Origin of the sequence: Mariniflexile soesokkakense (genome assembly GCF_039650365.1) — a bacterium.
GTDB lineage: Bacteria > Bacteroidota > Bacteroidia > Flavobacteriales > Flavobacteriaceae > Mariniflexile > Mariniflexile soesokkakense.
Window position 1 is genome coordinate 115,344 of record NZ_JAZHYP010000002.1, and the last position, 230,686, is coordinate 346,029.

Sequence of the window (230,686 nt, forward strand, 5' to 3'; positions counted from 1 at the left end):
AATGAATTTTACCGAACACTTAATTATTGCAGTTGATTTTGATGGTACTATTGTTGAAGACGCCTACCCTCAAATAGGAAAACCAATGATATTTGCAATTGAAACACTAAAAAAGCTTCAAGAAAAAGGACATCGTCTTATTCTATGGACTTACAGAAGTGGCTCAAGACTAGATGAAGCTGTCGCATTTTGCGAAGAAAACGGCGTTCATTTTTATGCAGTAAATAAAAGTTTTCCTGAAGAAACATTCAGTAACGATATGAGTAGAAAAATTCATGCCGATTTATTTATTGATGATAGAAATATAGGCGGTTTTTTAGGTTGGGGAGAAATCTATCAAATGCTTACCAACACCAATCCAGCCGAAATAGAAAAAAAGAAAAGTTTTTTTGATTTCTTCAAATAATTCATTCAAAACAACCAAAAATCTATTATTAGCATTTTAAGTATCTTTGCCATTATTTTTTAAGTATGATTGTAGTAAAAACAAAAGAAGAAATAGAATTAATGCGCGAAAGTGCTTTAATAGTATCTAAAGCTTTAGGTGAAGTAGCCAAAGCCCTTAAACCTGGTGTTACCACTTTACAACTCGATAAAATTGCCGAAACCTGTATTAGAGACCACGGAGCTATTCCTGGTTTTTTAGGATTATACGATTTCCCAAACACTTTATGCATGAGTCCGAACACCCAAGTGGTACACGGCATTCCCAATAACACACCATTAGTAGAAGGCGATATTATTTCAATAGATTGTGGAGCCTTAAAGAATGGTTTTTATGGCGATCATGCTTATACTTTTGCAGTTGGAACGATTGATGCCGAAAGAGAAAAACTCCTTCAAGTTACTAAAGAATCTTTATACGTAGGTATTCGTGAATTTAAAGCAAACAACCGTGTGGGCGATGTTGGTTATGCCATACAAAAGTATTGCGAAGACCATGGTTATGGTGTTGTTAGAGAATTGGTAGGTCATGGCTTAGGTAAAAAAATGCACGAAGACCCAGAAATGCCCAATTACGGCAAACGTGGCAGAGGCAAAAAATTTGTAGAAGGCATGGTGGTTGCTATTGAGCCCATGATAAACATGGGAACACACCGCATTAAACAGCATAATGATGGTTGGACTATTACTACTCTAGACAACAAACCATCGGCACATTTTGAACACGATGTAGCGATTGTAAATGGCAAACCTGAGTTGCTCTCAACCTTTGCTTATATTTATGACGCATTGGGAATTCAAAGTAATGAAGAAGAAGAATTTAGACAAGAAGCCCTAGTTCTATAACAACAATGAATAACATTAAACATATTGAAGCAGAGCTCGAACCATTAAGAGCTAAACTTAATAATCATAAACTATACAGTACTTTAAAAACAATTAATGATGTAAAAATCTTCATGGAGCAACATGTTTTTGCTGTTTGGGATTTTATGTCGCTACTAAAAGCACTTCAAAACCATTTAACAACTACAACGCTTCCTTGGACGCCGTCAACTAACCCTTCAACAGCAAGATTTATAAACGAAATTGTTCTTGGTGAAGAAAGCGATGTAAATGAATTAGGCATGCCAAAGAGCCACTATGAAATGTATTTAGATGCTATGCAGCAAATACATGCTAACACCTCTCAAATAGGCCAATTTGTCAATTTAATAAAAGAAGGATTCTCTGTAAATGAAGCAGCATTTAAAGTTAATTTACAACCGGAAACGTTAAAATTTATTCAATTCACTTTTGATGTTATAAACACAAATAAACCTCATGTCATAGCTTCTGCCTTTACTTTTGGTAGAGAAGATGTTATTCCAGACATGTTTTTTCAAATCATAAATCAATCGGAAACCAATGATAATTCATATAGCAAATTAACCTACTATTTAAAGAGACATATTGAATTAGATGGTGGCGAGCACGGACCAATATCATTAAAAATGATTGAAACATTATGCGGGAATGATATTAACAAATGGAACGAAACATTAGAGGTTGCTAAACAAGCTTTAAGTTATCGACTTTCACTTTGGGATAGCATAGCTAATTTAATAAACTCAACTATAGAAGTAGAAGCTTAGAACATTTGAAAAAACTCTTCAAAATAATCCTAAATTCCATACCAAGACCTTTACTAATTAGGTTAAGCTATATTATCCGCCCTGTTTTATCTTTTATTTTAAGAGGAAATACTTTTACAGATCCTATTGATGGAAAAAGTTTTAAAAGCTTTTTACCTTATGGCTATGGGAAACAACGTAACAATGTACTATCCCCTTCCACTTTAAGTTTAGAACGTCACCGCTTGCTTTGGCTGTATTTAAAAAACGAAACAAATTTTTTTTCATCTGAAAAAAAAGTGCTTCATTTTGCACCTGAACAATGTTTTTTTAAGCGTTTTAGAAAACTAAAGAATTTAGATTATACTACTACAGATTTACTGTCTCCTATTGCAGATGTCAAAGCTGATATTTGCAACCTTCCATTTAAAGATAATACCTATGATGTTATTCTTTGCAACCATGTTTTAGAACATATTCCTAATGATACCAAGGCGATGGAAGAATTATATAGAGTAATGAAAGTTGGTGGGATGGGTGTTTTTCAAATTCCACAAGACTTAAATAGAAAAATCACTTTTGAAGACAATACCATAACCGATAAAAAAGAGCGCGCTAAAATATTTGGACAATACGACCATGTTCGGGTTTATGGACGTGATTATTTTGATAAATTAAGACACATTGGCTTTAAAGTTGAAGAAATTGATTACACTTCAAAACTACTAGAAGCAGACATAACAAAATACTGTTTAGCGAAAGGGGAAATAATCCCCATTGTCTATAAATAATTCACATATCAGGAAACCCATTTAAAGCCATGGTTTCCAATTCTTTTTTATCATTTTCAAAAATAAAAAACACTTTAAGTTCTCGGTGCGATTCTAAAAAAGCTTTCACTTTTTCAATGCCCATGGCTTTAAAAGCGGTCGCATAAGCATCGGCAGTCATACAATCACTTGCAATAACCGAAATACTTAATAAATTGGTTTTACTTGGGTAGCCTGTTTTAGTATCTATAATATGTGCGTAACGGTTACCAAGACTATCTATTTTAAATTTTCTATAAGTACCCGATGTAGCCATGGCTTCATCGTGTATTTCAATAGCTTTTAAAATAGACTGCTCTTTATCAAAATGTGGCATTTCTATACCTACTTTCCAAGGCGATTGTTTTTCAGTGTTTTCACCTTTAGCGCGTATTTCGCCACCTATTTCAACCAAATAGTTCTTTATGCCTTTACTTTCTAAAAACTCACCAATAACATCTACACCATAACCTTTGGCGATGGCATTAAAATCTATAAATGCTGCTTTGGGTTTAATTATATTATTGTGAACTCGAAATACTTTATCAAAACCTACAGAAAGCATCAAACTATCTATTTTCAAACTATCTAAATTGATTATTTTCCCTTCTGGACCAAAATCCCAAGCATTTACAACAGCTCCAATTGTAGGATCGAAAGCACCTTCAGTTGCTTTAAAAACACCTTTGGATGCAGCATAAACTCTTCTAAAATGTTCATCAACCTCATTTTCCTCATTTCTATTTAATTTAGAAATATCAGAATTTGGCTGATAGGTAGACATCGATTTATTTATTACATAAAACAAACTATCAATTTGAGTTTGATAATTAATTTCAGAATTATAAATTATGGAATAACTGGTACCAAAAACAAAACCAGTAAGTTTGATATTATCTTGATTCTTTTTACAAGAAATAATAGCTAATAGAATTAAAAGCAAAGCAACTTTTTTCATTTTTAATTCAAATTAGTTTCTAAAACTTGTATGCCGTTATATTCTAACAAATAATCTTGATTTAAATAAATAGGCTCTTTTTCGCCAGCAACATTACCAATACCAACACCTGCATAAAGCACTTTTGCGTCTTTATCTCTGGCGTGTTTTTTAAAGGCTTCCATCCAAATAACATCATAATTATTGGGATTGTCAGGTAAAATAACAGCTCTTACAATAACAAAATAATACTGCTTGTTTTTATCTATGCAAACAAATTGTGGATGCTTTTTTAATTTGCTATTTACAGCTATAAACTCAAAACCACGTTGTTCTAAATCTTTACCAACGTGATTCATGGCTAAATTGTGTAATTCTTGCTCTGTAAGTGCTTTACTCATTCTACAAAAATAAAATAAATGTTCTGATTGATGATGACATTTTAAATATACTTCGATCTTCTAATGTTATTTGATATACACAAGGTGGTTTACCTATTTTTATTGCTATAATTTTTTGTTTAAAACGTTTAAAAAGTAACAAAATTTTAATCGCATCCTTCCTTATTTCTTTTAAATATGGATCGAATTTATATTTAAAATTTCAACATCAAAATTGATTAACTTTAAAAATTCTAAGTAACAGCTAATACTAATTATGAGTAACCAACCAAATTCAAAAAAAATAGGTCTTTTTTTAGGCCCAATTTTATTCACCATTGTACAATTATTACCTTTCGATATTATTTCTAACAATGCCGATACTGTTATAGCTACGGCTTTGTGGATGGTGTGTTGGTGGATTACAGAAACAGTTTCCATTTCAGTAACAGCGTTATTACCACTATTACTATTTCCTATATTTAAAGTGATGCCTATTGAAGCGGTTGGCGCTAATTATGGAAGTCCTATTGTATTCCTATTCTTTGGTGGCTTTGTGTTGGCTTTAGCTATTGAAAAAGTGAACCTACATAAACGAATTGCTTTAAATATTATAAAAAAAACAGGTACAACCCCAAACAAAGTTATATTAGGGTTTATGATTGCTACAGGGTTTATGAGCATGTGGATAAGCAATACCGCTTGTACTGTTTTTATGTTACCTATTGCCCTATCGGTAATACATCTGCTTGTTGATGATGCTGATGGGTTTACTAAAAACGACCAAAATTTTGCCATCAGCGTTATGCTGGGCATTGCGTTTGCTGCAAATGCTGGAGGTATTGCAACCGTTATAGGCACACCGCCAAATTCCATTTTAATAGGATTGCTTGAAAATGAATACCATATTGAAATTTCATTTTTTAAATGGATGGTAATTGGATTGCCTTTTTCAACACTTTTAATTGCCATTATTTACTTTGTAATGACCCGATGGTTTTTTCCAAATAAAGGTTTAAAATTCAATGCTTCAAAAGAAGTCATTAATACTGAATTAATGAAACTAGGAAAAATGTCTCCGAAAGAAAAACAAGTATTAGCCATATTTGGTACAGTTGTTTTTCTTTGGATTTTTAGAACCCTGATTAACTCGCTCATTCCTAACCTGGATCTATCGGATACCATGATTAGTATTTTTGGTGCTTTGGCATTGTTTACCATTCCATTTAATTTAAAAAAGGGCGATTTTATTTTACAATGGAGTGACACCCAGAAGTTAGCTTGGGGCATTTTAATTTTATTTGGTGGTGGTTTAGCATTGGCAAATGGCATGTCTACCAGTGGTATTGTAGATATTATTGCTGCAAAAATTTCAACCAGTGATATTAGTATTTTACTAACCGCATCACTTTTAATAGTCTTAATGTTATTTATGACTGAGTTAATGAGCAATGTTGCTCTAACAGCGGTTTTAGCACCTGTTGTGGCAGGCATTGCCATGGGGTTAAACATTCCTATACTTTACCTTTTAATACCCGTTACCATAGCCAGTAGTTGCGCTTTTATGCTACCAATGGCAACACCACCAAACGCCATTGTATTTGCTAGTGGCTATATAAAAGTGAGCCAAATGGCGCGAATTGGTATTGTTATAAACCTAATTTCTGCTTCGCTTTTAATCCTTATGTTTCAATTTGTTATTGGTTGGGTATTCTAATTTTTAGGATAAGTGTTAATTTTTCAATAACTTAGAAGTAAAATTCTTTAGCCATGAAAACTTCTAAAAGGTTAGATTTAGCCGTAAACAAACTCTATAACGCGTTTCATAACAACGCATTGCATCCTGAATGCTGTAAACAATGCGCGGTTGGAAATATTTTAGATAACAAAGACAGTTGGAAACATCTTTCAGACCATCATGGTGCTACAGAGTTAAATTATATTGGAAAGGTGCATCAAACTTTAGGTAGAAAATTTAATGGCTATACCCCTTTAGAATTGCTACAAATTGAAGCAACATTTTTAAAAGCTTGTGGTTATCAAATTCCACTTCACCATAAAAACAAAAAGCCTAAGAACCCAACAGATAAAGATATATTATTTAATGGATTAACCGAAGTGGTTACCTTATTGTGTGAATTGGATAATATTCCGAATATTATGAATTACACGGCTTTATTTAAAAAAAAAAACACGTATCAATTTGATTTAACGTTTTTTACATAAAATATTTTTTTTTATAGTTAAAAAAATATTTACTTTTATAAAGTCCCATTCTAATGCTTTTGTCACTTCAAACCAATCGAGCATATGAAAACAAACATTTTAATTTTGGGCACCTTATCTTGTGCACTTTTAATTGCCTGCAATTCTAAAGAGAAAGAAAAAAAATCTGAAGAATTCTATGAACCTGTAACAGCAATTGTTGAAGACCCTGTGGAACGAGGCAAATATCTCGTAAATACTCACGACTGTATTGATTGCCATTCACCAAAAAAATTCACAGACAAAGGTATGGAGGTGGATACTGACCGCTTACTCTCAGGACATCCTGCAGATGAAAAATTACCTCCTTATGACAACAAAACAGCTCAATCGTATGTTCTTTTTACAATGGGATTCACCTCTGCTAAAGGCCCTTGGGGAACATCGTTTGCTGCTAACTTAACACCTGACGCCACTGGTATTGGAACTTGGACAGAAGATCAGTTCTTAAATTGCATAAAAAAAGGTTTATATAAAGGTTTGGAAGGGAGCAGACCCCTATTACCTCCTATGCCTTGGGAAAATTATGCAAAATTAACCGACGACGATTTAAAGGCTATTTTTGCCTACCTTAAAACCTTAAAACCCGTTGAAAATATTGTACCTGCACCTATAGCTCCAAAAATGAATTAATGAATTATTTATAAAACAAAAAACCCAACTTTTCAGTTGGGTTTTTTGTTTTATAATCTTCTGTAAGATTAACCACCAAAGTCATCAAATCGAATGTGTTCATCTGGAATACCAAAATCTTCACCCATTTTTTGAACTGCTTTGTTCATTAATGGTGGTCCACAGAAATACAATTCTATATCTTCTGGTGATTCGTGTTTACTTAAGTAATTATCAATAACACAGTTATGAATGAATCCAACAAACCCATCACCTGGCGAATCGATATCTGCTTTTACTTTCCAGTTATCTTCTGGTAAAGGTTCAGATAATGCCAAATAGAATTTAAAGTTTGGAAAATCTTTCTCTAATTTATAAAAATGATCTAAATAGAATAATTCACGTTTAGAACGACCTCCATACCAATAAGTTACTTTTCTACCTGTTTTCAATGTTCTGAAAAGGTGATATAAGTGTGAACGCATTGGTGCCATACCTGCTCCACCACCAACATAAAGCATTTCACTGTCCGATTCGTTAATAAAAAACTCACCATAAGGTCCAGAAATAGTTACTTTATCTCCGGGTTTTTGGTTAAATATGTATGAGGATGCAATACCAGGATTCACATCCATCCAACCATTTTTATTTCTATCCCATGGCGGACAAGCCACACGAACGTTTAACATAATCTCACGTCCTTCAGCTGGATAAGAAGCCATTGAGTAAGCCCTTTCTATGGTTTCGGTATTTTTCATTACCAATGGCCATAATTGAAACTTATCCCATTCTGCTTTAAACTTATCTGGGGTTTCGTGTTCTTGCGGATGCGCAGTAATATCCATATCTGAATATTTTACTTCACATGGAGGAATTTCAATTTGAATATATCCACCTGCCTTGTAACCCATATCTTCAGGAATTTCAACTACGAATTCCTTAATAAAAGATGCTACGTTATAATTTCTAACAACAACAGCTTCCCATTTTTTGATACCAAAAACCTCTTCGGGAATGGTGATATTCATGTCTTGCTTAACTTTAACCTGACAAGCTAAACGTGCACCATGTTGTAACTCTTTACGTGTAAAGTGTGGTGTTTCTGTTGGCAATGCCTCACCTCCGCCAGATAATACATGGCATTCACATTGAATACATGTACCACCACCACCACAAGCCGATGGTAAGAATATTTTTTGATTTCCTAAAGTAGACAATAAACTACCTCCTGAAGCTACTTCTATTTCCTTTTCACCATTAATAGTGATTTTTACGGGGCCTGATGGTGACAATTTTTGTTTTACAACCAATAATAATGTTACCAATAAAATAGTAATAATTAAAAAAGCTGTTACTGTAGCTATTACTGTTCCTAATGTACCTGCGGCTAAAATTATATTACTCATTGTCATTTATATTATTAGCTAACACTTTATCTTCTTTTTCTACTTTCGAATCCACTTTTGCAGCTTTTTCTTCTTGTTTTGCACCTTCATCACCTCCTGTTAACATACCACCAAAACTCATAAATCCAATCGCCATTAAACCTGTAATGATGAATGTAATACCCAATCCTCTTAAAGCTGGTGGCACATTTGAATATCTAATTTTCTCACGAATAGCTGCAATAGCAAGAATAGCTAAAAACCATCCAATACCGGAACCAACACCGTACGTTGTGGCTAATCCTAACGATGGAATCTCACGCGATTGCATAAACAACGATCCTCCTAAAATAGCACAGTTCACTGCGATAAGTGGTAAGAAAATACCAAGCGAGTTATATAATGATGGTGAGAATTTCTCTACCACTATTTCTACTAACTGTACCATAGTTGCAATGGTAGCAATAAACATGATGAATGACAGGAAACTTAAATCGTATTCAGCATACTCAGCACCTAACCAAACTAAAGCACCTGGCTGTAACAAATAATGATCTAACAACCAGTTTACCGGTACAGTTACTGCAAGTACAAATATAACGGCTGCTCCTAAACCAACTGCTGTATTTACTTTTTTAGATACCGCAAGATAAGAACACATTCCTAGGAACGTAGCAAATACCATGTTATCTATAAATATTGATTTTAAAAATAATTCTAAATGTTCCATATTATTTTAAGTTTTCAGTCTCAGTCTCAGTTTACAGTGATTACTGTTTACTGAGACTGTAAACTGTGTACTGATTAGTCTTCTATTAATGCATTGTTTCTTGAACGTTGTACCCAAATAATGATTCCAACCACTATTAATGCCATTGGCGATAATAACATAAACCCGTTATTTTCGTAACCAATAGCGTATAACCCTGTTTTCTCGATTGGGTCTCCTAAAACTTTAAATCCTAATAAAGTACCAGAACCTAATAACTCTCTAAAGAAACCAACTATTATAAGAATTAAACCATATCCAGCCGCATTACCAATTCCATCTAAAAAAGAGCGCCAAGGTCCGTTCGCCAAAGCGAACGCTTCAAAACGCCCCATGATGATACAGTTTGTAATAATCAATCCTACGAATACCGATAAGGTTTTACTTAATTCGTAAGAGTAAGCTTTTAGTACTTGATCTACAATAATTACTAAAGCAGCAACCACCACTAATTGAACAATAATCCTAATTTTAGATGGGATGATATTTCTCATTAATGAAATAACCACATTTCCTATTCCCAATACCGCCATTACCGATACCGCCATTACAATTGATGCTTTTAATTGTGCTGTAATTGCCAAAGCGGAACAAATACCTAATACTTGTATAGTAATTGGGTTGTTATCTGCTAACGGATCAGTAATTAACTTCGTGTCTTTTTTTGATAAAAGTCCCATAAGATTAATTGTTTTTTAAATTATCAAAATAAGGTTTGTAAAGCTTTAAATCGCTTTTAATCATAGCAGTTACGCCATCACCTGTAATGGTTGCTCCTGCAATAGCATCTACCTCATTATCTGCTTTATTCTCGTTTTTTGGGTCGGCATTACCTTTTGCTACGGTAACACCCGCAAAATCGCCAGCTTCGGTTAACAGGTGTTCACCAATAAAGTCGTCCATAAAGAAACGTTCTTTAATGTTTGCCCCTAAACCTGGAGTTTCCCCTTTGTGGTCAAAATAAGCACCTTGAACTACCATATTCTCATCTAAAGACACATAACCCCAAATGGCATCCCAAAGTCCTTTACCATATATGGGTGTTACATAAAACGTTTTTCCGTCTTTTTCACCAACAAATAAAGGCAATCTTCTAACGCCTCCAGTTTTAGCCTTCGCTTGTTCTTTTTTAACATCAATTAAATAAGCCTCATCATCTTCGGTTACATTCTCCCCATCAATAACCAGTTGTTTTTTAATGTATTTATTGAACAATTCCGCAGCATCTTGGGTTGACACAAATACAGCACTTCCTTCTGTATTGTCATTCACTCCCATAGCATATAGAATATTTTGTTGTTTTTCTATACGTTGGTTTTCTGAAATTTGCGGTTTCAATGAAGAAGCTGTAAATGCTAATAAAGCCCCTACAATGAGTACCATTGCTATAGCAAATAGAATGGTATATGAATTTTTATCTGTTCTATTTTCCATTGTTAAGCCGTTTTTACTTTTAAACGTTTCATTCTTTTCTTCACGTTGCCTTGCACCACATAATGATCGATTGTTGGTGCAAAAACATTCATTAATAAGATAGCTAACATAACACCTTCTGGATATGCAGGGTTGAATACACGAATTAAAATAGATATGAAACCTATTAAAAACCCGTAAATCCATTTTCCTTTATTGGTTTGTGATGCTGTAACAGGATCGGTAGCCATAAATACGGTACCAAAAGCAAATCCACCAAGTATTAAATGTTCCCAAAATGGTGTACTCATCAATGCGTAAAACTTACTGCTTTCTGTAATAATACCTGTATCTACAATTTGGTTGAATATAATTCCCATTACGATAGCTCCTAATGCTGACGATAACATAATTCTCCAACTTCCTATTTTTGCAAATATTAAGAACAGACCCCCTAGGATGATTAAAAGTGTAGACGTTTCACCCACTGAACCTGGAATGAACCCCATAAACATATCCCAAGTAGAAAAAGCAGCCTCTTTCCCTTGAGCCAAACTACCTAAAACGGTTTCACCAGAAATAGCATCTAAGTTTGCACCTGCTGCAATTTCGTTGGTTCTTTCTACTGCACCTTCAACCCAAACTTTATCTCCAGACATCCAAGTTGGATATGCGAAGAATAAAAAAGCTCTAATGGTAAGTGCTGGGTTTAGAATGTTCATTCCTGTTCCTCCAAACACCTCTTTTCCTATTACTACGCCAAAGGCAACAGCTACAGCCAGCATCCAAAGTGGAATATCTACAGGCACAATAAGTGGCACTAGCATACCGGTTACAAGATACCCTTCTTCTACTTCATGCTTTTTAATGATGGCGAATAAGAATTCAATCCCTAAACCAACACCGTAAGAAACTATAACCAATGGAATTATTTTCCAGAAGCCAATTAAGAAGTTATCTAAAGTCCAAAACTCGGCACTAAAGAAACTTCCAGCTACTGTTTGAATGTCACCTACAGCTAAATTATGTTGGTAACCTGCATTAAACATTCCAAAAATCAAACATGGTACCATAGCCATGATTACGGTATTCATGGTACGTTTTAAATCGTCGGCTGCTTTTATATGAGTTCCATTATGTGTGGTCTCATTTGGTAAGTATAAAAAAGTATGAAGCGCATTGAACGCCGGAGCCATTTTAGACCCTCTATACTTTCTTTTTAAAATATGTAATCGTGTCTTTAAATTCATTACCCTATTTCTTTAAGCATTACATCTAATCCTTTTCTAATAATTTCTTGATGTGGTTGTTTAGATACACATACAAATTCAGTTAAAGCAAAATCTTCGGGTGCTACTTCGTACATCCCTAAAGATTCCATTTCATCTAAATCTTTATACATACAAGCTTTTAAAATTTGCATTGGATAAATATCTAAAGGAAATACTTCTTCGTAACCACCAGTAACAACAAAAGCACGGTGCTCACCATTTGTATTGGTATTTAAATCGTACTCTTTATTTGGTTTTAACCAAGAAAACGTAAACGCTCTAGTTGTAGAAACTTTATTAAATACAGGTTTATTCCAACCAAAAAGTTCATAATCATCACCCTCCGGAATCACTGTAATTACATTACTGTAATAATCTAAATAACCATCTGGCTTAATATGCTTGCCACTTAAAACATTTCCAGAAATAACACGTACACGTGCTTTTTGGGCAATGCCTTTATCATAAATCATAGTTGCTACTTCACTACCTATTTTAGTTGTAAAATATCTTGGTTTCTGTATTGAAGAACCTGCCAATGCCACGATACGCTCTGCATTAAACTTACCTGTTAATAGCAATTCGCCTATAATAACTAAATCTTGTGCAGCAATCGTCCACACAACTTCGCCTTTATTTACTGGGTCAATTTTATTTATTAAAGTCCCAACATTTCCTGATGGATGGGGACCAGATACTTTATGAAGATTAATACCAGACAAACCTGCTAATGGCGAGTTTGAATTTGCTCCAACCGACACATGTACTTTGCCTTCAGTAAGTTTACCAAGTGCTATTACCGCCGCTTGCAATTCAGCTTCTTTTCCTTTTAGTGTAAAATCCAAATCGGCTGCTAAAGGCGCACTTGCATAACCGGAAATAAAAATTGCTTTTGGCGATTTATCTGGGTTTGCAATCACATCGTACGGCCGTTGCTTTACAAAAGGCCAGCAACCAGAAGCCAATAAATGTGCTTTCACCTGGTTTGGTTTAGCTGCATCTACATTAAACACACCGTAATCTTGGTATGCTTGCTCTTTGTCTGCTTGTAACTTAATGGATAGGATTTTGCGCTTTTCACCACGTGCAATATCTAAAATCTCACCAGAAACTGGAGAAACAAACTTGATGTTTTCGTTAGATTTATCAAAAAAAACAGGTTCTCCTGCTTTTACTTTAGCTCCAACTTTAGAAATTAGTTTAGGGATAACGCCATGGAAATCTTCAGGCCTTAAAGTATAAAAGTTGCTTAAAACTGCCTTTTCCAAGGTTTTTTCAGCTTCACCTTTAAGTTTAATGTCTAGACCTTTTTTAATGCGAATGTCGTTTGACATATTTTTTTATATTGAAATTATTTGTCTAAAAATCGGGGCAAAAATACAAATTAAAAACACAGTTTACACAATAAATACTTAGATTTTTTTTGCAACAAATATAATATATTAGTTAGGCATAAAATTTGTTTATATTTACAAAAAAACAACTGCTAAAATGCCTTTATTAAAGTATAAACCTTTCCTTCTTTTATTTCTAATTTCCATAGCGTCCTTTTGTCAAATTAAGGAAATTAACCCTCCAAGTTATATAAAAACCATTAATTTTAAAGGTAATACACCCGAAACACAATTACCTATTTTAAAACTAGGTGAATATGTTATTTTAGAATTTGACGCGCTTAACGGAAATGAAGCTGATTACTACTATAAAATCGACCATTACAACTACGATTGGACACCTTCGGTTTTAATGAAATCTGAATTTATGGATGGTTTCGATAATCAACGCATCCGTAATTATGAAAACTCATTCAACACTTATCAAATATATTCGCATTACCAGCTTACCATTCCAAACGAGCAAACCCGTCGCTTAAAAGTTTCAGGAAATTACCTTTTGAGCGTTTTTAACAACGACGATGAAATTGTATTTTCAAGAAAATTTATGATTTATGAAGACCAAGCTGCTGTTGGGGTTGCCATAAAACGCTCACGCGATGTTCAATTTATAGAAGAAAAACAACGTATTGAAATTGTTGTTACTTCCAACAACACCCCATTAAACAACCCAACCCAAACCGTAAAAGCACTTATTGTACAAAACAACAATTTAAACACCGCTATTTCAAACCTAAAACCACAATACACCCTTGGCAATCAACTTATTTATAAATATGATACCGAAACCAGTTTTTTAGGCGGCAACGAATATTTATTTTTTGAAAACAAAGATGTGCGTGCTGCCAATACGGGAATTAGGGCCATCGATTTGCAAGACCTCTATCACAACTATTTATTCACAAATGTAGAACGCGCCAGTAAACCCTACACCTACAACCCCGATATTAACGGTAATTATGTAATAACCGTGTTAGATGCCGAAAACCCTAGTATTGAAGCTGATTATGTCTGGATGCATTTTTCGTTAGTACCAACCGAAACACTTAAAAACAAGAACATATATGTATACGGAAACTTCAACAATTATGTTATTGATGAGAGCACCAAATTAATATACGACGAACAAACCCAATTATTTAGAAACTCTATACTACTAAAACAAGGTTTTTACAATTACAAGTATGTGGTAGTAAATAAAAATGGGCGTTTAGATGAAGGCGCTATAAGTGGCAACTTTTATCAAACCGAGAACAACTATAAAGTGATTGTATATTATAGAGATTTAGGCGCACGTTACGATAAAATTATAGGTATAGGTGAAGGCAGCTCGGTTAATATCTCGAATTAAACATACCGTTTAACTAATATTTCAATCAAACACGTTAAAATTTGCCAATTACCCCTTAAAATTTAGTATTTTAGCGGCATAAACACAGCGAACATCCATACTTAACATGGTTCAACAAGTTACAAGAGGCATAAAAATTTCGGTGGAAACCACCTACGAAGGCTCATTTTATAAAAACTATAAAATACAGTACGCCTTTGGTTATACCGTAACTATTGAAAACCAAAGTAAAGATTCCGTACAACTTAATGCGCGCCACTGGGAAATTCTAGACGCCTTAAACAATGTTGAAACCGTTTCCGGGGAAGGTGTAATAGGCAAAAAACCCGTTTTAAAACCGGGTGAATCGCACACCTATACCTCTGGCTGTTTATTAACCTCGCCATTTGGCGCTATGCAAGGGCATTATAGCATGGTAAACTTCACCACCACAAAAAACTTTAAAGTAACTATTCCTACGTTTAAATTAAGTGCACCATTTGCTATCAATTAGCTCCAGCAATTTAAAACATTTAGATATTAAAAATTAATTATTAAGCATTTTCCAAAGTTTATCTTTTAACTCTGTGATGCCTTGTTGAGCTACCGATGAAATAAACAAATATGGAATTGGCAGCTCGTTATCTAGCAGCTCTTTTAATTCAGCTTTTAACTCATCGTCCAACATATCGCATTTTGAAATGGCAATAATACGGTCTTTATCCAGCATTTCCGGGTTGTAACGACGAAGCTCGTCTAACAAAATATCGTATTGCTTTCTAATATCGGGTGCGTCGGCAGGAATCAAAAATAACAGAATAGAATTACGCTCTATGTGACGCAAAAAGTAATGTCCGAGTCCACGTCCTTCGGCAGCGCCTTCAATAATTCCAGGAATATCAGCCATCACAAAGGTTTGAAAATCACGATATTTCACAATCCCTAAATTAGGTTTAAGTGTTGTAAACTCGTAATCGGCTATTTTTGGTTTTGCAGAAGTTACCACAGATAAGAGGGTCGATTTTCCTGCATTGGGAAACCCTACAAGTCCCACATCTGCAAGTACTTTTAACTCTAAAGTAATATTTTTTTCTTCTAGTGGAATACCTGGTTGTGAATAACGAGGTGTTTGATTGGTAGCTGTTCTAAAATGCCAGTTACCTAAACCTCCTTTACCACCTTCGGCTATAATTTTTTCTTCACCATCTTCAGTGATTTCAAAAATAATATCGTTTGTTTCGGTATCGCGAACTACTGTTCCTAAAGGCACATCTACATACTCATCGACACCATCGGCACCAAAACTTCTACTTTTACCCCCACTCTCACCATGACCAGCACGAATATGCTTTTTGAATTTTAAGTGAAGTAATGTCCAGAGATTTGAATTTCCTCGAAGAATAACATGGCCACCGCGACCACCATCGCCCCCATCGGGACCTCCTTTTTCAATAAATTTTTCACGATGCAAATGCGACGACCCTTTACCTCCGTTACCAGAGCTAACAAACATTTTTACGTAATCAACGAAGTTGCCTTCTGTCATTTTTTTGTTTATTTATTTTTTGTTAAGATGTTTAGTTGTATCGTTAACATCTAGAAATAGTTTCTAAACAGATAAACGAATAAACGCATCAACTAAAGACTATCTATCACGCTACTTAAACGCACTGTAATATCTTCAATACTACCTACGCCATCAACTCCGAAATATTTATTTTGAGCCGAATAGTAATCTTTTAAAATAGCTGTTTTATCATAATACTCTTTAATTCTATTGCGAATGATAGATTCATCTGCATCATCGGCTCGTCCACTGGTTTTTCCTCTTCCAATTAGACGCTCAACTAAAATCTCGTCATCAACTTCCAATGCAACCATCGCATTAATTGAAGAATCTTTACTTTCTAGCAGCTTATCTAAAGCTTCAGCTTGTGCATTAGTACGCGGAAATCCATCAAAAATAAAACCATTTGCTGAAGCATTTTTTTCAACTTCAGCATTTAACATATCAATAGTTACCTGATCAGGAACCAATGCGCCTTTATCCATGTACGATTTAGCCAACATTCCCAATGCAGTTTCGTTTTTAATATTAAATCGAAATACATCGCCTGTAGAGATGTGTACCAAATTATATTTTGTTTTTAAAAATTCGGCTTGCGTGCCTTTCCCTGCTCCTGGAGGTCCAAATAGTACTAAATTTGTCATGAATTGTGTTTCTTTTATTTGATAGACTTCTGGTATGTTCCGTCCTAAACCATTATAGTCTAAGCCATAGCCTACTATAAATTTGTTCGGAATTTCTATACCTATATAATGTAGTTTATAATCTTTTTTATAAGCTTCGGGTTTGTAAAACAGTGTCGCAATTTTTAATGATTTCACTTCTTCATTTTTAAAAATGCGGTGCACTTCCGCCAAGGTTTTTCCTGTGTCAATAATATCTTCTAAAATAACTACCGTACGTCCTGTTAAATCTTGGGTCAAACCAATTAAACGTTGAATGTCTTCGGAAGATTTTACACCTTCATAAGATGCCAATTTAATAAATGTTACCTCGCATGGTTTTGGATACTTTTTTACAAAATCGCTCACTACCATAAACGAGCCATTTAAAATCCCAACAAACACCGGAATTTCGTCTCCAATATCGTTTGCTATGTCGTTAGCCATACGCTGCATAGCCGCATCTATTTCTTTAGCCGAAATAAATGGTTTAAAATATCTGTCGTTTAGCTTTATCACAATTCGTTATTTTTGAAAGGGGCAAAGATAATCAATAGATTGCCGATTTACGATTTTTGATTTACGAATTCGAGACTAATTTAAGATTTAAGTGTATTTTTGCCTAACATTAATCGATTTTCTGAATAAAAACACATGAACCGAGCTACGATAACAAAATTATTTCAACATGGAATAATTTTGTGGCGAACACATGTGACCTTTTAAAAACAATAGAAACAAACGCATGAACTACTTTTCTTCAAATTTTAAACTCGGTATTCTTGGTGGTGGCCAATTAGGTAAAATGTTACTTAATGACACCCGAAAATTTGATATTTACACCTGTGTGTTAGATGCCAGTAAAGAAGCTCCTTGTAAAATTGCCAGTAATGAATTTCATTTAGGTGATTTGATGGATTACGATGCTGTTTATAATTTCGGAAAACAAGTTGACGTACTTACCTTTGAAATTGAAAATGTGAATGTAGATGCTTTAGAAGCACTTGAAAAAGAGGGAAAAAAGGTATATCCATCATCTAAAACATTACGAACCATTCAAAATAAAGCGACACAAAAGTTGTTTTATGTTGACCATAATTTACCAACAGCCCCATTTTCTCGGTTTGCATACCTTTCTGAAATTGAAGACGCCATAAATAATGGTGGTTTGGAATTCCCTTTTGTTTGGAAAGCAACACAGTTTGGTTACGATGGAAATGGCGTAAAAGTGGTTAGAAAACTTTCAGATTTGGAAGATTTACCAAAAGGAGAATGTATTGCAGAAAATTTAGTGCCATTTAAAAATGAATTAGCGGTTATTGTAGCTCGAAATGCATCGGGCGAAACTAAAACATTTCCTGTTGTAGAAATGGAATTTCACCCTGAAGCCAACCAAGTGGAATATGTTATTTGTCCAGCTAGAATTCCAGATGCTGTTGCTAAAAAAGCAACAGACGTTGCCTTAAAAACATCAGAAGCATATAACCATGTTGGTTTATTGGCTGTTGAAATGTTTCAAACTGAAAACGATGATATTTTAATAAATGAAGTAGCTCCAAGACCACATAATTCTGGACATCAAACAATTGAAGCGAGCTACACATCCCAATTTGAACAACATTTAAGAGCCATATTAAATTTACCTTTAGGAAGGACCGATAGTAAAGTGGGTGGCGTCATGGTAAATTTAGTAGGTGCTGAAGGTTTTTCTGGAAATGTTATTTATGAAAACATTAAAGACATCATGAAACTTGATGGTGTAACACCTCACATTTACGGTAAAAAGCAAACTAGACCATTTAGAAAAATGGGACACGTAACCATTGTAAATGAAGATTTAAATGAAGCACGACGCGTTGCTGAAGAAGTTAAAAAAACGATTAAAGTTATAAGTGAATAATTATGAATAAAGTAGGAGTTATTATGGGAAGCAAAAGCGATTTGCCAGTAATGCAAGACGCTATTGATATTTTAAGAGATTTTAATATTGAGGTTGAAGTTGATATTGTTTCGGCACACCGTACCCCAGAAAAACTATTCGATTATGGTAAACACGCACATACCAAAGGTTTTGCGGTTATTATTGCTGGTGCTGGTGGTGCAGCACATTTACCAGGTATGATCGCTTCATTATCACCACTTCCAGTAATTGGAGTACCTGTAAAAAGCAGCAATTCTATTGATGGTTGGGATTCGGTTTTATCCATTCTACAAATGCCTGGAGGTGTACCAGTAGCAACTGTAGCCTTAAACGGCGCAAAAAACGCTGGTATATTGGCAGCTCAAATTATTGGCTCTAACAATCCTTCTGTACTTGAAAAAATTATCGACTATAAAGAATCTTTAAAACAAAAAGTTCACGAATCAGCCAAAGATTTAAAATAAAAAAAAACCTCGAGGGGAATCTCGAGGTTTTCTAGCTATTAAGAATAATTTTATGAGTTAGTCACTCTTCAAATTCTGCGACAAAAATATAAAAATTTTTATTATGTATGCATAATAAAAATTTATTTTTAAAACATCTACTATAAAATGACATCAAATATCTTAATAAAACCATTCAAAACTCCTTATAACTCTGCTCCTTTTTCAAAAATTAAAAATGAACATTTTCTTCCTGCATTTAAACAATGTATTGAAGAAGCTAAAGCAGAAATTGACACTATTGTTAATAATACAGAGGAACCTACGTTTAAAAACACCATTGAAGCTTTAGAATTTTCAGGTGAGCAGTTAGATAGAGTTTCTAGTATCTTTTTTAATTTGAATTCTGCCGAAACCAATGATACCATTCAAAAAATAGCACAGGAAGTATCACCATTATTATCAGAATTCAGCAATGATATAACATTAAACGAATCCCTTTTCAAACGTATAAAAGCAGTTTACAATTCTAAAAGCAGTTTAAATTTAACAACAGAGCAAAAAACACTTCTTGACAAAAAATACAAAAGTTTTTCAAGAAACGGTGCCAATTTACCTGATGATAAAAAAGAAAAACTTCGCGAAATAGATAAAGAATTAAGCAAGCTAAAACTAAAATTTGGGGAAAACATATTAGCAGAAACCAACAAGTTCGAAATGCTAATTACGGATGAAGCTGAATTATCAGGTTTACCAGAAGGTGCTATGGAAGCCGCAAAACAATTAGCAGAATCTAAAGACCAAGAAGGTTGGTTATTCACTTTAGATTACCCGAGCTATATTCCGTTTGTTACTTATGCAGACAACAGAGAACTTCGAAAAAAAATAACACTTGCGGCAGGAAGTAAAGGGTTTAATAATGATGCTTTAGACAACCAAGATATTGTTCTAAAAATAGCAAAATTAAGGTTTGAACGCTCCAATTTATTAGGCTACAAAACCCATGCACATTTTGTTTTAGAAGAACGTATGGCTAAAACGCCAGATAAAGTGGAAAGCTTTTTAAATGAATTACTTGAAAAAGCAAAACCTGCTGCCGACGGCGAATTTAAAAACCTTCAAAATTTTGCAAAAGAATTAGATGGTATCGAACAACTTGAAAAATGGGATGGTTCTTATTATTCTGAAAAATTAAAGCAAAAATTATTCAATCTTGATGATGAGTTGTTGAAACCTTATTTCAAATTAGAAAACGTCATAGATGGTGCTTTTACCATTGCGAATAAATTATTCGATTTAAACTTTGAAGAAATAAATGATATTGACAAATACCACGAAGATGTTTTAACTTACAAAGTAACAAATAGCGATGGCGATTTCATCTCTAGTTTTTATGCCGATTTCTTCCCAAGATCAGGGAAACGCAATGGTGCGTGGATGACATCATACAAACCGCAATCTATGAAAAATGGCGTAAACGACAGACCGCATATATCTATAGTTTGCAACTTTACAAAACCAACAAAAAGCAAACCATCCCTTTTAACTTTTAATGAAGTAACAACTTTATTCCACGAGTTTGGGCATGCTTTACACGGCATGTTAGCCAACACCACCTACCCTAGTTTATCGGGAACTTCCGTGTTTTGGGATTTTGTGGAATTGCCAAGTCAGGTTATGGAAAACTGGTGTTACGAAAAAGAAGCTTTGGAGTTATTCGCCAAACATTACCAAACAGGTGAAGTAATCCCAATGGATTTGGTTGAAAAAATTAAAGAATCAGCTACATTTCATCAAGGGATGCAAACGTTGCGTCAAATCAGTTTTGGTTTGTTAGATATGAGTTGGCACGCTGGCGAGTCGCCAGAGACAATTAAAAATGTAAAAGCGCACGAAGTTGAAGCATTTAAAAACACCACATTATATCCTGAAGTTGCAGAAAATTGTATGAGCACCTCGTTTTCGCACATCTTTCAAGGCGGCTATTCTTCTGGTTATTACAGTTATAAATGGGCCGAAGTTTTAGATGCCGATGCTTTTGAATACTTTAAAGAAACAGGTATTTTCAATAAAGAAACCGCTACTAAATTTAAAAACAACGTGCTTTCACTGGGTGGAACGGAAGACCCTATGGTGCTTTATAAGCGCTTTAGAGGAAAAGAACCTCAACCTGAAGCTTTATTGAGACGTGCGGGGTTATTGAGGAAATAAACTCTCGTTGTTTATAGGTTTTTAATGTAATTATACATGATCTCTCTTGTTTTAGTATCAGGCATTTTTCCATAACCAGCCATCATATTATCAATCATATGGTGAGGTTTCGATGTGCCTGGAATGACACAAGTAACCAATTCATTGGACAATATGAACTTTAAAAAATAGTGTCCCCAACTGTTTATATCATAATCTTTTGCCCATTCGGGTAATGGTTTTCCTTTTACACTTCTAAATAAATTACCACTTTCAAAAGGCCTATTAATTAAAACTGCTGTTTCATTTTTTCTAATCACTTCAAACAATGACTTTTCTGCATTACGAGATAATATGGAGTAATTAAATTGTACAAAGTCTGGTTTTTCACTTTGAATTACTTTTTCAAGTTCAGCATGAGATGAATCAGTATAATGCGTAATACCCCAATATTTAATTTTACCTATTTCCTTCCAATCTCTAAGCGTTTTAACATGTGTTTTATAGTCAACTAAATTATGAATTTGCATTAAATCCATTTTCTCTCTTCGCATTAACTTAAATGAGGTTTCCATTTGGTTAATTCCAGCTTCTTTTCCACTTGTCCAAACCTTAGTTGCATAAAAAAAGTTGTCTTCAAAATCTTGATTATGGGTCAAATCACCAACAACACGTTCAGAACTCCCATACATTGGTGAAGTATCAATAACCTGCCCTCCTAATTTGTTCATTTCCAACAAAACCTTTGAGAGCATTTTCCCTTTTAGGTTCCGAATTACCTACATCAAAAGTTTGCCATGTACCTAAACCAATTACCTGCAATAACTGATTAGACGAAGGAATCTTTCTTAGTAACATTTTGTCTTTAAAATTAAATGATGATAATAATGGTGTTAAAACTAACCCTAATCCAGCAAGGCTAGATAGCTTTAAAACATCTCGTCTGTTATATTCTTTATCCATATTCTAAAGATAATTAAAATAGCGAATAAAATAAACTTTCAATAATTATTGAAAGTTTAAAAATTATTATATATTTGTACTATGAATTACGAAGAAGCAAAAATAAAGTTTATAAGTACTTGGGGAAGTTTAGGTACACTTTGGGGTATTAACAAAGCCATGGCTCAAATTCAAGCGCTTTTATTTATCTCAACTAAACCGTTGTCGATGGAAGAAATTATGGAGGAGCTTCAAATTTCCCGTGGAAATACTAGTATGAACTTACGACAGCTAATGGATTGGGGCATTGTAACCAAAGAACTTATTCCCGGTGAACGCAAAGAATATTTTACTACTGAAAAAGATGTACAAGAATTAGCCAGAATTGTTGCCAAGGAACGTAGCCGAAGAGAAATTAAACCCGTAATAAAAGTATTAAACGATGTGTCTTCTATTGAAGATGATGGCACCGAAAAAACAAAAGAATTAATAAAACAAACAAAAGCGCTACACGATTTAACTGAAACCGCAGATGCTATGATAAACAAACTTGTAAACCAACAACAAAACTGGATTACAAAATCATTGTTAAAATTATTCACTTAAAAAATTTAAATTATACTTTCAGTAATTTCTGAAACTTTTAAAATTAATAAAAATGAAATATCTGTATATAACTAACAAATGGATTGTAATAATAAATGCTTTTCTTTTCATCATACCATATTTGGTTTAATGTTCTTAATTGTTTTAGGCACAATACAATTAATGATGTACTTAATTATTGCGGCTAACTACAACAATTTAGACAAAAGTGGTAAAACTCAATTTATAATATATTCCTTTTTTACTTCATTAGTTATAATTCTTACACTAATCTCTTTTAATAACAAATTATATTTTAATGGTATTATTTACATAACGGTTTTAATCACCTCTATACTATTAGCCTTTCTTCATTTAAACATTACTTATTTATTATTTAAACAATATAATCATGAAACCAACTAATGTATTTATGACAGGTGATTGGAGGGATTTAATCATGACTACTTTTGAAATAGACAAACACATTTTAGAATCTTATTTACCACAGGATACCGAAATAGATTTATACAATAATAAAGTCTTATTAAGTATGGTTGCTTTTACATTTTCAAAAGTTAAGTTTTTCGGTTTTAGAGTGCCATTTCATCAAAATTTTGGACAAATAAATTTTAGGTTTTATGTGAAATCTAAAATTAACGGTACAAAAGGCGTTGTTTTTATAAAAGAATTTGCTCCAAAACCACTCATTACTTTAGTAGCGAACTTAGTATATAACGAACCGTACTTTAACAAAAACATTACTTACAATAAATTCACAAAAGACAATACTATTTCTTTGGAGTACAATTACAATGACGCAAAAACAACGGCTAAAGGCAGTTTAGCAACTAATGAGTTACGAAAAAACACTTTAGAACACTTTGTTGTTGATAGGTATATCGCATTCATAAAAAATAAAAAGAACGATACTTTACAGTATAAAATATTCCATAAGCCTTGGGAACTTTATAATTTAGAAACTTCAAATTTCGACAAAGAACTACTTAATCTGTTACCAAAAACTTTTAAAAACTTAAAACATGTTTCAACTTGCTTTGTTGATGGTTCTTCGGTTGAAGTTGAAAAAGGATTGTTGCAATAAGCAAATCTTATAGTTGCCAATTATATTTGAAGTTAGGGTTTTGCGTTAGCGATTGCAGTGAAAAGCCCACAGTAAGGTACGAACGAGGACTTGCAACGAAAAGTGCGACCCTTGTGGTAACGCCCAAAAAACAATATAAAACAGAATCGGATTTTTACTTATTAGGATGAATTGACTAAGAATCAAATTTATTCATTTTTTTCCCCTATTTTTGAAAAAAAGAAAAAATTGCTCTACCATGTCTAACCATGAAATTAATCCAAATAAATGGATCGATTTATATTCCGATTACCTATTTAACTACACCGTTACGCGTGTGAGCGATAGGGACATTGCGCAAGATTTGGTGCAGGACACTTTTTTGGCGGCATTAAAATCGATGAAAAACTTTAAAGGAGAAGCTAGTGAACGTACATGGCTAATCTCCATTTTGAAACGGAAAATTATTGACCATTACCGTAAAATAAATTCAAATAAAGGAAAAGCTGAAGTGCGTATTACTTATAATGATGATAGCGAATCTGAAGGTGATTGGTTGGAAGAACGTGTAGCAGACCCGTTTGATAAAACAGCGGAAGACACCATGCAAAACGAAGAACTTGGTGATGCCATTTTTAACTGTTTAAGAAAATTACCAGAAAAACAAGCTGAAGTTTTTAGGATGAAAACCATTGAAGGTTACGAAACCGAAGTTATTTGTAATGAACTGAATATTACAGCGTCTAATCTTTGGGTGATTATACATAGAGCCCGAACCGCTATGGCTGAATGTTTAAAAGAAAATTGGTTTTAATAATGAGTGATAAAATTAAACTGATGTTGAAATGTAATGAAGCAAATCATGTTTGCGATAAATCTCAGTATAAAAATGCTTCTTTATGGGAAAAAATAAAATTAAATCTTCATTTAATTTATTGTAGGGCTTGCAGAAAATACACAAAAAACAATGCGAAACTTACCAATACCATTAAAAAAGCAGATGTGAAGTGTCTAGACAAAAAATGTAAAGAAAAGATGAAAAAAGAATTGGACAAGGCCATTAAAGAAACTCCTATTAACTAAACCAAAGTTGTAATAACAACCATAAAATAGGTAAGCCTTCCACCCAAAACGAACTGTAATACTTCCCCTGTTCCTTTACAGAACACATCACAAATAAACTTGTTACAACACTTATTAATGCTGCAACCAACAAATTTCCTGTAGTAACTTCAAATTTAAAAAACTCCAAAAAGAAAAAAAACACTAACAATACCACTCCTATTATTTTAGTTTGCTTTACCCCTATTTTTTGTGGTATGGTAGCCAATTTCAAACTATCATACATTAAATCTCGAATTTCAAATGGCAACATTAAAACTACAATAAAAACAAACCGCTGAATTCCTGTAATTACAACACCCGCATTTACTGCGTACCCGTTATTTATTATTGGAATAAAAACCGTAACACCTGCCCAAACCAATGCAATAAGGTAAACCTTTACCCCTCCAACATTTCTTAAATTATTTTTACTGTCCAAAAACAAATGTTTCGGCAAAAACGGTATGGCATAAAAAAAAGTCACCAACCCCAAACCTACAATAAAAACCATGGTATTCATTGGTAAATGCAATGCATAATGACACATAAAAATGAAGCATAAAAATGAAAATATTTGAATGGTTTTTAGCCAATTTGCTAAGCTTCTGTGATGAAATTTTGCTATTCCAAAATACTTAACAAAATTATAGCCCGAAATAGAAGCAAAAAACACAAAAAACAACAGAGATTCGTCATACGGTATACCATATTCCAAAAGTGTTATACATGTTAACGAAAGCACCGATAAAGCCACATGAATACTACTGTTTATGTAAAAACTGAAAAGTTGTTTTAATACTTTCATACAGCAAAAATAAACAAACTGTTAACAACACTTTCAAATGGTTAAAAACTTTCCATTTAATGCAATAAAACACATGTATTATTACGTATTTTTGCGAATTATATAAACAATCATAATTAATGAACACAAACGCTTTTGCATTGCGTCATATCGGCCCTAGAGAAGACGACCAAAAACTTATGTTGAAAACCATTGGTGTAGATTCTTTAGACCAATTAATTTACGAAACCATTCCAGACGATATCCGTTTAAAAAACGGCTTAAATTTAGATGAACCAATGACAGAATATGAATATTTACTTCATATCCATGAATTATCTAAACTTAACAAAGCTTATAAAACATATATAGGTTTAGGGTATCACCCTACTGTAATGCCTGCGGTTATTCAAAGAAATATTCTTGAAAACCCAGGTTGGTACACCGCCTACACGCCTTATCAAGCAGAAATTGCTCAAGGACGTTTGGAAGCGCTTTTAAATTACCAAACCATGGTAATGGACCTTACAGGAATGGAAATTGCCAATGCTTCACTTCTTGATGAAAGTACTGCTGCAGCAGAAGCCATGAGTTTGTTATTTGCAGTTCGCGAACGCGATCAAAAGAAAAACAACGTTAACAAGTTTTTTGTTTCTGAAAACATACTGCCACAAACACTATCATTACTTCAAACTAGAGCAACACCTATTGGCATTGAATTAGTTGTTGGCAACGAAGAATCTTTTAATTTTTCTTCTGAATTTTTTGGTGCTATTTTACAATATCCAGGAAAGGATGGTCAAGTAACCAACATCAAAACATTCATAAGCAATGCCAACAATGCTCAAATTAAAGTAGCAGTAGCTGCCGATATTTTAAGTTTAGTTAAGCTAGAGTCTCCGGGGAAATTTGGAGCTGATGTAGTGGTTGGCACAACGCAACGTTTTGGAATCCCTATGGGGTATGGAGGTCCTCATGCTGCCTATTTTGCAACAAAAGAGGCTTATAAACGTGATATTCCAGGACGAATTATTGGTGTTACCAAAGATACTGATGGCAATAGAGCTTTACGTATGGCATTACAAACGCGCGAACAACATATTAAACGCGATAAAGCAACGTCAAACATCTGTACTGCTCAAGTTTTATTAGCAGTTATGGCAAGTATGTATGCGGTGTATCATGGCCCTAAAGGTCTGAAATTCATAGCCAACAAAGTACACAATACAGCATCAACACTGGCGGAGGTTTTAAAAACATTAGGATACAATCAAATAAATACTGTTTTTTTTGATACACTTCAAATAAAAACCGATTCTAAAAAATTAAAAAAAATTGCCAAGGAGAAAAAAGTAAACTTATACTATCCTGATAAGGAAACTGTTACTATTTCTATAAATGAAACCACTTGTGTTAGAGATGTTAATTATTTAATTTCAGTTTTTGCTGAAGCCGCCGAAAAAGAAACTATCGTTGTTTCTTCAATTTCTGAAGGAAATAATATTTCAAAAGAACTAAAACGACAATCTAATTTCTTAACTCTTGATGTATTTAACAAATATCATTCTGAAACAGAATTAATGCGTTATATAAAATCATTAGAGCGCAAGGATTTAGCATTAAATCACTCTATGATTTCTTTGGGTTCTTGTACCATGAAACTTAATGCTGCTTCAGAAATGTTACCATTAAGTATTTTTAAATGGGCAAATATTCACCCGTTTGTACCTAATAAACAAGCGCAAGGCTATTTAACCGTTTTAAAAGAATTAGAAAATCAATTAACCGAAATTACTGGTTTTGCAGCCACTTCATTACAACCAAATTCTGGTGCACAAGGTGAGTATGCAGGTTTAATGGTTATTAAAGCCTACCATGAATCACTTAACCAAGCACATAGAAACATTTGCTTAATCCCTTCATCTGCACACGGAACCAATCCTGCAACAGCAGTAATGGCAGGAATGAAAGTGATTGTAACCAAATCGACAGCAGAAGGCAATATCGATGTTGACGATTTACGTGAAAAAGCCATTTTTCACAAAGATAATTTATCGTGTTTAATGGTTACCTACCCTTCTACACATGGAGTGTACGAATCGGCTATTAAAGAAATCACCAAAATTATCCACGATAATGGCGGTCAGGTATATATGGATGGCGCTAATATGAATGCCCAAGTAGGATTAACAAATCCTGGAAATATTGGTGCCGATGTCTGTCATTTAAATTTACATAAAACTTTTGCTATCCCTCATGGTGGTGGTGGCCCTGGTGTTGGTCCTATTTGTGTTGCTAAACAATTAGTACCGTTCCTACCAGGAAACCCTGTTAAAAAAGTGGGTGGAGAAAAAGCCATTACAGCTATTTCAGCAGCGCCTTATGGTTCTGCGCTGGCTTGCTTAATTTCTTATGGCTATATTAAAATGCTAGGCGCTGAAGGTTTGACAGAATCTACCAAAATTGCCATTTTAAATGCTAATTATATCAAGCACCGTTTGCAAGGCAGTTTTGATACACTTTATTCTGGCGAGCGCGGACGTGCAGCACACGAGATGATTGTAGATTGTCGACCTTTTAAAGCCAATGGTATTGAAGTTACAGATATTGCAAAGCGTTTAATGGACTACGGATTTCATGCGCCAACGGTATCGTTTCCGGTTGCAGGAACGCTGATGATTGAACCAACTGAAAGCGAAAGTAAAGCGGAAATTGACCGTTTTTGTGATGCCATGATCTCCATCAAAAAAGAAATCGACCAAGCTTCTAAAGACGATGACAATAATGTTTTAAAAAACGCACCACATACTTTAGAAATGGTAACGTCTAATGAATGGTATTTTCCATATTCACGTGAAGAAGCTGCGTTTCCTCTAGACTATGTTAGAGACAACAAATTCTGGCCAAGTGTAAGACGTGTTGATGATGCCTATGGCGATAGAAATTTAATATGTTCTTGCGCTCCTATTGAAGCGTATGCCGATGCCTAAAATACATCGTTGAACATCGTAAATTACAATAAAAAAGAATTTGCCTTTTATTAAAACCTTGTACCTTGTACGGGTAAACTAAAAAAGGCAAATTTTCTTTTTATGAACATTAAAATTACAGGTACCGGTAGCTACATACCAGACACCATTGAAAAAAACGACGCTTTTCACAAACATACATTTTTAAACAACGATGGCTCAATAATTAACTACCCTAACGACGTTATTATTGAAAAATTTCAAGCCATTACTGGTATTGCAGAAAGGCGATATGCCAAAGAACATTTAAACTCTTCCGATTTAGGTTTTTTTGCAGCCGAAAGAGCTATTACTGATGCTGAAATAGACCCAGAAACCATCGATTATATTATTGTAGCGCATAATTTTGGCGATGTTAAACATAACACCATTCAAAGTGATATGCTACCCAGTTTAGCCGTAAGAATAAAGCATAGTTTGCGTATTAAAAACCCCAAATGTGTCGCTTATGACATTCTTTTTGGTTGTCCTGGCTGGATTGAGGGCGTTATTCAAGCAAAAGCATTTATTCAATCGGGTATGGCTAAACGCTGTTTGGTAATCGGCACGGAAACCCTTTCAAGAGTTGTAGATAAACATGATAGAGATGCTATGATTTTTTCTGATGGTGCCGGCGCCACCATCATTGAAGCAACCGAAGAAGAAGGTGGTATTTTAGCGCACGAAACAGCTAGTTTCACTTACGAGGAAGCTTATTATTTATACTTTGGAAACTCCAACAATCAAAACCTTTCTAAAGACACACGCTACATAAAAATGGACGGTCGTAAAATTTACGAATTCGCCCTAGTTCATGTTCCTCAAGCCATAAAAACATGTATAGATAATAGTGGTGTTCACATTAAAGACATAAAAAAGATTTTTATCCATCAAGCCAATGAGAAGATGGATGAGGCTATTTTAAAACGTTTATACCGACTTTACAGAACGGAAATTCCTGAAGATATCATGCCCATGAGTATCCAGACTCTAGGTAATAGTTCTGTTGCAACCGTACCAACGCTTCTAGATTTAGTTAGAAACAATAAACTAGAAAACCACAATCTTACAAAGGGAGATATTATTGTGTTTGCAAGTGTGGGTGCAGGTATGCATATTAATGCTTTTGCTTATAAATATTAGAGTTGCTTTTTTAAATCTCACTTATTCTTTTCAACATTTATTAAGATTTAAATCACTACATATTTGAGATTTATTTTCAATTGAAATTATGACAATAGTACAATACATTTATAAAATAATTTATCAACAGCATATAAACTATCTTCTACGAAACTTAAATTATATTCTAAAAAATATTTTATTCAACAAAATTAAAATCCCTCCTTCTGGAATAATTGATATAAAAACTGATTCAGGAAAAATAAAGCTCGCTACAAATCAAACCAGTTATCTTACACAATTACTTTACTGGAATGGTTACAAAAATTTTGAATACTCAGAAATTTTCGAAAACCTTTCTAAAAATAAAAGCATAGATACTTTTTTAGATATTGGCTCCAATATTGGCTACTACTCACTAATTGCCTGTAAATCAAACCAAAAAATAAAAGCTTATGCCTTTGAGCCAGCTATTGGACCTAAACATTATTTACAAAAGAATATCATTTTAAATAATCTAGAAGAAAACATAATACCTATTGATTTAGCATTAAGCGATACAACTGGACTTATTGATTTTTATGAAGTTGAAAGTTTAAAATATAAAAAGTTAAAATATAATTTAGCTGGAGAAGGTAATGCTGGCACTAAAACAACTTCTAGAAATTTTATAAAAAACACTGTAAAAGCAACAACATTAGCAAAGTTTGTAGAAACAGAGAAAATTAATAAAATTGATTTAATTAAAATTGATACTGAGGGTACTGAAATTGATATTTTAAACTCTGGAATAGAGGTTATCAAAGCGTTCGAGCCTATTGTAATATGCGAAACATTATTTAATACTATAGAAAATGAATTGGATGATTTTTTTAATGAATTAGATTTTGATTTTTTCAATCACACAGCTAACGGCTTAGAAAAAGTTTCGAGCATAAAAAGGGAAACGGATAATGGGGTGAGGAATTGTTTTTTTGTACCAAAATCAAAATTACACTTAATACAAAATTTCATCCATAAGTATTAAATTCACAGAATGAACTTCTACATCATCATTCCCGCACATAACGAAGCTAGTTCTATTGGTTTAACTTTAGATTCTTTAGTTAACCAAACGCTTCAACCAAAACGTGTTGTGGTTGTTAACGACAATTCTACCGATGACACACAAGATATTATTGAAAGTTACACCTCAAAATACACTTGGATTCAGTTAGTAAATTCAAAATCTTCAAATGAGCATTTACCTGGTTCAAAAATTATTAATGCTTTTTATAAAGGCTATGAAATTCTTGATGAAGATTATAATGTGCTATGTAAATTTGATGCCGATTTAATTTTCCCGAATACTTATTTAGAACAACTATCTATACATTTTAGTGCCAATGAAAAACTAGGGATGGCAGCTGGTTTTTGTTATATTGAAAAAAATGGCGATTGGATTTTGGAAAACCTAACACGTAAAGACCACGTTCGAGGTGCTTTAAAAGCTTACAAAAAGGAATGCTTTTTACAAATTGGTAAATTAAAACCATCAATGGGTTGGGATACTGTTGATGAACTTCTTGCTAAATTTTATGGATGGGAACTATTAACCGATGAATCACTGCATGTAAAACATTTAAAACCCACAGGCATTAGCTACAATAAAGCCTCTAAATATTTACAAGGAGAAGCCATGTACAAAATGCGCTATGGTTTTATAATCACTCTTATTTCTGCATTAAAATTAGCTTATAAAAAAGGAAGTTTTAGGTTGTTTAAAGATTATTTAGCGGGGTATTTTAGAGCTAAAAAGCATAAAATTGACTATTTAGTTTCTGAAGAAGAAGGTAAATTTATAAGGAATTTGCGTTGGAAAGGAATGTTTAATAAATTCAGATAATTTTCACACAACAAAAAAAAAAAAAAAAACAGAAGCGGTTTTTTAACATTTTTATTTTAGAAATCCTCCCCAAAACACGCACATGAATCAAATCTTTCTAAACAAAACTAATAAATGAAAGTCTTCGTATTGACACTTCTTTTTTGCATCGGCATATACATTTTAACAAAAGCAACCTTAACCCCTTCCTTTGGAGAAGTTAGCAATACCATGAACAAATTAAACTGCACACCTCCATACGCAGTAAAGACTAATTCTAGTCATCAAGAAAGCTGTTGTATTATTCTGGACAGAACTTCCATTATTCTTAAACAAAATGCAAGACAGGAAGCTCAAAACTAATTAAAACTCCAATCTTTGTAACTGCTTGAAGCTTCCAACTTGTTTTCTAAAGCATCTTCTAATTGCGGAAAAAAATCGATTCCCGTTAGTTTTTCAATAGAATCTACCGAAACTACAAATTCATAAAGTGGTTTATCAGAATTTTCATGTGGCATTAAGAATGCAATCATTTTTACTTTACCAGAATTTGTGTCAATCAAAACTTTATAAAATTGATTGGGAACAGCTACTCTTTCCTCACCAATAGTTTTCATATTACCTTTTAAAACTCCTCCTGTAACCACAAAAACACCATCATACTTACTTGCCCAATACCTCACTTTTTGTTCTAAAGTATTCCAAATTCCAGAATTAAAATTATGCTCTTGCGGACTAATATTGCTCGTTAAAAAAGTTTTATCATAAGCAAACTTACTGTAACTTCTATCAGCTGCAGGACATAAATGTCCACGATCGTAACCTGAGTTTTTATAATTTCTCCAATTAGCAGCACCAGTTTTAACTGCTTTATCTACCTCGAAATATGGACGCTTGAAATTAGTATTGGATAAATGAGATTTATTTAATTCATAAGCTACCCATTCCGCTTGTTCATGTGGTTCGCTATAAGAAAGGGAATACCCTTCGTGGTGCACTATTTGTCCTGTAGTGCTGGTTGGTAAAAAGTATTCGTTGGTGTTTTGTTTAACGTCCCTTCCATCTACTACAATTTCTACTTTATCTTCTTCTTTTAAAAAATGCTCGTATCCATAAACACCCAAAACAAGTATTACGGCAAGTAACGTGTATTTTGCTTTTTTATTCAAACTATTCAAAAACAAATTCTAAAGGTTGCCCAATAGCACCGTTTGGAAAACTGATACCTAAAAGTGCCGACATGGTTGGGGCAATATCGGTTATCTCGGTTTTTTGTAAAGTTTCGCCGTGTTTAATCCCTTTTCCTAAGAACAAAAGTGGCACGTGTGTATCGTAATCGAACCCCGAGCCATGTGTTGAGCCTGTTTTGCTGTATGAAACAAAAGCTGGATCGTAAACAAAAAGAACATCCCCAGAACGTTTTTGGTTATGACCTTTTTGCAACAACGCTTCAATACCACTGGTAAATGAAGTTGAATTCATAGTAGTGGCCGTATATACTTTATCGATATATTCGTAATTAATTATTTCATTCACAATAGCTTCTTGAACATCGTCTAAGTCTAAATCGAGTTTATTGATTTGATTTCGATTTAAAAAAATCTGATTATTACTTATGTTTTCAATCAAATCGGATACTCCAAATTTAGCAATCATAAATGCATTTAATTTATCATTAAACAATTTTGAATCTACATAACCAGCTGGAATTTTAACACTTCTTAAATATGCAGGAACATCTACAGCTGCATGATCTGCAGTTAAAAAAACCACATATTTACCTTTACCTGCTTTTACATCTAATGCTATAAATAAGCGTTCTAAATCTTTATCTAAACGAATATAAGTGTCTTCAATTTCTTTTGAATTAACTCCGAATTTATGTCCCACATAATCGGTACTTGAAAAACTTACTGCAAGCACATCGGTATCGGCATCTTGCCCTAATTGCTCACCTGACAATGCTGCTATTGCAAAATCTGCTACAATACTATTTCCGTATGCTGTAGTTTTTATAATATCGAAACCTCCATTTTCATCTTTTAAAATTTCCAAATCGTATGGAAATGTGGCTGTTTCTTTTCCATTAAATGTACTCTCAAAATTATTTAAATCGCTTCCACTTTCGGAGTATGTTGAAATATCGTAAAACGTATTCCAAGGTTTCAAATATGATTCTGCAACTTTTGAGTTATTGAATTCATTTACCCAATTTGGCAAAGCAGTCATGTAAAAAGTACTCGTTATAAAATCTCCTTTATCTTTTCCGTAAAACCAATATGCCGCATTAGCTGTATGACCCGCTGGTAAAATAGCACCTCTATCTTTTATAGAAATACCAATTGTTTTACCTCGCATTTGTGTAAACAAGCGGTTTTCATCTGAAAAAGTGGTAGCTTTCATTCTATGCGGAGACATTTGTCCATCTTCAGTTTCGGTCCCTACAGCAAGTACACTATCATCTCCGGCACAGTACACTTTTTTCTTAACCTCTTTATCATACCAATCATTTGCAATAATTCCATGATACTTTGGTGTAGTACCCGTGTAAACTGAAGCATGACCTGGTCCCGTATAAGTTGGCACATAATTATAATGATTGTTCTTGCAGTTAAATCCTTCATTCATCATGCGCTTGAAACCACCTTCTCCATATTTATTGTAAAAACGTGTTAAATAATCATAACGCATTTGGTCTACCACAATACCTACAACAAGCTTGGGCTTTTCACTATTAAAATCTTTATTTTTAGTAGAAATAATTTCGGTTTGGGCTTTACACGAAAAAATTACAGTAAGTGTAAAAAGAAAGTAGACTACATTTTTTAGCATAACTATAAACATTTGTTCCAAAAATACAGCTTTTAAAAATATCTTAATTTAAAATTAAAGTTAAATACCTATAAGTTTTTTTTACTTTAGCACTATTAAAATTGATTATGACTTATCTACATAATATTGGTGCTTATTTTATGATGATTGCTGAAATGTTTCGCAAACCTACCAAGTGGTCTGTGATGAAAAAGTTAATATTTAAAGATATTGACGATTTAGTTATAGGCTCTTTAGGCATCATAGCTTTTATATCGTTTTTTGTTGGCGGTGTTATTACAATCCAAACTGCTTTAAACATTAGCAACCCATTAATACCTCGGTATTTGGTTGGATTTGCCACCAGACAATCGGTAATTTTAGAATTCGCTCCTACTTTTACATCTATAATTATGGCAGGAAAAGTGGGCTCTTTTATTACTTCTAGTATTGGAACCATGAGAGTTACAGAACAAATCGACGCTTTAGAAGTTATGGGAATAAACTCATTAAACTATTTGGTTTTTCCAAAGGCGGTTGCTTTAATGCTATATCCTTTTGCTATTGCTATTGGTATGTTTTTAGGTATTCTTGGTGGTATGGCAGCTTGTGTTTATGGAGGTTTTAGCTCGTTAGAAGATTATATTTTTGGTATCCAAACAGATTTTATTCCTTTTCATATTACCTACGCTTTTATAAAAACGTTTGTTTTCGCTTTTGTTTTAGCAACCATTCCAGCATTTCATGGTTATTATATGAGAGGTGGCGCCCTTGAAGTAGGAAAAGCAAGTACCACATCGTTTGTGTGGACCAGCGTAGTTATTATCCTTTTAAATTATTTCCTAACTCAAATGCTTTTAAGCTAATGATAGAAGTTAAAGATTTACATAAGTCGTTTAGTGGTGTTGAAGTTTTAAAAGGTATTAGTACTACTTTTGATAAGGGAAAAACAAATTTAATTATTGGGCAAAGTGGCTCTGGGAAAACCGTATTTTTAAAATGTTTGTTAGGACTATTTAATTATGAAGAAGGTTCTATTACATACGATGGGAAAACCTTTTCAAAATTAACTGAAGACGAAAAACGCGATTTACGGGGTGATATTGGTATGGTGTTCCAAGGAAGTGCCTTATTTGATTCGATGACGATTGCCGAAAACGTAATGTTCCCACTGAGAATGTTTACAAAACAAAGCAAAAGTGAAATGGAAGACCGCGTAAATTTTGTTCTAAACCGTGTTAATTTATCTGACGCTCATAAAAAGAAACCAAGTGAAGCTTCCGGCGGTATGCAAAAACGTGTTGCTATTGCCAGAGCTATTGTAAACAACCCAAAATACTTGTTTTGTGACGAACCAAACTCTGGATTAGACCCAAAAACCGCTATAGTAATAGACAATCTTATAAAAGAAATTACCGAAGAATACAATATTACCACCGTAATAAACTCGCACGACATGAACTCGGTTATGGAAATTGGTGAGAAAATAGTGTTTTTGAAAAATGGCTTAAAAGCTTGGGAAGGTTCTAACAAAACCATTTTTAAAACGGACAACGAAGTGGTAACCGACTTTGTTTATTCGTCTGAATTAATGAAAAAAGTGCGACAGATGTATATTGAAGAAAGGCAATAACAACTATTCTTGCTTAACAACTAAGCTATCTAATTTAAAACGTTGCTTCAACCATCTTCCTAATTTATCTTGTTGCTTCAAAATATCAGCAGCTTTTACAGCCTTTTCATTCCACTTAACAGTAAAAACCGAAAGGGTATCAATTTTTGAAAAATTTGAAGTTATAACTGTTGAATAAGACAACCTAGAAACAGCTTCATAATTAATTTGAACTTCTTTTGTTAAGGCGTCAAACGGAATTTGTTGTGCTTCCAGTTTTGCCAAACTTTTTAATTTCCCTTCAAGAAATATAATTTTTTGTGCTTGCGATAGCATGTCTATAGAATCTCGATACCTAATTTGTTCCATGTACTTCAAATTATCCAAATTCTTGCTTCTATTTTGATTTAGCACTAAATTAGTACTTTTCAATGCATCATAATTTTTCAACCTGTCCTTAAGCAAAGCCACAGTACTTTCTGGTATTTCATCTAACCCAAAGGTATTCAACTCAATAGAAGACAACAACTTATCATTGTCTGAATATTTATAAGTGGAATTTTTAATTATATAATCTGCATGAGGCAAAGCACTTAGCTCTTTATTTATAAAATTTCTAGCATCCCTTTCAAATCTACTTTCACTTAACACTTTTACAAAAGTCCACAAAGCAGGTACCATTACTATAATAGCCAAAAAAGTGGCGATTCTACCTGTACGTCTTCTTTTAGCTGAATTAACATATTTAAGCATTGGAAATCTTAAAACCTTAACTACTATAAATGTAGCTAGGGCAATAAAAATAGTGTTAATAGTAAACAAATACATGGCACCTAAGGCAAAGCCCATACCCTTAGCAAAATCTTCTTCTAAAGCCACCGAAAGCCCGTACCCCACCGTACACAAAGGGGGCATTAAAGCTGTTGCAATAGCGACACCAAAAATTACAGAAGCAATCGTTCCCTTTTTAGTACGTGCAATAATTAGGGCTAACCCCCCAAAAAAGGCAATTAGTACATCGCGAATATCTGGCTGTGTTCTTGCTAATAATTCTGAAGACTCTTCACTTAATGGAAATAACCAAAAAAACAAAAAAGCCGTTAGCACACTTAAGAAAATCATGACTCCAAAATTGACTAATGATTTTTTTAGCGTATCAATATCATTAATAGATACCGATAGACCAATACCTAAAATAGGCCCCATTAATGGTGAAATTAACATGGCTCCAATAACAACCGCTGTAGAATTAGCATTCAGACCAATGGACGCCACAAAAATAGAACAGACCAAAATCCAAGCTGTAGCACCTTTAAACGGAATATCGTTTTTTATAGCTTGTATTGTGGCATCACGATCGGTATCATCGCGGAAATCTAATAAATCTTTAAAAAAACGTTTTACACTTGTTAATAAGCCTATGGCGTCTTTTTTCACCGCTTCTTTACTCTTATCTACTGCCTTATCATTATTAGATTTGTTTTCTTCTTCAGAAAAACTAAACTTGTTTTCTTCCATTATTTTAAAAATTAGCCACTAATACACGAATATAGATAAATTTACTATTAATTACAGAACATTACCATTGTAAACAGAGCACTAAATTATCCGTAATGCTTTCCGAATTTATCCTTCACTTTTTGAAGCACTTTTTTAATATCCTGCTCTTTGGTTTTTGGATAAATAAGCAACACATCTTCCTTATCAACTATAATATAATCTTGCAAGCCATCAACCACTACAATTTTATCTTTTTTGGTTCTAATCATATTACCTGAAGCATCTTCAGCTAAAGTTCTGGCATGCACCACCGCATTACCTGTAGTATCTTTATCTAGTTTATCATATAAGCTTCCCCAGGTTCCTAAATCGTTCCAATCAAATTCTGCAGCAATAACATACACATTTTTAGAGGTTTCCATAATAGCATAATCTACCGAAACATTCTCTGCTTTCGGATAATTTTCCTTTATAAAATCGGCTTCTAAATTCGTATTATAAGCACTCATACCCGTTTCAAAAAGAGCATATAAATTAGGCTGATTATTTTTAAAAGCTTCAACCACACTTTTAACACTCCACATAAAAATACCAGCGTTCCATAAAAAGTTTCCTTGTGCAATAAATTGCTTAGCAGTTTCGTAATCTGGTTTTTCTCTAAATTGATTCACTGGTTTTATATCATCTGTAGAAACTTTATCAAATTCAATATAACCGTATCCCGTATTTGGGAATGTAGGTTGGATACCAAGTGTCATTAACGAACTACTTTTAGAACAAAATTCAAAAGCCTGTTGTACGTTTTTGGCAAAGGTTGTTTCATCCTCAATCCAATGGTCGCTCGGTGCTACTATCATGACAGCATCAGGATTTTCTTTTTGGATTTTTAAAGAAGCATATAAAATGCAAGGTGCTGTATTTCGCATGGCGGGCTCTAACACCACTTGGCGTTGGGTAACTTCTGGAAGTTGTTCAAAAACCAAATCATTATAACGTTCGTTGGTTAATATAAAAATATTCTCCTTCGGGATTAAATGTGATAATCTTTGAAAGGTTTTTTGTATTAAGGTATCGCCCGTTCCTAACATATCGTGAAACTGCTTTGGAAATGCTTCTGTGCTTACTGGCCAAAAACGTGAGCCTACCCCACCTGCCATTAATATGGCGTAATAATTTTTGTTATTCATGCTTTTTATTATAAGATTCCTACTTTCGAAGGAATTAGTTCTACTTCTGCATTGGGATTAAAAAGATACAAACGTCCTGTTTTAACCTCAACACATTCAAATCGTTTGGTTCGCTTTACGCCCATTTTAAATACTTTACCGTTGTATAATTTAAAAGTTTGCCCCAGCGGTACTTCAAAAATAAAGGTTTTATTATTAGGTTCATCAAATTGTTTTAATGCTAAGGCTAATACAACATCACTATCACTAGATGCCTTGGGGCTTTTAAAATGTTTCGCTAAAAGCGGCAATAATTCTATTGGGAAAATTTCAGGATTTAAAAACGGCAACATTAAATGCTGAAAGGTTTTTTTCCATTCTATGCCATGCGGTTTTATAAAACGCCCATAGGCTTTATAAGCTTCAAAATGAGCAATTTCGTGAATTAAGGTTATTAAAAAACGGTACTCGTTTAAATTGGAATTGATGGTAATTTGATGCTTCCCATTTGGTAAACGCATATAATCACCATGACGGGTTTTACGTTCATTTTTAACTTTTACATCCAAATGATCGTGCTCTAAAAGTTTTAAAACTTGCGGCAATACTTTTGGTGAAATATAATCTTGAAGTTTGTTTTGCATTACCACAAAAATACAGGAATTCTTTAAATTAAAAAGAATTGATTTTGTATGAAAAAACAATAGATTTACAGAAAATTATTCAACATAAATACTAAAAGATCTATATTCTAACTATTGATCTTAAAAGTAGTTTTAAGATTTGCAGAATGTTATGTTAAAATTAGTTTCAAAATTTATAGCCAATATTAAATTGATTATAAAAACTAAACCAATACTGGCTTACAGCATAGGCTCACTAATTGGATGCCTACTATTAAATTTAGGCATTTTTAAAGAATATGCTTTTCTTGATGCTAATGAGTACATTTGGACTGCGTATAAAAACCCTAAATTTCAAAATGAATTTATACAAGGAGGCAGGTTTTTATTTGGTATTATTAGTGAATTTGTTTACGGTTCTTTGTGCAATACAATAGCCGATTTAAAATGGGTAAGACTATTTGCTTTATTAAGCTGTGTTTTTTTTTCAATTCAAGTATTCACTTATTTATTAAAATTAACTAAAAAAGTAAATGAATCGGCTTTATTTTCTTTTCTTATCTTAACCCTACCCTCTTTTTCTACTTATTACAGTTGGAGCTGCACATTGGAAATTCCTGTTTTACTATGCCTCAATTTTTTTGCGGGAACACTCCTTATAAAGGCATTTTATTCAAAAAAACATAGAATACTTTACTATTTTGTTTCTTTACTTATTGTTGTAATATCTTTGTGTATCTACCAATCTGCAATAACCGCATTCCTTATACCAATCGTTTTTTCATCTTTAATTAATCGCGATTTCAGTATTAAAAAATTGATTTCTATATTAATTTTTATAGCAATTTCTTTTAGTATTTATTTTATTGTTTTTAAAACTTCATTGTTTTTATATGGATTAGAACCTACTAATAGAACTAAATTAGATTTATTAAAATTACCTTTAAAAGTAATTCTCTTTTACTTAAGAGAATTAAGATTGGTATTTAAAGGCAGTGGTTTTTTGGTAGCACCTATTTTCTTTTTAATTATTGGCGCTTCAAGCTTTTTAGGGTTTTTATATTTACTGTATCAAAAGAGATCTAAAATTCCTCAATTTTATTTCAAGGTTTCATGCTTAATTTTAGTTTTACCACTTAGTTATTTACCTAATTTATTATCGTCACAAACTTTTGTTTGCAGTAGAACTATAGCTCCTACTGCTGTAATTGTATTGTTTTACCAATTTTGTTTTTTTTATAGTTTAAGTTTATGTAAAAGCATTTTTAAAAAATTATCGTTAACCTTAGTGCTTATACTTATAATATGTAGCTCTATAAATCTAAATTATTACATAACAAGAGTTCAAAACAAAGAGCATCTTGCCATAAAAAAAGCTTATACCAATATTCCTTTAAATAACACAAAGAAAATCATCATTATTAAACCAAAACCTAATTTTCTTCAAGATTATGGTTTTTACAAACAAGAATCTGCAGATGAGTTCGGTCATTTATCATCCGTTAAACCCTGGGCACCTGAGCCTTTGTTTAGACAAATACTCAAAGAACGGTTAGATTCTTTAGGTTTAGAAAAAGAACAGTTTGAAATAAATAAAATTGAAGTATACGAATTGGGAGAAAAATACAATACAGACAACTCTATAGTTATCAATCTAATTGACGTTTTAAAAAAAGAATTTACTAAACGCTAACTAATTAATTATTTTTATAATTAGATTCTAAGTTTGTTGACAGTCTCATACTATTAATGCTTTTTGAAAAAATGATATCTTATTGGTAAACATAAAACATCCCAAAGCATATTTGTTGAAGCATGAAACAAATTAATTGTTGAAATATTGTTTCCTTCAAATTTAACAGGAATTCTTTTTATTTCAAAATCATATTTATAAGATAAATATAGTGCTTCAACATCAAATGCAAATCCTTTTACTTGAATATCTGAAAACAATCTTTCTGCAATTTCAGCTCTAAATCCTTTCAAACCACATTGTGTATCACTCACTCCTGTTACAACATATCTGAATATTAATATTGTAAATATTTTACTGGATAATTTTCGAAGAAATGTCATTTTTAAAACACTATGAGAGTCAACAGACTTTCTATTCCCAATACATACATCAAATTCTTTAAAATCAAGATAATAAAGAATTCTATCAAAAACAGTTAAGCCGTATGGAATATCTGCATCAGTAAAAATTCTAAATTCTCCATTTGCTTCCAACATTCCTGTTTTAACCGCAAAACCTTTTCCTTGGTTTTTAGAATAGGATATTAGTTTTAAAGAGTTATCTTTTTCTATGAAACTTTCTAATATGTTTTTGGTATTATCTTTACTACCATCGTTTACAAAAATAATTTCAACTTCATATTCAATATTTTTCTTCCATTCAATTAATTGAGTAATCGATTTATATATAAATGACTCGGCATTGTAAATTGGAATAATAACGCTTAATTTCACAGACATTTTCTTATTTTTTGAAATAAAAATTTAATAGAGACTAACTTATACATTTTTGTAGCCATCTAAAAATATTAGTACATTATTTTCAAAAGTTCATCCATACTATTAAACGTTTTGGTAGCTTCTGCTTCTAACTCATTATTATAATCATGCGCTGTAAAACCAAACACATCAAAACCACCACTTTTTGCTGCCTTTACTCCAGACAGACTGTCTTCTATAACCAAAGATTCACTTGGTTTAAAACCCATAGTATCTGCTGCCCATAAAAATACCGCTGGATCTGGTTTCCATTTTTGAATGGTATAGCAACTAAAAATTTTGTTCTCAAAATAAGGTAATAAACCTGCCAACCCTAAATTAAGTTTAATTTTATCTTCTGGTCCACTTGAAGCAACACAAAAAGGCAAATCTAAACTATTTAAAACCTCATTTATGCCTTTAACAGGTTTTATCCCTTTTCTAAAAGCTTCAAAACTTTGTTGTCTATAATCTTCTTGAAATGTATCAGGTAATTTTTTATTAGTTAATTGCTCTATGTTAGCTTTACAAGCATCGAAGAAACTGCCTTTAAAATGTTTCATACCATAGGTCAAATCTATATTTGCGCCATAGCCGTTTGCCATATCTACTAATATTTGTATGCTTATGGGTTCGCTATCTACCAAAACGCCATCACAATCAAAAATTATGCATTTGTATTTGCTCATCACTATAGCCTTAGTGAAAAATGTCCTTTAAACTCCGTTTCATTATTCAATTTAGCTGTAAACCAATAATCGTTTGACACCATGTTTTCCCCAGCATAAGTTCCATCCCAACCACTTCTATTAGCTGTAAGTTGTTTTAAAAGTTTCCCATACCTATCGTAAATAAAGATTACAGCATTTGGGTAATTTGCGATTCCTTTAATTTGCCAAGTATCATTAAAACCATCATTATTTGGGGTGAAATATTTGGGGTAATCTATAACTGTTACATTTTCTGAATCCTCACCACAACCAAATTTATCTCTAACAAAAACCGTATAAATTCCTCCTAAAATATTATTGAATAAATTACTAGTTTGGTAATTAACACCATCGATAGAGTACTCAAAATCGCCATCTCCAGATGCTATTATTTTTATATAGTTTTCATCGGATAACTCTTTATACTCAACATTGGTGATGTTTGGAAGCACAGAACGTATGAGTTCAAAATCAAAGTCGTTTTCACAATAAATCCCATTCTTTTCTTCTCCTACTGTGAGCGTATAATTTCCTGCGTTTACTAAATTAGCTTCATATGTATTTGAAATACCGGTTCCATCTTGGTATTCCCATTGATAACTATCAAATTTACTTTCAACATTTACATATAGCAAAGGTTCTAGGTTACATAAAAAATAAGTTTCATCAATCGTTACTATTGGCAATTGATTTACTACCAAATCAAAACTGGTTTCAGAAAAACACAAGCTATTCAATTTGTTTTCCACCTTAACATAAATTGTTTGCGACCACGCTTTTGTGTTTTTAAATGACGTAGGTAATGGACTTGACAGCTGATTTCCATTAGCATCAAAATACATTATTTTTAAACCGTTTTGGTTGCCAATAAGTTCAGTTTCTATATTGGAAGTGTTAAAACTTGAAAAACCATTACCCAAATCGCATGCATATAATGTTTGTGGTTTGTTAATTCGTGGTTGTGTCGCTGTTTTTAAAACCAATGGCGTTTCAGTATAACAACCCGTTAAACTATTTGTAATTCTTACCGTTATTGCTTCTTGGTTAGCAATGGTGTTTGTATAAGGATTAGGTAATGGACTTGGCAGTTGATTTCCATTAGTTTCAAAATAAGTAACTTCCATACCTGTTTGGTTTCCCAAAACTTGCGATTCTACGTTTAAAGTATTAAAATATTCTGAAATACCGTCATTATTATCACCACAACCAATTAGCTCTTGCAAAGTATTTGCTATTGGAAGCGGGTTAACTATTAATTTAAAAGCTGTTTCAGTATAACATTTTGTATCCGTGTTTGTTGCTCTAACTGTTATTAGTTCTTCATTTACAACCAAGTTTTTAATAGTACCTAATGGCTCTTGAATTTGTTGGCCGTTTTCATGGTAAAATTCAACTTGTATGTTGGTTTCAGTTCCAATAATGCTGGTTTTTACTGGTTGAAGATTGAATAGTGTAAAACCGTCATTATCATCGTCACAAACTATTAAATCTGAAATTACGCTTGTATTTGGCAAAGGATTTACAATTAAATCGAAAGTGGTTTCAGAATAGCAACATGGATTATTGCTATGAGATACCCGTACAGTAATAGTTTCCCTATCTTTAACGGAATTAGTGAATGGGTTTGGCAATTGATTATATGTTTTACCAGAACCATCTATGTATGTTACCTGCTTACCTGTTTGTCCTCCCAAAATTTGCTGTTCTACCATTGAAACATCAAATAATGATGAAATTCCAGTTCCAAAACTATCCTCGCAAGCATAAATATTATTGATGCCATACACATTGGGTGGTTCTGTAACATCAATCGTTTCGGTTAAAATCTCAACACTTCCATCTTTACCTATAACGGTTGCAGTAATTGTATATGTTCCATCTTGTGAAAAATCATGGAAAGGTGATACATCTGTTGAAATATTGGTAGCACCCGAAGTGGGGTCGCCAAAATCCCAAACAACAGAAGCCACATTATCCTTATTTTCTACACTAAACTCTTTTAAAAACTCTGAACAGATATTTGAAATGTTTATTTCAAAATTATTTGTTACGTGGTTTACGTTTCCGGTTACATTAATGTAATAATTTAAGTTTACAGATTGATACGGTGCAAAAAGCCCATTACTTAACCATGAAACGTCATTACCAAACTCTGTACCTGCTATAAATGATGCTGAGTAACCTGTACTAGGTAAATGAAAAACTTCAACAAGTATCCTATCTACATCTTTTGGAATAATTACTGGATTTTCAAAATCTATATTAAAAATTACAGGATCATATCTATCACTAGAATAAGGAAGCGTTAAGACTTGGCTACTACCTATTAAATCAGTAGTAGAAAACGAAGTAGGAAAATTGGAATCAATTTTATAAATATTAAATTGAATTCTAACATCCCAAGCTCCTACTGCCGAAAAAGCTGCTTGCCCATTACTAATTATAAATTCTTCATTATTAGAAACACCAAAATCTTCTAACATAAAAGCTCTAGAATATTTTATACTTCCACCTGTACGACCAAATTGATTTATCCAAACAGGCTGGTCACAAACATTATGAGTTAATGAAGTGGTTCCCCCTAAACTCTTGTTATTAAACTTTTCCCCGGTTACATTTATATAAAAGTTTGCATTAGGTACTGGTTTACTAAGTTTATCAGTGGTAGTATAATTATAATATTCCCGACAACCTGAAAACCAAGAAACATCATTATCTTCTTCAGTTCCAGCAATAACTATATCAGTGTAATTAGGATTATAATGGTCATCCGACTGACTTGCCACTACCAATATCCTTTCAACATCAGCAGGCACAACTATTGGTTTCATAAATTCTATTTGAATGATTTGTGGGACACCATCTACATAAGGGGTTTCTACAAATGCGCCATTACCTAAGGGTTTAGGTTTTGAATTTGGAAAATTGGAATCTATACTAAAAACACCAATACCTAATCTAGCGCCTTCATAAGATTTACTAATAGCCACCTGACCCGATCTAATTATAAATTGTTCAGCTGTCGATATTCCGAATTCGGAAAGCGTGAATACTCTTGCCCAATATTCGTCATATTCACAATTAGGCATGCCAGTATCAATAGGCATATTCCCAACATTATGCGATAAAGTTATTTGTGTAAAACCAGTAATTGTAAAACACAATAAAAAAACAAGCGAAAGAATATTCTTCATTTAACAAATATATAAAACAGATTTACTTATAATTATGTTTTCCGTTTTAATACGAAAAATAACGACTAAAAAGTTTAAGGCGTAGAATTAGAAACCTGTAACAGCTTTCCATTGTAATATTTGTTACCATTAAGCGAAAAATCAAAAATATATTGTGCCATCTCCAAAGCAGATGTTGATGCTATGTACCCAGGAAAGGCTTCTTCTAACATTTCGGTTTGTACCGCTCCTAAAGCCAACACGTTAAAACTTGGCCCTGTTTCTTTATATTCTTCAGCTAACAGTTCGGTTAAAGTAATTACTGCCGCTTTACTGGAGCTATATGCTGCCAATCCTGGAAACTTCATACTACCTTGCACACCTCCCATGGAGCTAATGGTTACTACATGACTGTCTTTATTTGTAAAAGGCAAAACGATTCGGGTTAATTCTGCTACACCAAACACATTGGTTTTATAAACGGTTTCAAAATCATCCATAGAAATTTCAGAAAAAGGTTTATTTATAAGTACACCTGCATTATTGATTAAAACATCAACCTGCTCCCAATCGCTATCAATAAAATCTTCAACTTTCTTATAAGCTTTGGCGTCATTTAAGTCCAACGAAAATGCCGTAACATTTCTCAATTTTAAATCCTGTATAGGTTTTTCGTTCCGCGAAAGCGCCAAAACTTGATATCCTGCTTTGGCAAAAATCTGCACCAACTCATAGCCAATACCTCTACTTGTTCCCGTAATAATAATATTTTTACTCATTAGTCATTTTTATTTCTTTGGTTGGTGTATTGCACATGGTTTCTATGGCTGGAATTATCTTATTAATTAAACTCGCCATATGGCTATAATCTAATTTATCGGCTTCATCATCAACATGGTGATAATAATCGTAATTGGACAAATCACAGCTTGAAAAAGTTTGACAAGGCAACTTAAATTCTTGATAAAAGGCATAATTATCGGAATGTTTAAACAAATCATATTTTTTTGATACTTCCGAAAACCCTGTGAGGTTGGAATTGGTGTATTCATTTATTTTGGCAGACATGTTAGATAAATCGTACCCCGTAAGAAATGCATCATAGGAACGAACTTTAAAAGGGACACCAATCATTTCAAAATTCAACATGATGTACAAATCTATATTTTCAGCTTTCAACTTTTTAGCTAAATGCTCAGAACCTTTAAGTCCTTTTTCTTCAGCAGAAAACAAAGCAATCATGATGCTTCGTTTATTATTTTTTGTGGTTGCAAAATATTCGGCAATTTCCAAAACACCACTGGTTCCAGCAGCATTATCGTTGGCGCCATTGGCAATAGTATCATCTCCAACCTGTTTAGCGGAACCAATATGATCGTAATGTGCGCCTATTATAATCACTTCGTTTTTAAGATTTTCATCATTACCCTCAATAAAACCGACAATATTATAAGCATCAACACCTTTTAAGTTAAAGCTATCTCTATAAGTTTTGAAATAGGTCTCTATGTTATTTTGTTTGAAGATATTTTCAATATATACAGCTGCTTTTTCAATACCTTCAGATCCTATATCTCTTCCTTTCAATTCATCAGATGCTAAATAAGCTACTATTTCCCTTAGCTCTTCACTTGTGGCCAAATTATTATTGATGGTTTTTGAAAAAGGCGCTATAATAACATCTTTTTTTAATGGATTTGGGATGACGTTTTTACCTGAATCTTCATTATTAATTATAACTGCTGAATTTTTACAAGCAATTACAAAAATTATCACTAAAAAGAAAACCAGATTTTTCATAAATTTATATTAGAGTTTAAAGATAGAAAACCTTATGACAAAAAAAATTGAATATTATTTTTTGTTTCATTGTAAAATGCACAAAATTAGCTTATAACCCTAAATATCACTAACTTGTACTAACATTAAAACACGTACTATGCCCATATATATGGATCGTCATGACATCCCTGAAGAAATTACAGCCGAACATGTAGCGCAGATGCATCAAGAAGATTTAAAAGTGCAACATTTGTATGGATGTAAAGGCATGACCTATTGGTGCGATGAACAAAGAAAAACTGCTTTTTGCTTAATTGAAGCACCAAATGAGAAGGCCATCCAAGACATGCATAATAATGCCCATGGCGAAGTACCCCACAGAATTATAGAAGTAAGTAAAAACATAGTAGAATCTTTTTTAGGGCGTATTGAAGATCCTAAAAAATCGCAAAATACAGCATTAAATATTATTAACGACCCCGCTTTCAGAGTTATTATGCTTATTAAAATCAGCGATTATTTGCCTAGGCTTGAAGAAAATCAGTTTAATTTATTTGCCCAAAAATTTCATAATAGTGCTACAAAATCCTTTAAAAGATTTGAAGGAAATATTGTAAAACAAGACAACAATAGCTATTTGGCATCCTTCATATCTGTTACAAAAGCGATTTTATGCGCATTAAAAATTCAGCACGATTTCAAATATATTACCACAGAACACAACACTTCCATAAAAAGGTTAAATATTGGAATTAGCTCTGGTGTTCCCGTTACCAATAAAGATTCCCTTTTTGAAGAAACCATAACATTAGCAAAACTATTATGTGAAATTGTAGACAATCAAATAGTCATTACCTCCGAAGTGAAATCGCTCTATGAAAGTGAGAATAGAAACGAACTCATCAATAAAGAATACATAAGATCTGTAAACAAAAAGGAAGAAAAATTCTTAACAAGTTTAATGGAATTTGTGTCTACTATTTGGAATAAACCAGATTTTAATGTCAACGATTTTAGCACAACATTGGGTTTTAGCAAATCACAACTTAACAGAAAACTTAAAAGTCTCACAGGAAAATCGCCAAACAACTTTATTGCAGATTATAAATTGCAAAAAGCACTCAAAGCGCTCCACGACCAAAAGGGGAACATCTCTGAAATAGCTTTTGAAACTGGTTTTAATAGCCCCGCCTATTTTTCTACTTGTTTCAAAAATAAATTTGGGGTGTTACCTTCAAAATATATTCAGCAACACCCATCTTAAGTCTTCATTCTTAAAAATAATACTAATGATTCAAAATTGCTGTTTTTTGGATTAAAACTGTAAGTGTTCTTTGTTATCTATCCATAATTTTGATAGACAACCAATACTTAACATTATGACAAAGACACTTTTTGAACGATTAGGAAGTAGAGATGGCATTTCTAACATTGTAGACGATACGGTTGAAAACCATATGAATAATCCCCATGTAAGCGCGAGATTCCTTCCTTACAAAGACAAACCGCAACATTTAGCCATTATAAAGCAACACACCATTGATTTTTTTAGTGCTGGTAGCGGTGGCCCAGTAACATATAAGGGAAAAGACATGGTAACTGCACATACCGGTATGAATATAAGTCCAGAAGAATATATGCACGTTATAGACGACATTTTTATGGCTTTAGACAAAAACAGTATTGATGAAGAAACTAAAAAAGATGTTCTAGCAATTTTATGGTCTTTGAAGAGTATGATAATTTCTAAATAACAATAAAGTAAATCAACCTAAAATGAAAAATCAAGTTAAAAATTTAGATCCTTCACTTATTGAAACCTTCACATCAAAACTGAAAGGAAAAGTTGTAATGCCTAAAGATGATAGTTACGATAAAACACGAAAGGTATACAATGGTATGATAAATAAGCACCCTGGCATGATTGCTTTGTGCTTAGATGTAGCCGACGTTATGGCATCTGTAGCCTTTGGGCGAGAGAACAATTTATTAATTGCAGTGCGAGGTGGCGGGCATAATGGTGGCGGACTGGGTTTATGTGACGATGGATTGGTTATAGATTTATCAGGAATAAAATATGTTCGTGTAGACACATCCAATAATACCGTAAGAGTTGGTGGCGGAAACCTTTGGGGAGAAGTAGACCATGCCACACATCCTTTTGGTTTAGCTATTCCTGCTGGCATTATTTCCACTACAGGTGTTGGTGGATTAACTCTTGGTGGTGGCATAGGGCATTTATCACGAAAATATGGACTAACCATAGATAACCTTTTAGAAGCCGATATGGTTCTAGCGGATGGTTCTTTTATAACCGTCAATAAAAATCAAAACCCCGATTTATTTTGGGCTATTCGTGGTGGAGGCGGAAATTTTGGCATTGTTACTTCCTTTAAATTTCAAGCCCATAAAGTCAAAACAGTTATTGGCGGACCAACTTTGTGGCCTATAGAACGAACGGAAGAAATCATGTCATGGTATCATAAATTTATTAATAACGCGCCAGACGAACTAAATGGATTTATAGCCACAATGATTATTCCCGGACCACCATTTCCCGATTTTTTACACGGAAATCAATATTGTGGTATTGTATGGTGTTATACTGGTAGCCTGCAAGAATTCAACAAACTAATAAAACCTGCTATGGATTTAAACCCTATTTTTGAACATGTAGGTGAAATGCCCTATCCGTCTATACAAACATTGTTTGATGGGTTAATGCCTCCAGGTTTACAATGGTACTGGAGAGCAGATTTCTTTAATGAACTTGGTTCTGAAGTGAGTGCACAACATTTAAAATTCGGATCGCGTATTCCAACACCACTATCTCAAATGCATTTATATCCAATAAGTGGTGCAGCAAGTCGTGTTGGAGCAGAAGAAACACCTTGGGCATATCGAGATGCGAAATACGCAGGCGTTATTGTTGGTGTTTCTCCCGAACCAAAAGATGCTGAAAAAATCACAAACTGGTGTAAAAATTATTGGGAGGCACTCCACCCCTATTCATCTGGAGGTGCTTATTCAAATTTTATGATGGATGAAGGACAAGAACGTGTTCAAGCAAGTTATAGACATAATTATTTGCGATTATCGAAAATAAAGAAGAGGTATGATCCGAATAATTTATTCAGCGTAAATCAGAATATAAAACCTGCCTAATAAAACATAATAATCTATTTAAATAATAAAAATATCTTATCATGAAAACATCAAAATTTAAACTCACCTGTTTCTGTCTGACTTTTTTTATACTCACTAGTATTAGCCTTTGTGCCCAAACTTCAACAAATGTTAAATCAGAAATATCAATTGTAAATACTATAAACGACACCGACCTTATTTGGCATCAAGCACCCGATTTTTTCCCGAATTGTTCTTTTACTATTTTAAATGGAGATATATCTAAGCCTAATTTAGATTTTTTCTTTAAAATAGAGCCCAATACAAGTGTTATTAGCCATACACATAATTCACCAGAACGCATGGTACTCATTACAGGAGAGCTAGAGGTAACTTATGAAGGTGAGGCAACACGACTATTAAAAGCGGGGAGTTATGCTTACGGTCCCGCAGGTAAGCCTCACAAAGCAAAATGTTTAGATAGTGGCCCTTGTGTTCTATTTATTGCTCTTGTAGCTCCTTTTGACGCAAACCCAACAGAATAAAACTAAAAACAGCATCAAAAACGTTTTTGATGCTGTTTAAATAATTCTATTTTTGTCTAATAATTGTATCGGTTTTTTTAGGGCTAATCATCCTTGATTTTTTAAACCAACATAGTTACAGGGTTTTCAATATATCCTTTCAACGTTTGAAGGAATTGAGCTCCCGTAGCACCATCAACCGTTCTGTGGTCACAAGCTAAAGATAGTTTCATTGTATTTCCAACTACAATTTGTCCGTTTTTAACTACTGGTTTTTCAACAATATTTCCAACAGAAAGTATCGCAGAATTTGGTTGATTGATAATTGACGTAAACGTATCGATACCAAACATACCTAAGTTAGAAACTGTAAACGTACTACCTTCCATTTCTTGAGGTGTTAGCTTTTTATTTTTTGCTTTACCTGCAAGATCTCTAACAGCTGCACCAATCTGTGGCAATGATTGCTCATTTGCAAATTTCACTACTGGCACAACCAATCCATCTGGAACTGCAACTGCAACACCAATATGTACATGGTTATTCAAGCGCATTTTATCTGCAAACCATTGTGAGTTTACCTGAGGATGTTGCTTTAATGCTAAAGCACAAGCCTTAACTACAATATCGTTATAAGAAATTTTAGTATCGGGAATGCTATTGAATTGTGTACGAAATGAAATGGCATTTTCCATATCAAACTCGACACTTAAGTAATAATGTGGTGCAGTAAACTTAGAATTTGTAAGTGCTTTTGCAATCGCTTTACGCATTTGCGAGTTAGCAACATCTTCAAAATCTTCTTGACCGGCAGGTACAAATTTACCAACTGAAGCACCTGCAGCCGCAGGAACAAAGTTTTCTATATCGGTTTTTACAATGCGTCCGTTTTCACCAGAACCTTGTACTTGCGACAAGTTAATACCTTTCTCTTCTGCTATTTTTTTAGCTAACGGTGATATAAATAAACGACCATTTGAAGTTGATGATGCAACAGGTTTTGATACTTTAGTTTCCGCTTTAGGAGCCTCAGCTTTTGCTTCTGCCTTAGGCGCTTCCTTTTTAGGGGCGTCTTCTTTTTTAGCAGGCGCTGATGTTGAGAAATTAGCAGCAACACCAGAAACATCTGTTCCTGCAGGTCCTATAATGGCTAATAATGAATCTACTTTTGCCGATTCTCCTTCTTGTAATCCTATGTGCAATAAAGTACCCGATTGGAATGATTCAAATTCCATAGTCGCTTTATCGGTTTCAATTTCAGCTAGAATATCACCTTCCGAAACTTTATCGCCTATTTTTTTAAGCCATGTAGCAACAGTTCCCTCTTCCATGGTATCACTTAAACGTGGCATGGTAACCACAATAACACCCTCTGGTAATTCCGCTTTAGCTGGAGCTTCTTCTTTTGCAAAAGTCTCTTCGGCTTTTTCTGTTTTAGTTGATTCTTCTGCTTTAGCTTCAGGAGCAGCAGCTTCTTTAGAAGCACTTTCTCCACCGTTTAATAAACCTGAAATATCTTCACCTTCATCACCAATAATAGCTAAAAGTTCGTCAACCTTAGTTGTTTCACCTTCTTGAATACCTATATAAAGCAATGTTCCTTCATGAAACGATTCAAACTCCATAGTAGCTTTATCGGTTTCAATTTCGGCTAAAATATCACCTTCACTAATTTTGTCACCCACTTTTTTCAACCAAGTAGCAACAGTTCCTTCTTCCATCGTATCGCTTAAACGCGGCATATTTATAATTTCTGCCATAACTTATATTTTGTGTTTAATAAATGGATAATCTTCTTGTTCGTAAACCATATCGTAAAGTTGTTGTGTTTCTGGATATGGAGATTCCTCTGCAAATTTTTCACATTCAGCCACTAAATCTTTTACACGCTTATCAATTACTTTAATATCTGCTTCAGTAGCGTATTTCTTTTCAAGAATTATATCTTTCACCTGAGTAATAGGGTCGATTTTCTTATATTCCTCAACCTCGTCTTTCGTTCTATAGTGCTGTGCATCACTCATAGAGTGCCCACGGTAACGGTACGTTTTCAATTCTAAGAATGTTGGTCCATCACCACGACGTGCACGTTGGATAGCCTCATCAAAAGCTTCGGCCACTTTAATAGGGTTCATCCCGTCAACAGGGCCACATGGCATATTATAACCTAAACCTAATTTCCAAATTTCAGTATGATTTGCAGTTCGTTCTACAGATGTACCCATAGCATATCCATTGTTTTCACAAACAAATACGACTGGAAGATTCCAAAGCATTGCCAAGTTAAATGTTTCATGAAGTGACCCTTGCCTAGCGGCACCATCACCAAAACAACATAAAGTAACCCCATCAACATCATGATATTTATCACCAAATGCAATACCAGCACCTAAAGGAATCTGACCTCCAACAATACCATGACCTCCATAAAAACGGTGTTCTTTTGAAAAGATATGCATTGAACCACCCATACCCTTAGATGTTCCTGTAGCTTTTCCATATAATTCTGCCATAACACGTCTTGGATCTACACCCATGCCTATTGGCTGAACGTGGTTTCTATAAGCAGTAATCATTTTATCTTTAGTCAAGTCCATAGCATGCAAAGCACCTGCTAAAACAGCTTCTTGACCGTTATATAAATGAAGAAATCCTCTTACTTTTTGTTGAATGTAAACAGCAGCTAGTTTGTCTTCAAACTTTCTCCAGAATAACATGTCTTCGTACCATTTGAGGTAAACCTCTTTTGTGATTTTTTGCATCGACTTCTATTAAATTTTATTTACGCGGATTACAAAAGTAATACATTGTAGCTTATTGGGAAAATGCAATGTGCTTAAAGTCTAAAAATTATAAAAAAAAACAGCACTTTATACACTAAATTGCTTATTTATCAATTTTTGACAATAAATATTGTTGTATTAAAAATTTCAAACGATTGAATTATTTGAAAATCTATCAAAATCATAATACAGACTTATCAAAAACAAGCGGTAATAGATTTACTAATGATTTTGATTTTGCAACTTTTCCTGCCTCACCCATAAAATAAATTTCAATTGGCGACTTTTGTTTCACCTCATATTCGGCAATTGCTTGCCTGCAAGCACCACATGGTGGAATTGGACTTAGCATTGGCTTACTCTTTCCTGTTGCTGAAATTGCCATTCTTACAACTTTAGCATTGGGGTATTGAGACCCTGCATAATAAATAGCCGTACGTTCGGCACACAAGCCTGATGGATAGGATGCATTTTCTTGATTATTGCCTGTAATAATTTCGCCATTATCTAAAAGTATTGCGGCACCAACGTTAAAATTTGAATAAGGTGCATAGGCTCTATCTCTAGCGTCAAAGGCTTTCCTCATTAAAAAAACAGCTTCATTTGGAAGTTCTTCAATAGTTTCAAAGACGTATAATGTAGATTCAATTTTTACTTCCTTCATGTATTTTCTTTTTAATAAAGTTAAGAAACTATTTAAAACAAAAAAACTATTGCAGTAGCAATAGTTTTTTTGACGCCTTCAACAGGCTGAGACTGACTTTTTATTTCTAAATTGAAAATTCTTTGTTAATACTCGCGGTATTCTCCAGCTCCAATATTAAAGGTTAACGAGAAACGCAAGGTGTTTTCTAAAGGACTTTGTACTTTTGAAGCCGAAAATAAATATGATAAATCGATATTCACCACATTCGCTTTAAAACCAGCTCCTAATGCTAAAAATTTTCTTGCTCCTTTTTCTTCAGCTTCATTGAAATAACCTGCTCTGAATGCAAACGAATCTTGGTATACATATTCTGCACCTAATGAATATGTGAACTCTTTTAACTCTTCACTAAAACCATCTGGTGCATCACCAAAAGACTGGAACATACCTGATAAAAAGTTTACATTAGGGTCCTTCCCAGACACAATAATAGTAGGTTCGTCCCCATCTTGTGTTTCATCGCCATCGGTATCCACATAACCATAAACTGGAGGCGTTGGCACTAATAATTTTGTAACCTCGGCGGTTACTGCTACTTTATTATATTGATCGAATATAAAATCGAATCCAGCTCCTAAACGTAAGTTGGTAGGTTGAAAGTTTTCTTCACCACCTTGATCATACTTAAACTTAGGTCCAATATTTTGAAGCGCAAAACCCATTCTCCAACGTCCATTAAAATCGGCATAAGCTTCTTCTTCACTTTGATAGTACCCTGAAATATCTACACCAAAGGTATTTGCAGGTGTTGCATCACCATCCACACCATCTAATCTTAAATCTGAACGCAAATAACGCATGGCTACAGACATGGCGAATTGGTCACTTAATCGAAGCGCATAAGAAGCATCAATAGTAAGTTCATTCGGTCTTTGAATTAATGCTTCTGAAAATTCATCGGCAACAAACTCAATATCGCCTAAAGAAAAATATTTTAAACTTGCCGCAAAAGCACTACGTTCATCTAAACGATTAAAATAAGTAACGTTTCCTAAAAAAATATCATTAACTAATTTGCTTAAATAAGGCGTATAACTTACACCTACTCCCGACTTAGTTTCTGAAAACACATATTTTGATGGATTCCATTGTTGCGAAAACGCATCTACAGAGGTTGCAACCCCCATATCTCCCATTGCTGCAGCTCTGGCGTCTGGTGCAATTAATATAAACGGCACCCCCGTTGTAATAACTCTTCTGTCTTGATTTGGAAAAATAATAGTTTCTTGGGCGCCTGCTTTTAAAACGAAAACAAATGCCAATAATAGCAATAGTTGATTCTTCATGAATTAATTTTTATTTGACAAATATAAATCTTTATTAGAGTATAACAAGTTTCTCTATTTTTTCTACTTTTTTATTCAAGAGGTCTGACTGAACCGTAAGTTTATAAATATACACACCTTTACCAATTCTATCTCCAAAATCATCCCTACCATCCCAAACAATATCTCTTGATAATGAACTGTTGGTTATGGCACCTCCAGATGTTTGCCCGTTTAATGTTCTTACCAACTTACCAGAGACGCTGAATATCTGTATAGAAACGTTTAAAGGTGCCGAACTATTGTGATTGAACCAAAATTCGGTATAATTTACAAACGGATTTGGGTAATTAAGTACGTTGTTTATTTGCAAAACCTCGTCTTTATCGTACACAATAAACTGAATTTCAGCTATTGACGAATTATTATAAACGTCCCACGCTTTAAGTGTTAAAGTATGAAGCCCCGGCGTTAAATCTCTAAACGGAAAACTCACAACGCCTTTTTTATAATCATCAACTTCCGTTAGGTAATAATCGTTTAAAACAATGGGGTTTGTTTCATCTCCATCAATAATAGCTACAATATCGTGCCCAATACCACTTGCGGTGTTAATACCGTTAGCGTCTTCTAACTTTGCCAATAATGTGGGTGATTCGTTTGTAATGCCACCAGATACAAAGTTTTCATCATTCATATAAAGGGTAATAACGGGTCCTATATTATCTTCTTCTGCATTATTATTTAACCCACCAATTTTAACAGTATTGACGCTTGCTCCTGCCTGATCTTCTAACAGTGCGTCATTTTTTGAATAAAAACTCACTTTCCCAAAACCAACAGGAATACTAATGTCTTTTGGCACCACAAAATCAAACTCAAACTGTCCACTTTTAACCGATGCTTGCCCTCTAAAAATAATTTCACCAAGGGTTTTAAAATCTAATTTTACTAGTTGCCCATTTAAAGTAGTGCCGTCGTTAGCCAAAGTCTGCCTGTCTATATCTTTATCGTAAATAGTTACAGCGAGCGTACCGCTATAATTAGTAAGTAAATTTCCTGACAAATCGGTTACTTCTCCAGCAAGTTTCACATAACTTAAGGCTTTCAACGTATCTGTTGATTGCCCAATGGGTACATCGTTAACTTTTGTAAGCCGAATATTGGGTTTAGGAAATGCCAACTTCATAGCAGGATCGCCTATAAAAAAGATCAATCGGTTTTGACTTTGACCTGCTATCGACGGATTATTTTTTGTTAACCTTAATGCTTCTGCCATTGAAGGATACTCATAATCGCCATAAGTATCATTATCACTATATGAAAAAAGGTATTGCCCTAGTAAATTATTGAACGAAATGGCGAAATTTACAAAAATCTGCCTTGTAGTAGTAATTAATCCAATGGCGCCTGCTTGCTTGTTCCAATAAGTAAACTCTCCAGCAGTTTCTCTATACGGATTGTCAAACTTTGTAAATTCACAGGTTACGGTTACAAAACAGTTAAATTTGTTAAAATTACGAAGCCCTTCAATATCAGGTTTTAACAAAATACGTTCTTGAGCCAACCCATCTTCGCCCCCATGCCCAAAATAATTAACCACAAGCGCTCCATTATCAATAGCATTTACCAATTCGTTAGTTACTTGTGGGTACCTATTACCTCCAGCAGAGGTATCTTGTTTGTAAGCATCAGTATGAATTTTTACCACATTCATAAATGGCTTATTATCTGTAACCAAATTACCAACATTATCGGTGGTTTCTTGTAAAATACCTTCCCAATCTTTATCAACATCATCAGAGACTACCACAAAATTGTTTCGCCAACTACCAAAAGACTCTTTTGCATAGTACAACTCTATTTTATCAACCAACTCTTTAGCACGTTGTGGTGTATCGGCCAAAATCCTACCTACAGCAACATCTAACTTGTCGTTTGTAGCCATAGTACCTTCGTTCGCATCCATCATACCGTAAAAATCATCAGAAACAAACGAACTCGTTAAATTAAAGCTACTATAAGAATGCCATGAAGGTACTATATTGGTGTTATTAGGCACTCTGTTTTTATAATCGAAAGACCCATCGCCAAATAAACATAGGTATTTTATTTTCTTCTCAGGAGCACTGGCATTATCATAAACATACTTTACCAAATTCCGAATAGCCCCTATATCTTGATTCCCTGTACTAAACTCATTATAAATTTCGTTTAAGCCAAAAACCTTCACATTTAAGCTGTATTGATTTCTATTTATTTGAGCCAATCGTTCTGCTTGATTAAGCATATTGTCTGGAGCCACAATAATATAATCAACATCTTGAAACTCACCTAAATTATTTAAAAACACTGTGCCTTTAATGTTTTGATTAGCTATTGTTGTTTTAGAATCGAATTTTGGCTCAAAATAATCTTGTGATGTTACAGCTACGTAGGTTTTTAAAACACCCATTATGGCTGTAAAACTTAGATTTGAAGCCGAATCTGTATTTAATAAATTTGATACATTGTAAATGTCGGTTACATCCCAAACTTCTGAAACTTGTGATGCATTAGCAATAGTATATTCACCAATACCTGATGCCGATGACACGATGCTATTTTTAAATTGGAATTGTTTATTATTAAAATTTAACGCACGAGTGGCTTCAATAGAAATATAATCTAAATACCCCAAAGCACTCGGATTCCCTTGCTTATCGTAATTTAAACCTACAGCAATTTTAGACGTATTTACATTAATATTACTGTTATAAGCAGACTCATTAGCTAAACTTGGGTTTGACGCACCTGCAATAGACAAGGTAGCTGTAGCCGCACCATTTACAGACAATCGCATAGATGTTTGTGTTGCTGATGCTGCAGCTACATAAACCTTTAACCTAACAGGTATAGATGTCACCAAATCCGGGAAATCGAAATTAAATGTTTTGTTGGTTTCAACATCAAATCGGTTACCAAACCAGCGCCTTCCTAAAAAGGCGATGTTATATTGATCAATTTCATGAAATTTATAATCTTCAAACGTATTAATTACTAAATCTACCGGACCGCTTGGTTGTACAAATGGTTGGATCCGTTTTCCTAAGCCGGAACTCACATTAATATAGTAATATGTTTTATCGGTAAAACAATTAATATTGGTATTACTTTCTGAATTATATCCTCTAGGCCCTTGGGCATAAAACAATATATAATCTTCATTATTAAAAACACCATCTGTTTCGCCTACAAACTTTACAGCATTTTCCTCAACATCAAACGGGTGCAAAACCGCATTTGAATTTGGAATCATACGCCCACCATTGCCATACAACTTGATGGTTCTAGGGTCAACATCATTCACTTTAACCCCTAAACGCTGTAAAAAACTTTTCGACAATTTAAAAACACCCGTTGTATCTACATAAAACCGAAACCATTCACCGGTACTTAACACCGAATTTGTAACAGCATTGGTTTTACTTATTTTATTTAATGAAGAAACTCTATTCGTATTACCAACTACAGTATAATTAATTTGAAAAGATATTACTTTTTTATAACTGCCGTTCGCTTCCTTTATAATAGGTGATAATTGAAAAACAGCGTACCGCTTATCTCTTGCCATTGCATTTTTTAAACTAAAAGTTAATTGTGCTGGAATGGTATTTATATCTAAATCCTTTAAATCGTTTTTAGAAATAGATGCGTAAGAAACATTACTAACTGCAATTGAAGATTCGCTCACGGTATTTGAAATAGACCATTGCGCAACAAACTGCAACCCTTCATCAAAATCAAAACTAAAGTTTTCTTTGTTAAACGAAGGGATTTCTAACATATACGTTCCGCCAGAAATCTTTTGAGAAGACTCCCAATTAATATTGAACTTTTGTTGTTGAGCGAACACAACAGAACAACTAATACATAGTAAAAGTAAAATTTTCTCTTTCATTGGTAAAATAACGTTATTAAAGTCGTGTTATTATTAAAAAAATAACAAAATTAAAAACTCAAACAAAAATACAATAATAAATGAGTAAATAACACGTTAATATAACTCAAATGAACGGTAAAAAAGGGCAAAAACATCGTTGTAATGACTAAAAAGTAGGGTGAAATACACTTTTTTTTAGATAAAATGCAAAAAATAGCTTGCGGTATTCGGTTTAATTCTTATATTGCACCACCAAAAATATTATTAGCTTACTTAAACGTATGGATATGAAAAAAGTAGTAGCATTCAAGGTTTTATTAGTTTTAGCGTTAACTATAGCTACAACTGGTTGTAAAAAATCTTCGAGTTCAAAGAATAGTTCTAGAGCTACCGGATGGCAAATTAACTCCAGAGAAGGCGGTTTTCAATACAATACCGACTTTAAAGAACAAGAAACTTCTCCAGGATTGGTATTTGTTGAAGGTGGAACTTTCACAAAAGGTCGCGTTCAAGACGATGTGATGCACGATTGGAACAACACACCTAACCAACAACACGTTCAATCTTTTTACATGGACGAAACAGAGGTTACCAACGCTATGTACATGGAGTATTTAGATTGGATTAAACGTGTTTACCCACCATCAGACGAGAATTTCAGAGCCATTTATCATGGTGCTTTACCAGATACACTTGTTTGGAGAAACCGATTAGGTTACAATGAAGTAATGACAGAAAATTATTTACGTCACCCAGGTTATGGAGAATATCCTGTTGTAGGTGTAAGTTGGATTCAAGCTGTTGAATTTGCTAATTGGAGATCAGATCGTGTTAATGAATATAATTTAGAAAAAGCAGGCTTTTTAAAACGTGATGCCAAAATAGTTGATGTAAACCCTGAATCTACTTTCAGCACAGACACCTATGTTGCTGCCCCATCATTAACATATGGCGGAAACGAAGAAGTTATTAACCCAGAACGAGGCAACAAAAGATTTGCCAGAACTGATGCAGATGGTAATGAAACAAACATCTATGCAACTAGAGAAACTGGCTTAATTACACCTAAGTACAGACTCCCAACCGAAACCGAATGGGAATATGCTGCCTTAGGATTGAGCGAGATTAGAAGCTACAACTTATACCGTGGTCGTAAAAAATACCCATGGGATGGACAATATACACGTAATGGCTCTCGTAAGTTTAGAGGTGACCAATTAGCTAACTTTAAGCAAGGTAAAGGAGATTATGGCGGAATTGCAGGATGGTCTGACGATGGTGCAGATATTACCAATGCCGTTAAATCTTACGAACCAAACGATTTTGGTCTATATGATATGGCTGGAAACGTTGCCGAATGGGTAGCCGATGTTTACAGACCTATTGTTGATGATGAATTCAACGATTTTAACTACTACCGTGGTAACGTTTATACTAAAAACGCTATTAGTGAAGATGGATCTGTAAAAGTTGTAACTGTAGATGATATTGTTTATGACACCCTATCTAACGGTAAAATTGTTGCTAGAAATTTACCTGGAGAAATTTTACAAGTTCCTGTAGACGAAAATGAAACGTATTTACGTACCAATTTTGATAAGAGTAACCAAATAAACTTTAGAGATGGTGACAGACGTTCTTCTCGTAATTTTGAAAGCTTTAACGAAGATGATGAAGCTAATGGCAAAAAAGACGAAACCAGAAAAATGTACAACTCACCTAAAAATGTTATAAGCAGAGACTCTGCAGGAAACATCGTTAGAGAATATGACAAATCTAACAATAGATCCTCTTTAATTAACGATGAAGTTAGAGTTTACAAAGGAGGTTCTTGGAAAGATAGAGAGTACTGGTTAGACCCAGCACAAAGACGCTACTTCCCACAAGACATGGCTACCGATTATATTGGATTTAGATGTGCTATGTCCCGTGTAGGTTCAAAATCTAAAGAAAAACAAAAAAAGAAGAACTAATAACTTCTTAGAAATAATTAAAAAAGTCCTAGCAAATGTTAGGACTTTTTTAATACATTTAATTTTGGAACTTAATCATTTTCCAACGTTTGAAATAAGCCATATCCAATTAAAAATATTTAATGGCGAATTCCATCTGACAAATAAAAACAAACAAGTTCAAACAGATGAAAATAGAACAACTTCATAATCTTTTTTTAGGATGCCATAGTGCATGTACCGATACCAGAAAAATTAAACCAAATGATATGTTTTTCGCCCTGAAAGGCGACAATTTTAATGGGAACACTTATGCTGAACAAGCTATAGAAAGTGGCGCAAAATATTGTATTATTGATGAAGCTGAGTTTAACACATCATCTCAAACCATTTTAGTAAACAATGTACTTGAAACGCTTCAAGAATTAGCGACATTTCATCGAACATTTTTAAATATTCCTATTATAGCACTCACTGGCAGTAATGGAAAAACAACCACCAAAGAACTCATTAACGCTACCCTGTCGCAAAAATATAGAACAACCGCTACTGTTGGTAATTTAAACAACCACATAGGTGTGCCCCTAACGCTACTTTCAATGCCAAAAGATACCGAAATTGGCATTGTAGAAATGGGTGCAAACCATCAAAAAGAAATTGAATTTTTATGCACAATTGCTCAACCCGATTATGGCTATATCACCAACTTTGGAAAAGCACATTTAGAAGGTTTTGGCGGTGTTAAAGGTGTGATAAAGGGAAAAAGCGAAATGTATACGTACTTAATTAAAAACAATAAGACCATATTCGTTAATGCCAACGACCCTATTCAGGTTAAAAAAACTAAAAAAGCTAATATTTTCACTTTTGGAAATACGGTTTTAGGCACTGACATTTCCATTAGTTTTGTTGAAGCTCAACCATTTGTTTCTTGCCTATACAACAGTTTAATCATCCAAAGTCAACTTATTGGAGAATATAATTTTAACAATATTGCGGCAGCAATTACAATTGCCAATTATTTTAAAGTTGAAGATTCAAAAATTAAACAGGGAATTGAAAACTATGTGCCAGCCAATAATCGTTCGCAAGTAATAGCCAAAGGCTCCAATAAAATCATTCTAGATGCCTATAATGCCAACCCAAGTAGTATGCGTGTTGCTTTATTAAACTTTGAAAAACAAAAGGGATTTAAAACAGCAATACTTGGTGATATGTTTGAACTAGGAAAGGAAGCTAAAGCAGAGCATCAAATTATTGTAGACTTGGCGCTTTCACTAGATATTGATGCTATAATATTTGTTGGAGAAAATTTTTATCAATCTAAACTAAAATCAAAAAAAGCAATTAAATACAAATTATTTGAGGACTTAAAAAATCAAGCAGATTTGTCTTTAATCCAAAACTCATTACTATTAATAAAAGGCTCACGAGGCATGGCTTTAGAGCGTATTTTAGAACTTTTATAAATTATAAAAACGCAGCTAAACCCAATGCCTCTATAAAAATATAGAGGCATTGGGTTTATAAAAAATTTATTTATACTTTCTATAAATAGGTATTTTAAGCCCTACATACACATCGGTTGTTTTTGAGGAATCTGATAATAAATTAGTTAATACTGCTCCAGAGCCTACTGTTAATGGTCCAAAACGTAATCCAGCACCCCATGCAAAATCACCATATTGCCTAAAACTTATAGGACTATAAATACTAAACCATTTGGTTTCCAAGCGTGGCGCAACAGATACCGTATTTATAATGCTATTGGCGGTTTCTGTATTGTTAGAAACCAACGACATAGACGTTGCAAAACTTACGTACAGTTTACTTTTAATTTTATAATCTACCAAAACGTTTAAAGCAGTTGGCAGTCGTATTTTAGTACTTGCTATGGTTGTTACACCATTATAGTTGTCTTCAAGCGCCTGGTCAGAACCATCTTCATCAAAGCTCCCAGCATCAACCGTAGCATTCAAATCGTATGCTGTTAATTCGCTTTCTTTATAATTTATAGACCCTATATCTGTAATAGACACACCAATTTTAAGCTTATACTTAGTAAATCTTGGAATAATGGAGTCGGCTACAATAAGGTTGTTTTTTTCATTCCATTGGTATGCAAAACCAATATCGGCTCCAAAACCTGCAGTAAGATTTTTGAATTCTAAATCGTCATCGTCAAAATCTTCCTGACTTAACCCATAATTTAAATTTCCTGTAGTAGTAAGCGTATTTGCAGAAGCATCATATTGACCAGTAACTGTGGGTGCACTAAAAAACGTACTACCAACACCTTGTAACGATTTTAATGTTATTCCACCTTTTAACAGATTATACTCGTTTTTTATTAATATTCTCCCATAAGTTAAACCAACTTCTCCCCAAGCATGAACAGTGCCATTAAAATCTTTTATGTCAAAATTGAAGTCAGTGGTTTCATCAAATCCATTGGAAAGACTTTCATACAATTCACCATTTATATTGTTTACATTCAAAAATACTCTAACCCTCGTGGTTAACCCAATGCTACTTTTTTTATTGATATTAAACATAAAAGAAGGACCCAAAACATCGAAATTAAAAAAGAAATTGTTATCATCTTTAGGGAATTTCTCCATGTCTGAATCAAAGTCAAATCCACTATCTGATTTTAAAGCATCTTGAACATTAATACCGAAATAATCGCTCCCCAAAAATCCGCTGCCAGAAATCAGGTTTATATCTGCTTTAAAAGGAGAATCTACAATATTGGCTGGGTTTAAAGTAATACCATGAATTCCAGAGTAATTATCAAACGTGTATCCAAAATAGCTTTGTGCGTTAATGGATATATGGAATGTAAACAATATAAATATTAGAAGATGTAGCTTTTTCATAATTGGTTGGTTTTTTGGTTGGTTATATTTAAATCTATAGCTCTTTCATGAATTTAACAGTCCTTCCATCTGTAAATTTCAAAAAGTATAATCCGTTAGCTAAGTTTTTAATATCCTTTTTTTGATTATTAGCAATAATCCCATTGCTTACCTTAGCGCCCAAGGCATTATAAACCTCATACGGCTCTGTTTCAGTTAAACCTGAAATTTGAATGAAATTGTTGGCTGGATTTGGAAATATTTTAAGATTATTTTTAGTTATTTCAAAATTTTTCACACTTAAAGTAATAGAGCTTGTATAATTATAAACCGTTCTGTGATTATTTAAATAACTACTGCTTGAATTATCATAAATAAAATCAGTTTCATTCAATATTTTATTTACATAAGGCATTTCATCTAAAAAATAATCTAAACCCGTTTTATCCTTAAACGGGTGTTCGAAGTTTGTCATTAGAGCTGCTAAGTCAAAACTATACTCGCTTTTGTATTGAACACCCCCATAACTATCAGTATAATTTATCGTATTACCATTGGCATCATAATTATAATTTTGTGTATAAGCATTTTCCCAACTACTACCATTCCAATCTTCTCCTATGGAAGTCATAATTTTATTATTCCCATTATAAGCCAAAAAAACCCTATAAGAATTCACCCATGAATCACTAACCCATTCTTCATCATTTGAACTTATAATTTTATTGTTTGCGTTATAAGTTAATGTACTCCGATAGTCATTTACCCATTGTGAACCACTCCAATTATATGAAATCCCCATATCTATTAAATCACTACCATTATATGTGACAACAGTTTTATATTCATTAACCCATTGTGAACCATCCCACTCTTGATCTAATATTTCTATAACATTCCCATTAGAGTTATAGGAATATAAAATTCTGTAATTATTTTCAAACACATTAGTTATTCCATTCCAAGATAAATCAAGTTCTTCAGTAGCCTTGTTACTGGAATTATATGTAAAACTAGTTTTTCCTGAATTTTCCCAAATACTAGATGCAATATCCCAAGAAAAGTACGTTTCTGTAATTAAATTGCTATTGCCATCGTAATCATAATTTGAACCCCAGTTATTTTCCCATGAGGATCCGTTATAGTATTGATTAATAGATGACAATAATTTGGTTTGCGCGTGTAATACCGTTGTAAAAACCAATAGCATGCCTAGTGTAATTTTTTTCATAAACAAAATTGTTAAAAATTATCACCTACTCTTTTAAAGATTTTCGGCAGCCTCTTTTCGTTGTTTTTTTTTTGGATAATTAATAAATCCTGTTTTTTCGGTATGAGTTTTATCAAAAAAGAGAGAAATACCACTACTAAAGTTTTGTAATCAAATTATAGTAAGCAGCATTTGTTTTTAAATTCTCCCTCATATTTAATTAACAGTATTGTAAACATAAACTATAATTCCAATATAAGAAATACCTATTAATAGGTATTTTTAGAAAGAATAAACCTACTAAATATAAAGCAGTAGAAAAATCTGTATCATAAAACTTAAATACAATTATTCCCAACACGATACAAACAAACTATCGTTCTTTTTTAAATTAGTTTATAAATAGAAGTACAAATGCTCAGCGGCATCTTTTAATGCAAAACAAAAGTCTTTAGGGCACAATTCAGAGGTGTCAAAAATGTAGAATTCTTTCTTTTTAGGTTAACAACAATTTTTGCTTAAACACAATAATTGGGATTGATCCATGAAAACCATACAAAACAAAAAATCCTAAAGTATATACTTTAGGATTTTTTTGGTGGGCAATGAGGGATTCGAACCCCCGACCCTCTCGGTGTAAACGAGATGCTCTGAACCAACTGAGCTAATTGCCCTTGTTATCGGTGTGCAAATATAAGTTAGATTTTCAATCTGCAAAAACTTTTTTAATAAAAATTTAAATTATTTCTGCTACTACAAATGTACTGCCTCCAATAAGGATAAAATCGTTTACCGATGCTTTATCCAAAGCACTATTATATGCTTCATTAACAGAATTATAGGCTTCACCTTTTAATCCGAAACCGTTTAAAGTATTTTTAAGTTCTTTTGCCTCTAGACCACGAGGAATATCTGGTTTACAGAAATAATAAGTGGCTTTTTTAGGCAATAAATCAATTATAGAAGTTAAATCTTTGTCATTTACAACTCCAAACACCATATGTAAAGCATCAAATACTTCATTTGACAGTTGTTTCATAACATAATTTAACCCGTCTCTATTATGTCCGGTATCGCAAACTACTTTAGGATGGATTTGTAATGTTTGCCAACGCCCCATTAATCCGGTGTTTTTAACAACTTGCAATAAACCTTGTTTTATATTTTCATGCGAAATATAAAAACCCTTCTTTTGAATTTCTTTTACTGTTTGTACTACAGTAATAATGTTTTTAGATTGATAAATACCTGTTAAATCCGAAGTGAATGTTTCCGTTTCTTCTTTATCAGCAAAAACAATGTTTGCATTATTTTTTTCAGCTAACTCTTTAAAAACTGGTGTGGTTTCTTTCTGGGTTTCACCTATAATTACAGGAATATTCGGTTTTATAACACCACCTTTTTCAAAAGCAATTGCTTCTAAGGTATCACCAAGAAACTGTGTATGGTCTAATCCTATATTTGTAATTACTGAAACTTCTGGTGTAATAACATTTGTAGAATCTAACCGACCACCAAGACCTACTTCCACAACAGCTATATCAATTTCTTGTTTTGAAAAATATTCAAATGCCATACCTACAGTCATTTCAAAAAAAGACAGTGAGTTTGCTTCAAAAAACAACCTATTGCGTTTTACAAACCCATTAACAAACTGTTTACTTACAACTTTTCCATTAATTTTTATACGTTCTCTAAAGTCTTTTAAATGTGGTGATGTATATAAACCTACTTTATAACCGGCTTCTTGCAAAATAGATGCTAGCATGTGGCTTGTTGAGCCTTTTCCGTTAGTACCAGCAACATGAATGCTTTTAAAATCTCTTTCTGGGTGATTTAAATGTGCGGTTAGCTTTAAAGTATTTGATAAATCTTTTCTAAATGCCGATTGCCCCTGTCTTTGATACATTGGTAGTTGAGAAAACATCCAATTTAATGTATCTTGATATGCCATTTTATTGCCCTAGTTTAAAGTTTACTTTTACAAAACCTATTTGTTTTGTAGGTGCATTTGGGTCTGGACGCCACTTATGTGATAAAGCTATTTTTTTTGCAGGTTCTAACAAACAAGCCGCTGTATTAGTAGTCCCTCTTACTCCTGGCTCTGCTTCAATAACATTCCCATTTTTATTGACAACAATTCTAACAATCACCATTCCAGACTCGTTACAATCTTGCTTCAGTGTTTGGTATGATGCACTTCCTCTACCATTCAGTCCGTAACCTACACCTCCACTTCCTGCTCCGCCAGATCCAAAATAACTAGGCGCATAAGGATCGCCATCCAACTGCCCTTTGTCGCCTGCTTTATTATCATTGCCTTCACCACCAGTTGCGGTGCCTTCTGATTTACTAACACCTCCAATTAAAGCATCCAATTTTTTCTTTTTTTCTTCAAGCTCACGCTTTTCTTTGGCAACTCGTTCTGCTTCTGCCTTAGCTTTCGAATCTGCAATAGCTTTGGCTTTATTTTCGGCTTCTTTTTGCTTTTTTATGGCTATTTCTTCAGCATTATCGGCCGTTAAAACTTCTTCTTTAGTTTCAGCAGCTTTTATTGGCACCGATTTAACAGGCTCTACTTCTGCTGGTTTATTGATATTAACAGGCTCCGATTTTATGGGCTTTAAAGGTTGAACCGTTCCCGAACCGAAATCGGTAGTTCCAAAATTTACCGCAACGCCATATTCCTCAGGCGGATCCATATAAGGAGCACCCACAACAAACAACAACAGCAACAATATAACAGTTATTAAAGTTGTTAATTTTGCCGAATTTCTTTCATGTGTTGTTTCGAAATACTTCATTTGGATTAATGATTTCTTTTATTAGCACAAACTAAAATCGTGCCGTTTATTGTGTAAAGAAATTATTCAGGCTTTACAGCTAATATCACTTTAAATTTGTTTCTATTAGCTATATCCATAACCTTTACTACATTTTCTACAGGTACCGATTTTTCAGCTCTTAAAACAATAGTTGGTTTTTCTTCTGTAGAAAGAACTGCTAGCAATTCATTTTCCAGAATACTTTCTCCTACACGCTTTTGATCTATATAATAGGTTAAGTCTGCTTTTATACTTACCGCAATCGATTTTTTATTTTCGGTTTTACCACTGGCTTTTGGCAATATAATATCAATAGCATTTGTAGAAACCAAGGTAGAAGCAATCATAAAAAATATAAGTAATAAGAAAACAATATCTGTCATAGAAGACATATTGAATTCTGGCGAAACTTTATTTCTTCCTCTAATATTCATGCTACGATGGTTCGTTTAAATGGTCTAGAAACTCCAATGAATTGGCTTCCATTTGATAAACTACTTTATCGGTTTTTACTACCAAATGGTTGAATGCCATAAAGGCAACAATTCCCACAATTAATCCTGCCACCGTAGTTGTCATGGCCGTATAAAGACCGCTGGCCAAAACGTCCATTTGGATAGTACCTCCTGCATTTGCAAGTTCAAATATGGCTAATATCATTCCAATTACTGTACCAAGGAATCCTATCATTGGACCTGCCCCAGAAATAGTGGCTAACATGCTAACATTCTTTTCCAGTCCATAAATTTCCAATCTTCCTGCATTTTCTAGAGCCGTATTAATGTCTGCAAGCGGTTTTCCTATTCTTGTTATTCCTTTACCTATCAACCTGGATACGGGCGAGTTTACTTGAGCACAAAGTATTTGGGCAGAATCAATTTTTCCATGGCTCACATGGTCTTTAATTTGATTCATAAAATTAATATCGATCTTCGATGCCGCTTTAATGGCAAATAATCTTTCAAAATAAATATAAATGGCTAGGATGAGCATTAAAAACAAGATACCAATTATAAATTGTCCTGCTAGCCCACCACTACTTATTAATTCTATTATTGAAAGTGTTTTTTCTACTGGCTCAGTATCGGTTAGCAACTCTGCACCTTCCTGTGTACTCTGTAATAATGTATTCAACATAAAAAATATATTTATTGAACTGTATAACGATTCTTTTTACATTAAAGTATATTAAAATAAAGTTCTTGTCACCATAAATGCTGCAGAGCCTACTAAAAAGCCAATTGCTGCAAGCCATGAAATCTTTTTTAAATACCAGAAAAAGTCAATTTTTTCCATTCCCATAGCAACAACACCCGCTGCAGAACCAATAATTAACATACTACCTCCTGTACCCGCAGAAAATGCTACGAAATGCCAAAGCTCATTATCAATCGGTTCTGAAAACATACCTAAACTAGCTGCTACTAATGGTACATTGTCTATAACTGCTGAACCAACGCCTAATAATAGCATCACTAAATCTGACACTCCTGAATGATGTAACTCGGTACCAAGCATTGGCATCCCTTCTTTTAATGAATCAGCAAATTCAAACAAAATACCTAAAGACTCCAAAGCTGCAACTGCCATTAAAATACCTAAGAAAAATAAAATACTTGGTAATTCTATTTTAGATAATGAACTGTGAACTGGACTGTGGTGTGCATGTGCTTCACTTTCTTCAGCATCATTATAATCAGTCAAACTAAATTTTGAAGAACTGTACATTTCTGCAAAAACAGCCACAACACCTAACGACAACATCATACCTACATACGGAGGTAAATGGGTTACCATTTTGAATATTGGAACAAAAACAATAGCGCCAAGTCCTAAATAAAGCATAACAGAACTGTATTTAGATTTGGTTTTTTCTTCAACTTCTTCTTCAATTTCCAAATCGCCTTTGAAAACCGGTAAAAAAGATGCTATAAAAAATGGTACTGCCATACATAAAAACGATGGTACTAACAAATAACCAACCAAATGCCCTGTTGATACTTTTTTACCAATCCAAAGCATGGTAGTTGTAACATCTCCAATAGGCGACCAAGCACCACCTGCGTTTGCTGCTATTATTATTAAACCAGCATACCAAATACGAATATCTCTATCTTTTACAATTTTTTGAAGAATAGAAATAAGTACTATGGTTGCCGTAAGGTTATCGATAATTGCAGATAATATGAAAGCCAAAAAGCCAAAAAGCCACAATATTTTTGTTTTCTTTTTAGTTTTCACAAAGTCTTTTATAGTTGAAAACCCATCGAAATAATCAATGATTTCTACAATGGTCATCGCACCTAAAAGGAACACCAATATTTCAGCTGTTTTCCCAAGATGATGCAATAAGGTTTCTTCCATTAAATGCATTTTTTCTTCTGGTGCAAACCCTGCAAAACCCTCTACTAAGCTATGTTTTGCTGAATCGAACCAAGTTGGAAAACTCTCCAAGCCCAATGAAATTAATGCCCAACAAATGGCCATCATAACCAGTGCTGGGATAAGTTTATCTACTTTTAGGTTATGTTCTAGCGTGATTGCTAAATAGCCTATTACAAATACTAAAATAATTGCTGCTTCCATAAAAATTTTAAATTATATAAGTTGACTCAGTGCAATTTCAAAAGCGGTTGCACTAATGCCTGTTTTAGATTGGTTTTTATTATGTACGTTTTCTATTGCTTCTCTAATTTTGTTCGATGTATCATTAAATATGGCTTCGTCTGTCATTTGAACACGTCGTTCCATAAAATAAGCAAACACCCGTGCCATTCCACAGTTTGAAATAAAATCCGGAATTAAACTTACCCTATAGTCAGTATGTTCCATAATGGTTCCGAAGAAAATCTCCTTGTCTGCAAAAGGCACATTGGCACCACAGGATATAACCTCCAAACCACTGTCAATCATTTCATCTATTTGATTAATAGTAACAAGACGTGATGCAGCACAAGGTGCAAATATTTCTGTTTTAATGGACCAGATTTTTTGATTAATTTCATCAAAAGGAATTAAATCATTACTTACCAAAGTGTTTCCTGATTTAGCCAAAAACAGGTTTGTAATTTCTTCAAAAGTAAAGCCTTCTTCTTTAATTAAACCGCCTGCAATATCGATAATTCCAACCACTTTTGCACCCATTTGGGACAAATAAAATGCCGCTGCGGCTCCAACATTCCCAAAACCCTGAATTACAGTACGTTTACCTTTTATAGAACCTCCGTAAATATGATAGTATTGCTTAACGGCTTCAGCAACACCAAAGCCCGTAATCATATCGGCAACCGTATATTTTCTTGAAACATTTGGAGAATAAACAGGGTTTTCAATTACTTTAACAACCCCTTGTCTTAACTGCCCAATGCGGTTTATTTTATCGGCTTCCGTTGGTTTAAAATGCCCATTGAACACCCCTTCTTGAGGATGCCACACGCCACTCTCTTCGGTAATTGGAATCACTTCATGTATTTCATCTACATTTAAATCGCCACCTGTGCCGTAATAACTTTTAAGTAAAGGCGACACCACTTTATACCAACGCTCTAAAACACCTTTTTTTCTCGGGTCTTTTGGATCGAAATTAATTCCAGACTTAGCTCCTCCAATAGCTGGCCCAGATACAGTAAATTTTATTTCCATGGTTTTTGCTAACGACAATACTTCGTTCATATCAAGACCTTTACGCATGCGTGTTCCTCCTCCTGCAGCACCACCTCGTAACGAATTTATCACCACCCAACCTTCGGCTTCGGTTTCAGAATCCTTCCAGTTAAAAATAATTTCAGGTGCTTTATCTTCATACTTTTTTAATAATTCTTTCATTTCTGATATTATAGATTGATTCAATTTTTAGCTTTAATTTTATTTATTTATTTACTGCACGCGTTTATACAAAGCTAAAGTTGAGTCATTTTAGGAAAGTGATTTAATTATTAATTCAACAAATATAAAAAACTAAAATCCGTAGCGGTTAATTTTATATTACTTTTTTAAGGAAGATATATTTTACCAGAACTATGGTTTTGGCCTGCTCCCGTAACACTTTTTAAACAATTCACCTCATTCCGCAACTTCAAAACACCCAAGAAACCAAAAATTAAAGCTTCTTTAAATTCCACTATAGACTTTGATGGTATAATGATTTCGTTTTTTGAATATGTTTTTAACCTGTTAATCAAATACGTATTATAAACACCGCCCCCAGTTGCCAAAACCGAAGCATTGTTTTTTTTGTTTACCTCTAAAGCAAGCTGAATAGCAATATGCTCTACAAATGTTTTTAAAACATCTTTAATTTCTAATTGAAAGGAGTTTATCAATGGAAAAATATATTTATCAACCCATTCCAAACCTAAGGACTTAGGATATGTGGCTTTATAAAAATCTAAATTATTAAGCTTATAAAGTAAATCTTTATTGACAGTTCCAGTTGAAGCAATTTGTCCTTTATCATCATAATCAAATCTCAATTGTTTCACATAGTGGTTCAAAACAATGTTTACAGGACATATGTCGTAAGCAATTCGTTCACCATTAAATTCGGCTGAAATATTTGCAAAGCCACCTAAATTCAAACAAAAATCGTATTCAGAAAACAATAACTTATCGCCTATTGGCACTAGTGGCGCACCTTGGCCACCTAATGCTACATCTTGAACCCTAAAATCACAAACCACTTTATTTTCCAACAATACCGCCAAATGTGGCATATTACCTATCTGGTAAGTCAAGCCTTTCTCTGGTTGGTGTAATGCAGTATGGCCATGTGAACAAATGGCATCAATATCTTTTATTTCATATTTATCTATAAAGGCTTTAATTCGCAAAGACAAGTAATTGGTATAATTATTATCCATTTCCTTTAAGCCTTCTAAACTAGAAAAAACCAACCCTTTTAGGTTTTCTACCCATTGCGAACTGTACGCTATGGTTTCAGAATAAAGTATTTTAAAATGCCAAATTTTATCAAATTGAAACGTTGCATAAACAAAATCTATTCCATCTAAAGAGGTGCCTGACATGACACCAATAATTTTATACTCGCTTTTTACCATACTGAACAAAAATAATAATCCTCATTAAATAATTAACACTAAAAAGCTATATTTGTAAATATTTTTTAACAAATCATCATCTTAATTGAGAATTATGAATTTTAATCTTTCCGAAGAACATATCATGATACGCGATGCCGCTCGTGATTTTGCTCAATCAGAATTACTGCCAGGTGTTATTGAACGCGATGAAACCCAACACTTTCCTAAAGAATTAGTAAAAAAAATGGGCAATTTAGGCTTTTTAGGCATTATGGTAGACCCAAAATATGGAGGTAGCGGCATGGATGCTATATCGTACGTGTTAATTATGGAAGAATTATCAAAAATTGATGCCTCGGCTTCGGTTATAGTTTCTGTTAACAATTCGTTAGTATGTTATGGTCTTGAGGCTTTTGGATCTGAAGAACAAAAGCAAAAATATTTAACAAAATTGGCAACTGGCGAGTTTGTTGGCGCTTTCTGTTTAAGCGAACCCGAAGCTGGGAGTGATGCAACATCTCAAAAAACGGCGGCTATTGATAAGGGTGACCATTATTTAATAAATGGCACAAAAAACTGGATTACAAATGGCGGACGCGCCGATGTATATTTAGTAATTGCCCAAACCGACAGAGATAAAGGTTCGCATGGTATTAATGCTTTTATTGTTGAAAAAGGGACAGAAGGTTTTCATGTTGGACCCAAAGAAAACAAATTAGGCATTCGAGGAAGCGATACACATACGCTACAATTTAACGATGTAAAAGTTCCCAAAGAAAACCGCATTGGCGAGGATGGTTCTGGGTTTAGATTTGCAATGAAAACACTTTCTGGAGGGCGAATTGGCATAGCTTCACAAGCTTTAGGCATCGCTTCTGGGGCATACGAATTAGCATTAAAATACTCGACAGAACGAAAAGCTTTTGGCACCGAAATATGCAACCACCAAGCCATCGCTTTTAAATTGGCCGATATGTATACCGAAATTGAAGCGGCACGCTATTTAGTAATGAAGGCTGCTTGGGATAAAAACCAAGGGAACAATTACGATGTATCGAGTGCCGTGGCTAAATTATACGCATCAAAAGTAGCGATGGAACATTCTGTGGAAGCGGTACAAATTCATGGCGGTAATGGCTTTGTAAAAGATTATCATGTTGAACGATTGATGCGCGATGCCAAAATAACACAGATTTACGAAGGCACTTCCGAAATTCAAAAAATAGTTATTTCAAGAAGCTTGATAAAACAATAAGGTTTTTTAAGTTTTTACAACTTCATACAATACTCAAGTTCACCATTTAGTTTTTCTAAAAATGAACTTTTTTTTTGTTAAGTATACCAAAACCTTTCGACTTAAAACCAATAGGATTTTTATCTTTAGAAAAAAACTTTATGCAAAAGACATATTACGACCCCGCCGATTTAAAAAAATTTGGAAAAATATCTGAGTGGAATGAAGTATTAGGTGCTAAATTTTTCGATTACTACGGAAAAGTTTTTGAAGAAGGGGTACTTACCGAAAGAGAAAAATCGTTAATAGCCCTAGCTGTGTCACACACCATCCAATGCCCTTATTGTATTGATGCTTATACAGGCGATGGTTTGCAACGGGGCATTACCAAAGAAGAAATGATGGAAGCACTGCATGTAGCCGCAGCCATTCGTGGTGGAGCTACTTTAGTACACGGTGTTCAAATGATGAATAAAGTGAATAAGTTAGACATGTAAAAATGATTGACGTTTTTAGATTGACGTTTTTAGAATGTTACTCATTCGTAAATCTGAAATCGTAAATCCAAAAGATATGATCAAATCCCTACATAAACGCGAAAGCGAACTAGCAAATAGCAAACGACAATTAGAAATTCTATCGAACGGTATTTTCCAAAAAGGAGCATTACCCACTTTTAAGGATAAAATTTTTGAAACCGGTCAATTTCCATTAAAAGCTAAAAAACTCGAAATTTTACAAATTAACGTGGGCTATATGTGCAATCAAGTATGCTCGCATTGCCATGTAGATGCAGGTCCGGACCGCAAAGAAATTATGACACAGGAAACGATGAACCAGTGTCTGGAAGTAATAAAAAACACAGGTGCTCATACTTTAGACTTAACAGGTGGCGCACCCGAAATGAACCCCAATTTTCGCTGGTTTGTTGAAGAAGCCTCCAATGCCGGCATCAAAGATTTTATTGTTCGTTCCAACTTAACAATTATTACCGCCAATAAAAAACACAACGATTTACCCGAGTTTTTCAAAAAACACAATATTCACGTAGTCAGTTCAATGCCACACTGGACTAAAGGAAAAACAGACAAACAAAGAGGTTACGGTGTTTTTAACGCTTCCATTGAAGCTTTAAAAATGCTTAACGCCGTTGGTTATGGCATACCAGAAAGCAATTTACGCTTAGATTTGGTTTACAATCCATCAGGTGCTTTTTTACCAAGTAATCAAAAATCCTTAGAAAAAGATTTTAAGAAAGCACTTTTAGAAGATTTCAATATCCAATTTCATAATTTATTTGCTATTACAAACCTGCCTATCAGTCGGTTTTTAGACTATTTAATTGCTTCAGAAAATTATGAAGATTACATGTATGCTTTGGTTGAGGCCTATAACCCTTCCGCGGTAAAAAAAGTGATGTGCACAAACACCCTATCAGTAAGTTGGGATGGTTATTTATATGACTGCGATTTTAACCAAATGCTCGAGCTACCTGTAAACAGTAAAGTAAAACACATTTCAAACTATAACGAAAACTTATTAGAGGGCAGAAATATTGTAATTTCACAACATTGTTACGGTTGCACTGCAGGATCAGGAAGTAGTTGTCAAGGTAGTGTGGCTTAAGTGGCATTTTTAAAAGAATATTCATGAGTATTTTAAGCAACAACAATGAAAGCCAAGAAGCGAATACAAATTCCTATTTTCCTACTTCTAAAAAAGCCATCATTATTTTTACTAGAAATCCTGAATTAGGGCAATGCAAAACCCGATTAGCCAAAACTATTGGAGATGCTGCGGCATTAGGAATTTACAAGCATCTTTTAATTCACACAGCAACTATTGCCAAAAGTACGAATGCTGATAAGTATGTGTTTTATTCTAAAACCATTCAAAAAAACGACATTTGGGATGCTTCCATTTTCAGAAAGAAATTACAAGAAGGCTTCGATTTAGGTGCAAAAATGCAAAACGCTTTTACAGATATCTTTGCGTTAGGCTACAAAAAAGTCATTATAATTGGTAGTGATTTACTCGATTTAAAACCAAAACATATCGATTTAGCTTTTGAGGCTTTACATGAAACCGACGTTGTTATCGGGCCCGCAAAAGATGGGGGCTATTACCTTTTAGGAATGAATGTTATGCAAAATGATGTTTTTAAAAATAAAGCTTGGGGAACTTCAACCGTCTTAAAAGAAACCTTGGAAAACTTAAAAGATAGCGCCTATCATTTATTAGAAGAATTAAATGATATTGATACCTTTGAAGATATGAGACACTATCAAGAACTAGAAAAATATTATATAAAAAATGATTAAATACATAGAAGAAACCGTTACGTATTTACAAGACAAAGGATTCGAAAATCCCGAAATCGGTATTATATTAGGTACTGGCTTAGGGCAACTTGTAAATGAAATCGACATTATAAAAGAAGTTAGCTACAACCATATCCCTAACTTCCCAACAGCCACCGTAGAGTTTCATAAAGGAAAATTAATTTACGGCATTTTTGAAGGCAAAAAAGTAGTGGTCATGCAAGGGCGCTTTCATATATACGAAGGCTACTCGCTACAAGATGTCACCTACCCAGTTCGCATTATGGAAAAATTAGGAATCAAAACCCTACTAATTTCCAATGCTGCAGGAGCCATCAATTTAAATTTCAAAAAAGGCGATTTGATGCTTATTGAAGACCATATTAACCTTCAAGGAAGTTCTCCCTTAGCTTTTAAAGGTGTTGAACAACTGGGTGTACGCTTTACCGACATGAGTGCACCTTACGATACAGAAATCAATTTAAAATTCCAAAACATAGCAAAAGTCAGCAACATCACATTGCACAAAGGTGTTTATGCTAGTGTGGTAGGACCTCAATTAGAAACCCGTGCAGAATACCGCATGTTAAAAATTTTAGGCGCCGATGCCGTGGGCATGAGTACTGTTCCCGAAATTATTGTCGCCAATCATTTAAACTTAAATGTAGCTGCGGTGTCAGTTTTGACCGATGAGTGCGACCCAAACAACTTAAAGCCTGTAGATATTTCTGAAATTATCGCCATTGCAGAAAAAGCAGAACCAAATTTGATTAAATTATTTAAAGAATTAATTAAAACATTATAGAAATTGGGCGTTACCACAAGGGTCGGGCTTTACGTTGCAATCTTTTTATTCGTGCCTCACAAAAAGGATTTCCACTTCAATCCCTAACGCAAACACAAAACAAGACCTCAAAGGTTTTTAAAACCTGTGAGGTCTAAAAACTGTAACAATGAGTTATCTAGAAACCACACACAACGTTTATAAAGAAGCAGCCCTATCACCCGATGTTGGCTTGTGCTGTACCACCAACCCCATTTGGGAATTACCAGGATTAAAAATCCCGAGAATAATGCAAGAAATGAACTACGGTTGTGGCAGCACCGTACATGCCCGCGATTTAACCAACAACCCAAAAATGTTGTATGTTGGTGTTGGAGGCGGTATGGAGTTATTGCAATTCGCCTATTTCAATCGTCAAAAAAATGGCGTAATTGGTGTTGATGTGGTAGATGAAATGCTAGAAGCCTCACGTAAAAATTTTATAGAGGCCGAAGCACAAAACCCCTGGTTTAAAAGCGATTTTGTAGACCTTAAAAAAGGTGATGCCTTGAATCTTCCTGTTGAAGATAATAGCATTGATGTAGCAGCTCAAAATTGTCTTTTCAATATTTTTAAAGCAGACGATTTAAAACAAGCCATAGCAGAAATGTACCGAGTACTAAAGCCCCATGGAAAGTTAGTAATGAGCGATCCTACTTGCGAGCAAGAAATGAACGATACCCTACGAAATGATGAACGCCTACGTGCTTTATGTTTAAGTGGTAGTTTACCAATTTCAGAATATGTAAAAGCACTCACCGATGCAGGTTTTGGAACCATTGAAATTAGAGCTCGAAAGCCATACAGAATTCTGGATTCAAAACACTACCCAACAGATAAATTAATATTTATTGAGTCTATTGAAGTGGCAGCAATTAAAGACCCAATGCCAAGTGATGGCCCATGTATTTTTACAGGAAAAGCAGCCATCTACTATGGTGAACGAGATTACTTTGATGATAAAAAAGGACATGTTTTATTAAAAAACCAGCCTCTAGCTATTTGTGATAAAACGGCAGGCGCTTTAGCTTCATTAAACAGAGATGATATTTTTATTAGCGAATCTACATACCATTATGATGGTGGCGGATGTTGTTAAATTCCTGCGAAAGCAGGAATCTCAAAAATAAGATTAAAAAAAAATAAACTAAAAAAGATTCCTCCCTTTGCAGGAATTCAATATGGAAAAATACATAAACATCATAAAAAAATCCTATTCAGGTTATTGGAACTACCTAAAACATGAGCTGATTTCCATTAATCATTGGGATAACTTTTTTTATGGTTTAATTGGTATTTCTTTAGTGGTTTGGCTGTTAGAAATCATATTCCCATGGCGAAAAAACCAATCTATTTTCAGGAAAGATTTTTGGCTGGACACTTTTTATATGTTCTTCAATTTCTTTCTTTTAAATTTAATTGTACTTATTGCCCTATCAAACACCGCTGCCGAATTATTTAATGATGGCTTGAAAACAATAGGGCTCTCTGTTTCAAAACTGCAATTGTTTGATGTAAACGATTTACCCAAATGGTTAGGTTTATTTATTTTCTTCCTAGTTTCAGATTTTGTACAATGGAACACCCACCGCTTATTGCACCGCATCCCTTTTCTGTGGAATTTCCATAAAGTGCATCATTCAGTAAAAGAAATGGGGTTTGCTGCACACTTGCGCTACCACTGGATGGAACCCGTAGTTTACAAATCGCTATTATACATTCCCATAGCTATTATTGGTGGTTTCGATGCGCAAGATGTAGCAATTGTTTACTTTTTCAGCATACTTATTGGACATTTAAACCATGCCAATCTGGGTTGGGATTATGGTGTTTTAAAATACATTTTCAACAACCCAAAAATGCACATTTGGCATCATGCCAAACAACTTCCAAAACATGCCAGATACGGCGTTAACTACGGACTCACTTTAAGCATTTGGGATTATATTTTTAAAACGAATTATATTCCGTACAACGGAAAAGACATTGAGCTTGGCTTTGAAGGCGACGAAACCTTTCCGAAAGATTTTATAAGTCAGGAGTTTTATCCTTTAAAAAAATAAAATATGAAATACGCTTCAATTTTAATATTAACCATTTTAGTTTCATCTTGTTGCGGAACAAAAAAATCAATTGAAAATCAAACATCTCAAACAAATAAAATTACAGTTATAACTAAAACTCCAGATGTAGTTGAACCCTCTAAAGAAATAGAGACCCCAAGAGAGGTTATTCCTAAAATGCCTTTACCTCATAAACCGCCAAAATTAGATAAAACAGAAGTTACAAATGATTCTTATTCTGAAGCTTTTAATCACGCCAGATGGAATAAATTACTACAAAAAAACGTTACTGACACAGGAAAGGTCGACTACAAAGCCTTTAAAAATGATTCTAGTGAGTTGATTGTTTATATAGATGATTTAACACATAATACACCAAATTCTGATTGGTCTAAAAATGAAAAATTGGCTTATTGGATTAACGCATATAATGCATTAACCATAGATTTAATAATAAGAAACTATCCAACGAAAAGTATCAAAGACATTAAAAACCCTTGGGATCAACGCTTATGGCAATTTGGTAAAAAATGGTATAATTTAAACGACATTGAACATAAAATTCTGCGTAAAATGGACGAACCCCGCATTCATTTTGCTATTGTTTGCGCATCGGTTTCTTGTCCGAAATTATCAAATGAAGCCTACACTTCTGAAAATTTAGAGCACCGACTCACTAAAGCAACCAAAGATTTTTTAAGTGACTCAACTAGAAATAATATTTCAACAAATAGTATTGAAGTCTCAAAAATATTTCAATGGTTTGCTAAAGATTTTAAAAAAAATGGTAATTTAATCGATTTCTTAAATCGATATTCAAACATTCAAATTTCCGCGAAAGCGAAAATAAATTACAAAGGTTATAATTGGGATTTGAATGAATAAAATCTCTATCATAATTCCCATACTCAATGAAGCAGAAAACATTAAAAATCTGTTGAATTATTTATTAGAAAATTCATCAAAAAAGAACATTTCAGAAATTATAATTGTTGATGGTGGTAGTACTGATGGTTCCATAGAAATCATCAAATCGTTCATGTCAGGTCGAGCGCAGTCGAGACCTACTAACGACCTCACAACTCCGCTCGAGGAGACAAAAATCACCATACTAAATTCCAAAAAAGGACGTGCTAAACAAATGAATTTAGGTGCAAAACATGCCACCGGAAACATTCTTTATTTTTTGCATGCCGATTCTTTTCCTCCTAAAAATTTCAATCAACTCATTATTGATGAAGTAAAAAAAGGCAATTATGCTGGATGTTTCAGAATGCAATTCAACTGCAATCATTGGTGGCTAAAACTAGCTAGTTGGTTCACACAATTTAATTGGCGTGCATGTCGTGGTGGCGACCAAAGCCAATTTATAACCAAATTTTTATTTCAGGAAATAGGGGGTTTTGATGAAAACTACACTATTTATGAAGACAACATCCTTATTGATGCCTTATACAAGAGAAAGCAGTTTGTAGTAATTAACAAAAAACTTAAAACCTCAGCACGTTTGTACTATAAACATGGCGTTTTTAAAGTTCAATATCATTTCTATATTATATATTTAAAAAAGTGGTTTGGAGCTTCAGCCCAAGAACTGCATATTTATTACTTAAAACATCTCTCTTAAGATTTTTTTTGTATTTTCAAACAATTCTTTAAAGTATCCCTTTCATTAAAAACAAATTTCAAACTACTTCATTCATATGAACATCAAAAAAGTACTTGTAGCAAACAGAAGTGAAATTGCCATTAGAATTTTTAGAGCCTGTACCGAAATCAGCATTAAAACCGTTGGGGTTTACACCTTTGAAGACAGGTACTCACTACATAGATACAAAGCTGATGAATCTTACCAAATAGGGGAAGACAATGAGCCTTTAAAGCCCTATTTAAACATGGATGCTATTATAAAAGTGGCCTTAGATAGTGGTGCAGATGCGATACATCCTGGATATGGATTTCTTTCTGAAAATGCCGCGTTTGCTCAAAAATGTGAAGATAACGGGATTATTTTTATCGGACCTAAAGTGTCCGTTTTAAAATCTTTAGGGGACAAAATCACCGCTAAAGAAGTTGCTCTAGTTAATAACATTCCCATCATCAAAAGTAACGAAAAACCTTTAAAAGATATTGAAACAGTTTTAAGCGAAGCTAAAAAAATTGGTTACCCAATCATGTTAAAAGCGGCATCTGGTGGAGGAGGAAGAGGCATGCGTGCTATTAGAAAAGAAGACGAACTTAAAGGTGCTTACAATGAAAGTAAACGAGAGGCTTTAAATGCGTTTGGTGATGATACCGTATTTTTAGAAAAGTTTGTAGAAAACCCAAAACATATTGAAATACAAATTGTTGCCGATAATTACGGGAACACCGTTCATTTATTTGAACGCGATTGTTCCGTTCAACGTCGTTACCAAAAAGTAATTGAGTTTGCACCTTCTTATGGTTTAAAAGATGAAACCAAAAACGCCTTATACGATTATGCTATAAAAATATGTAAGGCTGTAAATTATAACAATATTGGTACCGTTGAGTTTTTAGTAGATGATGATGATTCTATCTATTTTATTGAAGTAAACCCCAGAATACAAGTTGAACATACCGTTACTGAGGTTATAACAAATATCGATTTAGTAAAAACACAATTATTTATTGCTGGTGGATACAAACTATCTGACGAGCAAATTAAAATAGACAATCAAGAATCTATACACGTAAATGGCTATGCTTTACAATGTAGAATCACGACTGAAGACCCACAAAATGATTTTAAACCAGATTACGGAACCGTATCGGCTTATCGAAGCGCTTCTGGGTTTGGTATTCGTTTAGATGCTGGAAGTATTTATCAAGGCGCTAAAATTTCTCCGTTTTTCGACTCCATGTTGGTAAAAGTAACTGCTAACAGTAAAACTCTTGATGGTGCTAGTAGAAAAATACGTCGTGCCTTAGCAGAGTTTAGAATTAGAGGTGTAAAAACAAACATGCCATTTCTCGATAACATTTTAGTACACGAAACCTTCAGACAAGGAAAGGTTACAGTGAATTTCATAAAATCAAACCCTGATTTATTCAAGTTTAAAGCACCAAGGAATCGGGCTACAAAATTATAAAACTATTTAGGCGAGGTTACTGTAAACGGCAACCCCGATATTAAAAAAATAGATGCCAGCAAAACATTTATAAAACCCAAAGTACCGAAGTTTGATACCAATGCCAGTTTTCCTGAAGGCACTAAAGATTTGCTAACAAAACTTGGTCCAGAAAAATTTTCTCAATGGTTATTAAATGAAAAGAAAGTTCATTTTACCGATACGACCATGCGTGATGCACACCAAAGTTTACTAGCAACTAGAATGCGTACGTTTGATATGCTGGCGGTTGCAGAGGGTTACGCCAAAAATCATCCCGATATTTTTAGTATGGAAGTTTGGGGAGGTGCTACGTTTGATGTTTGTTTGCGATTTCTTCAAGAAAACCCATGGGAACGACTTCGATTACTGCGTAAAGCAATGCCAAATTTACTTTTGCAAATGCTTATTCGTGGTTCTAATGGCGTGGGATACAAAGCCTATTCCGATAATTTAATAGGTGAATTTGTAGAACATTCTTGGGAAAACGGTGTTGATGTTTTTAGAATTTTCGATTCGCTTAACTGGATGAAATCGTTGGCGCCTTGCATAGAACATGTTCGCACCCGAACCAATGGTTTAGCTGAAGGGTCTATCTGTTATACCAATGATATTCTAAATCCTGCAAACAAAAAATACGATTTAAAATACTACATCAATCTTGCCAAAGAAATTGAAGATGCAGGTGCCCATATTTTAGGCGTGAAAGACATGGCAGGTTTATTAAAACCGTACGCCGCTTTCGAGCTTATTTCAGCTTTAAAATCTGAGTTAAAAATCCCAATTCATTTACATACGCACGATACTTCATCCATTCAATCTGCTACCTATTTAAAAGCCATTGAAGCTGGTGTGGATGTTGTAGATGTCGCTTTGGGAGGTTTATCAGGGTTAACATCGCAACCTAATTTTAATTCGGTTGTGGAGATGATGAAATTTCAAGACAGAGCCAGCACCATAAATATTGATTCTTTAAATGAATATTCCAATTATTGGGAAACAGTTCGGGAGTATTATTACCCTTTTGAATCTGGTTTAAAAGCGGGTTCAGGTGAAGTTTTCAAACATGAAATTCCGGGTGGACAATACTCCAACTTAAAACCCCAAGCTAGAGGTTTGGGGCTGGAAGAACGTTTTCATGAAATTACCCAAATGTATGGCGACGTGAATATGCTTTTTGGAGATATTATAAAAGTAACCCCAAGTTCTAAAGTTGTTGGCGATATGGCGCAATACCTGGTTAGCAATAATTTAACCATTCAAGATGTTCTGGAAAAAGGAGACACGTTATCTTTTCCTCAGTCGGTAGTCGACTTTTTTAAAGGCGATTTAGGACAACCTGTTGGCGGATTCCCAAAAGACCTTCAGAAAATAATTTTAAAAGATCAGAAACCGTATACAGATAGACCGAACGCGCACATGCCGCCACTAGATCTTGAAAAAGAATATGAAGAATTCAAGAAAATATTTGAACACGATTTAAGTAGAACTATAGAATACACCGACTTCCTTTCCTATCAATTATATCCTAAAGTATTTTCAGATGCTTATTACAACCATTTAAGGTACGATAACCTGATGAAACTGCCTACCAAAAATTTCTTTTACGGTATCGAAATAGAAGAAGAGATTATTGTTGAACTGGACAAAGGAAAAAACATACTTATTACTTTAGATTCCATAAGCAAACCGAACAGTGACGGGATAGTAACACTTTATTTTAAACTAAATGGGCAAGGACGCTCTGTAGAAGTTAAAAATAAAAGCATTAAGGTTGATAAAGTAGAAAATGTTAAGGCAGATAAAGCAGATCCGCTTCAAATTGGGGCCCCATTACAAGGTATGCTCTCTAATATTTTAGTAAAAAAAGGTGATAAAGTAGTAAGAAACCAACCGCTGTTTATTATTGAAGCCATGAAAATGGAAACCACCATAGCTGCAACCGAAGATGCTACAATAAAACAATTGGTATTAAAACCAGGTATTATGGTGAATTCGGAAGATTTGGTACTTAAGTTAAGTTAAACTTTATTTCTTCCCTTTTCATTTGGATATAAACCGGGCAAATTATCACTTTGATGAAATGCCTTGGTTTCAATATTCATAGCCGTTATTTTCCCTCTAAAAGCAGCTCCTGTATCAATATTCCAAACATTAAAAGCCTGTATAGGCACATCGCAATTAAAATTGGTGGTTGGCGTGTGACCAATAAAAATTTCTTTGTAATGCTTTAAACGGTTTGGAAACAACGGTGAGTCTGCCTCTATACTTTTATCCATGGTTAAAGCCATTTCCCAAAGGGTTCTATCAAAATAAAAAGTTTCCTTAAATACTTCTTTTTCTACACCATGCATGGAGGTGAAACCTGCATGAATAAATAATCGGTTTTCGTTATCAATATGATACAAAGGCATTTTTTGGAAAAATTCTAAATGTGCTTTCTTTTCTTCATCTGAAAACTCATTATAACTTTCCATAGTTTCTTTACCTCCATGAATGTACCAAGTCATATCTACATGTCCAGTTTCTAACCAGTTTTCGCACCAAACATCATGGTTTCCTTTAATAAAAATGCAATTTATTTTTTCTGAAAGTTCTAATAGAAACGCAATTACTTGTGCCGATTCACTCCATCCATCCACATAATCGCCAACAAAAATAAGAGTATCTTCTTCTTTAACTTCTACTTTATTTAGTACTTGTATGAGGGCCTTTAACCCACCATGAATATCGCCAATAGCATATATGCTCATAAATCAAATAATTTATTGCAAAACTAAAAGATTATAATGAGAATACTAAAAATGAAGATTAAGTTTAGATTAAAAATCAAAAAAAATAAACTTATTATTTAAAATACTGTGCTTTTATCATGGCTTCAACCGGTTTATTTTGGGGTGTAAATCGGTCATCACGCAACCCACCAGATTTATCGTGATTATGAAACCATTTCCACACAAATCCACCGGCAAACCAAGGTTCATCCCAAAATTCTTCAAAAAGTACTTGCATGGTATTTGTTTGTGCTTTCAAATTAACCACATTCATATCTCGGTCGCTTCTCCAAGGTTCTTTACCAGCAAAATCAACACTTCTATAACCAAATTCGGTAAACAAAATGAGTTTATTATACTTTTCTGAAAAGGCTTTTATAGTAGGTTTGTGTTTTAGCCAACCCAATCTGCAAGCTTCAACGGTTGGTGTTTGTTCATCACTCACCGGAAAATAAGCATCAATGCCTATAAAATCTAACTGGCTCCAAAACGGTGTTCTATCGTATTCATTCCAATTGGCAGCGTAGGTTAATTTCCCTTTATAAACGTTTCTAATTTCAATAATAAGTTCTTTCCAATAATTAGGGCGGTTATCAATAAACGTTTCCAATTCGGTGCCAACACAAAAAATTCCAGCCTTTACTTCTTGGGCTACTTTGGCATATTCTAATATAAACTTAGAATAGGAATCTTCCAAAACCTTCCAATCGGCTTCCGAAGTCATTTTAATACCCCCGGTAAATTCACCTCTACGCACCCAAATTTGAGGTTTTATCATGATACTTATATGGTGTTTTTTCAAACTTTCAACATATTGTTTTACACCAACTTTCCTTTCACCAAACCACTGTCTTTCTGTATTAAACATAATTTCTGGATGTGATAATTCCCTAATAAACCCAAAAGGCATAATGGCAGCGTAATTCGCATGAATATTAAGAAGTGGTTTTATGTGCGTATCGTTTATGGAGTCTCTGGATGCCACAAAACTTACACCATTTATCTTTTCTGTTTTATAAGATGTCATAGAGCAAGAACAAACCAGAAAAAGTAAACCCAATCTAAAAATAATCTTCATAGCTCATATTTAATCTTTAAATTTAAACAAATTAAACAAACCTTATAAGGTTTAAGTTTAACCTTCGACCTAATAAAAAAGGACATCAATATTTATGGAACACATAGTTATTATTGGCAATGGTATTTCTGGTGTAACCGCTGCAAGACATATTAGAAAGCTTTCAGATACTGAAACTAGTTCAGCACAGGCTAAAAAAATTACCATCATTTCTGCTGAAACTAATTATTTTTTCTCAAGAACCGCCTTGATGTACGTATATATGGGGCACATGAAATTTGAACACACCCAACCTTACGAAAATTGGTTTTGGGAGAAAAACAACATCGACCTTAAAAAAGGCTATGTAAAGACAATTGACACAAATTCCAAAACACTTTATTTTACTGAAGGAAATACTATAAATTACGACAAGCTTATTATTGCCACAGGTAGCAAACCCAATAAATTTGGATGGCCCGGTCAAGATTTAAAAGGTGTTATGGGTTTGTACCATAAACAAGATTTAGAAAATTTAGAATTGCATGCACCCAACAACAAAGTTTGTAAACGTGCCGTAATTGTTGGTGGTGGTTTAATTGGCATTGAATTAGCAGAAATGCTGAACTCTAGAAACATTCCTGTTACGTTTTTAGTACGAGAATCCAGTTTTTGGAACGGGGTGTTGCCCGATGGAGAAAGTGAGATGATTAACAGGCATATAAAAAGCCACCATATTGATTTACGTTTATCTACCAATTTAAAAGAAATTATTTCAGATGAAAACGGCAAAGTAAAATCTGTAATTATTGAAGGAACAGGTGAGGAAATTCTATGTGACGTGGTTGGACTGACTGCTGGTGTAACTCCAAATATAGACTTCATAAAAGATTCAAATATCAAAACTAGTAAAGGCATTAAAGTGAACCGGTTTTTAGAAACCAATATAAAAGATATTTATGCTATAGGCGATTGTGCAGAGCAACATGAAGCGATTGGAAACCGAAGACCCATTGAAGCCGTTTGGTACACGGGAAGAATGATGGGTGAAACGATAGCGCAAACTATTTGTGGAAATCGCATGCCGTATAATCCCGGACATTGGTTTAATTCTGCCAAATTTTTTGATATTGAATACCAAACTTACGGGTGGGTTCATAACGCTAAAAACAAGCCCAATTATGAAGACCATTTTCATTGGAAACACAAAGATGACACCAAATGCATTACCATAGCTTTTGATAAAAACACAAACGGGTTTTTAGGAATAAACACCTTTGGAATACGCATGAAACATGAAACTTTTGATACTTGGTTAACTGAAAAACGACCTGTCGGCTACGTGATAAATCATTTAGCTGAAGCCAATTTTGATCCCGAATTTTACAAGCGTTATGAAAAAAACATCATAAGGAGCTACAATGATAAATTAAAATTAGCTTAATCCAGACCTCACAGGTTTTAAAAACCTGTGAGGTCTGCTAAAAATATAAAATGAGCAATAAAGTAAACGAAAGCATGTCCTTAGCAAAACCAGAAGCTAACGATTTATCAATAAAACAAAAATTAGCGGTTGCCATTGGCGCTATTGGGCTTCTTATTTTTGGGTTGGCTATTTTCTATACCAATTTCCCAAATAAAATCCTGTTCTTAACCCTATCGCTTAGTGCTATTGCTTTAGGAACCATTTTGTTTGCAAACGATGTGTATTTAACAAAATCTGAAGGTATAAAAAACGATGGTGTTTGGTTTAAATCGATGTCATCACGAGGTGTTTTAGGTTGGGGAACCGGTGTTCTTCTTACTGGTTTTTACATCATTCTTTATTTTTACCCAAAGTATTTAGGGCTCACTCCAAACGGAGAACCCAATACCGGATTGATTTCTTTATTCGACCCATTAAGTAAATTGTTAAGTGGAAACCCTGCAAGCCAATGGTTTGTTTATGGCACACTTTACACGGTTGCCATTTTAGTGTTTGGTTATAAATTCATGTTGAAATATAGACATAACCGCTACGAGCAATTACGAACCGCTTCAGTTATGTTTTTTCAATTGGGTTTTGCTTTTCTTATTCCAGAATTTATGTCACGCCTAAATGCGAGTCCCAATTATAATTTACCGTATTACGATTTAAAAAGCATGTGGCCACTTAACTATTATTTATTTGATAGTTGGTCTGTCAATGGGCTTTTATCTTCTGGTTTTTTAGGTTTAATAATGCTACTTTTTGGAGTCCTTTCCATTTTTGTTATTTCTCCAATTTTAACTTATAAATATGGAAAACGCTGGTATTGCTCATGGGTTTGTGGTTGTGGAGGTCTAGCCGAAACTGCTGGCGATTCTTTCCGCCACCTTAGTAGTAAAAAACTCTCCGCTTGGAAATTGGAACGTTGGTTAGTACATACCGTTTTGGTGTTTTCGGTTGTTATGACGACTGCCGTTGTATACACCTACTTAGGAAGCGACCCCAACAAATTCTGGATTACACGAAGCACCTTTCTTTTAGGTGTGGGCATCTTATTAACCCTTGTTTTTTCTTTAACCATGATTTTCAAAAGGCATGAATTAGGTAAAGACGCCCGCTATGGTGCCATTGGTTATTTCATAGTCATTGCTGCATTATTCATCATGCATTACACTGGAACAACCCATGACGTCTTTCTTATAAAATCAAGCAGTTTACGTTCCGCTTACGGTTTATACATAGGCTCTATTTTTTCAGGAGTTATTGGTACGGGCTTCTACCCTATTTTTGGCAACCGTGTTTGGTGTCGGTTTGGTTGCCCAATGGCAGCCGTTTTAGGTTTCCAACAACGTATGTTCTCTAAATTTAGAATTACTACCAATGGTGGCCAATGTATTTCTTGCGGCAATTGTTCCGTTTACTGCGAAATGGGTATTGATGTACGCGCCTATGCTCAAAAAGGCGAAAACATTGTACGTTCCAGTTGTGTAGGTTGCGGCATTTGCTCTGCCGTTTGCCCTCGTGGTGTGCTAAAATTAGAAAACGATTCCATGAAAGGGCGCATCAATGCTAATGAAATTCTTCTAGGAAACAATGTTGATTTAATGGACTTAATCAACAAAAAATAATTTAACAAAATAGCAACCTTTTTTTAACCAACTAAACAAAAGTATTGTACTTTTGCTCACTGAAAGTTAGTTCTTTATGCACAAAATAAAAGTAATTATTCCTGCTTATAACGAAGCAGATTCTATTACCCATGTGATAAACGATATTCCTAAAGTTGTTGATGAAATTATTGTAGTTAACAATAATTCCACCGACAAAACCGAAGAAAATGCAAGAAAGGCAGGCGCAACTGTTTTAAACGAAAAAAATAAAGGCTACGGAAATGCCTGTCTTAAAGGATTAGAATACATTGCAAACACACCTGAAAAACCAAATATTATTGTATTTTTGGATGGCGACTATAGCGATTATCCAGAAGAATTAACCAAAATTGTAGCACCAATTATCGAAAAGGATATCGATTTTGTTATTGGTGCTCGTATAAAAAGTTTAAGAGAAGTTGGTTCTATGACAATGCCTCAAATTTTTGGCAATTGGTTAGCAACTTCTTTAATGAAGCTTTTTTTTCGTGCAACATTTACCGATTTAGGCCCTTTTAGAGCCATAAAATACGATAAATTGCTGATGTTAAATATGATTGACAAAACCTATGGTTGGACTGTAGAGATGCAACTAAAAGTTTTAAAACAAAAGTTTACCTATTTAGAAGTACCTGTAAATTATAGAAACAGAATTGGTGTCTCAAAAGTATCAGGAACCATAAAAGGTGCTATATTTGCCGGCGTTAAAATATTAAGTTGGATTTTTAAATACAGTATTAAAAAATGATTATAGAAACAACAATCATCATTATCTACACCATTTCGCTCTTGCTTATTTTCATGTATGCTTTAGCACAATTGAATTTATTGCTAAATTATTTAGCTTCTAAAAGAAAGGTAGATAATTCTCCAAAATTCGACTTTTCAAACCCAGAAGAAATCCCATTTGTTACCATACAACTCCCTGTGTATAACGAGATGTATGTTATGGAACGTTTATTGGATAACATTGCAAAAATTGATTATCCAAACGATAAACTAGAAATACAAGTACTAGACGATTCTACCGATGAAACGGTGGAAACCACACGTGCCCACGTTGAAAAATTAGCTGCAACAGGATTAGACATTCATCACATTACAAGAATAGACAGAACAGGTTTTAAAGCAGGAGCACTTAAAGAAGGTTTAGTGATTGCTAAAGGTGAATTCATAGCCATTTTCGATTCCGATTTTTTACCACAAACCGATTGGTTAAAACGTACCGTACCTTATTTTAAGGATGAACAAATTGGTGTGGTTCAAACCCGTTGGGGGCATTTAAACCGCAACTATTCCATACTTACAAAAATACAAGCCTTCGCTTTAGACGCCCATTTTACGTTAGAACAAGTAGGCAGAAACAGTAAAGGCCACTTCATCAACTTTAACGGTACCGCAGGACTTTGGAGAAAAACCTGTATTTATGATGCTGGAAATTGGGAAGGTGACACCTTAACCGAAGATTTAGATTTAAGTTACCGTGCCCAACTTAAAAACTGGAAATTCAAATATTTAGAAAATGTCGAAACGCCTGCTGAGTTACCAATCGTTATCAGTGCAGCACGTTCGCAACAATTCAGATGGAATAAAGGTGGTGCCGAAAACTTTAGAAAAATGCTTGGTCGCGTTTTAAAAAGTAAAAACATTTCAGCAAAAACAAAACTGCACGGTTTGCTACACTTATTAAACAGCACCATGTTTTTAAACGTACTTTTAGTAGGTGTGCTTAGTATACCTATGCTTTACATAAAAAACGAGTACACACACTTAAAACCATACTTTTATGTTATGAGTTTCTTTGTGGTAAGTTCCATCATATTTTTTGTGTGCTACTGGTTTATGTACAAAAATATTTATGGCGGTGGGTTTAAAAACTTTATCCGTTACATAGGTATGTTTTTTATATTTTTCTCAATCGCTATGGGCTTTTCACTACACAATTCTATTGCCGTTTTAGAAGGGCATTGGGGTAAGAAAAGCGAATTTGTACGCACACCAAAATTCAACATCAGTACGTTAAAAGACAGTTGGAAAAAGAACAAATACATCAAGAAAACCATATCCATACATGTTATTTTCGAAGGATTATTAATGGCATATTTCGCATTTGGCATGTACAGCGCCTTTATAGTAGGCAACCAAGGTGGCGATTTCGGGTTGTTCCCATTCCACTTAATGTTGTTCTTAGGTTTTGGTTTTGTATTTGTTAAATCAATCACTTCAAAAGTATAAAACAACAGTCTATTTCATTAGAACAAAAAAATCTCAAAACGAACTTTAAATAGTAGTTTTGAGATTTTTTTTTGGGAATTTATTTGGGCGTTACCTAAAGGTCGGGCTTTTCGTTGCAATCTTTTTAAAAAGTCATTGCAAGAAGTGAGCGACGTGGCAATCTGTCAATTCGTTACTTTAATTAAAAGTTATAGTATCCCTGTTTTAAAAAGGATTTCCTCTTCAATCCCTAACGCGAAGGCAGAAATCTAAAGTCATTACAGCAATGACGGAAACAACATAATATGCGTGTCATTGCGAGTGAGGAACGAACGAAGCAACCTGTTCATCAATTAACCAACTACTTCATTAAGTTTTTAAGAAGGGTAACGCCACAATCACTATCGCAAAGAAAGGCAAACAACAAATTTCATCATTAAGAAGTTAAATTTGCTTTATTTACACAATGCTTTAATAATTCTTTCTTCATTTATCACAATGTCTCTAAATAAGACATGTGGAAATTCTTGATATTTTGACAATTTAAATGCCTCAAATATTTTAGATAAGGTTGAAGCTGTTAAAAGTGACAAATTCATTTCGGTATCCATTTCACAATCATATACAAAGTCATCGCTAAACTCAGGGGCGACAAGTAATATTTTAACAATTCTTAAATTGTTCTTAAGTGCTAAATTTTGATATGATTTTAATTGTCTTGATACAGCACTAAACTTATTGTAGCCCTTTTCTTTTATTGTTTTACACTCTACTATTATTATTTCATTGTTACCCAAATTCAAAAGAATATCCATAATATCTTTTTGGGTATTAAGTTGATTTTTAAACTTATCATCAACATTAAAACCTAAAGATTTAAAAATTACTTTGGTAAGCTCTTCAAATTTCAAACCTAGCTCACTTTCTTTTACCGAAATCCCATTTTCTTTTAATAAATTCAAGTTTCTATATCCAACATTTTCATAGTTTTCGAGATATAAATTCTCTACATCTTTATAGTGTTCAAGTATGTTTAAAACATCATCACCTCTTTGTTTTATACCATTATCCTTTATGAATTTAGACAAATCTTGTTTAGTAATTAAATCTAAAATATCTCTAGGTTTTATGTTGTAATTAAGGAGAAAATCCGCATTTAAAACATACTCTTCTTGCAATTCAAATTGTTCTTTTAATTCTTTATTTAGTTTTGGCAAAGATTGATTCAGTTCAGTAAGCATCTTGTCAAATCCATCTATCGAAATACCAACTTTTTCGTCTTTTTCTACATTTTCGAAATGTTCAATAAGACTGTTGATTTTATCCTCCAATGTGCTACCTTTTAAGTTGGATATATTTAACCCTTTTTCGCAAAGTTCATTTAGCGTTTTTTTCTTTACTGTTAAGGTTGTTCCTTGTTTATAAATTTGTATTGAAAGCAAATCTGTAAAAGAAATACCTTCTTTTATTATTTCCTCTATTTTTTGCGAAATAGTTAATTTTCTGTCAATGTTGTGGTCTTTGGCAATTTGGTTAATTATCGGTTCTCTCAATAATTTTAATGTTCGTCTATAAAACTTTTCCCCAACTTCCTTTTTCCTTACTTTTCTTAATAAGCTTACCATTTCATCAGCTACATAAATTGTATTTTCTTTTTTTGAAAAGAAAATAACTCCAAGGTTTTTTAAGTTGTTAATTACATCTTGAATATCAGCCTTTTTTACAGGCAAAATCGAATAGTTTATTAGTTTAACATCTTCTTGGGACAACCCAAGCTGTTTAGCTAATGTTAATATTATGGATAATTCATCCGAAGATATTTTTGCTTCCCTATTGTTTGCAATATCATTATTATATGCTGTAGAAAGGCATGATTTATAAATCCTATAATCTCTTTTTCTTGATTCGCTTAATTCTGATTTTTCATTCTCTAATTCGTTATTTAGATTTTTAATTTTGACTTTTAAATTTTTGATTTCAGTTTCGTATAACCTTGAAAACCAATCTTGTTTCATTATACAATTCCCATCTCGAATTATAATATCAATAAGAATATCCAATTGAGAATTAGCTTCTTGAAATTCACACAATAGATATTCTGTAAATTCATTTGATGTTAAACTAAAAATATTAGATACATTCAAATTGTCAACCGATTTAAGTCCCTTGTCTGAAGAACTCAAAATTTTCTCAATTTCCTTAGCATTTTTAGGGTTTTTAGAAATTATATGGTCAATGATTTTTATAAAAGAGTTCTTTTCTAAAGAGCCTAGTTTATCTAATATTTTTTCTAATTTCATATATCTCTTTTTTTATATATTTTAATTAATAACTTTTTATAAATCTAATAAATTTTTCTTACAAAATACTTAAGTAAAATCATTTTGCCAATTTTAATCTTTTAACAAAAACACCGCGAAATACACAACACATTTTCACATAATACGTATCTTTAAACAGGTAATGCTTAATTAAAATGACAAACAACAAACCTAAAAACAGACTCACCGCACAAGCCTATATTGATGGCGTTTTAAGTGGCGATCGCGTTATTCTGTCTAGGGCTATTACCGTTATAGAAAGTCATTTAGAAAGCGACAAAGCACTTGCCAAAACCATTATTCAGGCCATTTTACCTGCTTCGGGCAATTCCATACGTATTGGTATTACGGGTGTTCCGGGTGTGGGCAAAAGCACGTTTATTGAGGCTTTTGGCAAGCATCTCATAAACCAAGGTCATAAAGTTGCGGTTTTGTCTATAGACCCAAGTAGCCAACGTTCTAAAGGCAGCATTTTAGGCGATAAAACCCGTATGGAAGCATTGAGCACTTTAGAGCGTGCTTACATTCGTGCATCGGCTTCGGGCGACACCCTTGGCGGTGTCGCCAACAAAACTGCCGAAAGCATGCTACTTTGTGAAGCTGCTGGTTACAACGTCATTCTAATTGAAACGGTTGGCGTGGGGCAATCGGAAACCGCCGTATATGGTATGACCGATTTTTTTCTGCTCTTAATGCTAGCGGGTGCAGGCGATGAACTTCAAGGTATTAAAAAAGGTATTATGGAAATGGCAGATATGCTGGTTATTAATAAAGCCGATGGCGACAATATTAAAAAAAGCGACCTAGCACGTTTACAATACCAAAATGCGTTGCATATTTTTCCACCTTCGGAATCGGGTTGGGAAAAGGTGGTTACCACAGCATCGTCTACCAAAAACACAGGGATCGATACTGTTTGGAATACCATTTTAAACTACCAAGCATTGGTGACTGAAAATGGTTATTTCATTAAAAACAGGCAGCACCAAAACATTCGTTGGATGTACGACACCATTAATAATGAACTAAAACAGCTATTTTACGGTTCTGAAGCCATTACAAAGGAGCTTCTTATTTTGGAAAAAGATGTAATATCCTCTAAAATATCGCCATTAAAAGCGGCAAACTCTGTTATTGAAATGTTTAAAAAACGACTCTAACAACTTTCAATACGCATTTCTTGAACATGTTAAACACTACTCTATTAAAACAAAACAAAATACTTTTATTACTAGCGGTTTCATGTGTGTTCTTTTACTTCGCATTTGCGTATAATTTAGTACGAACCGATTATATAAAATTGATAACACTGTATTCGGCATTGTTTTTTATATTTTATAAATTGGTGCAACTTTTAAAAACCCAACTAGTATTTTTAACCTGGTTAGCTTTTATTTTTAGAGCCATTTTTATTTTGGCCATACCAAACTTATCACAAGATTTTTACCGATTTATTTGGGATGGCAGAATGATTTTAGAAGGTTTCAACCCATACTTACACACTGTAGAACCCTTTATAAGCGTGGGAGAATTCCCCGTTTCTCAAGCCCAAGAATTACGCAATGGCATGGGAGAACTTAATGCCAGCCACTTTACCAATTACCCACCTTTAAACCAATTGTACTTTGTGATTGCAGGCTTATTTGCTGGAAAAAGCATATTGGGTTCGGTTATGGTGATGCGCTTACTAATTATAGCTGCCGATTTTGGCACCCTCTTTTTCGGAAAAAAACTTTTAGAAAAATTAAACATTCCTATACATAACATCTTTTGGTATATTTTAAATCCGTTTATCATAATTGAATTAACTGGGAATCTTCATTTTGAAGGTGTGATGATTTTCTTTTTGATTTGGAGTTTGTATTTATTACATTCGGGGAAATGGATTTTTGCTGCAATCGTTTTAGGGTGTTCTATTTCGGTAAAATTGATTCCTTTGATGCTTTTGCCTTTGTTTTTTAAGTGGTTTGTAAAACGACCTCTCGACTGCGCTCGAGGTGACAAAAAAGAAAATATTGAGGTTTCGACTGCGCTTAACCAGACAATACTGAAACAATTCCGATCGTTATCGGGACAGCATAACGAAGCGAAAAGCGTCATTGCGAATGAAATGAAGCAATCTGCTTCTAAAGAAAAGATTGCTTCGTCGCTCACTCCTCGCAATGGCGGGAAACAAGTTTATTTTTTGTCAGGATTTACAAAATTAACGGGGTTTTACACTATAACTCTACTCTCTACTGCCTTATTATTTCTTCCTTTTTACTCAAAACAATTCATTAGTAATTATGCTAAAACCGTTGGTTTGTGGTTTCAAGATTTTGAGTTTAATGCCAGTTTATACTACATCGCTAGAGAAATTGGATACTTGTTTAGAGGCTACAACGAAATTGCTACAATAGGAAAAACCATTCCTGTTATTGTTATTTTATTTGTGTTGGGAATAACTTTCTTAAGAAAAAACAAAACCACTGCTCAACTTATTACAAGTATGCTTTTAGTGCTTTCCTTTTACTATTTTACGGCTACAACAGTACATCCATGGTACCTGGCAACGCTTTTGATACTATCTGTTTTTACCAATTATAAATTCCCTTTGGTTTGGAGTTTTGCTATTATACTAAGCTATTTAGCGTATATGAACACAAACAATTCCGAAAACCTTTGGATTATTGGAATTGAATACAGCATTGTTTACAGTGTATTTATTTGGGACGTTCTTATAAACAAAAAAAAGACTGTCTGAAAAGTGTATCATATTTACTTTATCATAGAAATCAATATGACACAAAATCGCACTTTTTAGACAGTTTCTTTATATATACTATTTTTCAAAAATGGATTCTGAGTTTTTAAAACTTTTGAACTCCAACATATAATCGTTTGGATCTTTTATAAAGAATGAGACATGCTCTCCAGCCTTACCTTCCAAAAACCTTGATTGGGTAACCAAATCCAGTTTCTGATTGTTAAGTTTGGCGTAAATCTGTTCCCAATCTTTTAAATCTACAATAACTCCAAAATGAAACGATGGTAATATTTTACCTTCGAAAACATAATTAGGACTAATAAAGCTAAACTTTTCGGCTTTTATAAATGTTATTTGGTTGCCAAATAAATCTATATCAACCCAACTTTGTGTTTTCCTTCCTAAGGAAGCGCCAATATTATCCACATAAAAGTTTTCTGTTCCTTTTACGCTTAAACATGGCAACGACATATGAAATGATGCGCCCATAATATAATAGGATTAAAGAGGTTTTAAACTTTCAACTCTGTAAATTACAAAATCTTCGTCATCATCTTCAAAATCTTCAACAAAAGTTATTCTAAAACTTTTATCAACCAGACTTTTATCGTTCTTTAAATCATATTGTTTTAACACTCTTGGATGTACTTCCTCGAATACTAATTCTTCTCCATTTTCAAACCAAAACGTAAAATAACCGTTTTTGTAAGACTTAAAAATAGCTGTTCTCATACCAACTATCTACTATAATTAATCAATATCATCCTCATCCTCTTCATCATCGTAATCTGAATCGGCATCATCCATATCGGCATCATCGTCGTCATCACCATCATCATCCGAACTTGGTTTTTTAACAACCACATCATCATCATCGTCGTCTAAATTCGCATCGGCATCATCCACTTTAACTTCTTCAAAATCATCATCAGCAACATCAGAATCATCATCACCAAAGTCTTCCATAGCTTGCACTAAGCGTTTACCAACTTTTACTAAATAAATAGTATCATCGGTTCTTACCTCTACAGCTTCAATTATTTCATTTTGAGCATTTCTAAACGAAATAATATCGGTCTCATCGTATCCATCGGGAAACTTTTCAACAAGAAGATTTAATATATCTTCATTTAATTTTTTGTAATCTACAATTTTGCGTAACATTTTTATTTGGGTTGGATTATTGGTCTAACAAATATGCAAAAATTAATGGTGCAACGATAGTTGCATCGCTTTCTATTATATATTTTGGAGTATCTATATCTAATTTACCCCAAGTGATTTTTTCGTTTGGCACAGCCCCAGAATACGAACCGTAACTGGTTGTAGAGTCGCTAATTTGACAAAAATAACTCCAAAAAGGAATGTCGTGCATTTCCATGTCTTGGTAAAGCATTGGAACTACACATATTGGGAAATCGCCCGCAATTCCTCCACCTATTTGGAAGAAACCTACACCTTTTCCACTTGAATTTTCTGGATACCAATCAGCTAACCACATCATGTATTCAATACCACTTTTGGTGGTAGATGCTTTTAATTCACCTTTAATACAATAAGAAGCAAAAATATTACCCATAGTACTATCTTCCCATCCTGGAACCACAATAGGCAAGTTTTTTTCAGCTGCTGCAACCATCCAAGAATCTTTTGGGTCTATCTCGTAATATTGTTCTAAAACCCCTGAATTTATCATTTGATACATAAATTCGTGAGGAAAATAGCGCTCGCCCGATTTATCTGCTTTATTCCAAATATGGAATAAATGCGATTGCAAACGTCTGAAAGCTTCTTCTTCTGGAATACATGTATCGGTAACACGGTTAAAATGATTATCTAATAAATCTCTTTCTTCTTGTGGCGATAAATCTCTATAATTCGGCACTCTTTTGTATGAATTGTGCGCTACTAAATTCATAATATCTTCTTCAAGGTTAGCGCCTGTACACGAAATAATATGAATTTTATCTTGACGAATCATTTCTGCTAACGATTTTCCTAACTCGGCAGTACTCATGGCACCAGCTAAAGTTACCATCATTTTTCCATTTTCCAACAAATGAGTTTCATACCCTTTTGCAGCATCTACTAAAGCAGCAGCATTAAAATGTAAATAATTTTTTTCTATAAATTGTGATATGGGTCCTTTAGTACTCATCGTCGTCGTTAAATTTTGTAATGTTATTCTTTTGTTTTGAGTTATCGTAAGAGTTATCGTAATCATCACCTACTCCTTGGTCTATAAATTTATAACTTAACATTTTATAATACAATTTTGCTGCTAAAAAATCGGAAGATTTTTGTTTTACGCTCGGGTTTAGCTCAACAATATCAAAACCTACCACGTTTTTTTCAGCAAAAACCTGTTTTAAAAAATCTAAAGTTTCATACCAAAACAAACCGCCCGGTAATGGTGATGTGGTATTTGGCATAATGGATTGGTCTAAACCATTCAAACTGAAATTGATAAATACATTATCGGTCATTTGGTCTATGGCAGAATCCATCCACGTATCATCAACCGCCATTTCGTGCGCAAAATACGTTTTATCGGTATCTGCAATCGTTTTTTCTTTCGCACTCATGGAGCGAATACCCACTTGTATTAAATTGGTTGTTTGGTTTGCTTCGTTAAGCGCACAAGCGTTGTTTAAAGCCGACCCGCTATGCGATTTTCGTAAATTGGCATGTGCACCAATATGCAATACTGTTAAGCTCGGGAACATTTCGTTAAAAGCACGAATGGTCCCTATGGAAACTGAATGTTCGCCACCAAAAATGGTTACGAACTTATTCTTTTTAATATATTTTTTTGTGGTTTGATGAACCGCTTCAATCAATACTTCTGGAGATTCTTCACCTTCAATTGCATCTGTTAAATAAATACCTTGTTGATATACTTCAGTATCTGTTTCAATGTCATAAAGCTCCATGTTTTTTGAAGCCTTTAAAAACGCTTCCGGCCCTTTACAAGCGCCTTTTTGTATTGTACTCGTTCCATCAAAAGGCACAGGGATTAAAACAATTTTTGATTGTTCCAATTTTGCAAACTCTTCAGGAATTCCAGCATACGTGTTATTTGTCATAACCTAAAATTTTAAGTAAGTCTTCACTTTTTTGTTGTTCACTAAATAATTCTGTTGTGATGTTTCCATCGGCATCTCTATCTATTAAAATATGTTTTGGTGACGGTATTAAGCAGTGCTGCAAACCACCAAATCCACCAATTGTTTCTTGATAAGCACCTGTATTAAAAAATCCAATATACAATGGTTTTTCTTTGTTATATTTTGGCAAATAAATAGCATTCATGTGCTGTTCGCTATTATAGTAATCGTCGCTATCACAGGTTAAACCTCCTAACAAAACACGTTCGTAACTTTCATTCCATCTGTTAATGGGTAACATCACAAAACGTTTATTAATAGCCCAAGTATCTGGTAACGTTGTAATAAATGAGGAATTAATCATGTTCCACTTCTCACGGTCGTTTTGTTGTTTTTGGTACAAAACCTCATAAATAGCACCGCCGCTTTCACCTACTGTAAAACTTCCAAATTCGGTAAAAATATTAGGCACTTCTACTTCTTCTTCTTCACAAACCAATTTTATTTGATTGATGATTTCGCCAACAATGTATTCATAATCAAAATCGAAAGCCAAGGAATTTTTTATAGGGAAACCGCCACCAATATTTAAACTATCTAAGCTTGGGCAAATACGTTTTAGGCTGGTATAAACTTTCAAACATTTTGTTAACTCGTTCCAGTAATAGGCATTATCTCGAATTCCTGTATTGATAAAAAAATGAAGCATTTTAAGTTTCACCTTTTTGTTTTCTTTTATCTGACTTCTGTAAAAAGGTAAAATATTTTTATAACCAATACCTAAACGCGACGTATAAAACTCGAATTTTGGTTCTTCTTCTGAAGCGATTCTGATACCTATATTAAATTTCCCTTTTATTTCTTTCGATAATAAATCAATTTCCTCGTAATTATCAATAATTGGGATACAGTTTTTGTGTCCGCTATTAATTAACCTAGCTAAATTTGAAATGTATTGATCTCTTTTAAAACCGTTACTAATCACATAGGTTTTATCGGTTATTTTCCCTTCAGCTTTTAAACTTTCAACAATGTCAATATCAAAAGCCGACGATGTTTCTATATGTATGTCATTCTTCAAAGCCTCATCAAGCACATGCTTAAAATGAGAACTTTTAGTACAATAGCAGTAATTGTATTTACCTTTATACTTATTGGCTTTAATGGCCTTGTCAAACCATTCTTTAGCTCTATTTATGTTGTTTGAAATTTGTGGTAAGTATGTAAATTTTAAAGGCGCTCCATATTGTTCAACTAAACCCATAAGGTCTATACCATGAAACTCTAAATGCTTGTCGTTTAGATCAAATTCTTCTTGCGGAAAATAAAAAGATTGATTAATTAAATCAATGTATTTGGTATTCATTCTTTATTTTTAGATGTAATAGTTAAATGATAATTTTTTAAAGTTAAGAAACCATTCGTTTCTAATCAAATTATATTCCCTATTAATCAAATTCGGATGGGGCTCTGTGTAGTTGGTATAAAGCCATAAATATGCTGGCTACCAGCAATAGCATATACAGAAGTTAGCTTTAAAATTCGGTTACTTTTTCTGTAAGCTGCTTTTGAAAATAACTTCTTAAATTTCAAAAACCCGAACATATAAACACGTCTCAATTTGTTCAGTAATTACATTACAAATGAAATATAAAAAATTTAATTATAAAGTAATTTGGATTTTTTTTTTGGATTTTTTTTGAAATGGATTTTGGGCGTTACCCACAAGGGGTCGGGCTATACATTACAATCTTTTTGTTCGTGCCTCACAAAAAGGATTTTCACTGCTATACCTAACGCGCATCCCGTAAACCAAATTAACTTTTAGTAAAAGTAATATATTGAAAATATAGCGTATTTTTTTTACAGAAAATAATTTTATATTTACGAGATAACCAGTAATATAAACTTAATGTATCCTGAATTATTTATGGGATATGTGTGATGATGGTTGCTATATAACGAGTTAGCTACAAGTAAAATGAAATATCAATACTCAGAAGATAATAAGGCTAAAGCGATAAAACGAAATAGAATAGTGATGTCAGTTCAATATGGAATTGGTGCTGCAGTAATGATTTACATTTTAATCAATAATTGGTCGACTTTAGGAATTGAGATAAAAACTCCCTTATTAGTTGGACTTATTGCTTTACCCTTCGCGTGGATTTATTTTGATAGAAACTTCAGTGCAAAAACGTCTGGAGCGTACGAAATTAAAGATAATTACCTGATAATTGAAGAAAAAGAGACTATTAAGCACAAAATCTCTCTTGACTCTATTCGACAACTTAAAAAAATTCCTAACGGACATAGAATTGAAACCAATAGCGGAACTGCTTATATTCTTGACGGAATTGAAAATAAAGATGAATTACTGAAAAGAATAAATAAAACCAGTAGATAACAACACCTATACGCAATGCCCTGCGGGACACTGCGCATAGCCAAACACGTTACCTTACATTTTGACCCGTCCTGAAATAAGGCTATATAATTTTAAACATTATCTATAAAAATGACAAAGTCATCAGACGGTATTCAGAACCTTTTAAACTGAAAATTTTAGACGAAATTACAACTGGAAAGCTAAACAAAAACCCAACTAAAGCATTTTCAAATTATTCAATTCCTGCTCAGTAAGGTGTTTCCAATGACCACGCGGGATATCCTTTTTAGTAAGTGGCCCAATAGCAACACAATCTAAACTAACAATCTCGTATTTAAAGTGGTCGAAAATAGTACGAATCAAAGTATTCCCAATATTCTTGATTTTTAAACCTATTTGATTTTTAGCTTCACCATCAATATAACTAATCTCCTCAACCGCAATAAGTTTCCCTTCTAATTTAAAACCAGCTTGAATTGCTTTTAAATCTTCAAGTTTTAAATTCTTATCTAATTCTATCTGAAATAAGCGCGGTACCCCATTTTTAGAATTGGTAAACTTTGCAGCAATAACGTCATCGTTTGTAAATAACAATAGACCTTTTGAGTTCCTGCCCAAGCGCCCAATAGGTTTTATTCTAGAGGTTGTAGCATTCGCCACTAAATCCATAACCGTTCTTCCTTTTCCTTCGCTGGTAGTGGTTGCAAATCCTTTAGGTTTGTTTAGTAAAACGTATGCTTTTTTTTCTGGGTTAATGCGGGCTCCATCGTAACGAACTTCATCTTCTAGCTTTACTTTATAACCCATTTCGGTAATTACTTTCCCGTTTACCGTTACAAGACCTGTAGCAATATGCACATCGGCTTCTCTACGAGAGCACATCCCAGAGTTGGCAACATATTTATTTAATCTAATCTCGTCTGGATTTGAAGTTCTTTTAGATGGCGGATTCACATTTCTAATAGGCGCATTTCCTCTGGCAAAACTTTTACCTTTAGAAGCGCTTCCACCTCTATTTACATTTTTACCGTTACCATTTTGCTGACTTCTTCCTGAAGGTTTCCCTTTTCCACTTGTTCCTTGCGTTCTGCTCATCACTTTAATTTTTTTCAAAGATACTTTTTAAAATTACGATTTACGATTTTTTGATTTACGATTTTAAAAAATCCTATTCAACAACAAATCAATATCTATTAATAAAATACTAAAAACACCTAAAACGATTATGAATTTTAAAATACTGTGCCCCAGCAAGTACTGTAACTTGTTTTTAGACTTCCATAGCAACACTAAAAACACCAATATTAATACAATACTTAAATAAAAATATATGTACATGTAACCAATTTCAAATTTAAACAACAATAGATAAATGGGAATTAACGTAAATACAGCTAATACTGTAAGCATGCGCTTTGAAACTATCTCGCCATAAACAACAGGAATGGTGTGATAATTTTGAGTTAAATCGCCTGTAATATTTTCTAAATCCTTTGTTAGTTCTCGCATGGAAATAAGCAAAAACAAGAAAATAGCATGTACAAAAATGACCGTTTCAAAATTTTTGTAGTACATAAAAATGGCAAAAAACGGTGTAATGGTTAAAATAGCCGATGTTAAATTACCTATAAAGGGCAACTTTTTTAATTTATGTGAATAAAACCAGATACCAAAAATGTAAATGGAAAAGAAAATAACAGCTCTAAAAGATACATAGCTAACCATGATAACCGCTAAAAAATTTAAAACAAAATAAAGTGATAACTTCGTATTTTGACTCACCAATTTATCCAACCTAGATTTCATAGGGCGGTTAATTAAATCTTTTTCAGAATCATAAAAATTATTAATAATGTAACCTCCGGCAATAGCTGCAGCAGATGCTAAAACCAAAAGAAACAAATTAACATCTAAAACCACTTGCCTTAGCGGCTTATTATGTGCTAAAATATAAATAGATGCTAAATATTGCGCGATTACTATAACAAGAATATTATAGCCTCTAACTACAGAAAACATGCTAAAAAACTTAAGAAGTATGTGTTTTTGCTTTCTGGATAACATTAAAAACTAATTTTGATGAAATACTGAAACACGTTTAGAACGATCGATGAAGGATATTTAAAAATTATAAACCACTTCTAGTTTGTAATTTTTTAACGCATGTTTAGCCTTTTCTATATCTTCAGTAAATCCTAAGATATAACCCCCACCACCAGAACCGCAAAGCTTTAAATAGTATTCGTTAGTTTCAATACCCTTTTTCCAAAGTTCATGAAACTGAACAGGAATCATAGGTTTAAAATTATTTAAAACGACTTTTGATAATTGCTTAGTATTTTTAAACAGAGATTTTATATCGCCTTTTAAAAAATCATCTACACAAGCATCGGTATGCTTTATAAACTGGTCTTTAAGCATATTACGGAAACCTTCTTGTTTCATATTTTCCATAAAAATACTTACCATAGGTGCCGTTTCACCAATAATACCACTATCTAATAAAAACACAGCTCCTTTTCCGTCGGCTTTTTGCGAAGGGATTCCCGTAGCTTCAATATTGTCTTGTGAATTGATAAGAATAGGAATACTCAAGTAACTGTTTAAAGGATCTAAACCAGACGATTTTCCATGAAAAAAAGACTCCATTTCAGAAAAAATTGATTTTAAAATCAGTAATTTTTCACGGGTTAAATTCTCTAAAACCGTGATCTTATCATGTGCATAATTATAGTAAATCGCCGCCACTAAAGCACCACTACTACCAACGCCATATCCTTGAGGAATAGACGAATCGAAATACATGCCCGCATCTACATCTCTATTTAAAGCATCAATATCAAAAGTTACCAATTCAGGGTTAATAGTCTTTAAATAGGCTGCAAAACGTTTTAAACTTTCGTTAGATTTTAAAGCAGCCTCGGATGGGTTTTTATCTGTTTTTAAAGCACCATTGTAAAAATTATAAGGAATTGATAATCCTTTAGAATCCTTAATAATTCCATACTCTCCGAAGAGTAAAATTTTAGAGTAAAATAATGGTCCTTTCATATAATTTAATTGATAATTAACAATTAATAATTGAAAATTATTTTTGTTTTGATGTTTTTATGATACTTGTAAGAAGTTTTAAAATTTCTTCTATATCAACCTGAATACTAATATACTCAGAATTATTCAAATAACTTGTTACTTTAAGCAAATCTAACCAATACTCTGTCTCGTTTGCTTCTTTTAAAGCAATTGACAACTTATGGATAAAATCGGCTTTACTTTCAGCATGTTCAGCTTCTCTAACATTTGCTCCTATTGATGTTCCTGATCATAATAATTGTTTTGAAAGCACGAACTCTTTTCTATCTTCAACTAAAAACTTATACAAATTTACAACTCTAACTGCAAATTGATAACTTTTAGTTCTAATAATATTTCCATCCTTCATTATCAATTATCAATTTTACATTGTTAATTGGTTTGCTCCAAAACCAATTTGGTCGCAAATATAATGACCGTTCTGACAATAAGCAACTAATTCATTATTAATGAATTCTAAAATTTGAGATGCTTCGTTTTTAGGATACAGTACATGTACATTTGCACCTGCATCTAGAGTAAAACCAATGTGCAATCCTGTTTCTTGACGGAACTTCCAAATTTTATTAATGATTTCCAAAGTATTTGGTTTCATTAAAATAAAATAGGGCATGCTGGTCATCATCATGGCATGAAGGGTTAAGGCTTCACTTTCTATTAATGCGATAAATGCATCTAAATCGCCAGATTCAAATATCGGTTTTAATTTTTCTAAATTATCATGCGCCTGTTGAAACCTGTTTTTTGCATATGGATGTTTGTGCATCAAATTATGCCCTACCGTACTACTTACTTGTTTTTCACCTTTATCAACTAATAGAATGGTGTCTTGATATGCTGTAAAATTTTCGTGAACTCGATAAGGATATTTTAAACCGAATAAATCACTGCTACCTTCAATAGCATTGGATTGTCCCCAAACAATCAAATCGCCTTCAATACTTCTACAAGCACTTCCTGAACCTAAACGCGCTAAAAATGATGCTTTTTGATTAAAATAATCATTTGGCATTTCAGGATTTAACAGTTTTTTTATGCTCATTAAGCACAAAGCCAAGGCACTCATTCCTGATGCTGAGGAAGCTATTCCTGAGCTGTGTGGAAATGTGTTTTCGGTTTCTATTTTGAATTTATATTGCTTTAAAAAGGGCACATAAACTTCAACACGTTCAAAAAATGTTTGAATTTTCGGTTTAAAATCGTCTTTCTTTTCGCCATCTAAAAAAACATCAAATTCAAAATTATGAACATCTTCCTTTTTTGAGAAAGTTAAAGTTGTGATTGTTTTACAGTTATTAAGCGTGAAACTTATAGATGGGTTTTCAGGAATTTGGTCTTTCTTTTTGCCCCAATATTTCACCAAGGCAATATTGCTGGGCGATTCCCAAGTAACTTTTCCGCTTTCAATCGTGTTTGAATATTCCCGATAACTATCGGGATTAGGAATAAATTGTTGTTCAGTCATTTCTTAATTTTCAGCAGACAAAGATAATAGTTTTAGCATGGTTTTGTAATTTCTTGAAGTACCAACAACCTTTAATTTGCGTTCGTAGGTATTCATATTGAATTTTGTGCGTCCATAACCCGTTGAACTATAAAAGTAAAGACAATCATTCTTAATTACAATTTCTTCGTTTGGATAAGTTATTTTTGCTATTTCTTCAACCAAATTAGTTTCTGGAATTTTATTCAGCAATATAAAATAACTTGCTACTTTCTTTTCTTCTAAAAACGGACAATTATTTAAAATAGTTTGAAGTTCGCTATTGGTTTTCACAATCACCGAAATATCGAAACCGAAGTGATTTAAAATAAGATTTTGAATGGTTTTCTCCAATCCTGAGGCTTTTTCAGAGGATTGAAATATAACATTGCCGCTTTGTATATACGTTTGAACTTTTTGAAAACCAGCTTTGGTTAACAAATCACGTAAATCTGCCATTGGGACTTTTTTATGTCCGCCTACATTGATGCCTCTTAATAGTGCTACATACGTATTCATTTTTAGAAATCTTGATTTTTGTTTAGGATTCTTAGAATGATGATGCGTTTATTATAAACTGTATAATGAATTGAAATGTTCTAAACTTACAATTCTAACTTTATTATACCACACTTGAAATGCTTTAGGCATCGAACAAATAATCCTTAACTGGTTGAGCAAATCATCCATAAAAGATTCTTCTTTGTAATATAATTTAAAATAGCAAATTGCTTTTTGAAGTTCTACATCTGCTTCTTTGGAGATTTCATAATTCACGCCCATAACGTTTTAGAACTTCTGAAAGTGGTATGGTTCCCAATGTTCCATCTTCCATTCTACTCAACATAGCATCCATCATTTTTTTGTATTCTTCGGAAGGTTCGCTATAACGCATCGCAGTATCTTCCAAAGTATATTCTAAATAATTTTTGAGAGAGCGCTTTTGAAGTTTGGCTTGTTCTTCGAGGATTTTAATGGTTTTATCATCCAACTCGATTAATTATTTAGTCTTTCCCATGATATATAGATTATATATAAAAAATATATTATTTAGAAATAGATTTAGCTACAATATAAGCCCCGGTCCATGCATTTTGGAAGTTAAAACCGCCTGTAATAGCATCTACATTAATAACTTCACCTGCAAAATAAAGATTTTTACAAAGTTTACTTTCAAAGGTTTTAAAGTTGATTTCTTTTAAATCTACACCTCCAGCAGTTACAAATTCTTCTTTAAACGTACTTTTTCCATCCACATTAAAAACAGCTTTTGTGAGTTGAGCTGCTAAATTTTCTAACTGACTTTTATTCAAATCTGCCCAACGGGTTTCTTCATTCATATTGGAAGCCAAAACCAGCTTTTGCCACAAACGCTTTGGCAAATCAAATTGTGCCGAGTTAAACACTGTTTTTTTGGCTAAATCGTATTTTAGTGCTCTTAAAACACCTAAACAATCTTCAAAAGCTTGTCTGATAAAATTGATTTCAATTTGAAATTTATAGTTTCTTTTGGCCAATTCTATGGCACCAAATGCCGATAATTTTAAAATAGCTGGTGCGCTCATACCAACATGGGTAATAAGCAATGGCCCTTCACTCCATAAATCTGTATCAACTACTTTAATCTCAACATGCAAAGCCACAACCCCTGGAATATCTTTGATACGCTCATCTTTTATATCAAACGTAAAAAGCGATGGAACGGGTTGTGAAATGGTATGCCCTAAATTTTCTAAAAGGTTCCATATTTTAGGATTACTTCCTGTGGCGATGGCTAATTTTTCGCAAATAAATAATGAATCTTTAGTTGAAATTTCAAACCCTTCCAATGAATTTTCTGAAGAAATGCTTATCACACTTTGGTTATATAAAATCTCAACTTGATGCTTTTTAGCTTCATCTAAAAAACAATCAATAATAGTTTGTGATGAATTGGAAACGGGAAACATTCTTCCGTCTTCTTCAATCTTCAGTTCAACGCCTCGTTTTTCAAACCATTCAATAGTATCGCCTGTCATGAATTGATGAAAAGGGCCCAATAACTCTTTTTCACCTCGCGGATAATTCTTTATTAGCTCTTGGGGAATAAATTCGGCATGGGTTACATTACACCTGCCTCCTCCAGAAACTTTCACTTTTTGTAAGCCTTCCTTTCCGCGTTCTAAAATGGCAACTTTTAATTTTGGGTTTTGTTCAGCAATATTAATAGCTGCAAAAAAACCCGCAGCTCCTCCACCAACTACAACAACATCCTTTTTAATCATAACCTATCGGGGAAATCAGAAATGATGCCATCTACACCATACGATTTTATTCGTTTAATCGGCTTTAAGTTATTTACTGTATACGTGAATACTTTAAAATCTTGCTTTAAATTTTCAACGATTTCTTGCGTTAGCATAGTGTAATCAGCATGTATTGACACTGCTTTTATTTCTTTTGCAAAAGTCACAGCTTCATCTAAATTCCTATCAACTAACACACCTAAAGGTATATTCTTGTTGGCATTGTAAACAGTTTCTAACAACTCTTTTTGGAAACTAGAAACAATAATATTTTTGTAATCCCATCCCTTTTTATCAACAAAAAAAGTGATCAATCTACTTGCCTCTTGGGCTGTATCTTGTCCTTTTAACTCAACATTTACCAAGCATCTATTATTTACAAAAGTTAAAACTTCTGACAAGGTTGGAATTTGACAACGTCCTTTAACTTCAGCTTGCTTTAATTGATTAAGCGTCAGTTTTGAAACTTCACCCGTACCATTAGTCATTCTATCTATTGTAAAATCATGAAAAACCACTAACTGCCCCGAAGCACATCTATGAACATCTATTTCAATACCATCAACCCCTAAGGTCAAAGCTTTTTTGATAGATTCTATAGTATTTTCGGCTAAATGTCCCTTAGCTCCTCGATGGCCTATGCGCAGTATGTTTTTATCCACTTCTTAGTTATTATTAAAAATATCGATACAAATTTAACATTAATAAAGTGGTTTTAATGCATAATCGATTAATCTTAATTGTTTTTATACATTATGAATATAAAAAGCAATTTATTCAATTTAAAAAAACATATTTTAACCGAATTTAATTACAAAAATTAAGACTGTTTTTTAGTGAAAAATTTAAAATCAATTATTGTTTTAATACAAAACCGCTAAAACCCAAACCCGAATTTAAAAGCAATAAGCAAACCATCGTTACTATGAAACGCCGAAATATTTCCTGTAATCATATTTGCTGCATTGATGAAAACACCTCCTCCAACAGAAGTATTCCATCTATTAGAACCCTCATCTTCAACCCAAACCCTACCATAATCTGCTCCACCATAAATTCCAATATTTAAAGGCAATAAACCAGTTTTTACTTCTCGTAAATTCAAGCGTAGGTCAGTACTTTTTACAAATGCACTTTTACCAGTAAAACGTTCATTTCTATATCCTCTCAATCCATTATTAGCACCTATATTTGCGGCTTGATAAAACTCAAAACCATCCCCTAAATTAATTTGAGCTTTTAATTTGGTTGCTAAAACAAGCTGGCCGCTTGGTATTAATTTATAATCAAAAGCAAGTTCTGGAATAATGTAACCAAAACCACTGGAGGTATTTACATTATTTTTATAACCTGTTTCTATAGCCACTAGCATTCCTAATGTTGGAAATGCTTGGTTATCGGAATTTGAATACTGATACTTCGTATTAATTCCATAAAAACTATTACCAACTTCTATTATTTCATTTAATACCTGATTGATAAAGCGACCTTCCGTTTGTTCAACTTCATTATTTTCATAGGATACACCAACTTCAAAACTAGCTCCTAAAGGTCCGCGCCAAATTAAAGAAGGTGCTAGTTTAAACAACCTGATTTTAACTCGGTTATAATCTAAATCCACATCTAACCCATCATTCTTATCAGCTTCATAGTTTGGTGTTTCATTTCCAAAGTCAAAGAAATTCATAGCGAAATTAGGGCTAGTAAAATGTGCTTCCAACCCCAAATTCATATTACCAACAACGTGTGCAAATTCACCTTTATAACTTAAATCGAAACCCTTTGTAGCAAAATAATAAGCCCCTGAAAGAATGTGTTGCGATGTAAAAGGGTTACGTTCAAAGCCATATTTAGTAAAGGTGTTTGAAACCCCTATTTTAAAACCATCGTCTGGATTTGCTCCAATAGTTGGAAATATTTGATTGGTGTTGTTTTTTAGCTTTTTATAATCGTACACATTGGTTTCATAAGCATCGGTTAATTTAATGCCTGCAAGGTTTGTTTTAAAAGTGTTTTCTTTCGATTTGTAATCGTAAACTTTAACTTTGTTTTCGTTTTGAATATTATAATTATCATTATTTTGTCCGCCAATAAGTCGTAATTTAATAAGATGGTTACTTTCACCCGAAACATTAAAAATATCGTCATCATCTAACCCGTAAACCCAAATTTCATTGGTGTCTTTATAGGAGTAAGTTTTTTGATGGAATATATCGGCCTTTTCTCCTTTTTTAATTCGGTATGCGGTAACTTTTGTAGCGCCATTTGGTAAACGCTCTATATCAAACCAATCGTCTTTATTTGTTCCTTTAATGACACCAAATTTGTTTATGTAATTGTAATAAGCATCTGAGATTTTTTGAAGATTTTCTCGTCTTCCTTTAAGTTTTGTTTTTATATCTTGAATGGTTTCATCGTTTACTTCTTTTGGAACATTAGCAAATGCTTCGTCTATAACGGCATCTGTTAAATTCTCTGTAATTTGCTTTACTTGTACATTCCAAACGTTGCGACCTGATTGATTAATCAGCGCTATATCCAACGAATATGGTTCAGTATTAAACCACTTCGGATTTTTTAAATCTTCATCATACGACTTCATTAATCGTAGCGCTGGAATTACCGAGGTAGCAAATCCCAACAGCACACCATCTGCCATTTTAGAAAACGCTTGGTCTCTATCTCTAGGTACAGGCCTGTAAATTGTTTTTTCTTTTTCTTTAAATTCTGCCCAACGCCATTGGTCCTCATGTCTGTCCCAATCGCCAATAAGCATATCAAACAAACGTGCGCGTATGTACGTTGCTTCATCTAAAATAAAATCTTCATCTTTATTAACTTTTTTTAATAAATCATCGGTACTAATCATTGTATTAGAAAACCCAAAACTCGCTTTATCGCCATGTCCATCGTCGGTACGTTCTTCAATCATGTATAATTCATCTCCAAATTCATCGTTATATTCACCAATAGCTTTTTGTTTTGGCACATAGTACAACACAGGATTTGTGTGATAAATCCCAACGGCATCCGCCAAAGTGCCCACTACAAAAGGGGCATAAGGGTGTGAACCTGTAAAAACATCTTGCAATAACCCCTCAGTGTAAGTGTCTTCAAACTGGCCCTTAATATATTGATCTTTAAAAGCAACGGCCTGTAAATACTGAATGGCATTTTTTTTAAGGGCACGCATAACATATTCGCGCCCTTGTTTATCTTTTAAACGCAAAGATTTTGATTGGTGCCCACCACCTTGCCTAATAGGGGTTAAGCCACCAAAAAGGGTATCCAAATTTACTGTTGGCACCTCAACTTTAATACCATAATACTCCCTGAAACGCTTACCCCAAAGTGCTTTGTAAATGCCTCCTTTGGCAATTTCTTCATCTTTATAAATAGATGCTGTTTTTGTTTTTGGGAAAGTTTCCGAATAATCAACCACTTTTTCTTTTGTATCTTTTGAAAGCACTTCTGTCTGAAATACCACTTTAAGTTCTTCAACCGAATAAAAGCGTACATAAGAAGAACCATCTGTAAAAACATCAAGTATAGCATAACCTGGTGTTCCATAGGAAAATTGCCCATCACCAACATTCCGTGTTGTTGAAATTTTAGAGCCAGAGCCACTTATTATTTGAGATAAATTGTCTTGAACAATGTATTGTAAATTATGGTCGTGCCCCGACACAATAACAACTTTATCATTTTCTTGAGATAAAGTAATAATGCGTTTTCTAAACTCGTTGTATAATTTGTTTTGAATATCAACCGTGGTAACACCTCCCGATTTTCTAATAATATTTTTTAAGGTTCCAAGTATAGGGAATGGCTTTAAATGACTTGAAAATGAATATTTCCCTCCATGCGACCCATTTGTAAACATAGGATGGTGAACAGCAATGATGGTCGTTTTTCCTCGAGCCTTTTTAAGTTCGCTTTCAAACTCACCAAAAAACCTGTCTCTGGTTTTTATGTTGCAATCATCATTAATAGTTGGGTGTTTATCCCAATTTGTTAAATACCACTCAGAATCGACAATAATTAAAACAACCTCATCTGAAATATCTACTTTTTCAATTGGACAGCCATTTTCTGGTAAAAAACTGTTTTTACCTAGTTTATCTTCAACAAAATCTTCTTGTCGTTTTAAGCCTTTAATACCGGAATACCAATCGTGATTTCCTGGGATAAAAATGGTTTTACCTTTAAAATTGGCAACCGCTTCTGTTTGAATATTTAGTTGATGCTCTGCAAACCCTCTGTTTTCATCTTCTTTATTTGGTACTCCTTTTGGATATACGTTATCACCTAAAAAAATAGCGGTACTTTGTTTTGTAGCTTTACTTAATTCGTTTTTAAATGCTTTTAATGCTTTTGAAGATGTGCCTAAAGGTGAATTTCCAGCATCACCAATTAAATAAAACGAGTGTGCTATGTTTTTTTGAGGCGCATCTTTTCCCAAATCTGGGTTCTTATATTGCGGCTTATATGTTGCACAAGCATTAAAAATAAAAGTAATTAAAAAGCAAGCAACTATTTTTAATTGAAAAGTAATTTGATTGGTTTTCATATTTTGATAAATATAAATTATCATGTTTGTTAACATCATTTCAGTAAATATAATTTAAGCCACCTAACAAAACCAAAATTACAAAACCAGAAAACATTAGGTAAATTTACTATAAATAAATACGAGTGTTTAAATTCATCAAAGTTTAGTATTTTTACTTCAAATAGTAATCTCTTATGGATAATCTTATTGCTGAAGCTGAAAAACATGTGGTTCATTTATTAAATGAAAAACTAAGCAACAACTTTATTTACCACAATTTAACGCATACGCAACTTGTAGTTGAAAAGACTAAAGAATTATCCGATTTATCCAATCTAACCGATTTTGAAAAAGAAACATTGGTATTAGCTGCTTGGTTTCACGATACGGGTTATACTGAAAGCATTGAAAAACACGAAGAAAAAAGCGCTGCTATTGCTGAAGCTTTTTTAAAAAACAAAAACATTCCTGAAGGCACTATTAATACTGCTAAAGATTTAATTTTAGCAACAACAAAAGAGTATATACCTAAAAATATATGTGAGAAAATTATTCGTGATGCCGATTGTGCCCATATTGGTAATAAAGATTTTGGTGATATTACAGAATTACTTAGAAAAGAATGGGAACTCACTTGTGATAAAACTTTAACAGACGCTGAATGGCTACAAGAAAACATAAATTTTTTAACCAACAACCATAAGTTTTATTCTGAAGCAGCTTCAACAAATTGGACAGCTACAAAATCGAAAAATTTATCACGATTGTTAAAACTTCAAAACAAAATCAAGCAAAACTCAGTTAAACTAAAACAAAAGAAAACGGAATTAAGTTTAAAAAAAAACAAAGCTGAATTACCTGAACGTGGAATTGAAACCATGTTTAGGGTAACCTTAAGGAACCATATCACTTTAAGCAATATTGCAGATACCAAAGCAAATATTCTTCTATCAGTAAATGCCATTATCGTATCGCTAGTATTATCCAATTTGGTTTCTAAATTAGATAACGCCACAAACAAATACCTAATTATACCAACGGTAATTTTTGTACTGTTTACAGTCGCTTCCATTATTTTATCCATTTTAGCAACACGCCCAAATGTTACCAGTGGAAAATTCACAAAAGAAGACGTTGCCAATAAAAAAGTAAATTTATTGTTCTTTGGAAACTTCCATAAAATGAGCCTGAAAGATTTTGAATGGGCTATGGGAGAAATGATGCTTGACAGAGATTATTTATACTCATCAATGAAAAAGGATTTGTATTTTCTTGGATTGGTTTTGGATAAAAAATACAAAATACTACGATTAACTTACAGTGTGTTCATGGTGGGCATTATTGTAAGTGTTATTTCTTTTGCCTTAGCATTTAAACTGGCTGCACACTAGCTTTTAATTTCCTTAATTAAATCGTCGTAAGTATAAAACGCTTTGTCTTTTTTATCTTTATGATATAGTAAACCAACACGAATTGCTTTTAATCCTGTAACGGCTTGTAAATCTTGCAATTCAACAATTTCCACATCGGTATTTAAATAATTTTTTGATTGTAAAAATTTAATATACTGTAAGTACTCTTGTTCATCTTGCTTTTGAGAATAGATAATACTTATTTTTCCTTTTTGGGTTACACGCTCTTTAGTACCTTTTACAAATGCCTTATCTACACGCTTTTTTACAATTTCGTATCGTGCGTTATAGGTACCATCAACATCAAACTGTTTTTCATCCATTCTAAAACTAATGGATAATGGTTGATTGAAGACTAAAATCATAGACGCCACATCTAAACCTATCGGAAAATCAGGTTGCATTTGGTAATAGGCGTTTTCCATTTCGCACATAACCTGCAACTGCCACAATCTTAAATTATACAGATAAATGGGGTTAAAACTATCTTCTTTAGTAATAGCTTCACCTATATACATATTGTGCTCTACGCCATCGGTTTTAAAGCGTTCAAAATAATGCGGATACATACTTTGTGCCTCCACTTGCTTTTTATCCAAAAGCGAAGCCATTTTTTTGTTGATGCTAGAAATCGTATTATCATAATCTTTTCTATTCTTATAAAAAGCACCAACTTTGGCGTCAATAGCTTCTTTATATACATTGATAATGGCATGCAACGCTCCAAACTTCAACAAATGTTCTAATAACGGATTGATATCATGTTTTAGAAATTCTACAATTTGTTGCTCACTATCCACTTGAAAATAAGCATTTAACCCTTCTAAATGCTTATCTATTTGAAATATAAATTGTTCGTATATAGGTAATTGTTCATTTTGAAAAGCTTCAGCCAAAATTATTTTTACTTCATTAAGCTGCAACATTAAATCTTGTTGTGCTGCCCAATTTCTTGCTTCAGATGATCCGTTAATATCAATTTGTCCATATAAAGGATAGACATCTTCAAATGAAATTTTATTAAATACCGCTTGATTGCCGTTAAATTGCTCTTTTATAAAGGTTTTCGCTTCTTTTTCAAACTTCCAATATACGCTTGGATGGATAGATGTACATTCTTGCTGTATTACAGCTTCAATCAAATTATCTTCTTCCCTTTTTGAGCGTAAAACTGCAGATACAATAAAAGGCATCACATCTTTTAATTTATTCGTAGTAATACTATTTAATACTTTGGGTTCAAATGAAACTATTTCTAATATCCCTAGTAAATCATCACCAGCAGCAATAGGTGCTAAAATAACACTTTTAATACCTTGGCTTTTAAAAGCTGCCAGCTGTGGCGCCATGCCTTTAGAACGCTCGTATAAACTATCTACGTCGGACACTGCATAAAATTTCTTATCTATTAACAACGTATTATAAGAATCATGACATAATGTTTGTTGACATGGTTTTGATGCTTCATCACTAATTAAAAAGCTACTACTACCCATGCCTATTATATTTTCAAAAAGCCTGTCTTCTTTATTAAAAACCGAAAAACCGACTTGAATGTTTTTAATTCCTAGAAGCGACTGAAATGTTTTACGGAAATTTTCTATAAAATCTTCATCGCTACATTCTTCGTCTATAATAAGATTTGATTTAATGTTTGAAATGGATTGATCGTCTGTTACATCAAAAATATTTGATATTACAAAACCTTTAAAAATGTAACTATTGGGTGGGAATTTTTCTTTCCAAAGCGCTATGTTGTCAAAATTATCCAATAGCTCATCGAAATCTTCTTGTGTTATTTTTTTCGCCTTTTCTGTTGGTAATATTTCACAAAAATCGGCATTATATAAAATTTTATAATATCGTAAAACACCGTTTTCATCGGGTATTTCATAAATAAATGATCGCTTTAAACTTAAGTTATATCCGTAGCAAAAATTTAAAATAACCGTACAAGTTGCAATGTATGTGTCATCTTCTGGCATATTTTTAATCTTCAAAACAAAATCATCTCCGGCATTCTTAATAATTTTTTTAAAACGGTTTGAAGCATTAAAAACCACATTTTGAAATGGTATTGAAGCCGTTTTAATTTCATTATTGGTTAAAATAGGGTTAAAAATATCTTGAAGGATAATTTGTATTTGCTTTTTATAAGTTTCTAGTAATGAAATATCCGTAAAGCCTTCTCTTAATTCAGGGTACGGTTTTTGGATTTCTAAAATTCGTTTGGCTTTAGCTCCAATAAACTCATCATCGCCATTAGAAAACAACTCATAAGTTTTAAGAAGTTCATTAAAACTTATTTTAAAAATCATTGGAGATTCAAGGTGTTCGTATACATTCATGCTTTCGAATTTAAGAGTTATAAAAATACAAATAATTACTTTGTCTTAAAATACCCTAAACTAATTACAAGGCTTAATTTATTACTTAACAATTGGGCGCATCAACCCTTCTTGTGCTACCGAAGCTATTAATTTTCCATCTCTTGTAAATATATTTCCTCGAGCAAAACCTCGAGCACTGGAAGTGCTTGGAGATTCTGTGGAATACAACAACCAATCATCAAAATTGAAATCCCTAAAATACCACATAGAATGATCTAAACTCGCGGTTTGTGTATTGCCCCAATGCGCTTTACTGGCGTGTGGATATAGCGTAGAACTTAAAATGTTATAGTCTGAAATATAGGTTAATATTTGTTGTTTTGTAGCTAAATCCAACTTTTTAGCATCACCTTTTAACTTAAACCAAACATCGCTGAATGGTGGCAAATCTTTTTTATCTAACGGGTTTACTATTTCGGTTGGTTTAAATTCAATAGGGCGGTCAATCTCAAAAAAAGCCTTAAGACTTTTGGGTAAATAATCTCCAAATTGTTGAAGCATATCCGTCCAACTCAATAAATTTTCTGGTTGTTTTAAATCGGGTTTCATTTCTATTTGATGGTTATAACCTTCCTCCATTTTATGAAACGAAGCCGACAATATAAAAATAGTTCTATCTTTTTGATGTGCCGTAACACGACGTACCGAAAAACTGCCACCATCTCTAACAATGCTTACATTATAAGTTATGGGCAATTCTAAATTTCCTGCTTCCAAAAAATACGAGTGCATGGAATGTAAAACCCTATTATTAGTAATAGTTCTACTAGCGGCATTTATAGCTTGCGCCAATACCTGACCTCCAAAAACAATAGGACTGCCAATGGTTTTACTAATACCATTAAATTCGGTATCGCTAATTTTTTCTAAAACCAATAGATTTAATAAATCGCTTACAGAAGTCATGCTATAACTTTAATTCTTATCTAATAGCTACAAAAGTACATTAGATAAATCCTTTTAAATAATAATTATCGTTTTATCTGCTACTACGCTACTAAATGTTTTAATTTTTCCATATTAGTTTGTTTAGAAAATTGTCCCAAAAGCAACTTTAACTTAGGATTGATAAATGTTTTACAAAATGGTTTTTCAGGATTTTTTTGATAGTAATCTTGAATGGCTTCCCGCGATTCTTTAAAGGACTGAAACTGGTACACTTTAATTATTAGTTTCGCATCAAATAACTGCTGAAAATGCTTGACAATAGCTTTTGATTGTTGATTTTGTGCATCTGAAAACGTATAAACTGCCGAACGGTATTTGGTTCGCATAGAATGATTACTGGTACTTTTATGGGTAAATAAATGAATTTCTATAAGTGCCTCTAATGAAATAATTTCCAAATTAAAATAAACAATAACCGCTTCCGAAAAACTGCCGTTTTCACCTATTGATGCAACATAGCCTTGTTCTACTTTTTCAACACCAAGCAACGATTGAAAAATAGCTTCTGTACACCAATGGCACCCCCCTCCCAATGCTATTTTCGAAATTAATTCCATTTTAATTGCTTACGCTCGCTCCAGTATTTAGATGGCTCAATACCAAATTTTTTTAGACAATTTAATTCCTCATCAGTTAAAACAAACGCGTCAATTTTTAAATTTTCTTGCAACTGACTAACCGTACTTGCTCCACTTAAAACGATACTTTTTGGTAATGTTTTATTGCAAAACTGTAATGCAATGGCATCTGCTCCAACATCATACTTTTTTGCTATACTCTCAAGCGTACTGTAGAAATCATCATACTCAGGATAATTTGAATTTCTAAAAATTCTTCCATTTGCCAAGGCTTCTTTAATTATCAACTTTTTGCCTTCTTGTTTCAACACATCGCTCACGCTTAAAACACTTTGGTCCAAAATATTATAGGTACTTTGAAACGCATCAAAAAGTGGTTTTCCTTCAACAGTTACTTCCAAAGCTTTTTTAATCACCTCTACTTGATTTTCTCCTGTGGTTGAAACCCCTATTTTTAAATTAAACTCACTTTTTATACACCCCAATTCGTTTAAAATAGCATCATTTTCTAACACCCCCGTTTCTAAAGTTGCCGAATGAATTTGATAGGTTGTTAAAAAAGGTAACAACTTTTTAGACACTTGCCACTGTTCTTTTAATTTCGAAATACTGTGTTCTTTCACCTCATGAACGGTCGCATTTTTATCAAAATTTGCGGTATAGGTGTACCCCCATTTTGTAGCTACCTGTATGCTTCTATCGTTTTTATTTACTAACCAATCTATTAATAATTGTTCTGCTAGCCCATAACCTGGAGCTGTATCAAAATAACGTACGCCTAAATTATAAGCCTCATCCAACACTTTAAAACCACTGGCTTTAAGTTCGTTTACATCGCTTTTTGCAACGGTGTTGGCTCTCACATTAATATAGTGTGGCCTACCAATAGCCGCCATTCCTAATCCTAAAGTCACTATTGTTTTTTTTTTAATTAAACGAAACTATTCTACGAACTACACGATAACATAGAACAACCTACTTTATGACGTGCCCAATCGGGACGCTTTGCAAACCATTTTCCATGTTCTGGTTGCTCTTCATACGGTTTTTTAAGCATTTGGAATAATTCATCAATTAACTTATAATCACCTTTATCGGCATCTTCAATTGCTAATTGCGCCATATAATTTCGTAACACATATTTAGGGTTTACGCTGTTCATATTTTCTTTTCTTTCTTCGGAAGCTGTTTGCTCTTGCCCCAACCGGTCAGCATAGCGTTGAAACCAAGTTTCCCATTTTTGTTGAATTTCTTCAACTATTTCAGTTGAAATATAAAAAGCTTCTTTAACAATTTCCAATCCTTCTGAAGGTTTTTCGATTTTGAAGTCACTTAATTTTCTAAAGAAAATAGTCATATCGGTTTCTGTGAGCATTAAATTATCTTCCAATTCTTGAACCAAAGAAACATCAAAAGCATCTTCAACTTCTAGTCCTAATTTTGATCGCATCATCGCTAAAGACTTTGTTTCAAAATCTAATTTATATTCATCTAAAATACGCTCTAAAGCCTCAGTTTCTTCAATTAAAGGATACAGAGCATTTGCTAATTTGTATAGGTTCCAAAGTCCAATATTGGGTTGGTTTCCAAATCGGTAACGTTTGTGTTGACGATCAGTCGTGTTTGGTGTCCACCCAAAATCAAAACCTTCTAACCATCCGTAAGGTCCGTAATCGATGGTTAAACCAAGAATGGACATATTATCGGTATTCATAACGCCATGTACAAAACCCACACGTTGCCAATGTATTATCATCTCCAAGGTACGTTGTGAAACTTCACCAAAAAACGCTAAGTAGGTTTCCTTTGAAGGTTTTCCTAGGTGATTGAAGAAATGTTTGATGGTATAATCTACCAAAGTTTTTAGTGTTTTAAAATCTTGTCTGGCCGCAAAAATTTCATAATTACCAAAGCGTAAAAAAGATGGCGCTACCCTACAAACAATGGCTCCTTTTTCATATTCGGGATTACCATTATACATCACATCACGTAAAACGGCATCGCCAGATAACGCCAACGATAAAGCTCTAGTGGTTGGCACCCCTAAATGATACATAGCTTCACTACACAAATATTCCCGAATGGAAGAGCGTAAAACCGCTAATCCATCGGCAGTTCTGGAATAAGGTGTTTCACCTGCTCCTTTTAATTGAAGTGCCCAATGGTTATTGTTATGCTCTACTTCTGCTAAATTAATAGCGCGCCCATCACCTAATTGCCCTGCCCAATTTCCAAATTGATGCCCGCCGTAACACATTGCATACGGTTGGGTATTATGCAACACAGCATTTCCTGTGAACACTTTTAGAAATTCTTCGCTTTGCGCATCTTCTTTTGAAAATCCTAAATTTTCGAGCATTTCGGGAGACACATGCAATAATTCCGGTTTTGCAGTTTTCTTGGGTAAAACATAAGAAAAACAGGCATTTTCAACCTGCCTTCTGGTGTTTTCCTGCATGGAGTCTGCTGGTAATTCCTTAATAAATGTGTTTTTTATATCGAGTTTCATTTTTCTGATATGAACCTATAAGTTTTATTTAACCTTACAAGTTTAATTTTAATACAATTATTTTAATTTATCTGAATAAAGTTTTCGCAGTTTTGATAGTTTAGGCATAATTACAAAGTTACAGTATCCTTGTTCTTTGTTGTTTCTGTAATAATTTTGATGATTATCTTCTGCTTTATAAAATATTGACAAAGGACTAATTTCTGTAACAATAGGGTCATCATAATATTCGGCCGCTTTTTGAACAACCGCTTCAGCTATTTTCTTTTGATTTTCATCGTGAAAATAAATTACTGAGCGGTATTGCGTTCCTTTGTCTGCTCCTTGTCGGTTTAAAGTTGTAGGATCGTGTGTGGCCATGAAAATAAACAAGATATCTTCATATGAAATAATATCCCCATCAAACGTAATCTGTATTACTTCGGCATGTCCTGTCAATCCTGAACAAATTTCCCTATAAGTAGGGTGCCCAGGAACATTGCCTCCAGAATAACCTGACACCACTTTTTCGACACCTTTTAACTCTTGAAAAACTGCTTCAGTACACCAAAAGCAACCTCCACCTAATGTTGCTTGTTGCATGCCTTTAACTTTCATTTGCAGCCTCTGTTTCTAATTGCATGGATTCTGAATTGATGCAATACCGCAATCCGCTTGGTTCTGGCCCGTCAGGGAACACATGTCCTAAATGTGCATCACAAGTATTACACATAACTTCAACGCGTACCATACCGTATGCTGTATCTCTTTCATACTTAATAGCATTTGGTTTAATAGGTTGTGTAAAACTAGGCCAACCCGTCCCAGAATTAAACTTAATGGTGGAATCAAATAAAGGCGTATTGCAACATACACAATTATACTTACCTGCATCATGAATAGTACATAACGCACCACTGTGAGGACGTTCGGTTCCCTTTTGTCTTGTAATTCTGAATTGTTCTGGGGTTAATTGAGAACTCCATTCATTCTCTGTTTTTTCAACTCGATTGTCTGGAGTTGGATTTCCATTTACGGAAAAGTTGATTACTTCTTTCCAAGTAAGCATAATAGTATTTGTTTTTTAATTTATTTACAATATAATTTTCAACATTTAATAAGTCCGAAATTTTATCGAAAACTTACAGATTTCAATTACATCTACTGTTTGAAAGCATTAAATAAATTTACAACAAATAATTTATACCAAGCGAAGCTTAAAACACCAAATCGATTTTTTAGTTTAAAACAGAAGTATCAAAAACAATTAAAGTATATTCTGTTTTTCTAATAAAAAACAAATAATATCGTAATTTTCATTACTTTTATTTTAATATAAACCAACTAAAACCAATTTTATGTTTTCAAAATCAAATTTAATTTCTACAATAGTTACTGCGCTATGGGGCTTTTTGGGTGGATGGCTAATTTGGGGTATTATAGGAGACCCTATACTTAAAGAACATATTTCAACCGCAGGTTTAATGAAAGAGATGCCCGATATGCCATTATTGGCATTAGGTTGTTTAATAGTTGGGTTTGCTTTTTCAACGATGTATTCTAAATGGGCAAATGCCACACATGGCGTAACAATTGGTGCTACTTTTGGAATATGGCTTGGTTTTTTAACAGGCTTGGGAGATGGCTTAATTGACAACGCAACTGCTAATATTATCGATTTATCTGGAACCCTTATAAACGCGGTTCTTTACATTGTTCATTTTGCTATTATGGGCGTTTTGGCTAGCTTAGTTTACAACAAATTTAACTCTTAAGACATTTTATCAGTGTGACTAATTCAACTATGTTCAAAAAAAAGCTGTTGCATAATACAACAGCTTTTTTTTGTCTAATAAATCTGTATCGGTTTTTTAGGACGACACAAAAAATTAATTTATGATTAAAACCCTTTGTTTAAAACATAAGCGGCGTCGTTCCAACGAAGCTCTTGTTTAAACCTATATAAATCGGTTTTTTCATCAATCAATAAAAACTCGATATCCATAATTTCAGCAAAATCCTCTAAAGATTCGGCAGAAATATTTTGGCTATAACAGGTATGGTGTGCTCCACCTGCATAAATCCAAGCTGCTGCTGCGGTTTGCAAATCTGGTTTTGCATCCCAAAGTACACGTGCTACTGGTAATTTTGGCAAACTTTCTTTTATTTCAACAGCCTCCACTTTGTTAACCAACATTCTAAAACGGTTACCCATATCAACTACCGAAGCGTTTAATGCACTTCCTGCACCACCATTAAAAACCAATCGAACAGGATCTTCTTTACCACCAATTCCTAAAGGATGAATTTCACAAGAGACATCACCTTTAGCTATTGTTGGGCAAATCTCTAACATATGAGAACCTAGACAGGTTGTGTTGTTAGGATCGAAATGATAAGTATAATCTTCCATAAAACTATTACCTCCTTCTAAACCTGCACCCATAACTTTCATGGTACGTACCAAAGCCGATGTTTTCCAATCACCTTCGCCACCAAAACCATAACCACTAGCCATTAAGCGTTGGGTTGCAATACCTGGCAATTGTTTCATACCATGTAAATCTTCAAATGTATCTGTAAAAGCTGTATAGCCACCATTTTCTAAAAAAGCACGCATACCTAACTCAATTTTAGCTGCATCTCTTAAAGATTGTCGCATAGCGCCATCCGCTTTAATTTTAGAAGCCATCACATAAGTATCATCATACTCTTGCACCAATCTATCTACTTGCGCATCGGTTATTTGGTTTACATAAGCAACCAAATCACCAATTCCGTAACCATTTACTTCGTAACCAAATTTTATTTGAGCTGATACTTTGTTACCATCAGTTACCGCCACTTGACGCATGTTATCACCAAAACGAGCTACTTTCATACGTTTGCAATCAGCAGCTGCATTTGCTACGCGACACCAATCAGCAACTTGTTTAATAACTTTATCGTTTTGCCAATGCCCTACAACAACTTTACGGTTTTTACGAAGTCTTGATACCATAAACCCAAATTCACGACCACCATGTGCCGATTGATTTAAGTTCATAAAATCCATATCAATAGTACCCCAAGGAATATCTCTATTGAATTGTGTGTGTAAATGTAGAAATGGTTTTTGTAAAGCTGTTAAACCTGCAATCCACATTTTAGCTGGTGAAAAGGTATGCATCCATGTAATGATACCAATACAATTATCATCATTATTTGCCGCTTTGCAAATGGCATGAATTTCTTCTGGTGATTTTACTGTAGGTTTAAACACTACATTTACTGGTATTACAGAACTTGCAGTGTAAGCATTCGCAATTTCTTTTGAATGTTGCGCAACCTGTTTTAATGTTTCAGGGCCGTATAAATCTTGGCTTCCAGTTACAAACCAAACTTCTCCTAATTTTAAATTGATCATTTTTATTTTAAAAAAGTGTTATTAAGATAAATAAATATAAAGTCCTACAACCATTGCTACAATAGCAAAACCAACTGGTTTTAAATATTCCCAATTAGCAATATCTACTTGCTTTGTATACTCTTGGTTATAATCTGATTCTCTTGGGTAAAACTTACTTACAGTAAACATGATAATTATTGTTAACACAAACAATATGCCCATTAGGTGCAAGAAACTTATCTCCGGTTTAATTAAATATAAAGTAACTAAATAAGTAACGGCACTAAACAAAATAGATATGTTTGCTGCTTTTGCAGATACTCGTTTAGAGAAGATACCAACTATTATAATAGCTAAAATTGGCACACTGTGAGTCCCGTTTAATTGTTGTAAATATGTAAAAATACCTCCTTCAACACCATATAACAAAGGCGCTATAGCCATAGAAAATATAGCTAATACAATTCCGAAAATTTTACCTGCTTTAACAACTTGTCTTTCAGAGGCTTCTTTATTGATGTATTCTTTATAAAAATCTAAACCGAACAATGTTACAGAACTGTTCAAAGCACTATTAAAAGAACTTAAAATAGCTCCAAAAAGCACTGCTGCGAAGAACCCTATAAAGGCCACAGGCAATACCGCTTTTACAATCATTGGATATGCTTCATCTGGGTTTGATATATCGCCATTAAAAATATAGAAAGCAATAATACCTGGTAACACCACTATAAAAGGCCCTAGTATTTTAATAAATGCTGCTAATAAAAGTCCCTTTTGCCCTTCTTTTAAATTTTTAGCACCAAGTGCTCTTTGAATAATGGCCTGATTAGTACCCCAATAATAGAAATTCACTATAATCATTCCTGTAAACAGCGTCCAAAATGGCACATCAGAGTCCGGACCTCCTATAATATTAAATTTTTCAGGAAGCGCAGTAGTCAATTTATGTAAACCTGTAAACACATTGCCATCTCCAATTTTCATTAAACCAAAAATAGGAATTAAAGACCCTCCAACAATTAACCCTACGGCATTAATAGAATCTGATACAGCAACCGCTTTTAATCCTCCAAAAATGGCATAGATACTACCTATTAAGCCAATAGCCCAAACTGTAATCCATAAAGTTGCAACAGGTCCTGTGCCTAACATTTCAGGAATATCAAACATAGTATTTATAGCTAATGCCCCAGAATACAATACAGTTGGTAACATTGAAATAGCATACCCTAATAAGAACAATAAAGAAACAATGGTTTTGGTACTTTTACCGTATCTGTTTTCTAAAAATTGTGGTATAGTAGCAATACCACTTTTTAAATATTTGGGAAGTAAAACAAAAGCTGTAAAAACCATAGCAATAGCTGCAACAACTTCATAAGCCATAATAGGCAGACCATCTCTAAATGACACCCCATTCATCCCTACAATTTGCTCGGTAGATAGGTTGGTTAATAATAATGATCCTGCTATAACTGGTCCAGTAAGACTTCTTCCTCCTAAGAAATAGCCATCGGATGAATTCTCATCGGTTTTTCGTGTAGACCACCATGCGATAACAGCAACCAGTAAAGTAAAACCAGCAAAAGATAAAATACCCATATAAATTTAGTTTAGTTAGTTAATTATTTAGTTTAAAATCATTCATTTAACAACCTTGTCCGTAATAAGCGTCTTTGCCATGTTTACGGTCGTAATGCTTATTTTTTAATGCCTCTTTTAATCTAGCTGCATTCGGATTTATTTGCAAAGTTAAATAAGCCATTCTAGCAACTTCTTCACAAACAGCACTGTTATAAACGGCTTTTGCAACGGTTGAACCCCAAGTAAATGGCGCATGGTTCCCAACTAGAATCATTCCAACTTCATTATAATCTAATCCACGTTCTTTAATGCAATCTATAATTTGGTATCCCGTCATATGCTCATAATCACCCGCAATATAATCATCTTTCATTGGTGGCGCACATGGAATATCAGAAATTAAATGGTCAGCGTGTGTAGTGCCAAAAATAGGAATATCATTAATAGCTTGTGCCCAAGCAGTTCCGTAAGTTGAATGTGTATGTACAACTCCTCCTATTTTATCCCATTCTTTATATAAAACGGCATGAGTTTTTGTGTCGGAAGACGGACGCATATTGCCTTCAACTATTTTAGCTTCGAAGTCGCAAATTACCATGTCTTCTGGTTTCAAATCAACATAAGGTACACCACTAGGTTTTATGGCAAATACGCCCTTATTTCTATCTACAGCACTGGCATTTCCAAATGTAAATAACACCAAACCTAACTCTGGAAGCTGCATATTCGCTTCAAAAGCTTCTTCTTTTAATGTTTTATAAAGACTCATAATTTTAATTTTTCATGATATGATTTTCCATAGCAACACATAAATCGCTATAGTTATTGTATACGTTTTTGTAAGCTTCAACATTCACTTTTATTGGCTCATAAACTTTTTCAAAAGGACTTGCCATAGCATCCATTGCCGACTCGGTATCTTGATGGATACCAGCAGCTACTGCTCCAAAAATGGATGCACCTAAAGCACATGCCTGTTCAGATTTTGCTACTTTAATTGGAGTGTTTAAAACATCTGCCATAATTTGCATGACTAACGATGATTTTTTCGCAATACCTCCTAACGCTATAACACCTTTAACAGGAATGCCTTCACTAATAAATCTATCGGCTATTTTTTTCGCACCAAAACATGAGGCTTCTACCAATGCTCTGAACACTTTAGGTGACGTGCTTCCTAGATTGATTCCTGAAACAACACCTTTTAAATTCTGATTGGCATCGGGAGTTCTTCTACCATTCATCCAGTCTAAAGCTAATTCTCCAGCTGCACCAATAGGCTCTTTAGCTGCAGCTTCACTTAATTTTGGTAAAATATTAGCAATCGATTCTTCAACCAATTTCGCTTTTATATCTTCACTAATTAACTTTGAATTTCCAACAAGTTCTATAATTGGCCATGAAATCAAGCGTTCATACCATGCGTAGATATCTCCAAAAGCTGATTGCCCTGCTTCTAAACCTAACATATTTGGTATTACAGATCCATTTACTTGTCCGCAAATTCCTTTTACCAAGTGTTCGTTTTCTTGTAATGGTGTTACCAAAATATCGCAGGTAGAAGTACCCATAACTTTAGTTAAAAAGTAAGGTTCAATATTAACGCCTACTGCCCCCATGTGGCAATCGAAAGCACCAACAGCTACTACTACCGAAGTTGACAAACCTAATCGTTCTGCCCATTCTTCAGACAATGTTCCTGCTGATATATTAGATGTATAAGTTTCTTTAAATAAACGTTCTGTTAAACCATCTAAAACAGGATCTAAAGTTACAAAGAAATCGTTAGGAGGTAATCCACCAAACGATTCGTGCCATAAAGCTTTATGACCAGCAGCACAACGGCTACGTTTCATTTGAGACACGTCATTACCGCCAGTTAGTAAAAATGGTACCCAATCGCAGTGCTCAACCCATGAATACGCATTATCTAAAACACTTTTATCAACTCTTGAAACATGAAGAATTTTTGACCAAAACCATTCCGAAGAATAAATTCCGCCTTCATATTGAGAATAATCTATGTCCCACTTTTTACAAAGTTGGTTTATCTCATCTGCTTCTTTTATCCCTGTATGGTCTTTCCACAGTACAAACATGGCGTTTGGGTTTTCTTCAAAACCTTTTAATAACGCTAGTGGTGTTCCTGTTTTATCTACAGCTACTGGTGTTGAACCTGTGGTATCTACACCAATACCAACTATATTTTTTACAACATCTTGATTTACTTGAGACACCACCGATTTTATGGTGCCCTCAATACCTTCTATATAATCTAAAGGGTGTTGCCTGAATTTATTTTTTGAAGGCTCACAATATTTACCTTCCTTCCATCTTACATAATAATGAACTGCCGTAGCCATTTCTTCCCCTGTTACTGCATTAACTATTAATGCTCTAACAGAATCCGATCCAAAATCCATTCCTATAGTATACTTTTCGTTACTCATGGTTTCAATCTAAAATAGTGAATTACTTATTTAATACACTGCTAAATTAGCAGCGCAATATAATACATAATTACACAAGTGTATAAAAAACACTTGTGTTTTTTGGGCAAAAAAATAATCTAAAACAATGTTATAGATTAAAATTTTTCTCAACTTTATAGAGAGCTTCGTCAAATCGATAAAAATAGGCTCCTTTTCTGGATTCAGACATGTCTTTTTCTTCCAATCTAACCAAATACTTCATTTGCAGCACTTTTCGTCTAAAATTTCTTTTATCAATAGACTCATTCAAAATACCTTCATACAGCATTTGTAGTTGGGGCAATGTGAATTTTGCCGGCAACAAGTTAAAGGCTATTGGAAAATTCCTAACACGCCGTCTCAATCTTCGTATGGCAGATTCTACCATGTCTCTATGGTCGAAAACAAGTTCTGGCAACTCTTCAATAGGAAACCATTTCGCATTATAGTTACTAACCTGATCTTCATTATACTCTGATTTTAAAATCATAGCACTATAGGTAATAGAAACTACATGTCCGGAAGAATCTCTATCTGCTTTACCAAAAGCTTTTACTTGTTCCATATAAATATCTTCTAAACCAGATAATTTATATAGAACTCTATTGGCAGCTTTGTCTAAATCTTCATTTTCACCTACAAAACCGCCAATTAGAGACCATTTTCCCTTTTCGGGTTCAAAACCTCTGTGTATTAATAACAATTCAAGCTTATTATCATTAAATCCGAAAATAATACAATCAACAGCTAATTTTATCTGCTGCAATTCTCGGTATTCTTTATTATAAACAGTCATATTATTAATTTAACAAACCGTTATTATTATTTATTTCCTTTTTGGTAATCTAATAAAAACTGCGCTAAACCACTATCGGTTAAAGGGTGCTTTAACAGCCCTTTAATAGCAGACAATGGACCGGTCATGACATCTGAACCTAATTTGGCACAATCAATAACGTGCATCGTGTGACGCACAGAAGCCGCTAAAATTTGAGTTTGAAAACCATAGTTGTCATAGATTAATCTAATTTCCGAGATTAAGTTCAAACCATCTGTAGAAATATCGTCTAATCTTCCAATAAACGGCGACACATACGTAGCCCCCGCTTTCGCCGCCAATAATGCTTGACCAGCTGAAAACACCAAGGTAACGTTGGTCCTAATGCCTTTATCTGAAAAGTATTTACAGGCTTTAATGCCATCGGCAATTAATGGTAATTTTACCACGATTTGTGGGTGTAAAGCTGCTAAAGCCTCACCTTCTTTTACCATACCGTCATAATCGGTTGAGATAACCTCCGCACTTACGTCGCCCTCTACTAAATCGCATATTTTTTTGTAGTGTGCCAAAATGTTAGCTTCACCCGTAATACCTTCTTTAGCCATCAATGATGGGTTTGTGGTAACCCCATCTAAAACACCTAATGCTTGTGCTTCTGCAATATCATTTAGGTTTGCCGTATCAATAAAAAATTTCATAACCTTTAGTTTTTATACTGTTTTTAAATATTCTAATACTTCTTTGCTTACTTTTTCGCCTGTAAAGCCAAATTTGTCGTCTAATACATTGGCTGGTGCCGAATACCCGAAGTGGTCCAATCCGAACACTTTTCCGTTATCGCCAACCAATCCTTCCAAATTCACTGGCAACCCCGCCGTTAAGCCAAACAAAGGCTTGTTTTTTGGAATCACCGCATTTTGATAGTCTTTCGATTGAAGTCTAAATAAGCCTTCTGAAATTACCGAAGCGATGTTTACTTTCAATCCGTTTTCTGATTCTAGAATTTCAGCGGCAGCTACTAAAGTTGCCACTTCCGATCCGTTGGCTATTAAAACCACATCTGGATTTTCAACTTCTTTTACTAAATAACCGCCTTTTTCAGCAGCTAGTGCTTCTTGGTATCTAGAGGTTCCTATTGCTGGAATATCTTTAATATTTTGTCTTGATAAGATCAAACCTGTTGGCGTTTTTTTATTTTCTAAAGCCATTTTCCATGCCACGCTTGTTTCGGCAGAATCTGCGGGGCGCAATGCCAAGAAACTTGGGCTTCCGCTATGGTTTTTAAGTTTTTCCAACAAACGAATTTGAGCTTCCTGCTCAACAGGTTGGTGTGTTGGCCCATCTTCACCTACTCTAAAGGCATCGTGTGTCCAAACATATTTCACTCCTAATTCTTGGATACCGCTTAAACGAATGGCCGGTTTCATATAATCTGAAAACACAAAGAACGTTGCTACCACGGGGATAATCCCACCGTGCAATGCCAATCCGTTTGCAACACATGCCATGGTCAATTCGGCTACACCTGCTTGTAAAAACGACCCTGAGAAATCACCTTTTTTAAGTGCATGTGTTTTCTTTAAAAACCCATCGGTTTTATCACTGTTAGATAAATCGGCAGAAGACACGATCATGTTTTCTACTTTTCCGGCCAAATACCCTAATACACCTGATGAGGCCGCTCTAGAAGCTAAACCGGCTTTATGCTCAATCGATTCGAAATCCAACTCTGGCAATTCACCGGACAAGAAGAAATCTAGTTTATCCGCAAGTGCTTTATTTGAAGCTCTCCACGCTGAAATTTCCGCTTTCTTTTTAGCTGCTTTCTCTGCTTTTTCTTTTAAAATATCTTTGTAGAATGCTTGGACATCTTCAAAAACATCAAATGGGCTTTCTGGATTTGCGCCTAAATTCAATAAGGTTTTTGCATAATCTGCTCCAGTATGGCCAATTGGCTGACCGTGCAGCTCACAATGCCCTTCAAACATACTGCCATCTGCAGCAACAGCACCTTTGCCCATGATCGTCTTACCTACTATCAGGGTCGGTCTTTCTGTTTCGCTGTTCGCGTCGACCAATGCTTTTCTTATCTCATCGTGGTTATGTCCGTCTATAGTTACTACCTTCCAGCCCCATGCCTCATATTTCATGGCAGTGTCCTCACTGGTAACTTCATCGGTAGAGGTTGACAATTGAATATCGTTAGAATCGAAAAACATAATAAAGTTGCTCAATCCTAAATGACCCGCAATCCTTCCGGCTCCTTGTGATATTTCTTCCTGAATACCTCCATCAGAAATGAAACCATAGATCTTATGGTCCATCCAATCTCCAAATCTGGACTGTAAAAATTTAGCGCCAATAGCAGCACCAATACCCATGGTATGCCCTTGCCCTAATGGGCCAGACGTATTTTCGATTCCTCTTTTGACATCTACTTCTGGATGTCCTGGCGTGATTGAACCCCACTGTCTAAAATTAGCAACATCGTTTTTCCCATAATTCCCCAGAAGGTAATACTGTGCATACATTAATGTAGACAAATGGCCCGCATCCATAAAAAAGCGGTCCCTAAAAGGCCACTCCATATCCGTTGGGTCGAAATTGAAGAACTCGGAGTACAAAATGTGCATAAAATCTGCACCGCCCATAGGGCCTCCTGGATGTCCTGAATTCGCTTTCTCTACCATCGCTACAGCTAATGCCCTAATATTATCTGCCGCTTGTTGATCTAATTTTTTGTTCATTTTAATTGTGGTTAATTTTAATAGCCTGTAACTTTATTTTAGTTATTCAATATGTGTTTTAAAATCAGTTTGCAAAATTAAAACATTTTATTTAAACCATAATAGCTAATACACAGATATATCTATATTAAATCCGTGATATACATTTATTTGCAAATATATAATAATTATTTAATAAGTGTATAAAAAACACTTATTTTTTGTGCAAAAATTTCATGGGAACAAATAAATATAGAATTGGGTGCTTTTTAAAGTTTAAAAACCTCTTCTAAAAGAAGCCACTTCTCACATTCCTTTGCCATTGGTAACTTTTGCTGAAATTGCCACATTAAAGATTCCCATTCTTGAACTTTAGGATTTTTGGCATCTAATTTAGATTTTGAATCAAAAGAAAACGATGCATTTACCTCTATTATCATAAACAATCTATTTCCTATATTATAGATTTCCATATTTTCAATACCCGAATCCTTAATACTTTTTAATACTTCTGGCCATACGTTTTTATGAAGTTCTTTATATGCTTCAATTAGCTTAGAGTCTTCTTTTAAATCGCAAGCAAGACAGTATTTTTTATGACTCACTCTTAATTTAAGAATTATACTTTGAATACACTTTTTTCCCATAAACTCCAATTACCACAAAACAAACCAGCGTAATAATAAACGAAAAACGCATCTCAGTTAATCCAAAATAGCTAACATCCTCATAACCTGCACCACCCAAATCTAGTATTGAACCCTGTAATGGGGTTAACAATGCGCCTCCTACAATAGCCATAACCAAAAAAGCAGCACCAAATTTTGCATCTTGCCCTTGCCCTTCTAAAGCAATGCCGTATATGGTAGGAAACATAATAGACATAAATACCGAGGTCGCTATTAAAGAATAAATACCCAAAAACCCTGGCAAAATCATGGCTCCTATAGTTGTAAAAGATGCACCTATGGCAAAATACATTAACAATTTACCTGAATCGATGTTTTTCATTAAAGCCGTACCAATCATTCTTCCTGTTAAAAACACAATATAGCCAGCTAAACCAAACCAAACAGCTGCTTTACTATCAATACCTAAAGTTTCAGCATACTGATACACATAAGTCCAACACATTATTTGTGCACCCACATAAAAAACTTGTGCAATAACACCAAATGCAAATTTTGGCTGACTCCATAATCTTTTAACAGAATCAATGAAATTAACTTTAGCCTCCTGATCTTTATTCTGTGGCATTTTTAATAAACTAATCATAATAAAAAAAGCCAAAACAACAAAACCTAAAATAACATAAGGATTTCGTATTACTTCTAAATCGGAAGTTTTAATAACTGCTTTAGCTGTTTCGGATAAAGTATCAAAAACAGGTTGTCCGTCTGCGGTAGTATCATCGGACTTCAAAGCATTCAACACAAAGTTTTGGGCAATTAACAAACCGCCTATAGAACCCATAGGGTTGAACATTTGTGCAAAATTTAATCGCCTTGTAGCGGTTTCTTCAGCACCCATTGATAAAATATATGGGTTTGAAGTGGTCTCTAAAAAAGCCAATCCAAAGGTTAAAATATAATATGATGCTAAAAAGAAGCCGTAACTTTCATATTGTGCAGCAGGAAAAAACAACAACGCTCCTATGGCATAAAGTGCCAAACCAACTAAAACTCCCTTTTTATAAGAGTATTTATTTACAAATAGGGCAGCTGGAATAGCCATACAACCATAACCACCATAAAAAGCCAACTGCACGTAAGAAGCTTCAACGTTTGAAAGTTCCAATACTTTTTGAAATGCCCTAACCATTGGGTTGGTAATGTCGTTGGCAAATCCCCAAAGCGCAAATAAAGAGGTAATTAAAATAAAGGGTAAGATAACTGATTTGGCTACTACTGGAACTTTTGTGGTGCTATTCATTTTTGGTTTAGTTGGTTGGTTTAATTTGAATTATTCCGTCAATAACGATCGGTCTAAATGTACATAGCCTCCGTCAACAATAATATATTGCCCTGTGGTATGTGACGACCTATCTGAAATAGTAAACAAACAGGCGTCGGCTATTTCTTCGGGTGTTGTCATTCTATTCTCTAACGGAATTTTTTTAACAATGGATTTTAATTTTTCTTCACCATTCTCTAAAGTTTTAATCCAATTATCGTAAGCAGGCGTCCAACTTTCTGAAATAATTAAGGCATTTACACGAATTTTATCTTTAATTAAATCGACTGCCCATTCTCTGGTTAATCCAAGCACCCCTCCTTTTGATGCTGCGTAGCCAGAAGTACCTCCTTGTCCCGTCATCCCTACTTTAGAACCTATATTTAAGATATTCCCTTTTGATTTTTTTATATATGGCAAGCAATACTTTGTCATAGCAAAAAAACTAACAAGATTCAGCTTTAAAGACCACATAAAATCGTCGATAGAAGCATCTAAGCCTACCCCATCATTAACACCAACATTATTTATTAAAGCGTCTATTCTACCATACTTTTCAATAATTAGTTTTACGGCAGTTTCTATTTGCTCTGGTTTTGTCACATCGGTTTTCACAAAAAGCGCATCAACACCTTTATCATGTAGTTCTTTTTCATAACCATACCCACGATCGTTACGGCAAACAATAACAGGTCTAGCACCTTCGTTTGCCAAACTTTGCACTATGGTTTCGCCAATACTACCCTTTATACCTGCAGCACCAGTTACCACTACTACTTTATCTTTTAAATGTAAATCCATTCCTTATAGATTATAAAATTTTACAGCATTAACACCCATGATATTTTGTTGTTCATGGGTGCTTAATTTTGAAATAAAATTGGTTGTTAATTCTTTTACTTTTGAATAATTACCAGCCACCAAACACACTGGCCAATCGGAACCATACATTAGCCTATCAGTTCCAAAAGCACCCAAAACTAAATTCATATACGGATGAATTTGTATGGGAGTCCAACTTTTGTAATTGGCTTCTGTAATCATACCGGAAAGTTTGCAATACACATTCTCTTGCTTTGCGATTTCTTTCATTAAAGTTGCCCAACCGTCATAAAAACCATCTTTTATATATGGTTTTGCAATATGATCGATGACGAATTTTTGATTTGGAAACTTCTTAACAAATTCTAAAGCAGCACCTAATTGATGTGGGAAAATTAAAATATCATAAGTGTAATTTTGCTTTTCTAATAATGAAATCCCTCTTAAGAAATTAGGACGTAGCAAAAAATTATGATCGGGCTCTCCTTGCACTACATGGCGAAAACCTTTTAATTTTTCTTTATTATTATAAGTTTCCAATTGATTTTCAATATCATTGGCTCTTAAATCTACCCAACCTACTACACCTTTAATAAAATCATTTTCAGCAGCTAATTTTAAAAGAAAATCGGTTTCAGCAGTGTTTTGATCAGCTTCAACAGCTACACAACCATCAATCCCATTTCCTTGATATACCTGCTTTAAATCGGAAGGCATAAAATCTTTCCGAATAACGGCCATTTCATCATCTATCCAAGCGTGCTTTTCAGAATTGTATTGCCAAAAATGTTGATGACTATCTATAATCATTTCCCTGAGTAAGCTACTACATTTTGTTTTGAAACCCCTAAACCTTCAATACCTAATTCCATAACATCGCCCGGTTTTAAATATAACGGTGGTTTTAACCCCAAACCAACTCCAAATGGTGTTCCCGTAGAAATAACATCACCAGGAAGAAGTGTCATAAACTGACTGATATAACTAATAGATTCTTCAATATTAAAAATAAAATCGGATGTAGAACTATCTTGCATAGTTTCGCCATTAAGTTTCAACCAAAGATGTAAGTTATTCGGATTTTTTATTTCATCTGTAGTTGCTAAAAATGGTCCAAGAGGTGCAAATGTATCGCAGCCTTTACCTTTACACCATTGCCCTTCTCTTTCAATTTGAAAAGCACGTTCACTAACATCATTATGCAATACATAACCAGCAATGTGATTATATACTTCTTCTTTAGAAATGTATGATGCTTTTTTACCTATAACAACCGCCAATTCTACCTCCCAATCGGTTTTTGTACTGCCTTTTGGAATAACAACATTATCATTTGGACCAACAATTGCTGTTGTAGATTTAAAAAACAACACCGGTTCACTTGGCACTTTCATACCTGCTTCCGCAGCATGCTTTGCGTAGTTTAAACCGATACAAACCAATTTTGAAGGACGACAAATAGGAGAACCTAATCTGACATCTTCGGAAACAGATGCACATTTTGATTCGTTATCCTTTAGCCATTTTTTTAATCGTTCAATACCATCTGTTTCAAAAAATTGTTCGGTGTAATCTTCTCCAAAAATTGATACATCTATTCTGTTTCCGTTAGGTAATTGAACTCCTGGTTTTTCCTTACCTACTTCGCCAAATCTTATAAGTTTCATCTTAAATAGTTTATTTGTTTATGCGTTTATTTGTTTATTTGTAAATCTAAAATCGTATATCTATCTAGCCATTTAACTTTATAAATCCGCCATCAATAGGAAAATCTGTTCCTGTAATAAAAGACGCTTCATCTGAACATAGATACAATGCTAAATCCGCTACTTCTTGTGGTTTACCCATACGCCCAATTGGTTGGGTTTTTGATAGTTTTTCGAACATTTCTGCTTCTTTACCTGGGTAATTATTTTTTAAAAACCCATCAACAAAAGGTGTGTGAATACGTGCAGGCGACATACAATTACATCGAATTCCATAATCTATGTAATCTTTAGCCACCGAATACGTCATGGTTAATGCAGCACCTTTAGACATGGAATAAGCAAAACGGTCGTTAAGGCCAACTGAAGACGCTATGGATGCCATGTTTAAAATAACACCTCCATTATTTTGTTTCATGTGTGGAACTGTTGCAAAAATACAATTGTAAACACCTTTTACATTAACACTATAAACGCGATCTAAATCGGCTTCTGGTGTATTTTCCACATTTCCAATATGGGCAATACCAGCGTTATTTATTAAAATATTAATGCTGTTTTTTTCTGAAATAGCATTAACAACCTCAATAACTTCTTGCTGATTTGCCACATTACATTGATGTACTTCTGCTAAACCACCATCGTTCTCAATCTCACTTTTAGTGATTTTGGCGTTATCAATATTCAACTCTAAAATATGAATATACGCTCCTTGTGCTGCCAACGTTTTTGAAATGGCTTTTCCGATGCCACTACCACCACCAGTAATTATCGCCGTTTTATTTTTAAGACTAAACTTCATTTTTTTTACTTTTACTATATAGAAAAATTAACCATTGCTTTAATAACTTTGGTTTTTGGATCTAACCACGAATCGAAATTTTCAATCATTTCGGTAAAATTGACTTGATGCGTTACAAAGGCTTTTGTTGGAAATTTATCCAGGTTTTGAGTTACAAAATCAAAATCTTCCAAGGTTGCATTTCTACTGCACATAATAGTAGATTCTTTTGCATGAATAGCTGGGTGACTAAACACCAACTCTCCTTTAGATAAGCCAACCAAAATATAGCGACCGCCATGAGACATATAGCTAATACCCCCTTCTAACGCACGTTTGTTTCCTGTACAATCAAAAACCACCGTTGCCATATCTCCATTGGTTATTTTGGAAATTTCTTCAACCGCTGTTTCAGAAACTTTTACTACATATTTTAATCCTATTTCATTTTTAACAAACTCCAATCTGGCTTCATCAACATCTAATGCAATAACCTCAGCTCCTTTAATTTGCGCTAATTTCATCAACCCAATTCCAATAGGACCACAACCAACAACTACAATATTTTCACCTTTTTGCAGATTTGCTCTTCTGATGGCGTGAGCACCAATAGCTAAAGGTTCTACAATAGCCATTTCTTCATAAGATAAATTGTTTGCTGGAATTAACAAATCGGTTCTTACGGCAAAATTCTCCTGCATACCGCCATCGGCATGCACCCCTAATACTCTAATATTGCTACAACAATTTGTTTTTCCTTGTTGGCAAGCCAAACAGGTTCCACAGCTCACATAAGGCATTACAATAACCTTGTCTCCTACTTTTAAGTTTTGAGGATTTTTACCTATTTCAAGGATTTCGGCTGCCAATTCATGACCTAAAATTCTAGGATACGTAAAAAAAGCCTGATTGCCAGAATAGGCATGTAAATCGGTACCACAAATACCAACTCTGTGCACTTTTATAAGTGCCTGATTTTCTTCCCTTAGCGGACTTTCCTTTTCCTTTAAAGCAAACTTGTTTGGTTCTTCGCAAACAATATATTTCATCTGTTTATTTTATTAATTCTTAACCGTTTCTATATCTATTGACGTTTTTACAACACCATCTCCAATGGACGCTGTTAACTTAATATCATCACTTTTTCCGTTAGATTGAATAATAACCAAACATTTTCCATTAAACGCTTTTACTTCTTTAGCTTTAAATGAAGACAAATTAGCTTGATACCCATTATCTACTCCAACAATTTTACCACCGCCTTCAACTTCAAAACGAATTAAATTATCTGCTTTAGGGACAAAATTCCCTTCAGCATCTAAAATATTTACTGTTACATAAACCAAATCGTAATGGTCTCTTTTAATAGTTTCCTTATCGGAAACTAATTCAATTTTAAAAGCTTCTCCAGCAGTACGAATTTCTTTTTCTAAAACCACTTTTCCATTTTTTCTAGAAACGACTTTAAGGACTCCTGGTTTGAAATCTACTTGCCAACATAGATGTAAATCGTCTTCCGACTTTGATTTAACCCCTAACGATTCATCATTTAAAAACAGTTCTACTTCATCAGCGTTATTGTAATATGCCCAAACATCAACTGTTTTGCCTTCTTCCCAATTCCAATGTGGAAACAGGTGTAAAACATCTTTGTTAGTCCACTCGCTTTGGTACATATAATACACATCTTTCGGGAAACCTGCCAAATCCACAATACCAAAATACGAACTACGTGCTGGATATGGATACGGAATAGGTTCTCCTAAATAATCGAAGCCTGTCCAAACAAATAGCCCTGAAATAAAATCTAATTTCTTAATTGCTTTCCAAGTTTCTTCATGGGTTGAACCCCAATAGGCAGACACATTATCATAAGCTGAAACAGTAAAATCTTCATTACCATCAAAGGGCACATTGTGCGCTGGTGGCCATCTTCTAATGCTATCTGATGGCATATCGTATTGCCCTCTAGTGGCTAACGCCGACATATTTTCTGAAGCAATTATTTTTTCACCTTTAAATCTTACTGGAAAATCTTCATAGGCTTCGTGTTTGTAATTAAACCCTAATAAATCAAGTGCGCCTGATTGATAAATGAAGTTTTTATCTGGTTCATTTTCCGTTAAAGCACAGGTTACAGGTCTGCTAACATCCAAACTTTTTACAATTTCAACCAATTCTTTCGTAATTGCAATTCCTGTATTATCGAATTGCTCACGTATTTCGTTACCTATGCTCCACATCATTACCGATGGGTGGTTTCTATCTCTTTTTATTAAATCTTCTAAATCTTTTTTATACCATTTATCCCAATCAACATTATAATCGTATTTAACTTTTTTCTTTTTCCAAACATCAAAAGCTTCATCTTGAACAATAAAACCCATTTGGTCGCATAATTCCAACAATTCTAAAGATGGCGGATTGTGCGCGGTACGAATGGCATTCACACCCATATCTTTCATAATAGTGAGCTTCCGCTTTATAGCCGCATAATTAGCAACAGCTCCTAAAGCTCCATTATCGTGGTGCAAACAAACACCCAAAATTTTTGTTGGTATGCCATTAAGGGAAAAGCCTTTTTCAGCATCAAAATTAAAATATCGTATACCTGTTCTAGTTGTATAATTATCTAGCAATTCGGAATCTTCGTAAATTCTGGTTACAATGCGGTACATATAGGGGTCTTCCAAACTCCAAAGCTTTGGGTTTAAAACTTCTATTTCAGAGGTTTTTACTAATGATTTATTTGGATACAGTTTTTCTAAAGTTGTTGTTTTTCCAACTTCTCTATCATTTGCGTCATAAATCTTGGTTTCTAACTTAAACTTTTTGATAAGTCTTGAGTTATTTTGAACAGTCACCTCGTAATTAACCAAAGCTTTTTCTTTTGTAACCTTTGGAGTGGTTACATAAGTTCCCCAATGTGCTACATGTAACTTTTCAGAAGCAAGCAATCGCACATTTCTATAAATACCTGAACCTGTGTACCATCTGGAATTTGGTTGCTCAGAATTATCAACCTTAACGGCAATAACATTTTCTTGTTCTCCAAAGTTTAAATGCTCTGTTAAATCGTAAGCAAACGATATGTAACCGTTTGGTCGTTTTCCTAAGTAACGTCCGTTAATCCAAACTTCACTATTTCTATAAACCCCATCAAATTCAATAGAAACCGATTTATTTACCCAAGCTTCTGAAATAGTGAATGTTTTTCGATACCATCCTTTTCCTGCTGGTAAAGCACCTCCTTCTGGTTTGGTTGGGTGTTCTTCGCTAAACGCTCCTTCGATACTCCAATCGTGCGGTAAATCGAGTTTTCTCCAATCTTTATCTTGAAATTCTAGTTTACTAGCACCAGGGTTCTCTCCCAAATTAAAGCGCCAGTCAAAATTAAAATCTTCAACAATTCGAATGTCTTTTTCTTCGAAATTGCAAGCAATAAGTAAGCAAAACACTGTACTTAATAAGGCAAAACGTTTAACTATCTCTGTCATTTTTTATATTATTGAAATTCAAATGATTCTAATCGCAATCCTTTCATATTATCCGATTCTATTTGAATTTTATAAGTCCCCGCATTGATATAACCTCCCGAAGTGGTATTTAAAATACGCCACTTTTCGTCGGCAATAGGAAACTCAATATCATCATTTCTAAGCAAAATACCGTTAGCATCTTCAATTTTGAGTTTTACTTTTACTGGGTGCTTATTCATATTCATAAATCGGTAGCGCAGCAAATAAATATTTGCCACACCCGGATTTACTGTAAAAGTAATACTGTTTTTGGTATTTTCGGTAAACTCTATATAATCACTTTTCTTAAAAAATGCTTTTTCAACACCATCTCCACTAATTTTGGCTTCTTCGGCTTCTAATTTTAAAATGGTTCGGGTGCCTTGTTCTTCCATAGAATATGTTGGAACAACCGCAATGGAATACATATTGCCTCCATCTTGATTTTCAAAAAGTACCTTTTCGCCTTTTTTAACTTCCTTTTGAAATACATTGAACTCAATTCCATTTGAATTTTGAACCGTATCAGTCGTTTTTTTATAACCATTTAACCATGAAGGTTGATTTATACCACTTTCAACAAACACATAAATATTAGCATTTTTCTTTGAAACGAATGACCCTGAAATATTGGTTTTAGATGAATTTGAAAAACGCAAATAGTCGGCTCCATAAACTTCAGAAGGTAATTTAGCAAATTGAATATCAGCATTTTTATACTGTTTACTATTATTATTTAACCAAGAACCAATTTCAAATTCAGCATTTGCTGAAACGTCTAAAATATTTTTTGGCGACGGTTTTGCAGGTTTAACATCTTTATTTTTTGTTGCAATAGCAATTGCTGAAATAACTGCTTGACTTGATGTTACATTTGGGAACGAAATAACAATTTTGCCATTTTCACTCTTTGCATCCACTACTTTTTTTAATGCGGTATCGTGCCCAACTTCACGCCAAATATCCAAATCTTTTAAAACAACTTTTCCATTTATAGCTACATCAAACACGCGCCAGTTTTTGCAATCCATACCACCACCGGTTCCATACCACGGCTCTGTAAAATAGAGTTCTACTTGATATTCGCCATCAGGTACTGGAAACTCGTAACTTAATTTATCGGTGCCATATCTGAAATTTTGAAACAAACTCCAATCTTTTGTGCCTGCAATGGGGTCTTTGGTAGAACGCTGACTCGCATAAAAGGCCGGCAAATTCTCAAAACTATCTGTCCAAGATTTTGACCCCCATGTATTTTCATCGGTTTTATGAATATCGGCCAACCAGAAATTCCCAAAAGTGTCTTTGTAATCATCACCGCCACTATTAACTCGATATACATAATTATAATTAGATTCTGGTTTTAGAATATCATTAGAATTTGATACTAAAGCATCAAAATGAGGCGCTTTTGGCAAGTTGTTTAAAACGATATAATCTTTAGCAACTGCTTTCCCATTTACGTAACCAATGGCGTATAACACGTTGTATTTTATATTGACATTATTCCACTGAAAATGTTCTCCAATGACACCAGAGTTTTTAATTTTCCCTAACGATTCATTATCAATATCATTAAACAACTCCACCTCATCACAATTGGAATATATATCAATCCCGTTTTTTATTCCTACAGAATACCAACGATTAGCCCATGAATGCGACACAATATAAACCATAGGGCTTTTTTCTTTTGAAACGTAGTTGGCTCGATACATATAAAAAGCATCCAACGGTTCTCCCCAAATGGTAAAAATGCCTTTATAGTTTACAGGGCCTACTTTATCAATATCTCTATAACCTTCACCATTCTGGGTTCTTCCGGGGTTTTCGTGGGAATACAGCAACCAATGGTATTGGCCAACAATTTTATCTTTTACAGATTCTGCTTCACGTACTTTTATTTCCATGAGTTGCGAAAATCGGTTTTCGCTTAATTCACCTTTTTGGTCGAATTCGCCCTCGGTATGTAAATCGGCTGTTCTCCAAGCGCCATATTCACCATTTAGTAATTGTTCTGAAAGCTCTTCGCCATAATTATAAGGGTCGCCACCATAAGTCCCCGACCAGTTTTGTATCACATTCCAATCGGTTCCTTCACCTCCATTACAAGTGGTTACGAGGCGTTGTTTCGCTGAAGTTGGGTCCATTTCTCGAATAATTTGGGTGCATTCCTCAGCAAATTCTTTCGGTATGGTACTTTCGTTTTGTAAGCCCCACATCACCACCGATGGGTTGTTTCTGCGTTCTTTAATCCATTCTTTTAAAAGCGTTTTAAAGTTTTCTTTAAACTCTGGCGTGTCGTACCAAATATGTGCTGAAAACTGAGACCAAAACAAAATGCCTTCTTCATCTAAATGTTCTTGATATTTTAAATTATGAGGTTGATGTCCTTCTCTAAAAGAGTTGTAGCCCGCCGCTTTTATTTGTTCTATTCTTGCTTTTATTTCGGTATTTGAAAACGCATGACTTTTACCAATAGCATGCTCGTATTCGCAAGTACCATTTATAAATAAAGGTTCATCATTTATAAAAAATCGATTGTCGTCTCCTTCTCTTTCAACTGGCCAACTTACCCAACGAATACCATAAGGTGTTATTAATGCATCAATTAAATTTCCATTTTCATAAACTTTTGTTGAAAGTTGATATAAATACGGATTATTTGGCGACCATAATTTCGGGGTTGAAATTTCAGGAAGTGTTTGTTTTATTTCTTTAACATCAGAAACATTAAAGCTTTCAGTTTTAATCGATACGACTTCATTTCCATCTTTATCTAAAAGTGAATTTACAATTGTGATATTTTTAGATGTATCGCCATAATTTTTAAGTTCGGTTATAATATGAAGAACCGCTTTTTCTTTTGAAGTTTTATTGTCATTCCAAATATGAACACCAAAAGGTTCAATTCTAACTTTATCTGTAATGATTAATGATACCGGTCTAAAAATCCCCATAGGCTGAGAACCTTCTGAAAATCCCCATTCGCCAGAACAGCCACCACAAACCCAAGGCAAATCGGCTATAAAAGCGGGGTGTGCTGCTTTAACAACGATGTTGTTTTCTGCATCAAAATTCACAGCATCTGTAATATCTAAAGTAAAAGTGGTACGTCCGCCTTTATGTTCACCAACTTTTGCACCATTTACCCAAACGGTGGCATAAGAACCAACACCTTCAAAAAACAAAAAATGTTGTTTGTCTTTATTTGAAGCGTCTAAATGAAGTGTTTTTTGATACCACGCCGTACCGTGTAAATTACCATGCGACATACGGCGGTAGCCATAATATTGGTCCCAATTATGTGGTACAGAAACATGTTTCCAATTGGTATCTGTATTTAGATTATATACAAAATCACTCTCTGGTTGATTCAAACTATCTAATACAATCGTTTTCCAATCGGAATTTAAAGAAACTGTTTTACGAACTTCATTCACTCGACTTTCACTTTTACATGAAGTCAAACTAATAAAGAGCATAATTAATATGTTATGTATATACTTCATGTTAGTAGAATAGCCAATCTACAGCCTCTTTTTCGTCGTCACCAATTAAACCAACATCCCGAGAAGTAACTTCTTGGTTTGCATCAATAAAACCAAGAATTAAAACGCGCCCTTTACCTAAGTTCAATTCGTTTTCTCCTGATTCAAATTTGTACGTATGAATATTTACTCTTGGCAATCCTTTTAACTTTATAGCATTTGCTAAAACAACTTCGGCTTCTCCCCTTGTGTTTCCTGCAGCGTTGGTTTCTAAACTTGGCGGAAACAAAAAGCGTTTCTGGTCGGTATTGAAATAGCCAACAACCAATTTAACAGTTTTGTTATTTTTAAATTTAAGAGTTGTTCCATGCTCATTTTGAGATTCTGCTACATATGAAACTCCTTTTAAATTTTGAAGTTCTGGAGCAATTTCTACAATTTCCGATTCAGGAATCCCGTATACTTTTGTGCCATTTTTTACATTATAAATGCCATTACTTTCACTTAATAAAGCAACCTCAACTTGCTCCCAAGGCACTCCTTCTTCTCTAACAATTTTACCATCCTTTGAAGCTTTTAAAAGGTTTAAATTTCGTTTGAAATTAGCCAACTCTCTTTCGTAATGTGGCATTAATTCTTCCCAAGTTTTGTTGTTTCCATCGTCACCACCAATAGGGATTCTACGTTGTGCCGTTTGCATACTATTGGCGTACAAATAGGTGCCTTTAGTTAGGTTAACCAACTCTTGATAATATGCAATACTTTTTTCTAAATGAGGAAGAGCCTTGTCTAAATCTGCAATATCATTTGAATAACTATAACGCAACACCAATAAAGCTGTTTCTACTTTTTCTGAAAAGAAATTAGCAAATGTATTGTAACAATACATGTCGTTTTTTAAACGAGTAAATTCGTCTTTTTCCTTTGTAACATGAGCTTCTGCTTTATCTATTGCTAAAACAGCTTGTTTTCCATGTGCTACAATTTCATTGATAATTTGAACGGGGGTTTCGCCTTCATGTGGTGTGTTTTCCCATTCCTTTTTAGCATATTCTAACAAAATCTCGCCAACAGGCCCACAAGATTCATAAAACCCAGGATACACGCGCCATTTGTATGGATTTACCAACTGGCTTTCGAACATTCCCAATAACAAGGTTTGTCTGTTTCCTTCGGTAATTCCAAATCGACGTAATGTTTTTGGTGCTATTTCTCCTGTTTCTTCGTAAGCTTTTAAAATGTTTTTTCCAGCTTCAGTATCTGTTCCAAATTTGGTTGCTAATTGTTCTGCCCAAAAACCAATTTCGTCATTTCTATCCCTATTACTATTCCAAGCATATCGTGACCATGCTTTGTACCAAATCCAATCGCGTTCTATTTCTAAAAGTCGATTTTCAGTTTTATCAGGTGCGTATGGCCAATCCCAATAAGATGTTTGCGGATATAAATGAAGTGCATTAGCGCCATGAACCTCATGCATAGCTTTGACGCTTTTTTGAATAAAATCGGGTGAACCATATCTGAACGGTTCTAAATTTGCTAAAATATGAACGTTTGAAATATGAATAGAGCCTGCCTCACTCAGTTGTCTGTGTGTTTCAGACCAAGGTCCGCGAGGTTCATAGGTAGTTAAAGACTCACCATTATACTTGTTCATGGTATAAAGGTTTTTATACAAAGGCAATGCTTTTTCCATAACCACAGGTGCATCGGTGTCGTGTGCCCTAAGAATTATAGGTGGTTCTTCTGTTTTACCCAAAGCTTTTAAACCTTCTTGAACACCCGGAATAATGGTTTTTGTAAACCACTCTACATCATATTCCCGTTCCATAGCTTCACCTAAAGCTACCAACAAGCCTACATTTGGATATTTTTCAATAAATGCTGCAATGGATTTTTGGGTATAATCTGCAATAACAGGTACTATTGGTCTTGAGCGGTCTTGTGTTTTAATATTATAATGCTCTGCAAAAGGCTTCGAAACAATGATATTATAAAACATTTGAATGACCCAAATACCTCGTTTATCAGCTTCTTCGGTAATAAATTTGAAAATTTCTTCGTTCTTTTTGAAATCTTCGTCGCTAACTTCAACAGCAAACGGATAATCGTCCAATTTTACTAAAGATGCAAAAGGATGTCCGTTCCACAAATACAAGGAATTGAAACGATTTTCAACCATCATATCCAAATATTTAACCCAAAGCTCTTTATCATAAAACCAAGGAAAATTCTCGGGTGTATAGGGATATTCATAAACACCTCTACCTTCTAAATAGGCCGTTTTTTGAAGTCCGATAACGGTACCCCGCAACACCATTTCGGGACTGTCATTAAAATTGATTTCAGATGGTAATTCGTTGGTTTCTTTAATTCTATCTACCAACTCTAAAGCGCCATACAAAGTTCCTGAAGCATCAGTACCTTCAACAGAAATGATATTTTCTGAAGCACTTATTCTGAAACTTTCTTTTTTAGTATTATCCGTTTTTTCTGAAACAATAATTACACGATTTACCTTATCGTTTGGCATTTCAGATGAAACATTAACTACGTAATCATTCTTAACTAATACCTCTGAAAGCTTTTCTACTCCAAACTTAATTCTTGGCGATTCTAAATCACCTATAATGGCAACTTGCTTTTTTGTTGTGCAAGAAAAAATAATAAAAATTAAAATAATACTTAAATACCGCATAAAATTAGTGCTTGATATGTTATTTATTTTGAAACACCTTTTTAAGGTAAGCGGCATTAGCACCGTAATTTTTAACTACATTATGAACATCTGTTGTATCGCGAGAACGCTCTACAATCAGCCAACCTTTCCAATGCATCCCATCTAAAGTTTCTTTAATAGCTGGTAAATCGATAGCTTTATCGTTTTCAATCCAAACACCATCAGTATTTGAAGCATGGATTTGACCAATATTGTCTCTTCCTAAAGTTTTTAATTCTTTGGAAATATCACGTCCATTTTTTACAGCATTTGCAAAGTTGAAGGCTATTTTTATATTTCTATTATCTATTTCTTCCAACAATTCCTTTTCTTCGGAAGCTGATAATGAGGTTTCAATAGCTATAATACCATTAATTTTTTCTACTTCTTTACCTGCCCAACGTAATCGTTCAACAATAGCAGGCCTTAACTCTGGATTTTTAACTAAATCGCCTTGGGTGCCTAATGGTAAATAAGCTACTTCAACATTGAATGTTTTCATCACTTCAATACAGTCTGAAACCATTTTTTTATAAGTTGGACGGGTAGCAAAAGATTGTGCATAAAAACCCGACATAGCAATAGAACTAAAACCTATACCGGTTTCTGCTGATTTATCTTTAAATACTCTAACGCTTGCTGTATCTCCATTAATAAATTTACTATCAAATGTTTCTCTATCGCCCAAACCACCCATATCCATTTCTATGCCATCGGCTCCTATTTCTTTAGCACGCTCAAAAGCTCCCAATTTTTGGCGTTTTAAAATCATCCAATCGCAAACTGCTACTTTATAACGCTCTTTTGTTGGTCCTGGCCAAACGCCCTCTTTAATTGGAAAAGACACCAATTTAGACGGATCTATTTTTACATATTTTATTTTTTGTCTGCGCCACGTATAAATACAATGCAACATACCATCTTTTCCTTGAATAATGGCTGGATATGAATACTGACTAATTTTAGAATCTTCTAAAACTAAAGAAGCCTCCCAATTAATACCATCATTTGAAATGGCAATATTTAAAGGACTTCTATACCCTTTTGTGGTGCCTTCATCTGGCCAAACATGATTATAAATTAACACATGTTGCCCGTTTTTCATAGTAACTGCATCCGTCCCCGAACTGTTATTTGGCATATTTAATAGTTCTAAATCAGACCATGTTTTACCATTATCTTCAGACCAAGTGCTAAACAAATGTCTATTTCTGGTTCTTCCTATTTGTTGCAATTTTCCATTTTTGTGAAATAAAACACTAGGCTGAATGGCGTTTATTTTGTTCTCTCCTTTTGGAAGCGTATCACCCATTACCCAAGTTTTTCCAAAATCTGGGGTTGATTCCATGCGTAAATTCCAACCATTTTCTTCGGTACTAGACGGCAATAAAAGTGTTCCATTTTCTAATAACTCGGGTTTATTTTTAATAGGACCTAAAAAACCTTCTGTCATTTTTTCTGGCGAAGACCACGTGTCTCCACCGTCTGATGAACGCATTAACATGCCCCACCAAGTTGATGGACTTGGGCCAATTTTATAAAACAACATTAAATCGCCGTCAGGAATTTGATACAATACAGGATTCCAAGTCGGGTATCTCAAGGTATCATTTTGTACACCATTGGCTACCTCAACACCTTCTGTCCATTTTCCGTTTTTTCGTTTACTCAACCAAATTCCAACATCAGGATGCCTTTCGTGAGTTCCTCCAAACCATGAGGCTACCAAGTCTCCATTAGTAGTTTCTACAATAGTTGCGGCATGACATGAGGGATATGGTGGATTCTCATTAACAAATTCCTCAATTAATATGCCTTCTTTCCATGTTTTGTCTGCCAAATCTATTTTCTTCTCAACAAATTGTTTGCAGCTTCCTAAAAGCACTACGGCTGATAGTATTAATATGGTTTGGATTGGTTTCATAGTTCTATGATTTATTAGTTTTATTCTGAATTTTTTAGTTTATATTGATTGAATAAGTTCCTGATTTCAACTCTAAAACAAGTCTATCTTCTTCTGTTTTATAATTTTCAGAACTCTTATCTAATCGGTCTTTGTTGATTTTTACTTTTGAAGCATTGGCTGTTGGTAAATACACCAAAGCACTCGTATTTACTGGAATGGTAATATTCCAACTTAACTTGCTTTTATTTTGTTTCCAATGACTTTTTATAAGACCATGAATGGATTTATAAGACGCATTCACATAATTTAAACCCGCCTTAAAATCGGGTTTCATAATAATTTGTTTAAACCCAGGATAATCTGGATTACTCTTAATTCCTGCCATATTTTCATAATACCAAACCAATAAATCGCCCAAAAGCATCACATGGTTTTGGGAGTTCATCTCAGGGTCGGCGGTGTTGCCATTCCATAATTCCCAAATGGTAGTGGCTCCATTTTCAACCATATAACCCCAACTTGGATAGGTTTTATTTGATGCTAGCTTGTATGCTAAATCGCCCCTTCCATTTTCTGTTAAGGTTCTCATTAAAAATTGTATACCAACAACACCCGTACTTACATGTCCTTGTTTGGTAACTTCAACTTCATGCACCATGTTTTGAAACACTTTCTGCTTTAATTCTTCTGGCACCATACCAAAGGCTAAAGGCAACACATTGGCTGTAACCGTATTATTAGCATAACTAAATGTGGATGTGTTTAAATATTTTTTATTGAAAGCCATTTTTATCCGTTCTGATAAATCATCATAATGTGATATATCGTTTTCAGTCGCATTAATAATATGAGCAAACTTTTTCATAATTTGAAGCAGATGATAATAAAACGCACTAGACAGAACTTCGCCATCCGTTAATCGTGTTGGGTCTTGCGAACGGATAATTTCCAACGATTCTGGTGGCACACACCAATCTCCATATTTATCTTTATCCATCAAATCATTTTTCAGGTAATTTGCTTCCATATAGGCCATCCATTTTTTCATGTATGGATAATGATTTTTAATGACGTTTTCATCAGCAAACTGATTATATAACATATCGGCTACTTTAATATAAGCACCTTGCCAAGTCACCCCATCACCATAATAACGCCAAAATGCAGGAGCCACATCTGGAATCCCTCCATCTAAGGTTTGAGAGAATTTAATATCATCTAGCCACTTTGCATAAAGCGTTTGATTATCAAAAATGAAGCTTTCACCATAAGCTCCAGTAGTTCTGTCGCCTAACCATGGTTGACGCTCGTTTCGCTGCGGACAATCAATAGGCATGCCTTTGTAATTTCCTCGAATGCCCCAATAGGCATTTTTAAAAATTTGGTTCATGGTTGGGTTTGAGCATTCAAACGAGCCCGTGGTTTCCATATCATCATAAACTACTTTTCCAACAAAATCGGTTATTGCTGGTTTGTAATTATACCCTGAAACTTCAACAAAACGGAAACCATGATATATAAATTTTGGCTCCCAAATTTCTTCACCTTCGCCTTTTAAAATATATTCATCGGTTACTCTGGCATCACGTAAATTAGCGATGTAAAGTGAACCGTCTTCTTTTAAAGATTCGGCAAATTTCATAGTTACTTTATCGCCACTATTTCCTTTTACTTTTAGTTGTAACCAGCCTACCATATTCTGACCCATATCTAAAATATAGCTACCCGTTTTGGTGGCTGCTATGGAAATTGGTTTAACCTCACCCATCACCTTCATATTTGGTGTCATTTGTGCTTCTGGAAAACCACCTGGTTCTTCAACCCAAGTTAGATTTAACCAATTTTCATCATCAAAACCAACGTTATTCCAATTGGTTATTTCCTTACGTGCATCATAAACTTCCCCATCATATTCGTTATTACTTCGTATGGGACCATTTGGCGTAAACTTCCAAGTTTCATCTGTTTTTATAGTTTCACTGGTACCATCTTCGTATTCAATATCCAGCTGCAATGCCATTTTTGGAAACCCAAAACTTTTAATTTTATAAGGTTTATATTCTTGTCGCATAGCAAAAAAACGCCCGTTCCCTAAAATCGTTCCTAATACGTTTTCGCCTTGTTTTAATTGAGACGTCACATCAAACACGTTGTATTTTACATTTTTTGTATAATCGGTAGGAACAGGTGCTAGCACATAATTGCCTATTTTTTCACCATTAATATAAAGTTCATACAGGCCCATCCCCATAATATAGACTTTGGCTTTTTTTACGTTCTTATTTAAATCAATTTGCTTCCTGATATATCTGGCAGATAATTTTGAAAACTGGCTTACACTATCACCCGGAAATAACTGATTATAACCAATCCATCGGGTTGACTTCCAATCGGCATAAGTTAATATCCCCATGCTCCAATATGCAATTTCACTCCATTGGGTTTCTCCTCTGTTTGTCGAAATTTTCACTTTCCAATAAGCTTCATCTTTGCCATTTAATTTTTTCCCAGCATATATTACGTTTACAGAAGCATTACTTTCAACCTTACCTGAATCCCATAAATCGGCATTATTTGAAGCTAATTTTTCAGCTGAAGAAGCTACTAAAATTTGGTACGTTGTTTGCTCTACTTCAGATTTATCAGTAATAATTTGCCAACTCAATCTAGGCTGCAATACATCAATTCCTAAAGGATTTACCAACATTTCACATTGCAGATTACTTAGTTTAATTTCATTTTGAGCTACTGTAGAAAATGAAAAAAGAAGTATTACAAAATATTGAAGTATTTTTTTCATCGATTAATATTTATTTTGAAATGAGTCTTTCAATTTTTTCAGAAGCTGCAATTTCTTTACCATTTCTAAAAATTTTAAACCCTTTTCCTTTGTTATATTTTTTTCCTGTTTTGTCCCAAAGAATCGTAATAATATCGCCATGGTACAATACATTATCTAAACAAAACCAATCCCATTTATCTTGTGGAATTAATGGATTGACATCAATTTTATCATCGGCTCTTGGGCGTAAACCTATTAAACCTGTAATCATCAAATCGTTGAAGGTAGAATGATTGTAATAGCGACTGCGTTCTCTATCGCCCATTAACCAATAGCCTGTTGTTTCATCTAAATACTCGCCAATATATGGGCGTCCACGATAATATTGCGACTCAACATATAAGTTCATTTGTTTAAAATAATCATCATCAGAAACTACATCTTGATTATAATTATTCAACACGTTTGCCATAGCAGTTAATGTTTGCGACGTAGCAAATGGCCAAACAGCACCATCCCATTCGCAAGTTCCTGTGCCGTGACTTCTAAATCGAGGACTTCTACGTTCGGCAGTTGTTAATCCGAAAGGTGCCGAAAAACCTCCTTCATCTTTTACTTGCTCCCAAGCTTTTTCAAAACCTTTATTTTCTTCTGGAAGATTGAAATACCAAGGAATAAAACCTATGGCTTCACGCACATTTGATGATGTGTCTTTTTCAGTTAAGGTTTCAAAAAACAAATCATCTGTATTCCATAATCTAGTTTCTACTAAGTTTTTTAGCTTTGAAGCCTTATTACTAAAATTAGCCACTTGCTTTTTATCTCCTTTTATAGCTGCTATTTTAGTTAAGGCTTCGGCATTCCCGAACATATAACTGTTAATGGTTGGCCGTACATTTTGTACATGGCGTCCACCGCTTAGCGATTCTTCCATGCCGTCTTTTACATCAATTTGCCAAAATAAACCATCGTCTCTACCTCTATCTTTTTCCCATTGCGCGTATTCATCTACCAAATCGGGATACATATCCAAAAGGAATTGCTCGTCTTTGTTTACTAAATAGCGATTGTAAAGTGCATCGGCAGTCCAACTACTAAAAGTCATGAGTTTTTTCATGCGTTTTCCTTCATTTCCTCTATACCATAATTTCACGTTTTGCTCGATAAATTCCGGATTATGCGCCCATCTAAACTCATAAATATGGTGCCCTAATGCACAGGCTATTAAATTGTATTTATCAGCATACGAACGGTTTACCAAAAACTCGGTAATCGCATAACCTTGCGGTGTGTTGGTAATGTGTTTTCGTAAACTCCACCAACGGAAATAATAGATTTCCTCAAAATTTTGTTGCGGACATTCAAACAATGGGATGTTGCTTTTCATCCAAAACCAAGCACTATCATTAGGAATAGCTTTAGCAATATTCTCATCTTCCATCTTGTTGAAATAATCTGCATAATGTTTGAAGTTATCTACCTTTAAAACAGCTGCTGATTTTTGTGCGGACACATACGATTTACAACTGCTTAAAACAGCTGTAAATAGTACTAAAATTAACTTGATATGGTTTATTTTAAAATTCATTTTTAACGGGTTCTAAAAATTTATTTAGTGTAAAATGTATACGTTTTTCCTGCTTTCATATTGACGTCGTACTCGTAATATTTAAGAAGTTTAACCTGCTCTATTTTTGCATGTTCTGAAATGATGGGTTTCTTAACTTCCACATCATAAAACAACGGATTTGGATTTTTACCTTTTGCTTTCTTAAGACCTGCACCTTTTAATGGTGTTTCACTTCGCAATCGGCAATTACCATTTATGGTTGGTTGAATTTTCAATTCTGACACTTTATTGTTTTTCCAAACCATATCAATTTCATAACCACCTCTAGAAACAAGTCCTTTAATTTCACCATCTTTCCAAACACTTGGTAATGCTGGTAATAGATGAATGGCACCTTCATGACTTTGCATCAACATTTCGGCGATACCAGCAGTACAACCAAAATTTCCATCTATTTGAAACGGTTGATGTGCATCGAGCATATTTGGGTACGTTCCTCCACCCTTACGTTGGTCGGCAGTGACTAAATGCAACTGGTCTTTTAGTAATTTATAAGCATGATTACCATCTAACAAACGTGCCCATAAATTAACTTTCCAGCCCATAGACCAACCCGTAGATTCGTCACCTCTATACTTTAATGATGTTTTGGCTGCTTCAAAAAGCTCGGGTGTTTTAAAGGGTGAAATTTGATTGCTTGGAAACAATCCGTACAAATGCGATACGTGACGGTGATCGTCTTTTGGATCGTCCCAATCTATTAACCATTCTTGTAACTGTCCATGTTTACCTATTTGCATAGGTGCCATCTTTGATAACGTTTCTTTCAATTCATTTGAAAAAGCTTCATCTTCGGATACTATTTTTGTGGCTCTTATCACATTCGTAAACAAATCGAAAACCAATTGATTATCCATGGTCGTTCCTGCAGCTATGGTTGATTTTCCATCTTCGCCAGCATGGGTGTTTTCTGGAGAATTTGATGGCACAACCACTAGATACCCCGAATTTGGGTCTTTTACCATAAAATCCAAAAAGAAAGTCGCCGCACCTCTCATAATAGGATAAATCTCTTTTAAATAATTTTTATCGCCAGTATATAAATAGCGTTCCCATAAATCTTGACAAACCCAAGCGCCGCCGGTTGGCCACATGCCCGATGCTGCATTATCTATCGGACCAGTAATTCGCCAGATATCGGTATTGTGGTGTAGCACCCAACCATCGGCATCGTACATTATTTTAGCGGTTTCTTTTCCTGTTTCGGCAACCTCTTTTACCATTTGAATAAACGGTTCGTGCATTTCGGAAAGATTTGTTAATTCTGCTGGCCAATAGTTCATTTCGGCATTAATATTCATGGTGTACTTGCTTTCCCATGGTGGAAACAACATATCGTTCCAAATACCTTGTAGATTAGCGGGTTGCCCTCCCGGTTGTGAACAAGAAATCAATAAATACCTTCCAAACTGAAAATATAAAGACGCTAACTGTGGATCGAATTGACTATCAAATTTTTTAATACGCTCATCTGTGGTTTCTTTGGCTACTTCGGTAATTCCCAAATCTAATGACACACGATTGAAGAATTTTTGGTAATAATTTAAATGAGCTATTTTAATTTCATCAAACGTTTTTGTAAAGGCTTTATCTAAATATGATTTGCTTTTTGAAACTTCATCTTCAGTAAGTTCTTTATAGTTTTTGAAATTGGTAGCTATTGAAATGTAAAGTGTAACTTCATCAGCTTTATCGATACTGATGATGCCATTGCTAACTGAAATCGCACCTCCTTTGTTTTTCGCTTGCAATCTTCCTTGAAACTTAATGCGTCCTCTTTGGCCTTCCACAGTACTCGTTTCTCCTGAAAGCGATACCTGATTATCTTCCGTTTTGGTTAGCGTTTTATCAAACGGACTATTCATAAACACATTACAAGTAATAGCATTGGGCTTGTTTGCTGATAGTCTTACTATAATCACTTCATCCGAAAATGCGGTTAAAACTTCACGGGTAAATTCTATACCATTAACAGTATATTGCACTTTTGCAGTTGCATTTTCAATATCTAAATCGCGATAATAATTGGTGTAATTTTGATGTCCTGGAAATGACATGTACACACTTCCAAATGTTTGATATGGCATCCCATTATTGGTTTGCGAACGAATATCGGTTGTAGCCAACTCTTGGGCTTCAGCGTATTTACCATCAAAAATAAGTTGACGTACTGTAGGTAATGCCTTTAAAGCTTTATCATGTGCATTACTATTTGGTGAACCTGCCCAAATGGTTTCTTCATTTAATTGTAAACGCTCTACTGCGGGGTCGCCAAAAACCATCGCACCTAAACGGCCGTTGCCTAATGGTAAGGCTTCATTCCAGATTTCCGCGGGCTCGTCATACCAAAGTTTTAGTTCTTGAGCACACACATTTTGTATTCCAAAAAGGATTACTAAACAATAAAAAAACGTGGTACTTTTACTTTTTAACTTCATATACTTTATGGTTTTCTTCTCCAAATAGTTCATATAATTTATCAATATCTTTTAAAACATTGGTTGGTAAATTTTCTTCTTTATTACCAAAAACAAATAACTTTTCGTAAGGTTCGATAATGCAGGTTGATTCATCAATATTGCCCTTCTCATTTTTTACGTTATCTAAATTTAATCCTAAATACTTAGCCATAAAAGGATACATAGCCAGTCGTTTTGAAAGTCCATAATCATGTCCTTCTTCTGCAAAATGAGCATTTTCAACCAACTCTTTTTTTTCATAGAAACTATACGTTTTTTTAATGAAAGGAAATTCTAAATTGGGAACGTTACTTGTCCAATCTTTCCCGTCAGAAATAATAAGTTGCGGTTTTGGGGCAGCCATAGCTGCTACTTCGGCATTGTTGGTGCCATTACCACACACATGTATCCCTCGTCCACTTTCGCACGGACAACCACCAGCATGATTTGCCGATACCATAACCACAGGAACAGAAACCGTAATCCTATCATCCAAGGCTGCTAAAAACATGGTGTGCGAACCACCGCCCGAACCGCCTGTAACGCCTACACGAGAAGCATCGGCATATTTTAGGGTCGACACATAATCCAACAAACGCATGCCAGTTAATAACTGTATGGTAGAAGCGATGCTGTTTCTATGTGTTGTTGATGGAAACTGCAATTGCGATTCACCCCAAGCAAACAAATCGAAACTTACTACTATTGCTCCCATTTTAGCGAGCATAGCGCAACGTAATTGTTCGTCTTTTCGGTAACGACCATCACCAAAATGTCCGTTTGGCGTGATAATAATCGCTGATTTTTTATTTAATGGATAGGGTTTGTAGATTGAGCCTGTTGTATAAACACCTGGTAAAATTTCCAATCCAATATTTTCAACACTATACCCTTTATATTTTCGTTTTTTGGTTAAAATGGGTTTAGAATTAGGCTTCTTCGGTGCTTTATCAATTCCAAAAGCGGCAATCATACAGCTTTTCAGTTCTGCTTTTCTTGAATCCCAAGTTTCTTTATCACTGTAAAGACTCGACAAAAAAGTTAAACGGTCTTTACTTTTAGGAACAGATACTCTATGGTGTTGGAATTCTCTCACCTCATAAGTTCCATCTGCTTCTTTAAACGTTGTTAAATTAAAAGGCACTAAAACATTGGCTAAAGACACTTCTAAATTATCGGGTTCAATTTTCCAATCGGCATAATCTAAGTTTTTATCAAGGAGTAATTTTTCGTTATAATTTATGGTTACATTAAAAATAGATTCTATCTTTTTAATCGTCTCAATTACTGGAGTTCTAAAATTAGTATCGGAAGTTTGAGCGGGTATTTTCAACATGGAAAACACAACCAATAAACTAATTAGTTGTATTTGAATGTTCCCAATATGTCTGCTGTTTTTCATAATGAACATTCTATTTTATAAACCCCAGAACCTAGACTAACAAATGATTTTCCTTCAGCTTGATTGAAATTATTTTTTTTGAATTTTTTACCATTTACTAACATTTTACTGTTTTTAGAAACTGGTAATTTTACGGTTGCGGTTGTGTTTGCTGGAATTTCAATATTTAAAGTGAACGTTTCGTCTTCTTTTTTCCATTCTGAAACTATCATTCCATAAACCGACTTGTAACTCGCTTTTACAAAAGTCATATCGCCCACCATTTCCGGTTGAATGAAAAAATGCTTGAATCCCGGATATGCTTCATCAGGAACAATACCAGCTAAACTTCTGTAAAACCATTCCTCAATTTGTCCCATCATAAAATGGTTCCATGAGTTTCCTTTTCGTGGATCCCACTGTTCTGTTAATGTGGTTAACCCAAATTTAATTTGAAAACCGTAACCCGGTGTATCGTAATGGTTATTCATTTTATACATGGTTTCGTTTTCATTGTCTCTTGCCAAGGCTTGAAATAGGTAACGATTCCCCACATCGCCTGTTGTTAATCTATAACCTCTATTTTTTATATCAGCTATCAAATTAGCCATAGCGGCTTCTTTATATTGCGGTTCTACAATATCCATAAACACAGAAACCGCATTACTAAACTGACTTCCTGTACCGTATTGTTTGGTTTCTTTGTTGAAAAACTCCTTATTGTATGCCTCCTTAATATGATATGCTAAAGTTTCGTACTTTGAAATATCTTCTGTTTTATTTAAATGATTCGCCGCTTTTGCGAATAATTTAGCAGCATAATAATAATGACTAGTAGCAGAAAGGGCAATGGGACTATTTTTTGAATATCCAGCAGCATGTTCACCGTAATCGTACCAATCGCCCAATCCGTAATTAAGGATATAATCTTCAGATTTAGAAGTTAGGTAATCAACATAACGTTTCATAACTGGATAATATACTCTAATTAAAGAATCGTCTCCATAATATTCGTAATACATCCAAGGTAAAATAACACCTGTAACTCCCCATTCTGGAGAATCGGTAAAATCGCCACCAAACACGACATATTCTGGCGCGATGGTTGGAATCATGCCATTTTCGCGTTGCGCATCGGCAATATTTTGCATGATACTGGGAATGTACGTTTGTAAATTATAGTTAAAAATCAAACCTGGTCCATTAAGATGCGCTTCTTCTAACCAACCTAATTTTTCACGATGCGGGCAATCGGTCAGCACCGCTTGAAAATTACTTTTTATGGCGTTGTTAATCAGTTCGTGGGCTTTGTTGAAAATTTCGTTAGAACATTCAAAAGTTCCCGCTTCGCCAGCTGCATTATAAATAAAATTGGATTTGATATCTAGAAGTGTTGGTAAATCTTCATGGGTTGTTTGAAGATAATTTATGTTCTCAATTTGAATGTATTGATACCCATAATAACTGAATTTTGGCTGCCACTCTTCAATCCCTTCGCCTTTTAATGTGTATTGAAAATAATAGGGCTTCCCTGAACGACCTTGACTAATCGTGCCATCGTCTTGCAAACCTTCACCCACCCAAATTTGGACTATTTGCCCTTTCTTACCTTTTACTTTTATGGTTGGAAATCCCGATAGGTTTTGCCCCATATTAAATACATAGGTATTTGGCTTAATTTCATTAACTTCTTTTACAGCATACTTTTTTTGAATGGTTACTGGTGGTGCTGTTTGGGCTTTTAATGCACCTTTTGGAGCTTCTTGAACTACTACTTTTTTCCAACGAGTATTATTAAAATTCGATGTATTCCAACCCGACTGCTCTAAATTGGCATCGTAATCTTCACCGCCAAACATACCGTTATATGTAATGGGACTTTCGTGGTATTTCCAACTACCATCAGAACTCACAACATCTTCTGAACCATCATCATAAATAATTTTCATTTTAAAAAACAACGTTGGTGGACCAAAACTTATAAAAAATTTGGTGTAACGCTCCTGCAAGGTATTATACATCCCGTTGCCTAAAAGCACACCAATGGTGTTTTCTCCTTGCTGTAAATCTTCTGAAGTTAATTCATAGGTATTGAAATTAACCGATTTATCGTAATCGGTCCATAAAGGCGCAAATTCACTGTTGCCTATTTTCTTTCCATTTATGGATAATTCGTAATGTCCTAAACCAGACACATAAACAATTGCTTCTTTAATCTCCTTTGAAATTGAAAACGGTTTACGAAGCATAATACTTTGCCGAGATAAAGAATCAGAGGCATTGATAATGGAATCTTTTTTAGCTCTTTTGAACGTTGCTGTATGATAGTTTCTACCTTCGGGCAAATGGCTATTTACTTTTGTAATAGCACCAATCCATGTTGGATTTAATTCTGAAGCTAAAGGTGCTATTCTAAAAAATGCAGATTCACTAAAATTTGATTCTTGATTGTCTTGATTCCAAATTTTTACTTTCCAGAAATATTTGGTTTCGGCTTTTAAAACACTTCCTTTATAATTAACAAACTGACTTTGGTTTGATATTACTTTGCCACTATCCCAAATATCACCTTCATTTTTATCAATTTTTTCAACTGAAGAAGCCACTAGAATTTGATACGCTTTTTGGGAAACATTCGATTTTTCAGATGCCAATTGCCAACCCAATCTTGGTTGTTTATTAACTACAGCCAAAGGATTTTCAGCTAAATCACAAGTTAATTTCGCAACTGCTGTTTGTCCGTTGGAAATGAATCCAATGAATAAAAAAATGAAAAAGGATATGCTTTTTAAAAATTTCAAATTATTGCTTTTTAGTCACTAATGATTTAATATTAAATACCGCTTCTGGAATACTAACGCCTGTATATGGTACATCATCATAATCGGGTGTATCAACAGGTGTATCTGGATTTGGATAATAACGCTGTTCGCCTGTACGGAACATAATACGCGAAATGCCTTCTACGGGTTGAAAAAAGATGCCACGTGTTGGTTCGCTGTTATTAACAGAAACAGTGTAAGAACGTGACAACGCATCTAAAGATACATGGATTGTATATTCTTTTCCTGTCTCGTAAGTTGTGATGTTTCTTAAACGGTAGCCTGCTTTGTGCTTCAAATAACCATCGGTATCAAAAATAAATCGAATCGCTGGCATGCCTTGCCTATTTTGCAATTCAACTTGTAATAAACCGTGATTGTTTTGTTCTGGTTTTACGGTAAAAGAGGCTTCCATTTTTTCGGCAAACGGAATAACACGCTCCACACGTGGATAATCAAAAGGGTCTTGATCGCGTAAGGTTAGCCATTTTTCACTATCCTTTTTTTCGATTTTTGCGGAGCCCCAAGATAAATTGTATGTGTTCCAAAGATTTAATTCTTCGCCGTTTGAAAGCTTGCTAAAAACATCGTTTGCGTCTTTATCAACAGTACTTGTTACTGGAACTGGTACTGAAGCCACCCACATATCTTCCTTGTTCATACTATACGTTAACCATATTTTTCCATCTGGAGGCGTACCGTTTCCTTCTACAATACCACGCACATATTGTGGCCCGTGCGATTTATAGGCACCACCATAACGTAAACGGGAAATTTCACCATGAACCAATAATAAATCGGAATAATTTAAGCCGTCATCACTGGTTGAAATGGCTAAAGGCCAACGAAATTCCGATGGATTATAAACCGTTGCATAACGATTATCAGAAGTCTTTTGTCCCCAAATTTTCGCATTACTGTTCACAAAACCAGGTGCTCTAAGCGCATCATATTGCCATGTTTTACCATTATCGTCACTCATGGACGTTAAGGCATGTTTCCATAAGCCCACCACGCGACCGTCTGGAATGTGGTAGTAACTAAAAGCTTTGTATTCCTTTTTAAGTGGAATTAATGGGTCGTCTCTATCGGCTTCTTCAACCCATTGTTGCATCATTAAAGGCGTTGCCAATAATTCTTCACATGCTTTTTTAAAACCTTTATCTTTGCTTTTTGTATAAAACGGATACGCAGATTTTGAAGTGTCCCATGTTTTATTATATCGGATAAAATATATAGGACCTAAACTGCCATCTTTATAAATTTCCCGAATCACACGACCAATACCTTTACCGTCATTCGGGTCGTCATGTGGTTCCATAACAATACCATAATAAGCTAAGGTGAAAAATCGGTTATCAGACGATGTAAAGAACCCCATACGTTGGTGCATCACTGCTTTTAAATTTTTTGCAACCGCATTCACACCTTCCTTAACATAACCATCTGGAATATTGTACATAGGGAAGACAACTTCAGGAAAACTCCAGTTACCACCATCTTTTGAAGTTTGTAAAAACGATTGACTAGGAGGAATGTGTTCCCCTACAGGATCGCTTAAGTATTGAACAAAAAAAGTATTGTTCCAATAAGCAATATTGGGTGCGTGGTTATACGTCCACCCAAAACCATCCGATTTTTCAGGATGTTCTCTACTAGCACGCATTATTTGAGTGGCATGAACCCCAACAGCAGGACTTAATTGCCCGTGATGGTAATCGATGTTTGATAGTGTTTTACCAACATATTTAATCGTGTCTTGCTGTGCATCTGTAGAAATACAAACCGCTAAAACAAAAACGCATGTCACTAGATACTGTTTTACCTTTTTAAATTCCATCATTATTTTTCTTTACTTTTTTCTATTAAACCCTGTAAAACTTTTTTAGAAATGGTACTAATGGTGCCATGCTTATGTCCTTCAGGAAGTTTTATTTCAGCAGTTGCATCTTCAAAAGTTTTAAAATCTGAAGTTCGGACTGCTTTATAGTTCATATCGCCGTAATTATCATAGTAAATCAGCCATTTACCATTTACTTTTAATACGGTTGGCCCTTCCGATTTAAATGCTGTATAAGGTTCTGAAATATTTTCAAAAGGTCCTAGAGGTGATGTTCCAAAGCCAACTTTAAGATTTCGCATCGGTCTTGTATTGTCTTTTATCACTAATACATAATCGCTTTTTCCTCGCTTTACAATCACACAATCAATCACACTAAAATCTGGGTCTAAAAACAATTTCGTGTCTGAAAACGTTTTAAAATCTTTCGTTGTTACATAATACATACGGTGGTTATTTTCTTCTTCTTCAATCCCTTTTTCAAAGCGAAATGGAATGGTTGATGCCCAAATAATAATATATTGGTCTGCTTCATCATCATAAAAAATTTCGGGTGCCCATACATTAACCACACTTGGTTCGTGTTTCATTACTGGAATGTATTGTTGTTCACTCCAGTTTATTAAATCTTTAGAACTTGAATAACCAAAACCGTTACCACCTTTCCAATCGGTAGTCCAAACCATGTGATACGTATCATCTTTTCCTTTTACAATGGAAGGGTCGCGCATAATTTTACTAGCACCAGCTTTAGGTTTTAGATAAGGGCCCTTTAAATCTTCCCAGTGGTATCCATCATTACTATAAGCCAAATACAAACCTTCGGTAGCGGGCTCTCTAAAAGACGTAAAAATATAAGCCTCATTTTTTGAAGCACAATTAAATAAACTGACTAAAAGAATTAATACCAGTACGTTTTTCATTATTCTACGTTGATTGGGTGTTTCAAGTCGCTTCCTTTTTTCAATACTGTTTCCACGTTTTCAAAAACATTGTTTTTTAAGAAAACAGCTTTAGTTTCAGCACCATTTGCTTCTAAAAAAACATTCATTTTATACATAGGAAAATTATTATTTATCATAGCATTTGATACGTTATCTAACTTTATAATAGGTGTATCTTTTAAAGGTGTTTGGGTTGAAACATTATCTAAAATAATATTTTTTACGTTTTCAATTTTGAATGAAGCACCTATAGTAGTGTTTACTTTTACATCATGAAACTCCACATCTGTAGCCGTTTGAACTGAAAAACCTTCTTTGGCATCCATATTAATATTTGAAAATGATAAATTAGAAACTGGCATTTCCGGAATACCTATAACACGTCCCGCCGTATTAATATTAGTTCCAGTAACATTGCTAATATGGATGTTTCTAAAAATAGGCGTACGCTCTGTAACAGGTTCTTCCACCGTATTTTTGTCGTAAAACAGATTTAGCATAAAGGCTTCCTGTTTGATGTTATTCATCACAATATTAGAAACACGAATTTCTTCAACCACGCCACCTCTACCACGAGCCGCTTTTAATCGGATACCTCTATCGGTGCCATCAAATACACAGTTAGCAATGGTAATTTTCTTTATACCACCAGACATTTCACTACCAATCACAACACCTCCATGACCATTTAACATGGTACAATTGGTTATCGTTACATTTTCAGTAGGTGTTGCCCATTTTCTTCCATCGGCATCACGACCCGATTTGATGGTAATACAATCATCGCCCACACTAATATGACAGTTTGAAATATGCACGTTTTTACATGAGGTTGGATTGATCCCATCGGTGTTTGGTGAATACGGATTGAAAATAGTAACACCGTCAATGGTTACATTATCACAAAAGGCAGGATTAATGGTCCAAAACGGTGAATTTTGAATAGTAACACCTTCAATTCTCACATTTTTACAGTTGAACGCTTGGAATAACGGCGGACGATGAAACAAATAACTTCTGGTTCTTTCATAATAAGGTGAAGTTATTACATCGGCATTGGCTTCTTGCGTCATTTTTTGGTACTTGGTAAGTTCCAGTTTCTCTTTAGCAGATTCTATACGCCAAATTTCTTTCCACCACGCTTCACCTTGTCCATCAATAGTTCCCCGACCTGTTATAGTCACATTTTCTACATCTCTAGCATGAATTAAGGGAGAAAAACTGTTCATTACCGTACCCTCCCAACGCAGTTGAACGAAAGGCAAATAATGATCGAAGTTGGTTGAAAATCTTAAAATAGCTCCAGATTCGATATGAATGGTAATGTTATTTTTCAATTTAATAGCACCTGTGAGATATTCACCAGCAGGAAAATAAATAGTGCCACCGCCATTTTTCTCTGCCTTATCAATCGCTTTTTGAATGGCTTGTGTACATAGAATGCCTTTATTATTTCCGCCTTCATTTAAAATATTCAACCAACCATTTGTTGCTGAACTTATAGAGACAAATGATGTTAAAACACTTAAAAAAACTAACAAACAAGTCTTTTTCATAATATCCTTTTAATTTATTTTGAAGTTATAATCAATACCCAATCGTTGCCGTCTTCTGGCTCTCCATGAGGGTCAAAACCTTGAACCCCTTCATTTTTTATAGTTCCTATTGCTAAAGTCTCTCCATTCCTTGGATTGTACCAAGTCGCTTTTACCTCACTACCTTCTAGCTTACCCATATTCACAGAAATAGTTCTTCCGTTATAAGTATAAAGTAGTGCATAATCTTCACCCCGTGTTGCAGCAATATAATCGTATTTTTTACCTTGATTCGCTACTAAACTTTCATCTGGAATACGATTGAAATACGGAAATTTCAATATTAAATCTTTCACATAAACCATTTGTTTTGCCCCTGGGTCGTTTAATGCTTCTAACCAATATTTTTTACTACCGTAAGCTTCTGGTTTTGTATGGTTTTCGTGCATTTGCATCACGTGATTATTCCCATACGTAAAGCCTGCTCCACCTGCAAAAACAGACCAATAGGCATAACGGCGTAAATCGTTATCATTCCATAAGGGCTGCAAGGTGTCATGTAATCCTTGTGGAATGCCTTCATAAGAAGGTTCGCCATCTAAGGTTGGCTTTGTTGGTTTTAAGTTGAAATCTGTTTGAATGAATCTATAATTATCTTGAGCAAACATTCTGCCTTCGGTTTCTTGGTCGTATCTTCTATGTCCTGATTGAAACATGTTGAAATCCAACCAGTTTTCATTATGATAATTATCGGAAGAATCGGTGCGACCAAATGGATGAAATGTGATTAACCAATCTGGATTTTTGGAATGCAAAATTTCGCCTATGGCATTCCATATCTCCTTATTTTGTTCACCTGGAGTATCTCCTCCGTTCAGCCATATGATATTCTTTCTATTTTTAAATCTATCGCCTAAAAAGGTTGCATAGGCTTTTGACTGTTCCAAATTTACTTTTCCGGCCTTAACAGAAGTCCCCCAAATAGGCACCATACCCAAATACAAATTATTTTCTTCGGCAACGTCTAAAGCATAATCTACATGATCCCAAAAATCATACTCATTAGAGTTTTCAAAATTATTTCCTTCTGTAATTAATGGTTTTGATACATCTTTATTTACAAGAGCAGAATCACCATAAACGCTTGCCATTTCTTCCGAATGCAATGTCATGATTTGGATAACATTGTAACCTTTTTCCTTTCTATCAGCAAAGTATGTTTTAATCTCGTCTCTGTTTAACTTTTTGAAAGTCAACCAGCCTGTATCGCCTAACCAAAAAAAAGGTTTTCCATCTTCGGTTTGAAAATAATGCCCGTTTTTAGAAACTTGCAGTTTTTGCATACCCCCTACTTTTGGCTGAACTTCTACCTCTTCTTTTTTAGTTTCTTTACACGAAATGAGTATGGCAACTACTGCTACTATACTGAAAATTTTAAAATGATTTAGTTGGTTTTTCATTGCTTTTTTACTTCTTTTTTATATAAACTACTACGTTTTCTTTTATTGATTTGGGCACACTAATACTGTGTTTCTGTTTTCCTTGAATACTATTTTGGACTATGATGGTTCCTGTTTCGGCACCTATCCAAAACACTTCAAATTGTCCTTTAAAGAAAGATAAATCTACTTCTACAGTTTTTGTGTTTTTTAAATAAAACAGATATGATTCCCCTTCATCTTGTAATGACCACGACTTACTATTATAATTCTCATCGGAATTAGCTTTCATTTTTGATAAAGACTCATAAAAACCATCTACATTTATACTTGGAACATTAGGCAACGAACCTCCTGCCATTAATACTGCCCACCCAAATCGGGGTGATGCATTTGTAGAATACAGCATTACCTTCTCTGGATATGCCTCACGATACTCGCGAACCGCTCTGTAAACCTGCGCTTCGGTTTCTTTGCCCACCTTCATATTACGAGCATGTTGGCGTGGTGCTAAATTTTTACCCCCTTCAGGCGCATAAGCTGTTCCATCTTCTCTGTAATGCCAATAACGAATATCAATTAAATCGACTGTCTTAGCTCGTTCGGTATCTTTTAAAATAGCATCTTGTACATCTTTGGTAGCGCTCAATCCAATGATGCCATTTTTACCGGTTTCATCTTTCCATTTTTGACCTTCATCTAACCAAAATTCCATAAAGTGAAGTGGCCCCGTATATTCAGCACTTGTTAATTGAATGACATTACTATTCCCTTGAAAATTTTCTAATGATTTTCTAATGAATTGCTGATGCAGTTTTTTTCTTGTTTCATTTGAAATATCGTAAAACTGTTCTGCCATAAAAATACGCTTATCACCAGCATAAGGTGGTGGCTCTGGAAACTCCGTCCCATTTACATTATTTGCCGAACGCCAAGGCGAACTCGACCAATGTGCTCCAGCTTCAATAATGTTATGTTGAAAATATTGCTGGTTAATCAACAATTGACCATTAGGTTCTGCCAAATCTGCAAAACGCGCCAAGCGATACCAATACCAATCGTTGTATTTTGTTAAATCGTATGTGCTTAAATGGTCCCAAGCCAATCCTTTACCTGTTCTGGCAAAAGGCTGCTCGTAAAATGGTGGCCATACATCAGCATCAATTCTACGGGTTCGTTCATGGTCGTCCATTCTGCGGTCATACCAAAGTCCATAATTATGCTCTAAAGCAACAACATTATCCTTATTAAAAGCAGTAACAACTTCAGTTAAATTATCCGTAAACCCCTTACCAATTCTCCCGGGAACAAACCTTGTTATATGTGCCGAGGCGTTTTCAACGTCATGGTCTCTCAGGCTACCGCGCCACCACATCACATTGCGTTGCTGTCCTACTAAAAGTTTTCCGTTAAAGGTTAATTTTCCATTGTTTATTTCAACCCTTGACGTGTTTTTATTCTCGCCACTTCGACTCCGCTCAGCACTAGTTTCGCAGAATGTATTCAGTTTTAAATCTTCAACCGATTTTAATTTTGAAGTGTTAACAGGAATCATATTTTGTTTTGATACTTGTTGAATCCATTCTGGCAAACTAATGATAGGATTTAACGCTCCTTTGGTTAATTCTTGTGCTTGTTCAACTGAAGGACTTGACGTTGGCTCTGAACCTGTATCGAACACATAAGGGTTCATAGGAAGCTTTTCTAATCTGTTTTCTAACTGTGCATAAAATAAGCTTCTTGGGGTAATATGATTGTTTACATCTTTCCATTGCCCATTTCCTACCATAATACCACCCCAAACGCCGAATGCCCAGTTTTGAGCTGTTGGCGGACTGTAACAATCTATTTTTGATGCCGAAGTTTCCCAAATAACACTATTAGCAGCTGTCCAGCCTGCACCTCTACCCGCTTGCTCACGGTTATTATAACTTAATGCTTCACCATCTATATAAGTCACGTCGAACAACACCCCCGTTGCCCAACTACCAATAGCACCACTATTGCTATAAGGCATAAACGATTCGCACTGTACAAAAGCATTTGGTCCAGTGGTACCAAAACCACCGACTGCAAAATCGTGATAGCCATTTTCTGAATAGCAACGCTGAAACAAAGTTTGTTGTCCTTCAGTATAAAACGTATGGCGCCTAAACGCTGCAATTTCTGAAATGGGCTCAGAAGCCATACAATCTTCAACTGTAATTTGTTGCGCTGATTTTAAAACTGAAACAGCTCCACCTGCAAAATGCTTAAAGTTTACTTGACGTACCCATGCATTCCTTACATTTTCCATGCTTATTCCCAACCAACGATGTAATTCATCTTTTAAATTAGATGCATCAAAAGTAGATTGCATTACCAGGTTTTCAATACCAATATTTTCTATTCTACCTTGCCATATATAAGTGATGACACTTGTAGTGCCATAATTATCATCTAGAGCCATGGTTAGTGGGGCATTAATTGTTACTTCGTTTCCGTTTATATTGGTGATAACACGATTCCAAGTAATATCCCAGTCTCTGGTTTTCCAACCAATCCAACCTGTTTCTCCTCCAAATTCTTCCATATCCAATGCCTTAATCCATTTATCGGTTAAAGGTTTTTGAATAATTATTTCATCTGAGACTTTTAATTTGGATGTATTCTTTAACTGAATTTTAGTGGTTCCAAGTGGTGTGAAAGGTGTTTTAAAATCTAAAGTATCTTTATGTTTTTTATTATCAACTCCTAAAACCCTGATAATAGCTTCACGTTCAATACCTGTTCCTAAAAGGATAGTTTCGTTTTCAGCGTTTCCGCTTCCTCTTAAAACGACGCCAGAGCTTTTAATGTATAAGCTACCGCTTATTTTAAAAGTGCCTTTATCCAAAAGCACTGCACCTCTAATACCAGCCGAATTGGGTTTTAAATTACCCACATAATCGATAGCAGCCTGTATTTTTTGAGTCGCATCTTTCGTTTGATTGGGTACAAAAATTTTAGCATCAACATAAGGAATGGCTTTTTCAGACGCCATATATCCTGCATATGAAAAATCTGGAATTTGGTTTCCTAAACTATCGGCAACATGCGCAACACCTCCTTTTTTATTCTTAACAATATCTGGAAATTTGCTTTGGGAAAATCCAATATTCACAATAAAGAACAAGGCTACACTTGATAAAATCAATTTGTCTTTTTGATGAAACACGATGTTTTTGATGGAGATAAAATTCATCTTCAAATTGTCTTAACAATTACTATTGTTTTTGAAATTATTGCAATAGCCCATTTGGCAGTTTCGCCAACGTATCGCTATTATTCTCAGATTTTGTCCAATCCACCTTTTGTGTTGGATCTATACCATTAATATACTTTTCAATATTGGTGTAACCATCACCGTTCAAGTCTTTATTGGCATCAGAAGCATCGTTAGGATTTAAACCATTGGCTTTTTCCCATTTATCAGACATTCCATCATTATCAAAATCTTTATAAGGTTTTCCTTTATATTCTGGATAACCCCCAACTTGATCAATACTGGTAATAATACCTTTTTTATACGAATCGGCAGGTAATCTTCGTTTCACAAATTCCTTTCCAATAGTATTTTCTAACCCGTCTTTATATTCGATTTTACCTGTTCTAACGTAATTAATTACCCTAGTATCAACAGCATCTCGTTTAGGCAGTGTTGCACCTACATTATTTAAAACAAAATCAAAAGCCTGTTTAGCATCCATTATGGTAAGGTTTGCCATTTCAAATGGTTTGTCTTGTTTAATAAGTTCTAAGTACTCTTTAGCTTCTTCAAATGAACGGTCTTCAATTTGCACACCACCATTCCAGTTATTCTCTGTTACACTTGGAACCCCATCTACATAATTTCCTGAAACGTATGCTCTACCAAAGGTCTTTGGTTCCATGTAACCTGATTCTGGTTTTAAAATCCTATATCGAATAGGTTTATCCTCTGGTGTAATAGGTCCTGGTTTGAAATAGTTGTTGATGATGTTAAACATAGAACGGTAATCACCACCATCTAGCGAGCGGTTCCACCAATTGAATAACACATTATTCACAAAATTGAAACTACCATACATACCAATAGAAGGGTTTCTAGAAATATTATTCGCCCATAAATTTCTAATAAACATACTGTTTAAACCGCCAATTGTACTACCAAAAGCATGATTGTATGTATCTAAACCTTCAGAAGATATAGTGTTTTGAATGGTAACATTTACTGCTGGCAACTTTTCTAATTTCGATTTTTCATTCGCTTGAAATTGGTGCCTATACAATGAAATATTTTCATCTAATCCCCAACTTACCGAACAATGATCGATAATAACATTGCCTATGACATTACCTCCCAAAGCATCATCTCGTCGAGTAACATCGGTAGCACCTCTACGAAAACGCATGTGTCGAATGATAATATCGTGTGTGTCTAATAGTAAAGATTCGCCTGCAATACAAATACCATCACCGGGTGCTGTTTGTCCTGCTATAGTAATATAAGGCGCACGAACACTAATTGGAAGTTTTAACTTAATAATTCCAGATACGTTAAATACAATGGTTCTCGCACCAACCGCTTCACAAGCTTCTCTAAGAGTTCCTTTACCTGAATCTTCTAAACTAGTAACTACAAATATTTTTCCACCTCGACCACCGGGTGTGAATGCACCACCGCCTTCGGCTCCTGGAAATGCTGGAATATCTGCTTTAATTAAATCTGCAGGATATTCAGCCCAAGGAATGTAAGGACGTCCTAGTTTTGATTCTTCAACAATAATATTATAATTAGCCTCCCAAATTTCTTGTAATCTTGCTTCCTCTTTAGCTAAAATAGCATCAGTTTTGGCTTGAAGCGCTTCAGGAATATCTGGGTATTGTGCAAATACTGGTTGTACTATTGTAAAAAATACCGTAGCTACAAATACTTTTTTGATTAGACTAAATTTCAAGTTTTTCATTTTAATAATTAATTTTCAGGAAAATTAAACAGTAACTTATTCTTTGGATTCGGCTTTTTTGCGTTCCTCGATACGCTCATACCAACCGTCTCTTTCTTTTTCTAAATCGTAACCTTGTTCCGATAGGTAGTTATTGATTCTTCCTTTATATTTACCGAACCACGCATGTTTTTCTTTAGATGAACCACCATCTATAGCATACTCTCTAGCTTCTTTTAGGTTATTATAAATATAATCTTTTTGTTCTTGAGTTAAACTTGGTATCATTTCTAAAAAAGCGGCATAGGTTTTAGGTAGCACACCATAAGTCATACCATCTTTAACTGCTTCAATTTGTTTCTCGCTTAGCTGAGATTCTAATTTTTTTATATAAGATTTGTGTAATTTGCTGATTGATTTATCAGCTTTAGATTTCAATTTATCTATTTCAGAATCTTGTTTTTCTTTTGATAAATCACCCTTTTTTAAAGCTTCAATTTTTGCATCCCTTTCATCTTGAAGCTTACTTAAATTACGGTATTGTTCTGCAATAATGTTGGTAACTACCTTTTCTTTTTCAGGATTTTCCAACTTCAATTCATCTACAATTTTAGCAGCACGCTCATTGGTTACTTTTATATATTCTGGATCTAAATGTTGTTGTGCCTGAATATTTACAAAGACTAAAAGCACAATACTTAAACATAATTTTCTTAACATGATTTTTATTTTTTTTAAATGAACCCTATTTTAAAAGTGGATCATTTAAAGTTTCTTTATTGTTACTTAAATCTTTCCAATCTATTTTCTTCTTCGTATTGATGCCATTAATATATGCTTCAATATTTGTGTACCCATCTTTATTTAAATCACCTTTTGCATCGGATGCGTCGTTTGGGCTTAAACCATATTTCACTTCCCATACATCAGGCATCCCGTCTTTATCAGTATCTAAGTATGGTACTCCTTTATACTCTGGATAACCACCTACTTGGGCAATATCTGTGATGATACCGTCTTTATACGAATCGGCAGGTAAACGTCTGTGCTTAAACTGATAAAAAGAGTTTGGATCAAGCCCTTCAACATATTCTGGCTTTCCTGTTTTTACAGTTCTTGCAATTCTTTGATCTACAGCATCTCTAATTGGAAGAGTTGCCCCAGCGTTTTTCAACACAAAATCATAAGCTTTTTCTGCTGTTATGATATTCCTAAACCATGGCATAGGAAATGGCTTGTTGGTTTTCATAGCGGGGAAATAAGGCTTTGCTTCATCAAAAGTCATTAATTCTCCATTTTTCCCTTCTATCTGTACACCACCATCCCAATTATTATTGGTTACTTTTATATTATTTTCAACAATGTTACCATCTACATAAGCACGACCAAAAACCATATGATCTAATTTACTTCTTCCTGCTTCTGGTTTTAGAATTCTATAACCAATTGGATCTTTAATTGAAGTAACCGGACCTGGCTTAAAGTAGTTGTTTATAATGTTATATGTTGCTGTATAATCGCCTCCATCTACAGATCGATTACTCCAATTAAATACAATATTATTTACAAAGTTAAAAATACCATTCCATCCAATAGATGGGTTTCTGCCAGCATTATTCGCCCACATATTTCTAATAAAGGCACAGTTTTCACCACCTAAAGTGCTTCCAAAAGCATGATTATAAGTATCTAAAGCTTCACCAAACAAGCTGTTTTGAATAGTGATATTGACCGTAGGTTTTTTTTCATCTTTATAGTCGGCACCTGGGCTGTACATGTGTCTGTAAATAGACATATTTTCATCCAGTCCCCATGTTGCAGAAATATGATCTAGCATAATATTTCCAACAGGGTTTCCGCCAATAGCATCGTCTCTTCTGCCTACAAACGTTTCGCCTCTACGAAAACGCATGTGCCGAATAATAACATCGTGCGTATCTATCCAAACCGATTCTCCTGCTACACAAACACCATCGCCTGGTGCTGTTTGACCTGCTATTGTTATATAAGGCGCCCGAATAATTAATGGTGTTTTAAGCCTGATAATACCTGCTACGTTAAAAACAATAACTCTAGCTCCTCCTTTTTCGCATGCTTCACGCAAGGTCCCTGGGCCTCTATCTTCAAGGCTGGTAACGGTGTAAACGTTACCTCCACGACCACCAAAAGTATACATACCTCCACCTTCAGCACCAGGGAAAGCAGGTATTTCTGCTTGTGGCAAATCGGTAGGCCTTCCTGCCCAAGGCAAATAAGGTTTCCCCTCTTTCTCTTCTTGATCAACAATTATTTTAGCCTTTTCCCAAGCCTCGTCGGAAAGCCTGTAAGCTTCAGATTTAATAAATTCTTCTTTCGCTTTATCTTCTGCAGTAAGTGAAGGGTATTGAGCATATGTATTACTTGCTGCAAGACATAAAATAAATAAAATAAAATTACTCTTTTTCATTATTGTTTTTTGTTTTTAAAAAAAACACCTGTATTTAAAACAAATACAGGTATTTTCATTTTAAATAATTAATGTGAATTAATTACTCCAAATTAGTTGTATGGAATAAATGAACCTCCCCATCCTTGTGTTTGTTGCAAATACGGTGCCGTATCTAATAGATTTTGATAAATTCCAAAGAAATAATATTCGTTATACCATTTAAAAGTATATCCTGTAGCATCAACATCATCTTTTACAACAACCTCAAAATGGTTATCATATAAGTAATCCACATACTCTGCATAAGTAGTTACTCCACTAGGATAGGTGGTTGCATCCCTATTTATAACAGGAGCGGTACTCCCTTTAAATGGATCTGCAAATCCTGTGTAAAATGTAGATGCATCTCTCTTTGCAAAAGTATAGTACCCTTGTCTCCTAGAACCTTCTATAGGTGTTTGATTTAATCTAGTACAGGTACCAAAATCATCATTATACAGCAACCAACGTCTTAAATCATGAAAGCGCTTATTTTCATAAGCAAACTCTACCTTTCTTTCATTAATTACAGCTGCAAAATGTTGGTCTCTAGTAGTTACGCTGGCTAAACCATAATCTCCATCGCCATTTGTAACACCTGCTCTAGCTCTAATAGATTTGATATAACCTTTACCTTCTGATAATTTATCGGCTCCTATAGCAGATTCAGCTAAATTAAGGACTACTTCAGCAAAACGTATTTCCATATAATCATCGCCGTTGTTTCTATATGAATTTGTATTCGTTGACGTATTATTAGCAAACTTTCTTAAATAAATTCCAGTTGTGTGTAATGGTGCATCTGTTGCAATTTTCGGCCCACTAGGATTTGCTACGAAAGGAAACCAATAGTAAGTCCAATTTTTAAAATTCGTACTCTCTTTATAAGGCCATATACTACCATTATAAGCAAAAGTATGGTAAAAACGAGGGTCTCTATTTCTATAAAAATGGCTAAGATTACCATTTGGGTTATACGGGGCCCCATCTTTCATTGGAAACGCATCCATAATGTTCTTTGTTGGAGTTATACTTGCATTACCTCCTTGAACTCTAGAACGAGTTTCATATTCAGTATGATTGTTTTTCAGAATCATTCCTGAATTTGCAGCAAAATTATTGAACCCGAAAGCGAAAATAGATTCCTTTCCATTATCCTTAAACCACATGTTTTGCCAGTCTGCATCTAATCCCTTTCCTGCGGCCAAACAAACGTTATAGGCCTCTAAATTCGCATCATAAGCACGTTGCCATCTCGCTTTGTCGTCTGTTCTGTTAAATAACGGGCTTGCCCAAGTTAGCAATACACGACCTTTTAAAGCGGCTGCGGCTGCGGCCGTTATTCTTCCTGCATCTTCTGCGGTATATGGTCTGGCGTTTTGAAATGATGTTTGCGACTTGTTTAAATCTGAAACTATTTGATCTATAACTGAAGCTGCGGAACTTCTAGGTGTTTGATTTATTGGATCATCAGCCGTTAATGGCAGTTCTTCTAAAACAACAGGAATCCCACCATATAATCTTACCAATTCAAAATACTGCCATGCACGCCAAAAATACAATTGCCCCTTTAATTGATTTTTAAAATCTTCTTCAAGCCCCGTGTATTTATCAACGTTATTAAGATATAAATTACAATACCTTATTCTTGTATATGCATCATTTTGCGGATTAGTTTTTACTGGTTGACCTAATGATTTTAAGCAGTTATTGTTTAAAGGTGATATTTCAGACCAAACTTTATTAATATCTACTTCTCCCGCAACCTCATCTGTTGCTTTTGTAAAAATAGTTGCATTTCCATTCCCAGGAACATCGGAATTATCAGTTGCTGATTTTGACCACATAGTCATGTTTACATTTCCATTGGGCAACATCAAATTGTACAAATAATCTACATAGTTCTTAGCTAAAGATTCGTATTGAAATATTTCAACATCAACTTTTTGATAATTTTTCTTTTCTTCAATAAAATCTGTACTACAGCTACATAAAAGCACTGTACCTAAAAGTATGAACAGATTTATTATTTTGATATTTTTCATGCTTTATATTTTTTAAATTTTAAAAACCAATATTTACACCTAAAGAATAGGTTTTTAACACAGGATAACTGTCGTAACCCCCATAAGGACTCAACCCATAATCTTTGTAAGGATTGAATAAAATAAATGGGTTCATAGCCACTAAATTCAACCTAAAACTACTTACTCCTACTTTTTCAGTCAACGATTTAGGTAATGCATAACTCAAGTTAATGTTACGCATTAACAAGCTAAAACTACTCACCTGCCAAAACTTAGAACTCACTGTATTTATTCCTCCTTCACTACCTTGAGTACCTCCATTTATTTCTCGAGAAAGGTTTGGTATAGTCCCCGAAGGATTTAATTCCTCGTGATACATATTACTCCAAAATGCAGGTCTGTTTTGATAATTACCTGTAATTAGATTTGAAGTAAAAGGGGTTTTAGCACTTCCAACTTCTCTATAACCTCCCCAATTTACACTTAAAACGGTATTTAAACTTAAACCTTTGTATCCTAACTTAATTGCGGTAGAAAAACCTTGAGGGCCTTTTGCTGGTTTATTTAATTGAATTCTGTCATTCTCATTTACAACTCCATCTTTTGGTCCAAAAGTTCTGGTCTCAGGATCCCAATCGCCTCGAACATCTCGATAGTACAACATACCTGGTTTAAGATTTGCTGCTGCTATTCCTAAAATGGAAGTAATTCCTGTTTCGGAAACATATGCATCAATATCCGCCTGTGTTTTAAACATACCCAAATAGTCATAACCCCAAGTTCCTATATCCGAAGCTCCTGGCTGATTAGATTCCCATGGCCTCCAGTTTCTCTCGTTAGTAAAATTACCTTCAATTATATTATTATTATACCAACCCGAAATAACCGTTACAGCATAGTCAAAATCTTTTCCAACAGAATCGCTCCAACCTACGGATATTTCAGTTCCCCAAGTATCGGCTCTACCTGAGTTTGAAGAAGCTGCAGCACCACCAACAGTAAACGGAACACCAGAATTTAAATTAATTAACAAATCTGTTCCCATATTATAAAAGGTTTCTGCACTTGCCGATAGTCGGTTATCAAGAAATCTTGCCTCAAAACCAAAGTTGGTTTTAACTTCCTTTCCCCATCTCACACCAGGGTTTGCTATTCTATCAGGAGATAACCCTGCAGACACTGAAGAGTTGCCCCCAAAAACAGCACCACCTGTAGTTTGAGTGCTAAAATTTTGTCTCCACTCCCATGCTCTGGTATCATCTTTACCAACTAGACCTACTGAACCCCTAAACTTTAAAAAGTCGATGGTATTTGATTTAAAAAAGTCTTCTTTAGATATAATCCAACCACCAGATATAGAATAGAATTTTCCCCAATAATTTTCAGGTGCGAACTTTGCAGAGGCATCTGATCTAAACAAAAATTCAGCGTAATATTTACTATCATAATTGTAATTAAATCTTCCAATATATCCTAAATCACCCGATTCATATCGCCAATTATATGTGTTTTGAGTATCAAAATTGCCGGTAGTTTGCCAAATCATACCATCTGCATATTCTGGAACACCAAATTTAATGATACGCTCTTGATGTTCAAATCTTTCTGATTTTTCAATAGCAAACAAAGCAGATACGCTATGCTTACCAAAATCTCTATCAAAAGTCGTTTGAAAACGTAATTGCTCATTACCATTTTTATAATTATCTATAAGCAACCTATCGCCATTCACTATCTCATTTTCTATCCTAACGGTATTTGTTCCAAGTGGCCCAGAACCACTTTCATACAAAACGTAAGTTTGTCCTGGAGTTCTTGTGTTATCGGTAAGGTCATTATCAGCACCATAAAACTCATATAATTTAAACTTAGTACCCAATTGACTTCCGCGAGCACCTCCTTCTTGACGGGAGTAACTAGCTTTAATCTTAAAACCTTTAACAAATGGCAAATCGTACTCAAAATTTAAATTTAAACCTACATTATTGTCTGCACTTTCAGCTAAGTTTTGTAACCTTTGAATTTCACCATAATGAAATCCTACTAAAGCGTCATTTCCACTTGAACCAATTTGTAATGCTGGTAAATCATTTATATACATTGGCAAAAATGGCGCCCTATTTTGCAATTGTCTAAAATCATTTTCTTCATTCTCACTTCCAATTTTACTAGTGGTTTTACTTTCATCGGTAAAATATCCTGACACCTGAAAATCAGCTTTAAAGCCTTTAGCCAAATTAATATTTGTACCTGCTCTAAAAGACCAACGATCGTAATTTAAAGTACCTAAATTTCCATCTTGGGTGTAATACGACATGCCCCCAAAATACGTAGCGTCCTCGCTACCTCCAGTCATATTAAGATTATGTCTCTGAGTTCCCGCCGAAGACCAATACTTATCTAAGGCATTATAATTAATAGTCTTAAAATGCTCTAGTTCTGCAGGCGAAAAGAAGTAATCACTATTAGGCGCAGGATTTGTCGGATCGTACGTTTGACGAGCTCCATTAGGTCCGTTCATAATATTAAACACCCTACCAAAATCATAAGCACTTAGCATTTTATGACGATAGGTTTCATCAGCCATCGAAAAATTCCCTGAATAAGAAAACTTTGCAGGCCCTTTTCTACCTCTTTTAGTCGTTACCAAAACCACCCCTTGCGCTGCCCTAGAACCATAAATTGCTGCAGAGGCATCTTTTAAAAACGAAATACTCTCAATCATAGAAGCATCCAAGGTGTCAAAAATCGTCGAGTCGCTCAAACCTGTATTAGGGTCAATTTGAACAACACCATCAATAACATATAGTGGGCCTCCTGAAAACCTATCTTTCGCTCTAATATTATTGCCTGTAACTGGGTTACGTATGGTGATTTGGGCTGGTGCCCCCGGTCTTGACTCTCCTCCCGAAACACTAACCCCTAAAACACGCCCTACAAGCGCCGAAGCCAAGTTACCCACAGGTAGGTCTTCAATATCTTCTCCTTTTATAGTAGCTACAGATCCCGTAACAGCCTCTCTTTTTTGAGTACCATAACCTACTACAACGACTTCATCTAGCGACTCGGTATCTTCTTTTAACGACACATTAATCACAGATTTCCCTTCCACAGACACCTCTTGTTTTTTCATTCCTATAAAAGAAAAAACTAAAATGCCTTTAGAGTTTACAGTTAGGCTATATTTACCATCAAAATCTGTAACTACACCGTTATTTGTACCCTTTTCAATAACGTTAACACCTGGCACAGGAACCCCTGAGACATCCACTACCGTACCAGTGACATTTTTTTTACTGTTTGCATCTTGTGCAAAACCTGCCAGACTCATCAGACCGAAAAGCAACAAAATGCATGTTTTGGTAAACGTTTTTTTCATACTTATTTGTTTAGTTTATAATTGTTTAGTTTATTGCGTTAATTAGTAATCGACTACTCAATGATGGTAATTAAGTTGCTAATATTACTAAATTAGCAATATTTAAGTGTTATTTTTGTACGGCGACCGATTTCATAAACACCTTTTAAAAAAAATAATGGGTTAATTTATATTTTTATTTCATTATATAAATAAGAATACATCTTTTATTTTCAATAAGGCATCCAAACGGTCATTTCTCTTTTTAGTCTATTTCCCCAACTAAAATATGGCACCAATGTTATTCCAATACTCTTTTTTGATAACGTTATTGGTTTATATAAAGCTTGATTCCAATTTTCGGCATCAACAAACCCCTTTCCTTCAATCGCGATTACCTCTCTATCGTTTATCGCTATTTTCTTAGTATTGAAATTCGAATTAATATCTAAAACAACAGTATTTATATCAACTTCTTTTGAAATATCTTCAGTCTCTAAACAATATACCACAGGCCCCCTTTTTACAGCGATTTGGTTTTTGGTTTCTTCAACTAATGGGTTTGCTTGCATTAATTCTACAGGCATAGGAATATTAAGCTCTATAACATCTCCCTTTTTCCAATTACTTGAAAGTTTTGCATAAGAACCAGAGATGGCTCCACCATCAAACATTTTTTGATTTATAGAAATTGATGCGTTTCGGCTCCATCCAGGTATTCTTAAGAAAATAGGATACGTTCCTTTGGGTGCTTTTACAATTTTTAAAACAATTTTACCATCCCAAGGATAATTGGTTTGTTGCTCAATTTCTATTTTTTCACCATTTAAAGTTACCGATTTTAAATGATTACTACCATACAAATTAACATACAATCCATCTTTAGAAAGGTTGTATGCATAATTGCTAACTTGAGCCAATGTACGCGTTACATTAGGAGCACAACAATTAGACCACGTAATATACCCTTCGCGTTCATGCCCCCAACGTTGCTTAAATGGTAACTTTTCTGAAACATTTAATGGGTTGTTATAACAGAATTCTGTTCCTTCAAGACTTACTCCAGACAGTACACTATTATAAAGTGCCAACTCCATAACATCGGTATACTTAGCATCTCCAGTAAGTTGTAGCATTCTCCAATTCCAAAGCACATTACCAATGTTAGCACATGTTTCGGTATGTGCCGTGGCATTTGGCAATTGATATGGCCTACCATAAGCCTGATGTATTTTTTGTACTTCGGTAGGATTATAAGATGTTCCGTCTGGTGAAACACCATCATATAAAGCACCGCAACCTCCTGTGATATACATTTTTCTATAGACCACATCTTCCCAAATAGACTGAAGATTTTCCATCAATTTTTCTTCACCAGTTTCGGCATATAAATCGGCAATACCAGCATACAAGTAATTGGCTCTTACGGCGTGCCCCATGGCTGTGGTTTGTTCTCTAAACGGAATACGGTCTTGGTTATCATCGGTTCCATCATTAGTGGTTCCTCGTATATCTATTAAATTATTAGCTAATTCTAAATAGCGTGGGTCTTTAACCGTACGGTACATTTCTACAATACCCATGTAATGTGACGGACAAATAGCATTTCGTGCCAATTCTGGTGATGCTTTTTTATAAAAATCATATAAAAAATTCGCTACACCTTTGGCTACTTCTAAAAAATTGGTTTTACCTGTTGCTCTATAATGAATGCAGGCAGACGTCATTAAATGCCCCATATTATATTTCTCAAAACCTAATTGTTTTTTAAGCTCTTCTGCTCCTAAAGTTCCCCAACGCTCCTCTATTAAAACAGGTGTATTAATGTAACCATCTGCCCTTTGAACTTTGGCAAACATAGCGATGGCTTCATCCATTTGTTTATCTAATTCAGGATTTTTTGTAATCGCATAAGCAGACGCCATTCCTTCTAATATTTTATAGAAATCGCCATCATGAAACGAAGGTCCCGCATGTTTTCCTTTCATTTGTCCTGAAGCAATTTTGAAATTTGCATAGGCATGCGTAATGGAATCGTTATGATACAAATCCCACATGTAAGGCAAGGTGCTTTGGGTTTCAACATCGAATTGTTCTTTCCAAAACCCATCTGTCCAATGTACATCTTGCAGATTGACACTTTTTAGTTTGGTGTAAGGGCTGTTAGTATTCGCTACCAAGCCTTTATCTTGTGCAAAAACAATCGCATTTAAAACTAAAAAACTAAGTATTAATATTTTGTTTTTTTTCATAACTATCTTATTTCACATATACATTTACTGTACGACTCATAGAATCGCCCTCATCATCAATTACTTGAATTTTAAAAGCGGCTAATCCTTTTTTATCTGTTTTAAATTGAAGTTTTCCTTTATTTAAAGATACATTTCCGTTTTTGACTGCGGAAAAACTATATACTGGATTTAATTCATAACCTCTAAAATAATCAACTAAAGACAATTCTAATTGTTCTCCTAAATTTACAAAATAATGTGGTTGCGCCATCCAATCTAAATAATCATCTAATTGTGTAAAACCATCTTTATCATCATCTGAATTTGTATCTGAAAAATCTCCTGCTTTTGAATTTTCATTTAAACCATGAGCTTGCTCCCACCAATTTGGCAAACCATCATGATCGGTATCCCAATTTTCTGGACGTGTTTCACTTTTAAATTCTGGAAAACCTCCGGCATCTGCTTCTGTATCGATCATACCCGGATAACCACTTTTACCTCCTTTAAATTTATATGTGCCATTAAGTGTTTCTTCAATAATTCTAATATCTCTTTTATCTTCAAATGGTTGATTCGCTCCCACATCTGAAAGCACATTTTTATAGGCTGCTTTTGCAGATTGCGTAGTTACATAAGACTCGAAAAATGGTTCATCAACAAAGGTTTCATAATCCACCTTTTCGTTGTTTTTGATTTTTGAACGTCTACCCTTTTCTTGAGTATCTAAATCAAAATGCCCGGGCATTACGTTTCCATCAAAGAAATAACGCTGACTGCCTTTTCCAACACCTTCGTGGTCTGCTGTTAAGGCAAAAAACAAATCTGTTGAAGGTCCGGGTTTGTAATAGTTGTTTACGAAATTCACCTCATTTGCTCCACCATCCGTTGTTCGGTGTCCCCAATTATACACGACATTATTTCTTATATCTAAACGACCAGAATAATACCCGTCTCCATTTAAGCCTCCACCCATACTCCAGTTTCTTCCGTAGTTATGTGCTAATAAATTATGATGAAAACTTCCAATATCGCCACCAATAGTAGCTGCATAACCATGCATTTTACCACCTTCATATTTGTCGTGCCCTGCCACATTTAATGCTTCTGATATAAAAGTACGCTGTAACGTAATATTATGTGCCCCACGAGAACTAAACGATTCATCTATAGTCCAACAAATGGAGCTGTGGTCTATAATACTGTAATTTGCTCCTGTAAGCCCCATACCATCAAAAGTAGTTCCAGAACCGATTCTAACTTTTAAAAACCTAGCAATACAATCGTTACCTGTAATACCAATAGGTGCTCTAGTAATTGTTATTCCTTCTCCAGGCGCTGTTTGTCCTGCAATTGTAATATAAGGTTGATTTACAACTAATCTTGACTTTAACTGAATATTACCCGACACATTAAAAACAATGGTTCTGGGGCCTATTTCTTGATTTACTGCATCACGTAAACTGCCAGGACCATCATCATTTAAGTTGGTAACCTCAACCACTTTTCCACCACGACCACCAATAGCAAAACGACCGTAGCCTTCGGCACCTGGAAATGCTAATTGCGCGGGTTTAAACGACCATGCATTTCCTTGTGTTACATTACCTTCAGCATCAACCTCATCAACACGCCAATAATAAGTGGTCATACTGTATAATCCAGTTACTGAAAATTCGTTTTTGGTTAATTTTCCTTTATATTCTTTTGAGTTTTCATTAGCTTCTAAAATGGCTTTTTCATCTTCTCCAAAGTATAAATGATGTGCCAAAGTTCCACTTGGTGATTTCCATTGCAGGTTTAATTCACCATTTACAACCACATGTTCATTGGCATTTTCAGGTTGTGGTGTATGAGCTTGTTTTTTTATATCTGGGGTATCTATTTCAAAACCATTAATTACGATTTCTTCAATATAGAAAAGGGATCGAAAATGTGCATTGTATTCAGGGTTTAAATCTAGAACAAAAAGTATCTCAATATCTTGATTCTTTTTAACATTAAAAGTAAGATACGCCGTTTCCATTTCTGGCTTTGAAAACACCCTATTACTTTGTTTAATCTCTTTTTCAAGCTTATTATTTACATAAATTTTAATACCTGGGAAAAACTTGGTTTCAATTTTATCGAACGTATTGTGAAACGTAAGTAAGGAATGTTGCCCTTCTTTCAAACCACTTATAGTCATTCTTAAACTATCGCCAGCAACCAAACCATCACTTCCTAACCTATTATAGTGAGGTGCACTCATGCCTAACTTAAACCATTTGGATCTGAAATTTCCCTTTAGCTTGACTTTAACATCATTAAATATTTTTTCATCTTCTTTATTATCTCCAATAACCCACGATTGATATAAGGGATCACTAACTTCTTCTGTTCTTCGCCCTGAGAAATCAAAATCAACTTTTACAATTTGCTTTTCCACTTTAGCATTATTGTCTTGACACTGCACATTTAAAACTAATATTGCAGACAAGGCTAAACAACTTAATAGGTTTTTAATCATTTTCATCTAATTCAAATTTATTTTTTCGTTTATACTTAATTCCAACAGGTTTTGAATATCAGCTCTTCGTGCTTCTGGAGTTACTTTGATAATTTCCACTTTTCCGTTTTCAAGCTTTACTTCAACGGTTGTATTTTGTGAAGCATGTAATTTAAAATGCACGTTCCAGCGTTTTGGCCATGCAGGAAACAGATATATTTTTCCATTAGCTTCTTGCAATAACATTTCCTGCATCCCTATCATACCTGAACCACCCCAATTATGGTCAGGCACCCAATCGAAACCAGGCCCCCAAAAAGCTGGAAATCGTCTCCCCGAATTTACCATTTTAAATAGGGTGTATTTTGAAGCTTCATCTTTTAAACCTAATTTTGCAGCCATTATATTATCTTGTTTCCAGCCTACATGACTTCTAAATTTCCGCAAATCCTCATCTAAAAAATAGGTATTTTGAGCCACTTCTAAATCAGGTTTTCCAACACCGTAAATTTCCCATGGGTAAACAGGATACAATTGTGCTGCTTCTGTATTATTGATCCGTTCCCACGATTTTGCAGGTGATAATACATTTTTATGATTGATTTCTCTAAAGTTTAATGGTGGAATACGTGTTTGTAATGCTTTTAAATATTCAAATTCTTCTTTAGTTAAATCTTTAGAAGATACTTTTAACAACTTTTCTGAGATTACTTTTAAAGCTGAAATAGTACTATTGGCATTGTTTGCCATTTTATAAGTTTCGACGGCAGAACCCGGATACAGAACCAAATGCCCATTAGCATCTAAAGATTTCCTTCCTCGCTTTTTAGCTAAATATTGATAGTGTTCATCAAAAAACCGCAAGCAACTTAAAATGAAACCATTATATTTTATAACATCTTTATTGGCGTACTCATTTTGTTCCAGCATCATTTTACAAAACTCAAAAACGGTGTCCCACTGATATTCCAACCAAGCATTGTATTGCATGCCGGGGTCGTAATCTTTGGGTCGTTTCCATTCGTATTCAGCAGGGTTTGGCAACCCGAAATTTTCTAATTGTTCGGTAAACGCTGCGCCTTCGTGATTCCAATATGCTTTTGTACGCAACTCTGCATTTTTTTGTAAGGTTAAATAATAATCAAGTTGTGAATCCATCATATCAAAATCGCCACTTTTAAGCATTGGAAAATATACCAAGCGTTGGTTTTGCTGCGTCATGGTACCACCGCCCCAATTTCTAAAATCGGGTGTGAAGTTTAATTCTGGATTGGTAAAAACGGGGTCGTAGGTGAATAAACCACCATTAAATTTTGTTGGGTATTTTCCGTAGGCATTACATCCTAACATGTACCGAAACAACTGGTAATTTTGTCCTATTTGAAAAACTGAATCCTTTTCTGTTGAATCGCTTTTTAGCGTGTAAATAAAACTGCGATTCCAGAAATTATTCCACCAAGTTGCAGTTTCCTTTTCTGCCTTTTTTTCTTTTGATTTGTATGTTGAAATTTCATTACTCAATCCTTTATTCCAATCATTAAATTGTTCCGATTGATTGGTGTGTAAATACAGTTTTAGTTGATGTTTTTTACTTGGTTTGATGCTTTCTAAACTGTAACCTTTAAAATCGGCATCAATATATTTACCTGTATATGTTCCCACAGGTTTCATATTAGAACCTTTCATAAAACCACCAAAAGTTAAATCTTTTAACGGATTCATCATTTGGTCTTTAACCGATTCCATTTTTTGTTGCTTCACCGTTACGTCAAATACCGTTTCTTCTCGGTTTCTATGATAAAATTTCACACCATCATTTTCAAAACAAATGGAATCTTGATAGGTAATAATATCGCCTTGTGGCGCCCATTTATACGAGTTAGCATTATTAGCTTTTCCTTTAACTTCTCGGCTTTTATAACGCCAACTTTCATAAGAGGCTTTCATTTTTAATGGTGTTTCACTTTCTAAATCCATGTGTATTACAGGATTAAAAACATCAACCCAAAGTTTAATTTTGGTGTGATTTTGTTCAATAGAAATGTACCCGTCTTTTAGCCTTAATTCTTGTTTAAAACCTTTATTATCATTAAAAGGATTGGGTTCTAATTGCACTTTTACGCGTCCTAATTTTAATAAGGTATTATGCTCATCAAACGTGCCACTTCTGGAGACATAAAAATACAAATCGCCTTTTTCAACCCAGACATTCAATCCAATATCACCACCACCCAAAGGCATAGATTGCGATGAGTTTTCACTTTGTGAAGTCCAAACTTGGTTGTAATTTTCAAGTACAGGCAGTTGTGCCTTTACAAAAAGCGACAAACAAAAAATCAAAAAAACCACAAACTGCTTCATCTAAAAAAAAAATTAGTCTTTATACCAAGTATCAGTTCTAAAAGAGGACATAGGCAATCCACCAACACTGAAAATTTCGGCTGTTGTAAAATCTTTAAACAAATAGCGAACCGCAATCGGTTTTTCAACTCGTGCTGAGGATAGTAAAACAGATTTTCCCCTTAATACCACTTGGGCTGGATAAAATACTTGGTCCTCTCCTGCAATTTCAAAACCTAAAACTTCTTTATTGTAAGATGTAATACCATTTGGTACGTTGTTGAAAGATACGGTTATGGTACTTCCTTTTATTTCCATAGCATTAAACTCTGGACTTTCATATTCAAATCCATCAATACCATACGTTTTTGCCAACGCTAAATAGGCTAATCTGCCACCTCCTTTTTGCTTATCAGCTGGATGAATGTTGTCTTTTTCACCAATATCCATAATGACCGCCATGGCAGAATTTGGAATTTCTTTTGAAGCCTTTAATTGTGCTTCTCGTAAATAAGCCGAATTATACTTTTCTAAATAGATGTTTTTATGGTAGCGTGTATAATCAAATGGTGCAATTTGCACAAAGTAAAAAGGAAATTCATCTTGGTTCCATAACCCTCGCCAACTTGAAACCATTTTTTTAAATAAGTCTTTATATTCAAATGGTCTATCTCGGTTTGATTCCCCTTGATACCAAATAGCACCTTTAATGCCGTAACCAATTATTGGCGACAACATACCGTTAAACAAGGTAGTTGGCTCGCGGTTTGGCGCTTCTTTAAAATCTTCCTTTTTTGTTGGAATGGTGATATTTTTAAAGTCTTTAAGCATTTCAGCATTCATCCAAGCTTCTACATTCGAACCGCCATAAGACACTTCAATCAATCCCACCGGAACATTTAAAACCTTTTGAATTAAGCTTCCAAAATACCAAGCGGTTGCACTAAAATTACCGGTGGTTTGTGGTGAAGCCACTTGCCAACTGCCCTCAAAATCGTCAGTTGGAGATAATACGGTTGCTCTGGGCACACTTATAAACCTTATGTTGTTATTTGCAGAATTTACTATGGCTTCATTGCCTCCCAAAACTGGTTGCCCCATAAAACCTTTTAATGGCATTTCCATGTTGGACTGACCAGAACATAACCAGACTTCGCCGATTAGCACATTTTTAATGGTTTTAGTTTCTGAACCTTCTTTAATAATAATCTCATAGGTTCCTCCAGCTACAGGTGTTGTAACTTTTGTTTTCCATTTGCCTTGTTTATCTACGTTTACTTCATAGGTTTTAAAATCCCACGATGTTGTAATCGCGATTTTTCCATTTTTTGTTGCCCAACCCCAAATTGGCGTTTCCATTTGTTGTTGTAGCATCATATTATCGGTAAATAATGCTGGTAATTTTATTTCAGCATGCATCTGAAATAATGCTGAAAAGCAAAAAACTGCAATGATAATTAGTTTTTTCATGTTATTACTTTATTTCTTGTTTGATGATTACATCGCCTAATAATCCTGCTTTTAGTAACGGATTTCCTTCTAATCTATAAGGTGCGGTTGTCCAAGTTAAACGGTCTTTTTCCGGTAATTTTTGGTCGCCCATCAATCGGTTTGCCCATGTATTGGTTACTTTTATTTCTAACCTATTTTCTCCTTTTTTTATAGCTTCGGAAATATTTACGCAGTAGGGAAATGTCCAAATGATGCCGCAACTTTTTCCGTTTAAAGTGACTTCAGCTATATTGTTGATTTCTTCAAAATCTAACCACAAATCTTTTGTTTCAAATTCGTCCCAATCGAAGGTTTTTAAATAACTCACAGTTCCAGAATAGTATTTAATACTATCATTTTCAGAAGTACTCCAATCAAATAATTTATTGATTTGAAGCGGTTTTGAAGGCCCCTTAAATGCTTTATCAAACTGTAGCGTCCAATCTTCACTTAGAGTTTTGACCATTTCAAAATCTGACCAATTTTGTTTTGTGTTAGAAGGCTTTTTACTTGTTGATTCTTTAAGAATAATGAAAAACGATTCATTTTTATCAAAATGTAATGGAATGATGGTCCTACCATTTTCAATCTTCCAATTTTCAACTTCCGTTTCCAAGCCACTTATTGGATGGTACATATATGGTACTTTTCCAGCAATTCTAAACGACAAAGTTCGCTTTACTTTTTCTTGCAGTTGATTTGATAAAAAGTAAATATCACTATCCGTATGTTTTCGATGTGTCCAAGCAATGGTTTGCGGACTTTTATCTACTATCACATCGGGTGTAAACCCAAGTTTTTCAAATGTCTTGTCTAAATATGGTAGTTTCACAACAGTTCCTTTACCTAATTTCCATTCAGAATTTCCATTATTATTCCATAATTCATCAATAATATTTTGCCATTTTTCTTTTTCAGAAGAAGATAAAAAACCTGTCATTTTTATTGGCTTTTCAGCAATTAAAATGGTTGCGCCTTCTTTTACCAACGCCAGCATTTTTTGGGTTACTTCCAACGAGATGATATTATTTGGTGAAAGTTTTCTGCTTCCTGGAAACAGTAAAGCACTGTATTCAATACCGCCCCTAAAAACCACTTTACCGTTTTTTACTTTGGCATCATTCAATAAGACATCGGCATTGAAAGATGTGTATTTATAACCGTTTAAAGCGTTAGTCCATTCGGATAAATCGGTGCTATTTTTGGAATATCTTACCTCTTTGGGCATGTTTTCCGATGGTTGTCCTATATTTTCTAAACGTGCTTTTTCTGAAGCTACTTTTTCTGCTCCAAAAACATTTGGAATAAATGGCACCAATCTATCTGGTAATACCGACCTTGACGGAATATCTTCACCTGTAAAAACCGCCAAATCAATCACTGGATGTCCTTTTTGTAATTGAAACTGCACGCGTTGGCAATAATCAAAAAAAGCTTTTCCGGGTTTCCACCAAGTTTGGTCGCGTTGAAAAAATGTTCCAATAGGGTCTAAAGTCATTCCAGGTTTTCTGTCTAGCCATGGATTATGCACAAAAACATGATAAAACAATCGGTTAATACCTAAAGCATAATTTCTATCAGCCAATGTTTTTAGGTTTCCTGGATGCTCGTCCCAATCCATTCGCAGTTGTGTAAAGGCTTCGGCTTGAATGATATCTTTCCCGTAAATATTTCCACCAGAAATAGCATCCAGCATATCAAAAGGTTTATCGTGCGTGGGGCTTCTAAACCAAAATTCACCACTTGGGTAATCAATATATTTAAAATGCAGCAACGCATCACTTGTCATGGTTGGTGCTACGTTTTCTGAACTAAATTTTACACCAGCTTTTTTTGCTTCATCTGCCAAAGTGCCGAAGAAATTATCTGCGATTAATTCGGAAATGGTTTTTCTAACATCGTATAAAACATTTTCAGACGTTTGCACATCACTTATTGGAATACCCGCCATCACAGGTAAATAATCTAAAATATCATAACCGTGACGCTTTTTGAATTCATCTCTAAAAACGGGCGACCAGTTTTGGCTACCACATTCCCAACTGTCCATGTGTAAAACTTCTACCACTTTAAAGGCCAAATCGGGTCCTGCTACTCGTAGCATTTCACCAAACCAATGATCTAGCTGAAAACGAATCGCTACTGGATTAAATTTATCAACTTCCAACCCTTTACCTGCACCGCCTGTGGCATTTTCATGACCTGTTGATGTGTGCCCAAAACGCATGATACGCCAAGTGCCTTTTGGAGCCTCCCAATTTAAGACACCATTAGCATCAACAAATTCAGAAATATTAAGCATTTTAGAGGTGTTGACACAATCTTCATCACTAATTTGAGTCTCTGTTGATTGCGAACTTACACGCCAAACCGCACCCGATTTACCTTGATAATTATCAATTAAAGGTTCGTTTGATAGGATGATTTTTGTGACTTTCAAACCTTGGTTCCATTTTGCCGAATCTAAATCCTCAGCTCCAGGTTCTGTTCCTTCTGGATTGTAAACAAATCGAAAATATTTTGACGTAGTTGGTATGATAGTATGGGTATAAAACGCATCGGTATCTTGCCAACCATGGCGAGGTGCTTCTAACCTACCTAAAGATTTAAAATTTTTACCATCATCACTAACCTCAACCAATAATCGGTGTGCTTGATAGTTGTTTCCTTTTGTTTCAATTTTAATGGATTTACAGGTAAATGGCTGTTTAAACTCATATTGAATCCAGCCCACTTCATTTAATCTAAATTGGGTTTGCTCTTTGGAGTTATTACTTAAAAAAACAGCTTCTTCATCAATTGATGTGGTTATTTTAGGTTGAATTTCTACGGTAGTTTTATAAGCTTCTTTAACAGGAATGGCATACGTAGCAATATCTTTGTAATACGTTTTATAATGATTCGGAACGGGTAGTTGTAATTTTTTAGTACTGTTTTCAGAAACAATAGTATCTGCCCAAACCACTTTTTGCATAGACATTTCAGGAGTTATCCAAGGCCCACCAGCAACTGCAAAACCATCTGCAGGATGGAAAGCAATTTTTAAACCCAGTCTATCGGCTTCTGTTAATGCCCAATGTACCAAATCCCAAAATTCTTTACTTAATTGCAAAACAGGCGGGTCAATTAATGGCGGATCCGTCGGTCCTTTTATCGTCATTAAGTAGGCACCTCGAATGCCTGCTTGTTTCATGGCCTCTAAATCGGCGGTAATGCCTTCTTTGGAATAGGCACTTTTCATCCAATACCAATATACCCAAGGTTGTGCACTTTCTTGAGTAGGTTCAAAATAGGACGCGCTAATTTCTTGGGATTCTTTACAGGAAAACATTCCCAATAAGAACACAGTAAGTAACCCGTATTTTATAAAGATTTTCATTTAATAACCGATTTTTTTTAGTGTTTCATTTAATGCTTCCGTTGATGCTTTAAAGGGTACTAAATAAAAACTGTACTCATAATTTTTAGATGGAATTTGATACTTTTCTAAAGGCGCAGCTACTGGTGACCAACTATCATTACCTCCAATTCCCATTTGGATTAAATCGATGTTTACAGTTAAATAACCCGCTTCTTTTAAATCGTAAGTATGTTTTGCTTCATTGATATTTTCCTGTGTATAGGGCCAAACACTCATACTAAGTGGTTGGTTTTTACTCACCACTAACAAACCTTCGTTTTTGTTTTGGGTAGAAAAACTCATCCATCGCACATCGGTTCGGTTACCGTTTTCTTGCGGCATCACATAAGGTTCTGTAAATTCATCCAAAGGAAGCGAATAACGTTCAATAGGAAACCCATGATTTCTATCTATATAGTTTTCCAACTCACCTTTTCCATACCATGATATTTGTTTGAAATCGTTTTTAATACCCATTTGCATCCCTACTTTCGGGATGTTTGGTAAATCTTTTAAAACTATTAAACCATAAGCTACTTCAATGACTCCATCTGGTCTTATGAGATACTCAACAATGACATCAGAACTATCTTTAATCACCTCATAAACCGTATGAATTAAAATATTACTTTCTAACTTCAAATTATGAAAGGACTTCATCTTAGGTTTCGCTTCATACCACTGTTTTAAAACTTTATTTGGTTTCCAACCTTTCTTATCATTATCGGTTAATGGACGTGTAAAGTTTGGTAGCAAAGGTGAAAAAATTTGCTCATTATTATTGAAAGTGTAAGAATTTAAAGCTCCATTATTTTTATTAAATTTTATTTTGAAATCACTACCACTAATTTCAAATTGCCCCTCATTTTCAGAAATTGAAAGTTCTTTTTTAAAAATTGAAGCTTCATAATTAATTAATTGTTTCTTCTTCAATAAAAATTGGTCTTCAGCTACTATAAAACCTTTTTTAGCCCATAATTCATCATTTGAAAGTTGAAATTTGATACTAACAAAATACTCAGCATCAGGTTTCATTTTAGGCAGATATTCTTTTATATTGAAAGTCGTTTCATTTCCTGCTTCAAGTTTGAAAGGTTTCAAAATTACTTCCTTAATAACATTTCCATTTTCAAGAATTTGCAAAACAGGCATATAACTTTCTAACGATTTTGTTGCTTGACGATTTTTAATTGTCATTTGAAAATTTTCCAAACTACAAGTAACAGGTTGATACACCCATTTATTCTCGTACATAGCAGCTTTTGGTCTACCGTCTGAAGCTACAATACCATTTATACAAAAGTTACCATCATGACGAACTTCGCCAAAATCACCCCCATACGCATAAAATTCCTGACCTGTTTTTTTATCTATTTTCAACAAACCTTGGTCTTTATAATCCCAAATACAGCCACCTATAATTCTTGGTAATCTTCTAAACTCATCCCACAATTCTTTTAAGTTTCCTGTTGAATTCCCCATAGAATGTGAATACTCCACAAACAAAATTGGTCGCGTGTCCGCTTTGTTATCAACCAAAAACTGAGGGGTAAACACCCCTGGATAAAAACGACTCACCATATCTACATAAGGCTCATCTTGAGGATTTTCAAAACGGTGGGAATGGTCAACCGTTTTAGGGTATCTTGGGTCTCTTTCATCAATATACCCATCCAATCTTGGGTTGCCCTGAGCGGGTTCATAATGCACAGGTCTGGTAATATCAAAATCGCGCACCCAACCCGCCATTGCAGCATGGTTAGGGCCTTTACCCGATTCGTTTCCTAAACTCCAAAACACAACACTTGGATGATTTTTATCTCGCTCAACCATTCGGCTCATACGCTCTACATGGGCATGTGTCCATTGGGTGTCGTTGCTTAGTTTTCCACCAATTCCATGAGTTTCTAAATTGGCTTCATCCATCACCATAATACCATATGCGTCGCATAACTCATAAAAATAGGGGTCGTTTGGATAGTGGCTGGTTCTAATGGTATTGAAATTAAATTGTTTTATGGTTCGAACATCATCCTCAATATCTTGTCTGGTTAAGGCTTTTCCACGAATTGGATGGTGGTCGTGCCTATTCACACCATACACATAGGTCTCTTTTCCGTTAATTAAAAGTTTGCCATTGTCTTTTGAAAATTCAATAGTACGAAATCCTACTTTACATGATTTTACTTCGGAAATATTGCCGCTTTCATCCTTTAAAGTCATCACCAAAGTGTACAAATTAGGTTCTTCTGAACACCACTTTTTAGGAATTTCAATCGTTTTTTCGAAGAAACCAAAACGCACATTATCTAACCGCGGATAGCTTTCATTAATAATTTCCAATGCCAAGGTATCGATAGGTTTTTTAAAAAGCGCTTCATTTTTATCGTTGTACAATTGAAATTCAAACGAGGCATTTTTCACAATATCACCTGTTAGATTTTCTAGTTTCGGACGTAATTGGAACACCGCATCTTCATAATTTTTATCCAATTTTGTTTGATAGAAAAAATCTTGAATTCGCAATTTTGGTTCTGCCATAACAAACACTTCACGCTGAATGCCACTCATGCGCCAATGGTCTTGGTCTTCCAAATAAGCACCATCACTATAACGTATCACCTGAACCGACAATACGTTTTCTCCTTCTTTCAAATATGGTGAAATATTAAATTCTGAAGGCAAAAAACTATCCTCTCCATAACCCACAAAATCGCCATTTAACCATACTTGAAACGCAGAACTTACCGCACCAAAATGAAGCGTAACCGTCATGTCTTTCCAGTCACTTGGAACTTTAAATTTGTGCTGATACGAGCCAATACCATTGGTGTCTTTAGGAACAAACGGTGGATTAATAGGGCGAAACGGATATACCGCACTTTTGTAAATAGGAATATCGTAGCCTTTTAGTTCCCAATTGGACGGGACTTCAATTTTATCCCAACCTTCAACTTCCGTTTTATAGAAATCTTTTGGTGCGCGGTCTAAATTTACCGAATATTTAAAATTCCATGCACCATTAAGCATCAACAATCGGCTTTTTTCTCGATTGCCTTCCAGAGCATCTTCAACTGTTTTATAAGAATAAGCTGTTGCTCTGGCGGGCTGACGATTAATACTAGTAATTAAAGGGTCTTCCCAAGGTGCAAAACTATATTTTTTAGGCGTTTCTGGTATTCCAGCAGGTTCGCCACTAACTGTTTGCGCTTTTAAAACCCAGCAACTACTAATTAATAAAAATATAAGAATGCTATTTTTTTTCATCATCTAATTTTACAAAATGCAAATTACTTTTACCTATATCTTTGGACGTTGCCACGGCAATACCACGCTGTTGCTTTTTATTTACAGCGCAATAAAAATGATATACAATACCATTGTCCTTTACAACGAAGGATTTGTGTGCAAACATATCATCATAAGATTCTGAAGACTGAATTAAATCATCACCTTCCCAATCTTTCCAGTGAATTAAATCATTAGATACCGCAAATCGGTTAAAGGCACCTTGATCCCAACCAGTCCAAAATGCTCCAAAATAAAACATCACCCAAGTATCATTAATTCTTTGAATATATGCATCGCCAGAAATGCCTTTATGATGATTAATTAAAGGTTTATCGCCATAGCGTTTCCAATTTCGCATATCGTTTGAAACTGCCATAGCAATCCGTTCTGCTCCTCGACCCGGGTTGATACTATCACCTCTTGCATTGTAATACATGATAAACTCATGTCCTGTTTCTTTATCAACATCCCTGATTACCGAACTTTTGTACATGGTACTGTTATCCCACCATTTGGCTTTATCATCGTTTGGTCTTAAAACAGGTTCTGCCAAGCGTTTAAATTCGTGTGGCGTAGTTGGTAACTCGTCTGTATAAGCCATTCCCATGGATAAAATTCCCGCTTCATAACCTGTGGTATTTCCTCCAAAATAGCTCATCCAATATTTATCATCGTATGATTCCCACTTATAAGAACCTCCCCAAGTTGGGTCTTGTAAAGCGATGTACCCTGCTTTTTGGTTGACGTCCCACTCTGTAGTATCTTTTGAAAACGACATGACCTTCCCTAAATGTTTCCAGTTTAACAAATCATCACTTTCAGCCAACCATGTTTCGTAACCGCGACCTTCAAAAATCAAGTAGGTCATATACCATTTACCATCTTTTTTGAAAACACTTGGACAGTCCATTTTATATGAATTATCGGTGGGAACCATTACCAACCCATATTTATAAGGTGTTTTAATTTCGTTGTAAATCTCTTTCATTACGGAGTCTGTAATCTCTCGTTTTTTCAATTTACCAGAACCACAAGACATTATAATGGCCAAACCAAAAACTAGTAAAATAGCTTGTTGAAATGTTTTTATTTTGAATTTAAACATGACTCAATTATTTAGAGAACTTTAAATAAATACTTCTTTTTTGAAGCCCGTTTAACCATTTTGGTTGTGATGAAGGTCCAATTAAATCGGTAGCGTTAACCTTATTTCTTGCTGGTGGAATAACATCTAACACTGCAATTCCTGTATTAGGAATCGTGTACAATAACGCATCACGACCATCCCTTGGAGCATACACGCCTAAATAGGTATTAGTATCTACATTTTCAATATAGATTTCACCTTCGGCAGTTTTAAACTCTGCCCATTTCCAATTATTGAAATACCCTTTAAATTCTGGATAGTTGAAGGATTCTCCAGGAATCGGGTCGTTATAATCGTTTTCCCAAATACCTAAAGTGGTTCCTTTTAAACGGTTTTGCCAAACACGATAAGGCCCATCGCCCAACCATTTTTTGGATTGCATTTTATCTTCCGGGTACTCAAAATATACGCCAGCTAAATCTACCACACCATTATATTCATATTCATAATCTAACTGAATCAATCCATCGGCGTCAATCGTCCAAACTACTTTTTGGAGAATACCGTGATAATTGGCTTCAATAATTACAGAGCCATTTACTTTTTTAGCTGATATATTCAATAAATTTTCTGAACAATTCACTTCTTCATCCCAGCAAGAAAACTCTTTATAAATACGGTCTTCACCTTTTAAAAACTCAGGATTTACGGTACCGTCTAATGTTCTATCACCACGGCGTGCCATCATTATTTTTGGTCCGTTAGCTAAACTGATGATTTTTCCATCTTGTTGAACCTCTACTAATTTCCCTGAAGCTTTATCAATTTTAACAATGGTTTTGTTTGCTGTAACTGTAAAACTTTCTGCTGTTTCTTTTAAATCAATAGTTCCTAATACAGTTTGCTTTATTTCTGTTGGCTTATCCCAAGTATAATCCCAAGTCCATAATTCATGCCCGTTTTCATTGGTTACTTTCACATACAACACATCGGCATCTTGCCAATTATTTGGTAGGTTTATATTTAATTCTCCTTTACTATGAGGTGAAATACTTGGAGCTTTAACCGTTCCTTTACTTATCGCTTTACGGTCTGATTTCCCTTTTAAAGGTGAGATGAATTTTACTAATTCCCATTCAAACTTACACCTCTCTGTATTAGTAAAATCATAACGGTTTTCAATTTTAAAAACTCCATTAAAATCTTTTTCTAATTTTGACGGATTCATAATCATTATTGGAGACCAAACCTCTTTCACCGTAAAAAAACTACCTTCTTTTTCGTGATGTGGCCCTACAATACCATCGGCACCGTAATTGCCTTGATTGTCTATTTTTCCATCTTGGTCGGTACGTGCAATACCTTCATCGGCAAAAACCCAAAGGTAACCGCCGCCACTTCTTGGATGTTTTCTCATGACTTCCCAATAATCATCAAAACCAGCACCATGACCACCATCGTACAATCCATGAAGGTACTCGGTAGGCATAAAAATATTATCGTCTCTAAAATATTCTAAAGTCTCCCCATAAGAACGGTAATGCATCGTTTCAACACCATTATGCTCTTGCTGGGGGTGCAAAACCGGACGTTTTTGTAAATCCCAAATATCAAATTGGTTATCTAAATTGGTATTCCAACCGCCTTCATTTCCATTGGACCAAAAAATAATACTTGGGTGATTTAAATCGCGCGTTACCATTTCTTTTACCAATTTTTTTCCAACTGCATCATCGTAATGACCGTGCCATCCGCCCAATTCATCCATCACATAAAGACCCAATTCATCACATGCTTTTAGGAAATCGGGGTCTGGCGGATAATGCGATAAACGTACAGCGTTCATGTTCATTTCTTTAATCAAACGTACATCGGCGTAATTTAATTCTTTGTTCAAAGTACGTCCAGATTCTGGCCAGAAACTATGGCGGTTCACCCCTTTCATCAACACACGTTGGCCATTGACATAAATACCATCGCCTTTTCTAATTTCAATAGTTCTAAAACCGATGGTTTCCGTAATTTCGTGTAAAAGCGTTTTATCTTTAAAAAGTTTGATGCCTACTTTGTATAAATTAGGCGTTTCGGCTGTCCATTGTTTTACATTTTTAAAGTTGCCTGATAAGTGGATTTTATCTCCGCCACCAATAATGAAACCTTGTAAAGTTTCGCCAATTTTGTTTCCTTTTTCATCAAAAACAGTAGCCTCAGCCCTTAAATTAAGCGCACCGTTTCCTAAAAAAATATTCGCTTCAAACGTTCCATCAGCTTCTGCTCTTAATGAGGTATAATCGATATGGCTTGCTGGTAACGCTTCTAAAAATACGGGGCGGAAAATACCGCCAAAGTTCCAGTAATCGGCACGTCTTTCAGCTAAATTAACACTGGCGTTTTTTGATTCTTTACTCACAGTAACATCCAATACATTTTCTTTTCCAAATTTCAACAAATCGGTGATTTCATATTTAAAACGATAAAAAGCCCCTTGGTGTTCATCATCGCTCGTTGAACGCCCATTGATACGTACTTTGGTATCGGTCATAGAACCATCGAAAACAATTTTTACCCGTTTGTTTTCCCATGATTTTGGAACGGTAAACTTGTATTTGTACTCGCCCACTTCATCGGCAATACCTTCGGGAAATGGTTTTCCGTAGAAACGGATACCGTATTGATACTTACCAAAACCTTCTTGTTCCCAAACGGATGGGACATTGATGGTGGACCATTCGCCACTTTTTCTTCCGTCGGAAATTTTAAATTCCCACACTTTAGTGTCTTGGTAACCTGTACCCGATAAATATTGAATTTCTGTGTTTTGAGCCATCACAGAAAAACCTGTAACAACTAAAAAGTAAAAGAGTTTATTAATAAACTTGCTCATTATAAAAATTTATAGTGCTTTATATTTGATTGAATATGGCGTATTAGGTTTTATTATTAATTGATATTTACTTTTACCTAATGCTGTTATAGTTCCTGTTTTTGTTGAAGGTTTGCTTTTACTGTTGATTATTAAAGTTCCTTCACCTTCTGAAGCCTTTATTTTAATTACGTTTGTACTACAATAAATTGAAACTTCCCCATTTGGTGTTGGCACTTTGCCTTCCATCCATTTTAAACCACCTAAATTAGGAGTTACTTCGTAGGTTTTATAACCTGCCGATGTAGGTTTTACTCCCAAATAATATTTTCCAAAAAGGTAAATTGGGCTGGCTCCCCAAGCATGACAAAGACTTTTTCCGTAAGGTCTGCCATACATTTCTAGATGTTCATTTCCACTTTGTTTTGGGTCGTATTTTTCCCAAAAAGAGGTTGCTCCATGGTCTAACATACCACCCCAATAATCGCGAATTTCATCTAAAACAAATTCTTGTTCGCCAATGGCACAAAGGGCTTCCAACTCGTAAAAACGCATGTATGGTGTGGTTATTTGTAGAATATCATCATTAAGCAACACCTTATTTTTTACACTTTGCTTTTGTTCTTCATTAAAATAATTGAAAAAGATACCGAACATATTTGCGTATCTAGTAACGATGTCTTGCATTTTACCATCGATACGCTGGTGCTTCATGACATTTTCTTTTTCATCCCAAAATACATCAAACAATTTCGCTTTTAAATCATCTGCTAATTTTTGATAATTCTTTTGGTCTCCAGTTTCACCTGCAATTTCCGCACTAACTGCCATGGCTTCTAAGCTTCTTGCCAATAACATTTGTTCAAAACTCACCTCGCCAGTTTTTGGCAAACCATCTGCCCAATCTATAAACACCCAATCGCCTTCTAATGGTTCTAAAAAACCATTGTCATTTCTTCTGCCTAAGCAAAATTCCATGAGTGATTTCATTCTCGGATAAAATGTTTCTATGAATTTGGTATCGCCCGTATACAAATAGTAATCGTAAATACCCACAAACCAGTAAAGTGAATAATCCATAATGATATTGATGTGCGCAGTCACTGGCTCTTTGCCGCGAAGCGCCAACAATGTTCGTTCTACAGACTCCGAATCATAAAACAAATAATAATTCATTAAATAACTTTGATAAGCATCTCCAGACCAAACCCAACGATCGCGTTTAATACCATCGATAAAGAACTCGCGTGAGGTTAAATGCATAGTGTATGCGGATACATCCCAAATTTGATTCAATAAGTCATCTGAAGATTTAAATGCGCCACGATATTCCAATGGCAAATATTCATAAAGCATCGATATGGAATCGTATTGCACTGTAGCATCTGCTTGTACTTGAACGTATCTGAATGCTTTGGATTTATTGTGTGTGTAGGTTTCTGATTGCTTCCCATCAAAATGAAGATAATCTAAGGTTTCACACTTGGCAGAATCTAAGGCTTCTTCACGGGATTCACCATAATACAGTGCTAATTTGCCTTTTCCTTTTAAACCATGAATTTTGACATAACCAAAGGTTTCTTTTCCAAAATCTACCAACTCACCATTGCCAATTTTTTCTGTTTTTTTGGCATTCCAAGGTTCAGTTGCAAGTCTGAATTCTGAAGGTTTATTCTCCGATGAATTAAAATTCCAAGAGCCAACGGGCATCCAAGGTGTACCGGATTGTTGAGCTTTTCCTGCTTCATCTATCCATAGTTTATCCTCGTTGGTTACTATCCAATTTTTACCTGATTTAATATACTTTCCATCTATATAAATAGCTGGCAAGACTTCTTGATTGAACACTTTAAAAGAAATTTTGTGTTTCCCAGACGGTATTGAAATTGATTTTGGTTGCCCGTAAATTTGAACACCATCTACCAATAATTGAAATGGCCCCTCCGAATGAATTTTCACTTCATCAGCCTCAGGAATATCAACTTCTGTTTGAAAGGTAACCAAAGCATAAGGACTGTAATATTGCCAAAGTGGCGGAAATACAGCTTCACGTTCTGTACGCCTTACTTGCATTTCATTGCTCAACCACACTTCGAAATCTCCCGGATACCAAATCCATGTGGCTTCGCTTTTCTCTTCTTGTGCTGAAATGGACCAAGAAGAAAACAATAGCATACATGCAAAAAATTTGAATACAGTGATTGATATTTTATTACTCATTATAATTGGAATAAATTAGTTTAATTGTCTTTTAGCATCTTCCCAACATTGTTGAATGATTTCTTTGTACAATAAAGCTTGTTGCCAACGGTCGCCTTCTTCTTGTTCGCTTCCATCAGATGAAACAAGAGTTCTGGCATAAAAAATTTCGGCTTTCAATAACTCCACCGTAAAACAGATATAATCCCCTGGTTTTGCCGATTTTAAAAACCCTATAAAGGAACGTGTCCACATGTTTTTAAAATGTTCGACATAACTTATGTTTTTGCTATCGATTACATCTACTTGAATACAACCCGGATTACCTATACGACCATGCAAAAATCGAACCCTATCAAAAACAGGTTGAATAAAATCCCATTTATTTTCTATACCTCCATAAACCATTTCCTGACCTGTGTACCAATGCGAAAAATCACCATTGAAACGCACTTCAGGAAACCGTTTTATTAACTCAACAGTTCTAAATAAATCTTGTGTAATAGTAGCACGATGGGTTTCAATATAAATAGGAATATCGAACGCTTCTGAACTTTCTTTTATATAATTAACCAAAGCATCCATTTCTAAATCGGATTCCATACCCCAACCCAAATGCACCGTTGCACAGTTATAATTTAACGATTTCCATAAAGGTAGTAAATCTTTTAAATCGCCCACTTTATTTACACGAGCATGAGCTGTTAATTGTAAATTAAATTCTTTACAAAGTTCTGGGTCGCCATCTTGAATTCCTCCAAAACCTGCTTTTGCAATAGCCTGATGCTTTTCTCTATCACTTTCTTTCGGTCCTTTAGAAAATGAAGGCAAATCTTCACAAGTGCCATAATTAATATCAATACGTAAAGATGGTGGATTATTACTACCATCGTTTGTGTTTTTTATCATGCTGAATTATTTTGCTGAATTACAATTATTTTAATGTCCGTTAAAAAACAGATACAGTGCTATCATTGTAAAAATAAGTGCCCCCCAAAGTATCTTAACTTTTGGTGACACTTTGGTTAATGTACTGTAATCTAAAGTGCTTTTATACGGATTACTTTGCTTATCTAAATACGAAACAATCACTATCACAAAGGATAGGAATACGAAAATATAAAAGGACAATAATAAAAAATGAGGCCAAATTTTAACACCCGCACTAGGGTTGTTTGGAAATACCCAAAGATACAAGACACCTACCGTTAAGCTAAGTAAAGTTCCAAAAATCAAAATACTATTAGCTGCTTTTGTGGTTGTTTTTTTCCAAAGAACGCCAAACAAAAACACAACCGACATAGGTGGTGCTATAAAACCTAATACCGATTGAAACACATCGAATAAATTAAGTCCTTTAATACTATCTATTGCCATAGTAATGAAAATGGAAATGATAGCTCCTGAAACAGTCACTAAATGTCCTACTTTAACAATCTTCTTCTGACTCGCGTCTGGCTGGAATTTCTTCACAAAGATATCCATAGTAAATACCGTACTCAGCGCATTTAAGGCAGAATCAATGGTACTTACTAATGCAGCGATAAGAACCGCCATAACCAAACCTTTCATCCCTGTTGGAAATAACTCGGTTACCATAGTCATATAAGCTTCATCTGGATTGGTTAAATTGGGAAACAGTATAAAGCACATGATACCTGGTAATATGAATAATGGTACATCAATAATTTTAAGCCAACCTGTAAAGTTAGCACCTAATTGACCTTGCTTTACACTTTTAGCGCCCAATACCGATTGTACCATAGATTGGTCTGTACACCAAAACCAAACACCCATAATAGGATATCCCAACAATATAGCAGTCCAAGGGTAATTGGCATCATCACTAGGTAAAAACAGATTCCAATAATTAGACGGTGTTTTTTCAATTAAAGCACTAACACCCCCAACTTTATCTAAACCAACCCACATTAACGAAAATGACACTATTATTAATAATACCATTTGAATAACATTGGTATAAGCAATAGTTTTAAGTCCACCAGCCATGGTAAAAAACCCTGCAATTAGCAGTAATATAACTACTGATAGCCACATAGGTAAATTAAGTATTTGCTGAATTAAAATACCGCCTGCAAATAATGTTAAGGACAACCAGCTTAATAAAACGGTTACAATAGTGTACCACGCTAATATATTTTGAGTAGAATTTCCAAAACGTTTTCCCATAAATTCGGGCAAGGTCTGTACTCTGGCTCCTAAATATCGAGGTGCGAATACTATCGCTAATAAAAATATAAAAATGAAAGCATACCATGAAAAATTCCCAGCAACAATACCCGTAGAATACCCTATACTTGCTGATGCTATTAACATAGAAGGTCCCACATTGGTACCCCACATATTAAACCCAATACTGGTCCAATTTAAAGAGTTTCCTGCTAGAAAGTAGTTTTCGTCGGCAGGTCTTTTATTTCTAATGCTAATCCACGCGCCAATTCCTATTAATATTAGTAAGTACATGCCTACTACAGCAAAATCAAGAAAATCTAATTGGTCGTATATGTTCATTTGTTATTTAATGTCTATTAAATTAGTTGGTTAGTTGGTTTGTTTAACATGCAAAAAAAGCATACGCTATTTTTATTTGAAACATATTACACATAAGCGTTAACATTTTCTCCTGCTTTCACAAATGGTTCTGCCCAATAAAGTGGTTCTCCTGTACTTTTCAAAATAGGCTCTGCTGAATATTGAATTAACAACACGCGTCTCGATTTATTTGTTTTATTAGCCCCACTTCTATGAAAACATGTACTTGAGAATAATGCTACATCGCCGGCATCTAAGACCGCTGGCACACCAGGGTTATCACCAAAATATCCAATTTTATCGTTTGTTCCTTCTTGTAGTACATGATCTATTCTGTCTTTTACGCCAGCTTCTTTGTAAGGCAATAAATATACGGTTCCGTTCTCTTCAGTAACATCATCTAAAGGACACCAAATAGACAAATAGGGTTTGTGTTCAAAATCTAAATATCCAGAATCTTGATGCCAAGAGAAAGTCATTGCTTCTTTAGAAGCTGCTTTTACCACATACTGCTCTAAAAACAAAAATACATCGTCTCCTAAAATTTTACGCGTAATTTGCTCCATTTCTTTACCAAAAATAAGGTCTTGCATGGTTTTGCTATCTTTGTAACGCAAAGCGATAAAGTATCTTTTTCCTTTGTGGTTTATTTCATCAACCTCAACCCCTTTTCTGTCCATTTCATCATCTTTCTCTTTTATAAATCTTTGGCACTCGCCTCTTAATCTCTCAATTAGTTCTTGTGGTATTACATTTTTCACAATGCAAAAACCATCTTCCTGAAACTGATTTAATTGTTCGTTGGTTAAAACTGCACTCATCTTTTCTATTTTTTAAATTGTTATTTTGTTTTTTGTTTATCTATTATATAAAATCCAAATACGTCCAAATGCCTCTGAAGTTTGTATCAATTTTAATGTTTACAGACTTTTTTAAGTCCATATCGTCTGTACAATTAACTGCCTCAGGATAAATAGGAATTTCAGCACCTTCTTTTACCCAAACCGGCATGTCTTCCATAGGAACTTCAATATGTCTTAACCATTTATCACCAGCCGTTTTTTCGCCTGTAAAAAAGTTAACCCAACTACCCTCTGGTAAATAAACATCTCTTTTGTTTTCAGAATTCATCATGGGTGCCACTAAAAAATCGGCTCCAAAATAATATTGATCGTCTATATGCCAACACATTCTATCTTGTGGATGCTGCATTAATAAAGCTCTTAACACAGGAAAACCTGTTGACACTGTTTTTTTGCTTTCTTGTAAAATATAAGGCAATAGTGCATAACGCAATTTCCACCATTTCCTAATTGTTGAGGCTATATTTGGGTAGTAATACGGTTCTCTTTTTGAAGTACCGTGATAACGAATGTGAGAGGTAAATACTCCAAATTGGGTCCAACGCACATACAAATCATCTGGAATTACGGAATTCATAAAATTAGGCACGCCATGAAACCCTGGCACATCGTGACTCCAAAAACCAAAACCCGACAAGCCTAAATGCAGCCCCCCTTTTAAGGAACCTGCCATTCCATCCCAAGAAGCTGCCGCATCACCACCCCAATGAATTGGATAGCGTTGGCAACCTGCCCAACCTGCTCTTGCCCAAACTATGCCATCGCCCGTAACTTCTTTAGTTACTTCAAAAGCTGCTTTTTGGTATAATAAGGCATATAAATTATTGAGTGACTCTGGAGTCATGTTGTGGTAATTCGCATCTAAATGAATCTCTTCTCCAAAATCGGTTTTAATACAAGCAACACCCATATCTAAAAGCTCTCTCAATAAATCCTTGTACCATTCTACCGCCTTTGGGTATGTAAAATCGATGGTTCCTGCGTAGTCTAAATTACTAAAATTGGAACCTCCTTGTATAATATCACCATTTAAAGTTCCAATATAATTATTAGCCTTAGCCTCTTCATATTGCTCTGCTTCTTCGGAAATATATGGCATTTGCCATAAGCTCACCCGATAACCGTTTTTCTTTAAATTGGACACAAACCGCGTTGGATCTGGAAAACGTTCAGAATTAAATTTCCATTCGCAAAGCCAGTCGGTTTTAAACCATCCTGTATCTAAATGAATCACATCACATGGGTAATCTTCTGTTCTTAACCTATCGCAAATCTCATTAACTTCTTCTTCAGAAAAATAAGTCATTCTACTCATCCAAACACCATAAGTCCAAAGTGGTGGTACCGTTGGAAAACCTGTTAACTTCTTATATTGATAGATGATTTTTTCAGGGGAATCTTCGCCTATTAAAAACACATCTAAAACAGGTTCTTCTACTAACAATTGTACCGATCTTGTAGAAAAATCGGCCATTGAAAATTTACAATAGGTAGAGGTATGCAAAAACATACCATATAGTTCACTCGATAAATAAAACGGAATGTTTTTATAAGTTCTTTTATTATTTACCCCTTGCCCATCTTGATTTTTTAACTGGAAGGTATTCCCAGATAAATCCATTTTACTGAAACGTTCCCCAGTACCTACAAACTTTTCGTCTGGTTTTGCATGAAACGATATTGATACTTTACTTGGCGCCCCATGGGTTTCTACAAACGACAAACACATGGCATCCATTCGACCTGGAAAAAACTGGTCGTAAGCGCTAACCGTTATAGCCTTTTTCCCATCTGGATAAAACGTGGCTTTCATAGATTCTTCAGGCTCTGGCAATAAGTCGCTCCAATGGTCTATTTCTGGTGTTGACAAATCAAAAACCGCACGTAAAACACCATTATTGTCTTTAACTACCCATTTACTTGATGATTTTTCAATCTTCAAAGTCATTTCTTGAACATCATCAGCCATTTCTAACATGGGCGATGATTCTAAAATTTCTTTGTCAAAACCAACACTTACTCTCAATATTTTTTCACCAAAAGCCCGTAAAAAAACTTTATGGTTTTTTCTCGAAATAGATGTATCTGGCGCAATTTCATTTGATAGCAATTGACATTGAAATGGCACTGTTAACACCACGCCCTGTCCATTTTGAGAAATATCAATTGGGTTGCAGGCTTTCCAAAGTCTAGAAACACCTTCTTCTAAGGATAAATCGGTATTAAAATCTAGAAAATCGAAAAATTGATGGTTGGTTTGTTTCATTAGTTATAATCGGTTTTTTAGTTTAGATAATAGTGGTTAATTACTATCCAACTTATTTAAAAATACCCAGGTTTCATTTCGTTTTGTTCCTTTTATGCCTGTTTGATATTTTTTCATGAGTGCATTCCAATCGTTTGCACGCGGATTGTTTTCGGTTGTTTTTGGATTCAGTTCATCTAAACTTTTTCCTTTAGGGATACTTATAATCAACATCAATTGACGTTCATTTTTAAACACTTGTAATTGTTGAAAATCAGCATTACAAAAGCCTTGAGCCACTTCTGGCCATGCTTCAAATTGTGTTTTATGATAATCCAAATATTCTTGTTGAAGTTTTACATCTTCTACCAAATTAGCGGTTAAAACAATATGTTCCCATTCTGAAGCCAATTCTAAGTTTTCACATCTTTCAAACTTGCTAAAATTGTAAACTGGCGTATTGTATGTTTTAATTTCTGCCTTTGGATATTCTAAAGCCAATTGACTTTTTAAATGCTCAATATGGTTTAGTTTTCCATATAAAACCATGTGATTTTTCCATTGGTATAATTGGGTATCAATAACACCATTAGCTTTAGCTATTGCTGTAATTTTAGCTTCATCAAAACCTTTACCAACCAACTCTACAGCAGCAAAATGTGGTATTTCCTGTAAAGTCCAATTGGCATCTACAACAACTTCCTTTTCTAAATATTGATACGGTTCCCTAATGCCCGCATTTTGTTTTATAGTTTCACCTACAAAAGCATTGTTGTTTTGCCAAACATTATCGGGTCCGTTGGCATTTTGAAGAAATTTTTCGGCAGGAACCCAATTGTTTTTTACGCTGAAATATGAAGAACCCTCATCTGTATACAAATAAAACCAGTGGTAAGGATCGTGTGGATACGGACTTTGGTAAATATCATAAACGTAATTTTCTTCAATACTACTTCCTGGTTGTGCCGACAGAGTATAAATACCAGCCGTATCGTACAAACGCTTTCCGTAATGATGAATTTTATTAGCTACAACCTTATTGCCCATCATAGCGTTTTTGGTTTTTGTCCAACCCCAACCTAAGCCTATACCTGTGTACGACACATCGGAAATCTCGTTATGTGTAATGGTTATATTTTTAACAAACCCTGCACTGATACCAACAGTTCCCCAATCTTCATTGGCAACATCTGTTATTAAATTATCTACAATGGTTTCGTTTGTACAAATTTCCCTTTCATCTTTTGGATTGTAGGGCAAATGTGTTTCAAAAGCTTCATCTGAAAACACTCCTAAGTTAATGGCACTACCACCAATATCTTTAAACAAATTCCCTTGAACCAAGTTATTATTGGTGCCTTTATACAAATCTAATCCTGTTGATGACAAATGCTGAAAAGCGCATTCTTGAAATTGAATATGGTTTGCATAATTAACGGTAACAGATGCTCTTGGTCTCCCTATCCACGCTTGGTTTTCTAAACCAGCCTTATCAGGTGTCCCAGGTGTTTTTAGTTTGTACGCATCTAACATATACATACCAGCCTGCAAAGGCACATGCCCTTGTTGCGATGGTCTCAACCAATTACTGTATTCAAAAGAAATACCTTTTAAATACACATGCTGCACAGGCGCATCAATAGTTCCTTTTATTTCTAATAAACTTTCTAAAACTGGAATCATCACTTTAGCAGATGCCAAATCTTCTCCTTCTCTCGGGTAATAATAAATTTTAGAATTTTCTTTATCTAAATACCACTCCCCTGGTTCATCTAATAGTGATATCGCATTATTTAAAAAAAAAGGTGAATTGCCTGTTTTTTTAGAAATCCAGGGAGCCGGCCAAGGGTGCTCACTTTGTATGCGGCTTTCAGGCTGTTCAAAATAAACTTTTGCACTATCTCCTTTTACTTCTATATCTTTAATTCTTAAATTAGCTATCGCCCACCATTGCTGAATAAGCATTTCCATACCTGGTTGAAATGTAACCGACTTATCATTAAAAGGAATCCAGCAGGTTTGTGATGTTTTATCCCACGATAAAATTCTATCCATTTTATCACCAGATGTGCTTTTTGCTCTTACTGCTTTTTTTCCGTTAACCCACAACTGCCTAAAATCAATAATACTTCCTGCTTTTTTTGGAGCATTAGCTACCCAAAGCATTCCTGATTTTAAACCATGTAGCACATCAGCTTTTTTCCAATTTTCAACCTGTAACCCACCGCTTAAAATAGGTTTTGCATTATCATAAGCTTCAATAATTGTTGGACTTTCTGTTGTTCCTGAATCTTCTGGTCGAATAAAAACAGGTTCGTCCAAATAAAAAACACCATCCATTAAAATAATACGAATGCCATTTTCTACCAAAGGGTCCTTCAATCGGCGTAGGTCTCGGGCTTTTCTTAAAGCCATATTTAGCGTAGCCAAAGGATTTTCTTTGGTGCCAGAATTATAATCATTTCCTTTACTGCTTACCCATATTTCAATGGCATGGCATGAAAAAGAAATAATTATAAATAGTAAAACTATTATTAACCTGTAACTGTTATGAGTATATGTCTTCATTTATCATCTTTAATGCTCTAATTCACAAGTCATTACCTTTTTGTTTTTTGTTCAAAAAAACAGAACTTTGAATTTTATTTTATTTTCAATCTTTATAAAATAAAGAATTAATAATTTAGCATCACAATAGTTCAATACAATTCTAATCGGTAACAACAGTTTTAGTTGGCATTTTCACTAAAATTAAGCATTACAGATTCAAACTATTATTAATTGGTAGCTAATATTCATATTTTGATAATAAAACAATGTTATTTTTAAGCGATGGTCAATTTTATAAATGATTTTTTAAATATTAAAATTCAACTTTTAGTTAATTCATTTAACCTAAATTATAATACTTTATGATGGAAAACTCGACAAACCCTGATATGTTTGAAAAGAAAAAAAAAATAGGGAATCAAGGTATTTGGTGGCATCAAGATAATTTAGGGCCATTAAAACACTTCCCTTATATCAGGCAGTTTGGTAGCATGAAATTTTCTAAAGTTAGAATGGACGAAAGCATGCTGCCCCATTTAAATGATGGTATTGAAATACATTTTGTAAATAGCGGCAAATATAAATGGTCTGTAGATGGTAATGAAATTGAGCTTTTACCCGATAATCTATCAGTAACTGCCCCTTGGCAACTTAACGGGAGTCCTACCGGAAAAATGGATATTGGACAAATAAACTGGATTGTAATTAAACCTGACGCCTACGATATTGAAACACCTTTAAATTTAGGGCCATGGACAAAATTGTCTGAAAAATTCCAGAGAAAACTGGGAACCATGATAACCAAAGAAAACGCCATAGTTATTGAAAAAGCCAAAATTTTCAAAAAGTACTTTATCGAACTACAGAAAGAATTACTAAACCAAGACAAAGGATTTGAAATTATGGTTGGCAACATTATTGAAAATCTATTTATTGACCTACATAGGCACCTATCGCTTAGAGAACAAAAAATTCAGGAAGAAGACAATTTCATTATTAAATTAACCCAAATTGTTACTAACGATATAAACAAAAAATGGATTATTGACGATTTAGCATACATGTTTGGCATGGGCAAAACCAAGTTTACTTACGAAGTAAAAAAACACACTGGGTATCCTCCAAATAGTTTTATTATAAATCTAAAAATTGAAAAAGCAATTGATTTAATTAAAAACGATAATGATATGAATATGTCTGACATTGCATTTGCCTGTGGTTTTTCTTCTTTACAGCATTTTACATCTACTTTTTCTCAGCGCATAGGTATTAGTCCCGGTAAATATAAAAAGTAAACTCATTAATATTATCCTAGTATAATTTTTCCGTATTGATATATTTATGTAACTATATATCTAAAATTTTGAAGTCATTCTTGAAATTATTATCTTTTTCCTTACATTGTAAGCACAAAACTAAATAACCGTTAAATCTTCAAAAAAAATGAAAAATTCGAGACGTAATTTTCTAACATCCGTAAGCATGTTAGCAGCATATAGTGCATTTCCTATGAGTGCATTTAATTTTGAAACTTCAAAAAAACTTAGAATAGTTTTAGTAGGAACAGGGGTTCGAGGCACCAGTTTTTGGGGGAAACGATTGGTAGATGAGTACTCTGATATTCTAGAATTTGTTGGGCTTTGCGATATAAACCCAGGGCGATTAGAGTATGCAAAAAAATACATTGGTGTTAATTGCCCAACATCTGTTGATTTTGATGCTCTTACAAAAAAAACCAAACCTGATTTAATAATAGTAACTACGGTAGATGCTGTACACCACGAATTTATTATTAAAGGGCTGGAATCTGGCTTTGATGTACTTACCGAAAAGCCTTTAACTACAGATGAAACTAAAGCACAAGCTATATTAAATGCCGAAAAAAAATCGGGCAAAAACCTCATTGTTGGCTTTAATTACAGATGGAGCCCTTACAGTACAAAAATTAAAGAATTATTAGCGAACAATACTATTGGCAAAATTACATCGGTTGATTTTCATTGGTATTTAAACACCCACCACGGAGCATCTTACTTTAGAAGATGGCATGGTGAAAAAGAACATAGCAATTCGCTTTGGGTACATAAATCAACCCATCATTTCGATCTTTTAAATTGGTGGATCGATTCAGACCCTAGTGAAGTTTATGCCTATGGCGACTTAAATTTTTATGGTTCTAACGGCCCATTCAGAGGTGATAATTGTAGAACCTGTGATCATAAAAAGGATTGCGCTTTTCATTACGACATTACAAAAGACAAACGTATGATGGAATTATATGTAGCTAATGAAAAGCACGATGGTTATATAAGAGACAATTGCTTGTTTAGAGAAAACATTGATATTTATGATAAAATGTCGGCTCAAATTCAATACGCCAATCAGGTAACTGTAAATTATTCCTTAACGACCTACTCGCCATTTGAAGGCTGGAGATTGGCTTTTAATGGTACCGAAGGCAGAATTGAAGCCGCCTTAGACATTCCGTACAACAAAAAAACAGAAATTAGTCAGGCAGAAATGCATGCTAAAGAAATGGAACAAAATGCTTTAGAAGAAGCCAATTCAGAATCAATAATTGTTCACAAATTATGGAAAAACTTTGATACCGTTTTAGTACCAACCGAAAGAGGAGGTCATGGTGGTGGCGATAAGCGTTTGCACGATAAAATATTTAAAACACCAAACGAAAAAGATCCTTACGAAAGAGCAGCAGGTAGTAGAGACGGTGTTATGTCTGCAATTATAGGTATTGCCGCGAGAAAAAGCATCGAATCTGGCGCCCCAATTAAAATAGCCAGTTTAACCGATATTAAACCTTCAGCTAATAGGACTTAAATTTATTTATACTTTTAACAAAACTTGAAAAAACTTTTATGCAACCAATCAATACGGCTTTATGTTCATATGGCATGAGCGGTCATGTATTTCATGCGCCTTTTATTTCAGTAAACCCACAATTTAATTTATATGGTGTTTTTGAGCGAACAAAAAATGAAGCACAGCAACACTATCCTTCCATTAAAACATTTCGTTCTTTAGATGATATGTTAGCCGATAATAACATTGAACTTGTAGTTGTTAACACCCCTAATGTGACACACTTCGATTTTTCAAAAAAAACCATAAACGCAGGTAAACATTTAGTAATAGAAAAACCTTTTACTGTAACGGAAACGGAAGCTGAAGAATTGATTCAATTAGCAAAAGATAAAAATGTATTGATTTCTGTTTATCATAACAGGCGTTACGACAGTGATTTTAAAACCGTGCAAAAAGTTTTAAATGAAGGATTGTTAGGAGATATAGTAGAAGCAGAATTTCATTACGACCGTTTTGACCCCGTTTTAAGTTACAAAGCACATAAAGAAACACCAACATTAGGCGTAGGAAGCTTATACGATTTAGGCTCCCACTTAATAGACCAAGCCTTGCAATTGTTTGGTATGCCACAATCTATAAATGCCGATTTAGATTCATACAGACCAAATTCAAAAGTGGGTGATTATTTTGATGTGAAATTATTCTACCCTTCACACCGTGTCATTCTAAAATCCAGCTATTATGTTCGCGAACCTCTACCTGGAAATATTCTACACGGCACTAAAGGTTCGTTTACAAAAACCAAAGCCGATGTTCAAGAAAAAGAACTGCAAGCAGGCAAAAAACCAAATACCGAAAACTGGGGTACAGAACCAAATTCTGAAAAAGGTTTACTACACACCGAAAAGGATGGAAAAATAATTAAAGAACATATTCCAACTTTACAGGGAAATTACATGACGTATTATGATGGTATTTATGAAGCCATTAGAAATAAAAAGCCTGTGCCAGTATCAGCCAAAGATGGTATGTTGGTTATCAAAGTTATTGAAGCCGCTATAAAAAGTAATAAAGAAAGAAAAACTGTAACTATATAAAATAATTTATTTTTTAGTGTACAGCACTTGGAACCCCTTGTTTTTCGCCAATAACTACTTCATTAAAAGTTACATTTTCAGTATCAGTTAAAGTCATGCCATTTTTGGCTGACTTTATACTGATATGATCCAAACTTACATTTTCAACTTTAAATTTCGGATAGCCTTCAATAACAATAGCTGTATTGGAAACCGTTTCAAAACTTATATTCGATAACGCGATATTCGATATTTTTGAAGGATACAAACCACTACCCTCTCCATGATAATTTGAGGTCATGTAAATAGCATCTTCAACATCGCCAAATTTTATAGTATCAGCATAAACATCTTTAATATAACCCCCTCTATCTGAATTGGTTTTTATATAAATCCCGCGTTTTAAATAACCACTTGCTTCACTATTATACGCAAAAACGTTTTTCACGCCCGCAGACATTTCGCTACCTATAACCAAAGCATGCAAACCTTTAAATCGACAGTTTCTAATAACGATATTCTCCGAAGGTATGTTAGAGTTTCTACCATCATCATCCCGTCCTGCTTTTATGGCTATATTATCGTCAGCATTATTAAAATCAATGTTTTCAATTAACACTTCGCTTGATTGTTCTATATCTAAGCCGTCATTATTTTTATTATGCGCATCGTATTTTAAACCTCGAAGTGTGATACCTTTACTTTTCAAAAGATGGACACACCAAAATGGGGAATCTTCAATTTTCACATCTTCAATAAGAATGTTTTTGGAATTCACAAATTGCACCAATTGAGGTCTTAAATAAAAACCTTCTCCAAAAATACGTTCTTTAACAGGTGTTTGGTTATGATTCATTTCTCTACTTAAAAGTTTCCCTTTTTCTTCTAAGGCTTTCCAAGTAGCCCACAGGCCATTACCTTCACCATCAATAATACCTTTTCCTGAAATAGCGACATCCTCAACATTAATCCCATAAATCATGGGACTATAATTATATAATGTTGTGCCTTCCCAACTTGTTAAAACAAGTGGATAATCTTCTGGATTAGAACCAAACACAATTTTAGCTCCTTCCTCTAAATACAACTTTACATGACTTACAAAATGAATAGGGCCATTTAACCTATAGACCCCTTTAGGAACAACTATAGTACCTCCTTTTTGTTTTGAACAGGCTTTCATGGCTTTATCAAAAGCTTGTTTGCAGTTTTTAACACCATCGCCTTTTGCACCTAGCTTAGTAACATTAATGGTATAATCTGGAATTGTTGGTAAACTTATTCTGTTTTCAATAGTTTTGATAATGGAATCTTTATTGAACATGTTTTGCGATTGTATATTTTGAAGGCATAATACCAATGCAATTAAGTACAGATTTTTCATTATTTGATATATTCAGTTAAAGTTGATACTTTGTTTTTTAATTCGGCTACAGCTAATTTAGCAATTTCATTAGCCCCTAATTTTGATAAATGGGTGTCATCATGCTTACCATCTTTGTAAAATGGTTCTTCCCCAGCTTCGAAATGAAGATGCAGTTTTTTAGATCCTTCAACGCCATAAGATTCCTCTAAATGCTCAGTAAAATATTGCAAATCTATAAAAGGCACACTATACTCTAAAGCGACCAAACGGGTTTCTACAGGATATTCGCCATGTGTGTCGATTAAAGTGCCATGTTCGTTAAAATTACGTCTCACAATAGATGAAAACAAAACAGGAACTGCTCCTTTTCTTCTTGTTTCTTCAACAAACTTAATTAAGTTATGACGATAGGTTACATGCGGATTGGTATAACGGGTAGGTGCTTTAAACTTTTGATCGTTGTGCCCAAATTGAATAAAAACATAATCCCCTTTTTTTAATGTTTTAAGTATGGAATCCCAACGCCCTTCATCTATAAAACTCCTACTACTTCTTCCATTTACCGCTCTGTTATCAATAACTGAATTATCATTAAAATACTGTTGTAGCACTTGCCCCCAACCATGTTCTGGATTAGTTTCTGGCTTTGTTTTGTTTGCCATGGTAGAGTCGCCAATCAAATAAATGGTTGTTTTCTGTGCCATGCAACTTGATGCTACCAATAATAGAATAATTAGTTTGATTTTCATTTTAGTTATTTTTAATTTATTAGCCATAATCGTTTATTAAAGTCTTTCATTTACAATACTATTGAAAATGGAGCCAAATTGGTATCTGAGTCCAAAATTTCCTGCAACCTCATATGACGTTGGAAGTTTTCGAACATTCAACAATAATTCTTCATCGCTAAGTTCACTAAATGGTAAATAAAACTGATCATTAATTTTGTTTGCCTCCATACCAAATTCAAAAAATAAACCTCTGGCAATTCTAAAAGATAAACTAACCTCTAAATCAATAGAGTAATCGTTAAACTTAGGAAAATAATGAGTGCCTTGTAATTTGACTCCAACAACACCCCATTTTTCAATAACCTCCAATTCTGTCTCAAATTTTTCTCTCAAACGCACTTCAGACGTTTTGGTAAAAATGGTTGGTTCAAAGTAACCAAACCAAGTTGGCCCTAAAGAATATGAAACTGTAAATGCTCTTCTTGATACTTCTGACCATGGAAATATGTTATACTCGAGTGCAGGTGAGATTGCTGAATTATATTTTATGTTTTTATAAGTGTCTTGTGAATTTACAAAAAACAACCCTACTGACAATTTATCTGACAAACTATATACAATTCTTGAATTAATTCCATATTGCCGATTTAAAACATGAATGTCGGTAGAAACTGAATCATTAATCTTAGTTATTACCTCTTCCCTCTTTTTAAAATAATACCTATTTCTTATTCTCCAAATCTCTGTAACTCTATCTGCTTTAAATTCATATTCATAGGTGTACTTTTTTTTCTGTTCTTCAATATTAAATTCACCTCCTAAACCAATATTAAACACCCAGTAGTTCCATGAATCTAAAGATATACTTGATTGTTGTAAACTATTATCATCTTGTTCTAATTCGTTAACCGTTATTGAATATTTCATATCTCCATTATTTATAAAAGGGATAAGTCCAGATTTAAGAGTTTCGGTAAATTTAGAACGAATTTTATCTGGAGTATCATCGGAATATATAGAACAATTCAACACAAATTTATCAATAGGAACAGACATCTTGTTAGTGAATGTTAAAAAATAATAGCGCCCATTGGCACCTGTAGATTTACTACTAGTTAAGATATAAATATCGCAAACACCTTGATCGGTAACAAAATCTACAAATGTTAGTGTTCTTTTTACATAACCTAAATCTGGAATTTCACCATCTATAAAAACCTTTAACTTATTGCTTGTATTTACCTGAGCATTTATACTAAATGCATAAAACAAGAATACAATAAAGTAATATAATATGGCTGTTTGTTTATTCAAAACTTTAGTACCATTTTTGTTTAGAGTTACCCAAATTATCCTTCAAAATAGCTTCTAAGTTGTATTTCTTTACTTGTGCCTTTTTTAATTGATAAGACCAACTTACTCTTTTTTCTGGTTGAAAACCTTCGCCTGTACAGTTATATTCTGCGTAAAACGTTAAACTTTCAGCTTCTTTTTTAGACCAATTATGCCAACCCTCTGGCTTTATGTGCTTACCCATAGCACAATTTATAAACACCGTTTTTGCGTACAAACGCCATGGTCTGCCTAAATACACTTCGGTTACATTTTTATCGGCAGTTAACTTACAGTTTTTAAACACATATCCAAACTCTTGGTTTTTTGGTGTTGAAGCAGCTGTTATATATGAATTTGATTTATTATGAATGGTGCACGACTCAAAAAGCACTGTGGCTTCACCAAAAATAAAGTCGGTAGTACCTTCTATATGGCAATTTTTAAAATATTGCTTAAACCCTTCACCTGCCGTGTAAACGGTATCTTGATTTCCTAAAAAAACGCAGTTTTCAAAATAACATCGGTTAGCATTTACAGATAGTGCAACTGCCTGTCCTACCGGACCTGCTGTATTTTTTATGGTGAGGTTTTTTGCTACAAAATCATCCCCTTCAACCAAAACGGTTGATGTATGGAAGGTGCTATTTCGTCCTAAATCGATTTTTCCATAATAATCATCATATGTAATGATGGTGTTTTCTTTACTTTCACCAATTAAAGACACATTCGTATTCCATGAATACACATGTACTTTTTCGTTATAAACGCCATTTTTTATACTAACAATTACCCGTTGATAAGGAAATGATTTAGCGGCATACATAGCTTCTTGTATGGTAGTAAAATCGCCACTACCATCTTTTGCAACCACCATATTATACTCGTCTTTGGGTTTTTGAGCATATAAATTAATACTAGTAGAAATGATTATGACTATAAAAAAAAGTTTCATAAGTTTCATTTTTGTTAAAATTTTAATTCCATTTAAATGCAAAGTATCTACATGGAGAATCATCAGCATTGCTTACACCATGTAATAGCTGTGAATTGGCAAAAAACAAATCGCCAGCAGTTCCTTTATAAATTTCACCATCAATAACCATTTCAGCATTACCAGATATGAGTAAAATTATTTCAGTTTCTATATGTGTATGTGGTTCATGGCTTGGACCTTTTTTATCCAATTGCGTTATGTGCATTTCAAAACGTTCGCACATACTCGTAGGCCTATCAAAATAAGCAATACCACCTCCTTTTGCACTTGGTTTAAACTCTAAATGGTTTGCATTGAAAACCATAGAGCCACCATTTATTTGTCCGCGTTCCATATTCATCGGTTTTTTAGATTTATAGCTCATAATGTAATAGGTAAGATTGGTATCCCCTACGTTTTCAATAGTATGCACTTCTTTTGGCATAAATAAAATAACACTGCCGGGGCCGACAATCTCACTTTTTCCTTCATTAGTTACTTTCATAAGCCCTTCCTTAACGATAATACACTCTTCAATATCGTCATTGGAATTTGGCTTGTTAGGTTTAGCTCCTGGCAATTGAGTTGTTGCATGAATCTCTAAATATTCAAAATGAGGTGACACACCTTCAAGTATATGTCTTGACTCTCGGTCTTCACTTTTATTAACAGGAAGCTCACTCCAATTATAAACACCATCTTTAACAGGTTCTAATTGAGCATTTGCAGTTGTAACGCATAGTAATATGATACTTGCTACTAAAATTTTCATATTTTCTATTTTAAATTAATTTCTTATATAAAAGCATTTAAATACTAGCTGATAGAATCTATTTTTAATCAGGTTGTTTTACTAAAACAATGTTTTTAATTCCATTTGAACACAAAATATTTGCAAGGATTATCTGCAACATTACGAATACCATGCATTAATTGAGGTTTTACAAAAAATAAATCGCCTGCACTACCTGTATAAACTTTCCCATCAATAGTCATTTCGACATTTCCAGAAACTACTAAAAATATTTCCCCATCAACATGGGCATGCTGAGCATGGCTAGGTCCTTTTACATTTAATAGCGTGGAGTGCATTTCAAATTTTTCACACATGCTTGTTGGTCTATTAAAATAATCTGTTGCGCCCCCAAGCTCAGTATTCCTAAAAACTAAATCCTTTACATTTAATAGTAATGAACCTCCGTTTCCTTGTCCCCTTTCAAAATTTATAGGTTTTTTAGATTTATAGCGCATCACATAATATGTAAGATTGGTGTCTCCAATATTTTGAAGTGAATGCATTTGTTTAGGCATTAATAAAAGTACGCCCCCAGCTTCTAAAACAGTACTCTCATTTTCAAAAGAGACTTTCATTTTCCCTTCTTTAACAAGAATGCATTCTTCTATATCATCATTTGCATGTTCTGTACTGGGTTTGGCTCCTGGGAATTGTGTGGTAGCATGAATCTTTAAATATTCAAAATGAGGTGAGACTCCTTCAAGTATTTTCCTAGACGCTCTATCCTCACTTATACTTACAGGGAGTTCATTCCAATGGTAAACACCGCCTTTAACGGGCTCTAATTGCGCATTGACACCTATTACGCATAGCAATATTGTACTAATTAATAAAGTTTTCAGAATACCAGTTTTTAAATTAATTCGTTTTCTTTTATAGATGTTAAAATTCTTCTACAACTTGTTTGTTCTCCATCCAAGCTATCATATTTAACACTAAATAATTCCAGTTTTGAAAGCCTTTATTTAATAAAGGTTCGCCAGTTTCGGGTTCGTAATATTCATGTAAAGCGCCATTTTTTTCAAAATCTTTTCCAAAAAGATAAATGGTTTTTGATGCTAATTCTGTAGCTTCCTTAGTAAACCCGTAATCTTTCAAGCCCTTAAACACCATATAATTTGAAATTCCCCAAATAGGTCCTCGCCAGTTTGAAGGGTTTGCACTTGCACGCATACTATACATTTTTTCCATTTTAGAAAGTGTACGCACACCGGATTGCGAATTGAATGTTTTAGGATTTGAATAGTGTTCTTTTACAATACGTTCAGCTTGTTCCGGATTTGCTATACCAGCCCACAATGCTAAAAAGCCAGACCATACTTCGATACGTTGAATTAAACAATCGTAATCCCTTGGGTAACCGCTATGAATCATAAAATCTTTTCCTAACGTATTATCAAGTCTGTTTTTGGCAGGTGTTAAATTTAAATCAACACTATAAAAGAATCCATCACGCTCATCCCAACAATGCTTTTGAATGGCTGCTTTTAACTGTTTTGCATCTTCGGCAAACTCTTTACCTATTTCAGATTGATTTAATTGATTTGCTAAGTAAACCATAGCATTCAACTCTTTATACATCAAACAATTTAAATAAATTGATCCAGAACTTTTTGCAGGTCTGAAAAATGTAGCAGGGTCGTTATCAACACCAATTGCCACATCATTTTGCCAAAAATATAACCCTGTTGCTTTATTGCGATGATGTGATTTGTAGTTATTTACAAATGCTTGAAGATGATAAAATTTTTCACGAATCCAATTTGCATCTCCTCCATTTGTTTGTGTTAAAAATGCTGCATGTTGTGCTAAAACAGGTTTATGCATATTAACGTCATAAATATTTTCAGGCATAATATTTCTTGGGTTAGAATCCTCCCAAATTACAATAGGCAAATAACCATCCCAATCGCCATAATGAAGAAAATTAAGTACACAACCTTGTTCGTATTTAATGGCTTCCTTTTTATCTTTTTCAGAACCTATATCAGTTAAAATTTGTCTGAGGGCAATATTACTTAACCAAGAATCCCAATCCCACAACACATTATCATACTGATTACTTCCAGGTGTTAAAAATGGGTATACTAATGAACCACTACTTGGGCGGTACATGTTTTTATAGTCTTTATAAACATAAGATTTAATGATGGAAGCATAGTGAGAAACGGAATCGTTCTCTTGACTAAAAATAAAATTGCTCAAAAAAAACACCCATAAAACCATTACACATCTACTCATGTCATTTCTATAAATTATATTGTTATTGTTTTTGCTTTTTTTAAAGCATATTCCGCATGTCCCATTCCTAGACCCGGTGCTGTAGGTACATTTAAGAAACCCTCTTTTACTTGTATTGGAGGATCAAATAAATCTGAAGTAGCTTCCATACCCGTTTTAAGTTCCTGAAACAAGCCTATATTTGGTGTATAACTGCTAAAATTGACCATTTCCGCATATCCTGCATTTCTATTAGAAATATGCACAGTAATGGGTTTACCTAAACTATCGGCCATTTTAGCCACTCGTGTGGCACGGATAAACCCTCCATAATAATGTAAATCTGGTTGGACAATTTGCACCACATTCTCAGATATCATTTTGCGAAATCGATATTCACTTGATTCTTGTTCGCCTCCAGAAATTGGTATACTAAGCGCATCGGCTACTTGTTTTGTTTCTTCAAAATTATCAAAACGACAAGGTTCTTCAAATAAATAAGCACCTATCCCTTCCAGTCTTTTCCCTATTTCAATAGCTTTATTTACATCATACGAACCATTTGCATCTGCCTGTATGGTGATTTCATTTCCCAATACTTTTCTAGACAATTCGATTAAACTTTCTGATCGGTTTGGAATAGAATCTTTGTTTCTGCTCATGCGCCCCCCAACTTTAAACTTCACTGCTTTTGCACCCGTTTCGGCTATTTTTTGTTGAAGAATCTCAATTTCCTCTTCTGGTGTGGTGCCGCGATTTCCACTAGCAACATATATTGGGACTTTATTTCTTAGTTTTACTCCAAACAAGTCACTAATATGCTTGCCTTCCGATTTTCCTAACAAATCAATAATGCTACCTTCTACCCAAGCTACACAACACCATAAAGCCAACCCTTGCATTTTGTAATTACTATCGTAAACATATAATTCATCCAGTAGCGTCTCAAGATGCAATGCATTTTTTCCAATAAAAAAAGGGATGATTGATTTTAAAACTATCGGATAAAGGATATCAACTTGTTTATTAGTCACAGAAATACCTTCAATACCATCTTTTGATCTTGTTCTTATAAAATATGTTTCACCTAAGTTAACCAACTCGATAGATTCTATGATGATAGGCTGCTTAAATGTATCTATGGTCAATTGAGGTTTATTACATATATCAATAAGATGCTGTTCGTCTACCAATCCATCATCTTTATTAAGGTTAGCACATGAAACCAATGGTATCGCTAAACTCGATATTGCTGTTGTTTTTAAAAAATTTCTTCTATTGTAAACCATCCCTTAATTTAAAATTTAATTATGGCTCTAAAACATTATTGGTTGGCGCCCATTTTTTTTGCCATTCTGTATATTTTTCTAAAACCTGTTGCGGTGCATAGGTATACCACGCATAACCGTTTCGCCTTTCAACACTTACTTCATCCAAAGCATATAAATATTTGCTATTTCGATCTGAGAACAAAGGTTTACTAGTTTCTAATTCGTAATAACGTGTCCATATTGGAGGCGCTGTAGAATCGATTACTACACGACGGTCTCTTCTTACCGTCGTGAATTTAGATTCAAAAGGCTCGATTTCAAAAGATTCTATTCTGGTATTGTAAATTTTAGAATCTTCAAACCATTTTACAGCACTTTGAATGGAATTGATTATTTCTTTATTCGGATTATCAATTGCCATTAAAAACAAAACGACCGGAGCACTTTCACCATTAGAAATACTTGGTGGTTCAAAAGCTCGTGCCCATGCTGGAGATAAATCGACTTCATCATGTTGCTGGCACCAGGCTGTAAGTTTACCTTGATTTACAATCTGCATCTTTAAAATACACTCTAAACCTTTAGTGTATGCTTTTGTTACTTTTGCTTTTAAATCAGTATCAACAAAACTAAAATCAGGGTTATTGTCCATTATTTGTTGCAATACATCCATAATTCCCATATAAGCTCCATCGTTAAAAGTGATGTGCCTACTGTAATTTTTTTCTAAAGGATAATACTGAGGCCAACCTCCATTGGTGTATTGGGCCTTCAAAACAAAATCCATTCCTCTTAAAAAAGCATCTTTATATTTTTCAATTTTAGTTGCAGTATAAACTTGAGCTAAGTAATATATATGTGTGTAAGTTGTAGCATTATCAAACGTAGTATGTAACATGTTTTTTGTATTAACAACTTTATTTACTTGTTCTGGAGTTAAAATAGCCCGCATATCGTAGTTTTTGGGCCACCCACCATTATCGCGCTGAAAAAGCAACATGTTATCTGCTATTTTAGTGTAATCGGACTCATCATATCTTGGTTGGTCTGCAACTGGGTCTACAATATTATTTTTATCCTTAATATTGTACCAATGCCTAACACCATCACCAAAAGGTCTTGTACTAATTTTTGTTGTTTCATTGGTTTTAGACTGGGCATTTGAATAGCTATAAGAAAATGCTATTAGCAACATAAGAAGCAATAAATTCCCATTTTTTATTTGTTTTTTAAGCATTTTAATTTGTTTTCTTTTTAATTAATCTAAAGCTTTGTAAATAAAATTATCAAATTTCACTTTACCCTCTCCAAAGGCAAATAATCCAGCGCGCAAACTTAGAAATTCTCCAAAAACATTATGGTTGAATCCACTAGCCTCAATACTTCTTTCTAATCTAATCCAATTTTTTCCATTTGAACTGTAATAAAAACTAACCTCGTTTTCATCATTTAAAATGCGTAAAAATCCATGATTGGCAAAAACATTAGGTTCACTAATTTTTCGTTTTTGGCGGTTATATACACTGAATTTTTCTTTGGTTACAGAAATGTGCATATTAGCCACTTCGTTATAATATAAACACAAACCAACCTCAACGCCTTCTTCTAAAGTATATTCTACCTGAACTTCGTACTTTCTATCTGAACTATTAACAAGCAGCGGTGAACTATCTGTAAACGAATTTCCTTCGGCTTTAAATACTAAAGCGCCTTCTTTAAATTCAAATCTTTCTGGATTGTAATCTTTATAAAATTGCCATTGAAGATTTAGTTCTGCATTATCAAAATTATCATTAAGGCTATGAGATACTTTTGATATTTTTAAATCTGGAACAGTAATTTTATCGGATGCATTGGTACCTTCTGGGACTCTAAACCAACCATCTTCTGTCCATTCAATTGGTAGCATAAGCGATTGCCTTCCTAATGTTTGAAAGTTTTTTTCGTAACCATGGTACATAATCCACCAATTACCGTTTATATCATCAACCAAAGTTCCATGACCTTGATTCCACCAACGTTCTCCTCTTTTTTCTGTGTGTACAATTGGGTTATAGGGTGAATTTTCAAAAGGACCGTAAGGTGATTTTGAACGTGCCGAAACTACCATGTGTGCTGTAGCAGGACCTGCAGTTCCGCCTTCTGCAGTTATTAAATGATAATACCCGTCCTTTACTGTAGATTTGGGTGATTCCAAACAAAAACATTCGGTACTCCATTCTTTAGGGTATTGCCACCCTTCATAATTAAAAACAGGAGTTTCAGCGGTTGCAAGTCCGTCATCTGTTAATTTCACAACATACCCTTTTGAAAGGTATAAATACCGAATCCCTTTGTCATCGACCACGTGTCCAGGGTCTATAAAACCACTTAATTTTAAATCGATTGGTTCACTCCATGGCCCATTTGGAGAATCGGCATAAACTACCCAATTTGTTCCACCTGCTGGAAAATAGATATAGTATTTACCATTAACAAACACCAAATCTGGGGCCCAAACTGAACCCACATTTTGGGTTAACGCATGCGAAATACGCTCCCAATGAATTAAATCGGTGGAATGCCAAACAATTAATCCAGGATAATAATTAAATGAAGAATGCGTCATATAATAATCGCTTCCTACACGCACTAAGGATGGATCTGGATAATCGCCTCCTAAAATAGGGTTTGAATATGTTGGCTCTTCTTTTGCTTCTTCGGGTTGTAGTTCCTTTTCATTTTTACAATTAACCATCGTTATTACTGATAAAAGCATCAGTATGAAAAATAATTTCGAATTTAACTTTGTCTTAATCATATTTTTTAATGTTTAATGGAAGTATTAAAACCATTCTATTTTTAAATCTTTTATTAAAGTTGCTCCACTACCCACAGTTCCTGTATGTTGAAAACTTAAACCGCCATAATTGTTAGGTGTAACTTCAGCCTGTATATCTACAACTTTTACCACTTCGGAATTATCATGCTCTGTGAAATATTCTTCCGTATTTTCAGCATGTACTATTAACTTATTGTTTTTTAATTCGACAGTAATTTTACAATTAGGGCGATAACATGACGTTGAAACAGGTTCGCTAATTGGTGTAGCATTCCCATTTTCGTATTTCATTAAAACAAAATCTGTAGCATCACTATACTTGGTGGTTCTAATCAAGCGAAGTGCATAGCCATTCATTTGCTTAATATCCATTTTTATACCAACATCCATATACTGTGCTCTGGCACTGCTAAACCCTTGTCCTGCGGTTTTTGATGGGATAGCCGTAAAACTGATTTTCATAGCACCAAACGCTTTTCCAACGGGTGTGTATCGCATACGGGCTCCTTTTGTATTTTGTACAAATCCCAAATTATTAGCTGCTCCGTTCACACCTTCACCGTAATACCACGGGTCGCGACTGTTATCACTCTCCCAATTAAATTCTTGCGTATCTAAAGGCGCATAACTGTCGAGCACCCAAAAACCAGAAAGTACCTCAGGTTGATACTTAGCCGACATATTTTCCAAATTAGGGATTAAAATATTGGCTGATTTCTTTATATCCTTTGCTGAAATTACTTTCTTAAAAAGTGTGGTTTTAGCTAATCCTGCATCGCAACGCACATGTTTAGGCGATACGCTAGCCATGATGTAATAACCGATGTCTCCTGTTGATAGCTCGTAGGTTTTCAAGGGTTTATTAAATCTAGATACAGCTATTTCAATTGGGTGATTGCCTTGAGCATCATTACATCGATACCAAGTAATTAAAGATTGGTCTTCAAAAGACATATCAAGAACATAATTCAATTGTAAAACCCCATCTTTAGGTTTACTAATTTCAGGAAGCTTTGTAAATGATGGCGGATCTATAAATGATGGTGCTATATACAATACACAGGCAGACTCTAATCCTGAGTCTGTATAGGCAGTTATAACAACCTGCTTAGTTTCATTGTTATTGCTAGTTGGAATCACTAAACAGGTTCCATCTTCTTTTACTTCCAATTTAACAAGCGATTTGTATTCTGAAGCTAAGTCCCAAAAAACTTTTTCTTCCTGAAATTCAAAGTTACCAAAACGATGTACCGTTGGTTTTAATAATAAATTGTCTTTTCCTGTTTCTAATGTTTTTTGTGTTGGACTAATGGTTAATAGCGTCGGTACGTTTGTGTAATTATTTCCTGTTGCCTTTTCTGCTTCAACAACTATGTTTTTAATTCCCATGGGATCCCAATCGTCATGACCTCGCAATAAATTATATGTGTTATAAACCACTTTGTTTTTATATTCAAAACGGTAAGCATTAAGTATGTTTTTATTGGTCATATCAACAGTGGCAAAAGCATCATCTTTACCAATAAAAATAGGGTTGGTATTTAAACTTACATTGTATTGGTAATAACGAGCTTCGGTATCTGGTATATCTCGCCAACCTATATAATTCAAATCTTTGGCAGAAAACCTGGTATCTACAGTGGTTACTGGTCCATGACCTTTTACAAAATACTGGTTATCGCGACAGAATGATTCTATATCGCTATTAAGAAATACAGCTCCGGTACCACGTGTTCCCCCAAATGGTTTTGAGGAATAAATTCCAAATGTACAATTTAGATATACCGCACTTCCGTTAAGCGCATCGTCGGTAGATTCAAAGTGGCATCTTTCAAAAAGGGTACGCTTACTCCCCCAAAAAGGCCCTAAATTCAACCGACTTATAAAACGGGTGTTACGAGCTAATACTTTATCGCCATTTGAAAAAATGAGTTGCGCTTGCACGATGGCCGAACCTCTTTTTTCTCGATTTAATTCAGGATTGAGTGGGTAAACCAAATCGATATTGCAATAATTACCAAAGGTTATGTTTTCAGCACAAGTACCATCACCTTTAATGTTTAACATGGTAAAATTACCTTTAGCACCCATAGTTTGACCACGATTACAGGCAATAATAACATTTTCAGGATTATTTGTTAAGCCTTGAAATTTTAACCATTCACAAGTAATTTCTAACCCAAAGGGCGTATTTTCATTTTCTTTTGGCAATCGAATTTCTGGATCGTCTGGATTATCAACCCAATATACCCAAGGCGCTATATACAAAACCATAGGTGATGCTTCCGTTCCATTGGCTAAATGTTTTGACGCTTCATTTATAGAATTATAAACATAGTTGTGTTTTGAAACTTCTTTATTTGAAAGTTGACCATCAATAAAAAATGCCTGTGGCCCTAATTTTATTACTTCACCTTTATAAATGATATGACTGCCTTTAAACTCTAAATCCTCATACAAATCGCCTTTATGTTGTTGTGCAAAAACAGGTAGAAAATGACATTGAAAAAGCACCAAGCTTAGCAATAAAACTTTAGATAATTTGTTTAAAAACATAATGATTTTATTTAGTTTTTATTTATGAATCCAAGCTACAACGGCACCTTCTATCGGAGCTTTTAAATTTGCAATAGCTTTTCCAACTTTTGATTTTGTTTTAATCAACTCACCCGTAGTTGGGTTGATCCAATCTAACTTATATGAATTTGAGTCACTTTTTAAATCAATAACAATTTCCGAATTTTCACTAAAAACAATGTAGCCCAATCCCTGTTTTCCAAGAATATAATTCTTATTCCCTTCAACTTCTTCTATATAACTTTCCATTTTAAGCGCATCTTTAAAAAATGCTTCGTTATTAATTGAAGGCATAGAAGCTAAAGAACCACCCGCCATAAATGTTGCCCAATTTGAATACCTAGCACCTCTTTGAGAATAAACCACTGCCTTATATGGATACTTAATTCTATATTCGTTAACAGCTCGGTAAATTTGATCAAAAGAGGTTTCTCCAGGATTTAAGATACGTGCGTACTGACGTGCTGCTAAACTAACACCACCTGGAGGCATATATAAGGTACCATCGTCTCTATATTTCCACTGAATCACATCTATAACATCTACTATCGATGCTCTTTTAGGATCTGATAAAATAGCATCCTGAACATCTTTTGTTCCGGGCATCATCACCAATACATCCTTTTTATTTTCTGTTTCCCATTCGGCAATAACATCTAACCAGAATTCAACAAAATGAACAGGACCCGTATATTCCCATCCTAAATGATGAATAATATTTTCGTTATCTCTAAAATTATCAAGACTTTTACGAATGTACTCTCTATGAAATTGCTTTCTTATGGTATGAGTTATATTGTAAAACGCTTCAGCCATGTATATGCGTTTATCTCCTGCATAAGGCGGGTTTTCAGCAAATCCTGTATTATTAATATTATTAGCTGTTCGCCATGGATAATCGGCCCAATGTGCCCCTTCTTCTATTATATTGTGTTGCAAATAATGTTCTTGGATGAATAACAATTCGTTTTTATCAGCTAAATCTGAGAATTGTTTCAAACGAAGCCAATACCATGTATTCCATTTGGTTAAATCATATTTACTTAACCTATCAAAAGCTTCTCCTTGTCCACTTCTACTAAAAGGTTGTTCATAAAAAGGTGCCCAAACATCGGCATCTGCTCGACGAGTTCTAGCGTGATCATCACGTCTGCGCTCATACCAAAGTGCCGGAAAGCTTTGCATTACAGAAACATTTTTATTGCGCATGTCGCTAACCAAAGTATCTAAATCATCTGTAAGTCCTCGTCCAACTCTTCCAGGTACAAACCGAACTAAATTAGGTGATGGGCGTTTTAATTCGGAAGGACGTGTCGATCCGCGCCACATAGATGTTCTGTTTTTTCCCCCTGAAACTATTTTATCATCTAAAGAAATCTTTCCATTTACCAACTTAACAATAGACAACCTTTTATTGGTTTTTTCAACTTTAGGGATATAAGATTCATTCCAAATTTTGACTTTGGAGATATCTGAATGGATAGGGTGTTTTTCAATCATTCTATCAATCCAAGCATCCATAATTAAATCTGGTGATTTTGACCGTTCGCTATATTTAGCAGTTAACTCTGTTAATGGCGCTGTTGTTTCACTTGATTCGTATGTCAATATTTTAGTTTCCTCCTCAGATTTTTTCCCTGTACGAGCTTCCAACTGTGCATAATAAAGGCTTTCTGGTTTTATAAAAGTATGCTGTAGTTCGTGATGCCCATTTCCATAACCTTGTGCCCAACTGCCATAAGCCCAATTTTGTGCTTCAGGTGGTTTTGATAGATGAATTTTTGCGGCTCTTCCTTGCCAACAAAATGAGTTTGCAGCACTCCAACCGCCACCTTGTCCATCAACATCTCTATAATCAAAACTAATATCGCCTCCATCAACAGTCATTTTATCAAATAAAATACCACTGGACCATCCGCCAATAGCTCCACTGAAATCAGAAGACATGTAAGAATAACACTGCACAAAGGCATTAGGGCCAGGTGTAGTAAAACCCACAGAAAAAGCATGGTATCCGTATTCGGCATAACAGCGTTGAAACAATACTTGCTGTCCTAATGTTTGAAAAGAATAACGTCGATAGCTTCCTATTTCCCCGACAGGATTTAGCGATTTACAATCTTCAACCGTAATACGTTTGGCTGTTTCCCAAACCGCCACAGCAGAACTTACAAAATTTTCAGCCTCTATACGACGTACCCAAGAATCCTGAACATTCTCCATGGTAATTGCCATCCAACGGTGGTTTTCGTCTTTAGCATTCAATTCGTCATAGGCTGAAACACAGCGAATATTTTCAACGCCTACATTGTTTATTCTACCTTCCCAATGATAACCTGTAACCGTTCCTCCCCCATATTTTGGATCAATCCCATTAGTTAAAGGCGCATCAATTGTTATAGAATTTGGAGAAACAGCAACAATGCTGCGATCCCAATTCATATCAAAATCACCAGGTTCCCATTTAGTAAGTTTATAATCTACATAAATACCAATTTTATCGGCTCCTATGCTTTCAATCCATTCTTTTGTTGAAGGTCGGTTTATAAGAACTTTATCTCCTATTTTAAATGAATGACCTTGAGAAAAGGTTAATATGGTGGTATTTACAGGGAAATATTTTTTCTCCAATTCCGTTGAATCACCCAAAGTCCGATTATTTATACCAGCCACCCGAATTAGGGTTTCACGATGAGTTCCTGTAGCCAAAAGCACTGTGTTTTTATTACTACTTCCTCTTAGTACAACACCACTTGCCGGAATATTTAAACTACCGTTTATTTTATAAGTTCCTTCTTTTAAAAGAATAGTTCCTCGAAACCCATCATTATCTATTGGTAAACTGGAAACATAATTAATAGCAGATTGAATTAACAACGTGGCATCTGCTTCTGTTGCTTCAATAACAAGTTTTACTGGAACATTAGGCAGTGGGCTTTCTGAAGCCATATAACCACAGTATGAATAATCAGGCACCCTATCACCATTGGGCTGAATCTTGTATTCTAATTTACGTTCTTTTGTAATGTGTATTGGTGAGTCTGGTGTTGTTGTGAAATGAATAAAAGCAATTGATGGGCAAACAAAAACTATCAATATTATATAAATTC

173 protein-coding genes, 1 tRNA gene and 2 pseudogenes (1 of these 176 running past the window's edge) are annotated in these 230,686 nt (G+C 34.4%); 52 read left to right on the top strand and 124 right to left on the bottom strand.

Features of this window, described 5'->3' with window-relative positions; all coding sequences use genetic code 11:
• Nucleotide 1 precedes the first annotated feature (1 nt).
• The 4 genes from VP395_RS04580 to VP395_RS04595 all read left to right on the top strand — a co-directional run bounded on the left by VP395_RS04580 (nt 2) and on the right by VP395_RS04595 (nt 2,848).
• Complete coding sequence (locus tag VP395_RS04580) at nt 2–406, top strand: BT0820 family HAD-type phosphatase (RefSeq protein ID WP_346240552.1); 405 nt, start codon at nt 2–4, stop codon at nt 404–406.
• Nucleotides 407–471: 65 nt separating this feature from the next.
• Nucleotides 472–1,290 (top strand): type I methionyl aminopeptidase, encoded by an 819-nt coding sequence (gene map, locus VP395_RS04585; protein ID WP_346240553.1) that lies wholly within the window; start codon nt 472–474, stop codon nt 1,288–1,290.
• A gap of 5 nt (nt 1,291–1,295) precedes the next feature.
• Nucleotides 1,296–2,078 (top strand): DUF3050 domain-containing protein, encoded by a 783-nt coding sequence (locus VP395_RS04590; protein ID WP_346240555.1) that lies wholly within the window; start codon nt 1,296–1,298, stop codon nt 2,076–2,078.
• Nucleotides 2,079–2,083: 5 nt separating this feature from the next.
• Nucleotides 2,084–2,848, top strand: coding sequence for a class I SAM-dependent methyltransferase (locus VP395_RS04595; protein ID WP_346240556.1), 765 nt, complete (start codon nt 2,084–2,086; stop codon nt 2,846–2,848).
• A gap of 1 nt (nt 2,849) precedes the next feature.
• On the opposite strand, the gene VP395_RS04600 is transcribed toward VP395_RS04595, so the two are convergent.
• Both VP395_RS04600 and VP395_RS04605 read right to left on the bottom strand, forming a co-directional pair.
• Complete coding sequence (locus VP395_RS04600; RefSeq protein WP_346240557.1) at nt 2,850–3,824, bottom strand: FAD:protein FMN transferase; 975 nt, start codon at nt 3,822–3,824, stop codon at nt 2,850–2,852.
• A 2-nt stretch (nt 3,825–3,826) separates the two neighbouring features.
• Entirely contained in the window at nt 3,827–4,204 is a 378-nt protein-coding gene (locus tag VP395_RS04605) for a Na(+)-translocating NADH-quinone reductase subunit F (RefSeq protein ID WP_346240559.1), read from the bottom strand.
• Nucleotides 4,205–4,460: 256 nt separating this feature from the next.
• Here VP395_RS04605 and VP395_RS04610 point away from each other — a divergent pair, with 256 nt between their 5' ends.
• The 3 genes from VP395_RS04610 (at nt 4,461) to VP395_RS04620 (ending at nt 7,081) form a co-directional block, all read left to right on the top strand.
• The gene (locus tag VP395_RS04610; RefSeq protein WP_346240561.1) at nt 4,461–5,900 is read left to right on the top strand and encodes an SLC13 family permease; all 1,440 of its coding nucleotides are present in this window, start codon (nt 4,461–4,463) and stop codon (nt 5,898–5,900) included.
• A gap of 53 nt (nt 5,901–5,953) precedes the next feature.
• On the top strand, nt 5,954–6,409 hold the full coding sequence (locus VP395_RS04615; RefSeq protein ID WP_346240562.1) for a Na(+)-translocating NADH-quinone reductase subunit F: 456 nt from the start codon (nt 5,954–5,956) through the stop codon (nt 6,407–6,409).
• A gap of 84 nt (nt 6,410–6,493) precedes the next feature.
• Nucleotides 6,494–7,081, top strand: a complete 588-nt coding sequence (locus VP395_RS04620; RefSeq protein WP_346240563.1) for a c-type cytochrome — start codon at nt 6,494–6,496, stop codon at nt 7,079–7,081.
• Nucleotides 7,082–7,149: 68 nt separating this feature from the next.
• Here VP395_RS04620 and nqrF read toward each other — a convergent pair whose 3' ends face one another.
• The 6 genes from nqrF to VP395_RS04650 form a co-directional block, all read right to left on the bottom strand.
• Nucleotides 7,150–8,457: an NADH:ubiquinone reductase (Na(+)-transporting) subunit F gene (gene nqrF, locus VP395_RS04625; protein ID WP_346241005.1), complete on the bottom strand. Its 1,308-nt coding sequence runs from the start codon at nt 8,455–8,457 to the stop codon at nt 7,150–7,152.
• Nucleotide 8,458: 1 nt separating this feature from the next.
• Nucleotides 8,459–9,175: an NADH:ubiquinone reductase (Na(+)-transporting) subunit E gene (gene nqrE, locus VP395_RS04630; protein WP_346240564.1), complete on the bottom strand. Its 717-nt coding sequence runs from the start codon at nt 9,173–9,175 to the stop codon at nt 8,459–8,461.
• A 74-nt stretch (nt 9,176–9,249) separates the two neighbouring features.
• Nucleotides 9,250–9,894, bottom strand: coding sequence for an NADH:ubiquinone reductase (Na(+)-transporting) subunit D (locus VP395_RS04635; protein ID WP_346240565.1), 645 nt, complete (start codon nt 9,892–9,894; stop codon nt 9,250–9,252).
• 4 nt (nt 9,895–9,898) lie between these two features.
• On the bottom strand, nt 9,899–10,648 hold the full coding sequence (locus VP395_RS04640; protein ID WP_346240566.1) for a Na(+)-translocating NADH-quinone reductase subunit C: 750 nt from the start codon (nt 10,646–10,648) through the stop codon (nt 9,899–9,901).
• 2 nt (nt 10,649–10,650) lie between these two features.
• On the bottom strand, nt 10,651–11,877 hold the full coding sequence (locus VP395_RS04645; protein ID WP_346240567.1) for an NADH:ubiquinone reductase (Na(+)-transporting) subunit B: 1,227 nt from the start codon (nt 11,875–11,877) through the stop codon (nt 10,651–10,653).
• On the bottom strand, nt 11,877–13,232 hold the full coding sequence (locus tag VP395_RS04650) for a Na(+)-translocating NADH-quinone reductase subunit A (RefSeq protein ID WP_346240568.1): 1,356 nt from the start codon (nt 13,230–13,232) through the stop codon (nt 11,877–11,879). The genes VP395_RS04645 and VP395_RS04650 overlap by 1 nt, the downstream gene beginning before the upstream one ends.
• Before the next feature lie 157 nt (nt 13,233–13,389).
• On the opposite strand from VP395_RS04650, the gene VP395_RS04655 reads away from it, so the two are divergent.
• Together VP395_RS04655 and apaG are read left to right on the top strand one after the other, a co-directional pair.
• On the top strand, nt 13,390–14,643 hold the full coding sequence (locus VP395_RS04655) for a type IX secretion system plug protein (protein WP_346240569.1): 1,254 nt from the start codon (nt 13,390–13,392) through the stop codon (nt 14,641–14,643).
• Between the two features lie 106 nt (nt 14,644–14,749).
• The gene (gene apaG, locus VP395_RS04660) at nt 14,750–15,136 is read left to right on the top strand and encodes a Co2+/Mg2+ efflux protein ApaG (RefSeq protein WP_346240570.1); all 387 of its coding nucleotides are present in this window, start codon (nt 14,750–14,752) and stop codon (nt 15,134–15,136) included.
• 33 nt (nt 15,137–15,169) lie between these two features.
• On the opposite strand, the gene obgE is transcribed toward apaG, so the two are convergent.
• Nucleotides 15,170–16,168: a GTPase ObgE gene (gene obgE, locus VP395_RS04665; protein WP_346240572.1), complete on the bottom strand. Its 999-nt coding sequence runs from the start codon at nt 16,166–16,168 to the stop codon at nt 15,170–15,172.
• A 92-nt stretch (nt 16,169–16,260) separates the two neighbouring features.
• Nucleotides 16,261–17,370, bottom strand: coding sequence for an adenylate kinase (locus VP395_RS04670; RefSeq protein WP_346240573.1), 1,110 nt, complete (start codon nt 17,368–17,370; stop codon nt 16,261–16,263).
• A gap of 226 nt (nt 17,371–17,596) precedes the next feature.
• On the opposite strand from VP395_RS04670, the gene VP395_RS04675 reads away from it, so the two are divergent.
• The 3 genes from VP395_RS04675 (at nt 17,597) to VP395_RS04685 (ending at nt 21,426) form a co-directional block, all read left to right on the top strand.
• Nucleotides 17,597–18,751 carry a 5-(carboxyamino)imidazole ribonucleotide synthase gene (locus VP395_RS04675; RefSeq protein WP_346240574.1) on the top strand — a complete coding sequence of 385 codons (1,155 nt, stop codon included), beginning with the start codon at nt 17,597–17,599 and terminating at the stop codon, nt 18,749–18,751.
• A gap of 2 nt (nt 18,752–18,753) precedes the next feature.
• Nucleotides 18,754–19,236, top strand: coding sequence for a 5-(carboxyamino)imidazole ribonucleotide mutase (purE, locus tag VP395_RS04680; protein WP_346240575.1), 483 nt, complete (start codon nt 18,754–18,756; stop codon nt 19,234–19,236).
• Nucleotides 19,237–19,383: 147 nt separating this feature from the next.
• Entirely contained in the window at nt 19,384–21,426 is a 2,043-nt protein-coding gene (locus VP395_RS04685; protein WP_346240576.1) for a M3 family metallopeptidase, read from the top strand.
• An 11-nt stretch (nt 21,427–21,437) separates the two neighbouring features.
• Here VP395_RS04685 and VP395_RS04690 read toward each other — a convergent pair whose 3' ends face one another.
• Both VP395_RS04690 and VP395_RS04695 read right to left on the bottom strand, forming a co-directional pair.
• Nucleotides 21,438–22,136, bottom strand: coding sequence for an aldo/keto reductase (locus tag VP395_RS04690; protein ID WP_346240577.1), 699 nt, complete (start codon nt 22,134–22,136; stop codon nt 21,438–21,440).
• A complete protein-coding gene (locus tag VP395_RS04695) occupies nt 22,108–22,368 on the bottom strand; it encodes a twin-arginine translocation signal domain-containing protein (protein WP_346240578.1) in 261 nt (86 codons plus the stop codon). The genes VP395_RS04690 and VP395_RS04695 overlap by 29 nt, the downstream gene beginning before the upstream one ends.
• 81 nt (nt 22,369–22,449) lie before the next feature.
• Here VP395_RS04695 and VP395_RS04700 point away from each other — a divergent pair, with 81 nt between their 5' ends.
• The 4 genes from VP395_RS04700 (at nt 22,450) to VP395_RS04715 (ending at nt 25,099) form a co-directional block, all read left to right on the top strand.
• Nucleotides 22,450–22,953, top strand: coding sequence for a GbsR/MarR family transcriptional regulator (locus VP395_RS04700; protein ID WP_346240579.1), 504 nt, complete (start codon nt 22,450–22,452; stop codon nt 22,951–22,953).
• A gap of 391 nt (nt 22,954–23,344) precedes the next feature.
• Nucleotides 23,345–24,037, top strand: coding sequence for a YqjF family protein (locus VP395_RS04705; protein WP_346240580.1), 693 nt, complete (start codon nt 23,345–23,347; stop codon nt 24,035–24,037).
• A gap of 238 nt (nt 24,038–24,275) precedes the next feature.
• A complete protein-coding gene (locus VP395_RS04710; RefSeq protein WP_346240581.1) occupies nt 24,276–24,830 on the top strand; it encodes a sigma-70 family RNA polymerase sigma factor in 555 nt (184 codons plus the stop codon).
• Between the two features lie 2 nt (nt 24,831–24,832).
• Nucleotides 24,833–25,099 (top strand): anti-sigma factor family protein, encoded by a 267-nt coding sequence (locus VP395_RS04715; RefSeq protein ID WP_346240582.1) that lies wholly within the window; start codon nt 24,833–24,835, stop codon nt 25,097–25,099.
• On the opposite strand, the gene VP395_RS04720 is transcribed toward VP395_RS04715, so the two are convergent.
• Nucleotides 25,092–25,925, bottom strand: a complete 834-nt coding sequence (locus VP395_RS04720; RefSeq protein ID WP_346240583.1) for a UbiA prenyltransferase family protein — start codon at nt 25,923–25,925, stop codon at nt 25,092–25,094. The two genes, VP395_RS04715 and VP395_RS04720, sit on opposite strands and share 8 nt — an antisense overlap.
• A 119-nt stretch (nt 25,926–26,044) precedes the next feature.
• Here VP395_RS04720 and gcvP point away from each other — a divergent pair, with 119 nt between their 5' ends.
• The 5 genes from gcvP (at nt 26,045) to VP395_RS04745 (ending at nt 32,261) form a co-directional block, all read left to right on the top strand.
• Entirely contained in the window at nt 26,045–28,894 is a 2,850-nt protein-coding gene (gene gcvP / locus VP395_RS04725) for an aminomethyl-transferring glycine dehydrogenase (protein ID WP_346240584.1), read from the top strand.
• A gap of 102 nt (nt 28,895–28,996) precedes the next feature.
• A complete protein-coding gene (locus tag VP395_RS04730) occupies nt 28,997–30,055 on the top strand; it encodes a 3-oxoacyl-ACP synthase III family protein (RefSeq protein WP_346240585.1) in 1,059 nt (352 codons plus the stop codon).
• Nucleotides 30,056–30,143: 88 nt separating this feature from the next.
• On the top strand, nt 30,144–31,061 hold the full coding sequence (locus tag VP395_RS04735) for an FkbM family methyltransferase (RefSeq protein WP_346240586.1): 918 nt from the start codon (nt 30,144–30,146) through the stop codon (nt 31,059–31,061).
• A 9-nt stretch (nt 31,062–31,070) separates the two neighbouring features.
• Nucleotides 31,071–31,919, top strand: a complete 849-nt coding sequence (locus VP395_RS04740; RefSeq protein WP_346240587.1) for a glycosyltransferase family 2 protein — start codon at nt 31,071–31,073, stop codon at nt 31,917–31,919.
• A 114-nt stretch (nt 31,920–32,033) separates the two neighbouring features.
• Nucleotides 32,034–32,261 carry a hypothetical protein gene (locus VP395_RS04745; protein WP_346240588.1) on the top strand — a complete coding sequence of 76 codons (228 nt, stop codon included), beginning with the start codon at nt 32,034–32,036 and terminating at the stop codon, nt 32,259–32,261.
• On the opposite strand, the gene VP395_RS04750 is transcribed toward VP395_RS04745, so the two are convergent.
• Nucleotides 32,258–33,067, bottom strand: a complete 810-nt coding sequence (locus tag VP395_RS04750) for a DNA/RNA non-specific endonuclease (protein WP_346240589.1) — start codon at nt 33,065–33,067, stop codon at nt 32,258–32,260. The two genes, VP395_RS04745 and VP395_RS04750, sit on opposite strands and share 4 nt — an antisense overlap.
• 1 nt (nt 33,068) lies before the next feature.
• Nucleotides 33,069–34,730 carry an alkaline phosphatase PafA gene (gene pafA, locus VP395_RS04755; RefSeq protein WP_346240590.1) on the bottom strand — a complete coding sequence of 554 codons (1,662 nt, stop codon included), beginning with the start codon at nt 34,728–34,730 and terminating at the stop codon, nt 33,069–33,071.
• 107 nt (nt 34,731–34,837) lie between these two features.
• Here pafA and VP395_RS04760 point away from each other — a divergent pair, with 107 nt between their 5' ends.
• Entirely contained in the window at nt 34,838–35,575 is a 738-nt protein-coding gene (locus VP395_RS04760; RefSeq protein ID WP_346240591.1) for an MlaE family ABC transporter permease, read from the top strand.
• Nucleotides 35,575–36,342, top strand: coding sequence for an ABC transporter ATP-binding protein (locus VP395_RS04765; RefSeq protein WP_346240592.1), 768 nt, complete (start codon nt 35,575–35,577; stop codon nt 36,340–36,342). The genes VP395_RS04760 and VP395_RS04765 overlap by 1 nt, the downstream gene beginning before the upstream one ends.
• 3 nt (nt 36,343–36,345) lie before the next feature.
• On the opposite strand, the gene VP395_RS04770 is transcribed toward VP395_RS04765, so the two are convergent.
• From VP395_RS04770 to VP395_RS04780, 3 genes are all read right to left on the bottom strand, one after another.
• A complete protein-coding gene (locus tag VP395_RS04770; RefSeq protein ID WP_346240593.1) occupies nt 36,346–37,839 on the bottom strand; it encodes a DUF389 domain-containing protein in 1,494 nt (497 codons plus the stop codon).
• Between the two features lie 86 nt (nt 37,840–37,925).
• Nucleotides 37,926–39,008, bottom strand: coding sequence for a mannose-1-phosphate guanylyltransferase (locus VP395_RS04775; RefSeq protein WP_346240594.1), 1,083 nt, complete (start codon nt 39,006–39,008; stop codon nt 37,926–37,928).
• A gap of 8 nt (nt 39,009–39,016) precedes the next feature.
• Nucleotides 39,017–39,631: a SprT-like domain-containing protein gene (locus VP395_RS04780; RefSeq protein WP_346240596.1), complete on the bottom strand. Its 615-nt coding sequence runs from the start codon at nt 39,629–39,631 to the stop codon at nt 39,017–39,019.
• Nucleotides 39,632–39,782: 151 nt separating this feature from the next.
• On the opposite strand from VP395_RS04780, the gene VP395_RS04785 reads away from it, so the two are divergent.
• A complete protein-coding gene (locus VP395_RS04785) occupies nt 39,783–41,303 on the top strand; it encodes a glucosyltransferase domain-containing protein (protein ID WP_346240598.1) in 1,521 nt (506 codons plus the stop codon).
• Between the two features lie 53 nt (nt 41,304–41,356).
• Here the strand turns inward: VP395_RS04785 and VP395_RS04790 are convergent, their stop codons facing one another.
• From VP395_RS04790 to VP395_RS04810, 5 genes are all read right to left on the bottom strand, one after another.
• The gene (locus VP395_RS04790; RefSeq protein WP_346240600.1) at nt 41,357–42,085 is read right to left on the bottom strand and encodes a glycosyltransferase; all 729 of its coding nucleotides are present in this window, start codon (nt 42,083–42,085) and stop codon (nt 41,357–41,359) included.
• 68 nt (nt 42,086–42,153) lie between these two features.
• Nucleotides 42,154–42,792, bottom strand: a complete 639-nt coding sequence (locus VP395_RS04795; protein WP_346240601.1) for an HAD family hydrolase — start codon at nt 42,790–42,792, stop codon at nt 42,154–42,156.
• Nucleotides 42,793–42,794: 2 nt separating this feature from the next.
• Complete coding sequence (locus tag VP395_RS04800) at nt 42,795–46,007, bottom strand: T9SS type B sorting domain-containing protein (RefSeq protein WP_346240602.1); 3,213 nt, start codon at nt 46,005–46,007, stop codon at nt 42,795–42,797.
• Nucleotides 46,008–46,081: 74 nt separating this feature from the next.
• Nucleotides 46,082–46,765: an SDR family NAD(P)-dependent oxidoreductase gene (locus tag VP395_RS04805; protein WP_346240603.1), complete on the bottom strand. Its 684-nt coding sequence runs from the start codon at nt 46,763–46,765 to the stop codon at nt 46,082–46,084.
• A complete protein-coding gene (locus tag VP395_RS04810) occupies nt 46,758–47,786 on the bottom strand; it encodes a M28 family peptidase (RefSeq protein ID WP_346240605.1) in 1,029 nt (342 codons plus the stop codon). Before VP395_RS04810 ends, VP395_RS04805 begins: the two co-directional genes overlap by 8 nt.
• Nucleotides 47,787–47,925: 139 nt before the next feature.
• Between VP395_RS04810 and VP395_RS04815 the strand changes: the two genes are divergently transcribed.
• From VP395_RS04815 to VP395_RS04830, 4 genes are all read left to right on the top strand, one after another.
• Nucleotides 47,926–49,032, top strand: coding sequence for a nickel-binding protein (locus VP395_RS04815; RefSeq protein WP_346240606.1), 1,107 nt, complete (start codon nt 47,926–47,928; stop codon nt 49,030–49,032).
• A 115-nt stretch (nt 49,033–49,147) separates the two neighbouring features.
• Nucleotides 49,148–49,522, top strand: a complete 375-nt coding sequence (locus VP395_RS04820) for a group I truncated hemoglobin (protein WP_346240607.1) — start codon at nt 49,148–49,150, stop codon at nt 49,520–49,522.
• A 22-nt stretch (nt 49,523–49,544) separates the two neighbouring features.
• Entirely contained in the window at nt 49,545–50,933 is a 1,389-nt protein-coding gene (locus tag VP395_RS04825; protein WP_346240608.1) for an FAD-binding oxidoreductase, read from the top strand.
• A gap of 41 nt (nt 50,934–50,974) precedes the next feature.
• The gene (locus VP395_RS04830; RefSeq protein ID WP_346240609.1) at nt 50,975–51,439 is read left to right on the top strand and encodes a cupin domain-containing protein; all 465 of its coding nucleotides are present in this window, start codon (nt 50,975–50,977) and stop codon (nt 51,437–51,439) included.
• A gap of 101 nt (nt 51,440–51,540) precedes the next feature.
• Here the strand turns inward: VP395_RS04830 and VP395_RS04835 are convergent, their stop codons facing one another.
• From VP395_RS04835 to porU, 5 genes are all read right to left on the bottom strand, one after another.
• Entirely contained in the window at nt 51,541–53,178 is a 1,638-nt protein-coding gene (locus tag VP395_RS04835; RefSeq protein WP_346240610.1) for a pyruvate dehydrogenase complex dihydrolipoamide acetyltransferase, read from the bottom strand.
• A gap of 3 nt (nt 53,179–53,181) precedes the next feature.
• Nucleotides 53,182–54,180 carry a pyruvate dehydrogenase (acetyl-transferring) E1 component subunit alpha gene (pdhA, locus tag VP395_RS04840; RefSeq protein WP_346240611.1) on the bottom strand — a complete coding sequence of 333 codons (999 nt, stop codon included), beginning with the start codon at nt 54,178–54,180 and terminating at the stop codon, nt 53,182–53,184.
• 202 nt (nt 54,181–54,382) lie between these two features.
• On the bottom strand, nt 54,383–54,865 hold the full coding sequence (cdd, locus tag VP395_RS04845; protein WP_346240612.1) for a cytidine deaminase: 483 nt from the start codon (nt 54,863–54,865) through the stop codon (nt 54,383–54,385).
• A 125-nt stretch (nt 54,866–54,990) separates the two neighbouring features.
• Nucleotides 54,991–56,193, bottom strand: coding sequence for a type IX secretion system outer membrane channel protein PorV (gene porV / locus VP395_RS04850; RefSeq protein ID WP_346240613.1), 1,203 nt, complete (start codon nt 56,191–56,193; stop codon nt 54,991–54,993).
• Between the two features lie 34 nt (nt 56,194–56,227).
• Nucleotides 56,228–60,112 (bottom strand): type IX secretion system sortase PorU, encoded by a 3,885-nt coding sequence (gene porU / locus VP395_RS04855; RefSeq protein ID WP_346240614.1) that lies wholly within the window; start codon nt 60,110–60,112, stop codon nt 56,228–56,230.
• 263 nt (nt 60,113–60,375) lie between these two features.
• Here porU and gldJ point away from each other — a divergent pair, with 263 nt between their 5' ends.
• Together gldJ and VP395_RS04865 are read left to right on the top strand one after the other, a co-directional pair.
• Nucleotides 60,376–62,067 carry a gliding motility lipoprotein GldJ gene (gene gldJ, locus VP395_RS04860; protein WP_346240615.1) on the top strand — a complete coding sequence of 564 codons (1,692 nt, stop codon included), beginning with the start codon at nt 60,376–60,378 and terminating at the stop codon, nt 62,065–62,067.
• Between the two features lie 167 nt (nt 62,068–62,234).
• Nucleotides 62,235–63,515: a UDP-N-acetylmuramoyl-tripeptide--D-alanyl-D-alanine ligase gene (locus VP395_RS04865; protein WP_346240616.1), complete on the top strand. Its 1,281-nt coding sequence runs from the start codon at nt 62,235–62,237 to the stop codon at nt 63,513–63,515.
• A gap of 66 nt (nt 63,516–63,581) precedes the next feature.
• Here VP395_RS04865 and VP395_RS04870 read toward each other — a convergent pair whose 3' ends face one another.
• From VP395_RS04870 to VP395_RS04915, 10 genes are all read right to left on the bottom strand, one after another.
• Nucleotides 63,582–64,925, bottom strand: coding sequence for a DUF5723 family protein (locus tag VP395_RS04870; RefSeq protein WP_346240617.1), 1,344 nt, complete (start codon nt 64,923–64,925; stop codon nt 63,582–63,584).
• A 34-nt stretch (nt 64,926–64,959) separates the two neighbouring features.
• Nucleotides 64,960–66,135, bottom strand: a complete 1,176-nt coding sequence (locus tag VP395_RS04875; protein WP_346240618.1) for a T9SS type A sorting domain-containing protein — start codon at nt 66,133–66,135, stop codon at nt 64,960–64,962.
• Nucleotides 66,136–66,710: 575 nt separating this feature from the next.
• Nucleotides 66,711–66,788: transfer RNA gene (locus VP395_RS04880), tRNA-Val, on the bottom strand.
• A 62-nt stretch (nt 66,789–66,850) separates the two neighbouring features.
• Nucleotides 66,851–68,068, bottom strand: a complete 1,218-nt coding sequence (locus tag VP395_RS04885; RefSeq protein WP_346240619.1) for a bifunctional folylpolyglutamate synthase/dihydrofolate synthase — start codon at nt 68,066–68,068, stop codon at nt 66,851–66,853.
• A gap of 1 nt (nt 68,069) precedes the next feature.
• Nucleotides 68,070–68,918, bottom strand: a complete 849-nt coding sequence (locus tag VP395_RS04890; RefSeq protein ID WP_346240620.1) for a cell envelope integrity TolA family protein — start codon at nt 68,916–68,918, stop codon at nt 68,070–68,072.
• 62 nt (nt 68,919–68,980) lie between these two features.
• Entirely contained in the window at nt 68,981–69,373 is a 393-nt protein-coding gene (locus tag VP395_RS04895; RefSeq protein WP_346240621.1) for an ExbD/TolR family protein, read from the bottom strand.
• A 1-nt stretch (nt 69,374) separates the two neighbouring features.
• Nucleotides 69,375–70,076, bottom strand: coding sequence for a MotA/TolQ/ExbB proton channel family protein (locus VP395_RS04900; protein ID WP_346240622.1), 702 nt, complete (start codon nt 70,074–70,076; stop codon nt 69,375–69,377).
• Between the two features lie 51 nt (nt 70,077–70,127).
• Entirely contained in the window at nt 70,128–71,525 is a 1,398-nt protein-coding gene (nhaD, locus tag VP395_RS04905) for a sodium:proton antiporter NhaD (RefSeq protein ID WP_346240623.1), read from the bottom strand.
• A gap of 12 nt (nt 71,526–71,537) precedes the next feature.
• Nucleotides 71,538–72,764, bottom strand: a complete 1,227-nt coding sequence (locus tag VP395_RS04910) for a Glu/Leu/Phe/Val dehydrogenase dimerization domain-containing protein (protein ID WP_346240624.1) — start codon at nt 72,762–72,764, stop codon at nt 71,538–71,540.
• A gap of 167 nt (nt 72,765–72,931) precedes the next feature.
• Nucleotides 72,932–73,996 carry an anhydro-N-acetylmuramic acid kinase gene (locus VP395_RS04915; protein WP_346240625.1) on the bottom strand — a complete coding sequence of 355 codons (1,065 nt, stop codon included), beginning with the start codon at nt 73,994–73,996 and terminating at the stop codon, nt 72,932–72,934.
• A gap of 94 nt (nt 73,997–74,090) precedes the next feature.
• Between VP395_RS04915 and VP395_RS04920 the strand changes: the two genes are divergently transcribed.
• From VP395_RS04920 to VP395_RS04965, 10 genes and pseudogenes are all read left to right on the top strand, one after another.
• Nucleotides 74,091–75,233 carry an acyl-CoA dehydrogenase gene (locus VP395_RS04920; RefSeq protein ID WP_346240626.1) on the top strand — a complete coding sequence of 381 codons (1,143 nt, stop codon included), beginning with the start codon at nt 74,091–74,093 and terminating at the stop codon, nt 75,231–75,233.
• A gap of 140 nt (nt 75,234–75,373) precedes the next feature.
• On the top strand, nt 75,374–75,709 hold the full coding sequence (locus tag VP395_RS04925) for an arsenosugar biosynthesis-associated peroxidase-like protein (RefSeq protein WP_346240627.1): 336 nt from the start codon (nt 75,374–75,376) through the stop codon (nt 75,707–75,709).
• 76 nt (nt 75,710–75,785) lie between these two features.
• On the top strand, nt 75,786–76,838 hold the full coding sequence (arsS, locus tag VP395_RS04930) for an arsenosugar biosynthesis radical SAM (seleno)protein ArsS (protein ID WP_346240628.1): 1,053 nt from the start codon (nt 75,786–75,788) through the stop codon (nt 76,836–76,838).
• 23 nt (nt 76,839–76,861) lie between these two features.
• A complete protein-coding gene (locus VP395_RS04935; RefSeq protein WP_346240629.1) occupies nt 76,862–77,533 on the top strand; it encodes a TIGR04282 family arsenosugar biosynthesis glycosyltransferase in 672 nt (223 codons plus the stop codon).
• Nucleotides 77,526–78,338, top strand: coding sequence for a purine-nucleoside phosphorylase (locus tag VP395_RS04940; RefSeq protein WP_346240630.1), 813 nt, complete (start codon nt 77,526–77,528; stop codon nt 78,336–78,338). Before VP395_RS04935 ends, VP395_RS04940 begins: the two co-directional genes overlap by 8 nt.
• A 148-nt stretch (nt 78,339–78,486) precedes the next feature.
• Nucleotides 78,487–79,455 (top strand): arsenosugar biosynthesis arsenite methyltransferase ArsM, encoded by a 969-nt coding sequence (gene arsM, locus VP395_RS04945; protein WP_346240631.1) that lies wholly within the window; start codon nt 78,487–78,489, stop codon nt 79,453–79,455.
• An 82-nt stretch (nt 79,456–79,537) separates the two neighbouring features.
• Nucleotides 79,538–80,419: a sterol desaturase family protein gene (locus VP395_RS04950; RefSeq protein ID WP_346240632.1), complete on the top strand. Its 882-nt coding sequence runs from the start codon at nt 79,538–79,540 to the stop codon at nt 80,417–80,419.
• Between the two features lie 3 nt (nt 80,420–80,422).
• Entirely contained in the window at nt 80,423–81,304 is an 882-nt protein-coding gene (locus VP395_RS04955) for a DUF547 domain-containing protein (RefSeq protein WP_346240633.1), read from the top strand.
• Nucleotides 81,297–82,046 (top strand): TIGR04283 family arsenosugar biosynthesis glycosyltransferase, encoded by a 750-nt coding sequence (locus VP395_RS04960; protein ID WP_346240634.1) that lies wholly within the window; start codon nt 81,297–81,299, stop codon nt 82,044–82,046. The genes VP395_RS04955 and VP395_RS04960 overlap by 8 nt, the downstream gene beginning before the upstream one ends.
• Before the next feature lie 76 nt (nt 82,047–82,122).
• Nucleotides 82,123–85,575, top strand: a pseudogene (locus VP395_RS04965) (pyruvate carboxylase).
• Here VP395_RS04965 and VP395_RS04970 read toward each other — a convergent pair.
• Both VP395_RS04970 and VP395_RS04975 read right to left on the bottom strand, forming a co-directional pair.
• A complete protein-coding gene (locus VP395_RS04970) occupies nt 85,572–86,303 on the bottom strand; it encodes a metallophosphoesterase family protein (protein WP_346240635.1) in 732 nt (243 codons plus the stop codon). The pseudogene VP395_RS04965 and the gene VP395_RS04970 sit on opposite strands and share 4 nt — an antisense overlap.
• A gap of 94 nt (nt 86,304–86,397) precedes the next feature.
• A complete protein-coding gene (locus VP395_RS04975) occupies nt 86,398–87,402 on the bottom strand; it encodes a glycoside hydrolase family 113 (RefSeq protein WP_346240636.1) in 1,005 nt (334 codons plus the stop codon).
• 94 nt (nt 87,403–87,496) lie between these two features.
• Between VP395_RS04975 and VP395_RS04980 the strand changes: the two genes are divergently transcribed.
• From VP395_RS04980 to VP395_RS04995, 4 genes are all read left to right on the top strand, one after another.
• Nucleotides 87,497–88,825, top strand: a complete 1,329-nt coding sequence (locus VP395_RS04980; protein WP_346240637.1) for an NAD(P)/FAD-dependent oxidoreductase — start codon at nt 87,497–87,499, stop codon at nt 88,823–88,825.
• Between the two features lie 50 nt (nt 88,826–88,875).
• The gene (locus VP395_RS04985; RefSeq protein WP_346240638.1) at nt 88,876–90,477 is read left to right on the top strand and encodes a 4Fe-4S binding protein; all 1,602 of its coding nucleotides are present in this window, start codon (nt 88,876–88,878) and stop codon (nt 90,475–90,477) included.
• Nucleotides 90,478–90,553: 76 nt separating this feature from the next.
• Nucleotides 90,554–91,246: a glycosyltransferase family 2 protein gene (locus tag VP395_RS04990; protein WP_346240639.1), complete on the top strand. Its 693-nt coding sequence runs from the start codon at nt 90,554–90,556 to the stop codon at nt 91,244–91,246.
• Nucleotides 91,243–92,733 carry a cellulose synthase family protein gene (locus VP395_RS04995; RefSeq protein ID WP_346240640.1) on the top strand — a complete coding sequence of 497 codons (1,491 nt, stop codon included), beginning with the start codon at nt 91,243–91,245 and terminating at the stop codon, nt 92,731–92,733. The genes VP395_RS04990 and VP395_RS04995 overlap by 4 nt, the downstream gene beginning before the upstream one ends.
• A gap of 434 nt (nt 92,734–93,167) precedes the next feature.
• Here the strand turns inward: VP395_RS04995 and VP395_RS05000 are convergent, their stop codons facing one another.
• The gene (locus VP395_RS05000) at nt 93,168–95,012 is read right to left on the bottom strand and encodes a hypothetical protein (protein WP_346240641.1); all 1,845 of its coding nucleotides are present in this window, start codon (nt 95,010–95,012) and stop codon (nt 93,168–93,170) included.
• A 176-nt stretch (nt 95,013–95,188) separates the two neighbouring features.
• Here VP395_RS05000 and meaB point away from each other — a divergent pair, with 176 nt between their 5' ends.
• Both meaB and VP395_RS05010 read left to right on the top strand, forming a co-directional pair.
• The gene (gene meaB, locus VP395_RS05005) at nt 95,189–96,193 is read left to right on the top strand and encodes a methylmalonyl Co-A mutase-associated GTPase MeaB (protein ID WP_346240642.1); all 1,005 of its coding nucleotides are present in this window, start codon (nt 95,189–95,191) and stop codon (nt 96,191–96,193) included.
• A gap of 26 nt (nt 96,194–96,219) precedes the next feature.
• Nucleotides 96,220–97,776, top strand: coding sequence for an MptA/MptB family glycosyltransferase (locus tag VP395_RS05010; RefSeq protein ID WP_346240643.1), 1,557 nt, complete (start codon nt 96,220–96,222; stop codon nt 97,774–97,776).
• Nucleotides 97,777–97,854: 78 nt separating this feature from the next.
• Here the strand turns inward: VP395_RS05010 and VP395_RS05015 are convergent, their stop codons facing one another.
• Genes VP395_RS05015 through VP395_RS05040 form a run of 6 tightly spaced genes read right to left on the bottom strand, consistent with a single transcriptional unit; the run spans nt 97,855 to nt 102,252 of the window.
• Nucleotides 97,855–98,268: a VOC family protein gene (locus VP395_RS05015; RefSeq protein WP_346240644.1), complete on the bottom strand. Its 414-nt coding sequence runs from the start codon at nt 98,266–98,268 to the stop codon at nt 97,855–97,857.
• A 12-nt stretch (nt 98,269–98,280) separates the two neighbouring features.
• Nucleotides 98,281–98,511 carry a hypothetical protein gene (locus tag VP395_RS05020; protein ID WP_346240645.1) on the bottom strand — a complete coding sequence of 77 codons (231 nt, stop codon included), beginning with the start codon at nt 98,509–98,511 and terminating at the stop codon, nt 98,281–98,283.
• Between the two features lie 18 nt (nt 98,512–98,529).
• Entirely contained in the window at nt 98,530–98,943 is a 414-nt protein-coding gene (locus VP395_RS05025) for a DNA primase (protein ID WP_346240646.1), read from the bottom strand.
• A 16-nt stretch (nt 98,944–98,959) separates the two neighbouring features.
• Complete coding sequence (locus VP395_RS05030) at nt 98,960–99,937, bottom strand: deoxyhypusine synthase family protein (RefSeq protein ID WP_346240647.1); 978 nt, start codon at nt 99,935–99,937, stop codon at nt 98,960–98,962.
• Nucleotides 99,927–100,865, bottom strand: coding sequence for an agmatinase (gene speB, locus VP395_RS05035; protein ID WP_346240648.1), 939 nt, complete (start codon nt 100,863–100,865; stop codon nt 99,927–99,929). Before speB ends, VP395_RS05030 begins: the two co-directional genes overlap by 11 nt.
• The gene (locus VP395_RS05040; protein ID WP_346240649.1) at nt 100,855–102,252 is read right to left on the bottom strand and encodes an arginine decarboxylase; all 1,398 of its coding nucleotides are present in this window, start codon (nt 102,250–102,252) and stop codon (nt 100,855–100,857) included. The genes speB and VP395_RS05040 overlap by 11 nt, the downstream gene beginning before the upstream one ends.
• Before the next feature lie 615 nt (nt 102,253–102,867).
• Between VP395_RS05040 and VP395_RS05045 the strand changes: the two genes are divergently transcribed.
• The gene (locus tag VP395_RS05045; RefSeq protein WP_346240650.1) at nt 102,868–103,293 is read left to right on the top strand and encodes a hypothetical protein; all 426 of its coding nucleotides are present in this window, start codon (nt 102,868–102,870) and stop codon (nt 103,291–103,293) included.
• Nucleotides 103,294–103,491: 198 nt separating this feature from the next.
• Here VP395_RS05045 and VP395_RS05050 read toward each other — a convergent pair whose 3' ends face one another.
• From VP395_RS05050 to VP395_RS05100, 11 genes and pseudogenes are all read right to left on the bottom strand, one after another.
• Nucleotides 103,492–104,370, bottom strand: a complete 879-nt coding sequence (locus VP395_RS05050; protein ID WP_346241007.1) for a pseudouridine synthase — start codon at nt 104,368–104,370, stop codon at nt 103,492–103,494.
• Between the two features lie 63 nt (nt 104,371–104,433).
• A complete protein-coding gene (locus tag VP395_RS05055) occupies nt 104,434–105,339 on the bottom strand; it encodes a geranylgeranylglycerol-phosphate geranylgeranyltransferase (protein ID WP_346240651.1) in 906 nt (301 codons plus the stop codon).
• 57 nt (nt 105,340–105,396) lie between these two features.
• On the bottom strand, nt 105,397–106,326 hold the full coding sequence (locus VP395_RS05060; RefSeq protein ID WP_346240652.1) for a mevalonate kinase family protein: 930 nt from the start codon (nt 106,324–106,326) through the stop codon (nt 105,397–105,399).
• Between the two features lie 37 nt (nt 106,327–106,363).
• Nucleotides 106,364–106,717: pseudogene (locus tag VP395_RS05065) on the bottom strand (four helix bundle protein).
• A 15-nt stretch (nt 106,718–106,732) separates the two neighbouring features.
• The gene (mvaD, locus tag VP395_RS05070; protein ID WP_346240653.1) at nt 106,733–107,833 is read right to left on the bottom strand and encodes a diphosphomevalonate decarboxylase; all 1,101 of its coding nucleotides are present in this window, start codon (nt 107,831–107,833) and stop codon (nt 106,733–106,735) included.
• A 3-nt stretch (nt 107,834–107,836) separates the two neighbouring features.
• On the bottom strand, nt 107,837–108,370 hold the full coding sequence (locus VP395_RS05075) for a DUF1697 domain-containing protein (protein WP_346240654.1): 534 nt from the start codon (nt 108,368–108,370) through the stop codon (nt 107,837–107,839).
• 51 nt (nt 108,371–108,421) lie between these two features.
• Nucleotides 108,422–108,628, bottom strand: a complete 207-nt coding sequence (locus tag VP395_RS05080) for a hypothetical protein (protein ID WP_346240655.1) — start codon at nt 108,626–108,628, stop codon at nt 108,422–108,424.
• Complete coding sequence (locus VP395_RS05085) at nt 108,618–108,842, bottom strand: hypothetical protein (RefSeq protein ID WP_346240656.1); 225 nt, start codon at nt 108,840–108,842, stop codon at nt 108,618–108,620. The genes VP395_RS05080 and VP395_RS05085 overlap by 11 nt, the downstream gene beginning before the upstream one ends.
• 55 nt (nt 108,843–108,897) lie before the next feature.
• A complete protein-coding gene (locus VP395_RS05090) occupies nt 108,898–110,115 on the bottom strand; it encodes a BaiN/RdsA family NAD(P)/FAD-dependent oxidoreductase (protein ID WP_346240657.1) in 1,218 nt (405 codons plus the stop codon).
• Complete coding sequence (locus tag VP395_RS05095; protein ID WP_346240658.1) at nt 110,112–110,798, bottom strand: glycerophosphodiester phosphodiesterase; 687 nt, start codon at nt 110,796–110,798, stop codon at nt 110,112–110,114. The genes VP395_RS05090 and VP395_RS05095 overlap by 4 nt, the downstream gene beginning before the upstream one ends.
• 215 nt (nt 110,799–111,013) lie before the next feature.
• A complete protein-coding gene (locus VP395_RS05100; RefSeq protein ID WP_346240659.1) occupies nt 111,014–114,706 on the bottom strand; it encodes a metallophosphoesterase in 3,693 nt (1,230 codons plus the stop codon).
• Between the two features lie 176 nt (nt 114,707–114,882).
• Between VP395_RS05100 and VP395_RS05105 the strand changes: the two genes are divergently transcribed.
• On the top strand, nt 114,883–116,079 hold the full coding sequence (locus VP395_RS05105; RefSeq protein ID WP_346240660.1) for a Pycsar system effector family protein: 1,197 nt from the start codon (nt 114,883–114,885) through the stop codon (nt 116,077–116,079).
• Here VP395_RS05105 and VP395_RS05110 read toward each other — a convergent pair.
• The 7 genes from VP395_RS05110 to msrB all read right to left on the bottom strand — a co-directional run bounded on the left by VP395_RS05110 (nt 116,076) and on the right by msrB (nt 123,573).
• The gene (locus VP395_RS05110; RefSeq protein WP_346240661.1) at nt 116,076–118,448 is read right to left on the bottom strand and encodes a GAF domain-containing protein; all 2,373 of its coding nucleotides are present in this window, start codon (nt 118,446–118,448) and stop codon (nt 116,076–116,078) included. The genes VP395_RS05105 and VP395_RS05110 overlap by 4 nt on opposite strands.
• An 81-nt stretch (nt 118,449–118,529) precedes the next feature.
• Complete coding sequence (locus tag VP395_RS05115; RefSeq protein WP_346240662.1) at nt 118,530–119,396, bottom strand: acyl-CoA thioesterase; 867 nt, start codon at nt 119,394–119,396, stop codon at nt 118,530–118,532.
• 83 nt (nt 119,397–119,479) lie between these two features.
• Nucleotides 119,480–119,995, bottom strand: a complete 516-nt coding sequence (locus VP395_RS05120) for a peptide-methionine (S)-S-oxide reductase (RefSeq protein WP_346240663.1) — start codon at nt 119,993–119,995, stop codon at nt 119,480–119,482.
• Entirely contained in the window at nt 119,986–120,930 is a 945-nt protein-coding gene (locus VP395_RS05125; protein ID WP_346240664.1) for an aldo/keto reductase, read from the bottom strand. The genes VP395_RS05120 and VP395_RS05125 overlap by 10 nt, the downstream gene beginning before the upstream one ends.
• A gap of 32 nt (nt 120,931–120,962) precedes the next feature.
• On the bottom strand, nt 120,963–122,525 hold the full coding sequence (locus tag VP395_RS05130; RefSeq protein ID WP_346240665.1) for a protein adenylyltransferase SelO: 1,563 nt from the start codon (nt 122,523–122,525) through the stop codon (nt 120,963–120,965).
• Between the two features lie 57 nt (nt 122,526–122,582).
• Nucleotides 122,583–123,122 carry a peptide-methionine (S)-S-oxide reductase MsrA gene (gene msrA, locus VP395_RS05135; protein ID WP_346240666.1) on the bottom strand — a complete coding sequence of 180 codons (540 nt, stop codon included), beginning with the start codon at nt 123,120–123,122 and terminating at the stop codon, nt 122,583–122,585.
• Entirely contained in the window at nt 123,112–123,573 is a 462-nt protein-coding gene (gene msrB / locus VP395_RS05140; protein WP_346240667.1) for a peptide-methionine (R)-S-oxide reductase MsrB, read from the bottom strand. The genes msrA and msrB overlap by 11 nt, the downstream gene beginning before the upstream one ends.
• Nucleotides 123,574–123,862: 289 nt before the next feature.
• Here msrB and VP395_RS05145 point away from each other — a divergent pair, with 289 nt between their 5' ends.
• The gene (locus tag VP395_RS05145) at nt 123,863–124,279 is read left to right on the top strand and encodes a hypothetical protein (protein WP_346240669.1); all 417 of its coding nucleotides are present in this window, start codon (nt 123,863–123,865) and stop codon (nt 124,277–124,279) included.
• Between the two features lie 125 nt (nt 124,280–124,404).
• Here the strand turns inward: VP395_RS05145 and araA are convergent, their stop codons facing one another.
• The 47 genes from araA to VP395_RS05380 form a co-directional block, all read right to left on the bottom strand.
• Nucleotides 124,405–125,910 carry an L-arabinose isomerase gene (gene araA, locus VP395_RS05150; protein ID WP_346240671.1) on the bottom strand — a complete coding sequence of 502 codons (1,506 nt, stop codon included), beginning with the start codon at nt 125,908–125,910 and terminating at the stop codon, nt 124,405–124,407.
• Nucleotides 125,911–125,931: 21 nt separating this feature from the next.
• Nucleotides 125,932–127,497 carry a solute:sodium symporter family transporter gene (locus VP395_RS05155; RefSeq protein WP_346240672.1) on the bottom strand — a complete coding sequence of 522 codons (1,566 nt, stop codon included), beginning with the start codon at nt 127,495–127,497 and terminating at the stop codon, nt 125,932–125,934.
• A 46-nt stretch (nt 127,498–127,543) separates the two neighbouring features.
• The gene (locus tag VP395_RS05160; protein ID WP_346241008.1) at nt 127,544–128,251 is read right to left on the bottom strand and encodes an L-ribulose-5-phosphate 4-epimerase; all 708 of its coding nucleotides are present in this window, start codon (nt 128,249–128,251) and stop codon (nt 127,544–127,546) included.
• A 1-nt stretch (nt 128,252) separates the two neighbouring features.
• Complete coding sequence (locus VP395_RS05165; protein ID WP_346240673.1) at nt 128,253–129,929, bottom strand: ribulokinase; 1,677 nt, start codon at nt 129,927–129,929, stop codon at nt 128,253–128,255.
• Between the two features lie 130 nt (nt 129,930–130,059).
• The gene (locus tag VP395_RS05170) at nt 130,060–130,746 is read right to left on the bottom strand and encodes an NUDIX hydrolase (RefSeq protein WP_346240675.1); all 687 of its coding nucleotides are present in this window, start codon (nt 130,744–130,746) and stop codon (nt 130,060–130,062) included.
• Nucleotides 130,747–130,772: 26 nt separating this feature from the next.
• Nucleotides 130,773–131,429 (bottom strand): fructose-6-phosphate aldolase, encoded by a 657-nt coding sequence (gene fsa, locus VP395_RS05175; RefSeq protein ID WP_346240676.1) that lies wholly within the window; start codon nt 131,427–131,429, stop codon nt 130,773–130,775.
• Nucleotides 131,430–131,441: 12 nt separating this feature from the next.
• Nucleotides 131,442–133,478 (bottom strand): transketolase family protein, encoded by a 2,037-nt coding sequence (locus tag VP395_RS05180; protein ID WP_346240677.1) that lies wholly within the window; start codon nt 133,476–133,478, stop codon nt 131,442–131,444.
• 248 nt (nt 133,479–133,726) lie between these two features.
• On the bottom strand, nt 133,727–134,062 hold the full coding sequence (locus VP395_RS05185; protein WP_346240678.1) for an L-rhamnose mutarotase: 336 nt from the start codon (nt 134,060–134,062) through the stop codon (nt 133,727–133,729).
• A gap of 7 nt (nt 134,063–134,069) precedes the next feature.
• The gene (gene fucP, locus VP395_RS05190; RefSeq protein ID WP_346240679.1) at nt 134,070–135,389 is read right to left on the bottom strand and encodes an L-fucose:H+ symporter permease; all 1,320 of its coding nucleotides are present in this window, start codon (nt 135,387–135,389) and stop codon (nt 134,070–134,072) included.
• Between the two features lie 30 nt (nt 135,390–135,419).
• Nucleotides 135,420–136,211, bottom strand: a complete 792-nt coding sequence (locus VP395_RS05195; RefSeq protein ID WP_346240680.1) for an SDR family oxidoreductase — start codon at nt 136,209–136,211, stop codon at nt 135,420–135,422.
• A 3-nt stretch (nt 136,212–136,214) separates the two neighbouring features.
• Entirely contained in the window at nt 136,215–137,042 is an 828-nt protein-coding gene (locus tag VP395_RS05200) for an amidohydrolase family protein (protein WP_346240681.1), read from the bottom strand.
• Complete coding sequence (locus tag VP395_RS05205; RefSeq protein WP_346240682.1) at nt 137,039–137,899, bottom strand: fumarylacetoacetate hydrolase family protein; 861 nt, start codon at nt 137,897–137,899, stop codon at nt 137,039–137,041. Before VP395_RS05205 ends, VP395_RS05200 begins: the two co-directional genes overlap by 4 nt.
• A gap of 64 nt (nt 137,900–137,963) precedes the next feature.
• Complete coding sequence (locus tag VP395_RS05210; RefSeq protein WP_346240683.1) at nt 137,964–138,740, bottom strand: SDR family NAD(P)-dependent oxidoreductase; 777 nt, start codon at nt 138,738–138,740, stop codon at nt 137,964–137,966.
• A gap of 14 nt (nt 138,741–138,754) precedes the next feature.
• Nucleotides 138,755–139,768, bottom strand: coding sequence for a zinc-binding alcohol dehydrogenase family protein (locus tag VP395_RS05215; RefSeq protein WP_346240684.1), 1,014 nt, complete (start codon nt 139,766–139,768; stop codon nt 138,755–138,757).
• A 12-nt stretch (nt 139,769–139,780) separates the two neighbouring features.
• Nucleotides 139,781–142,216, bottom strand: a complete 2,436-nt coding sequence (locus VP395_RS05220) for a glycoside hydrolase family 2 TIM barrel-domain containing protein (RefSeq protein WP_346240685.1) — start codon at nt 142,214–142,216, stop codon at nt 139,781–139,783.
• Between the two features lie 8 nt (nt 142,217–142,224).
• Nucleotides 142,225–145,722, bottom strand: a complete 3,498-nt coding sequence (locus tag VP395_RS05225; RefSeq protein WP_346240687.1) for a malectin domain-containing carbohydrate-binding protein — start codon at nt 145,720–145,722, stop codon at nt 142,225–142,227.
• Between the two features lie 28 nt (nt 145,723–145,750).
• Nucleotides 145,751–148,426, bottom strand: coding sequence for an alpha-d-galacturonidase (locus VP395_RS05230; protein WP_346240688.1), 2,676 nt, complete (start codon nt 148,424–148,426; stop codon nt 145,751–145,753).
• A 19-nt stretch (nt 148,427–148,445) separates the two neighbouring features.
• Nucleotides 148,446–150,371 (bottom strand): exo-alpha-sialidase, encoded by a 1,926-nt coding sequence (locus tag VP395_RS05235; protein WP_346240689.1) that lies wholly within the window; start codon nt 150,369–150,371, stop codon nt 148,446–148,448.
• 34 nt (nt 150,372–150,405) lie between these two features.
• Entirely contained in the window at nt 150,406–153,153 is a 2,748-nt protein-coding gene (locus tag VP395_RS05240) for a glycoside hydrolase family 78 protein (RefSeq protein WP_346240690.1), read from the bottom strand.
• A gap of 10 nt (nt 153,154–153,163) precedes the next feature.
• Nucleotides 153,164–154,723: an MGH1-like glycoside hydrolase domain-containing protein gene (locus VP395_RS05245; RefSeq protein ID WP_346240691.1), complete on the bottom strand. Its 1,560-nt coding sequence runs from the start codon at nt 154,721–154,723 to the stop codon at nt 153,164–153,166.
• Between the two features lie 20 nt (nt 154,724–154,743).
• On the bottom strand, nt 154,744–157,203 hold the full coding sequence (locus VP395_RS05250; protein WP_346240692.1) for a glycoside hydrolase family 95 protein: 2,460 nt from the start codon (nt 157,201–157,203) through the stop codon (nt 154,744–154,746).
• The gene (locus VP395_RS05255; protein WP_346240693.1) at nt 157,187–158,626 is read right to left on the bottom strand and encodes an alpha/beta hydrolase; all 1,440 of its coding nucleotides are present in this window, start codon (nt 158,624–158,626) and stop codon (nt 157,187–157,189) included. The genes VP395_RS05250 and VP395_RS05255 overlap by 17 nt, the downstream gene beginning before the upstream one ends.
• The gene (locus VP395_RS05260) at nt 158,623–161,406 is read right to left on the bottom strand and encodes a glycoside hydrolase family 78 protein (RefSeq protein WP_346240694.1); all 2,784 of its coding nucleotides are present in this window, start codon (nt 161,404–161,406) and stop codon (nt 158,623–158,625) included. Before VP395_RS05260 ends, VP395_RS05255 begins: the two co-directional genes overlap by 4 nt.
• A 1-nt stretch (nt 161,407) precedes the next feature.
• A complete protein-coding gene (locus tag VP395_RS05265) occupies nt 161,408–163,237 on the bottom strand; it encodes a six-hairpin glycosidase (protein WP_346240695.1) in 1,830 nt (609 codons plus the stop codon).
• Nucleotides 163,238–163,269: 32 nt separating this feature from the next.
• Nucleotides 163,270–164,190: a glycoside hydrolase family 43 protein gene (locus VP395_RS05270; RefSeq protein WP_346240696.1), complete on the bottom strand. Its 921-nt coding sequence runs from the start codon at nt 164,188–164,190 to the stop codon at nt 163,270–163,272.
• The gene (locus tag VP395_RS05275) at nt 164,190–165,767 is read right to left on the bottom strand and encodes a glycoside hydrolase family 28 protein (protein WP_346240697.1); all 1,578 of its coding nucleotides are present in this window, start codon (nt 165,765–165,767) and stop codon (nt 164,190–164,192) included. Before VP395_RS05275 ends, VP395_RS05270 begins: the two co-directional genes overlap by 1 nt.
• 14 nt (nt 165,768–165,781) lie before the next feature.
• Nucleotides 165,782–167,206: a glycoside hydrolase family 140 protein gene (locus VP395_RS05280; protein ID WP_346240698.1), complete on the bottom strand. Its 1,425-nt coding sequence runs from the start codon at nt 167,204–167,206 to the stop codon at nt 165,782–165,784.
• Between the two features lie 7 nt (nt 167,207–167,213).
• Entirely contained in the window at nt 167,214–170,408 is a 3,195-nt protein-coding gene (locus VP395_RS05285) for a DUF6298 domain-containing protein (protein WP_346240699.1), read from the bottom strand.
• Between the two features lie 37 nt (nt 170,409–170,445).
• Nucleotides 170,446–172,152: a polysaccharide lyase gene (locus VP395_RS05290; protein WP_346240700.1), complete on the bottom strand. Its 1,707-nt coding sequence runs from the start codon at nt 172,150–172,152 to the stop codon at nt 170,446–170,448.
• 36 nt (nt 172,153–172,188) lie between these two features.
• Nucleotides 172,189–172,851, bottom strand: a complete 663-nt coding sequence (locus VP395_RS05295; protein ID WP_346240701.1) for a DUF3826 domain-containing protein — start codon at nt 172,849–172,851, stop codon at nt 172,189–172,191.
• A 25-nt stretch (nt 172,852–172,876) separates the two neighbouring features.
• Nucleotides 172,877–174,577 (bottom strand): pectate lyase family protein, encoded by a 1,701-nt coding sequence (locus tag VP395_RS05300; protein WP_346240702.1) that lies wholly within the window; start codon nt 174,575–174,577, stop codon nt 172,877–172,879.
• Between the two features lie 92 nt (nt 174,578–174,669).
• The gene (locus VP395_RS05305) at nt 174,670–176,643 is read right to left on the bottom strand and encodes a RagB/SusD family nutrient uptake outer membrane protein (protein ID WP_346240703.1); all 1,974 of its coding nucleotides are present in this window, start codon (nt 176,641–176,643) and stop codon (nt 174,670–174,672) included.
• A gap of 19 nt (nt 176,644–176,662) precedes the next feature.
• Nucleotides 176,663–180,004: a SusC/RagA family TonB-linked outer membrane protein gene (locus VP395_RS05310; protein ID WP_346240704.1), complete on the bottom strand. Its 3,342-nt coding sequence runs from the start codon at nt 180,002–180,004 to the stop codon at nt 176,663–176,665.
• A 212-nt stretch (nt 180,005–180,216) separates the two neighbouring features.
• Nucleotides 180,217–182,235, bottom strand: a complete 2,019-nt coding sequence (locus tag VP395_RS05315) for an aceric acid hydrolase (protein ID WP_346240705.1) — start codon at nt 182,233–182,235, stop codon at nt 180,217–180,219.
• Nucleotides 182,236–182,242: 7 nt separating this feature from the next.
• The gene (locus tag VP395_RS05320) at nt 182,243–184,732 is read right to left on the bottom strand and encodes a pectate lyase family protein (protein ID WP_346240706.1); all 2,490 of its coding nucleotides are present in this window, start codon (nt 184,730–184,732) and stop codon (nt 182,243–182,245) included.
• Entirely contained in the window at nt 184,733–187,066 is a 2,334-nt protein-coding gene (locus tag VP395_RS05325; protein ID WP_346240707.1) for a DUF5703 domain-containing protein, read from the bottom strand.
• 12 nt (nt 187,067–187,078) lie between these two features.
• Entirely contained in the window at nt 187,079–188,515 is a 1,437-nt protein-coding gene (locus tag VP395_RS05330; protein ID WP_346240708.1) for a sialate O-acetylesterase, read from the bottom strand.
• A gap of 4 nt (nt 188,516–188,519) precedes the next feature.
• Entirely contained in the window at nt 188,520–191,915 is a 3,396-nt protein-coding gene (locus VP395_RS05335; protein WP_346240709.1) for a glycosyl hydrolase, read from the bottom strand.
• A complete protein-coding gene (locus VP395_RS05340) occupies nt 191,916–195,206 on the bottom strand; it encodes a glycoside hydrolase family 2 TIM barrel-domain containing protein (protein ID WP_346240710.1) in 3,291 nt (1,096 codons plus the stop codon).
• Nucleotides 195,190–196,332 (bottom strand): glycoside hydrolase family protein, encoded by a 1,143-nt coding sequence (locus tag VP395_RS05345; protein WP_346240711.1) that lies wholly within the window; start codon nt 196,330–196,332, stop codon nt 195,190–195,192. Before VP395_RS05345 ends, VP395_RS05340 begins: the two co-directional genes overlap by 17 nt.
• Before the next feature lie 7 nt (nt 196,333–196,339).
• On the bottom strand, nt 196,340–199,198 hold the full coding sequence (locus tag VP395_RS05350; protein ID WP_346240712.1) for a glycoside hydrolase family 2 TIM barrel-domain containing protein: 2,859 nt from the start codon (nt 199,196–199,198) through the stop codon (nt 196,340–196,342).
• A gap of 9 nt (nt 199,199–199,207) precedes the next feature.
• The gene (locus VP395_RS05355) at nt 199,208–201,397 is read right to left on the bottom strand and encodes an alpha-L-rhamnosidase-related protein (RefSeq protein ID WP_346240713.1); all 2,190 of its coding nucleotides are present in this window, start codon (nt 201,395–201,397) and stop codon (nt 199,208–199,210) included.
• 15 nt (nt 201,398–201,412) lie between these two features.
• Nucleotides 201,413–202,285, bottom strand: coding sequence for a hypothetical protein (locus VP395_RS05360; RefSeq protein WP_346240714.1), 873 nt, complete (start codon nt 202,283–202,285; stop codon nt 201,413–201,415).
• Between the two features lie 30 nt (nt 202,286–202,315).
• Complete coding sequence (locus VP395_RS05365) at nt 202,316–203,908, bottom strand: sodium:solute symporter (protein WP_346240715.1); 1,593 nt, start codon at nt 203,906–203,908, stop codon at nt 202,316–202,318.
• Between the two features lie 86 nt (nt 203,909–203,994).
• Nucleotides 203,995–204,750 carry a phytanoyl-CoA dioxygenase family protein gene (locus tag VP395_RS05370; RefSeq protein ID WP_346240716.1) on the bottom strand — a complete coding sequence of 252 codons (756 nt, stop codon included), beginning with the start codon at nt 204,748–204,750 and terminating at the stop codon, nt 203,995–203,997.
• A 43-nt stretch (nt 204,751–204,793) separates the two neighbouring features.
• Nucleotides 204,794–207,058 carry a glycoside hydrolase family 31 protein gene (locus VP395_RS05375; RefSeq protein ID WP_346240717.1) on the bottom strand — a complete coding sequence of 755 codons (2,265 nt, stop codon included), beginning with the start codon at nt 207,056–207,058 and terminating at the stop codon, nt 204,794–204,796.
• A gap of 36 nt (nt 207,059–207,094) precedes the next feature.
• Nucleotides 207,095–209,605: an L-rhamnose mutarotase gene (locus VP395_RS05380; protein WP_346240718.1), complete on the bottom strand. Its 2,511-nt coding sequence runs from the start codon at nt 209,603–209,605 to the stop codon at nt 207,095–207,097.
• Between the two features lie 344 nt (nt 209,606–209,949).
• Between VP395_RS05380 and VP395_RS05385 the strand changes: the two genes are divergently transcribed.
• The 3 genes from VP395_RS05385 to VP395_RS05395 all read left to right on the top strand — a co-directional run bounded on the left by VP395_RS05385 (nt 209,950) and on the right by VP395_RS05395 (nt 213,507).
• Nucleotides 209,950–210,882, top strand: a complete 933-nt coding sequence (locus tag VP395_RS05385) for an AraC family transcriptional regulator (RefSeq protein ID WP_346240719.1) — start codon at nt 209,950–209,952, stop codon at nt 210,880–210,882.
• Between the two features lie 148 nt (nt 210,883–211,030).
• A complete protein-coding gene (locus tag VP395_RS05390; protein WP_346240720.1) occupies nt 211,031–212,425 on the top strand; it encodes a Gfo/Idh/MocA family oxidoreductase in 1,395 nt (464 codons plus the stop codon).
• Between the two features lie 38 nt (nt 212,426–212,463).
• Nucleotides 212,464–213,507, top strand: coding sequence for a Gfo/Idh/MocA family oxidoreductase (locus VP395_RS05395; protein WP_346240721.1), 1,044 nt, complete (start codon nt 212,464–212,466; stop codon nt 213,505–213,507).
• Nucleotides 213,508–213,520: 13 nt separating this feature from the next.
• On the opposite strand, the gene VP395_RS05400 is transcribed toward VP395_RS05395, so the two are convergent.
• The 12 genes from VP395_RS05400 to VP395_RS05455 all read right to left on the bottom strand — a co-directional run.
• On the bottom strand, nt 213,521–214,870 hold the full coding sequence (locus tag VP395_RS05400; protein ID WP_346240722.1) for a glycoside hydrolase family 28 protein: 1,350 nt from the start codon (nt 214,868–214,870) through the stop codon (nt 213,521–213,523).
• A complete protein-coding gene (locus VP395_RS05405) occupies nt 214,870–215,601 on the bottom strand; it encodes a rhamnogalacturonan acetylesterase (RefSeq protein ID WP_346240723.1) in 732 nt (243 codons plus the stop codon). Before VP395_RS05405 ends, VP395_RS05400 begins: the two co-directional genes overlap by 1 nt.
• Nucleotides 215,602–215,637: 36 nt before the next feature.
• Complete coding sequence (locus VP395_RS05410; RefSeq protein WP_346240724.1) at nt 215,638–216,897, bottom strand: hypothetical protein; 1,260 nt, start codon at nt 216,895–216,897, stop codon at nt 215,638–215,640.
• A 4-nt stretch (nt 216,898–216,901) separates the two neighbouring features.
• Entirely contained in the window at nt 216,902–217,870 is a 969-nt protein-coding gene (locus VP395_RS05415) for a pectinesterase family protein (RefSeq protein WP_346240725.1), read from the bottom strand.
• Nucleotides 217,871–217,892: 22 nt separating this feature from the next.
• On the bottom strand, nt 217,893–218,663 hold the full coding sequence (locus tag VP395_RS05420; protein WP_346240726.1) for a cupin domain-containing protein: 771 nt from the start codon (nt 218,661–218,663) through the stop codon (nt 217,893–217,895).
• A gap of 95 nt (nt 218,664–218,758) precedes the next feature.
• On the bottom strand, nt 218,759–219,502 hold the full coding sequence (locus tag VP395_RS05425) for a cupin domain-containing protein (protein ID WP_346240727.1): 744 nt from the start codon (nt 219,500–219,502) through the stop codon (nt 218,759–218,761).
• Between the two features lie 67 nt (nt 219,503–219,569).
• Nucleotides 219,570–220,928 carry an MGH1-like glycoside hydrolase domain-containing protein gene (locus tag VP395_RS05430; RefSeq protein ID WP_346240729.1) on the bottom strand — a complete coding sequence of 453 codons (1,359 nt, stop codon included), beginning with the start codon at nt 220,926–220,928 and terminating at the stop codon, nt 219,570–219,572.
• A 14-nt stretch (nt 220,929–220,942) separates the two neighbouring features.
• Complete coding sequence (locus VP395_RS05435) at nt 220,943–222,196, bottom strand: mandelate racemase/muconate lactonizing enzyme family protein (RefSeq protein WP_346240730.1); 1,254 nt, start codon at nt 222,194–222,196, stop codon at nt 220,943–220,945.
• A 19-nt stretch (nt 222,197–222,215) separates the two neighbouring features.
• Nucleotides 222,216–223,415 carry a pectate lyase gene (gene pelA / locus VP395_RS05440; RefSeq protein ID WP_346240731.1) on the bottom strand — a complete coding sequence of 400 codons (1,200 nt, stop codon included), beginning with the start codon at nt 223,413–223,415 and terminating at the stop codon, nt 222,216–222,218.
• 21 nt (nt 223,416–223,436) lie between these two features.
• Nucleotides 223,437–224,978: a family 43 glycosylhydrolase gene (locus VP395_RS05445; RefSeq protein ID WP_346240732.1), complete on the bottom strand. Its 1,542-nt coding sequence runs from the start codon at nt 224,976–224,978 to the stop codon at nt 223,437–223,439.
• Between the two features lie 24 nt (nt 224,979–225,002).
• A complete protein-coding gene (locus VP395_RS05450; protein ID WP_346240733.1) occupies nt 225,003–227,555 on the bottom strand; it encodes a hypothetical protein in 2,553 nt (850 codons plus the stop codon).
• Between the two features lie 18 nt (nt 227,556–227,573).
• Nucleotides 227,574–230,686, bottom strand: partial view of a DUF6298 domain-containing protein gene (locus VP395_RS05455; protein ID WP_346240734.1) — the 3' portion only. 28 nt of this gene lie beyond the right edge of the window; 3,113 of the gene's 3,141 nt are visible here — the last part of the coding sequence; its start codon lies beyond the right edge, outside the window; it ends in the stop codon at nt 227,574–227,576.

Bases quoted from the DNA above. Each gene is read 5' to 3' on its own strand.
- VP395_RS04580 (WP_346240552.1), top strand. From the start codon at position 2: ATGAATTTTACCGAACACTTAATTATTGCAGTTGATTTTGATGGTACT.
- map (WP_346240553.1), top strand. From the start codon at position 472: ATGATTGTAGTAAAAACAAAAGAAGAAATAGAATTAATGCGCGAAAGT.
- VP395_RS04590 (WP_346240555.1), top strand. From the start codon at position 1,296: ATGAATAACATTAAACATATTGAAGCAGAGCTCGAACCATTAAGAGCT.
- VP395_RS04600 (WP_346240557.1), bottom strand. From the start codon at position 3,824: ATGAAAAAAGTTGCTTTGCTTTTAATTCTATTAGCTATTATTTCTTGT.
- VP395_RS04605 (WP_346240559.1), bottom strand. From the start codon at position 4,204: ATGAGTAAAGCACTTACAGAGCAAGAATTACACAATTTAGCCATGAAT.
- VP395_RS04610 (WP_346240561.1), top strand. From the start codon at position 4,461: ATGAGTAACCAACCAAATTCAAAAAAAATAGGTCTTTTTTTAGGCCCA.
- VP395_RS04615 (WP_346240562.1), top strand. From the start codon at position 5,954: ATGAAAACTTCTAAAAGGTTAGATTTAGCCGTAAACAAACTCTATAAC.
- VP395_RS04620 (WP_346240563.1), top strand. From the start codon at position 6,494: ATGAAAACAAACATTTTAATTTTGGGCACCTTATCTTGTGCACTTTTA.
- nqrE (WP_346240564.1), bottom strand. From the start codon at position 9,175: ATGGAACATTTAGAATTATTTTTAAAATCAATATTTATAGATAACATG.
- VP395_RS04635 (WP_346240565.1), bottom strand. From the start codon at position 9,894: ATGGGACTTTTATCAAAAAAAGACACGAAGTTAATTACTGATCCGTTA.
- VP395_RS04640 (WP_346240566.1), bottom strand. From the start codon at position 10,648: ATGGAAAATAGAACAGATAAAAATTCATATACCATTCTATTTGCTATA.
- VP395_RS04645 (WP_346240567.1), bottom strand. From the start codon at position 11,877: ATGAATTTAAAGACACGATTACATATTTTAAAAAGAAAGTATAGAGGG.
- VP395_RS04650 (WP_346240568.1), bottom strand. From the start codon at position 13,232: ATGTCAAACGACATTCGCATTAAAAAAGGTCTAGACATTAAACTTAAA.
- VP395_RS04655 (WP_346240569.1), top strand. From the start codon at position 13,390: ATGCCTTTATTAAAGTATAAACCTTTCCTTCTTTTATTTCTAATTTCC.
- apaG (WP_346240570.1), top strand. From the start codon at position 14,750: ATGGTTCAACAAGTTACAAGAGGCATAAAAATTTCGGTGGAAACCACC.
- obgE (WP_346240572.1), bottom strand. From the start codon at position 16,168: ATGACAGAAGGCAACTTCGTTGATTACGTAAAAATGTTTGTTAGCTCT.
- VP395_RS04675 (WP_346240574.1), top strand. From the start codon at position 17,597: ATGAACTACTTTTCTTCAAATTTTAAACTCGGTATTCTTGGTGGTGGC.
- purE (WP_346240575.1), top strand. From the start codon at position 18,754: ATGAATAAAGTAGGAGTTATTATGGGAAGCAAAAGCGATTTGCCAGTA.
- VP395_RS04685 (WP_346240576.1), top strand. From the start codon at position 19,384: ATGACATCAAATATCTTAATAAAACCATTCAAAACTCCTTATAACTCT.
- VP395_RS04690 (WP_346240577.1), bottom strand. From the start codon at position 22,136: ATGAACAAATTAGGAGGGCAGGTTATTGATACTTCACCAATGTATGGG.
- VP395_RS04695 (WP_346240578.1), bottom strand. From the start codon at position 22,368: ATGGATAAAGAATATAACAGACGAGATGTTTTAAAGCTATCTAGCCTT.
- VP395_RS04700 (WP_346240579.1), top strand. From the start codon at position 22,450: ATGAATTACGAAGAAGCAAAAATAAAGTTTATAAGTACTTGGGGAAGT.
- VP395_RS04705 (WP_346240580.1), top strand. From the start codon at position 23,345: ATGAAACCAACTAATGTATTTATGACAGGTGATTGGAGGGATTTAATC.
- VP395_RS04710 (WP_346240581.1), top strand. From the start codon at position 24,276: ATGTCTAACCATGAAATTAATCCAAATAAATGGATCGATTTATATTCC.
- VP395_RS04715 (WP_346240582.1), top strand. From the start codon at position 24,833: ATGAGTGATAAAATTAAACTGATGTTGAAATGTAATGAAGCAAATCAT.
- VP395_RS04720 (WP_346240583.1), bottom strand. From the start codon at position 25,925: ATGAAAGTATTAAAACAACTTTTCAGTTTTTACATAAACAGTAGTATT.
- gcvP (WP_346240584.1), top strand. From the start codon at position 26,045: ATGAACACAAACGCTTTTGCATTGCGTCATATCGGCCCTAGAGAAGAC.
- VP395_RS04730 (WP_346240585.1), top strand. From the start codon at position 28,997: ATGAACATTAAAATTACAGGTACCGGTAGCTACATACCAGACACCATT.
- VP395_RS04735 (WP_346240586.1), top strand. From the start codon at position 30,144: ATGACAATAGTACAATACATTTATAAAATAATTTATCAACAGCATATA.
- VP395_RS04740 (WP_346240587.1), top strand. From the start codon at position 31,071: ATGAACTTCTACATCATCATTCCCGCACATAACGAAGCTAGTTCTATT.
- VP395_RS04745 (WP_346240588.1), top strand. From the start codon at position 32,034: ATGAAAGTCTTCGTATTGACACTTCTTTTTTGCATCGGCATATACATT.
- pafA (WP_346240590.1), bottom strand. From the start codon at position 34,730: ATGCTAAAAAATGTAGTCTACTTTCTTTTTACACTTACTGTAATTTTT.
- VP395_RS04760 (WP_346240591.1), top strand. From the start codon at position 34,838: ATGACTTATCTACATAATATTGGTGCTTATTTTATGATGATTGCTGAA.
- VP395_RS04765 (WP_346240592.1), top strand. From the start codon at position 35,575: ATGATAGAAGTTAAAGATTTACATAAGTCGTTTAGTGGTGTTGAAGTT.
- VP395_RS04770 (WP_346240593.1), bottom strand. From the start codon at position 37,839: ATGGAAGAAAACAAGTTTAGTTTTTCTGAAGAAGAAAACAAATCTAAT.
- VP395_RS04775 (WP_346240594.1), bottom strand. From the start codon at position 39,008: ATGAATAACAAAAATTATTACGCCATATTAATGGCAGGTGGGGTAGGC.
- VP395_RS04780 (WP_346240596.1), bottom strand. From the start codon at position 39,631: ATGCAAAACAAACTTCAAGATTATATTTCACCAAAAGTATTGCCGCAA.
- VP395_RS04785 (WP_346240598.1), top strand. From the start codon at position 39,783: ATGTTAAAATTAGTTTCAAAATTTATAGCCAATATTAAATTGATTATA.
- VP395_RS04790 (WP_346240600.1), bottom strand. From the start codon at position 42,085: ATGTCTGTGAAATTAAGCGTTATTATTCCAATTTACAATGCCGAGTCA.
- VP395_RS04795 (WP_346240601.1), bottom strand. From the start codon at position 42,792: ATGAGCAAATACAAATGCATAATTTTTGATTGTGATGGCGTTTTGGTA.
- VP395_RS04800 (WP_346240602.1), bottom strand. From the start codon at position 46,007: ATGAAGAATATTCTTTCGCTTGTTTTTTTATTGTGTTTTACAATTACT.
- VP395_RS04805 (WP_346240603.1), bottom strand. From the start codon at position 46,765: ATGAGTAAAAATATTATTATTACGGGAACAAGTAGAGGTATTGGCTAT.
- VP395_RS04810 (WP_346240605.1), bottom strand. From the start codon at position 47,786: ATGAAAAATCTGGTTTTCTTTTTAGTGATAATTTTTGTAATTGCTTGT.
- VP395_RS04815 (WP_346240606.1), top strand. From the start codon at position 47,926: ATGCCCATATATATGGATCGTCATGACATCCCTGAAGAAATTACAGCC.
- VP395_RS04820 (WP_346240607.1), top strand. From the start codon at position 49,148: ATGACAAAGACACTTTTTGAACGATTAGGAAGTAGAGATGGCATTTCT.
- VP395_RS04825 (WP_346240608.1), top strand. From the start codon at position 49,545: ATGAAAAATCAAGTTAAAAATTTAGATCCTTCACTTATTGAAACCTTC.
- VP395_RS04830 (WP_346240609.1), top strand. From the start codon at position 50,975: ATGAAAACATCAAAATTTAAACTCACCTGTTTCTGTCTGACTTTTTTT.
- VP395_RS04835 (WP_346240610.1), bottom strand. From the start codon at position 53,178: ATGGCAGAAATTATAAATATGCCGCGTTTAAGCGATACGATGGAAGAA.
- pdhA (WP_346240611.1), bottom strand. From the start codon at position 54,180: ATGCAAAAAATCACAAAAGAGGTTTACCTCAAATGGTACGAAGACATG.
- cdd (WP_346240612.1), bottom strand. From the start codon at position 54,865: ATGAAGGAAGTAAAAATTGAATCTACATTATACGTCTTTGAAACTATT.
- porV (WP_346240613.1), bottom strand. From the start codon at position 56,193: ATGAAGAATCAACTATTGCTATTATTGGCATTTGTTTTCGTTTTAAAA.
- porU (WP_346240614.1), bottom strand. From the start codon at position 60,112: ATGAAAGAGAAAATTTTACTTTTACTATGTATTAGTTGTTCTGTTGTG.
- gldJ (WP_346240615.1), top strand. From the start codon at position 60,376: ATGGATATGAAAAAAGTAGTAGCATTCAAGGTTTTATTAGTTTTAGCG.
- VP395_RS04865 (WP_346240616.1), top strand. From the start codon at position 62,235: ATGAAAATAGAACAACTTCATAATCTTTTTTTAGGATGCCATAGTGCA.
- VP395_RS04870 (WP_346240617.1), bottom strand. From the start codon at position 64,925: ATGAAAAAGCTACATCTTCTAATATTTATATTGTTTACATTCCATATA.
- VP395_RS04875 (WP_346240618.1), bottom strand. From the start codon at position 66,135: ATGAAAAAAATTACACTAGGCATGCTATTGGTTTTTACAACGGTATTA.
- VP395_RS04885 (WP_346240619.1), bottom strand. From the start codon at position 68,068: ATGGCATATCAAGATACATTAAATTGGATGTTTTCTCAACTACCAATG.
- VP395_RS04890 (WP_346240620.1), bottom strand. From the start codon at position 68,918: ATGAAGTATTTCGAAACAACACATGAAAGAAATTCGGCAAAATTAACA.
- VP395_RS04895 (WP_346240621.1), bottom strand. From the start codon at position 69,373: ATGAATATTAGAGGAAGAAATAAAGTTTCGCCAGAATTCAATATGTCT.
- VP395_RS04900 (WP_346240622.1), bottom strand. From the start codon at position 70,076: ATGTTGAATACATTATTACAGAGTACACAGGAAGGTGCAGAGTTGCTA.
- nhaD (WP_346240623.1), bottom strand. From the start codon at position 71,525: ATGGAAGCAGCAATTATTTTAGTATTTGTAATAGGCTATTTAGCAATC.
- VP395_RS04910 (WP_346240624.1), bottom strand. From the start codon at position 72,764: ATGAAAGAATTATTAAAAAAGTATGAAGATAAAGCACCTGAAATTATT.
- VP395_RS04915 (WP_346240625.1), bottom strand. From the start codon at position 73,996: ATGGTAAAAAGCGAGTATAAAATTATTGGTGTCATGTCAGGCACCTCT.
- VP395_RS04920 (WP_346240626.1), top strand. From the start codon at position 74,091: ATGAATTTTAATCTTTCCGAAGAACATATCATGATACGCGATGCCGCT.
- VP395_RS04925 (WP_346240627.1), top strand. From the start codon at position 75,374: ATGCAAAAGACATATTACGACCCCGCCGATTTAAAAAAATTTGGAAAA.
- arsS (WP_346240628.1), top strand. From the start codon at position 75,786: ATGATCAAATCCCTACATAAACGCGAAAGCGAACTAGCAAATAGCAAA.
- VP395_RS04935 (WP_346240629.1), top strand. From the start codon at position 76,862: ATGAGTATTTTAAGCAACAACAATGAAAGCCAAGAAGCGAATACAAAT.
- VP395_RS04940 (WP_346240630.1), top strand. From the start codon at position 77,526: ATGATTAAATACATAGAAGAAACCGTTACGTATTTACAAGACAAAGGA.
- arsM (WP_346240631.1), top strand. From the start codon at position 78,487: ATGAGTTATCTAGAAACCACACACAACGTTTATAAAGAAGCAGCCCTA.
- VP395_RS04950 (WP_346240632.1), top strand. From the start codon at position 79,538: ATGGAAAAATACATAAACATCATAAAAAAATCCTATTCAGGTTATTGG.
- VP395_RS04955 (WP_346240633.1), top strand. From the start codon at position 80,423: ATGAAATACGCTTCAATTTTAATATTAACCATTTTAGTTTCATCTTGT.
- VP395_RS04960 (WP_346240634.1), top strand. From the start codon at position 81,297: ATGAATAAAATCTCTATCATAATTCCCATACTCAATGAAGCAGAAAAC.
- VP395_RS04970 (WP_346240635.1), bottom strand. From the start codon at position 86,303: ATGAGCATATATGCTATTGGCGATATTCATGGTGGGTTAAAGGCCCTC.
- VP395_RS04975 (WP_346240636.1), bottom strand. From the start codon at position 87,402: ATGAAGATTATTTTTAGATTGGGTTTACTTTTTCTGGTTTGTTCTTGC.
- VP395_RS04980 (WP_346240637.1), top strand. From the start codon at position 87,497: ATGGAACACATAGTTATTATTGGCAATGGTATTTCTGGTGTAACCGCT.
- VP395_RS04985 (WP_346240638.1), top strand. From the start codon at position 88,876: ATGAGCAATAAAGTAAACGAAAGCATGTCCTTAGCAAAACCAGAAGCT.
- VP395_RS04990 (WP_346240639.1), top strand. From the start codon at position 90,554: ATGCACAAAATAAAAGTAATTATTCCTGCTTATAACGAAGCAGATTCT.
- VP395_RS04995 (WP_346240640.1), top strand. From the start codon at position 91,243: ATGATTATAGAAACAACAATCATCATTATCTACACCATTTCGCTCTTG.
- VP395_RS05000 (WP_346240641.1), bottom strand. From the start codon at position 95,012: ATGAAATTAGAAAAAATATTAGATAAACTAGGCTCTTTAGAAAAGAAC.
- meaB (WP_346240642.1), top strand. From the start codon at position 95,189: ATGACAAACAACAAACCTAAAAACAGACTCACCGCACAAGCCTATATT.
- VP395_RS05010 (WP_346240643.1), top strand. From the start codon at position 96,220: ATGTTAAACACTACTCTATTAAAACAAAACAAAATACTTTTATTACTA.
- VP395_RS05015 (WP_346240644.1), bottom strand. From the start codon at position 98,268: ATGGGCGCATCATTTCATATGTCGTTGCCATGTTTAAGCGTAAAAGGA.
- VP395_RS05020 (WP_346240645.1), bottom strand. From the start codon at position 98,511: ATGAGAACAGCTATTTTTAAGTCTTACAAAAACGGTTATTTTACGTTT.
- VP395_RS05025 (WP_346240646.1), bottom strand. From the start codon at position 98,943: ATGTTACGCAAAATTGTAGATTACAAAAAATTAAATGAAGATATATTA.
- VP395_RS05030 (WP_346240647.1), bottom strand. From the start codon at position 99,937: ATGAGTACTAAAGGACCCATATCACAATTTATAGAAAAAAATTATTTA.
- speB (WP_346240648.1), bottom strand. From the start codon at position 100,865: ATGACAAATAACACGTATGCTGGAATTCCTGAAGAGTTTGCAAAATTG.
- VP395_RS05040 (WP_346240649.1), bottom strand. From the start codon at position 102,252: ATGAATACCAAATACATTGATTTAATTAATCAATCTTTTTATTTTCCG.
- VP395_RS05045 (WP_346240650.1), top strand. From the start codon at position 102,868: ATGAAATATCAATACTCAGAAGATAATAAGGCTAAAGCGATAAAACGA.
- VP395_RS05050 (WP_346241007.1), bottom strand. From the start codon at position 104,370: ATGAGCAGAACGCAAGGAACAAGTGGAAAAGGGAAACCTTCAGGAAGA.
- VP395_RS05055 (WP_346240651.1), bottom strand. From the start codon at position 105,339: ATGTTATCCAGAAAGCAAAAACACATACTTCTTAAGTTTTTTAGCATG.
- VP395_RS05060 (WP_346240652.1), bottom strand. From the start codon at position 106,326: ATGAAAGGACCATTATTTTACTCTAAAATTTTACTCTTCGGAGAGTAT.
- mvaD (WP_346240653.1), bottom strand. From the start codon at position 107,833: ATGACTGAACAACAATTTATTCCTAATCCCGATAGTTATCGGGAATAT.
- VP395_RS05075 (WP_346240654.1), bottom strand. From the start codon at position 108,370: ATGAATACGTATGTAGCACTATTAAGAGGCATCAATGTAGGCGGACAT.
- VP395_RS05090 (WP_346240657.1), bottom strand. From the start codon at position 110,115: ATGATTAAAAAGGATGTTGTTGTAGTTGGTGGAGGAGCTGCGGGTTTT.
- VP395_RS05100 (WP_346240659.1), bottom strand. From the start codon at position 114,706: ATGAAAACCAATCAAATTACTTTTCAATTAAAAATAGTTGCTTGCTTT.
- VP395_RS05105 (WP_346240660.1), top strand. From the start codon at position 114,883: ATGGATAATCTTATTGCTGAAGCTGAAAAACATGTGGTTCATTTATTA.
- VP395_RS05110 (WP_346240661.1), bottom strand. From the start codon at position 118,448: ATGAATGTATACGAACACCTTGAATCTCCAATGATTTTTAAAATAAGT.
- VP395_RS05115 (WP_346240662.1), bottom strand. From the start codon at position 119,396: ATGACTTCTGTAAGCGATTTATTAAATCTATTGGTTTTAGAAAAAATT.
- VP395_RS05120 (WP_346240663.1), bottom strand. From the start codon at position 119,995: ATGGAATTAATTTCGAAAATAGCATTGGGAGGGGGGTGCCATTGGTGT.
- VP395_RS05130 (WP_346240665.1), bottom strand. From the start codon at position 122,525: ATGAAACTCGATATAAAAAACACATTTATTAAGGAATTACCAGCAGAC.
- msrA (WP_346240666.1), bottom strand. From the start codon at position 123,122: ATGAAAGTTAAAGGCATGCAACAAGCAACATTAGGTGGAGGTTGCTTT.
- msrB (WP_346240667.1), bottom strand. From the start codon at position 123,573: ATGCTTACTTGGAAAGAAGTAATCAACTTTTCCGTAAATGGAAATCCA.
- VP395_RS05145 (WP_346240669.1), top strand. From the start codon at position 123,863: ATGTTTTCAAAATCAAATTTAATTTCTACAATAGTTACTGCGCTATGG.
- araA (WP_346240671.1), bottom strand. From the start codon at position 125,910: ATGATCAATTTAAAATTAGGAGAAGTTTGGTTTGTAACTGGAAGCCAA.
- VP395_RS05155 (WP_346240672.1), bottom strand. From the start codon at position 127,497: ATGGGTATTTTATCTTTTGCTGGTTTTACTTTACTGGTTGCTGTTATC.
- VP395_RS05165 (WP_346240673.1), bottom strand. From the start codon at position 129,929: ATGAGTAACGAAAAGTATACTATAGGAATGGATTTTGGATCGGATTCT.
- VP395_RS05170 (WP_346240675.1), bottom strand. From the start codon at position 130,746: ATGACTGTTTATAATAAAGAATACCGAGAATTGCAGCAGATAAAATTA.
- fsa (WP_346240676.1), bottom strand. From the start codon at position 131,429: ATGAAATTTTTTATTGATACGGCAAACCTAAATGATATTGCAGAAGCA.
- VP395_RS05180 (WP_346240677.1), bottom strand. From the start codon at position 133,478: ATGAACAAAAAATTAGATCAACAAGCGGCAGATAATATTAGGGCATTA.
- fucP (WP_346240679.1), bottom strand. From the start codon at position 135,389: ATGAATAGCACCACAAAAGTTCCAGTAGTAGCCAAATCAGTTATCTTA.
- VP395_RS05195 (WP_346240680.1), bottom strand. From the start codon at position 136,211: ATGGATTTACATTTAAAAGATAAAGTAGTAGTGGTAACTGGTGCTGCA.
- VP395_RS05200 (WP_346240681.1), bottom strand. From the start codon at position 137,042: ATGATTATAGATAGTCATCAACATTTTTGGCAATACAATTCTGAAAAG.
- VP395_RS05205 (WP_346240682.1), bottom strand. From the start codon at position 137,899: ATGAAACTTATAAGATTTGGCGAAGTAGGTAAGGAAAAACCAGGAGTT.
- VP395_RS05210 (WP_346240683.1), bottom strand. From the start codon at position 138,740: ATGAAGTTTAGTCTTAAAAATAAAACGGCGATAATTACTGGTGGTGGT.
- VP395_RS05215 (WP_346240684.1), bottom strand. From the start codon at position 139,768: ATGAAATATATTGTTTGCGAAGAACCAAACAAGTTTGCTTTAAAGGAA.
- VP395_RS05220 (WP_346240685.1), bottom strand. From the start codon at position 142,216: ATGACAGAGATAGTTAAACGTTTTGCCTTATTAAGTACAGTGTTTTGC.
- VP395_RS05225 (WP_346240687.1), bottom strand. From the start codon at position 145,722: ATGCTCTTTATTAGTTTGACTTCATGTAAAAGTGAAAGTCGAGTGAAT.
- VP395_RS05230 (WP_346240688.1), bottom strand. From the start codon at position 148,426: ATGCGGTATTTAAGTATTATTTTAATTTTTATTATTTTTTCTTGCACA.
- VP395_RS05235 (WP_346240689.1), bottom strand. From the start codon at position 150,371: ATGAAACCAATCCAAACCATATTAATACTATCAGCCGTAGTGCTTTTA.
- VP395_RS05240 (WP_346240690.1), bottom strand. From the start codon at position 153,153: ATGAAAAAAATACTTCAATATTTTGTAATACTTCTTTTTTCATTTTCT.
- VP395_RS05245 (WP_346240691.1), bottom strand. From the start codon at position 154,723: ATGAATTTTAAAATAAACCATATCAAGTTAATTTTAGTACTATTTACA.
- VP395_RS05250 (WP_346240692.1), bottom strand. From the start codon at position 157,203: ATGAAGTTAAAAAGTAAAAGTACCACGTTTTTTTATTGTTTAGTAATC.
- VP395_RS05255 (WP_346240693.1), bottom strand. From the start codon at position 158,626: ATGAAAAACAGCAGACATATTGGGAACATTCAAATACAACTAATTAGT.
- VP395_RS05270 (WP_346240696.1), bottom strand. From the start codon at position 164,190: ATGAAAAACGTACTGGTATTAATTCTTTTAGTCAGTTTATTTAATTGT.
- VP395_RS05275 (WP_346240697.1), bottom strand. From the start codon at position 165,767: ATGAAAAAGACTTGTTTGTTAGTTTTTTTAAGTGTTTTAACATCATTT.
- VP395_RS05280 (WP_346240698.1), bottom strand. From the start codon at position 167,206: ATGAAAAACCAACTAAATCATTTTAAAATTTTCAGTATAGTAGCAGTA.
- VP395_RS05285 (WP_346240699.1), bottom strand. From the start codon at position 170,408: ATGAATTTTATCTCCATCAAAAACATCGTGTTTCATCAAAAAGACAAA.
- VP395_RS05290 (WP_346240700.1), bottom strand. From the start codon at position 172,152: ATGAAAAACTTGAAATTTAGTCTAATCAAAAAAGTATTTGTAGCTACG.
- VP395_RS05295 (WP_346240701.1), bottom strand. From the start codon at position 172,851: ATGTTAAGAAAATTATGTTTAAGTATTGTGCTTTTAGTCTTTGTAAAT.
- VP395_RS05300 (WP_346240702.1), bottom strand. From the start codon at position 174,577: ATGAAAAAGAGTAATTTTATTTTATTTATTTTATGTCTTGCAGCAAGT.
- VP395_RS05305 (WP_346240703.1), bottom strand. From the start codon at position 176,643: ATGAAAAATATCAAAATAATAAATCTGTTCATACTTTTAGGTACAGTG.
- VP395_RS05310 (WP_346240704.1), bottom strand. From the start codon at position 180,004: ATGAAAAAAACGTTTACCAAAACATGCATTTTGTTGCTTTTCGGTCTG.
- VP395_RS05315 (WP_346240705.1), bottom strand. From the start codon at position 182,235: ATGAAAAAAAACAAAATATTAATACTTAGTTTTTTAGTTTTAAATGCG.
- VP395_RS05320 (WP_346240706.1), bottom strand. From the start codon at position 184,732: ATGAAAATGATTAAAAACCTATTAAGTTGTTTAGCCTTGTCTGCAATA.
- VP395_RS05325 (WP_346240707.1), bottom strand. From the start codon at position 187,066: ATGAAGCAGTTTGTGGTTTTTTTGATTTTTTGTTTGTCGCTTTTTGTA.
- VP395_RS05330 (WP_346240708.1), bottom strand. From the start codon at position 188,515: ATGAAAAAACTAATTATCATTGCAGTTTTTTGCTTTTCAGCATTATTT.
- VP395_RS05335 (WP_346240709.1), bottom strand. From the start codon at position 191,915: ATGAAAATCTTTATAAAATACGGGTTACTTACTGTGTTCTTATTGGGA.
- VP395_RS05340 (WP_346240710.1), bottom strand. From the start codon at position 195,206: ATGATGAAAAAAAATAGCATTCTTATATTTTTATTAATTAGTAGTTGC.
- VP395_RS05345 (WP_346240711.1), bottom strand. From the start codon at position 196,332: ATGTTTAAATTCAAAATAAAAACATTTCAACAAGCTATTTTACTAGTT.
- VP395_RS05350 (WP_346240712.1), bottom strand. From the start codon at position 199,198: ATGAGCAAGTTTATTAATAAACTCTTTTACTTTTTAGTTGTTACAGGT.
- VP395_RS05355 (WP_346240713.1), bottom strand. From the start codon at position 201,397: ATGAGTAATAAAATATCAATCACTGTATTCAAATTTTTTGCATGTATG.
- VP395_RS05360 (WP_346240714.1), bottom strand. From the start codon at position 202,285: ATGATAAAAAACACAAACGATGGTAGTAATAATCCACCATCTTTACGT.
- VP395_RS05365 (WP_346240715.1), bottom strand. From the start codon at position 203,908: ATGAACATATACGACCAATTAGATTTTCTTGATTTTGCTGTAGTAGGC.
- VP395_RS05370 (WP_346240716.1), bottom strand. From the start codon at position 204,750: ATGAGTGCAGTTTTAACCAACGAACAATTAAATCAGTTTCAGGAAGAT.
- VP395_RS05375 (WP_346240717.1), bottom strand. From the start codon at position 207,058: ATGAAACAAACCAACCATCAATTTTTCGATTTTCTAGATTTTAATACC.
- VP395_RS05380 (WP_346240718.1), bottom strand. From the start codon at position 209,605: ATGAAGACATATACTCATAACAGTTACAGGTTAATAATAGTTTTACTA.
- VP395_RS05385 (WP_346240719.1), top strand. From the start codon at position 209,950: ATGATGGAAAACTCGACAAACCCTGATATGTTTGAAAAGAAAAAAAAA.
- VP395_RS05390 (WP_346240720.1), top strand. From the start codon at position 211,031: ATGAAAAATTCGAGACGTAATTTTCTAACATCCGTAAGCATGTTAGCA.
- VP395_RS05395 (WP_346240721.1), top strand. From the start codon at position 212,464: ATGCAACCAATCAATACGGCTTTATGTTCATATGGCATGAGCGGTCAT.
- VP395_RS05400 (WP_346240722.1), bottom strand. From the start codon at position 214,870: ATGAAAAATCTGTACTTAATTGCATTGGTATTATGCCTTCAAAATATA.
- VP395_RS05405 (WP_346240723.1), bottom strand. From the start codon at position 215,601: ATGAAAATCAAACTAATTATTCTATTATTGGTAGCATCAAGTTGCATG.
- VP395_RS05415 (WP_346240725.1), bottom strand. From the start codon at position 217,870: ATGAAACTTTTTTTTATAGTCATAATCATTTCTACTAGTATTAATTTA.
- VP395_RS05420 (WP_346240726.1), bottom strand. From the start codon at position 218,663: ATGAAAATTTTAGTAGCAAGTATCATATTACTATGCGTTACAACTGCA.
- VP395_RS05430 (WP_346240729.1), bottom strand. From the start codon at position 220,928: ATGAGTAGATGTGTAATGGTTTTATGGGTGTTTTTTTTGAGCAATTTT.
- VP395_RS05435 (WP_346240730.1), bottom strand. From the start codon at position 222,196: ATGGTTTACAATAGAAGAAATTTTTTAAAAACAACAGCAATATCGAGT.
- pelA (WP_346240731.1), bottom strand. From the start codon at position 223,415: ATGCTTAAAAAACAAATAAAAAATGGGAATTTATTGCTTCTTATGTTG.
- VP395_RS05445 (WP_346240732.1), bottom strand. From the start codon at position 224,978: ATGATTAAGACAAAGTTAAATTCGAAATTATTTTTCATACTGATGCTT.
- VP395_RS05450 (WP_346240733.1), bottom strand. From the start codon at position 227,555: ATGTTTTTAAACAAATTATCTAAAGTTTTATTGCTAAGCTTGGTGCTT.